We start from the raw sequence: 226,495 nt of genomic DNA on the forward strand, positions 1-226,495 counted from the left end.
GCCTATTCTGTTTGCTTAAATCATTTGCCCATCTAGAGAAACTTTCACCCATAATCAATAACTCTCCTTATCGCTTGGGAAGTCTTTGGCTTTGACGTCTTTGATGTAGCCTTGCACTGCCTCTGTCATGATTTGACTAATGTCTGTGTACTGACGAAGGAATCGGGGTTGAAACTCTTGGGTGATGCCTAACATGTCGTGTGTCACGAGCACTTGTCCGTCTACATAAGGACCAGCGCCTATTCCTATGATTGGGATATTGACCGTTTCGGCCACTCTTTTGGCCAAATTGCTTGGAATTTTTTCTAATACAATGGCATAGCAGCCAGTTTCTTCCAGCAGCTTCGCATCAGAGATCAGTTTCTCTGCTTCGGCTTCTTCTTTAGCTCTCACTGTATAAGTGCCAAACTTATAAATCGACTGCGGGGTTAATCCCAAGTGACCCATCACTGGAACTCCAGCACTGAGAATTCTGGTTATGCTCTCCTGAATTTCTGCTCCGCCTTCCAGTTTTACAGAATGCGCACCAGATTCTTTCATAATTCTGATGGCTGATTTCAAGGCCTGCGTCGAATTCCCCTGATAACTTCCAAATGGCAAATCTACGACTACAAAAGCTCTACTGATTGCTCGTATTACTCCTTGTGCATGATAAATCATTTGATCTAGTGTGATGGGTAAGGTAGTTTCGTTGCCTGCCATCACATTGGAAGCCGAATCTCCTACGAGCAAAACATCAATTCCTGCTTGATCCAAAATTCTGGCCATCGAAAAATCATAGGCCGTAAGCATGGAGATTTTCTCTCCACGGTTTTTCATTTCCTGGAGTTGGTGGGTGGTTACTCTCTTGATGTTGGATTGATGTACGCTCATTAGTGGGGAGTTAGAAAGTCAAAAGTTTTATCAATTTATAGATTGTCACAAAACTAGTCACTTTTTACTATCAACTTTAACTAATTATTCTTCCACTTGATGTTGCAGCCGAGGCTGGGATGTTGTTCGGTATCTACAGGAAGACTTGCAGACAAATTGCGTAGCGCATAGCTCAAATCATCACCAGAGACAGGTACCTCATTGCCCGGAGTGGCTCCATCGAGTCGGCCACGATACACACATTCGTCTTCGCTATTGAAAACGAAGAAATCTGGAGTACAGGCCGCTTGATAAGCTGTTGCTATTTCCTGAGACTCGTCATAGAGATATGGAAATGTGAATCCATACTTCTCCGCATGTTTCTTCATCAGCTCAGGAGAATCATCGGGATAATTTTCTACATCATTAGAACTGATGGCTACGAAGCCAATGCCTTTGTCTTGATAAGTTTTCGCTACTTCAACAATTTTTTCTTGCACATGAATCACATAAGGACAGTGGTTGCAAATGAACATCACTACTGTGCCTTTGCCAGACTTCACATCAGAAAAACTAAAAGTATTTCCAGAGACTGTGTCAGGTAGATTAAATGCCGGAGCTTGAGTACCCAGCGGCATCATCGTAGATTCGGTTTTGGCCATGGTTTGTAATGAATTGTGATCAATGAATAATTGGTAGTGATTAATAAATAGCAAAGAGTGAATAATTAGTTGAGGCTCAAAAATTATTCACTCTTCATTATTCACTATTAATTACTTAACAGAATTCGTCGAATACCTGTACTAAGTGATCTGCGATCATCTCTGCACTACGGCCTTCTATGTGATGTCTTTCAACAAAGTGAGCCAACTCACCATCTTTGAACAAAGCGATAGACGGAGAAGACGGAGGGTATGGTAAAGTAAACTCTCTCGCTTTTTGAACTGCCTCAGCGTCTACACCAGCAAATACTGTAGCCAAGTTAGTTGGCTTTTTAGCACTGTTTTCTACTGCCATTTTCACGCCTGGTCTAGCTGCTCCGGCTGCACATCCACACACTGAATTGACCACCAAAAGCGTCGTACCTTTGTGATCAGTCAAATGCTGCTCTACTGAGTCAGCTGTTTTAAATTCTTCAAAGCCTACAGACGTCAAGTCTGCTCTCATTGGGGCTACTAATTCTTCTGGATACATATCTTTTTTGTATTAAATATTCTTATTTCTTTTCTATTTACAATTGTTCGAATATTGTCCATGGTCGATGGGCCATGAACTGTCGACCAAAATCACATAAACCCAAGCTCAAGTTTGGCGGCTTCGGACATCATATCAGTCTCGTAGGGAGGGTCGAAAGTCACTTCTACATCCACTTTGCCTATGCCTTCGATTTCTTCTATCCGCTGCTTGATTTCCTCCGGCAAAGCTTCTGCCGACGGACAAGCAGGCGAAGTCAATGTCATCAAGACATAGACGTTGTTCACTGGAAAAATGTTGATCTCATAGATCAAACCCAATTCATACACATCTACTGGGATCTCGGGGTCATAGACCATTTTGATCGCTGCGAGCACTTTTTCTTTTAAGTCTTTCTCTTCTGCCATCTTAGTTAATTTTAGCTTTCATTGCCAAGGCGTAAATCTGCATTTGCTTGATCATGGCTGCAAAACCATTGGATCGTTGCGTACCGATGAACCTGTTCATTCCAATTTTCTCATGAAAGTACAGGTCTGCATTTAAAATATCGTCCGGTGTCTGGTTAGATAAAATCCTCACCAACAAACTCACCAACCCTTTGGTAATGGCTGTATTGCTGTCTGCCTCGAAGACAACTTTATCATCTTCCATTTTGGCATTAAGCCAAACCTTTGACTGACAGCCTTTTACGATATTTTCATCTGTTTGATGTTCGCCAGGAAGCTCAGGAAGTTTGGTTCCTAGTTCCATCACGTAGCCAATGGTCATTTCCATATCACCATCTAGCATACCAAAATCTTCAATTATTTCTTCCTGAATGGAATTGATTGTAGCCATTACTTGCTGCCCATGAGGCCTTTATCTTATTTAAACATCTTGATCACCGCTTTGAGCGATTCCACAAAATATTTGATTTCTTCTTTTGTATTGTAAACAGAGAAAGAGGCTCTTACCGTTCCTTCGATGTTGAAAAACTCCATCAAAGGCTGTGCACAATGGTGACCAGTTCTTACTGCAATCCCTCTAGCATCCAACAATTGACCTAAGTCGAATGGATGGACACCATCAATCAAGAAAGAAATCACACTCGCTTTTTTATCTGCCGTACCGACTGGTGTAAAACCATCCACTTCATTCAATAAGTCATTGGCATAAGCCATCAACTCATCTTCGTAACTAGCGATATTCTCTTGCCCCAAATCCTCCACAAAATCAATTGCCGCTTTAAAAGCAATGACCTCGCCAATATTCGGTGTGCCTGCTTCAAACTTATAAGGAATATCGTTGAACGTGGTGCCAGAGAAACTCACGTCCTTAATCATCTCTCCTCCTCCTTGGTAGGGAGGCATGGCTTCTAGCAAATCTCTCTTACCATATAAGGCTCCTACTCCAGTTGGGCCATATACTTTGTGCGCAGAAAATGCCAGAAAATCACAGTCCAAAGCCTTCACGTCTAGCTTCACATGCGGCGCTGCCTGTGCCGCATCGATCAACACTTTTGCACCCACTTTGTGAGCTTCGACTATTATTTCCTTTACCGGGTTGATCGTACCCAGTGCATTCGAGATGTAGTTGACTGATACCAGCTTAGTTTTATCCGACAACAATTTGACATACTCATCAAAGATCAATTCGCCCTTTTCGTTGACCGGAATGACCTTGAGGGCCGCTCCTTTTTCTTCGCAGAGAATCTGCCAAGGCACAATGTTAGAGTGGTGCTCGAGTGCCGACACGATAACTTCGTCGCCTGCATTGATGAATTTTCTACCGAAAGTAGCAGCCACAAGGTTGATACCTTCCGTAGTGCCTTTAGTGAAAATAACTTCTTCAACTTCGTTGGCATTCAAAAATTTGGCTACCGCCTTTCTAGTGTCTTCAAAAGCAGTAGTGGCTCTTTCAGCCAAGGTGTGAATGCCTCTGTGTATGTTAGAATTGTCAGTATTGTAATAATGCGTCAGTGCGTCGATGACGCTCTGGGGTTTTTGCGATGTAGCGGCATTGTCGAAGTAAACCAAAGGCTTACCATTGACTTCCTGATGAAGAATTGGAAATTGTTTTCTTATTGCTTCAATATCTAGTGCTGCGTCCACCATGTTACTTATACGTTCAATCTTTCGATTACTTTGTCGGTGATTTCCATTTTCAACCAACCGAGGTTCACCTTTTCAATCACCTCAGCCACATTGGCCAATAAGATCATTGATCTTGCTTTTTCTTTTTCGATGCCTCGGGCTCTCAAATAGAAAATCGCCTCCTCGTCCAATTGGCCAGTAGTACATCCGTGCGAACACTTCACATCGTCTGCCCAAATCTCCAATTGAGGCTTGGTATTTACTACGGCATCGTCGGACAAAAGGATGTTGCCATTCGACTGAAATGCATTTGTTTTTTGCGCTTCTTGTTGCACGAAGATTTTCCCGTTGAAAACGCCACGAGACTGATCGTCCATCACGCCTTTGTACAATTCGTTGCTATTACAATTTGGTTTGCGGTGATCTACTGTTGTGTGATTATCTACATGGGTTTTACCCTTTGTCAGGTACAAGCCAAACATATTACTTTCGCATCCTTCGCCATCCACTTCAATGTGCAGGTTGTTTCTCACCACTTCGCCATCGAGCGTAAAGACATAAGAAGAGAATACACTGTCTCTTTCCTGGTACACTCTAGTATTGCCGATATACACAGCCTTGGATGACTCTTCCTGAATCTTATAGAGACTTACACGAGCATTTTGCTTGACAATATAATTTTTAGACTCATTGATAAAGGTACTCTCATTGCCAAATGACAGGTGAAAATGCACAAAGTCTGCTTGACTATTTTCATTGGCCAAGTAGATGTTTTTTATGAACCCATGATTGGCATTGCCATCATTCACAGAAATGTAATAACAAATCACAGGTGAGGCTACAACTTTACCCTTAGCAATTTGAGCCACTACACCGTCATTGGCATATACATTATTCTGAGCAGCAAAAGGATCAGAATCGTCCTTAAATAATTCATTGACATCATTTGCTGCAGCGTAGTCTTTGAGGGACTCTATTTTCAATTGTTCTTCCGGAGAAACAATAATCGAGTTCTCAGTATCGTACTTTCCATTTATGAAGAATAACACATTCGCTCCTTCGTGCTTGGCCTTGATGTCGTTGATCAAATCCTGTGGCAATTCATCGATATCAGCATACTTTGACAAGTCGAATTTCTTGCTGATCGCCTTCGTCAGTTTAGTGAATTTATACTCTTCTGCACGTGGCCCAGGAAAACCGTTGTCTTTCAGAAAATTGAGCGCTTTTTTACGATTTTCCCCCAATTGAGGAATCGCACTACCGTTCATGTTGGCAACAAATTGTGCCGCCTGATCTACCAGCTCTTGTCCAAAAATATTTTTATCCAAATCGCTCATGCTTAAGCTTCTTCTAATTCTTTGATGATCCAGTCGTAACCTCTTTCTTCTAGTTCAAGAGCCAAATCTTTAGTTCCAGACTTCACAATTCTACCTTGATACAATACATGCACAAAGTCCGGCACGATATAGTCCAGCAATCTTTGGTAGTGTGTTACAACGATGGTAGCATTATCCTCAGATTTCAAAGCATTGACTCCATTGGCTACGATTCTCAATGCATCGATATCTAAGCCTGAATCAGTCTCGTCCAATAACGCTAATTTTGGCTCTAGCATAGCCATTTGGAAGATTTCGTTTCTTTTCTTTTCTCCACCAGAAAATCCTTCATTCAACGAACGGCTCAGCAAAGACTGATCAATTTCAACCAATGCCATTTTTTCTTTCATCTTCTTCAAGAACGCCACAGCATCCAAAGGCTCTTGCCCTTTGTGCTCTCTGATTTGGTTGAGCGCAGTTTTCATGAAGTTGGTAGTTGTGACACCTGGGATCTCTACTGGATACTGGAAAGCCAAGAAGATACCTTCTCTTGCTCTTTCTTCAGCCGCAAGATCTAACAAATCCTGACCCATATACTCAACTTCACCGCCAGTCACTTCGTAATCTTCACGTCCGGCCAACACTGAAGCCAAGGTACTCTTACCGGATCCATTAGGTCCCATAATAGCATGTACCTCACCAGGTTTTACTTCTAAGTTAATTCCCTTGAGAATTTCCTTCTCTTCTACTCGTGCCTGTAAATTTTTTATCTTAAGCATTGCTGCAAATTTTATTTCTTATTGAATGAATTAGTAAATGGAGATTATCCAACGGATCCCTCAAGAGTAAGTGCCAAAAGCTTCTGAGCTTCTACGGCAAACTCCATTGGCAATTGATTGAGGACTTCTTTGGCGTAACCGTTGACGATCAATGCCACAGCATTTTCTTCATCGATTCCTCGCTGAGTACAGTAGAAGATTTGATCTTCTCCTATCTTGGAGGTGGTCGCCTCGTGCTCTACATGAGCTGAAGAATTCTCAATATCAATGTATGGGAAGGTATGCGCTCCACATAGATTGCCTACTAACAAAGAATCACATTGTGAGTGATTTCTTGCATTTTCGGCTCTTTTAGAAACCTGCACCTGACCTCTATAGCTGTTTTGCGAATGACCAGCAGATATACCTTTGGATACAATTCTAGACTTGGTGTTTTTCCCCAAGTGAATCATTTTCGTACCCGTATCTGCTTGCTGGTAATTATTGGTTACCGCAACAGAATAAAATTCTCCAACAGAATAGTCTCCTTTCAGAATGCAAGATGGGTACTTCCATGTCACTGCGGAACCCGTTTCTACCTGAGTCCAGGATATTTTAGAATGATCACCTGCACAGATTCCTCGCTTAGTAACGAAGTTGTAGATACCGCCTTTACCATCCTTATCACCAGGATACCAATTTTGAACGGTAGAGTATTTTACTTCTGCATCTTTGTGCGCTACGATTTCTACTACCGCGGCGTGCAACTGATTTTCATCACGCATCGGAGCTGTACAGCCTTCCAAGTAGCTCACATATGATCCTTCGTCCGCCACGATCAATGTTCTCTCAAACTGACCCGTATTAGCCGCATTGATTCTGAAGTATGTAGACAATTCCATCGGGCATCTTACGCCTTTCGGGATGTAACAAAATGATCCATCAGAAAACACAGCTGAGTTCAAAGCTGAAAAGTAATTGTCAGATTTTGGAACTACAGAACCTATGTATTTCTTGATCAACTCTGGATGTTCTTTTACCGCCTCGCTGAACGAACAGAAAATAATACCGAGCTTGCCTAATGTATCTTTGAAAGTAGTGGCAACAGAAACGGAGTCAATTACGGCATCAACTGCCACTCCAGTCAGTCTCTTTTGCTCAGTCAGTGATATACCGAGCTTTTCGAATGTCTCCAACAATTCCGGATCTACATCTTCAAGACTTTCAGGTGTCTTTTTCTGCTTTGGAGCAGAATAGTACTTAATGTCCTGATAGTCCACTTTCGGATATTTCACATTAGCCCAGTTGGGTTCCTTCATGGCTTGCCATTTAGCAAACGCGTCCAATCGCCACTCCAACAACCACTCTGGCTCGTTTTTCTTTTTTGAAATGAATCGAACAATGTCCTCATTCAATCCCTTGGGCGCTTCATCTGCTTCCAAGTCAACTGACCATCCATGTTCGTATTCTTTTGAGGTGAATTCCTCTAATATTTGATCATCTTTACTCATCCGAGAATAGAATAATTTAGACTCATTTTAAATAGGCTCAAAATTACTACGATTAATCGAGTATGTCGATTCATGTCTATAATTTTTTTTGAAACAGATATAGACGCTGCCTATATCATTAGATTTATCTTACTTTGACAAAGACTATCAGCATAAATATGACTCTAGATTCTCGGAAAAACATTTTTCTTCTACTGACATTCATTCTAAGCACCTTCATTAATCAGCTAGCTGCTCAAGAAAAAAGTACTGACTTTCAACTCAGTGGAGCAACGATTATCGCTCGTGATGTAAAGTTGTCTGCTACATGGTACAGGAAATATCTGGATATAGCTATTAAAGAATACAAACCACAGCAGCATGTAAAGATGCAAACCGGTGATTTCAACCTTTTGATCAAACAAGGCAAAAACATCATGCTCAAAAGTCAGATTAAATTCCCCAAGGGGAAAAAATACGTGAATGGCATAACCAAAATTGGTTTTTCGACAAACAAATTCGAAGAAGTCAGAGAAAAATTGCAGGCCTCCAATCAGAAGTTAATCGAAGATGTGACTGAAGACAAAAACCTTGACATGAGTTTTTTCCTCACGGTTGATCCAGACGGAAATCAGGTACAAATCTTTGATGAACCAAACCCTATTGATAGCGTAATCACTAAGGCGATGTTTTTCTCTATCACTTCCTCAGATTATATCAATACTATGAAATGGTATGAAGAAAATATTGACTTTACCGAAATAAAAACGGTTGACGAATCAAAAATTCACTATCAAAATTTATTGCATAAAGGAGACGTGATTTTCGAGATTATTCACCTGCCTTACGAATCATTAGAGACTACTGAATTTATGCCTTTAGGCAGAGAATTGGCCAGTTTTGATGAGTTGAAATTCAAAAGTGGAGCAGGAAAATCAAGCACTTTTGAGATGGACAACAATGCCAACAAAGTGAGGTGGAAGCGTTAACTTTCGGAAAAATAATTTTCAATTTTTCTTGCACAAGAAAAAAACTAGCCCATATCTTTGTGGCACGTTCTAAATAATTTATTGGATGACTTATCAAGAAAGGTGGAGGGATTTGGCCCTATGAAACCTTAGCAACCCTAGTTGGAAACAACAGAAGGTGCTAACTCCAATCTCTGACGATTGCTGTCAGAGAGAGATAAGCGGAATGGATAGACTCAATATCAAAAAAATATACGATGTCCTTTCTAGCTTGTCTGGAAAGGACATTTTTTTTGTCCATGCCAGACAATGGATCCTTGAAAAGTCTCCTTGTAAACTTTAACCCAGTTTATGCATTAGGAACTTTATTCCGAGGCTTAATACCTGCAAATCAGACACTGCGTTTCGTTTTAATCAGTCACCATAGCGCTGCTATGCTTTCTTCTTAAAACTTCCTGATTTATTGGTCTAAAGTCTCTCATGACAAAGTCCTCATACACAATCTGGGTTCTAAAAAATAAAGACATGCAAGAGACAACAGAAATTTTACACAGCATCCTGTCAGACCCATTGACAGGCGCACTCTCAACTCCGATTTATCAGACTTCTACGTTTGTACAAGATGCTCCAGGTGTTAACAAAGGCTTCGACTACAGTAGATCCAATAACCCCACAAGGCAAGTACTAGAGGAAACTATCGCCAGGCTAGAAAATGGAGCAGGTGGATTTGCATTCGCTAGTGGATTGGCCGCAGTGGATGCTGTAATCAAACTTTGCCAGGCTGGAGACGAGATTGTGGCTGTAGATGACATCTACGGCGGCACCTTTCGTTCATTCGAAAAACTATACAAGAAATTTGGGATCACGGTGCATTACACAGACACCACTGATCCGGAAAATATTATCGACAACATTACCCCTAATACCAAACTGATCTGGTTGGAAACTCCAACCAACCCTACCCTAAAAATCACAGACATCGCAACCATTTCGAAGATCGCACATTCGAATGGTTGCCTTGTTGTGGTTGACAATACTTTTGCGAGTCCAATTTTACAAAAACCTTTGGATTTAGGTGCTGACATCGTGTTGCACAGTGCCACCAAATATATCGCAGGACACTCAGATGTGATTGCAGGCTTGGTAGCTGTAAAAACCAAAGAATTAGCTGATGAGATCAAATTCATTCAGAATGCGACCGGAAGCATCCTAGGGCCATGGGACAGCTGGCTAACTATTCGTGGTATTCAAACCCTTGGACTTAGGGTGGAAAAACAATGCAGAAATGCAGAAATCATCGCTGAATATCTGCTTAATAAGCACGAACTACAAATCGTGAACTATCCAGGGCTGAAGCAACACCCAAATCATGCGTTAGCTACAAAACAACAAAAATATTATGGAGCAGTGGTCTCATTTGCTTTCAAAGAAGACTCCAAAGAGAAAGCTTCTGAATTTGTGACCAACACCTGTTTGTTTAAGCTGGCGGAAAGTCTTGGTGGTGTAAAAAGTCTTTGCTGTCATCCGGCCACCATGACACACAAGGGAACGCCAGACGATATCCGAAGAGCTGCAGGCATCAATGATTCACTAGTTAGATTGTCTATCGGTACAGAAGACCCTTCTGACCTAATTCAAGACTTAGAAGAGGCCTTTGAAAAAATTAAAACAAAAGAAAATAACGCTGTATTAGCATAAGAATGAAAAACCTCAAACTAGGCATTTTCGGCTTCGGCTGTGTTGGACAAGGACTGTACCACGTACTCCAACAATCCAACTCCATTAATTCAGAGATTGTAAAAATCTGTATCAAGGACCTGAATAAACCCAGATCCTTAGATATATCCTACTTCACGGACAACAAGGATGAATTGCTACAAAACGATGAAATAGATGTGATCGTGGAATTGATTGATGATGCAGATGCCGCATTAGAGATCGTAACCACCGCCATGAATAATGGAAAGTCGGTAGTTTCAGCCAACAAGAAAATGATCGCCGAACACCTGGAGGAGCTTCTCGAATTACAGGAAAAGAACAAAGTCTCTTTCCTCTATGAAGCATCCTGTTGTGCTAGTATTCCAATCATTCGGAATTTAGAAGAATATTACGACAACGATTTGCTTTCATCCTTGGAGGGCATTTTTAATGGTTCAACCAATTTTATTCTTTCCAAGCTCTTAGGTGGAGGACAAACCTACGATGAGGTTTTAAAGGAAGCTCAAGATTTAGGCTTTGCGGAAAGCGATCCCACCCTTGACGTAGAAGGTATTGACCCTAAATACAAGCTCTGCATATTACTTTTTCATGCTTTTGGGCTCGTCGCCAAACCGGAAGACGTATTCAACTATGGCATTTCCAAAATCAATGATTTTGACATTGACTATGCGCATAAACATGGCTACTCCATCAAGTTGATTTCGAAATGCAGGCGCGAGGGTGATAAAATTGAGGCTTATTGCTTACCTACTTTTATCCCTAATGGCGCAGTACTCTCGCAAACCAACAACGAATACAATGCCGTAGTGCTGGAAAGTGCCTTTTCGGAAAGTCAACTTCTATACGGAAAGGGTGCAGGAGACAAGCCTACGGGCTCTGCAGTACTATCAGACATTTCGGCCTTGAATCACGACTATAAGTATGAGTATAAGAAAAGAGTCAAAAACAAGAATAAATTCGAACTATGTGAGGATTTTGATTTGAGACTCTACGTTAGATATAATGGTACTTCACCCAATATTGAGGACTTCGATTCTATTGAAGAAAAATACTATAGCGAACAAGGAAATTTTCTAGTAGGCAAGATCAAATTAAAGAATTTAAAAAATTCTAGCTGGCTCAAAGAGGCGAGCATCAATACTATCGTGTTAAACTAGCATCACCCAAAGATTTCATAATTGAGAACCTGAACCCTATTGGCAGCCGGCTAGTAGGGTTCTCTTTTTTTTAACAGCATCTTATAAAAATAATCTGTTTTCAGACTGATTTTTTCATCTCATATTAATAAATTTTCAGGCCTAACCATCAGCAATGAGAGAGAAAACAGAGCGACTGCAGGAAACGCTGCAGCTATTAGAAGCTATTCAAGACAGTACTACTGTTGCCAACCTGGTGGTGGCAGCAGACTATAGCATTGTCTCTTTCAATCGTCGTTTCAGGGAATTTTTATTAAAATATTGGTCACACGAAGTCTCTATTGGCGAAATCAGTACCAATTTCGTTCATCCTGACAATATGGGAGATTTCAAGCGGGAATTCAATCTTGCACTAAACGGGAGAGTAATAAACGGCGAGCATCATTTTACGACTAAGAGTGGCAGGAGTATGTGGATTGCGGTAGAATACCATCCCGTAAAGGAGCTTCTCAATTGTGGAAACAAGGTTGCCTTATCTTTTAGAAATGTTACTCGAGAAAAGTTATACGAGAAGAAAATAACTCAACAAAATAAAAAACTAAAAGAGGTTGCTTTTGTTTCCGCACATCAATTACGAGGCCCGATCACCTCGCTCCTGGGTTTGACCAACCTATTATCTGATAAACCCGACGACTGGTCCAACACCCAACTTTACATTCAAAAGATTCAGGAGCTCTCATATAAGATTGATAATGAAATTAGAAGTTTAGTAGGAAAAACAGAAGAAATTTAAATCCGTATCTAAAGTCTTCTAGGTATTTGTTCAGCATGTATTAGCTTTATGCTGAAAGAAAATTTTCATTCAAGAATTTGATGCGAACACTCTTATTTATTGCTGTCATCCTCGTCTTTGAATTGAATGCTCAGGCGAACCCGAACGATAGCATTCCTGTGTTGCTCACCGATACTGAAATTCAAATCGAGTGTACGGAAGGCATCAATAGCATGTACAATTTCGACTTCAAAAGAGCTGATTCTCAATTTCGGTGGCTCAAGGGCAAATATGGCTGGCATCCTCTTCCCTATTTTTTATTAGGACTGAGCCAATGGTGGCGCATCGTACCGAATATTCAGGACGAACAGTATGATTCTGCGATGATCGCCTATATGGATAGCACCATACTGGTGGCAGAAAATATCCTGGCCCATGGCAGTGAAGTGGAAGGTGGTTTTTTTCTGTCGGCTGCTTATGCATTCAAAGGACGATTGTATGCAGAAAGACACTCGTGGCGAAAAGCGGCTACTGCCGGTAAACATGCCATGAAGTATTTGGACTACTGCCGAAACCATGAAGAATTTGGCCCTGAGATCCTTTTCGGTGATGCATTGTATAATTACTATTCTGTTTGGATCCCAGAAAACTATCCTATCCTCAAACCGATCATGATGTTCTTTAGAGATGGAGATAAAGAATTAGGACTTGAACAACTAAAAGAGGTAGCCAACAACGCTTTTTTCACTAGAACGGAGGCCCAATACTTCCTCATGAGAATCATGGCCAATGAAGAAAATAATCGCCGTGCGGCACTGTTTACCTCAGAGTATTTGTACCGAACTTTTCCTAACAATGCCTATTTTCATAGATTCTATGCGCGTTTGTTGTATTCTACTGGGCAACACTCCAAAGCAGAAGAAGTTTCGCTTTCCATCATTGCCAAAATTGATAGCAGCTATTTAGGCTATGAACAAAACAGTGGACGTTATGCCGCATTTTTTTTAGGTGAAATCAATGCTCACAGAGACGAGGTGGAGGAAGCTGAAAAATACTATAGGTTGTGCGTGAAATATGGAGATGAAATTGGCGCACAAGAAAAGGGATATTACTTATACTCTGTACTTAATTTAGGCCGATACGCTGCCGGACGAGGAGAAACGGAGTATGCCAAGGAGCAATTCAAAAAAGTAAAGAAGCTTGCTAATAAAAAAGATCGGACCTATGATCTGGCCAAGGACTATTTGAAGGGATTATGAAATCAACCTATTAATAAGCTCAAGGTATTTAGATTGGTTTGCCAAAACAGAATATTTCTTCTCAACCGTATTTCGACCTGCCTGTCCCAATTTCAGTCTCAATTCTTCCGATTCGATTAACATAGAAAGCTTATCGACCCACTCATTAGTATTGCTTGCCAAAAAACCATTCTTTCCATCATTTACAATATCAGCATTGACTCCGACCGGAGACATTATAGTTGGAATTTTTAAAGCCATATACTGTAACCCTTTCAATCCACATTTACCTTTAGACCACTCATCATCTGGAAGAGGCATAATACCAATATCTATTTTCGCCAATTCTCTAATTTCATCCTCTTTAGACCAAGCCAACCCTATGATACCCAGCTTTTCGTTGCGATAATCCCCATCTCCAATAAGCTTAAACTGGACACTTTTTCCATATTTTTCTTGAATTTTTTCTAGTGCAGGAATTGCACTTTCAAAATGTTTGACCGTAGAAAAACTACCACTCCACCCAATAATGACAGCCTCATTTTTTGACCTATTCGGCTGATATTCTATTGTGTCTATTGTGGTTGGTACAATCTCTACATTCTCATTAAATTGACGGGCATACTTTGCCAAGTACTCATTCCCCGCGAAAACCAAATCAGACAACCGGATCAGTTTGGAAGTCTTTCCAGCGTCCTTAAGCCATGCCAGTTTTTTGTTCACTGGCGAATCGTCTTGCAACCAAATTGAGTCATCAAAATCAAAGATCATTTGATTTCCTCTTTTCTTTAGCATTCGCTCAAAAAAAGTGGCACCTGTCATAAACCCTTCTCTTTGAACAAAAACGATATCGAAATTTGAAGCACGAATTACATCATAACCCCTTTTGAGCACACCTTTACCTAAAATCCAAAGCTTCCTAAGATAGGAACCTGAAGCATAAAAATATTTGTCATCAGAGGCTGAAATCAAAGAGGATAGCTCACATTTAAATCCATGATACTCTAAATATTCAAAGTATTGTTCAAATCTGAAACGCTGTGAAGGAGACCTGTCTCGTCGATGCGCAGCTATAAAAAGTATTTTTTTCACCTATTTCTTAATCCTCTAACCACACGGGTGGTAGTTTTTCTGTAATTTCAATATTTTTGAACTTCTCACTTGATTTAACACCTTCGGTTTTTGCCCAATCTACCATCTTACGGATTCCCTTTTCCAGTGAGGTAAATGAGTCAATACCAAATACTCTTTTTGCTTTTTCATGACTAGCATAGGCGTGTACTACTTCATTCCGAGCCTCCAAATGCCTAAGTTCTGCGGTAGATCCCATTGCCTTAAGTACCACATTAGCCAATTCCTTCACCTTAAATTCTTGATCAGCGCCTATATTAAAGACTTCACCATACGCTTCCTTTATATTTATACAATTAGCAATATAAGGTGCTACATCCCCAATGTAACTAAATGCTCTTGACTGCTCTCCATCTCCAAATACAGTCAGAGGGTTGCCCTGCATGATTTGATTCATGAATATGCCTACCACATTCCGATATTTATCTCCTATGTTTTGATACTCACCATATACATTATGAGGCCTGAATATAATATAATCCAAATCGAACATTTCTTTGGTCACCCGTAAATCATGTTCAATAGCCAGTTTGGCAATTCCATAAGGATCTTCCGGAACTGGTATCATATTTTCAGTCATCGGAGGCTCCAATCCTCCATACACAGCAATAGACGAAGTAAAAACAAAACATTTCACTTTGTGCTTGACAGATTCATTAATCAAATTGACACTACCTATCAGGTTGTTGTTGTAATTAAATCGCTTGATAAAGTGACTTAGTCCCTCTGCAGCATAAGCAGCCAGATGGTAGACATAGTCTATCTCATTTTCATAAAATATTTTTTCCAGCAATTCATGATCGACAATCGTCCCTTTTATGAAAGTTGCACCGGGGGCTAAATAGCTTTCATTTCCGCCACTTAAATCATCTAAAACAATCACTTTATGTCCTAGACTTATCAGCTCTCTGCTCACATGCGCACCTATAAAACCTGCACCGCCAGTTACCAATGAAGTACTCATACTATTATTTCTGTTAAGCCTCAAAAATAGTTAAGATGATATAACCGTTTGTCTACATTTAAAAGTAATCCTTCAAGCTATAAAATTTTTCTAGCTAGAAAGCAGATTGATACTCACCAATAGTACTCTCCAAACAAAAGATATCCTACAATAAACCGCTATAAAAACCCTTGATGTGATTGCACACATAGCTGACCTCTTCTGTGGTCATCTCTGGAAAAATTGGCAAAGAAAGAATCTTACCGCTTTCAGCATGTGCTATAGGAAAATCCTCTTTTGTGTGGTTCATAAATTGATAACATTCCAGAAATGGCAGAGGGGTAGGGTAATGAATGGCCGTAGAAATATTATGATTCTTTAGATATTCCTGAAGTTCTTCTCTGTTTTCCGCAGAAACCACATACAAGTGGTAAACAGGGTTTGAGTTTGTATTAACCAATGGCAAACGCAAAGCTGAAACGCCCTTTAGCGCTTCATTATACTGCTTGGCTATTTTTCTTCTTTGCGATGTCCATTCTGACAAATTATTCAACTTGACAGATAAAACCGCAGCCTGGATCGTATCTAATCGGCTATTGATTCCTTCTATTTTATGCTGATGTTTCACCAATTGACCATGGTTGGCAAACTGCCTACATTTTTCAGCCAGTTGATCATCATTGGTCACTATCCCTCCAGCATCCCCATAAGCCCCTAGATTTTTGCCTGGGTAGAAGCTAAATGTGGCCGCATGGCTCGAAGCCCCCACAGACCATCCACCCCGGTCGGCCAGATGAGCCTGTGCCGAATCTTCTACAACTATTAAGTCATGCTTATCTGCGATTGTTTTTATAGCCACCATATCAGCCATTTGCCCATATAAGTGTACCGGAACAATTGCTTTGGTATTTGAATTGATCTTATACTCAATTTGTTCTACATCGATCAAATAATCTTGGCCTATGTCCACAAAAACGGGTTTGGCTCCAGTCTGGGAGATGGTTTCTGAGGTGGCTATCCAAGAACAGGCTGAAGTAATCACCTCATCCCCCTCTCCTATGCCCAGCATTTTTAGGGTGATATATATCGCATCTGTACCATTAGCCACACCGATACAATGCTTAGTTCCACATTGCTTAGCAAATTGCTCTTCAAACGATTTTATTTTTTCTCCTCCTATATAATTGGATTGATCTAATACCTCATGTATGGCTTGATCAATTTCAGTTTTATGTTGTTGATATTGACGCTGTAGGTCAACAAAGGGAATTTTCATGCTTTATCATTTTTTGAGTAATCGAGCTGGGTTTCCGACATACACCCCAGACTCAACAATATTTTTGGTGACAACCGCTCCAGCTCCAATCACTACATCATCACAAATGGATACTGGTAAAATAGTGGCGTTGGAACCTATAGAAACACGATTGCCAACTTTCGTCTCCTTCCACAAGGATTGATCACCGCCGGCTGGTCCTCCTTTACTAAAAAGGTCATTGATAAAACAAACACCATGACCTATGAAGCAATCCATACCTACAGTCACTAACTCGCAGACAAATGAATGTGATTGTATTTTAGTGCGTTTGCCAATTTTCACTCCCTTTTGTATTTCTACAAACGGCCCTACAAATGCATCATCCTCCAAAGTGCATTCATAGATATTGACAGGCTGTACGATAGTAACATTACTACCAAAAATTACATCTCGTATCGAGGCTTCTATAATTTTTGGTTTATTCATCTGATCTCCTGATAGATTTTATCAATAATTTCAACACTTTTCAGACCGTCAAAGGCTGAGGCGCTAATAGAAGAGTCTCCTCGAAGAACCTCTACGAGGTTTTGATAGACCAGATCATGATTCGACATAGAACCGCTATAGTTTCCATAGTTATTGGCGGTGTTGCCTCCTTTCAGGTTTTTGATCTCAAAATTTTCAATACTCTGATATTCCAATTCATTGAGATACTGGCCACCAATTTTCACTGTACCCTTATCTCCAAAAATGGTCAGCGAGCCTTCCATGTTTTTTTGATGTGAATTGACTGTATAATTAATTGTACCTATAGCGCCGGATTGGAACTCCAGGGCCACAACTCCTGAATCTTCAAACTCTATCATATCACTATGTGCAAAATTTCGACTAAACCCTTTCGCTGTCTTGACGTCGCCAACAATCCAATAAAGCAGATCGATAAAATGACTGAATTGTGTATAAAGCGTACCACCATCCAGATCCAAAGAACCTTTCCAGGAATTCGCGTAATAATCCTCATTCCTATTCCAAAAGCAACTTAACTGTACGGACTGAATGGCCCCTAGTTTGCCTTGATCTATTGCTTCTTTTACGGCTTCGACAGGTGGATTGAATCTATTTTGTTTAATCACAAAAAGCCGTCTATTCTTTTTTTCAGCACATTTGATCATTTCACCACAATCATGCGCATTGATAGCCAGTGGTTTTTCACACAATACGTGATGACCTGCTTTTAAGCAAGATATACTATGTTCAGCGTGCAATCCATTGGGAGAGCAAATGGACATGACATCTATTTGAGGCTCATTAGACAACAGTTCTTCTAGGGTAGCATAAGCTTTGCAACTGTACTCTTCCGCTAATTTTTTAGCCTTCTCAAAATCGCTGTCGCAAACAGCAATCAGCTCACCATTGTTTACCATGTGCTTTGCATGCCGCTGCGCAATCCTTCCACATCCAACGATCCCAAAAGTAATTTTACTCATGTATTCAAATTTTCGCCAAAAATACCAACATGGTCGTTGATTGAGAAATGGTTCTGAATATTAATGAAATTAGTAGAGTATTACATCATAACATTAATTTATCATAGTTATCTCTGCATTCATCGAAATATTATAATCTTCATTTCTCGAAATCATTTAACTTCGAACCATGTTGGACAATCAATCCATTTTTATCACAGGGGGAACCGGGACTCTTGGTCAGGCATTCGTCAAAAAAGTATTGACCGAATATACTGACATCAAGTCCATCACGATCTACTCGCGTGATGAAATGAAGCAGTATGAGCTCCGTAGAAAGTACCCTGCTGACCAGTTTCCTATGTTTCGATGGGTCATCGGAGACATCAGAGATGCAGATAGGTTGAGTGAAAAAATGAAAGGAGCGGATATAGTTATTCATGCAGCTGCCATGAAACACATTCCTATCTGCGAAGAAAATCCTGAAGAATGCCTAAAAACTAATGTTGAAGGCACTAAAAATGTAATCCATTCGGCGATAGAGCATGGCGTAAAAAAAACCATACTGGCATCCACGGACAAAGCCGTTGACCCAATCTCTATTTATGGCAACTCTAAGCAAGCAGCAGAAAAGTTATTTTTGAATGCGGGCAATGACAATAGCAAGTTTGCCATTGTGCGTTTGGGGAACATTTGGGGGTCTCGAGGGTCTGTCGTACCACTGTTTAAAGAATTGTCCAAAACCGGGGTGATCCCAATCACTCATCCGGATATGACCAGGTTTTTTTGTACTGAAGAGCAGTCAGCTGACAGTTTCCTCTATGCATTAAAAAAAATGAAAGGTGGCGAAATAGTCATTCCAAAAATGGAGTCCAAAAAAATTACTGACATTGCTAATGAGCTTGCTCCTGACTGTATTTATGAAATTATTGGCTTGAGAGGGTTTGAGAAAGTTGGGGAGAAGTTAGTTTCTGATATTGAACTTGATCGGCTAATAGAAACCGAAAAGCATTGGGTGATAGGCAAAAATACAACCTCATCTTTCTTACTTACAACATATAGTGATTTGGACAGTAGTTCCTTAATCAAGTACCAGCTTAACTAATGGGTATACAGGATCTCATCATTACACCTATTTGGTTTTTCTTATTGCTCATAGGAGCCTATGCCGTTCGACCAATGGTCACTAATGCTGATACTAGACCTTATTTCATCGCAGGGTTACTTGTTAAATTGATAGCGGCAATTGTGCTAGGAGCAATTTATCAATTCTATTATGGAGGAGGTGATACCTTTGGTTATACCACACACGGAGGAGATTGGATTTATGAGGCCTTTTTGGATAACCCCATTAAAGGATTTAAGTTGATTTTTCTAGCGGGAAAACAGCACTTTTCCGACACTTTTCAATATAGTCAACACATATGGTACTATGGGGATCTAAATTCTTACTTTGTGGTCAGAGTAACAGGGCTTTTTGCCATTTTTACATTTGGCACCTACTCCTCTACAGCACTTTTTTTCGCCACCTTTAGTTTTTCGGGGGCTTGGGCCTTATTTCGGCTACTTACAAAGTATTATCCTAACCAAAATAACAAGATTGCGTTTGCTACTCTCTTCCTTCCCTCGGTTGTATTTTGGGGATCAGGTATATTAAAGGATACTATTACATTTGGTGCTCTATGTTGGTTGGTCTGGAGTCTTTTCCATATAATCGAATTTAAAAGTAAAAGTCTTATAAAATTTGGGATTGCATTGGCAGCAATTTTTATCATTTTTTCAATCAAAATTTACATTTTGATGTGCTTCCTTGCTGCTTTGTTTGTTTGGATTTACATGAAGTATCTTGGACAAATTAAAAGTATCATTGTAAGAGTTCTAATCGCTCCCTTTATATTTATAAGCCTAGCATCATTAAGCTATTTTGCTGTTGATTCGATTTCAGTTTCAAATGAACACTATTCCCTTAGTAATATCGCCGAACGAGCTATGGTAACAGCATATGATATTAGATACGGTTGGGGAGCGCGTAATGGTGATAATTCTGGATACACCCTAGGTTCATTGGATGGTAGTTGGTCGAGTATGTTTCGTCTGGCACCTGCCGCAATTAATGTGACATTATTTCGTCCTTATCTTTGGGAAGTTCGGAATCCATTTATGTTGATTAGTTCTCTCGAAAGCTTGTTATTTCTATTCATAACCATTCAAGCAATTTTAATAAGGAAAAAATCTCAAAGATTGTTAAAAGACCCTTTTCTCACATTTTGTTTGATTTTTTCTATTGCTTTTGCTTTTGCTGTCGGAGTAAGTACATTTAATTTTGGGACCTTGATGAGGTACAAAATACCAATGATGGGTTTCTATCTGTTAGCAATTTTAATTTCCCCAAAGGAAAAGTAAGTAATAACTATTAATCAAAAATTAATTCTTAAGTGAAAAAAGCTTTAATTACAGGAATTACTGGTCAAGATGGAGCCTATCTAGCTGAACTATTGCTAGGTAAGGGTTATGAGGTTCATGGCATCAAACGAAGAGCTTCTTCATTCAACACACAACGAATTGATCACCTTTTTCAAGATCCACATATTTCTGATCGAAATTTTATTCTTCACTATGGAGATCTTACAGATTCTACTAATATCATTCGAATAATTCAAGAAGTTCATCCTGATGAAATCTACAATCTTGGTGCTATGTCTCATGTAAAGGTTTCATTTGAAGAACCGGAATATTCGGCAAACGTAGATGGAATTGGGACTTTACGAATCCTAGAAGCTGTTAGAATTTTAGAACTCGAAAAAAAGACCAAAATCTATCAGGCCTCCACCTCAGAACTTTATGGACTTGTTCAGGAAGTACCTCAAAATGAAAAGACACCATTCTACCCCAGATCTCCATACGGTGTAGCCAAACTTTACGCCTATTGGATAATGGTGAACTATAGAGAAGCTTATAATATTTTTGCCTGCAATGGTATTTTGTTCAACCATGAAAGTCCGCTGAGGGGAGAGACCTTCGTCACAAGAAAAATTACAAGAGCAGTGGCTCGTATTGCCTTTGGCCAGCAAGAAACTACTTTTTTGGGAAACCTAGATGCACAGAGAGACTGGGGACACGCAAAAGACTACGTGGAAGCTATGTGGCTGATGATGCAGCAAGATAATCCCGATGACTTTGTCATTGCTACTGGCATCACTACTACCATACGCGAGTTTGCTAAAAAAGCTTTTGCCTGTGCTGGCATAACCATCGAATTTAGGGGATCTGGTAAGGAAGAAGTGGGAGTAGTAACAGGCTTTGACAAACACCACAAGGTTGTCAAAGGACAAACGGTTGTAAAAGTAGATCACAATTATTATCGTCCAACAGAAGTTGATCTATTAATTGGAGATGCAACCAAAGCCAGAAAAACGCTGAACTGGAAGCCAAAATATAGTTTGGATGATTTAATCCAAGAGATGGTAGATTCTGACATAAAACTTGTTGTTAAAAATTAATGTATACCATTACCATTAGCTCGAAAGGACAAACTTGGATTCAATATCTAAAGGAACTTTTACAATATAGGGACCTGTTTATCACTTTTGCGATTCGTGATTTCAAGGTAAAGTATGCTCAGACTTTCTTAGGCTTTTTCTGGGCCATTTTTCAGCAAATTGTTGCTATTTCTGTTTTTGCTATCATTAGATACACAGCCTTTGACAGTGAAAATGACACCATTCCGGTTGTTCTATACATATCAGCAGGCATTGCCTCATGGACGTATTTCGATTTCGTGGTAAACAACTCTGCCAATGCCATCATCAATTCAGGAAGTATGATAAAAAAAATATATTTCCCCAGGCTCATTCTACCTCTTTCCAAAGCATTGGTTGGGTTAATCGATTATTTGATTGGGTTGATTATTCTAGCATTCATGTTTGTGATGTATGAAATTTATCCTTCAGAAAATATAATTTTCCTTCCGATATTCATCTTTTCTACAATTATGGCTGCACTTGGACTAGGAATCTGGGTAAGTGCATTGACCATTCGTTTTAGAGACTTTCAACATATTATTCCATTCATCCTTAAAATTGGTATGTTTATCACACCAGTGTATTTTTCTACTCAGGAAGTATTGAATAGAGCACCTGAAAAATGGAAATCACTTACAGAAATCGTGTTTTATCTCAACCCAATGGCAGGAAATATTGAAGCTATTAAGTGGTCATTATTTAATGAACAAGCGTTAGATTCTGAAGTGTCTATATCTATTGGAGTTTCAGCAATCCTATTTATTACCGGACTGATCTACTTTAAAAAATCAGAAAAACAAATGGCTGACTTGGTATGACGTCTAATTCAATTATACAAATTAACCGACTTTCTAAGGTTTATGGATTAGGTAAGAGCCGGCATGCGTCACTGGCAGATGTCATGCGCAACCTTATCAATGGAAGCCCTTCAAATTCAAAAGAATTTTATGCATTACGAGATGTATCTCTCAATATTGATCGTGGAGAAGCAATTGGTATTGTAGGAAAAAATGGTGCAGGAAAATCAACATTATTAAAAATTTTGTCAAGGATCACCTACCCGACTTCTGGCGAGGTAAAAATAAACGGTAGAGTATCTTCATTACTGGAAGTTGGAACAGGCTTCCATCCTGAACTTACAGGAAGAGAAAACATATTCCTTAATGGCACTATTTTAGGAATGAGAAGACATGAAATTAAGGCTAAACTAGACCAGATAATAGCCTTTAGTGATGTGGAAAAATTTATTGACACACCCGTGAAGCATTATTCCAGTGGAATGTATGTTAGGCTGGCTTTTTCGGTTGCTGCTCATCTTGATCCAGAAGTCCTCATAATTGATGAAGTATTGGCCGTTGGTGACATAGAGTTTCAGAAAAAGTGTCTTGGGAAAATGAATGAAGCAACGGGACAAGGTAGGACTGTTATATTTGTAAGCCATAATATGAACGCAATCAGAAATCTCTGTACTTCTGCGGTTTATATGTCAAATGGTAATATGATGGAAAAGGGACCAGTTGAGGAAGCGATAAAGTTTTATTCACACAGTGCTCAAAATCAAATAAATCTTAATTTTCCTATTTCTAATGAAGACTTTTTGATTGAAGACTTTCGTGTCCATCAAAATGATGAGTTTCCCATAGAACTGAATGGAGACTCGCCCATAGAATACGAAATTAAGATCGAAGTTTTACGAAACATGAATAATTTCAGGCTTGGAGTTATGCTCAGGGATCAGTTTGGAGAACTCATCATGCGTTCTTTACTCACTGACTGGAGCCCTGAAGATAACTTCATGAAAAAAGGACAATATATTCTAAAAAGTAGTATTCCAGCAAAATTCTTAACGTCGGGCTCTTACTATCTGCAAATTCATGGTAGCCTCTATGGTCTCAAGGATTTTCAAATTGAAGAAAAAACGAGTATTCAAATTTCCATTAATAAGCCTATTGAATTCAACTCATTATATTCTGGAGAAACCAGATTCGGTGATATAATTAACCCAAACCCTTGGTCAATTGAAAGAATATAAGAAAATAAAATTTACTTTTCCTTTCCCAAAGTGGCCTATTGAACGACAGCTTCCTAATCAGTCCTTGGTGCTTGGTGATTACGAATTTTGCATTAATGACCCGACATGTAGCCATCCTGACTTCTGGGTTGTATTCGATGGACTATTAGCTGATGAAGTTGCCCACTGCAACAAAGAAAATACCATTTTTTTTACTGCAGAACCGCCTACATTTAAAAGATATAACCATGATTTCCTGCAACAATTTGGTCATGCAATTACTTGTCAGAAGGAAATCAATCATCCAAGTCTGCATTATTACCATCAAGGGCATCCTTGGTTCGTGGGAAAATCTTACGACGAATTAATTTCACTTTCTGAGGTTCCAAAAAATAAAAACATCAGTATAATCACATCGAATAAATTGATTACTGATGGTCATAAAAAGAGATTTGAGTTTTGTCATAGATTGAAAGAACATTTTGGAGAGGCTGTTGATTTATATGGCAGAGGAATTAAAGACTTTGAGGACAAATGGGAAGTACTGGCTCCCTATCGCTATTCTGTAGCCATTGAAAATGAATATCTTGATGATTGGTTTACTGAAAAACTGTATGATTGTTTTCTATCCCTGACCGTACCGATATACTATGGCTGCCCTAATTTGGAAAAATACTTTGACACTAAATCAATTTTGCAAATAGATGTTGCAAAAATAGATGAAACAATTGCGCAGATTGAGAACCTAATCGAGGTAGATAGGTATGACTCCTACATTCCTGCCCTAAAATCTGCCAGATTAAAATACCTCAACCAATTCAATATTTTTTTCTTAATCATATCTTTGGTGAACGAGTTAGATTCCAGTAACCATTCTGAAGAATATACCCTATATTCAGAAAACCACTGGCATAAAAACAAAAGGTCGATATTCAACAAGTTTAAATCAATTCATGAGACATTTTTTAAGTAGAGGGTTTCTCTGGTTAGCCAGGATATTGCAGAGCACGTCCAATCGACTCTCAAAAAATAAGCTGACTCTTAGACAAAAAAACGCTATAGAATGGCATAAAATAAAAGGTGACTCCTCCCTTCGCTTAAATTATCCCTTAAGTAAAGATAGTATCGTCTTAGACTGTGGTGGCTTTGAAGGACAGTGGGCTAGTGATATATACAGTATGTATCAACCTAAAATTTATATTTTTGAGCCCGTAAATGCCTACTTTCAAGAAATTGAAAAGAGATTTTCAGCTAATAAGGATATTACCGTTATAAATAAAGGAATAGGAGGCAAATCAGAGAGCCTCAATATTAAAATTGGTGGGAACGAATCATCCTTTCACCTAAACGGAGACAACGAAGAACTGGTTGAAATTGAATCCTTTAGTGATTTCATCAATAGAGAAAGTATAAAAGAAATTGACTTAATGAAGATCAATATCGAAGGCGCTGAATATGACCTCCTTAAGAACATCATTGAAAATGATATGCATTATATGATTAAAAATATTCAAGTTCAATTTCACGATTTTGTAGACAACTATGATTTGAAAATGAGGCAAATTCGGACTGAACTATTGAAAAGTCATGAATTAACATATGAGTACCCTCTAATTTGGGAAAATTGGAAAAGAAAAAATTAAATAAGAAGACTAAAATCTATGTTGCCGGACATAACGGCATGGTAGGATCTGCATGTGTAAGGTTATTTCAATCCAATGGATATCCAAATATTGTAAAAAGAAGTCGTGAAAATCTCGATCTTACAAATCAAAAAGCAGTAAATGATTTTTTTGAGGAAGAAAAACCTCAAGTGGTAATTTTCGCAGCTGCCAAGGTTGGAGGCATACAGTCAAACATAGACCATCCGGGAGACTATTTGTATCAGAATTTAATGATTCAAAATAACGTTATTGAAGCGTCAAGGGTACATGGGGTGAGTCAGTTTGTGAATATTGGCAGCAGTTGTATATATCCCAGAGAATGTATTCAACCTATGAAGGAAGAGTATCTGCTTACAGGGGCATTAGAACCTACTAATGAGGCATACGCAATTGCCAAAATCGCTGGACTTAAGCTAACATCTTATTATAAGCAGCAGTATAACTTTAAGGCTATAAACTTGATGCCATGTAATCTTTATGGACCTAATGACAGTTTTGACCTCAGGCATTCACATGTATTATCAGCCCTAATCAAAAGATTCAGCGATGCAAAATCTACTAAAGAAGGTGCGATCACACTATGGGGTACAGGTTCGGCTCGAAGAGAATTTCTTCATGTGGACGATTTGGCAAGAGCGATTCTATATTTTCTGAATCATCCTTTTAATGATGACTTTATAAACATAGGATGGGGTGTTGACATATCCATCAAGGAATTGGCTGAAAAAATTAAAGCCAGAACTGGCTATCAAGGTAACATTAAGTGGGATCAGTCAAAACCGGATGGTATGCCTAGAAAGTGTCTCGACACAAGCAAAATGATCAATTATGGTTTTGAGCCTGCTACCTCTTTGGACCAGGGAATTACTGAAATGGTAAATTTGTATCAAGAGCAATCTCAAAACAATTAAATTGTAAAAAGAATGTATAACATCCCTTTAATGAAAAATGCCTTTCTAGAAGAGGCTAAAACCAAATTTGCCCTGGCAGAATTCATTACCTCAACTAATAGGCTCAGCATGGGGGAACAATGTGAAAAATTTGAATCTTCATTTGCAAAAAAGCAAGGTAGATTATCATCGATATTGTTCAATAGTGGCGGAAGTGCCAATTTAGCCCTGTTGCAAGCTCTTCGAAATATAGATGCTCTTAAAATAGGCGACCGCGTTGCTTTTTCGGCATTAACCTGGTCTACCAATACTATGCCTATCATTCAAATGGGATTTGAACCAGTGGCTCTTGATTGTGAATTAGAGAACCTCAATGTTTCAGCTAGCATAGTAGAAAAACAATATTTTCACAAACCCTTCAAAGCGCTCTTTCTTACTAATGTTCTTGGTTTCACTGCCGACATTGGAAGTATCAGAGCATTTTGTGAATCAAAGGATATTCTTTTGATAGAAGATAACTGTGAATCGCTAGGAACTGAGGTTTCTGGTATCAAAACAGGCAACTTTGGTCTGGCTTCTAGTTTTTCATTTTATGTTGCTCATCACATGAGCACCATAGAAGGAGGAATGGTATGTACTGACGATGAAGAACTTAGTGATATGCTCAAAATTGTTAGAGCCAACGGATGGGATAGAAACCTTAACCCTCAAAAACAATCGAAGTTAAGAGCTGAACATTCCATATCTGACTTTGAAGCCAACTACACTTTTTATGATCTTGGTTTTAATCTAAGGCCAACCGAAATTACTGGGTTTCTGGGTCAGTACCAATTGCAATTTCTTGATGCTACGATTACTCAACGAGAGCAAAATTATTTAGCGATTGAAGAGACTATTATTTCCAATCCTGATTTTCACACGCTAAGCCATGACCATATTTCCAGATTATCTACGTTCGCCATTCCAATAATTTGTAAGTCGAAAGGGCTAAGGGATAAATATCTTGAAAAATTTGAACTAGCAGGAATAGAGACCAGACCAATGATTGCTGGAAATATGCAAAGACAGCCTTATTATGCTAAATATGTCACTGAATCCTATCAATTACCAAATACTGATTTGATTCATAGCCATGGTTTTTATTGTGGTAATTATCCTGAATTATTGAAAGATGAAATTCAATTAATTACTTCATGTCTCAGCCAATAAATGATAGTAACAAAAATTATAGGAGGTCTCGGAAATCAACTTTTTCAGTACGCTTTAGGCCGGCATTTAGCATTGAAAAATGATACCCAGCTATACTTAGATTTAAGAGCATTTGATGATTATTACTCATTGCACAAGTATGCCTTAAATCATTTCAATATCAATGCAACACCTGCCTCAGATAAAGAGCTCAAACAATTTATTGCACTAACAAATCCTTGGGAAAGAATAAGACGTAAATTTTCTAATTTGCTTTCTCCATGGCAGTTCATTGATGAGAATACTGAAAAACATCATGCTGATATTCTAAGTCTAACAGGGAATATTTATCTCGACGGTTATTGGCAGTCAGAAGATTATTTTATCGATGTCAGGCCAATGATTCTGAAAGAATTAAGTTTAAGAAATACATTATCACCAAATAGTATAGATATTTATCAGCAAATAGAAGTACAAACCTGTGCCAGTATTCATATTCGCAGAGGAGATTATTTATCTAATCAAAAAACTAATTCTGTGCATGGATTATGTGATCTCAATTACTATAAAAAGGCCATGGATAAGCTTGAAAACATAGTAGAAATTGAATCCTACTATGTTTTTTCAGATGATATCCTATGGGCAAAAGAGAACCTAAAATCAAGGAAAGAGTTAATATTTGTTGATCATAATGATGCATCATCAAATTTTGAAGACCTGGTGCTGATGTCCAAGTGCAGTCATCATATTATTGCAAATAGTTCTTTTAGCTGGTGGGGAGCCTGGCTTAATGAAAATGAACAGAAAATAACTGTCGCTCCTAAAAAGTGGTTCGCCGACGAAAGCAAAGACAGTTCAAGAATTATTCCGAAGAATTGGATCAAGTGCTGAACAAAATCAGTATAATATTACCTGTATATAACTGTGAAGGATACATACATCAATCCATTGACAGCATATTGGCCCAATCTTACCAGAACTTCGAATTGATCATATTTAATGATGCTTCAACTGACAGTACACTAGACATAATAAATACCTATAAAGATTCAAGAATCAGACTGATTAATTCACCCGAAAACAAGGGATACGTAGCTCATTTGAATCACGGCTTGAATATAGCAAGAGGCAAGTATATTGCCAGAATGGATGCAGATGATGTTTGCATGCCAGATCGCCTAAAAAAACAAATATCCTTTCTGGAGCAAAATCCGAACTATGACATCTGCGGTACCTGGGTAGAGCCTATCGGAGCTTCAAATGATAAGAATATATGGAAACTGCCGTCAACACATAATTCAATAATTATACATCAGTTTTTTTACAACACTGCCCTCGCCCATCCTACCGTCATGCTCAGGAAAAGTTTTGTCGATGAACATAACCTAAGGTACAATCATAATTTTATGCCGGCTGAAGATTATGAACTTTGGACTCGGATTTCGAAACTCACTAAATTCAAAAACATTTCCACCCCATTATTAAAATACCGTCAGCACCCACATCAAATCAGTCAAGTCAAAAAAGACCAAAAACAGGCTGCCTTGAAAAAAATTCGAAGTGCCCAGCTCCAATTGTTGGATATCATTCCCACGCAAGAAGAACTGGACATTAGTCTAATCATTTCTAATAGAAAGTTTTCACACCTTTCAAATCATTTAATAGATGTAAAACGATGGCTGACTAAACTTCATGAAAGCAACCAGAAATTGGGCATGTTTGATCAATTCTCGTTCAAACAAGAATTAGGTTACCTTTGGTGGATGATATGTACATGTACTGCCAGATCGAATCGAAAGAATACAATAAAATTATATTCGAACAGCCCATTAAGCAGTTTTTATCTTCCTACAAAGAGTGCATTACTTAAATTTTACATTAAAAGTTATTTTGGCTTTTGACCGCTGAGATTACAATCATTATCACCTGCTTTAATGAAGAAAAGTACTTATCGGCTTGTCTCAATAGCATCATTCAACAAACATTCATACATTGGGATGTATTAATTATTGATGATGGATCGACGGATGATTCCGTAGCTATCGCTCAATCCTTTGCAGATAAAGATTCAAGAATTTCAATAGTCGCCAATGAAATAAACCAGGGACATTATGCCTCTATTAACAAAGCCCTGAATTTAACTGAGTCCTCATACTTTACAAGAGTGGATGCAGATGATACACTTCATCCAAGCTACCTAGCCAGGTGTTATCATATGATAAGTAACAACACAGGCCTTGGTGCAGTTTTCGTAAACTTCAAATATTTTGATCAGCAAGGAGAGTCCTCAAGTAATTACCCTATAGAGGTCTCTGACAAAACTTTTGGGATTGCTGATATTCTTGAAGAAGGATCTCTTCAATATCAGGGCTCATTTTTCGAGGATTCCTTAACTAACTATTTTAGAGGAATTGGTCTTATGCGAACTGCTTTGGTAAAAGAATTCGGAGGATTTGAAGAGTGGAGAAGTGAAGCAGACTTATTGATGTATTTAAAACTTGCCAGCAAGACCAAAATTCACTGCATTAATCAGGCACTGTACAACTATCGCAGACACGAAGATTCAGCTACAGCCAAAATTTTCCATGAAAAAGAGGATCTTATTTGGAAAAAAAATCTTTTGCTTTGCGCAAATAAATTCTTCTTACAAAACGGTTTGTTGGAAACAAATGGTTTTCAAAAACAAAAGAAATCTATCATAAGAGAATACTATAGACACTGCATCAACCGATCTCGAAAATCATTAAAGTTTCACTTGGCTTTGTTCTATGCTGCTAAACTAGTTCTTAATATCCTACGCTAAATGTTTGATAAAACTTTTGCTATAATAGTGACCTACAATGGAGAGCTCTGGATACGTAATTGTCTGAACTCGCTAATAAGCGAACTTTCATTAAATCAAATTATTATTGTTGACAACTGTTCAAGCGACCAAACTTGTTCGATAATAGAAACAGAATACGCTACTTGCTCTTTACTGAAACAAGACAAAAACCTTGGGTTTGGCTTGGCCAACAACTTAGGAATAGAGCTTGCCATCTCTCTCGGGGCCGAATTTTTCCTACTACTCAATCAGGACGCATGGCTTGAAAAACATACATTGGCTAATCTGCAAAAAACTCTTTCAAGTGAAGTCGAATTAGGTCTAATTAGCCCGCTACATTACAACCCTTCATCAGAGACACTGGATTATCTGTTTTCGACTTATCTAGACAATAAAGTTGAAAGTAGGGGAGCACTGACTTTGGTTCCATTTGTCAATGCAGCCATCTGGCTCGTACCAATAGCTACAATTAAATCCATTGGAGGCTTTGATCCCATTTTTCCCCATTATGGAGAGGATAGAGACTATGTAAACAGATGTCTCTACCATGGTATGAAAATTGGTGTGCTCTGCGATCAAAAGGGATATCATGATCGAGACTCGGAAGCTCTCCCCTCTATCAGAAAAAGAAAATACTTTGAATATATAAACGCATTAGTAGAGTTGAAAAACATCAATAGTGATTTTTTGAAATCACTAATTACGAATACATACAAAATCATGAGATACACCATATCCTCAATAATCCGTGCAAACTGGAGTGACGCCAATACCGACCTGATTAATTTAACCAAAATCTGGAGTTCAATTAGAAAGATCAGAACACATAGAAGTTTAAGTAAAGCCAAAGGATCTGTATTTTTGAATCTAAAGTAAACCAAGCGTATGTCCATAAAAGATAAAACTATCTTTATTACCTCTAACGAGCCTTGGGGTGATATTTGGTATTCAAAGCAAAACTACGCATTTGAATTATCCCGAGTCAATCAAGTTTACTTTGTAGATCCGCCGACAAAGAGAAGTCTATTCAATTGGTTCAAATTCGAAGTTCGGTCTATTCGAGTAAGTGAGAACCTCAGTGTCATCCAATACGATCATATTTTACCATATCTAAGCAATTGGTTTAATAGATTGAACAATAAACTCGTCTCAAAAAGGCTTCGCAAATGGATAACTGAGCAAGGAATTAAGGATTTTATTTTCTGGTCTTTTGATCCCATTAGGCTGTACAACCCTAAGCTACTTGGTGCCGAACTTTCAATTTTTCACTGTGTGGACTACTTCTACTTTAAGCATCTTGGAGAACGGGAGTTATGCCTAAATAGTGATCTTTTGTTTGCAACATCAAAACTATTTCTGGACAATTATTCAATTTTTGATAAACCAAAGCATATCGTCCCGCATGGGATTTCGGAAGATGAGTTCACACTTGAAAATGACAAAAAAAAAGAGTACCTGCTTGATTTAAATGACTTCGGACTTTATATAGGCGTAATTGATCATCGAATGGATTTCGGGCTTTACGAAAAATTGATTACGACTTATATAGACACACCTTTCGTATTCATAGGGCCAATTAGAGTACAAAACAACGAGGCGTTCGTAAGAATATTTGAGCAGAAAAAATACACTAATGTTCATATTTTGGGTCCAAAGCATTTCAAAACATTGAAATATTATATTGCACAATCTTCTTTTTGTCTTTCCTTAATGGACATGAATTTCCATATGAATACCGTCCACCATCACAAAACCCTAGTTTATTTGTGCCAAGGCAAGCCTGTCTTTAGCTTTATATTTGAAGAATACAAACATCTGGGAGATATTATGTACTTGTCAAATTCTCACGATGGAATTATTTCACTTCTTGGTGAATATCTCAAATCCGGCGAAGTGGGCGATTTAGTTTCTGACAGAATCTCCTATGCCAAGAAATTTACATTTAAAAATATAATTGAAAGTGCAGGAAAAATCATCGAAGAACACCAAGCTACCTCCTAAAGTTTCGGTTATCATCCCATGCTATAAGGCAGCCAAATACATCGAACAAACGGTAGTATCTGTTCTTGATCAGACTACAAATGATTTTGAAGTAATCGTGGTAGTAGATGGGTCACCTGAGAATGAAACGGAGATTTTGGAAAGACTAAAAGCGAAAGATGATAGAATAAAAATATTAGTTCAAGAAAACGAAGGAGTTTCGAGAGCACGAAACAACGGTTTTTCAGTTTGTAAAGGTGAGTATATTTCATTTTTAGATTCAGATGACATTTGGCTTCCAAATAGACTTGAAAAACTCATGGTAAAAATGAATCAAGGCAATTTTGGTCTTGTCCAATCAGACATTGAAGTAATAGATGAAACAGGGGAAAAAAAGGGAGAAATCAAACATGGAAAAGAAGGCTCAGTGCTTGACGATTTGTTGCTTTGGAACGGAGATGTGATCAATGCACCTAGTAGTACGCTAATTAAGAGAATGGTTTTAGAAGATGTGGGGCTCTTCGATGAAGATCTATCTACAGCTGCCGATCAAGAACTTTGGTTTAGAATTGCCTCAAAATACAACGTAGGGTTAGTTGCCGAACCCCTTTCTTTTTACCGAAAGCATGATAGTAATATGAGTTCTAATATATCATTACTAGAAAGAGACCACCTCAAAGCTTACCAAAAAGCAGAAAAATTAAACTTATTCAAAAGTTCCGCTTTTAGAAATCAGTGCTTTTCAAATATGACAATGATCATTGCGGCCTGTTGGATGGGAGATGGCAACAATTGGTTGAGAGGACTTCGATTGCTAATGAAAGCTTTGCTGATATATCCAAAAAATTTCACTAAACTTCTTATGAAGATCAAAAAGAAAATAATACAATGAGCAAACCCATTAAAAACGGATCTCACCTCATTGTATTTATTTACAACAGCTTCTTAGATCCGTTGTTTCAAAACATTCTATTCGATTATTTAAAGTCACTATCATCGAAAAAGAAAATCACTTATCACGTAGTGACATTTGAACAATCACAATATAAAATTAACTGGAAGGAACGTGAGCATATTTCATATCAACTTAGAAAAAATGGAATTGAATGGTATCCAATGAAGTTTCATACGGGAAGGTTTCTTGTTCTTAAAAAAGCATTTGACCTGATACAGGTATTCTTTCTTATTGCGAAATTTAAGATAAAGCTAAAAGCCAAAGCCATCTTAGCATTTGCCAATGTATCGGCAGCGTATAGTTATATTTTCGCACGTATTTTTAGATTAAAACTTCTCGTTTATTCATACGAACCTCATAGCGACTTTTTGGTTGAACTTGGCCTCTGGAATGTCAACTCTACAAAGTACAAACTGCTAAATACCCTAGAAACTAAAGCAGGAATTGAAGGTGATTATATCATGACGGGTACTCGTCATATGGTTGAGCTATTAGAAAAGAAAAAGGCTAAAGGAAAAGTATATAGAGCACCTACCGGAATTGATAAAAGCAAATTTTATCCCTTGGATGTGAATTCAATAAAACAAACCCTCGGAGTAACTGATAAGAAAATTCTTTTCTATATCGGGAAATTCGGAGATTTATATTATTCGCATGAAATACCAAGATTATTTCATATCCTGAAAAAAGAAATTCCAGAATTATTCTTCCTGGTCATTACACCGAGTCCAATTTCGGAAGTTGAATCCTATTTCAATCAGTATGATATTCAACCGGAAGATTACTCACTTTTAGCAAGCAACTTTACTCAGGAGGAAATAAATAAATATATCAACGTGGCCAATATTTGTCTAAGTGCAGTTCCTCCTTCATATTCTCAAAAATTTAGATCGCCTACCAAAGTCGGTGAATACCTAATGTGTGGTAAACCCTTCATTACATGCCGTGGAGTATCAGAGGACGATGAATATGCCAGCACCTATAATACCGGTGTTGTTGTAAATGACTTTTCCATCGCTTCAATTCAAACTGCAGTTCCTGCTGTTGTTAATTTATTAAATGAATCTCCTAAGGTTGTTCAAGAACGATGCAGAAAAACTGGCATAGCCTATAGAGATAAAAACAATGTCTTATCAGTTATGGATAAAATCCTCGATGAGATATATTGCAAAAACAATTAGTACTACTTATGAAAATAATATTGGTTGTAGGTGCTCGACCCAATTTTGTTAAAATCAGTCCTTTGATCAAGGCTATCAAAAAACACAACAATACATCTCATCAGTCAATAAACTATGTTTTGGTTCATACTGGTCAACACTATGATCCATTTATGTCAGATACATTTTTTCAATCATTGGAAATACCGCAACCTCATTTCAACTTAGGTATTGGATCCGGAACTCATGCAGAGCAAGTAGGACATACCATGATTGCATTCGAAAAAATACTCAAATCAGAAAAGCCAGATTGGGTAGTTGTGGTTGGTGATGTTAACGCCACCTTGGCTTGCTCAGTTACAGCAAAAAAAGAACAGGTAAAGGTTTGCCATATAGAAGCAGGACTGCGATCAGGGGATATAAAAATGCCGGAAGAAATCAACCGATTGGTTACCGATCGTTTGTCAGACTTACTTTTAACCCCAGACCAAATTTCAACTAATAATCTTCAAAGAGAAGGCACAGATCCAAGCAGAATAAAAATGGTTGGAAATATCATGATCGATTCACTAAACCATGCACTTGAGACTGCCAGAACACTGGATTTAAATGAGATCATTAAACGTAATTCTACAATTACATTAGATTCTCACTTCGAGCCCGAAAATTACGCACTGATTACACTACATCGACCGTCAAATGTGGACCTTCAGAAGGATCTGACTAAAATTGTAACATTCCTTTCTAAAAATGCTGCAAAAGAAATTCCACTAGTTTGGCCAGTGCACCCTCGTACACTAAAAAATCTAACAAAATTCGAGTTACTTGAGAAACTCAAAATGAATCCTAATATTTTTTTACTAAAACCCTTGAGCTACTTTGATATGCTAAAACTAAATAGCACGGCCAAAGTAGTAATAACAGACAGCGGTGGATTACAGGAGGAATGTACTGTATTAGGAACCCCATGTCTAACCATGAGATTCAATACGGAAAGACCAATCACTCTTCAAGAGCGCGGAGGAACATCTACGCTCGTGGGTACTGATTTGGACAAATTAGAAATTGCTTTCAAAAAAGCCCTTCGTCAGAAAAGGTCACCCCATATTCCTGAGCTATGGGACGGGCAGACTGCTGATAGGTGTTTGCAGAGTCTTATAGAGACTCATTCACAAAAATAAAACTAAGGTCTAGTTATAATGAACTTAGAATCTAATAAGGAACTGATTTTCATCTTTTTAGTATCTCCGTTGTTGATTTCATTGGCATCCTATTTATTCGGGTATGCATTACTGAAGATTCTCAGGGTTTCGATTCATGAAAAGTATATGATCACTGCACCTGCTATGTTCGGCTTGATGTTGCAGAACGTTTTAGTATCAATTGTAATAACACAAGGCCAAACCATTCAACTACTTTTCTTACCGCTACTTATGGTATTATTTATCATTAGCCCAAAAAGTAGTCAAAAAACTCGAATCAACATTCATGAAGTACTCAAAGGAACATCTATAATAGTTATCGTTAGCTCTATTTGGTCCTGCTTCTATTTTTTTTGCTTTCAGCCATTAATCTTTGCTCATGAAACCGAACAAGCATTGTATCAAGATGTATACTTCTATGTCAGAGTGTCTGAGAGTATTTGGAAAAGTGGATTTGAAAATGTCTTGTGCGGAATAAACTCCAGTCCGAGTTTCAATGGGGGAATCATGCCTTATCATTATTTTGAATTATATCAAAACATAATTCAAAGCAAACTATTTGGATTAAACTCCCTCTGGACATTTATCATAAGTGTTCCTATAGTTTTTGTTACTATTCTGACTTTAGTCTTCAATTCAATTCTGAGATCATTGGTACACTCAAAAAATAGATTCTATATTCTTGGATTGAGTATGCTTTTTCTATTTGTTTCAGGGTTCAATATTCTTCCATTTTCGTACGTCGAGAAGGGGGCCTTCTCGGTTAACATCATGAATCATGTTACTCCAAAATACTCAGTGATACTAATTTGCTTTTTGCTTTCCAGCCACTGTGTCTTCATTGGTAGATATATCTATGCCACCATACTTCTTTGCACTCTCCCCGTATTCACATACTTAATGACACCTGTGATATTGTGGACCATACCTATAGGAGCTAGTATCTTGTTCTATCTAAAGAGAATAAATCTAAAGGAGTATTTTTTGTGCTTGTCAGTTCTGATTTTCAGCACACTCTTTTCTTTCCTGTTTTATTCCTTTACATCAATACCACAAGAATATCAAACGCTAGGCATGAACTATAAAGCGGTGTTTGAAGGATTAATGAATAATTTATATTATACAGCGAAAAGAATAGCCGGAACACATGTTTACTACAGTCTAGACTATTTAATATATTTTGTCCCTTTCCTGTTATTTGTATTCAAATCAAGGCAAGAAAAGCTTTTTCTCAAGAACTATATCCCTGTAGTAGCATTTATATTAATTCTATTCGAAGGTGCGATAGTTTCCACATGGTTGTTGTACGACTATTTTGAACAAGCATGGCAACCTCAATACTATACACTTTGTCTTGGTAGTATTGTTTTAATTTTTTGGTTTTACTTGTGGAGTGAAAAACTAAAAGATGCTTACTCGAAAGCTGTGCTAATTGTAATCATTGTAATCTCAGTTTTCAATATCCAAAATACGCTAAGGAATAATAAAATTATAAATGATGAAAGGTTTGCCAAATATGATGTTTCTAAAGATTTTTTCGTACGAGCAAATGAACTTTTCTCAAGCTCAAAAGATGCTACTGTAGGGTTTTGGGAAAGTAACCCTGATAAACCTACTGTTTATCCGATTGGAAATATTCTAATGCACATCAATTCACAAATTAGCCTTGAGTGCATAGACCCAAGTCTAATTAGTGACAAAAACAATAAGGCACAATATAATGTCACAAGCATGTCAGAATTTCACAACAAGTTTGAATACCCAATAAATATAGATTCCATAACGGCCAAATTCGTTGATCTATATGAGATAAAATATATTCTGGGATATGATGTGCCACCCGAAAATTCAATATTAAACGAAAGATCCAAGGTTGTTTTAAAAGATTCTATTAGTAATCTATCCATAAGGGAGTTTTTTGCGGGAACTAACAACAATGATTTCTAGTGAAGATACAAACTGATCTATCAGATTAAGAGCCTACCTCAAAGTTCTTCTATTCGACAATCTTATTCTAAAATTCGAAAATGGAATTGCAGATTCCCCTGTATCTTCCTTTATTGCCTTTGTAATTTTCAAAAGCCCTTCGCCGCAAACAATGACGGGTAGATCATCTTGAACGAAAATTTGTTTACCAACCTGCTGACAGCGATTTTCTATTACCACATCGTCGACAGTGACGGCATCAATAATCCTGATCATGGCAAATCCATCAACAAAAGTTGAGGCACCTTTGTACGGGCTTGAAAGTGCATTGATAAAATTCAAGATGTTTCTAGAATTTGAATTCCAATCAATCAAATAATCAAGCTCATCTCTCCATAAACTGTAAGTCGCTTCCTTTTCTACCTGTACCGTAGATTTTAGATCTTCATCTGATGCCAATTTACCAATAATATGTTGAGCTAATTCCACATATAACGGGGTTATCAATCCTATGGCTTCCCCAATTTTAATAGGATAAGTAATACTTCTATGTAGCTGAGATATTACCTCTCCTTTATCGTATTCAGAGGAGGCATAAATAGCACTAACACCAATTTTATTGTTGCCACTAATCAATGTGTTAACTAAAGGAGCAAACCCCCTGTACTTAGGAAGTAATGAGTCGTGAAAGACGATTAACTTAGAATTCGCCTCCTTTATCATCCATCTCCAAGAAACCGCAATAGAATATTGTGAAGTAACTTTAAAAACAGAAGTTCTTTTATAACAATTTATTTTTGATTTCTGACATGCGTTGATAATCTCTCTACTATAGTCATTTTCAATATTCATATCCTTACCGTATATCACAGCAGAAATATGAGATTGGTATCCGCTAGAAATCAGTGCAGACAGAACTTCAAATCCCTTAATCGTCATCAGATATAGTGTAACTGTGTTCATAAAAAAATTAAGTTTTTGCTGAAACTGTTCCTATAATAGCTAATCAATGAGTTAAAAATTTTCTGTTTTTTGAACATAATAATCTGGTCGTTGCTTCACATTCTTAAAAACTTGGGCCAGATAAAGACCTATCACTCCCAAAATGAAAATTATCAAACCGCTAAAAAACCAAATACTTGCAACTATACTTGCGTATCCTGGTACATGAATATTCCCACTTAATTTACTCCAAATGCTATAAATGACGAATAATACTGCCAATGATGAAATGGTAAATCCTAACTGTATTACCAAGTGTAATGGTCGATCAGAATAAGAAATAAAAATCCTTATCGCCAGCTTTATGAGTTTATTCCAACTATACGATGACTCACCTTTATAGCGTTCTCCATGTTTAACTTCTATGTAACCGGATATAAAACCCATTGATCTAATCAATGTAAAAAAGACCTTTTCTTTTTCAACTAACTGATTGTACTGATCTATAACATGTCTTTTATATATCCCAAAGTTTGCAATCGTGCCATCGTATGGCACCCCTAATAGAAAAGAAAAAACTTTATAAAATATAGAAGTCATAAGTCTTTTAAGAAATCGATCCGTGCGATCAATCCTACGTGCAAACACAATATCAAATCCTTTTTTTGCTTCCTTGTAAAGATTTATTATCTCATCTGGTTTATCCTGCAAATCACAATCCATCACAACTACAAAATCTCCCCTCACCTTTTCTAATCCAGCATTAATTGCATTCTGCTGACCAAAATTTTTTGCGAGTTTGACTCCTTTGATTCTTTTGTCGGTATGGGATTCCTTTACAATCGCTGACCAAGAGTCTTGTGGACATCCATCATCTACAAGAATTATTTCAAATTCCGATTGAAGAACTTCAAGAGCCGATACAAGCTGACTTACTAATTCTGGTAATATAGATTTACCCAAATAAACAGGTATAACCACGGAGAGAGATTTATTCATATATTAAGTCTTAAATTCACCAACCGAAAGAATTACGTTTCAAGTTAATATCCTGTAATTTATATAGATTAACATTTTTTGAAATCAATAAGTAAGGCTTTTACTCTAAGTGTATTTTTTGAATAAAATTCGAAAGTTATAATGACAATACCTTTCAATAAACCACATCTTACCGGACGTGAAACTCTTTACATTACCAAAGCAGTAGATAACGGCCATATCTCAGGAAATGGGAAATTCACAAAAAAATGCCACGCATTTTTTGAAAAACACTATCATTTTAAAAAATGCTTGTTAACCACCTCTTGTACAGATGCACTCGAAATGTGTGCAATTCTACTCAATATCAAAAAAGGGGATGAAGTAATTATGCCAACATTCACATTTGTTAGCACAGCCAATGCCTTTGTTCTCAGAGGAGCTAAAGTAGTTTTTTGTGATTCGCAGATTGACAATCCAAATATTGATGCTGACAAAATCGAAGAACTTATAACAAAAAAAACCAAAGCAATTGTGGTGGTTCATTATGCTGGTGTAGCATGTAAAATGGATAAAATAATGACAATTGCAAACAAGCATAATCTCTTTGTAGTAGAAGATGCTGCTCAAGCTATTGACAGTTATTTTAATGAGAAACCATTGGGAGGAATAGGACACCTCTCTGCTTTCAGTTTTCATGAAACCAAGAATCTAATTGCAGGTGAAGGAGGTATGTTGGTTATTAATGATGAATCATTATTAGAACGTGCCGAAATTGTCTGGGAAAAGGGCACAAATCGAAGTGCGTTTTTCAGAGGAGAAATAGATAAATACAATTGGGTTGATATCGGCTCTTCATTTCTTCCTTCAGAGATTAATGCAGCCTTTCTATACGCCCAATTGATGGAAATGGAAAATATTCAGAACAAGAGAAAACAAATTCACGAGCAATATTTCAAAAAATTAAGCCAATCTCAAAATTCACTATTCAAGCTACCTACTCTTCCTCATTATGCCACCAATAATGCACATATGTTCTATTTAATATGTAAAAATCAGTCAGTAAGAAATGGTTTAATAGACCATTTAAGGAATCTAGATATACAAGCAGTCTTCCATTACCTACCTTTGCATAAAAGTCCATTCATTCAAGAAATTACTAAAACCTCACCCAAAAATCTAAAAAATGCAGAAAATTTTGCCGGAAACATTATTAGACTTCCTTTCTACTATCAACTACAAAATGATCAAATCAGCCTCATCTCTAAACAAGTCCTTTTGTATTTGAATAAGTTTGTTTGGTAAAAGATCATGAATAAGTCAAAACCAAAAAACAATATTTCATAACCAATGAAAACAGATTTTGAAGCTACGAAATTTATAACAGGAATGAGAGGCTGGTCTGCAATGGCAGTTCTACTTATTCATTATGGTAGTTATCTGAGAGAATACGGAACCATTTTTAACAGCATTATAGATAGCGGAAAATATGGTGTACAATTCTTCTTTCTTATTTCTGGTTTCACTATTTGCATGAGTATTGACAGGAATTGGTATGGCTTCAGAACTTATATAATAAAAAGATGTTTTAGGGTACTTCCAATGTACTATTTAGTATGCATAATTTGTTTTGCTATAGGCGGAATTCCCTACTATCTGCATTTATTTAATGTAGAAAATGACATTTATTCACTTTTCCTTCACCTTACCTTACTCAATTATTTCGATGTTAGGTACGTTAATAACTTGATTGGGGTGGAATGGAGTATTCCAGTCGAATTTATATTCTATCTCATAGTTCCAGGTATTTGGTTTATACTTAAAAAAGGAAAATTTATTCACTTTTTTTTGCTCCCAATGAGCTTATGCATAACACTTTTCGGTTCAATCGTATTAGTAAAGACCGGTGTTTACTCGAACGATTTTTTTACATTCAGAAAACTTTGGTCCATTGAAAGCCATGCACTAATATTTTCACTTGGTGTATTTTGTTATTTTCATTTTGAAAAGTTGAGAAATCTTGTATCCAAGTATCAGTTTGCATTACCCATTTCCATCTTTACTACCTTTTCATATATAATTTTTATAGAATCTCATTCAAGTTTAGCTATAAACTTACTATTCACGATAGTATTTATTGCCTGTATTTCCAGACATAAGCTTTGCCGTATTATTTTTGAAAATAAGTTGATTTTTAAGACTGGAGAGATTAGTTATTCAATATATTTATTGCACTATCCCATTTTAATCTTACTAAAACCCTGGATTCAAAATAATTTTATTTTATCAATATCTGGCTTAATCCTGTGCTGGCTTACGAGCTTCGTTTCTTACATCTTAATTGAAAAACCTGCCATGGCTTATGGCAAGAATTTTGCTCATCGGATATCAATCCAAAATATTAACAAAAGAAGCTAAATGACATTAATTGATGGATTGATCCTTGATTCATACCCCATTCATGAGTCGTTATGTATTTTAATAAAATCTTATAAAAGGTCATTCATCGAAATTTTTATGGTTTGAACTAGATCAGATTTAATTTTGCCTCATGAAGTTAATTGCCCTCTTTTTTTTATCATGCATTGGTCTGACCTTTTATCCAAAGGGTCTAATAGCTCAATGTCCCACTTCAAACTTTGATTTGGATAAGAATACCGTATGCAGAAGTGAGGCGCTAATCATTACAAATAATTCAGAAAATGCGACCAACTATACCTGGAATTTGTGCTCTGGAGACATAGAAAACTTGGCCTCGGCTTCCTCAATAACTTCTGTTTCTCTGGCATCAAACGTTTTCGATATGTCAGATATTCTGAGCACAAATGAAAATACTCATGCTTTTATGGTATCATCTGCAAATAACAGAATCATAAGAGTGGATGACCTATATTCTGTGTCAGCACCAACTTATTCTAACCTGGGTAATATTGTTAGTAATGGTCGAGCCATTGATGTTATAGAGCACAATGGAATTTGGAAAGGTATAGTTGCTAGTTCTGACGGGACCATTTTTAGATTAAATTTTGGCAACAATATTACCTCAATACCAAGTGTAGAAACTCTAAGTGGACTTACGTCGATTGGAAATATCAGAGGCCTCAAAATTGTTAGAGACGGGGAAAATTTCTATGTGTTAATCGTTGGTGGCTCCACTCTTCAGGTTATCGAATTTATTGAAGATATTGAAAGTGAAACTTATGACGAGCTAGTGACTAATGTCTCTGGCGCTACTAACATCAACGATATTGATGTCTTTAAAGAATGTGAAAATTGGAAAGGAATTATCGCAACATATAATAGTGGAACTTTTCAAGTAGATTTTTCAGAAGATCTTCTTTCTGCCCCAAGCACTTCATCAATCCCATCATCCCCAAACACCGGAGGTATCAGCATACTATATGAAGCCGAAAATTACTATGCGTTTTCAACAGATGAAAACTCCTTAAATCTATTGAGACTTGATTTTGGTAATTCTCTGAGCAACGAGCCAACCTTTGTCGATCTTGGGGACTATTCAATTAATCTTTCTACTGCTTTAAAAATGCACGTCGTAAATGGTCAAGTGACTGGTTTCGTCATGGGCTTTTTAGGTAATGACTTAACTAAACTTAGTTTTGAAAAAACCTGTGTATTGAATTCTACTGTTGAAAACCCTATTGATATTACCTGGAATGAATCCGGAACTTACGAATTGACTTTGATTGCAAGGGATGACGAAGAAAATGTAAATAGTTCGAGTCAAATTATTACCATCACCTCCAACTTCGCCCCTCCCATCTCATTCACAGATAACACCAACGAATGCCTTGGTCAAGCCAACACCTTCACTCCAAGCGATATGGGACTGGCATCCTATGAATGGAGTTTCGATAATGGTACTACCATAGGTAGTACTAATATAAGTCCATCTCACACCTTTTCGCAAACCGGAGATAGCATAGTAGTTCTTACTGTCAATGATGGCGTTTGCTCAAATTTCGTGAAAGACACCATTCCCATTTACCCTGTACCTGTAGCCCCTACCTTTTCCACCCCAGACGCCCCTTATTGCACCGGAGCGGACTTAGCATTCGAAAACCTATTTGATGAATCGAATTACAATGGCGCTACGCTCACTTATGACTGGAATTATAATGGAGAGGGGTCCAGCAGCGAAAGAGATGGCTCTTTTGCATTTGATTCCGAAGGAACTAAAACAATCTCAGTGACTGCATCGATACCTGGCTGCTCCACGCCTAGTGCTGGAACTGATATCGACGTTATTGCAGGACCTGATGTAAACTTTAGCTTTGAAGATTTATGCGTGGGGAATGACACGCAATTCACTAATGGAACCACAGGCTCAGGAATCACTGGCCAAACCTGGGACTTTGGTGATGGGAGCGAGACCTCTTCTGTTTCCTCACCTTCTCATACTTATGAGGACCATGGGACTTACAATGTAACACTCACTGTGAATAACAATCAAGGATGTAGTAACGAACTCATTTTACCAGTACCTATTGATGACAAGCCAGTAGCAGCTTTCAATCAAGGGCCTGCTTGTGAAGGAATAGATATATCTTTTATAGATCAATCTAGCGTAGAAGGGTTAGCCAATATCACCGACTATGATTGGGACTTTGATGGATTAGGCACTTCCACCGACAAAAAACCTACCTTCAATTTTGAAAATCAAGGAATGTATGATGTGGAGCTCATTGTACAAACAACAGCAGGGTGTAGCGACACGATCGTCAATGCAGTCAATGTACAATTAGCACCGGAAGCGGCCTTTGATGTCAATATAGGCTGCATCAATTCAGAAACATTCTTTCTCGATCAATCTGAAGGAGACTTCAGCAACCCAATCACCCAATGGATTTGGACCATAGATGGTAGTCTAGCGTCTTATAGTTCGAGTTTTGGGGAAGTCTATAATGAACCCGGGGATCATACGGTGTCCCTCTTAGTCAGGTCGGCGAATAGTTGTCAGGCCGTGCAGAATGATAATTTCACCATAGGTGAGCTGCCCATTGCAGATTTTACTATCGAAAAGAATTGTGATAATGAGCAGACTATTTTCCAAGACGCAACCATATCTTCATCTACAACTATCAAATCATTCAGTTGGCAATTTGGCAATGAAGGGTCCGGCAATACGAATCCGGCTACTCATCAATTCTCAAATGCCGGAAGTTATTCGGTTTCACTGAACATCGTGGATGAAGTAGGATGCGAAGGTTCGGTTGAAAAAAAAGTAACAATCCACCCTTCTCCTGAGGCATTGATTGGAGCAAATACCGATATCGGTCCAGCACCTCTGACCATTGATTTTACAGATGAAACTCAAAACAGCCATGCTTCCATGTGGTTTTTTGGAGATGAAGAAGAATCTACAAGCGTTGAAAAAAGCCCCCAATTCACCTATGGCACCGAAGGAGACTACAATGCACAGTTAATTGCAACCAATGACCTTGGATGTAGCGATACAGTCTCCATGCCGATTACAGTGGCGGATCCAATTTTAGATCTGGAGTTGGTTCAAATCAGTACAGAAGAATCCGAAGATCAAACCAATATTTCATTGACGGTGAAAAATAGTGGAAATGTGATATTGCACGGGTTTGACATTCGTATTAATTTAGATAATAAATCATCTATTTTCGAAAGTTACCCAGGCTCCCTAACTCGAGGAGAGACAATTATATATCCACTGAATTTTACCTTTTCTAGTATTGCCAATAATATTGGCTACGCTTGCATAAGGCTAATAGATAGGAATGAAGAATTCGAAGATATCAATATTGTAAATAATGAAGGTTGTATTGATTTCAATCAACAATTGGTGGTAGAAGATTCCTATCCTAACCCTGTCACAAGTAGCGACGCCGAGATTCGATTGAATATGATCCTACCAGCCGATGGCCCTGTTCAATTATTCCTACTGAATGCCACTGGTTCAATCTTATATCAGGAGACTTATATGGATGCCAATGCTGGGCTCAACAGCTTTTTCATAGACATACACTCTTTTAAAAAGGGCGTGTATTTTATCAAATCAGTTTATGATCAAAAGACGTCTACTCAACGATTTATCAAACTGTGATGCCCTAGGCTGAAATAAAGTTTGACATTTAACGGACATTACGTCCAACTTTTCCCTTGAAAATCACCAAATGTCCTAGACGGTCATTTATGCTCTAAGGGTCGATTTTTCATAGGGTGGCGTGATTTCAGGCTTGTTTTCACATTATCAAACAATCACCCGTTAAACTCAAAATGAAACATTCTATTGAAATAATAAATTTTAATTATTGATATAGAATAAATACTAATCTTACTAATTTTGAACCGAAGAATATTTTGCAAATGCTAATGATTGGCAACACGAAAATTGACAAAACAGACAGGAAAATCCTGAAAATTTTACAAGCAAATGGTAAAATTACCAATGCTAAACTATCCGAAGAGATAGGTTTATCTCCAGCACCTACTTTGGAGAGGGTGAAAAAACTCGAAAATTCTGGCATCATTAAGAGCTATCATGCAGAGTTAGACTCTGCCATGCTTGGACTTGGAGTCAATACCTTTGTTCAAGTGTCATTGAAAGGTCATAACAAGCCTAATATTGAAACATTCCTGAGTAAAATTTCTGACATTGAAGAAATTATAGAATGTCATCATATTACTGGCTCTGGTGATTTTATCCTACGAATTGTAGCTAAGGATATCGCCTCTTATCAGCAACTCATGCTCGAGAAGGTCAGCGACATTGATATAGTAGATAGCTTGCAGTCTATGGTGATACTTTCTACCTTTAAAAATAGTAAGGAAGTACCTGTACCAGCAGATAACTAAACACTGTCTTTCAATGGATAGAAATCAAGGGTTTACTACTGATGTACAATTGATTTGGTAATGTTTCCATAATTATTTCAACTCTAGTTGATAAGTCCTGTATGACTAAAGAAAAAAATCTGATTTTGAATGCCATTCAGATCGATCAACGCATCGTGAGAATGGCATACGAAATTTATGAGAATAATCTCGACGAAAAGCATCTCATCTTAGCCGGTGTATCTGACAATGGATTTGTATTTGCTTCTTTGATGAGCAAAGAACTGGAAAAAATTTCACCACTCAAGACCTCGGTCGTTCGAGTAGACATCAACAAAGAAGCTCCCTTCTTAGAAGATGTTCACCTCGATAAAATGGAAGAAAAAGAGCTTACAAAAAAGTCCATAGTACTATTCGATGATGTGCTTAACTCGGGGAAAACTGCGGCATTTGCTCTGAAGGCCTTTTTGAATGCCAACATCAAAAAGATAGAAGTTGTGGTAATGGTCAACCGAAGCCATAAATCATTTCCTATTTATCCCAAATACAAAGGGTATGAATTAGCAACTACCATCAACGAACATGTGGAGGTAATTCTTAAAGGAAAAGAGAAGGGAGTGTATCTGTTTTAATGCTTGCTGGTCACAAGACCAACAAAGGCTTAAATGGCTATTTTCACTACCACATTTTTCACTTATCAATCTCCCCAACCCTCTTCTCCAAGAGGGAGTTTTTGCACACCTTTTGTGGGGTCAGTTTGATTGGGCAACAGCTATCCAAGCAACAAATGCCCCACAGGTAAAGCAAGTAATTTCCCCCTTTTTGAAAAGGGGGCAAGGGGGATTAGTTACATGAACTCAAACACTGATCTAACTATCACCTTGTCTGATTATTTCTTCTGGCAATGCTGCTTCTAAGGTTCTAATCACATTGTTTAAATCAGTCATTACCTCATACTCTCCAATGCGCAATGTCTTATAACCAAGAGCTTTTAATCGAGTATCTCTTATTCGATCTTCTTCAACTCTATCTTCATGATATCGACCATCAAGTTCGATAACCAACTTCCATTTCCTACAAATAAAATCTACAATGTAATGGTCAATAGGAAATTGCCTATTGAATTGAAGGCCACAAACTTTCTCGCTCTCAGAACTTCAGACCATAGTTTGATTTCTCCCGGAGTGCTGTCATTCCGTAATTTTCGAGCAAAAGATTTCAATTTTCTATTGTAGATAGGTGGGTTCATAAAATCAATATAGCTACAATTCGTCAATCTCCCGAACCCTCTTCTCCAAGAGGGAGTTTCTCCCCCTTTTTTGAAAAGGGGGCTAGGGGGATTAGTAGTACTCTATGCGCTATATTCTACTTTTCAGGATATAACACGACTTGAATGTATGCTTCCGTATTCAAATACTTTTTCGCTACGTTCTGAATGTCTTTGGTAGTCAAATCTTCGATGCGCTGATCTATCCACCCTACTTCGTTGTAATCGAACTCATTTACATGGTACGTTTTAAGAACATTCATCCAGTAGCCATTGGTTTTCCAATGGAGTTCCTGGTCTCTACGTTGAGCTTCCTTAATCTTATTCAAATTTTCTTCAGAAACCCCTTGCTCCTGAATTTCGCGGATGGCTTCCAGTGTTGCAGTGACCAAATCATCTACATTATCAGGCCCACAAGGGAAGCTGATATTGAATTCAAAATTTTCATAGGGTGATTTACTTCCATACCCCGATGCTCCTACTCCGTACACTCCTCCTTTCTCCTCACGAAGAATTTCAACAAGTCTAATATCCAAAATTTCGGATAAGCACCTCAAAAAATAAGACTCTTCACGTGAATATTTCATCTCACCTGTAAAGACCATGTTTACCGAGCTTTTGGGTTCTGAACCCTTAAAAACCTTTTCGCTGACCATGCCACTAGGAGGTCGAACACCTCTGTCCACCCAATTCTCCTCGATGGCACCTGGGATTCCTCCCAAATACTTTTCAATCAAAGGAATTAATATTTCTTCTTCAATGTTGCCGACAAACCAAAAGGAAAAGTCTCCTGGGCTAGAAAATCTTTCTTTGTAAAAATCAAGCGCTTGGTCTAAGTTAACCTTTTGTAAGTCTTCAGCTGTAGGAATACCGCCACCTCTCATGTTTTGTTGAGATAGAATTTTAGCCATTTGATCCTGATAAAAATAATTTGGGTCGGACATCACATTTGATAGAAAAGCCAAATTACGTCGCATCAATGACTGAAACGCTGCTTCATCACGCCTTACTTCAGTGAAATACAAATAGGTCAACTGCAATAACGTTTCTAAATCTTTTGGAGAAGCATTACCTCTAAAGCCTTGCTCCAGGTCACTCATATATGGTTGCAACCCAACCGATTTACCCGCGAGTACTTTCTGCAAATCAGTATATGAATAATCCCCGATACCACTTAAACCTACAATATTCGTGGCGAAAGAAGCAGACCAATAAGCGCTATCTTCAGCCAATGAAATTCCGCCCGAGCGGTGAGCCATAAATTGAATTTCGTCATTTTTGTAATCTGTAGCTTTGACAAACACTTGAGCGCCATTCGAAAGTGTAATGGCTGTAACTCCTAGTCCATCAATCATAGACTTTTCCACCACATTCCCAGAAACGGGTTCATTTTGAATCAACTGGTCACTTAATACTAAATTTTCCAGAGGATCTGGATTACTTTCATCAGAGGCTTTTACCCAAGTCAATAAGTCATCTGTGGTTGGTAGCAATACATCATCTTTTTCAGGAGCAGTCAGATAAATTACTCGGTTATCTTCTCTTATTTGCTCTCCTATAATTGCATTCACTTCAGCCAATGTAATTCCGTCTAAGTACTTTTTGGTAAATGCGAATTCATATTCAATGCCTGGTACGGGTTCTTTTTCTAAGAAGTGATTCACCAATTCATCCACTAATCCTGCAGATTCTGTTTTGTCCCTTTCGTTATAAGCTCTTTCATAAGCTTCCATGAGGTTCAGCTTCTGTGTTCTTAACTCTGAAGCAGTGAATCCGTGAAGTTCTACTCTTCTTATTTCATTCATAAGGGTTCGTACACCGCCTTCTATTTCATCTGGCTTAGGCACAGCAAAACAAGAAAAGGCATTTTTACTTCTTGTAATAAAAGACCCAATAGAAGTAGAAGCATATAGGTAAGGTGGATTTGCCTCTTGCATTAAGTCCTGAAGACGCTGATTAACCATAGAAGTGAACAAATTTTGAATAAGTCCCATACGATAATCATTTCCTGTGACAAACTCATTCACGTCAGATTTGTACATCAGATTGAATATAATGTTGGTCGCTTCTTTGTCTGAGGCCACAGCCACCAACGGCTCGGCATTATCAGGTACAGAAACCTCCTCTCGTGGACGCTCATTTTTCGGATTTTTAAAGCCTGAAAACTGCTTTTTGATCTTAGATTCCATTAGATCCACATCGATATCCCCAACTGCTATGACAGCCATTAGATTTGGTCTATACCAATCTTTGTAAAATCTTTTGATTGTTTCAGGATCAAAAGTTTCCAATGTCTCTTTTGTACCAATAGGTAGGCGTTCGGCATATTTAGACCCTTTGAAAATGATAGGCAAATACTCCTGAACCATACGCATTTGCGCACCCTGTCCTAATCTCCACTCTTCAATAACTACACCTCGCTCCTTTTCTATTTCCTCAGTTTCAAACAACAAATTCCCTCCCCAATCCTGCAGAATAGTTAAACCTTTATCAATAATTTCTTCATCATCGGATGGGATCGGCAATATGTATACTGTTTCATTGAATGATGTATAAGCATTTAAATGAGCACCAAATTTCACACCTACGGATTGTAAGTAATCTACCAGCTCATTTTTGGCAAAATGATCTGAGCCATTGAATGCCATATGCTCTGTAAAATGAGCTAATCCTCTCTGATCATCATCTTCCAAAACAGATCCTGCGTTTACCACAAGCCGAAGTTCTACTCTATCTTCTGGTTTCTCATTTTTCTTAATAAAATACTTAAGTCCATTTTTTAACTCACCAGTTCTTAAGGAGGCATCAAAGGGCATTTTTTCCTCTAAGGAAAGTTCCTGACCAAGGGTTGGAAATACATGGATTACAATTAGTAGAGAAAGAAAATATTTGAATAGATGATTCATAAAGTGGAATTTATTTTTAATAAAAATAATAGGATATTGTCTGATATCGTAGAAAAGTGTGACTGAAGGTTTAAACGCACCACGAATCGCTTTTTATTGTTTCAATTGGAAATAAAACGAAGCATATGTTCGGTTTAATTTCACATAAGTGCAAAGCCCATTTTCGTAAGTGTGTGTATTTCTACCATCCTCAGAATAAAGCGTAAACATGTGATCTTCATCCTTTTTAATGATTAAATCTTCAGCGAACTGCTGCGAAAAGGTTGTTTCCTTGTCTCCAGGTTCCGAAAAATAAAGTTCAGGCACAGAGTATGTAATTGGGTCCGAGGTTCTCATCTCTTCATAGCCATTCACTTCAACTACATATTCGTTTCCCTCTTTCCACACTTTAGATTTCGTTCTAGAGTTACCATTCAATTTGCTCTCCGCTTCACCACTCACCAAAACCCCTCCTACATACAATTCCTCCAAGACATAATTTACCTTGAAGGTCAAAAGCATTCTGATCTTAGTCTCACTTTCTATGTAGTAAAAAATAGAATCTCCTTTGACCACCTTTTCGGCAATCATAAAACCGACTTTCTTGTCTCCCTTAATCACATCATATTCAAGACGCTGAGAAAAAGCTGATTGTTTGGCACAGCCAAGTAGAGAAAGAAATACAATTAAAAAAAGTGGGTAAAACCACGAAGATTTAGCTTGCATCATTTGAGATAATAATAGGCTTTGTTGTCAAGATCAAATTGAGACGGAAGTTAAATCAGAATTGCTAAACAGGAATCTAAATTCATTAAATTTATAAGAACTAAACATGCAAAATCATGGCGATCAAACATTACACCAAAGATAACGTCACCGTAAAGTGGCAATCCGACATTTGTATTCATTCAGAGAAGTGTTTTCATGGATTATCAGAAGTATTTAACCCCAAACAACGACCATGGGTAAACATGGATGGTGCCTCATCTGAAGAAATCATAGCACAAGTAAATAAATGCCCTTCGGGAGCATTGTCTATTTTAGGAGAAAGCCAGGATAGCGAACAAGAAATCATCATCGAGACCATGTCAAATGGACCTCTTATGGTTTACGGCAACATGAAAGTGAAACACGATGGCAAAGAAATCACTAAAACCAATAAAGTGACTGCATTTTGTCGTTGTGGGGCATCCGAAAACAAGCCTTATTGCGACGGCGCTCATAAAAAAATTGATTTCATAGGCTGAGTTTTAGCGGTATCTTTGCGCCATGAATGAGGCAGCTACACTAATGGATTTAAGAAAATCTTCTAAGGAAGATATCTCTGAATATTTGATAGGAATAGGAGAAAAACCCTTTCGAGCAAAACAAATTCATGAATGGATTTGGAAAAAATCTGCCACTTCCATTGATGATATGACCAACTTATCTCTGGCTACCAGAGAAAAACTTAAAACTCATTTTACTATACGCCCTGCCAAGGTTGACAAAGAGCAAAAGAGCAATGATGGTACTATTAAATCAGCACTCAAGTTGCATGACAATCACCTGGTTGAGAGTGTGCTGATACCACAGGATGAAAGAATGACAGCATGCGTCTCTTCGCAAGTTGGCTGTTCTCTGAGTTGTAAATTTTGCGCCACCGGCTATATGGACAGAGAGCGAAATTTGGATGCTGCAGAGATTTATGATCAGGTAGTTGTAGTCTCTAAACAAGCTGAAGCAAACTTTGACAAACCCTTATCGAATATTGTCTATATGGGTATGGGAGAACCTCTTCTCAACTATAAAAACGTATTGGATTCCATAGATCGAATCACGGCCCCGGACGGTCTAAACATGTCTCCCAAGCGGATTACAGTGTCGACAGCAGGCATCGCCAAAATGATCAAAAAATTGGCAGACGATCAGGTCAAATTCAATCTGGCCCTTTCGCTGCACGCAGCTAATGATGAGAAGCGGAACAAAATCATGCCCATCAATGAGTCTAATACCTTAGAAGCATTGAGAGAAGCACTCAACTATTTTTATCAAAAAACAGGCAATAAAATCACGTTTGAATACATCCTATTCTACGACTTCAATGATTCTCTTCAGGATGCGAAAGAACTGTATGAATTCTGGAAACGAGTACCGGCAAGAATCAACATCATTGAGTACAACCCAATTGCCGAAGCTAATTACAAAAATGCAGATGCTGACACCTTAGACAATTTTACTAAGTTCCTGACCAATAAGGGTGTAAATGTTCATGTACGAAGAAGTAGGGGCAAAGACATTGATGCAGCCTGTGGACAATTGGCAAACAAGAATTAGAGTTTTTTAGCGATCACTTGAATTAAACTCAGTTTATCTCTTAGAGCGTCAAACATTTCTGGCTCGATCCGACCATACAATGTACAAATCTCAAGGTATTCTTGGTTTTTGATTTCAACTCCAAAGTCATTCACAATTCTCATCGCATCACTCGTTTTTTCATATCCATATTCAACTTTGAAATCTTGCTTAATTTCTACTATTTCGATTTTAGCCTTTTGCAAGGCCTCCTCGGCTGCCGTTTTATAAGCATGAATTAGTCCGCTCACTCCGAGCTTAGTACCTCCAAAGTATCGAACTACCACTACCAACGTATTGGTGAGGTCGAATGAACGGATTTGACCTAATATGGGATCACCCGCGGAGTGATTTGGCTCTCCATCATCATTGGCTCTAATGAGCTGATGCTGGCCATCTTCAATGATATGTGCATAGCACCAATGTCTGGCATCATAATAGGTTTTCTTTAGGGATTCCAACTTCTCCTTTACGTCCTCTAAGGAGTTGACCTGATACGCAAAGCCCAAAAATTTACTGCCCTTTTCTTTATAAAGACCTTCTTAAAATCGGCGATTCAAAATGTACATAAATTTCAACTCACCAAATGTACATTTTTTAAGGAGTGTAATCTATAACAATCCACCCTCTATTAAAACTAGTTGAATTGAAATCTGTATGATCAAATTGACCGCCTGTAGTTCTACTTAATTGCACTGTTGTTGTTGATATACTGAATACTGCTCCTTGGATATCACCAGCTGCATTACCTGAGTCTATTTGGAAGTAGTTAGCATCATTATCAGCTCGAATAATAGCCGTCACACGTCTGATCTTAGAAAGGGTCAAGCCATGAGATACAGACAATGTAGCAGTTGTATCCATATTCCAATCACCAATATTCACCACTTTAGTTAATAGTGGGGTTTTGTTATCAACAGTATCTAACTGACCTTTATTAACAGCATCACTACTGGATGATCCATTCGCTAAACCTGTAACCTTGTTGCTGCCCATTGCCAAATTACCAGTCATACTATCTCCTGATTTAGCAACTCTTGCGGAGTCTCCAGAGTCCATTTGTCCTTTATTAACAGCGTCACCACTGGATGATCCATTTGCTAAACCTGTAACCTTGTTGCTACCCATTGCCAAATTGCCAGTCATACTATCACCTGACTTGTTTACTTTACCAGATACAGCAGAACTTACAAAGTTTGAGATATCGAGTTTATTGAATAGAGACGCAGATAAGTCAATAGTCTCATCATGATTCTTGATACCTGAACCTGATGCGCCAGCCTCAAAAACGATCACTCTAGTCTGCTCTACTTCGTAGTCTGAACCATTCTCAAAGGTGGTATTAATCGAGGTTAAACCAAGGTTAAATACACCAATTTGACCGCCTGGAGCGGTGAAAGATGAGGCCGACACCTTGAATACTTCATCGTTGTGGAATACATAGCCCTCTGTGATTTCAAAATCTTGACTATTCACGGTAATCTCGCAGCCGCTCAGTACGTAGATGTCACTTGAATCGTAATTGTTAATTAGTGACTTAATAGCAGCCTCTAACCCATTCAAAATTCCTCTTTGAAGTGTTGCCAGGTTTTCCCAGCTTCCTTCCATGCCTTGTGATGCGTTGTCAAATATTAGCTTATCCATGATTAGTATGTTACGATGTCAAGTGTTAGTCCTATTCTCTTGTATTTATTGATTAATGCCCTCATTTGATCCTGATCAAATACCAGGGCTGACGGCACGTGCACTGTGAAGTTTACCAGATTGAAATCATACGATCCTCTGGAGGGTAAATGTCTGTTTCGTACGCTAGTCCGATTGTACATTCCTAAGTTTTTGAGGTTGCCACGATCAAACATAAAGTTAGGGGCGTGGGCTTGCTGATGGTTGGTAATATAGATGCCTCCACCATAGGTGTCGTTTAGTAATTTTTCTACCTGTATTTTGTATCCAGGCGAATAGCTCAGCTCCGTTCTTTTCAGATTGGTGTAGGCGATCAAGGTAGAGTAGGTCTGCTCTACTCCAGCCAGTATCGATTTCAGCCAGGCAATACGATCAGGCGTACGTCTATCCACCTCAAGCAAATCCCTGATGAGTTTTTCAAAGTCAATTTGGTAATTAGTCAGAGCCATTTATACTGCGATGAAATTCAAGGTGGAACTCAAAGGCGTGGCGGGGTCTATATCCATATAGCCTGCCGCAGGAGTGTACGACCTGGCTACAGACTGGAATGTACCCACGCTGGTACGTGCCTCGATATTGATTCGCTCAAAATCAACCACGTCAGCCACAGATTGTATCGCATCCTCTATCTTACTCAGGTACAGTATGCCTCCAAAGTCGAAGGTTTTCAATGTCCGTAAATACTCCTCAATGGCAGCCTCCACTAACGGTCTAACCACTGACTCACTTTTGATGGCGTTGAAGTAAACATTATACTCAGCCTTGAGTAGATCAGCATCTCGGCTCTCCGGTGTGCCGTGATTACCGAGAATGTAGGTGTCAAGATATGCCAGTATAGACGTGATCTGTGCACTACTAAAAGGAACGGCATTCCCACTGCTATCCTCTCCAGCTACTTTGGCTGTATAAGTGCCATTGCCCTGGATGATTGCCACACGCTTGATGATTTGCTTGTCCTCGTCGATCACCGCATAATAAGGCAGGCCAGTATCAGGATCAATCTCTAGTGTGTCACCTTCCTGGTACTCACGCAGTATCTTGTCTAGCCATGCAGCACTGATGGCCTGACGCTGTGCTGAAAACTCGTCCAGCTCGTCTATACGCTCGTTAAGCGACAGGTCTACGATATATGAGACTGAGGCGAATACATTCTGCCATAGCTTGAAATCTGCTTTTACAGACACCGCATTCAACCCGTCCAGCTCCGCATCATTATCCTTGGCATCTTGGATCACTTCCAGAATGGTGGATATCTCTGCCTTTGCCGACTCCAGATCGCTTAGTACTTGCTCAAATGTTACTCCCATAACTTAATTTATCTGACTTGCTATAAATTATTGTGACTAGTTTGTTTTTCATCATCCCATTATCTGAATTTGTTCAGCAATTAATGGTGTTAATAAAGAATAGCCATCCTCATTAAGATGCAGCCCATCAATTGTATTTATTCTTGGAGCAGATTGTTCTGGAGCTGTGTCGAAAATTTCACTAACATCAATAAATGGGATGTTCCTAGAATTACATTCTATCAGCATCTCATCCATGTAGTCTGTAACCGTATCGCCATTTCCATTAACCCCTCCGTTACTATCAACACCTCCAAAGTAATATGGTGTAGGTGAGCAGAATATTATCTGTGCATTTGGAATGTATGTTTCGAAAAAATCGAAAATCTTTTTCAGGCCTCCAATTGTTGAACCATCTCCTGATGTACTGGATGCGCTTCCTATCGGTGCATCCGACAAATGATCATTAACTGACATCATAACTATAATATCAGGGTTCAATACCAAGATGCTTTCAGTGATTGGAACGGTGCTTAGGCCAACTGCCCACGAGTAACCAGAACCACCAGCCCTAGTAACCTCGTCGCCAGTCAAAGTTTCAAGTTGGCTTTCATAAAAAGCACTGTCAAATGATACGGTTATACTATCGCCAAAACATACAATGTTATTATTCGTTATCAACCTGTTTTTGAAAGCTCTTACCGAGGTGTTATAAGCCGCATTATCAAAACCAATAGCCGATGCAGTCAGCCAAGAAGATACCGCTCCTTTAAAATGCAGTACGATGGAGCCTAGCTGATCAAATGCCAATATTGGCAGATTAACGTTTGGCTGCCCGGCGGAAGATTTTGTCTCTGTTTTTATCAAAACCCCGTCCTTATATGTTTTTTGATTGGAAGAGTCCTCCCTACTGATAGCCATTACGACATCCATTAGATCAGATTCGGTGAATGCTGTAGCAGACCCCCCGTTAACCCTATTTTGCACCTGTGTTTGAGTTGGGAAATAAACAGTTGTACCACTTCCATTTGGAGAGTTTCCACCAAAAGCAGCAGCCCCGCCAACATGCCCCATGACATGAACTATGTAAATTGCATCGTTTAAAGTTTGTTCAACTGAATCTATAGATGGTGTAAAATCAGAGTCAATGAATCCAGTACTACCATCTCCATTGGCACCGTGCCTATTCCAAGTAACCGTTCCGCTTACGCTGCCTGTTTTGGACTTCAATCCAACGAGTCCATTTGTTGACCCAAGGAAGTGTGCATAAAATTCATCAATTTTATCTAAAATACTAGCCGCATCTAAGTCTATTATAAATAGATTAATTGCCCATTTTTGAAGATCAGTTGGACTTGTCATCCTTTCAATCCAATCCTGAGCTTCAGTATGAATGGTGTACAATTCCAAAGCAGTACTCCATTCGCTATCATTTTCACCTTTTGCTCTAAGTCTTATAAAATACCGTGTACCGTCATCACGGGCTGTAACAGAAATTTGGGGCATAGCCTCATCTTTAGGAGAGGTAGTACTGAAATCAATGACACTAAAATTGACCTGCTTACTCACCTGCCATTCAAACTCATATTCTTGACCATCTGAGTTGGATGTAGCTACTACTGTAAACCCACTTGTAGTAATATTGGAAGCTACCAAATTAGATGGCGCAACTAGATTAAGTGGTGTCTTTGTGGCGGTCGCCGTAGCCACACTCACTTTATCCCTTTTGAATGCCCTCAGTATCGGATCATTCTGATCGACGGATTTCAATGCCAGAGCAGAGCCTGTATTAGGACGTACACCCAGCTCCACTGGGTTGTCTCGCTGTAAGGCGATCACACCATCCATCCACTTACTGCCATGCTCTTGTATAGCTATGTCAATCAGGTTTTGCCGTTGTTTTACGATTACCTCAGCCATCACTCAGCGTTTACTCTTATACATCCATCCTCATCCAGGTACACCTTTTTCACCTTAAATCCATCCTGAGAAACTTTGCTCTTAATCTTCAAAAGCATCTCATTCAGCCTGTCGGTACTGGAGTTGATATATCTACTCGCACCTACGGCCATAGTCGGACTGAACCGATCCTCTCCAGGGTGCGTGTTGATCGTGAGACTGATATGCTGATGAGCAGCGTTTCCACGCACAAAATCACCATCCTCGATCTGGAAGGTGAAATTATCATTGAGCATATAGTCTGTTCGTTTCATTGTTTTATTCGGTCGTTTTCAATGTCAGCATCACTAGACTCAGTAAGCGTACTCCATCCTGACAGCGCACCTTTCAAAGCAGCACCACCATCATTAGATGCAGGTGTCCATCCTGAGAAAATCTGCGACAGGTCGTTGATCTTTTGCTCGATCAAGTTGAGTCGCTCAATTACTTTACTAGTAATCGGTATTCCTCCGAGACTTCCACCGTCAATCACTACGCCTGTACCTGTAATTACTCCGGTGGTTTGACCAACTTTAAACCGCAATTCAGACACCTCACGTACCTTTGCTACATAGACATCATCTGGATTGTCCTTGATGGCTTGTACTAGCACCGTACTGTCTACCACAGGTAGTGCCACCAGATAGCTGTCCACGTCATCTACTACCGAGGTAAACCTGGCAGTGATGCTGAAATCCTCATCCTCGTAATCCGCAGGTCTGATCTCACAGGTCAGCTCATCAGAGTCTACGGACACCACTACAGCCTCATAGCATTGCCCCGTCTGAAAGATTGGCATGTTGCTTTTGATAAGCTGCCAAAGCAGCGCCCGTATCTCTGAATCCTTCGCCATTTGAGTTACGAAGCTATACGTTTAGCCCTGGTACTACCTTGCGTCTAATTGTTGGCTTCTCTGTGATGGTCAGTACGGTTTCATCCACGATCACACGCCTGGTCTCTTTGGTATAGATCGGATCATCTATAATCACCGTATCGCCATGTTTGATGAATGGTTCACCAAAGGCCATGACTTGCCCATCCAATCCGTTGCGTTTGAAATTCCTCAGCTCCTCATTGGCATACTGCGTCAGTTGATCTTTTGTGATCGGTGGATAGTTCCTGGTATGCACCTCTCCGGTAGGGTCGCCGACCTCTACGATGAGCTTTTTACCACTCTTTAGATTGCTAATGGCCTTGATCTTTACTTTTACATCATCCTCATTCTGATAGGTTAGATTCCATCCGTTTTTCGGCACATTCGTCCCAAACCTCAGCACTGGTTTCAGGTTCGATTCATCAGCGGTATATGATCCATAGCCTGGACGATAGCCTACTATCAACTGAGGTTTATTATTACCCTCTGGATCGATAGTGAAATAAGCTGCAAAAGGTAATTCATCCTTGATTTGCTGTAGTATCTGCGCACCCGTGGCCGACCTGGCAGTAAACTGATCATATAGTGGCTCAGTGTCAGTGATACTAACATCAAAGTCATAACCATCAGCTCTCATCTGATCGATGTTATCACCCGTCAAAACCTTATTCACAATGTCCTTGAGTGTAGGCTCTTTGAGTGAAAAGGTATGTGCATCGAGCTTGAGTAAATACATATAGTCCTCACATTCTATCCGTAAGGGTACATTCTTACTTACTGACCGTACAAAGCCCTGAAACTCCATATTCATATTAGGTGAGTAGCCAGTAGATATGATCACTCGATCACCTTTTTTGATGTGATCATTTAGCTCTGTGAGCGTTTGATTGTCTTGTCGTACTACTACATTTTTAGGCATGTCAATAGTAGCCACATCCGTCAGGTTTTTCCAGCTAGAGGTCACTTGTACTTGATTGATCTCACTGAATGGTCTGAGGTTTCCTACCTCACAGCGCACGTCGGGATTAAACACACTCATAAGTATGAGGGTTAGGGTTAATACTACATTTAGATTTTTCATAATACATCGTTTATGGTTCAAAAATTGATAACTCTACTGGTCGAGTCTCTCTGGCATAGATCACGAAAGGCTGACTATCACTGTAGCCCTCGATGGCTGGCAAGGATAGAGACTCTATAAACAGTCGGTCAATATTGAAATACAGAAACATCCGACTGCTAATCACTTCTATTTCTGTATCTGGCTGGTACACTTCAAGCAGCTCTGCTAGTTGATCCTCTGGATACTGCCCGTCATTATTCCACAGGATGCCTTTGATCTTAAAAGCTGTAGCCTTACTACCCGCCGCCTCTATCACACTCTGGCCGCCAAAAATTTCAGTTTCGGTTTTCTTCTTTTGAAACGACGGGTCTACCATCGGATCATTTGGAAACGTGTACTCTACTGGATCATCCTCTAGCGTCTTGATCTTAATCGAATCCCAAAGCGGAGTACCAAACTTTGATTTACCAAAGGGAGCATCTTGCCCCTGGAATATTCCTTGCCTCTCGCTAAATGGCAGGTTCTTGTAGATACCAGAGTTGACTCCAGCGGCATAGCCTATCAATCCATTAGAAGGGAAGGCCGCTAAAAAGCGTTTGGTGATTTCTACCTGATACTCTGCCATTTAATCCTCGTATTTGATGCCTGGTATTTGATTGTTTTTCATGAGCCACTCAAGCTGTTTTGAATTTAGTAGCCAGTCCTCATCACTGAGGATCGCTGGGTCTATATTGAAATGTAGCTTGAGCAGCGCATTGTTTTGATCCATCCACGTTAAGGGTGGGTACTCCTTGAGAGCTTTTTTGTACGTCCCTGGCCTCCCACCAGTACGTTACTGAGCTGCTCCATAAAGGACATCATCAAAGCCCTTTCTTTCTTGATGCCCTCGTAGCCTCCCAACCATATACTATTCAATAGTAACTTAGCTGCATCGAGCGGCACACGCTCAGCCTTGCGTAGATACTCATTGAGTACCGGCGGTGGAGGGTCTTTCACTATGCCTAGTACATACTCCTCGTACGTATCATCAAGTGGTACTTCAAAGGCGTGTACCTTAGCCTCGCCATGCTTATCCAGGCACTGATCAATAAACTCCTGGGTAACCCCAGACCTTTTCATAATGGCTAGAGCTTCCTCCTTTTCGAGCTGCTCTGCCGTTTTTTCTTTTTTGCTCACTGTAGTAAAATTTATGTTTGAAAAACTCCCCATATTTCAGGGGAGTGTTAATGTTTATACTGGTACGCTAAACTTGATATCCGAACAGATGCCAGGTACAGTCTGGTTAATCTCCAGGTCTCCCTGTGATCCACCACGTCCCCACTCAGTCCATTCAAAATCCTTGATGATGTCCGCCACCACCTGCTCACCATTATCGTAGACAACAGGTATGTCAAATGGATCGAGATCAGTAGGGTCAAAGTCCGCTCCATACTTGGTTTGCAAAGCCCTCTCAATGGCTACGCATTCCTCCATACCGAGTATCATATTGACTTCGTATTCCTTGCCACCTCTATGACGGCTCACAATACGCTCACCTCGCCCTTTTCGGTTCGACTTTTCGTGCGTCACCTTGTAGGTCAATTCTGATATAAACAGTGGCACATTACCCAGTATCACTGCATCTATATCCTTGTATCCGAATCCTTTTTTGATTGCCATCTTATAGTTGTTTTACAAGTCCAATTTTTACCTTGATCGTGCTGGTAGACCCATATGGTACTCCTTTAACAGCCATATCCAATTGACTGGTCGGAGGTAGTAGGTTACTATCCTTGTCAATGATTACTTCACGGCCACTGATCTTGCCATCCAAGTCCTGATCAATTCGCTTCTCGGCAATTGCCTTGAAATCAGCCACCACCACTGTAGGTAACTTGCCTGTAGTTGGGTTCACAGGTTGCGGCGATTTCACTCTACCAATCAAAGCACCATAAGCACTCATTGCCATAGAGTCCATTGTCCTACCAAACATCTGATAAGCCTCATTCATGTTACCCTCTACATCTACCTCGATAGGTGTACAGGTGTGGTCATTGTTCCAGCGGTAACCATCCACTCTAGGGTAGGTCTGTGGAAATATGTAGCCTTTACTATCGAGTAGCTCCCAGTCTTCCTGATAGTCTTCTACATAACCGTGGTTACTGAGTCCGGCAGTCTCCCATCTTTCGGCAGCCACGTCCGTCAAATTGAACTCATCGACCCAGCCGATATTTTCATTGATCTCAGCGGCAGCGATAGTACCCAGGCAAGTACCTACAGCAGCGTAGTTGTTGAAGGCAGCATCAGACTCCGCAAAGTCCCAATCCTGACCCACCACCACACTCACATTAGGGGCTTTCACATTGGTGATATCCCTAAGATTCTGCGCTCCACTCACTGGAGGAGTGAAGTATTTGCCCTCCAGGACAATACGTGTCGGGAACATTTTACCAAATGCCCAATCCACCAAAGCCTGAGCTTTAGGGATTGCGTCCATTACTTCCTCCCACACTCCGTCTACTATAGTAGGTACAAATGGGAGAGTCGGGTTTCTTGCGATACCAATCTGGAACGCATCACCATTAGCTCCATTGATCAGGCCTTTACCGATAGTTCCGGCCACGTCTACCATCTCCTCCATGGTGGTCGACTGAGCTACTCCATACAGGTAGAAGTCTACACCACTATCTAGTCCGACCTCCTCGTAGAACTCTACAATATGATGATAGAGTACTACAGAGTTAGCTACATCATAAGCATCATCGATACCCAGTATATCCTCAGCATCCTTGACACTGTTGATCTTATAGAGTTTGTTGAGTGCAAACGTACTCGCCACCGCCACTGCATTGGCGATCAGCCCAGAAATCCTGCGATCTCCAAGCGTCACGCCTACAGCGGGCTTCTCTTTTGATATGATTACTCCTTTGGTGCTCATGATTACTTAGCCTTGTTTGCTTCTAAATACTCAGTCACCTTGCCCAGTAGGTTAGCCTCTTTTGCATTAGAGGCGAATTTCACCTCACGGGCGGTGAGCCAAGTCTGAATCTGCGGGATAGTCCACGCCTCAGTAGGGTCACCATCAGGCAGCGCAGCTATGGCAGCTTCAAGCTCGGCTTTAGCAGCCGCTTCCTCTTTAGCTTTTTGCTCAGCATCAGCCTTGGCTTTTGCTTCCGCTTCGTCTTTGGCTTGCTGCTCAGCTTCGCTTACTGGACGGTTGATCGTTTCGTACTCTTTTTCCGAGTCTTTCACATGATCGTCTGCACCGTCTTTCTTAGTGAAGTAGATCGGCTCACCCTTCACCTTGTACAAGGCTTTTAGCTTTGGGTTATTTTCGAATAAGGTTTTTGCTTTATTGTCCATTGTTATGGGTTTTAAGTTCAAAGTCTATTTAAAATCCCAAAGCACTGAGTACTTTGAAATGATGCAGGGCAAACCATACACCGCCGACTACCGCCAGCTTTGCCAGGTCATCCCATTTGATTTCTCGCAGGTCTTTGATGTTGACCTTGCCATCCTGATTGATGTCCAGTACTCCCCTAAATGCTGATAAGGGCATGGATTCGATGGTACCGCCCACGATCACCTTTTTTATCGTCTTAGTTACTGGATTAGTGTCAGCAGTTACCGACAATATTTTGCCCAGGATTTTACCGAAGGCAGTTTCTTTAAATGGCTTTTTCATTATGAATTGAAGTCTATTAATGTGTAACTAAAAGAGTTGCCATATTTGGCCGCACTCCTTTTTAAAATCTCTATCACCGCTATGTGATCCTCGTCGAACTGACGCACTTGACATCCGGCACTATAGGCACCTACCTTGTCTATCTCATTATTAAAGCTGGTGGTGTGCATATTCAAGCCAGTCACGTCAGTGTAGGTCTTACCTTCATAGTCCAACTCACCATCCTCATCACCATCTCGCCACACCTTGAATGGCATTCCTTTTTGTACCAGTGCTGGGTAGCCTTTGTGCTCACCCAGCATCCAGCAGCCTGGATATTGTCCTGGTTGCAGAATGGCTGTGCCGTTGGCATTGCCTTTCTTGCTCTTTAGCCAGTATAGTCCTGGTTTAGTCGTGCCTTTGTGTTCGATCACAACAGGGTTACCCATATCATCTCGAAAGGCGATACCCAGGATATCGTCAAACTCATTGACGCTGCCTCGTTTCCTGATGCCGAATAGGTTCACATTGTATGCGCCGTGGTCGTAAAATCGGTGTCCGAGTGCTTCAAATAATTCTTTGACTTCGCTGTAGATCATTTCAATTCTTGTTTAAAAACATGACTATCTTTTCCCATGACAGTACACTGGTTAGGAACGTGGCTACTACACCAGAAAACCACACCAAGCCTTTCTTGAATCGCTCTAGGTTGCTGATCCTTAATTCATGATCCGCCCTGATTTCCTCATCAATCTTTTGTCGTTCGATCAGACCGAGTGTGCCGTTTTTCTCATCGCCGTAAAGCCCTCGGTGGATATCTTCAATGAGTTGCTTTTGTGTCTTTCCTGCCATTGTCAGTCAGTAACTTGTGCGGGCTACCTAGCAGGTAGTCCCGCACTGCATTTTGAGAAAATATGAATGTTACTGTCTTATGTGGTGACTAGGGTCTCAACAATGTTGACCACACCACGATTGTCTTTTCTGAGCTTAGAACCACCTGCAATACAGTTGGTGCTCATGATATCAGACTGATACTCTGGGTGCTTCAACTGGATGAACACCTGGGCAGCACCTTTCGCTCTGGTCACAAACTTCTCATGCCAAACCATGATACTCAGATTATTGTCGATAGCACCAGCGTAAGTCACACCTCCAGGGCTACCGTCGTCATCAGGTACAAGCCCCTCTGGTACTGGAGTTGCAGTATCGTCGTATTGTACAGGGAAGTCATCAAGGTCTACCCAAACCTCCATACCCAAAATGTTTCCGATTACGCCTGATTTGATTGGCATTCCATTTCTGTCAGAGATGAAATCGTACTTGATAAACTCCTCGATCTGAAATAGCTGAGGTAGCATAGTGACAGGCACTAAAACCTGACGGCCTTCCAATGGCACTTTATCAGTATTCAACTGGTTCCAGGCGTTTAAAAAGTCCACGTAAGCCACAGACTTTCTTGTGCCAGTAGCTCCAGTAGCTCCAGCAGCTACGTTGGTAGCACCAGTGGTTCTGATGATACGCTCAGCTTCTGTGGCTGCCCATTGAGACTTTAAGTCCATGGCTACATCTTCCTGCAAGGTTTCCTTGTGCGCTTCCATAGTCGCCGAGCGCAACTGAGGATTAGATAGCATGGCCTCGGTGAACACGATAGCCTCAGGGTCAGTGGCAAATTCAGAGATGTCGTAGCTCTTTTTCGTCAAGGTTCTGCGCACTGCATCAATCTTGAGATTGACCTTGTTTTTTCGAGACTTAGGTTTGCCGCTGAATTGGTCAACCTGTACGGATTTCCCTTTCACGTAAGCGTCATGGCTCACTGATTTCATCAGCCAGCTATCATTCGGAAACAACAGCTTTACCAACTCTTTAGCATAGATGATCTGTGCCGTTTCTATTTGAGTTTGAATATTCATTGCTTTTTATTTAGAGTTCTTAAATACTTACTTTTTGGCGTTGGACTCCTGCTCGGGATCGTATGCCTCGATCAGCGCGTTGAACTTCGCCTCGTCCTCATCCGCCAGAGCAATCAATCCCTCTGGATCGTTCTCTTGCCATGCCTGATAGTTCCAGTTCTCACGCTCTTTTGAAAGTGAGCCGTCAGCGTCCTTTTTCTTCTGGCGTGGAGTCACCTCTATGTGAGCCTCTGGTACTGGGATTTCTTTGATAGAGGCAATCACCTCCTCATTGGAAGTCATGGAGGCCAGTTTCTCATAGTGGCCTCTTTGGCTCTCAGAGATTCTGCCATCTTTCACCGCAGCGGTGATCTCCTCGGTCAGCGCATCGCCTTCCAGCTCAGCTATCCTTGCTTGCAGTTTGATCGCTGTGTCAGCCGATGCTTTCAACTCTTTGATCTTGGCTGAAAGCTCACCGATAAATGTTTCCTCGCTTCCGTCAGCAGTCGCAGAGTCACTGAATGTGATGCCGTGCTTTGCCAGCATCAAAATGAATTGTTCCTTTTTCATTGGATTTTTATTTTGATTAGAATGTGGTGACCCATCGTCAAGCCCAGCGGCAGGATCATCAATAATGTCTGTAAGTGAATTGTCGTAAAACGCCACCATTTCCTCAATGGAAGCGGTAGCAGGTGCAGCTTTAATATTGGAATCGTACACCTCATGCACCAAACCAGCGTCAAAAGCCTCTTGACCAGAGAACCAGGTGTTTTTACCCTCGGCCAGCCAGTTGTCCATGACCCATTTAGCGTCACGGTCTGGGTGCTTCCATTGGATCGCCTCAGCGTAGATTTCAGCAAGCGTTTCATTGAGGGCATTCAGGTCTTTACCTACCTCAATCATTTTGTTGCCTGAGCCTTCTACTTTGCCATTGCCCTGGTGCATCATCATCCTCGCATTTCTAGCCATACGTCTGTGCTTACCTACCATGGCTAAGGCACTACCCATAGAGGCGGCTAAGCCTTCTATATCAGTATTGATCGTGGCCTTGCTTCGCTTGGCTCTATTATAAAGCTGTAAGCCTTCGTAGATTCCACCACCTCCAGAGTGTAGGATCATATCAATATCGGAGTGCTTAGACTCCAGGACTGACAACTGAGCGTTGAAATCTTTGGCATTGATATCTTTCCATTGGCCGATGTTTCCAATCAGTCGCCACTCCACAGGTTTACCCGCTTTTGCTACTATGTTTTCAAACCACTTGCTCACTTGATTCTCATGTTTGTTTTGCGTTTTACAACAAATAATGAGACCAAAGAAATGACCGTTTTTTATGCCCTGCAAGAGGCAAAAACAAGGATTGAAGGCTATCACGCAAGCATTGTAAACATGGGTTCAATGCTTGTTTTTCGGGTTAGATTCTCAGTGATTTTACCCTCTATTTTGTCTCATGGCATTAAGTAAAGATTCAATAAGAGCAAAGGCTCACGACCTGTATGTGTACTCTGATTTTAACCAGCAGGAGATATGCGATATCTGCGAGATCAGCGACAAGACGCTGAGGGAATGGATAAAAAAACACGGCTGGGAGGAGGAGCGCAAACAGAACTCTATCACCACGCCTAAGATCATAGCGGCACTCAATCAGAGGCTCTACGAGCTGAGCACTGAGGATGATGGTAAAGCCATGATAGCCAATGCCGACAAGATCAGTAAGATCGCAGCGGCTATCGAAAAGCTCAAAGGCCGTGAGCTATACCTGTCCAACTATATAGAGGTGTTCAAGGACATCACCAACTGGCTGTTTACACAGGGCGACAGTCAAAAGATGCACCTGATCGATGGTGATGAGGTGGTAGTAGATGGTGTACAGGCAGCCAAAATGCTCAATGCCTGGATGAAAGATTTTATCAATGTGAAAATACACGGCTCTAATGGCTAGACTGCAAGGCATCACACAAAAGGAATACGACAAGTGGCTGGCGTTTTGTGACGAGGTACAGCAGAATACCTCCTATAAGCTACATGAGAAAAAGCATGAGCGTGAGGCACGGATAAAACACCTATTGAGGTCTGAAAACTACGGTGAGTTTTTCATGTACTACTTTCCTGATTATTGTGACCAGGGCAAAACCGAATGCGCCAGGTATCAGGTCAGGAACGCTCAGCTTTTGCACGACAATCCTATCATTACCCTCATGCAAATACACCACCGTCAGTCTGCGAAATCCACTCATGGAAACATGGGCTATCCGCTGCACCTGATGTTTAATGATGATATGTGGTTTATGATCCAAATGGGATTCAATCAGGTGAAAGCTGCCCGACTCATTAGAGACATACAGACCCAGCTCCAGTTTAACCAGCGGATCATTAATGATTTCGGCGTACAGTTTTCTCATGGCGATTGGTCTGAGGGTTCATTTAGGACTACCAAAGGAGTAGCCTTTGAATGCCTGTCATATCTACAAGACCCAGCTGGACTCCGTGACGGAGCTAACCGACCAGACTACTGTAGTGTGGATGATGTGGACAACCGAAAGAAAGCCCGTAATCAGGTAATCATACGTGAGGCTACTGATAATATCATTTCCAACCTGAGCGAGGCCATGCGGTTTGATAAGCGGCGCATGGTAATCAATAATAACCGCAAGGTGAAAAACGGAGTGATCGATACCATCATAGATGAGATTGGTAAAAAATCAACTACCAAGATATCCCTTGTTAACGCCGTGGATAAGAAAGGACGATCCACCTGGCCGGAACGCTACAGCGATCAGTACTGGAAAAAGAAGAAAGAGGACTCCACCTACCGAGTATGGGAGCGTGAATACATGAACAATCCTATAGAGGATGGCTATATTTTCAAACCTGAATGGATCAGGTACAAGAAGCCACTGCCATACGAGGAGTATGATGCGCTGGTTGCTTATGGTGATTTGTCTTACACAGATAGTGGCGACCTCAAGTCCATACACCTGGTAGGTAAGAAAGGTCGTGAGTTCCATGTATTGGAAGCTTTCAACAGACAGACTAGCACTACCAACGCTGCCCGATGGTTGTACGATTTGTACGAGGACAAGCTGAGGGGATTAGATGTGGTCTATATCATAGAGGCCAATTTCATCCAGGGCATGTTCTTGAACGACTTCGACGAGGAGGGTGATCAGCGAGGATACTACCTACCCATCAGGGGAGACAAGCGACAAAAGGGCAACAAGTTCGACCGGATAGAAAATATGTCGCCAGTATTTGAGCGGGGCTATGTATGGTTCAACGAACGCAAACAACGTGATCCTGACTTTATGACCTGCGTCGATTGTCTCATGGCCTTCGAGAAAGGCAGCGGTGCAAAGGATGATCCACCTGACTCTCTGGAGTCGGCCATCTTCGAACTAAACAAGCGAGCCGCCAACCACATCGATCGTGTACGAATAATCAAGCGAACATCAAATTTCATTGACTGATCATGATAGAGTTTATTGATAAAAATGGGAATCAAGTTCATTTAGTAAATGATAGTACTGAATACAAATTCCTCCCTAGAGTTGGAGAAAGAATTTGGTTATTATCTGAAAATGAACAATTCGAAAATTCAAAAGTGATTGACATCATTCACTGTATCGCTGCAAATAATGAGGGATGGCCGAAAATAAAGATTGAACCTTTTATTCCTAATAAAGAAAACTAGAATAATATGGCACTAAAATTCATACATACCGCAGACTACGCAGACATCATCAACACGGAGGAGCTGGATGTGATATCAAACAGCAACGCCGATACGATTGCGAGTGCGGAAAAGAAGGCAATAAGTAAGGTCAAAAAGTACCTACTCCGCAAGTACGATACAGATACGCTATTCACAGCCATAGACGATACAGACGTAGGTACGACCAACGACACCAGAGATATTACGCTGGTAGAGTACTGTATCTACTTCACTCTGTACATTCTGTACACTCGAATCGCCAAGCGAAATGTACCGGAGGATCGGTATGAACAATACAAGGAGGCACGGGATTTTTTCAAAGACGTGCAGCAAGACATGATCACTCCAGGCTGGCCGCTACTGCTCAATGCAGACGGCGAAACAGAAAGCCCAGGAGTGCGCATGTGGAGTGGTCACTCAGATGATTACTACTACTAATCAATAAACAGTAAAGAAACACGCCGTATTTGTCGGTTTAAAGTCGGTTAAAATGAACTATCTAAATAAACTAGTCTTATCATACGTAAACAGTACCGAATCGCTTAGAGCGCAAATTTTGAAGGATCACCAGAATGATGAATATATCAAGCTGATGAAACAGCAAAAAGTACTCAGCAGAATAGAGGTAAAGCACTGGAGAGGAGCGCACCAATGCGCCATAGATATTGACCGACCAGACAGATCGGAGCTGATGGATGTCTTTGACGATGCAGTACTAGACCCGCACCTCATCACTACGCTACAGACCCGCTTTCTAAATGTACTCAATATCCCTGCGGAGATATACGACCTGGAGTCTGGAGAAACTGATAGCGATCTGACGCCACTGATCCAGAAGAAATGGTTTTATGATGCCACTCGCATGATCTTAGAAAGTATTCCTTTCGGATTCACGCCAGAGCAGTGGTCTTTCAAACCAGGTAAAGACCTCCAGTGGGAAGTAGCCAGAGTAAGAGTATTCCCTCGTGAGCACTGCGTACCAGAGTGGAATGCCATACGACCTGATGTGAATGGTGATGAGCTGATCTATCTGCACGACGAAAAGTACAGCAGGCACTACATGATCATAGATAGTGGCGAGCTAGGCTTGTTGCTGCCAGCCTCACGATACACTATATTTAAGAAATACGCCATCAACCACTGGAACAGATACCAGGATATATTTGGCATACCTCCGGTTACAGCCACCACTAACAGCAGAGACGAGGCTATATGGGACAAGATAGAGACCAACCTAAAAGCCATGAGCAATAGCCTGGGCAGTATATTCCCTGAGGGTACGGATTTGAAAGTACACGAGAATACGAACACGGACGTGTACAATCTATTCCTACAAGCTGCCAAGTATGCAGACGAACAGATCAGCAAACTATTCCTTGGTGGTAGTGGTAGCACAGATGAAAAGTCTCACGTGGGATCGGCTGAGGTGCACGAGCGCACCAAGAACGATTACACCAAAGCAGACGTGAGACTGTGCGAGCATATCTGGAACGACAAGTATTTGCCATTCCTGACGAGCTGGGGCTATCCACTCGAAGGCAAGGGCGTCCGATTCAATATGTCTAGCAAGCTGAAACTGGCAGACAGTCAGCTCGCCATTGACACCTGGATAGGTGAGAACTTCGATATTGACGAGCAGTATATAGAGAAAACCTACGGCACACCAGTGATAGGTAGAAAAACAAGCGGTACAGCACCAGACACCGACCCTGCAAGCTCCACGAGCGAGGGAAAGTAGAAACCTCAGCGCATTTTGAAGCCCTCAGCGTTGAGGACATAGAGGCCAGCTTGAATGAACTATACATCTTGCCCGTAGGTTGTAACCACGATCATAAGGCTAACCTAGACCAGGAACAATCGGCAGAGGTAGAGGCCGCCTTCAATAAGCTCGTAAAGCAAGTATGGGATCAGGTAGTATCTACAGGACTAGCAGAGCTTACGCAAGCGGTAGGACGAGTGATCTATAAAGGATTCAATAAGAGCTTTATCAATTACAATAGACCGGACTATGTAGCTCTGTCTCATATTCGTGCCAATGTGTTTGCATTCAGCCACGCCAAGAGTCTGGTAGAAATGAAAGCCCTAAGCAATCTGGTAGTTGACAAGGACAAGATCAGGTCTTTCAACGACTACAAGGTAGAGGCTGCCAAGATCGGCCAGCAATTCAACACCAACTATCTACGTACCGAGTATGAGACGGTGGTAGCCTCAGGACAAATGGCTAGAAGATACCAGGACATCATTAATGATAAAGAGGTATTTCCTCTGCTCAGATGGGATGCCGTGAACGATTCCAGAACACGACCAGAGCACCGAAAGCTTGATGGTATTATCCGTCCGGCTGATGATCCGTTCTGGTACAGCTACTGGCCTCCGGCAGGATATGGCTGTAGATGCGATGTACAGCAACTTAGGACAGGTAGAGTGACCCCTAAAGCAAACGCCTTCGCCAAGGCTAAGGACGTGGTAAATAACAAGAGTCCATTCATTGGCAATAGCGCAGTGCAGGGTGAGGTGTTCGGGATCAATCATCCCTACTTTGGAGAGAGCCAGATTAAACGTAAAACGCTATTTGATCTCAAACCCAAAGACTACGGTCTGCGGTCGATTGACAAGATTTACAGCAAGTCAAATCAACCAGCATTAAAGCAGGGTTTCACCAGCAAAAAAGGATGGTTAGACCATTTCGCAAAGCTCTATAATCAGATGGATGGACAGGGCGGGAATATTACGATTACAGATGCATTAGACAGACCACTACTAATGAGTGCGGACGTGATTGGATCAGATCACTCGCAGTCCAGGTATGGATTAGGTGGCTCTATTTTAGATGTACTCACCGATCCTGACGAAGTGTACAGCAATTACCACAAAGGCAGCAGAGATGCTAAAAAGCTCTTTGGGTTCAAATACCTCAAGTTCTACAAGGATAAACCTGTGATTGTAACAGTAGTACCGGAAGGAACTAATATGAGGGTGAAAACAGTCTATCAGCCAGCTCTTAATCAGGTGGGCAAGGATAGAAAAGGAATACTACATTATGTGGATAGGTACTGAAATGACAAAACCCGTCGAGGATAGCTATCTGCTCGTGATTAACGAGGGCTGAAACTCAACGGGTTTTCAGCAAATATACGAACATTAAAATAAAGAAGTTATGCGAGGCATACGAATAGGTGTACTGTACGATCTCAAAGACAAGCTGAGCGGTGGCCTCGGTAGGATCAAGGAGCGCATGGCCAGTGTGAATAAACTACAGCAACAAGCCAAGCTCAAAACCAAAGAATACTTTGGATCATTCAGTAAGGGTATCAAAAACGCCATGCCCTCATTGGACAAGTTCAAAGCCAAAAACGCTCAGATGTTTGAGGCCATCAGCGACCGTGTACCCTTTCTGGGGCAGCTTGGAGGGCTGCTCGCCAATCCGTATGCGTTGGCCGTGGCCGCTGTAGTAGCCCTGTCTGCCGCCGTATTCAAACTGGGCGAGCACATGGTCGATATCACGAAGGATATCAAAGACAATCAAAAGGTAGTTCAGGCCACTTTTGGTATCACTGATCAGGAGCTAAGAGACACGACTGCCACGGTGATGGCTCTGAGCGACACACTCAAAGTTGAGACGGGCGAAATGATCAAAGCAGCCAATGCATTACAGCGTGAGTACGCCGATACAGGACTCACTATTAGCGACAGTCTTTCCTTAATAAAAACCGGACTGCAAGCCACAGGCGGGCAGCTCGACCTAGAGGAGATCAAAGAATACGCCAGCCAAATGAAAGCAGCTGGACTCAACGCACAGGAGTTTATTGCTCTGAGTGCCACAGGCAAGCAGCAAGGGCTATTCAATGACAAAGCGGTGGATGCTGTGAAAGAGTTCAATCTGAGATTGAAAGAAATGACACCAGCAGCCAAGGATGCCCTAAAGAATCTCAAACTAAGCCCTGATGCCATTCTCAAGGGATTAGACGATGGAAGCCTGAGAACTATTGACGTGCTACGTAAGGTAAGCCAAGCTATGGCTAATGTAAATACACAAGCCAGACAGACTGCCATAGCTGACCTATTTGGGGGAGCTGGAGAGGATGCTGGTGAGCGATTTCTCCTAAGCCTGGGTAAAATAGACCTGAGCATAAAAGGTATATCGAAAGGCATGGAGGGATTGATTGCTCACCAAGACAAACAGATTGCACTCAATAAAGAGATCAGGATGCAGCAGTCGAGGTTTGCTGATGTGATCCAGCCAGCCATCAAACAATGGGAGCTTTTCAAACTAGGTGTGCAGGAGGTATTTTATGGCGTTCTGGCCGATGCTATGGACTGGCTAAAAGGTGAGTGGGATAAACTCAGGCCTATCATTATGATCATTTGGAAAGCCTTAAAACTTGGTATAGTACCCACTGTAATAGCTATCACCGTGGCCGTGAAGTTGCTAAGTGGTGCTTTTAGTCTGGTTGCCAGTACCATCCGAGGTACGTACAATGTTATTAAGTTCTTTTTCCAACTTATAGCTGATGGTATCCAGTGGGTGTACCAGGCTCTAGGCGGTGAAGGTAATATATGGGATAAGATATTTGGTAAGCTCGATCAGTGGAAATACAAGGTAAAAGTATTCTTTGAAGATATAGCCAAGTTTGGCTCGAATGCCTTCTCATTGTTCGAGGCTTTACTAGAGCGTGATCCTGCCAAGATCAAAGCTGCCTATGACAATATAAAAGCATTCAGCTTTAGGGATTCTGATGCTATGTATCAAGCCTCTAAGGTGGCTCAACCTGACAAGGTAAGCGAGGCATTCAAGGCCGTACAGCCGCCAGGACAAAAACCAAACACCGACGAGCTAGAGGATGCTGACAACTCAACAGTAGCCTCAGGGACTAGCCATGTGCGCAATGTGACGGTAAATATCGGCAGCCTGGTAGAGGGTGGTATCAATGTAACTACTCAGACTATACAGGAAAGCGCACAGGACATCGAGGAAGCATTCACCAGCATATTAGTGAGAGCCATCCGAAACGTAGAACAAACGATCTAGTGAAAGGCAGTACTGACATAACAAGAACCCAACGAGCGATACAAAAGGTGTACCGCCAGACTCCTACGCTTGTGGGCGGAATGTCTGTGCAGTTTTTCAAAGATCGTTTTGCGAGGCAGGGCTGGCAGGATCGGGGGTTTGAACGATGGGCAGACCGAAAGAAAAGAGAGCGAGGCAGTCGCAGAGCCATCGGCACAAAGACCGGGAGGCTAAAGCGTTCGCCCAGGGTTTTTACCAAGACCAGGAACAGGGTGTTTGTGGGTACAGACGTACCGTACGCACAGCGGTTTAATGAAGGTTTCACAGGTACGGTGACTCAGCAAGTAAGAAGTCATAGAGTGCGAGAACATGGCCGCAGGGTACGAGGTCAAGAGCAAACCGTGAGTGAGCATACCAGGAGCGCACACAGTCGCACACAGCAGGTAGATCAAGTGGCACGGCCATTCATTGGCGAAAGCCAGTTTCTAAATAGACGAATACAAATGAACCTGGAACACCAGCTTAGAAAAGAGCTGAGGTTCTTGAAGAACATTTAAATTATGGAACATCTTATATACACCGCCATAGCAGACCAGCTCATGAGCCAGGCATCCAAGGACTACATGGATGCTCAGAGTTTGCCACAAATCAAATCAGTGGCTTTGTTTAACAACCAGTACCGCTACGAAAAACAAGAGATCGCCTATCCGCTACCTGCGGTATTTGTGGAGTTTGGGGCTGCTGTCTATGAGCCACAAGGCCGAGAGACTGAGGACGTGGACGACCGGATCAGAATACACATTGAGCAAAAGAACTTTGCCAGCACGGAGTACAATAGCCACAACAAGGCCATTGCTTTGGAAGTACTCAAGGTAGTAGCTGCTGTGCATGTGATCATGGTACGTACAGTGATCCCAGGCGTGGGCAAGCTCTACAGAGTAGGCCGAGAGCTGGACACTGATCACGGCAATGCTCCAGTACATATATACGAGTATGCCATCCAGTACCTGGACTGCTCTACGGATAAACTGGCTGACTATGACGAGACCACTGCTGATAGCGTGGACTTAGGACTCACTAAGCAACTAGTGGATCATATTGGTTTACCCGATACGGATGATGATAGGTATGTTATAGACTAGACAGCTACCGCAGCCACTTCCTTACTATACAGCACATGCTCTATGGCTCTTATGCTGAGGTAGAACTTTGCTCCGGTACGAGCGGTCGCCATCTTGTGTAGGGTACTTACAGGCACTAGTTTGTTGTCAGGGTCAGACTTTAGCCGTGATAGTTCGGCATTAAAGTAGTCTTTAAGGTCTATGTCTCTTTGTCTGATCAGTTCTTTGTCTCGCATATATGGTATGGCTTGCCTGGCGTGTTAAGTATTGCTGACATTCAAAAATACGTAAAAATCACCGAAAGGTGCAAGCGCATAAAAAAAGCCCTCTATCTGAGGGCTTTTGAATTTAATCTTTTAGGTACTTTTCTCACCTGATAAATTGAATTGATCCTTTAATTTTAGTCTTAATTCTGTCACCAAAAACGAAATTTAATTCCTCAGAAGTTTCATTTACAAAAAGATCATGGCCTTGGTTTGCTCGCCACCTTACTGCCTCGGATTCACCAAATTTCACATCTAAAAACTTAATGACATTAGGTGTAGTTTCTTTGTAATATGAAACTTTAATGACATCGCTTGAGATTTCAACAAAACCCATCTCATCGGTTTTTACCACAAAGCAGCCAGGGATTGTTTTCTCATCCAAAAGCTCATCAGTTCCCACTCTATATGCTTTAACAATTGCTGCATTATAGACGCATTCAGTAGGTGTACTTTCTTCGACATGGGTGGTGGCATCTTCTGAACCGCCGACAATTGCACCAATAATGGCAAAACCACCCATTAATGAGGCGAAAATAATGAGTAATATTTTACCTGCTTTTCCTTTTTTCTTTTGTTCCATTTTAGAATTATTATAAGTGAAGTCCCAAACGCTGATGGGACGAAATTAGTTAAATTTTATTGACTATAAATCGAACGCTTGCTAACAGTCGCTCATACACCATGCTCGTGCCTCGCACAGTGCATAGCTTGGTGTTGGGGCTGAATTGCCTCGGCGATACACCTCCACTTCGAACCTCCACTTGCTGCCGCTATAGCCTAAAGCACTTAATCTAACTTTGTACTAGAGGCGCAGATAGCTACATAAATATTGAAATTATTCATACCCGATGTATGGATATGATTTATCTAGTTCAGCGTAATTTCCACACCCTTCGCAGTAGTGAGGGTATTTTGGGGGCATAGATGTTAGAACTAATCCCGTAGGAATCATATCCGATTTTTTACAATTATCACAAGTGTATGATACCCTCACTACTTTTACTTCTTTTTTAGATTCCATAATTTCAATATTTATTCCCACTATCTTAATTCAGCCCCAACGCTCGGTGGAGATGCGACCATCTCGAACCTTGGAGCTTACACTTATTTTCTGCCTTGCCGACCCAACTCACCCCAACAAAGCGTAAGGCGAATATGGCCACATCTAAGGCTTTACGTCTGGAGAGGTTGTCAAACTTCTTGCTTATAGCAATAGAAATTATGATTCAGAGTATTTATAAGCAAAAGTTTCACCATGAGTAAATGATATTCTACAATCTTCTTTCCTTACCCGATGAGCCTTGCGGTGATTCATGATTCCTAAATGGTGAAACTCTTTCTGGCACGTATGACAGTAACAGTTTTTCTCTCTCGTAATAGTTCTACCCATAATTCCTATTATTTAGTTTAAAATTCATTCTACTACTCTCACCGATGCGGCCAGACTCGCCTTACCCACCGAGCGTTAGCAATCATTAAAGCATGCCAACCAAGCAAACCATACTCGTCTCTTATGATATATTTCATCCCATTGATTGGTATAGGCTTCACGCTCAAAGACAACCCCTCGATAGGCTGCCTCATGATCCTTGCCATTCAGTCTGAGTAGAAGATAATGGCCTCCATATATCAGCAGAAACCCTATGATCAATGTCTCTACACATTGCTGCCAGTGAATTGATTCGTGCCGTACAGTCTTTCTCCACACTCTATGATCATTATCCATGACTGATGGCTCAGGTCTATTGATAAAAATAAACGGAAAGAAGAAAAATCCTGAGATTCCAAAGCCATTGATCTTAGACAATAGCTTTAGGAATCTTGGTGCTACTATTGGTTTGATGATCAGCATTTGTCCACCACATTATTAGACCTATCGCCGATATCTTCCATTATTGGCTCTTTTGCCAATAGGATAGATTCTACCGTCTGTACAAGCTGACCGACGGTCTGTATATCATCCACCAGCTCGTCTCCGATGCTGATCTTAAATTCACATTCCAGCTCTACGATTAGCTCCACTTTGTCCAGCGAATCAAGCCCTAAATCTCCACTTAATGTGTTCCTAACATCTACCTCATGAGGCTCATCATGCAGGTCATTGATTTTTTTAAATACTCTTTGTTTTACGTTGTTCATGGCTTTCTATTAATTACTTCCCTTAATGATTCAAGTCTTTCAAATTCCTCAGGATGCTTTTCTTTCATCCAACTGTCTTTTTTGGAATTATAGAATAGCCAGCTTTCTTTGTTAAACTCCTCTATTTTATAGTCCATCTCATTCACCTCAAATCCAGTATCCGGTAAAGAGGCATGTGTCATGTTCGGCCAACCGCCATTTAGCAACTTGTGAACCCCAATACCAAACTGATTTGATATCACAAAGGATTGCCCTGATACAGTTGTGATTCTTATAGATGGTATTTCAGCTTGACCACCACATTTATCACACAAATAATTGTACCACCACAATGGTTTTTCTTTATTCTCACTAACCGTAGAGCATCCAAATTCTACTTTAACAGGTTCTCCCTGCCATTGATATTTACTCATAACTAATTACGTTTTGATTTATTGATTTTTCGTTGCGTCCGTACCTGCTTTACCAGCTTGGACTTGTCGTATTCGTGTTTAAATTCCTTGAAGCCGGACTCTGTGCGGTCGGATACTCTACCGTATCCTATACCTGATTTAGTCAGGATGTGCGCACTGTCTGTATGCGCCTGGTGTACTTGTTTTACCTCGGTTGAATACTGATTTAACCAAGAGTTGACCACGTTTAAATCCAGTCGGTCATACACCTCACCATAGTGGCCGAGCTTGGCACGATGAAAGCACAAAGCCACATCCTCCAGCGTCAGGCTCTTGTAGGTGGTAGTGATTGTGAACGCCAGCGTCTCCACCTGCGACACGCTCAGACCTTTACCCACATTGAAATCCTCATCCATGTCTAAGATCAAGAGCGTGACATTAGCCAGCAGATCGTCCTCACTGACCTGGCATAGCTGACTGATAGTAGGCACGGGCTGGTATTGGCTCAGCTCCGCCTTGAGTTCGTTGGCTTGTGTCTCGATGTAGGTCAGCTCCTTTTTGATTTCGGGATCTTCTTTTTGAGCGGCCAGTTGTTTGTACTTGCCACGCCAGTACTCCAGCACGGTCTCTATCTCGGTGGCACGGGTGCGGTCGGTGTATATCTGGCGCACGTTGAGTTTGCTCACGTACCGGATCAGCCCCCGCTTATCCTCGGCTTTTAATAGAGTCCCTAAGCTGCTGTTTGGCTTGGTTATTTCGTTCTTTGGTCGCTTTTGTATTTCCATTGCGGATGTTGTCTAGTATCTCGATCAGGTTCTTATTAATTTGGGTCAGGTTCTTTTGCTTGCCTATGAACTCATTTTGTTTGTCCCAGTGGAGTAGGATATACTGCCAGGAGGCCAGCACACCAGCAGCAGATTTGTCCTTGCTGTGCAGGGTCAGGTACTTGATGATTTCTTTCATGGCTTTGCCTTGCCCTGGGTTCATTTTCACTCCTACACCGATGTGCTTTTTGAGAAAATCATCATAGGCAGCTATACACTCCTGGTACAGTCCGTCCTCGCTCTGGTAGCCAGGGGCAAGCTCACTGAGAAAGACCAGGCTATCCGTGATGGCACGGTAGGTCTTATGATCCTGATGGCCTCGCCCGATCTTGTCCTTGCAGAATTTGATTTGGTCAGTGAGTTTCATGTGAGCTGCTTTAGTTCTTTCCTGTACATCTGCTCTACTTGGTTGAGCACTTCATTGAGTTCGTTGGCGTAGAGAAAATTGAGTATGACCTTGCGTGGATTTCTACTGCCAATGTTCTGCACAAAGGAGTTGATTCGGGTATAATCAGGTTTGTTGGCTTTGGTTGTATAGCCAATCTGACATAGATAGTGTATGATCTTGCCCCGCATCTTGCGCTCTGAATCCGTGACGTGTCGCTTGCCCATGGCTGTATCATTTGAATTTGATCTTGTACAGTTGCTTGTGTATGTCCATGATGTCGATCTGCAACTTTTTCGACTCTATGTGTAGGGTGCTATTCACCGTTAGTGTGGTTTGCATAGCATCCTCATGTCCCTCGGCCATGGCTGAGCCTCTAAGCTCTGAGGCTCTGAGCCTGGCACGATCTATCACGTCTCTGGCCTCATCGAGTGCCGCTACGTATCTCTGGTATTTTTCTGGTTCTGTCATTTGATCTTATTTTTTAGTTCAATCATAGTCTCATGATCAAGGTTGCACCTAGTTTCATCCTCTATCAGCTCGTCTTTTGTAGTGTAGAAATAGGTCATAAACCGCCATGAATTTTCGAAATTTTCAATCTCAGAACCTGTCATGGATCGACACATGACCCACATAGATTCTTTGATTCCTTTGTGATTATTACTGCGATCAGGAATTTTACCGTAAGTCACAGCAATAGTCCACGGATTAGCTGTAGTGCCTTGTTTGCGCTGATAGTAGTGGACTAAGCTCATACCTCCGATATCATTGAGTGTATTTCTAATTCGCTGATGTCCTCAGGGGTGGCTTTTCTCCAGTGCTTTCGTGAAAATGGGTGAGGTATTAGACCTTGTGTGGCTTCCTGCACGTAAAGCACCATTCCTGTAAAGGATCGTTTAAAACAAATTTTTCCTGTGAGTCTTGTGTGTGTCATGGTTTAGTGTTTTAAGTCTTTAAGGAATATTACTTGTCGCTTCTTTGGCCTCTCAAGTGATCCGTGCCAGTTCTTTATCTCTAATATTTCGCCTAAATTGATTGCATAACTACTGCCAGGGATCAGGACAGTACCATCAGGGTAAGTGACTTGGGTCTGTGAATGAACTAAATCAACGCCTTTATATTCTAGTCTAATAACTGGAGAAATAGGTTGGTAACCGTTCCTAATAACTACCTGGTCATAATGCTTGGGATTATTAACTGACTCAAAAAGTCGCTCATACCAATAAACTTTCATTTGCCTGTAGTCTCTCTTTTTGACACCCGTTGCTATCAGATCAAACCAGTGCCTATTTACTGTTAAGTATAGTATCCTTTTATTGCCCATATCCGCTGTATTTAAGTTTGAAATAAGGACTGGCCTAGCGTCTCCAGTACCAGTCCCTCATTAGAAAAAGACTTCTTTAGCTGTGGTAAAACCAGGGGAGGCCGTCTGCCTCTCCCTGGAATAGTTTACAACAACAATGGAACCCGCTCAGGACTCGAACCTGAGTGTATGCCGTTCGGGTTGGTTCTCAAAGGGCTGCTGACCCCTATCGTATGATCTTTTGTTTGACGACAGTGTGGCAGGTAGTGCAGATCAGGGCATCTATCCGGCCACGGCAGCAACTGTCGTAGTTTTCCACCTCTACCAGGCGTGGTTTAGTGCAGGTGCAGCTCACACCGCTGAGAAGTTGAGTGGCAGGGTTTCCCATTTCTCGTCAGCTCCTTTGGTTTTGAACTCGTACCCGAATCCTTTCAGGTGATGACTAAAGCTCTCTTTGAGCAATCGCAGACCTTCTCTCCAGCGTTCGTCGGTGAATTTCTGCTCATGGCTCATCAGGCTAAATACTCGTCCATACTCCAAGTCTCCAGTCTTGTTTTTCTCCAGGAAGCTCATCAGTATTTCGAATAGATCGAGATCACGCTTTTTCACTGTATCGTGCAAAAACTCTTTGATCAATTCGATAGCCTTCTGGCCTCGCTCGTCCCATACAGGCTCAGTGTCTCTGCGACGAGTGACACGGAATAGCTGCTCACTATCGGTGATAGAAAAACCACCTTTGCTATTGCTGCGAATGCCACCGTAGGCTTGCAGCTTCGTCTCCTGGTCATTCATCACCTCATGGCATTTGATTTTCAATGCCTGTAGCTTGGTGTGTACCTCTTGCGCCTCATCCATCAGCTCCAGTACGCTCAGGTCTCTTTGCTTTTCATATTCTTGGCGGGCTTTCTCCTGAGCCTTAGCCTTGGCTTTTCGCTTTTCTACGAGGGCAGCCTCCAGCTGCTCCTCAGTCATTTGGTCTAATACTTCCATTGTTTTCGTCTTTATGTTTAAAAATTTGATTCTACTCCTCTTGGAGCTGCCAGGCTTTTGATCAGCCTGTGATAGCTCTCCGATACCACACTATTGGGGCGGTAGGCGATTCTCTCTGGTGCATGATGATTGATATAGCTTCCGAGCTGGTGATACTTGAACTTGCTCAGGTATCTCTTATCCTCGTTGTACCATATTTGCTGCCACCATGCCCAGTACTCCGGCAGTTTTTCCATGAGCTTGATGTCGTGCGCAAACTCCTCACCGATCCACACCTGGAGAAACTCACAGCCGTGCTTTAGCTTCAACCAGAATAGCTGATCCTGATCTATACCTAAGGATTCGCATATCTGCTGATCCATTTCCGATATGTCTGTCTTGTGAATCATAGTCCTAGTGGTATTTGTCCGGTTGGTTTCTTGTTTTTCGAATCTTTGAAACCCTTTTCCCATACAATAAGTGGCTTCATTCCACCAAATCGACTGCGCACCTTAGCCTCAAAATCTTTCACCACTACCTTGATATCACACAGGTGTCGTATGGCTCTGTGCTTCGCATAGTCAGCGCCATAGGCCACAAATACCAGCGACTTGCGAGGAAATAGCTCATGAAGCTCTTTTACCTGCGCATAGGTCAGCTCCCAATAGCTGATACTATCTATGATCAGCACTTTGCCTGAGTTTCGGTTACCCATTTTCTTTAGGTAATCATCCCATTTGATCAGCTTATTGCCATACATCCACTTACCCGCAGGTACTTCGTCCTTGAAGTTGTTGCGCTCCCAGGACTGTAGTATGCCTTTGTGCTTTCCTTGCTCCACATTGTTGAGATGCACTTTACCGTAGTGGTTAGCCAACATCATGGATAGCTTCATGATATACTCTGTCTTTCCTTCGCCAGGATCACCAGATATGTACATCCTGAATAGCTCCGGTAGCTCTCCCAGATGTTCGAGCCACTCCTGTGGCAGGTCTATCTCAGCAAATCTCCATTTGCCTATATCGTTTACTCCGTAGTTACTAGCCATTGGAGGCCTCCTTTCCTAGTTTATAAATGATGTTGAATGGAGCGGTAATCGCTAATACTGGCAGCGTGATCATGCTCAGTACAAACAACCCGAGCAGCACTAGAACAGCCTCCAGGTCGTCGGACTTCTTGTCTGTGTCTACTGGTACAATTAGGTTCAGACCTCCTGAGCAAAATGTCCACACAAGTACCCAGTTAGGTACATCGTGCATGAAGCATGCTATAGCTACTATAGAAAGCATCACATTGGCGGCCAAAAACAATGATGGTCTCATGATCCGGCCTCCTTTCTTACTCTGGTGTCTATGCTCAGGCGCAATATTCGAAGCGAACGGAGTATAGTTCTGGCAGTCTCTATGCTCACATGATCATAGTCTTGACTGCCTATGATCTCATTGATTTTATCCGTCTCACGTACAGATTCTAGCATTACATCGGCCAGCTCTGCGCCTGGTATAATTGCCTCTATGGTGTCGGTGTAGGACTTTTTTTTGTAAGCTATTTCTGATGTCGATTTCACTCCATTAAGCATCGCACACCTCCTTTTTCTTTTTGTACTTGTTTTGTAGGCTGTCTATGGCTGATTCGATCTGGTACAGCTCTGCCTCCAGTTCGGCTTTTTTGCTGTCAGATAGTTCCTCAGGGCTACGGTACAGCTCACTACGAAGCAAGCCGAGCTTGCTCTGTAGCGTACTGATCTCATTGGCTATCGCCTGGATACTTCTATCACGCATGAGCGACCTCCTTTCCGTTTTGTTTTGCAGTCACTTTAGCTACTGCTCTGTGATGCTCCTCGATCATTCTGCGTACGGCTCTGATATCTCCGGTGAAGTTGTTGACCACCTTCATGATAGCCTCCTGATCAGTCAGTCCATTGAGTACGCATATTCTCGACACTTCTTCAGTCGCTTTCTTATCGTCCAGTACTTTGCCCTGGAGAATCTTGCCACCGCCTCGGCTGTGTATCTCCTGGTAGCTTTGTTTTGCTCTGGCTACGCCTGACTCCAGACTCTTTTTGAGTGATCGACCACCACAGATCACTATACCGAGTTTACCCTCAGTCTTATTCCAAATCGTTTTGATCAATCGCTTGGAGGCTTCTGGTAGCTCGTTCCATTCATCGAGCATCAGGAGCGGTTTATTGTAGGTTAAAAGTCGCTTGACAATGATGTTTATTGAGTCGTGTATGCCTTCGCCCTCGTCAGGAATACCGAGCAAGGCTTTGACACTTCTCAGGAATACTTTCTGCACCATGGAGGTCTCGCACTCCAGATAAAAAGAGTTTTTGGCGTGATCATCTCGGTAGGCTTCCTGTGCAGTGGACTTGCCACGGCCTTGGCTATCACTGATGATGATCATAATAGAGCCTTCCTGTGCGTGTTTGCACATATTGTAGAAGCGTTTGAAGTTGGTCGCCTCACGGTTGAGCTGCCATTCGTTCTCGTCGAACACCACGCCCGCCCATTCGGCCACGGCTGTCCATTTCTGATCCGATATAGAGTACTCTCTCCAGGTCTCCTCGGCTGAGCATATCCAAGTGATAGCTGTCTTGGATACTTGAGCCTGTGCAGCTACTTCCCGCTGGCTCATGCCGTGCATTTTGGCCTTGTTTTTGGCCGCTTGAGCAATCTGCTCTTTTTGCTTGATTGTAATTGTCATAACTTTATGGTCTGTTAAATGAAAAATCAGTTTTGATTCCCCTGCTGTTGGCGCAGTAGGGGTTTTTTATTGAGTTAATTCAAGTATTCTCTCCTCTATATCTTCCAGCTCACTACATATAGAATCCATTTCATCAATAGACTCTTCCATCTTTTCACCCCTTTCTGAGTATTGTATTGACTCAGGGAGATTATCAAATGCTTCTTGCTCGTCTATGCTCACACTTTCAAGCGATGACCTCAATGCTTCCGTGCATTTCAATATTTTGGTCAATTCCTTTCTTCTTGCGTTATTCATATTATTCTCATTTAGTTATCAATCGTATAAATCAGTATCGTCATTGACCGTGGCTAATACTTCCTCACTGATCTCATCGTCGTACAGATCAGTATCCATGGCTCTGTCCTCTATGCGCTTATCCAGCGACTTCATGTAGCTCTGTGCCTCGTTCAGGTATTGTTTATTGCTGCCATCCACGGTAAACATGGTTTTCATCACACCCTCAGCGTCCACAGACATACTGCTCAGTACCTCATTGGTCACCTGTATAGTCTTGGCGTGGCTCTGTATCACTTCACCTATTAGCACCTTGTCAAATCGTAGCTTTTGGTAGAGCATTTCCTGTTTATCAGGGTATTGCTTGGCATCCATGATGCAGCCTGGAGTCTTCACCGTAGCTGGCAGGTAGTAGGCTTTCTTTCTGGTAGGGTGATCCACACGGATCATGTTCAAGTCCTCCGGTAGATACTTCACTCGTAGGCCATTCGCCCCGAATAGCTCTTTGTATTGCTGCGTTTTGGCTGGAATATCTGTGCCATTGTTTTCAGGCTTGCCCCAGTCCATGTAGTGTAGCTCCTCACCATCTACAATCAAGGTGAGACCTTCATTATCAAAGCTATTTGTGCGCTTGCGATACACACCAAAGATGTCTATAAGTGTCTCGTGTGTGGCTATTCTGAGCTGCTCAGTTTCCCTGAGACGTTCCACCCAGTCCTCGAAGCGGTTCAAACCGCTCTTTTTGATCAGACTGTTTCGGTACTCATTGATCGACTCGTTGATCTGATCAATTACCTCCGATTCCGTCGGGAATGCTTTCTTTTCAGCTACTAAAAATTCTCTATTGGGTTGGTTGTCATCGGTTCTGTTGGTGATGTTACAGCCTGACCAGTTTGGGTACTTCTTTAGTATCCTGGTAGCTGAGAACTGCCCGAATACATGCTCGATCATCTTGGTACGGGCATTGCCTACTTGCGCAGGGGTGAAGTATTTAGCCACTTGGTTGTATAGCTCGCCCATGGTCTTACGGGCGTAGTTGTCAGTCCGTATCTGCCAAGGCAAAAGGCCAGTATTAAAAATTGCATTTTTCCAAGCTGAGGCAATGAGTTCAATATTTTCACTTTCACCGATTGCCCATCCCAGTGGTATATCATTGTATCCATCGGTCACCATGTACACTACCTTTCTATTCCAGTAGGTAGTCACCTCTTTGCCTTTTACTTCTTTGGTCTCCTGATAGTACAGCTCCCACGGTGTGCCGTCGCCCTCCCATAGGTAGCCTGGGCAAGTAGGACGCTCTCTGTGTTTCACAGGCATAGCGTCTGATTTGAAGGCTTTCACACCTTTGCGCATCAGTATGCCTTGCAGTTGGTTATCACCATCAGTCAGGAAGTCTCGCACAGTAGTCTCACTTAGTAGCGGCCAGTGGTTCAGTTTTGCTACCACGTTGTACTCGTCTGCGATCCACACGAAGTCACGGTTTACGTGGCTCGCATGTAGCCGCCGGAGTGTTTCTTTTTGCTCGTCTGTTTTGAGTTTGAGGTTATTGGTGTTTTGTAGACTCTTTGGGAGTAGTCCTTTTATTTTGTCTTTCTTGTAGGCTACAAACTTTCGTTGAAACCTATCAGAAGCCACCCAGAAGCCGTCCATAACTTTCACGTCAGGATGGGTCTGGATGGCCTTGAGTAGATCGGGCTTACTGTCGTAGCCCAGTTTCTTGGCTTGTGTTGGTTTGGTATTGTTGTACCAGCGGCAGATCGCTCCAGCTTTTGCCAGTGTCATGATCTTGGCTGGTGTAGCCGGATCAGTACGATCCCAGATGTCCAGGCTACTGATCTCCTTGTATTCAGCAGGGTCTATCTGCCAGTGGATGCTTATATCTGCTTTTGAAACCTCCTTGATATTTTGCTCTGTGTCTAACTGATCTTGAGCAATGATGGCATAGGGATCGCCAATAAGTTCTTTAATGGCCGCTTTGTACTTTGTACTGAGTGTCTCATATTGGATTAAAGTGCACCTCGAATCCTCAGGGTCTTTCACTGATGTAAAGTTCTTGTGACCTGATGATATCAAGTTCTTTATCCTACCAGAGCTATTCAGTTCCAGAGACACCAGCTCTGAGAATGTCATATAGACTTTGTTGTTGTACGCTTTCGGCATGATCCGACTTTGTTTAATCTTCCGTTATCTGATCTTTGATGGTGTCTATGGCAGACTGTATCTCTTGCTCAGTTCTTTCAAACCTTTCCTTCTTAGCTCCTGACCTGTGCATTGCCACCCTTACTGCATTGTCTGAGGTGTCATGTACATACCCGATAATAGCGGCTGGTATCCTGGGTCTTTTTGCTTTTTTGTCTTCTTTGTCCATCTTTGATGTAATAATTTCATTACAATTGTAGTCAGCAATAATTAACAAAGCAAGTAATACCTAACATTTTTGCACCTGAGAGATGTACCTATCAAAGAATATTAAGTGGTTAAGAGAGCGTGAAAACATGACGCAAACCGCTCTTGGTGAACGTGTAGGGGTTACCAGGCAGCAAATCGCAGCTTACGAATCAGATAAACCGAACGGTACGCCTCCTTTTAAATCAATTCTCAAATTGTCAGAAATATTTAACATTCCGTTGGATGCGCTGGCAAAAGTTGACATTGAAAAGGAGGGGGGTGACCTAAACGTGACCTTTAGGCGTGACCTAAATGTGAAAAAGGATGAAAAAAGTACATATTTTCAAAAAAATGTACGTTTGGACTCGCAAAGCGTCAGCGAGCCTATAGAAGTAGTCACAGTCAACCAATACGGCGACCCAAATATTATACAACTCGACATTCACGCACAGGCTGGATGGCCGTCAAATGTTGATAATAAGGCTTTTTACGAGGATTTACCCGCTTTCACACTTCCAGGCAAGGAATGGAGAAACAATTCATTCATTTACATTGAGATCAAAGGAGACTCGATGCACCCTACTATATATAATGGAGATTGGATCATAGCTAAGAAAATTAGCGATTACCGCCATATTCGTGAGGGATATGTACATATAGTACTGACAAATGAGGGCATAAACTGTAAGCGTGTTCTGAATAGAGTCGATAAAAGAGGCTCTCTAGTTCTCAAAAGCGACAATTCAGAGTATCCGACCTACCAAGAGCCACTTGACAATGTACTTAGCTTATATGAGGCCGTCTGCAAAATGAGCTACAATTTCGTGAACCACGGCGAGACGCTACAGAACCAAATAAACGACCTTTCTAGCCGTTTAACCGTACTCAATGATAGATTTAACCGAATTGACCCCAGTTAATTGAGACTAAACCGGAGCTAAACCGAAAAAAATGTACATACTCATTTTTACAAATCGCCGTTTGCGCCCCAATTTCGCCCCCTAATATGTACTTATTGTATTGTGCCCCTTATTCTGTCTGTGATTTAATGATTCGATACGATTCTGCCATTGTTATTCAATCTCATCCAATCTAGCTTCACTTTCTTCAGTCAACCAATCTGTTACATCCAAATCAATCGTTTTCTCGTAATAGACCTCAGCCAGTTCCAAATTATTTTTAGCTTCAGCTATCCTTCCCAGTCCCAAATAAGCCACACTTCTGTAATACTCTCCACGATCCGGGGACAGTTTTCCAGTTTCTAAGCCTCTTTTATAAAATCGCTCTGCAGCATCCAACGATTTTTCTACTTTCTCGACATATACTCCTCTGAAAATTTCCCCACACATTTTAAAATATGGTTTTTCATGAGCCTGCAATTCACTAATGAGCGGTGAAGCATATTCAAAATCCTTTTGTCTTATGAGACATTCCAGATATTTAGCTTTGAAATAATCATTTGCAGGGTACTTTTTGTGCAGCCTTTCTAAATAATACCTCGCTTTATCCGCCCTATTTTCATACCTCAACCAGATGTAAGACAAGTACAAACCAGCCTCTATTTTTACTATCTTGCTGTGATGCACTGCACTATCTAATTGAACGAGTCCCCGCTCAATATCTCCAGATTTGAATACCCATAGAAAGGATTTATAGAATGGATGTCTTTCAGGATATTTTTCTCTAAAGTAATTATACAATCCTGACAGAAACAGCAACTCCGAACTTTGAGCTGTGTGTTCCATCGTTTTTTTGATTAAGTTATAAGTTTGTTTAGCCTGAGACATGGCTTTGAAACTACTCCCCTCTTGTGCATAATATTCTGCCAGCAAACCATGCGCTGACATTTCAAAAAACATGGCCTCCAGATTGTTTGGGTCTTTACTACTTATCATTTCTGATTTGGCAATAGTTTCCAACAAATACTTCTCATGCTCCGGATATATTGGACTAGAAGTCCGAATCGGTTGATCTCGCCAAGCCAAGCTCATGGCTTTCATCATAGGTACAATTGGGTGCTCTGGGAGTTGAAGCTCGATTGAGTCAATGACTAAAGCTGCTTTTTCAAATTCCTGATTGTATATAAAATCTCCACCCCTATCCACCATGGATAATAAGCTAGCGTCTGAAAACAATGGTGTGTTTTGAGATTTCAATTGACTTGAAAACAAAAAAAACACTACAATGAAAAATGAATTAATATTGTTCAATCTAAAGTATAGTCTACGTCATCAATCCTTCCACTCACATATTATTCGACCAAAAATCCTATTTGGTAGCTAACAACATTCATAAGCCAATAGCATTTGAATGGAAGGATAGCGAATGCAAGATAAATATAACCTTCTCGGTAGAAGATGATCTAGCAATTTCTTTACCAAAAGCACCTTATTCGGGATTTAGTATAGAAAATTCACCTTCTCAAAATACAATCAATAAAATAGTTGCGGAACTTAGAAAAAAGCTTTTAGAAAAAGGCGTTAAAAAAGCAATTATTCGTCAGAGACCAGTTTTTCAACCAAATCCAGTTTATCAACTACTTCACGACGCACTGATTCTACATGAGTTCGAATACACCCAGGAAATCAATCAGTTTGTATCTCTTGATCAAGAGCTAGAGCGAAAACTGCATATCATGCAACTGAGAAAAATAAAAAAATGCCAACATGCAGAATTAACCTTTCAAAAAGAGCCATCTGATAGGGTTGAAGAAGTCCATGCATTTCTAGCCAAATGTAGAATACAACAAGGGCTCAATATCAACATTGATAACCATGCACTTGAAGAGTTGTTCCTACAACTTCCGCTTAATTATGAATGTTATACCATTCGAAACAAAGAAAATGAAATTATGGCGTCTACCATTCTGGTCATAGTAAACAGTCAAGTAGTATACAACTACTTGCCCGGTTTTGATCGGAATTTTAAGTCTCTGAGCCCATTATCCTTTTTACTTTATCAATTATACGAGCTTTTGAGGAACAGAAATTTTCAGATTTTTGATTTAGGTATTTCTTCTATTCAAGGCAATATCCAAAAGGGACTTTTCGAATACAAAAAGAGAATGGGTGCTCAATGTTCCGATCGATTTATTTATGAATTGAACATTAAGTAAATCACCTAATTTTGGCTTAATACCAATAGAAAATTTGCTAATCGTGATTATTGTAACAATATTCTCTATAAATTCGTTGCTTTCATTAGCACAATCCAAAAATTGTTGAAGAAATACATTTCTATATTAGTCTGCATGGTAATCAGTTTATCTGCATCTGCAAAAACTGAGAATAACTCCAATAAAATGAGTGATGGAGGTGTGTATACTGCAGAATCCTCAACAGATGCTAAAGAATTGGGTACAAAAGAAGCTGAGTCCACAGAAGAAAGTGAAGAAGCTGGATCCGAACCTGATTCAAGCTATTACTCAGTAAATAAGTTCAATTTCCTATTTTACTTCGTCTACAAAATGAACTACATGGATGAAGAAACTGAAGTTGACAACTCCGACGATTAATACCTTCTTGCTTTTCTCCTGAAAGTTGAAGGACCTCCTTCAAAAGTCACATAAATAGTAAAACTGTGAATATTAAGGCTTTCTATACCGGCACTAAAGTCATTCTCTTCACTATCTAATACGTTCAGCAATCCAAAAGAATATCTAACCTCAGGAGAAAATTTGAATAATGGCTGAAACAGGTCAAGTCCGACCCCGACATCTAGGGAAAGATTAAATTTCTCAATCAACAGTCGTTCTGAAGAATCCTCCTGTTTTTTATTTCCAGACACTTTGATCGCCGGCGTGATTCCAGCCAATAGATAAATGGCTCTATTGTCCACGCGTACTGATTTATACTTGATCAAAAGGGGTAATTCGAAATATGTCGGGTCACGTAGTTCTTCAAGCACAGTGCCATTATCGTAGCGGTAGTCTAGCCCCAATTGATAAAAGGCAAACGTAGGTGCTAAGCGCACATCCATGTATTGAAAAAGATGAAAATTTACAATAAAGCCAATTTTAAAGCCAAACTTATGTGGTGGCAGAATCGAATGGACAGAATCGAGTGCCGGAGAGACAAATTCATCAGAATATTTTAACCGGAACCTGGAACTATGGCCACCAAGCATAAATCCGTAATGAACTTTCTGCTCATCAAAATTGGGTAGATTTATGCTTCCAGGCAACTGGGCTTTAGACTCAGATACAAAAAGGCAAAAGCCAATAACAAAACCTAATACTATTTTGAGGCCGTGTATATAGAACTTATGCCAAATGTTAAGGGTTTGCATTGAGTGTTTTTAAATCCTGTTTTTTCTAATACTTTTAAAAATTGTTGTCCGTATGGGAATTCTGCCACAGACTCTGGCAAGTAAGTGTATGCCGCATTGTCACTAGACACCAGTTTTCCAATTAATGGCAATATAGCCTTAAAATAAAAACCATAAAGTTGTTTCATAGGAAATTTGGTGGGTTTTGAAAACTCTAAAACAACCAGTTTTCCTCCATCTTTGAGTACTCTATGCATATCGGCCAGACCCTTCTCCAGATTTTCGAAATTCCTTACGCCAAAAGCAACGATTACGGCATCAAACTTATTGTCTTCAAACAGAAGCTGTTCGGAATCACCCATACGCATTTCTACTTGGTCTTCAACGCCCAATTCGATCATCTTCTTTCTCCCCACTTCCAGCATGCCTTCTGAAATATCGACTCCAATAATTTTCTCTGGATTGAGTTTCAACGCTTCTATAGCCAAATCCCCTGTTCCCGTGGCAATGTCAAGTATCATTTTTGGTTGATGAGCTTTCAATTGCTTAATGGCCTTTTTTCTCCAAAGGATATCAATTCCCATAGACAAAAAATGATTAAGAAAATCATAGCGTTTGCTGATATTGTTGAACATTTCAGCTACTTGTTGCTTTTTGGATTGCTCCTGATTTTTATATGGTAGTACCGCCAATTGCTTCGTATTTTATTTTGCTGCAATATTACATGGATTCCATGAATTAATTGACAATCTCTCATCCATATCAGGCACAGAAATAAACTTGATATGCTTAGAGTAACAATTTGTATTTAAGCATTTTTGCATAAAATTAGATCCAATGAAAATCACAAGTTCCGAATTCGTAATTAGCAACACTGATTACAAAAAATGCCCAGCTCCAGATAAACCGGAATATGCCTTCATTGGAAGGTCGAATGTCGGTAAGTCATCATTGATTAACATGCTGACTAATAAGAACAAACTGGCCAAAACTTCAGGCAAGCCGGGCAAGACACAGTTGATCAATCATTTTCTCATCAATAAGTCGTGGTATTTGGTGGATCTACCCGGATATGGCTGGGCTCAGGTCAGCAAGGAAATGAAAGAAAAATGGAATATCATGACCAAAAATTATTTGGGTCAACGGGAAAACCTAAACAACGTCTTCATATTGGTTGACTCCAGGATACCTCCTCAGAAGATTGATATTGAATTCATCAATTGGCTCGGAGAATATCAAATTCCATTTGCCCTAATATTCACTAAAGCAGACAAACCAAATAGCACCAAGCTAAAATCAAATATTGCCACTTTCAAAAAGGAATTGCAAAAGCATTGGGAAGAATTACCCCCTACTTTTGTGACTTCATCCAACAACAAAATAGGTCAAAAGGAAATATTAGAATACATCGGACAAATCAATGAGAGTGTATAAAAAATATTAGTTTTGCCACCGATTAATAACTAACTATGGATTTCAACGAAATAGCAACAGTATCAGGAAAAGGCGGATTATTTAGCGTAGTAGCACCTACACGTGGAGGAATGATCCTAGAATCAATGGATGAACAGAAAAAGAAATTGGTGGTGAACGTCAATTCTAAAGTATCTGTTCTTGGTGAAATATCAATTTACACTACTGATAAAGAAGGCTCTTGTCCATTGGAGCAAGTCATGAAAAAAATTCACCAGGAATTCGATGGAGATACCGGCCTGGAGAGCAATGCGGATAACGACGAGCTTAAAGCCTTCTTGAAACATATTCTTCCCGAATATGATGAAGATCGTGTTTATGCTTCTGATATTAAGAAATTAGTAAAGTGGTACCATTTATTGAGTGGCGGATATCCTGAGCTTTTCGAAGAAAAGAAAGAAGAAAGTAAAGAAGCAGCTGACAAGAAATAAGAAGGAGATGAGTACATCCATCTCATCTTGCAGTGCGCTCATTACAAAACATTTCCAGCTCCCGGAGGAGGAGCTGGCTAATTTTCAATCATCCAAACAAGAGCTAGAAGAAGCTCTAGCTTCAATCATCAACAACTTGCTCAATCAGGACATGCCTCGATTGATGAATGCTTTCTACAAAATTGATTTGGACGAAATGGTTTTTAAGGAAATCATTACAAAGGCAGCACCAGATGAACTAGCCATTGTGCTAGCACGAGAAGTGGTGAAACGGGAATTGCAAAAAGTAGAAACCCGAGAGAAATACAGAAACTTCTAGTTTTTTTGAATTACTTCTTCCTCCTTAAATGCTTGAGCTTTCTTCACCATTTCGGGTGAGCCAATGAACAAAGGAACTCTTTGGTGCAGTTCTGTAGGCTCTATCTCCATCACTCGTTTACTGCCATCAGTTGCCATACCTCCAGCTTGCTCGGCAATAAAAGCTAAACAGTTGCACTCATACATCAAACGAAGTTTGCCATTAGGTGCTTTTTCAGTACTTGGATATATATATATCCCACCTTTTAAAAGGTTTCTATGGAAATCAGCAACAAGAGAACCTATATACCTAGCACTATATTGTTCTTTTTTACAATGCTCTATGTATGACTTCACCTCGGGTTCAAAACTGTTATAAGAACCTTCGTTTATAGAATATATTTTTCCATCTTGTGGGCACTTCATATTTTGGTGGGAAAGTAAGAATTCTCCCAAAGTAGGTTCAAAAGTGAATCCATTAACGCCATGTCCGGTTGTATAAACCAACATAGTAGAAGAACCATATAATATATAACCCGCAGCCACTTGATTGTCGCCTTTCTGTAGTACATCTTCCATTTGAACAGGTGTACCTATCGGCGTTACTCTCCTATAAATTGAAAAAATTGTACCAATAGAAACATTAACATCTATATTCGAAGAACCATCTAGTGGATCCATTGCTACCACATAACGGCTATTTGAATTAAGCCGGATAAGTTCATCCTCTTCTTCGGAAATAATGGCACAAACCTCACCGCCATTTTTTAATGCACGCGTGAACCTAATATCAGCAATTACATCAAGTTTTTGCTGTTCTTCTCCTTGTACATTGGTGGCACCATAGGCACCAGCAATATCAAGTAGACCTGACTTATTCACTTCTCTGTTGATAATTTTACCGGCAAGTGCGATATCTCTGAGTAATTGAGACAATTCTCCGGTGGCAAATGCGAATTCACCTTGTTTGTCATTGATGAATCTATCTAATGTTGTTCCAATAGTAGATCCGAGTGATTGCTTATCCATTAAACACGTTTTGGGGTTGCTGCAAAAATAGAAATAATCCGCTTAATGATAAGTCATGGATAAGAGATTCTACCCTCAATAGATAGTCTTTTATTTTTTTATTCTACCTCCATAGGTATTTTTGCCACCCTAATTTATTTAAGATGAAAGTATTCAAATTTGGTGGAGCATCGGTAAAAGATGCCCCTTCTGTAAAAAACGTAGCTGAAGTAATCAAACAATTCTGTGATGATGAGTTGGTCGTTATTGTGTCTGCCATGGGTAAAACGACAAATGCACTGGAAGAATTGGTAAAATTGTTTTTTGAAAAAGGTGATTGGCAAGCCCAACTTCAAGTAATAAAGAACTTTCATTTTGACATTTCCAATGGTCTATTTGAACCTAATCATCAGGTTTTTGAAAGATTGGAATCTATTTTTGAAGGCATAGCTAAGTATTTGAATTTTGCTGAAGGCAAACCTTATATGGAGATATACAGTGAGATGGTAAGTCAAGGGGAATTGCTATCCACCAGAATTATTAGAAACTACCTGAACCAAAACATACACAAAACCATCTGGGTGGATGCCAGAAACTATGTAAAAACAGATTACAACTACATTGATGCTCGTGTAGAATGGGACATGACCAGACGTAACATCAGTGAAAAAATCCCAGTATTCACCAAAGACGCTATCGTAATCACTCAAGGGTTCATTGGTTCGAATGGAGAAGGGAAAACCACTACATTAGGTAGAGAGGGATCTGATTTTAGTGCAGCCATATTTGCAACAGGATTAAATGCCGAATCAGTGACTGTTTGGAAAGATGTCCCTGGCGTCATGACGGCAGACCCAAGTAAAATGCCTGACGCAGTGATCATTCCCCAATTGAGCTATACTGACGCTTCGGAGATGACATTTTACGGCGCATCAATTATTCACCCCCGAACCATCAAACCCCTTGCTCAAGCCGGCATTAAACTGTATGTCCGGCCATTCAATACACCTAAAGAACTAGGAACTGTGATAGGTGCTGACGGAGCTGGCAAGCATCCAGCTTCATTCATTCTGAAAACCAAGCAAGTCTTTGTAGATTTTAAAGTGACCGATTTTACGTTTATCGACGAGCGAAAATTAAGCTTAATTTTCAACGCCCTAGATCAGTTAAACATAAAAATCAATTTGATGCAAAATTCAGCGGTAAGCTTCTCTATTTGTATTGATAAGAAATTCGATAAAGTGGAGAAACTAGTGGAACGATTAAGTGACACCTTCAATATAGAAATGAGAGACAACCTTGAAATGCTGACCGTAAAGGGTTATGACCAAGATGCTCTTGATAAAATTTTTGAAAGGGAAGAAGTATTATTGGAGCAAAAATCCCAAGATGTCTATCACCTGCTTTATGTGCCTGAGGATAAGCACAAGCGCTTAAGTGAACCTGCTTAATATCTGCTTGACCGACGAAAGATAGGAGGAACCAAATAAGTTGACATGAACCAAGAGTGGGTATAAATTGAAAATATCTGCTCTATCTGCATACCCCTGCTGCAAGGGAAATACATCTTGGTAACTTTCGTAGAATTGTGACTCAAACCCTCCAAACAAACGAGTGAATGCCAATTCAGCTTCACGATGTCCATAATACACAGCAGGATCAAAAATCACTGCCTGCCCATCATTTCCAACTAGAAAATTTCCGGACCATAAGTCTCCATGTAGCAAAGCAGATGGTTCCACAGGAACTAAATCAGGTAGTATTGTAAACAACCGCTCAAATGCCGAATTCAAATTTGAATAGATAAGTCCTTGATCAATGGCTAATTTGAGTTGAGGTGTAAGTCTTTCTTGAATAAAAAAGTCAGTCCAATTAGTATGTTGCCCATTATTTTGAGGCAAACTACCAATGAAATTATCATGATCTAGGCCGAAATTCGAAGTTGTATTACTATGCAATTGTGCTAATGAACTCCCAAAATCTTTCCAAAACGACTTGCTCTTAAGCGAGGATTCTATGTATTCCAAGCATAGATAATCAGTGCCATTGACAGAACCACAGCCAATAACTTGAGGGATACTCACTGAATTAGTTGCTCTAAGCAGGTTTAGGCCTTTAGCTTCTGTTTCGAACATTTTGTGGCTGTCAATATTCCATTTTAAGAAATATTTTCGATCCTCAAAATGAAACACACCTGCCTGATGAATACATCCTCCACCTATAGGTATGATTGAGTCTATTGAAGTCTCCTTTTTAAATAGTTGCAAAATGACTTCAGGAAGAAGTTTCATTTTTGTGATTGTATGAATTCAATGAGGCCATCCACCGAGCGAGAAACCATTTGAAAAACTTTCTCAAAACCTTCACTTCCTCCGTAATACGGATCAGGAACATTTAAATTTCTATTGGCATCTGGGTCAAATTCCCTCAATAAAAACAAGTGATCTGTGTTTCCAATAGCCAGTTCCTTCATGTCCTCATAGTTTTTTTCATCCATAGCCATTATATAATCAAATCGATCAAAATCCTCGGTTACGAATTTTCTGGCCTTATGACTAATAGGTACATGATGTTTTAGTGCTACTTCAATACTTCTATGATCAGGATTTTCGCCTACATGATAAGCAGCCGTTCCTGCAGAATCTGCAACCATTTCCATACCAGAAACCTTATGATTGAAAATGGCCTCTCCTAACGGAGATCTACAAATATTTCCTAAACAAACAAATAAGACTCTTTTCATATGGCGTTAATTCTATACTCAAATTTAATATACCCTACTTTCATCAAGCATTTATCTATTAATTCCGCAAATTCATCGAAATGAAAATCAACCACTCTCATTATTTTATAATTTTACCTTAGAGAAATCTAAACTACCAAGCATGTCGAGAAAAGCAAAATCAGAACTGACCTTCATTATCAAGCTATCGCTCTTATTTCTGATTTTAGTAGCGAGCAAAGTGAATAGGTCTAGTGATGTGTTTACTGCCTCTACAAAAGCTCTTTCGGCACAAGATAGCATTTCTGTCATTACGGCATCTATTAGAGATTAATTTCTTCTTGTTGATTTCTAGAATATTATAGTTGCCGTCTAATCATAGAGTTTTTTATTAGTTTCAACTCACATAAAAATTCGTCGCTGTCATACTATTTATTGATTTTATGATGGGTTTTAGAACAGACTTCAATTTTCTTAAAATGTGGATTTTTCAACAATCCATCCCTTAAAAAGACCCATCAATGTTACCGACTACGATGTATATCATGTAACTGGTGGAGCTAAAATATCTTTTGAAAAAGGGTCATTAGTGGTTGGCTTGCAATACTCAAAAGGAAGCGATACTAATATTACTCAGCTTGCCAACATTGACCCTCAGCCCAATGAAAATCTTACATTCCCCCCATTACAAGGACCATTAAAAAATGAATTGGACGCTTATTACAATTCATTTGCGTTAATTTTTGGCTTATACATCCACTTATAAATGTATTAGATACATTAATTTAAACTGTTCAAACTCAATACCCTTCTATGAAAAAGTATTTACTAGCCTTAATTATAAGTACGACTCATACCGTTTCCTTAGCTCAACATATCGAAGAAATATCAGAAGAATCAGAAGAGTCTAAGTTTCATGTGAGCGTCAAAGGAGGAGCTGTTTTCATACCTAAAGGAGAGGAAATCAGTAGCGAAAAGCACTTTGTTTCAGCTTTCGCATTTGGCTTGGAGCTTGAGTATTTTTTAAACAATAAATGGGCTATGGCAATAGTAGCGGATAAAGAGACTAAAGAATATGAAATCCCTGTTAATGGAGGCAAACTTGAGAGAAAAAACCTGATGATTGTAGCGGCGCTTGGCGCTTATAGGATCAAGGATAATTTTTTGATCTTTGCCGGCCCAGGTTATGAGTTTGAAAAGCACCATAACTTCTTTGTCCTACGAGTAGGATTGAAATATGAGATTGAATTAGAGAATAGTTTTGATTTAACGCCAACTTTTGAATTTGACTTTAAAGAAAAATATACCTCACAATTTGTAGGAATTGCTATTGGTAAAAAATTCTAAGTTTGAAGAGTAATAGAAAAAACTGTCATAAGGTCAAAAACAGAAGTTGAGCAAACCTAAAACATCAAAAAAGAAAAAATTTATCAACTAAAATATTACTTCTATTGCTTGGAATGGAACATTTCAACGAAATTCAAGAAATAGTTTTCTTTTTTCTTAATACGGGGGTTACTTATTGCATAGTAGTGGTATAAATAGGTACATAACACAAATTTTATTCATACACCTGTTTAACATTTTTATCAAAAATGAAAAGCCCCGAGATCACAATCGGGGCTTTTCGTTTTTATAAGGTTATATATTTTTATCTGAAAGTAATGCCAAGACCTACAGAGAGCATGTTATACTGTTGGAATGTGTAATCTGAATGAAGTGTAAGAAAAGCCAATTTCAATCTCATACCTAAAGTTCCTCTAAAGGTACTTCCACCACTATACGTAAAATCAACTGGATCTTCAACTACATATGGATCTCCAGTATTAATATCAGTCAATTCATAATTGACAATTGTGCCATCTACTTTTATACCACTGGAAACAATATTGTATCCCAAGCCTCCATATAAGGTTAAAATTGATAATTTTTTAGAAACCAGCGCTTGGATCGATGTATTATTTGCAGCTAGAGTAGCCCTTCCTTCAGCATCAAAGCTGACGTTGCTTTCATCAAAATCGATGGTCGTTTTAAATCTGGAAAATCCAACTAAGATTGCCATATCCAAAGGCAAATGTTTAATTCCTGGAATCCACTGTTTGAAATCATGCATCAAAGCAATTCCAAAAATATCCACTCCATACTTATTATTGGTATTATCATCTAGTTCCAAACCCTTCGCTCTACCATATCGAATCTTCAAGTCAGTATTTTTAATAAGACCTAAACCTAACTGTAAAGTTGGTGCAGGGACACCGGCTAGTGGCAAACTGGATACATCCACACCATCAGGAGCTTGAAAATTATCACCAGAAGTGTATTCATAAGTATTACCATCAGGAGCAGTATACTGGCCATACAATTCTAATCGCTCGTTTGTATTTCCCCCGACTATTGTAGGTAGATCTGCTGATTGTGATGAAGTCGCATCCCCAGCCAATCGCAGGTTGCCATAATCACTAGGATTAAATAAAAACAATCTTTCATTTTTTGGAATATTGGCTACATTGGCTGTAAAAGTCAAATCAAAACCCAATGGTTTGTGTGTTTTGGCAGTATTGTACCATCCTCCAGCCATACCATTGGCAAATGAATACATGGCAGGTTCCACATAGCTATCCATGTACTTCGTCACATCTTCTTGAGATGCCCTGAGTATATTCACAAAGTCCTGTGCCACAGTTTTTGTAATAGGCGACAGAACAAATAATGCTCCGAGTATAAATATTGATTTAGTAAAGTTCAATTTCATGATCATTAGTTTTTATTTCGTAGTTTAAAAATAAGGCTAATTACAACAATTACACAAAAAAAGCCCTTTTCTTAGTTCAATGAGTTGATTTAGTCTAGCAAGAAAAGAATTCTATCGACCGATAAATAAAATTGATTTAATCCTTCTTTCAACAGTAAGTCAGGCACTAATTTTGAGCTAGAAAATTTACATCACAAACATTTATATAAATATGTCTTTAGTAGGAAAAAAAGCACCCCTATTTACAGCACCAGCAGTAGTTAATGGTGACGAAATAGTTGAATCATTCTCATTAGATCAATACTTAGGTGAAAAAGAAGTTGTTTTCTTTTTCTACCCAAAGGACTTCACATTTGTATGTCCAACTGAAATCTTGGCATTCCAGGAAAAACTAGCTGAATTCGAAAAAAGAGGAGTAGCTGTTGTTGGCGCTTCTACTGATACTGAAGAAACTCACCTGGCTTGGTTGATGACTGATAAAAACAAAGGTGGAATCGAAGGAGTCACTTATCCGTTGGTGGCTGATACCAGCAAAACAATCGCCAACAATTACGGTGTGTTGGCTGGAGATTGGGATTATGACGAAGAAGGACAATTGTCATTCAATGGCCTTCCAATTGCTTTCAGAGGAACTTTCTTGATTGATAAAGAAGGAACCGTGAGGCACGAAACTATCAACGACCTTCCATTAGGAAGAAACATCGATGAAATGATCAGATTGGTTGATGCACTTCAGTATGTGGAGAAGCACGGTGAAGTTTGCCCTGCAAACTGGGAAGATGGTAAAGACGCTATGCAAGCCACTAGAGAGGGTGTAGCTGATTATCTATCAAAGCACTAAGAAATAAAATCAATATAGTGATTAAAAGTCCTCCTTGATGGAGGACTTTTTTATTTTAGCCCTTCCAAACAATATTCATGCAGGGAACAGTAACTAAATCTATGGGATTGTGGTATTTGGTAGAAGGGGATGATAGCTCCATTTATCAATGTCGACTCAAGGGTAAATTCAAATTAGAAAACAAAAAAATTTCTAATCCTGTTGCTGTTGGTGATAAAGTGGAAATGATTGAAGATGAAGGCAATGCAGAAGCTTGGATTATTTCAAAAATTCTTCCAAGAGAAAATTACATCATACGCACCTCACCCAAGAAAAAAGGCCATGGCCATATCATAGCCAGCAATATAGATTTGGCAGTAGTAGTAGCCACTGTTGCTAATCCTCGTACATCCTTGGGCTTTATTGATCGATTTCTTGTAACGGCCGAAGCATTCAGAATACCTGCCATGATATTGTGCAATAAAATTGACCTACTTTCCGAAGAAGAATTAGTCGGTCTAAAGGAAAAAATGAAAGAGTATGAGATATTAGGTTATCAAACTGCCTTCATCAGTGCTTTGGATCCGAACGATATAGAGAGTTTCAAAAAATCGATTGCCAATCAAACAACTCTAATTTCAGGACACTCTGGAGTTGGGAAGTCAACAATAGTCAATCAGTTAATTCCAGAGGCTGAACAAAAAACTTCTGAAATTTCAGAATTTTCAGAAAAAGGTATTCATACCACTACTTTCGCTGAAAGATTCAAGGTAGCCGACAAATCGTATATCATTGACACACCTGGCATCAAAGAATTAGGATTAGCCGAAATTGAAAATGGTGAACTCAGCCACTACTTTCCTGAACTTCGTGAATTATTAGGTGAGTGCAAATTCAACAATTGCACACATACCCATGAACCGGGCTGCGCTATTGCTGCGGCATACGAACGAGGGGAAATCTCCCAGAGTCGATATGACAGTTATTTGAGTATGCTCCTGGGGGATGATAACAGACGGTAAATTCACTACTTCAAAACCCTTTTCAGTAGTTTTTTCAACCAATTAAAATTCAGACCTAACTGTCCGATGCATTTAATCATTAGGTAATTGTATGGAATTGTATTTTCGCTAGCCCAAAGACCGAAAAAATCATTCATTTCGGACTTTTTTCCAGCTAAGAAGGAATGTCTAATTTCATATTTCAACCTTCTGATCAATGCAATATCTTCTTCTTCAGTTTGATTCATTGCTGCTATCTTTCTACACACTATGACTGTAGAGGCCAATTTTAAATCACCCTTTCCATAATAATTATCAGAATGAGATCCTTCAATCAATCTCACCTTTGTCAATACCTCAGATTGATAGGCATACTTCCAATTTCTGGCTGATCGCACCCAAAAGTCAAAATCCTCATAAGCTAGAGACTCATCATAACCACCGAGTCCATCCAACACTTCTTTTTTGATCATCATGGTGGGTGGTGGAATAAAATAAGTATCGATCAGTTTCTGATAAACTTCACCTTCATATGGATGCAATCTTGTTTTTGAAAAATGTCGATATAAGGCCCCACCCTCAGGGTCAATATAATTAGCATCAGAATATATGACCCCAACTTTTGAATCCAGTCGCTCAAAGAAATCTACCTGTCGTTCTATTCTATTCGCAACTAAAATATCATCTGCTGCCAAATCAATCACATACTTACCTTTAGCCAATTTCAACCCCTGATTGAAGGCAGACGTGTTTCCCAAGTTCTCCTTCAGATTTACGAAAGGTATTTCTTCATGATTTGCCAACCACTCTAGAATTATTGCTTTACTATCATCGCTACTTCCATCGTCCACCACAATAAGTTCAACCGCCTTATAAGATTGATTTACAACCGAATTCAAAGCTTCCTTAACAAATTTTGCCTGATTGTAACAAAGACAGATGACCGATACCAAGGGATTTTTCACAAGATCAAAACTAAATATTTGTTGGGTTCTTCCATCTAAATATTATTTATATACTTTTGTGGGCTGAATGAATATCATCAATCACATATCAAAGTACAAAGCGCTCATTCTCTCCATAGGAATGATCGCTGCACTAGGCATTGTAGGGCAACCGATAATGAAGGCCTATGCTGATTGTGAATTCATTTGCCAGGTAGAAAAGGCTGCTAACGAAAAGGATAACTCAGAAACGGAAAATCCTAACGAGGCTCAAATTTCTACCCTTGAGGCCGTAGCTCCTACTGCCCAAATTCATTTCGCTCCATTGGATTTTGTTTTGAATGATCAACCAGAGGTTGAGACTCCTAAATCAAAAGCTTTGGATCGCATGGCAGTTCGTCTGCCAGAAAAGCTCCTCAAAGTGCTTTTCAATATTATTATTGCACCAAACGCACCTTAAGCGTATTTTTTTTAGCCTACGGGCAAACATCTCATTGGCCTCTCACAGCCACACTCAATTAAAAATTTTAATTCGTAATTACTTTTTTAAACATTTATAAAAATGAAAAATAAAGGCGGAGTAGTATTACTCACGATTATTATCTCTTTGCTATGCGTTTATTATCTGTCGTTCACATTCGTGGCACAGCGCGTAAACCAGCAAGCTATTGATGCAGCAACTGTAGAAAACACTACAGACTACCAAAAAAAGCAGGAATACCTCGATTCTGTATGGAATGAGCCAGTATACAATCTTTTTGGTGTGGATTTCACTTACAAAGAAATCAAAGAAACAGAATTAAACCTTGGGCTTGATCTTCAAGGTGGTATGCACGTGACATTGGAAGTTTCTCCAGTGGAAATCGTAAAAGGAATCAGCGGCAACAGCACTGACCCTAACTTTTTGAAGGCTTTAGATATGGCCAAGCAGAATGTAAAAGGTACTCAGTTAGATTTCGTAACTGAATTCTATAACGCTTACAAAGAAGTAGCTCCAGACCAGTCTTTGGCCAGCGTATTTGCTACGGCAGCCAACAGAGGTAGAATTAGCCTGAGCACATCAGACGAAGAAGTGTTGGATTTGATCAACACCGAAGTAGATGGTGCTATTGACAGATCTTTCAATATCTTGAGAACAAGAATTGACAGATTCGGAACTTCACAACCAAATATCCAAAGACTACAAGGAACAGGAAGAATACAAATCGAATTGCCTGGCGTAGACAACCCGGAAAGAGTAAGAAAACTTTTGCAAGGTGTGGCTAAGTTGGAATTCTGGGAAGTACACGAAATGCAAGAAATATTCCCAACACTTCAAGCAATGAATGATGTGATGGTAAAGGAAATGCAAGCTGAATTGCCAGAAATTTCTGCAGAAGAAGGCGAAACTACTGAATCAGAAGATTTGGGTGATTTGCTTTCTGACGACTCTGAAACGGACTCTCTGGATGCAGATGACCTGGAAGCACAATTGGCTAGCGACAGCACTGCAGTTGATTCTACATTCAATTCACAGGTTTCTCCATTGTTTAGCTTATTAAAAGCGCAATACGGCTTAGTATACGACCTGAAAGATACAGCTCAGGTAAACAGGATGTTGAAAAACCCTAAAGTTCAACAGGTAATCCCTTCTACCATCAAATTCATGTGGTTGGTAAAGCCAATCAAGAATCAAGACGAATTGAGTCAGGATGAATTCTTAGAACTATATGCGATCAAAACTAGTAGAGGTGGTAAAGCGCCATTGAGTGGTGAAGTGATCGTAGATGCACGTCAGGACTTGGATCAAAGAACTGCTCCTGCCATTAGCATGAATATGAATGCAACAGGCGCGAAAAAATGGAAGAAATTGACTGGAGACAACGTAAACAGACGTATAGCTATCGTACTGGACAACTATGTATACTCTGCGCCTAATGTACAGGGAGAAATTCCTAACGGAAGCTCTCAGATCACTGGAAACTTCACTTTAGAAGAAGCAAAAGATTTGGCTAACATCTTGAAAGCTGGATCCCTTCCTGCGCCTACTACTATTGTAGAAGACGTAGTGATCGGACCTACTTTGGGTAAAGTAGCTCAGGATCAAGGAATGCTCTCGATCTTCGCTGGATTGGCTATAGTAATCGTGTTTATGATTGCTTATTATTCTGGAGGTGGGATGATCGCTAACCTGGCTTTGTTTTTCAATGTATTCTTCATTTTGGGAATTTTAGCTCAGCTAAGTGCAGCATTGACTCTTCCAGGTATTGCTGGTATCGTATTGACCATCGGAATGTCGATTGATGCGAACGTACTGATTTTTGAAAGAATCAAAGAAGAATTGAAAAACGGTGCCGGATTAAAACAGGCCATTACTTCAGGATACAGAAAAGCTTATTCGTCTATTGTAGATGCCAACGTGACTACTTTCTTGGTAGGTATTATCCTTTATTCTTTGGGTCAAGGTCCAGTAAAAGGATTTGCGATTACTTTGATGGTAGGTATTGCTTGTTCATTCTTTTCTGCAGTATTCATCACTAGAGTATTTGTAGAATGGTTCAGCAAAAAAGGAGATCAAAGCAAAATTTCGTTTACTACAGGTCTTTCTAAAAATGCCTTGGCAGGAATGAATTTCGACTTTATCTCTAAAAGAAAATTTGCATACTTATTCTCGACTGTGTTTATCACTATCGGAATCGTGGCTATGATGATCAAAGGGTTGACTTTTGGTGTGGATTTCACAGGGGGTAGATCTTATGTGGTTTCATTCGACAAGCCAGTAGAATCTTCTGCTTTGAAAGTAGCCTTAGGTTCGTCTTTTGACAATCAGGGTGTAGAAGTGAAAACTTATGGGGCTAACAATGTTCTGAAAGTAACTACCAGTTACTTGATCAACGACGAGTCTGACGAAGCAGATGCTAATGTAAAAGCAGCCTTAGTAAGTGGAGTATCTGATTTCACAGGGCTATCATACGTCCAAGATGATTCTAAAGCTTCCGAAGGAGACTTCACCATTGCTAGCTCTTCTAAGGTAGGCGCTACAATTGCAGATGATATCAAGAATGCTTCGACGCAATCAGTAGTATTTGCTTTGGTAGTTATTTTCCTTTACATCTTGGTTAGATTTAGAAAATGGCAATTTGGATTGGGTGCTATCATCGCACTTTTCCATGATACCTTATTTGTACTTTCTGCCTTTGCTATTGCAAACATGCTAGGTATCTCTTTCGAAGTAGACCAGGTGTTTATTGCAGCGATGTTGACTATTATCGGTTATTCTATCAATGATACCGTGGTAGTATTTGATAGAGTAAGAGAAAACCTAGATGTGAAAGCCGGTGGAGAGATGAAGTCTATCTTCAACGAGTCATTGAATAGCACCATCAATAGAACCATGATTACTTCTGTGACAACATTGATCGTGGTAGTTGTTTTGTTCTTGTTTGGTGGAGCAGTATTGAAAGGATTTTCATTCGCTTTGATCGTAGGTATTTTGATTGGTACTTACTCTTCGTTGTTCATCGCTACTCCGGTAGTAATCGATTTCAATAAGGATAAGGAGTAAGTCTCCAACTACACCTTAAAAAAACCCTTCCAAAGTTTAAAACTTTGGAAGGGTTTTTTATTACCAGTCTAGATCAAGAATAATATTGATATTGCGTTTCACTTGATGAACCGATTCTTTAGAAATTTTCCCTTTACACGCAATCAATCTTTTGTTATCAATCGCTCGAATCTGATCGATCAAGACAGCAGACGGTCGTTCCAGCCCTCCCTCGCCTTCCTTCAAGTTTATCCTCAAAGTTTTCAGCTCTGGCTTCACATGAGTCGTAATAGGGCAAATGATCGAAGAAGGATGACCCACATCATTCAACAAATTGGATTGAACAATCAATACAGGCCGTACTTTACCTACTTCAGCTCCTCTTTGAGGATTGAGGTTGGCCAACCAGACTTCGAATCTTTTCATGGATCAGTCCAAAAAATTTAAGTCATCTTCAAGCGCTTCAAATTCCTCCATTACTTCCAGGGAAGAACCATAAGCTATAGCAGATTCAGCGGCTAGATTGTTCCGCATGAGCTTACGCTTGTACAGTTTATTATAGAATGCCACGGCCTCATTGATATATTTATTGCGTTTTTTATTGATCTCTGCAAGGATGTCTTCCGTTTCATCAAAGATGCTTTCCTCCAATTTAAGTGATAGATTCTTCATGTTCGTATATAAATTTCAAACAAATATACTTAAAGTATATACTATTTCAAAAACTCAAAATAAGCTTCAACGGTAGCCTCTGGAGCCTCAACTTGCGGATAGTGGCCGATATTTTCGAGTAGCCAGATATTTTCTGTAGAAATAATCTCTTGAAATCGTTCTACCATCACCTTTCCTGATATGGGATCCTCTGGACCATTTATCAGACCCAGTTTGTTGGGGTAAGTTTGTAATGCACTCACCCATCGTTTTCTATGCTCTACACGTTCTCTCATGTATCGAATGATTTTATGAGCGATTCTGTGTCCATCGCCCCGTGACACCAACTTCCAATACATTTCTAACTCCTGAGGAGTCAGTTGAGTGTAAGGACCAAATATTTTTGAAAATGACTTTTCAAATTTCTTTTGATTCAGTAAATGACTGAGAATAAAACCCATAGGGCTCATCAACATTTTTTGTATCAAAATGGGATGATGTGCTTCCGGAAAGATACCGCCATTCAGCAGACAAGTCGTTTTCACTGTAACTGAATCTCTTTCATTGGCACGAGCCAAAATTTCCTGAGCTACTGTATCTCCATAATCATGAGCCAAAATATGAAACTCCATAATTCCCTTTTCTTCCAACAAATCCAGAATCAAATCTGCCTGTTTCATTATAGAGTAAGGATAATCATACGGTTTAGCAGAATACCCAAAACCAATCATATCTGGAGCAATCAACGAGAATCGTAGGCCCAATTGATCCCAGACTTTCCACCAATCATAGGAGGCTGTTGGAAAACCATGAATGAGCAAAAGGATTTCTTTTTCGGACCACCGTTCTTTATACACAATCGAATGGCCATTCCAATTGAATGTTTTGGCGTTATTATACCACTGATCGAGTGAACAATTTTTCATAGATTCGCTTTGAATAAATATAAGCAAATTCATATGAGTCATCATTTTGGTCTTACAATAAGCCTCATTGGAGCGGGAAGAGTAGCCTCCAGTCTGGCTCATGCTCTATTGGCTAAAGGAGTCAAAATCAATGAAATCTATAGTCGTAAACTGACCCATGCACAAAAATTAAGTAATGAAATCCCCGATACTACAGCTACAGATTCACTTGATTTTTCAAAAAGTCATTCCGATATTTTAATCATTGCCATCAGCGATGACGCGATTAGTCAAGTTTCAGAACGCATACTCTTTCCTAAAGATATGCTGATCGCTCACACCTCCGGATCAGTCTCATTGGATATATTAAAACATGATCAATCAGGTATTTTCTATCCTCTGCAGACATTTACAAACGATAAAAAAGTAGCATTTACAGATGTCCCCATTCTCATTGATGGCAGGAATAAATGGGTGATTGACCAATTAGCAGCGCTTGGGAATCTTTTGAGCAATCGAGTGAAAACAACATCTGAAGACGAAAGGCAGCGTCTACATGTAGCCGCTGTTTTTGCAAGCAATTTTACTAATCGTATGCTAGCAGCAGCCAGCGACATTTTGGAGGAAACATCCATAGATCTTGAGTCCTTGGCCCCTTTGGTATTAGAATCCATTCAAAATGCATTTGAGTCAGGGCCTGAGAAGGCATTGACAGGACCAGCTAAAAGAGGAGATGTTGAAACCGTTAAGAAACATCTGAATTTGCTCATAGAAAAACCCGCCCTCAAAGAAATGTATGAAATGATTACTCGAGGGATTACCTCAAAAATCTAATTCCAAAATTGTACACACTGCCGGCTCCATCTCTCTTAGAAAGGACAAAATTGGCATATGATAATTCCAATTCAAGGTTATTTAATATTAAATACTTGGCACCAAGGCCTAATTGAGTGTACCAACTCACTCTGCCGAACTCAACTTCGTTGCCTCCTGGTATTTGGGTTCCATAAGCTCCTGCATACTGACCATTAGCATATAAAGTGAGTTGAGATGTCGGAAAATAGCTTACAATTATACTTAATGGTACTCTAAAGAAGTCTTTCTGCATTTCTACTGCCTTGAACCGATAAATCAAATCTGCTTCAAAGAATAAATTCAGTCGCTCATTTACAGAATAGTCATAAAATATTTGTGTCCACCAAGTATATCTATGATGATTGACAAACACGGGGTTTTCCAATTTTTCGCCGTTTAGCGGAAATAAAAATGTGCTTTGAATACTGAAATTTCCCTTGCTCTCGATGGGTACAAATTTTAAGGTTGGACCAATGGAGGTAAACATCAGATCACTAGACTCGCTTCCATACCAGGCAGTAGTCAAATTGGTTTCAAACCCAACGTTTAGTCGTTTACTATTAGAAACTCCGAAAAGAAACCGAAATTGATTATTGAGAAATGATTGCCGTTGGCCAAGCTCAATTTCAGTACCATCCTTGTCACGTACTTTGGTTTGCGAATACAAGTTGTTAAACAATTTGAATTCCATTTGACCCTGACTAAGTAAAACGGATGGTGTGTATTGTTGTAAACTACTCTGCGCAAAAAGAGCGCTTACCGCCAATAAAAGCAGGCTGATGAGAACTAGCTTTTTCATGTATCAATTATTCGTGAGTGAATTTACCCAATACCTCCCAGCTGTAATATTGTGATCGAACCACAATTTCTTCCGCATTTAAACTCTCTATGTGGAAAATAGCCTCGTGATCTGTCCCAGAATCAAAGGTGAGCATTCTATTATCAACATCAACTTCCCAAGTGCCTGATTTTAACTTGACATTATCCTCCGCCCCACAGAGCATGTCACCTCCATCATAGTCATAGGTTTTATCACTATTAAGCTGAATCTGATCATCCAATCTACAATTTTGAAATCCACTTACTCCATCTATGGTGAATTCTAAAGTTGTCCATGTTCTACTTTCCCCTCCCAATAAATAAGCATTTACATCTATAGCACTATTCGGATATGTGCCATCAAAATTGATTGCTGAGTTTTCAGCATCCATTTGCCCTTCTTCAACCACACTACAGGCACATAGAACCAAACCCATCCACAATAGAATACTCAAATTTTTCATTACAGTTATTTTTCTCATTGAAGTAACCAAAAGTCACATATTTATTACAACAGTACAAATTCAACATCAATTTTCAATTTTATGTTCCATTGGATGATTGGAACCCCAATTGTCGTTATTTTACATACAAATAATGAATAAATGAAACCAAATACTTGAGTCTTGCGTCTAATTTTTCATACATTTAATGAATAAATAATATTGGCAACTTACAATAATACTCATCACCCACCCAAATGGGCCAATAAACTACTTGAGTGGTACTGTCGCGAAGATCTCTTGGAAGATCTTCAAGGTGATTTGTATGAGTATTATGATCGCAACCTTGCAAAGGGCAGACGATACGCTAAGCTTATTTTCATCATTGATGTATTCAAATTTTTTAGGTCATATACATTCAAAAAACTCAAAAACAAGTACAAGATGAACAGTTACATGTTATTCAAAAACTACTTCAAGACATCGGTTAGAAATCTTGCTAGAAACAAATTATTTTCATTTATCAATATCATTGGCTTGGCGATTAGTATGTCCGTAGGGCTATTGGTGATTACCATGATCGTTGAAAGTGGGAGGTTTGATACCTTTCATGAGAAAGCAGATCATATTTACCGTGTGATTAATACCCAAACTAATGGTCGCGGAGATGAATTTAAAATGGCTACAAGTTCTTATTTTCTCAGTAAAAAACTAGAAGATGTTGGAGGATATGAGCACAAAACGACTCTTTACGCTGGATTTGGAGGAGATGCTGATACAGGATCTAAGAAATTGATTATCAACGGACTATGGGCTTCAAAAGATTTTTTTAATGTATTCACATTTCCTTTGATTAAAGGAGATCCAGCCACCGCACTTACCGAACCCAATAGCCTAGTAATTACAGAAGACACCTCATTCAAATTGTTTGGCGAAGAAGATCCAATGGGTAAATTAATAACCGTAGGAGAGCGAGAATTTTTGATCCGCGGCGTTGTACAAAATCCTCCTAAAAATTCTCATTTTACCTTTCAGGCATTAGGTTCATATGTTACTATAGCGAATGAAAATCAATCAGACCCAGATTGGTCGGCCTCTAGTACTATGTGGATCACCTACATCTACATGACAATACCACATAAAGAAGATGTAAATCAGATTAATCATGCGTTAAGTCAAATATGTAAAACAGAAAATGAGGTCATAGCTCCCCTTCAAATTACAGCCAAGCTGCAACCGCTCGGTGACATCTTCAATGGTGCTGCACTAGGCAACCAGCTTGGCCCTACGCTTCCTGCGACAGCCGCACTCATATTTGCCATACTTCCGTTTATCATCTTACTTACTGCTTGTTTCAACTACACAAATCTTTCAATTGCCAGGTCGTTGCGCCGAACCACTGAAGTAGGCATTCGAAAAGTCATTGGTGCTACGCGTTGGGATATCTTCGCTCAGTTTGTGATTGAATCCATAATCATTGCATTGCTTGCCCTCCTCGTCTCGGGCATCATTTATATTCCGCTGAGAGAACAGTTCTTAATATTGTTAGATGGAGATGGTCTGAGCTTACCTATTACCTGGTCAGTGATTGGGGCATTTGTCCTATTTGCAATTTTTTCAGGAATTCTCGCAAGTATAATTCCGGCAACCACTTTATCTAAATTTCAAGCAGTAGCGGTACTGCGAGGTGCATCAAATGTGAAGCTACCTGCAGGTCTCACTCTTAGAAAACTTCTCTTGATTACTCAATTTTCAATTTCTACCATTCTCATATTGGGTACCATTATTCTCAACAAACAATATATCCATGCTACTAGTTACGATTTAGGCTTTTCCACAGATCAAATACTAAATATAGATTTACAAGGCAATAATCATCAATTGTTGAGAGATGCATTTGCAGCTGTACCGGATGTAAAGTCCATTTCTCGGAGCCACCATATTCTTCATTCAACCATGACTCATCTCAAAGATGGAAAATACAAGGATCCACTTGACTCGGCACAAGTGCATATCAATTTCATAGACGAATTCTATTTATCTAATCACCAGTTTAGTCTGATTGCAGGTGAGAATTTCAAATATCGTTCGGACAGTACAGAAGAACAACACGTCATAGTCAATGAAAAACTTCTAGAACGGTTCGACATTGATCTTTTGAATGCACTTGGAGAAAAAATAGTATTGGAAGACAAAAAACTAACCATTTTAGGAGTAGTTAAAAATTTCAATCACTCCACTCTAGATGCACCTATCGCTCCTTTTGCATTCAGATATGACCCGACTAAATATAGGTACTTGAATTTAGCCATTCATTCTGACGATTACATAGCCACTTTAGACCGGCTTGAAAAAGTTTGGAGAAATTTTGACGAGTTGCATCCTTTCTCAGCCACTTTCTATGATGATGAAATAGACAGGGCTTATATGATGTTTAGCATGCTTATCAAAGCGGTAGGCTTCCTGGCTATACTGGCTATATCGATTGCAGCTATGGGACTGCTGGGAATAAGCGTATATGCTGTCGAAACCAAAATAAAAGAAATAAGCATTCGAAAAGTAATGGGTGCTTCATCAATTAAATTGGTCTATATGTTGTCCAAAGGCTATGTCTGGCTACTTTTAGTAGCTACACTTATTTCAGCACCCTTAACCTATTTTATTGTCAACGAGTTCATAATTGCAGAATTTGCCTACCTGGCTCCAATGACGATTTGGGATGTACTAGGTGGCTTGATTGTAGTATTTATGATTGGACTGGTCATGATTGGCTTTCAAACTTATAGAGCCGCTCAAACGAATCCGGCTGACACTTTGAGAAATGAATAAGAATTATAGGCCAGTGCATATTGTCGCTGGCCTGATTTATACTTTGATATAGAACTATGAAAGGAACAAATATTGGAGAATTTGAAGAACTGGTATTGCTCACAATAGCCTCTCAAATCGATCAAGCTTACAGTGTATTGATCTGTGATGAAATTGAACGCGTAACTGGTCGAAAAGTAAAATTAGGCGTTGTGCATTCGGTACTGAATCGCTTGGAAGAAAAAGAGCTAATTGCTTCCAAATTGGGTGAAGCCACCAAAGTTCGGGGTGGCAGGCGAAAACGATTTTTTGAGGTGTCTCAAACTGGAAAAGCAGCTCTGCTCAAAGCCAAAGAACAACGTGACCAGCTCTGGAGCAACATTCCCGATGTTGTATTTGATGGAATTAGTTAAACTTTAATCCATTCGCACATCCCATAGTGTTGGCTATCCATGCCTAACTTTTCATAAACTTTGAGTGCGTTGGTGTTCGTCTTATCTACATACAGGCGTATGCCGCAATAGTCGTCTGAGCTATTCACGATATTCTGAATGTGCTCATAAAGTGCTCGATATACCCCTTGCCCTCTATAACCTTTACTCACAAAGACGGACTGAATCCAAAGGATCATACCATTTCGCCAGTCGCTCCACTCAAAAGTAATCAACAGACTCCCGGCTATCTGTCCATCAACCTCTGCCACAAAATACCACCCCTTTGATTCGTCATCAAATACTGCATGAACTCCAGGTGTAATAATGCTTCTATCCAAGGCCACATCCTCGGTTTCCCAAGCCATGTCAATTTGAAAATCTATAATATTTTGAGCCTCTTCAGCTCTTGCACGTCTTACATTCATTTCCATAATTTTAATCGGCCATTTCCGATATTTTCTTATCCCAAGGCTTGATCACTATGGCCAGTATCACAAATACCAATAGCATATAGAGATACCAAACATTACCGGCCAGGTCAAAGAAATTTAACCTTCCATCCGTAAATTTCAACAAAATTAGCACTTGTGCACCGTAAGGAAGTAAACCTTGTACAATACAAGAAAACGTATCTATCAATGCCGCAGCTTTCCTTTTATCCACCCCATAACTTTCACTAATTTCCTTTGAAATATCTCCTGTGATCAAAAGGGTCACCGTATTATTGGCTATTGCCAAATTAGTCATCCCGATCAAAGCGCCCAATCCGAATTGAGCAGACTTTTTTCCTTTTACCCATTCTTTTACTTTGCGTAAAGTGTAGTTGATCCCACCATCATGTGCAGTTAAAGCGGCCAAGCCTCCACTAAAAATGGCCAGCAGGAAAACTTCAGTCATTCCTTCGAAACCTTTATAAGTGGTTTTGGCAAACCCCATCATGGAAAAACTATCAAAAGAAATTCCCATCAAACCACTAACTATAATGCCAATGATCAACACATGAAAAACGGGGACGCCCATCACTGCCAAAACAATAACTAGCACGTATGGAATGATTTTCATCAATTCATAGTCTCCTGTATCTGCTAAGGCTTCTACCCCGGACAAATCTTTGGTGAGTCCAAATACCAGCAACAAGATGACTGTAACAATTGCCGCAGGCAAAGCGATATAAATGTTTGCCCTAAACTTATCTTTCATCTTCACACCCAGGGATTGCGTCGCAGCAATGGTCGTATCAGAGATAATAGATAGATTGTCACCAAACATGGCACCACCCAATAAGGTGGCAGACATCAAGGCCAAGGAAGTCCCAGACCGATCAGCCAACCCAACTACGATCGGACCTAGTGCTACAATCGATCCTACAGAAGTACCAGTGGCAATGGACAAAAAACTCGCAATCAGAAATACACCCACAGGCAAGTATTGCACAGAAATGAAATCCAAACCGAAGTTGACTACCGAATCTACCGCACCCATCTGTTTGGATACCGTAGCAAACGCACCTGCCAATAGATAGATAATTCCCATGGTCATCACTTTGGAGTCTCCACAGCCCTCCACTAGTTGTTTCGTCTTCTCTTCTAAGCTATCGCTGAATAATGCAAATGCTACCATGATCCCCAGAATCACGGCAATGGGTGCCGGCAAGGCATAGAAATCGTCTAGTAAAATTCCTATCCCTAAGAAGGAAAAAATAAATACCATGAGAGGTACCAGTGACTTGAAGCTTCCTTGTTTTTCCATGTAATTTCGGTTTTGATTCGGTAGTCGCTAAACTATGGAGAATTGCTTTGAAATGGAAAACATCATCCATGTTCGATTAGACCATCATTTGTCATTTCTACAAAATGATTGGTTTCTAGCGCAGCTCTGATCAGTTCGGCATTGGCTCGAATTAGATCAAAAAGTTGGCGATTCTTAATATTTCCAGTTGTAATTAGAAATAAAAACTTAGGTTTTTGAAGTGCCATGTGAGAATGATAGAAGTCATAATCCTTAGTCGTTACAATTAGCTCATTTTCATCTGCAAATTTTATGATTTCAAGATCACTGGTTTGGTCTCCATCTGGAAGATCCTCAACATGAAAAGATTTGATGTGAAGCTGATCAAATATTTCACACAGCTTGATAGGTAATTGAGCATCAACTAGTAGTTTCACATCGAAATATTAGTGTAGCGATTATATTTAGTAAGCTTAGCAGCGTAGGCCAAACATGCCAATATATCCTCCTTCTCTAACTGAGGATAATCACTGAGGATTTCCTCATGTGAACTTCCCGCAGAGAGTAAATCGAGTATCAAATCAACAGTGTACCTCTTGTTTCTCACGGTTGGTTTACCATGACAAATCTCCGAATCAATCGTAATTCTATCTAGATATTGATTTTCCATTAACGTAAAATACGAAAATTTCAAGAATTCTGTTTACTGCCTTGAGCAAAGGATATTTTTGACTGGTCGAAATCAAAATAATTCTAATCAACAAACTAAATTGCAGCCATGTTGGAAAATGCGGATTTAGACTATTTGAACGGACTGAACCCTCCTCAGCGAGAGGCAGTAGAAAATGTAGATGGACCATCAATGATCATTGCGGGTGCCGGTTCTGGCAAGACCCGGGTGCTGACCTATCGTATAGCCCATTTAATCAAAAAACATAAGGTCGACCCTTTCAATATTCTGTCATTGACCTTTACCAACAAGGCCGCCAAAGAAATGCGCGAGCGAATCGAAGGTGTAGTTGGTAATGATGCCAGAAACCTATGGATGGGAACTTTTCACTCCGTATTCTCTAGAATATTGAGAGCCGAAGCAGATCGGTTAGGTTACCCCAGTCATTTCACCATCTACGATGCTGACGATTCTAAATCCTTGATTAAGCAGATCGTCAAATCGTTTGGTCTCGACGACAAAGTTTATAAACCAAACGTGGTATTCAATCGAATATCCAGCGCTAAAAACAGACTCGTATCCTGGCAGGAATACAATAACAACCCAGTCTATCTAGCCGATGACACTGAAAATGGCAAACCCGAAATGGGTAAAATTTATCGAGAATATGCCACTCGCTGCTTCAAAGCAGATGCGATGGATTTCGATGATTTATTGTTCAATACCAACGTGCTATTTCGTGACCACATCGATGTACTCAACAAATACCAGCAACGCTTTCACTACGTGATGGTAGATGAGTTTCAGGATACAAACATCTCACAGTATGTAATCACGAAAAAACTCGCAGCCGTTCGGAGAAACATCTGCATCGTGGGAGATGATGCACAAAGTATCTATGCTTTCCGTGGAGCGGACATTCAGAATATTCTGAATTTCGAAAAAGACTATCCTGAACTGAAGGTGATCAAACTAGAGCAAAATTATCGCTCGTCTAAAACGATCGTGAATGCTGCCAACTCCGTTATCACCAAAAACAAAAACCAGCTGCGGAAAAGCGTCTGGACTGACAATAGTGAAGGAGATCTGATCGAACTGATCAAAGCCACTACAGACAATGAAGAAGGCAAGCTCGTAGCCTCGGCCATCTTCGAATCCAAGAACAACAATCAGTACAAAAACGCTGACTTTGCTATCCTCTACCGTACCAATAGTCAATCAAGGGCGATGGAAGAAGCCTTGCGACGAAACAACATCAAATATCAAATCGTTGGCGGCCTTTCATTCTATCAAAGAAAAGAGATCAAGGATCTACTTGGATACATTCGTTATTCGGTAAATCAAAATGATGAACAGGCGCTGCGAAGAATCATAAATCTACCCAAACGAGGCATTGGAGGCACGTCAGTAGACAAACTCTTTGTAGCTGCTGCAGACCAGAACCTTGACCTTTGGTCGGTATTAGAAAATGCAAAAAGTATCATTGGTGGACGAACAGCCTCCGCTATCGACGGATTCGTCACAACGATCAAGAGTTTCAAGCTGGCAATAGAAAAAAAGGATGCTTTTGAAGCTGCTTCGCAGATCGCCAAAAACTCAGGGCTAATGAAAGAGCTCTACGATGACAAAACCATCGAGGGACGAAATAGATATGAAAACGTTCAAGAGCTTTTGAATGGTATCAAGGAATTCGTTGATAACCCTGAAAACGAGGATAAATCCATGTCTGCCTTTTTGCAAGAAATTGCTTTACTGACAGACGCCGACAACAAGGACAAGGACGAAGACAAAGACGTCGTGACCATGATGACCATCCATATGGCCAAAGGACTTGAATTTAAGAATGTATTTATTGTCGGGCTGGAAGAAGATCTTTTTCCCTCTCAAATGATGATCAGTTCACGTCAGGATTTGGAAGAAGAAAGAAGGCTGTTTTACGTGGCAATTACCAGAGCAGAGACCAAACTGTATTTGAGTTATGCCCTGACCAGATATCGTTTTGGTAGATTGAAAACTTGTGAACCGAGTCGCTTTCTGGAAGAAATTGACAAGGATTTTTTAAAGTTTAATGCCAAAATGAGTAGCACACCATCGCCTGGTGATCAGTACGCCAAGACTTTTATCAGTAATGTGCAGCGAACGGCACCAAAACCTCCACCAAATCAGTTGTTTCACAAACCTTCAGCAGACTTTAGGCCGAGCGATACTTCCAAACTGGCAGTCGGCAACAAGGTAGAGCATCCGAAATTCGGCTTTGGTCAAGTCACAGAGATCGACGAACAAGGAGCCAATAAAAAAGCGCATATCAGCTTTGAAAAGGCTGGTGATAAGACTCTACTACTCAGTTTTGCGAAACTGAGAATACTGGACTAGTGGAGCATTCCGTTGTCGATCAAGCCGAAGAAAGACAACCAAAGTATAAGCTGAGCCACTTGAAAAGCATTATGAAATTTAGTGCTTTTGATATTGAGTGAAATCACAACCACATACCATGTAAAGTATATCATTACAGGAATTTGCTCGATTATAGTATAGCCAGAAATAAATATGTTCTGTAGAAAGCTAATGGCAATCGTCGAAGCAAACAAACCATACAACCAGCGCCAATTTTCATAAAAATAGACATGCATATCAGTTTCCTGACTTCTCGAGCCTGTAGGAAACATGAAACGCGCCAATAGAAATAAAGCAATAGGAAAACTGAGTAAGGCCAGAATAATATATTGCGTCCACTCTGTTATTTGATTTGAATATTGAAAAGTGTACCACCAGTCCTGGAAGAACACTAAGAAAATAACCACGATAAAAATACAATGTGCTGCACTGAATTTAGTCTTCTTGAATTGAGCAACCATATCCGCCACCCCATTCAGTAACTGCGCAACACCCAAACCTAAAATCAATGATATTAATACTACAACGTACTCAAATGGTTCCATAGGTTATTTTTTGATTCTTCTTGAACTAATTAATGTGGGTAACAGGATAGAGGAGTTTTAAGTTCAAACCGCGTCATATCGAACAACGTGAGATATCCCCATCGGCCATGCAGACCCATGGGGACTTCTCCTTACTGGTCGAAGTGACATCCTATTTCCTCTCCGGTATATTCTTCAATGTTTCCAATAGGAAAGGCCAGTACTTCTGTACAGAGCTGATTTGTACTCTTTCATCCGGTGAGTGAGCACCACGAATATTTGGGCCAAAGCTGATCATCTCCATGTCTGGGTAATTGGTTCCTAAAATACCACATTCTAAACCGGCATGACAAGCGCTTACATCTGCTTTATGACCGAAAGTCTTCTGGTACAAGTCATCCATCAATTTCACAATGTCTGCTTCTGGTTTAGGTGTCCAACCCGGATAGTCCCCATCCATGGTAGTCTCTGCACCTAGCAATTCGAAAATGGCCTGAATATTCAAAGCCAAATCCACCTTCTCGGTATCTACCGAACTTCTAGTCAGACACTGAATCGTATATTTTCCGTCTCCAACTAATACTCGAGCTACATTATTTGAGGTCTGAACAAGTCCTTCCATGTCAGGGCTCATGCGATAAATGCCATTGGGCAATGCATATACGGCTCTTAGTAATTTCTTCTGAAAATCCCTATTCAGGACTTGCGAAGGTGCTTCCATCTCACCCAAATCCACCTCCATTTCCGGATCGGTAGTATCATGTTCCTCAATCATCATTTCGGCCAAACCGATGATTTCGTTTTGCAATGCTTCTATTTCAGATTTTAAGACTGAAAGCACGGCTACTGATTCACGAGGTATGGCATTTCTCAACCCTCCTCCATCGATACCAGCAATTCGGATATCAAACTCCGAATCCAAAGCATATAGTAGGCGATTCATTAGTTTATTGGCATTGCCTAACCCTTCATGAATTTGCATGCCGGAATGCCCTCCAGACAATCCTTTCATTTTAATTTCTATTCCTACTCTTTCACCTTGGGCCGTTTCCTCTGAATAAGTCCCTTCTCCCGTGATGTCCACACCCCCGGCACAGCCAATGGTCAACTCATGGTCATCTTCAGTATCCAAATTGAGCATAATGTCAGCATCCAGCAAGCCACCTTTGAGTCCCATGGCTCCAGTCATACCAGTCTCTTCGTCGATAGTAAATAAACCCTCAATTGCTGGGTGTGCAATATCTTTCGAAGCCAACAAAGCCATAATTGAAGCAGCCCCAATGCCATTATCTGCGCCTAGCGTGGTGCCTTTCGCCTTCACCCAGTCACCTTCTACAAACATTTCGATTCCTTGAGTATCAAAATCAAATTCGGTCTCTGCATTCTTTTGATGCACCATATCGATATGACTCTGAATACAAACCGTTTGACGGTTTTCCATACCAGGAGTGGCCGGCTTCTTTATGATGATATTACCAACCTCATCCACATAGGTGTCAAGATTGAGGCGCTCACCGAAATTTTTGACAAATGCAATCACTCTTTCTTCCTTTTTACTTGGCCTAGGCACAGCATTCAAGTCGGCAAAGCAGTTCCACATTTCTTTTGGTTCGAGATTTCTAACGTCGTTGCTCATTTAGCTATTGGATTAATGGTTCAATGAAAATCGTCTGCTAAATTAGGCATTAGCCAAAACATTCCTCAACAAATACATGGATGAATCTGAGTAACCCGAAATCAAAAAAGAGCAGCTCTCACCGCTCCATTTGCACTCAGTCCAATCAATTGTGCTGTTACCTCTTCACGAGGATTTTGGTTGTTGTGATATTTTTATCTTCTATGATCTTCATCAAATAAATGCCCGGCTCCCAACCACTGACATCTATTCTGGCATTTTTTTCTAGTCTACGGTCAAACATTTTCATTCCGTTCACAGAAAATATACTGAGGTAGCCTGATGAGTCATTATTGCCTGTAATAACATGCACCCAGTCATTCGTAGGATTAGGAAATACTCTCAAGGATTCAGTGGTCACGTCCACAGACAACACTTCCGGATTGTTAGACTCTATCACGTCGAACATACGCTGAACCGAACTGGCCGGGTTATAAGTTTCATTGCCAGCCTGACTGGCTTCGATCGTAACTCTACCCGCGCCTGTCATTGTCAATACATTTCCAGATAGAGTAGCCGGCCCGACGATGACAGAAAAACTCACCAATAAACCAGAAGAGGCCGTGGCCTCCAGCTCAAAAGGATCATCATCTTCGCTGCGATCGGGTAGTGCCTCAAAAATGATCTCTTGTGATTGCTTGGCTGGGTCTAGTACGTTGAACGTTACGGTTTTGCTTACCGCTTTATATATCTCATTTCCAGCCTGAGATATTTCAATAACCACTGTTCCAGAGACACCCGTGAGCGTAACCTGCCCAGTTTGATCTACCTCCGCTGGGCCTGAAGTGACAGCATAACTCAACGCCAACTCACTACTTGTCGTTGCACCCAAATTAAAAGGTGCATCATCTATGGATTTGTCATCGAATGCCTGTACCTCTATCTCTTGAGCAATTTTATCTGACAGGCTCGGAGCAGCCCACACCACCATGTTTCTTATGATTTGCCCATATGCGCTGGTTGTATTCACATTTTCTCTTCTCTCACCCAAGGCGACATAAACGACCTTGCCAATGGTACCATCTTCGTTGCCATCAAAATATTGAGTAAAGCCTGCCTGTCTGGTCTGAGTTGGCTCACCTTCTGGAGGCGTAGCATTGTTGGAGAATAAAGGAGTCAAATGATTCACTCCTCTTCCAATTGGGATATCACCAGTATCCTGAAAATTTACGTACAATTCGTCCATTACATTCAGGTACGGCAAATACGAATGTGAATTATTTGACTCAGCTTCGAGCGGATCGTTGTTCCAGGAGTCCATATCAGGATACAACTCCACGTCGTCAAACGCTACCCCGTAAGTAGAAACAAAATGCCCGTGATCGGTAGCATACATATCGAATGTGGTGAGATTGGCGGCCCAAGACGCCGGTGCCGACTCGGCCCCGAAGAGCTCTGTGACCAAGATGTTTTTGTTTTGCCCAGCATGACTGTCATTGTATAAGGCATGATGCAAGCCGATTACACCTCCACCATTGTCTACAAAAGTCACGATAGCCTGCAGCATTTCATCCGTGAGATAGTTCGACCAATGCTTAAAAAACACGATTACGTCATAATCCTCAAAATAGGTTAGAGCCTCAGCCTCGCTGTCCACATCAAAGGGGATCGTTCCCGACAAATCCATCTCGCTAACATTGATGGTCAAATCATCCGCTTCATCGTTGGCCTGAAGTACCGCCAGGAGGTGTGTATAGTCGGCAGGCAGGTTGTCTCCCCCGCCATGATTACACGGCACATCATTTTCTTTATTTCCAGGCCCACAGTTTTCTGTATCAATCTCCCCGCCATGTAGAATCAACGCTTTCACACCAGTTCCCTTTCTGGTTTGGCTCGGATAGGATTCAATAACATTTAAAAATGTTCGTGCGGCATGAGCTACCGTTTGTGGAAACCAATCTCTTGTGGTGATAATACGATAGTCTCCCGATCCATCATCGTTGAGTGAACTGTGAGGGCTGGCGATAGTCACTCGATCATTGGGTCGATAGGTCACATCCAAATTTTCGAGTGTTTCACCAGTTGGTTCTCCGGGGCTTTCGGGGAAGCCTGCTGAAATCTGTCCTTTCAGCAGGCTAAACCCTAAAACTTCATGATCCGAACCACTCGTGTTCGGTATTCTCCAAAATGCAGGGATGCTGGCCCCATGGCATTGCGCCATCACAGGTTTACCTTGTAGCAAAGCATTGATGGCCAAATCGTTCAAATGTGTTGCTGTATTTTCAACTACAGTTGCAGATAGTTCTCGTTCACCTGCCCCTTGGGCAGCGTAAGTTCCATCCACCCGATAGTCAAGTGACCCTGTTCCTCCAACAACCACTATCCCTACATAGTCATCGATAGATTCTACATCTAGCAGGCTGCCCGTAGTACTGGCGGAGGCTGGCACAGCGTTGTAGGTTTCGTTCCACGCCTGTCCGAACATTCCATTAAACTGAGCTTGAAAATCAGAATAGTTGCTTGTTCCATGCGCATTAGCCGCAGTCGGAATATCAGCATAGTGCTCGGTCATATAAATCGAGAAATTCATCGTAGACGCACTGCGCACATCCACTTCATGGCCGGCTGCCTCCAAGGCAGCCTTCATTACGATATATTCCGAATAATAAGTTTGTTCGTGAGAGACAAACATGAGAATAGTATCGGCATACGAAAAATAAGGTACTACTAAAAGAACATGTAAAGTGCAGATATGTAAAATTCTATTGATGTATTTCATTCCAATTTTAATTAGGTATTAGATAGTGTTATTCTAGATTGATTTAGGGTTTACTATTGTTTTAACATTAATCTACTGGTCTAATTTTCAACCTCATCGTCTCATTGGTAATACCTTCAAAACCAGTATCGAATTCGTTTTCTTCCCAATGTCACTCGAGAAAATTGGTTAGATCTACAAAGGCAAAATGTTTAAGGGCCTGTTCTTCAAGAACGCCTATTTCTCGAAGATTTAAAAGTCGGAAATTTGCATTTTCAATTGCTGGTTGAATAGATAATGCGGAAGTAGCTGGATGAGAAAAGACCTGAATTATGGAAGTTGATAGAACCTCGACAAGGATGGAATACCGACTGTTCTGACTAATACGTGATTTAGTTGTATGTACTGTTTGACCAAAGCTATACACACCCAAAAACAATAATATAATAGAAATAAATCCTTTCATGTTTGTGACATTCATAAACCAAATATGAGCTGAAAGGAGTCAGAATTGCTAATCTAAAGGGACTACAAATGGTCTACAGTCATTATTCGTTCGACCAATCGACTTAAATATGCTATAAGTGTTAAAGTATTATTGACGAAAAATAGCCTTAGGCTCATAGAATATCAACCCCAACTTATCTTACCATCTGCCAGTTCCAAGGTTTGGATGTAAGAATTCAATTCCTGCTCTTCTTCTAGTGCTAATTTTTTCTTCAATCTGTAACGGGCCATCTTCACGCTCTTGGGTTCAATGTTAAGAAGTGTTGCAATTTCATTATTTGCTAAATTCATTCTGATCAGTGCGCAAAGTCTTATTTCGTTTTGAGTCAAATCCTTATGGTAAAATTTTAGAACCTCAAAAAGCTGTGCGTGAACACCACTAAAATAATTATTAAAATTATCCCAATCCTTTTCTTGAGCTTTATTGATGGATATTACATTTTTAATTTTTTGTTTCCCCACTCCATCTAATTCCCCAAGATGTTGTTCTATTTCTTCCAAGCCATTTTTATGATGAATCATGTGAAGCGTATGGGCGGACAATTGAGCGATATTTTTTTCCAGCTCCTGTCGAAGTTCTTTCTTTTCATTTTCAAGCTTATGCTGTTTCAAAAACGATCTGGACCTTAGATTAAGAAAAGCCAATAAAGAAATGAATGCCACGGATATTGCCCCAATAGCTATTAATAGTTGCTTGTACTGATGTATTCGATTTTCAGAGTTCAACTTATCTATCTCATGTTGTTTTTTTAATGTTTCTAGTCTAATACGCTGATCTGTAATGGCATCGTCTCTCCGTTCTCGATTAATTGAATCTGCATACGTCATAGACAGCATAGCATACTCATAAGCCTCTTCAAATTTGCTTTGCGCCGCCAATACTCTGCTCAGAAATTCGCTAGACTCAGCTATATACTGCCTATATTTTACTCTCTTTGACTCTGTCAATGCTATATCACTGTAATACTTTGCGCTATCCAACATGTTGAGTCCGAAGTAGTTTTTCCCCAGCTCAGTATATACAGGAGGTATAGATCTGTTTCTCAATCCTTTTGAAAAACGCGCTTTATTTAAGTATTCTATGGCCAGTCTGTGTTCCTTTTTTTGAAAATAGATGTTGCTAATGTTAATTGCAGAAGTCGCTTGACCTTTATTTGATTTTTCTTCGGTAGCAAGCCTATAAGCCTCTTTATAATAGTACAATGCACTGTCTGACATCAGTTGCAGATTATAAACTCCTCCTATACCAATGTATGGGCTGTGGTCATTCTTTCCATCTTTGTGCTTCATAGATTTACGATAGAAGTCGATCGCCTTGTCATAACTTCCTTGTCTCATGTAGACATTGGCAATATTGTGAAGTTCTATATCCACTTTGTGCTCTAGCCCATTTTGGAGCTTGTTTTCGTAAGCTTTGGTGTACCATTCTAATGCTATTGAATAATCACCACGCATCCCGTGGCTCAGGCCAATTTCTGTCAAGCAGTTACTCACATACTTTACCGAATCACATGATTCTAAAATTGGTATGGCTAATAAATAATGTCCTTTAGCTTTTTCGTATTCGGCATTTCTTAGATTCACCTTGCCTAAATACCAAGTCCCAAATCCTTTTTCAAAATACTTCACATTTAATTCTGAAACGGCAACATTTAGAATAAGCTTAGCCGTATCTCTCTCTCCAAGATTACAATAAGCTGCTCCAACATATACTAATGCCTTGTACTTTGCCGTCGCGGAATTTTCTTGTTGACCAATTTCGTAAGCACGATTAGCCCAAAACAACGCGCTATCGCGATTGCTACGCCCATGATGAGCCACTGATAGAGCCTCTTCAAACGAAAGTGATTGGGCTCCACAATAAAAAGAAAAAGAATATAAACAGAACAGCAGAATTGCATTCTTAATCATAACAACAGGTGGAAAGTGAAAAGTAAGTTTACCTTTTAAGAATGCGCAATTCGAAGATAATAAATTATTTACAGGTGTAAATAAACTGAGTAAAGTAGTAAATATTATACTTTCTTCTTAAACCCATACGGGCAATGTTTACATCCATTTTTACAACAATATCCCCTTTTAAGATGATAGGCAGCGGTAAAGACCATGAAGCCTTGCTCGTTGAAGTAATAATCTGGCGAATCGTTCGATTCTGACTGCTGACCGTTGTTTTTATCGCTCAAAGCAAAAGAGTTTCTGTTGTGTTATTCGAAATGCTTTTCGTAATTTTGAGCGAAATTAATTAAAATATAATTGGAACTTCATGGCTAAGACTAGCACTAAGACTGCCAGATGCAGTTGGTTTGAGTAAAGGTCTCATGGACTCCATGTAATGAGTTCTGATCAAAGAACTCATTTTTGTTTGAACAACCCAAAATATACGATCATGGTCAGAGAATTAACAAGCGAACAGGCGATTGCATTAGAAGATAAGCACGGTGCACATAACTATCATCCATTACCAGTGGTATTATCACGCGGAGAAGGCGTGCATGTATGGGATTTGGAAGGAAAAAAATACTATGATTTTCTTTCAGCTTACTCAGCAGTCAACCAAGGACATTGCCATCCAAAAATTGTTAATGCACTAACTGACCAAGCTAAAACATTGACTTTGACTTCCAGAGCATTCTACAATGACGCTTTAGGAGAGTACGAAAAGTACATGTCAGAATTCTTCGGATTTGATAAAATATTACCCATGAACACTGGTGCAGAAGCTGTAGAAACTGCAATCAAGCTATGTAGAAAATGGGCTTACGAAGTAAAAGGCACGCCTGAAAACGAAGCCAAAATTATTGTCGCTGAAGACAATTTCCATGGAAGGACTACAACTATCATTTCATTTTCAAATGATGAAGTAGCACAAAAGAATTTCGGACCTTATACGGGTGGTTTTATCAAAGTACCTCACAATGATATCGATGCTTTGAAAGAAGCCTTGAAAGATCCCAACGTGGCTGGATTCTTAGTGGAGCCCATTCAAGGTGAAGCAGGTGTTTTTGTACCAGATGAAGGATACCTAACTGCCGCTCAAGAAGCATGCACTGCCGCTAACGCATTATTTATCGCAGACGAAGTGCAAACCGGTATCGCTAGAACGGGACGATTGTTGGCTTGTGACCACGAAAACTTGAAACCAGATATGTTGATTCTGGGTAAGGCACTTTCTGGTGGTGTATATCCAGTATCAGCGGTAATGGCGGACAACCGTATCATGGATGTGATCAAGCCAGGCCAACATGGGTCTACCTTCGGCGGAAACCCAATCGCTGCTAAAGTAGCCATGGCAGCACTAGATGTAGTGAAAGATGAAAAATTGGCTGAGAATTCTCAAAAATTGGGTGAGTTATTCAGAGAGCGAATGAACAAATTCATAGAGACCACAGATGTGGTGAAGTTGGTAAGAGGTAAAGGACTATTGAATGCCATCATCATCAATGATACACCTGAAAGTTCTACTGCATGGGACATTTGCGTAGCATTAAAAGAAAATGGATTGTTGGCTAAACCAACGCATGGCAATATCATCCGTTTCGCACCTCCTTTGGTTATGACAGAAGAACAATTGCATGACTGCTGCGATATTATCGAAAAGACAATCAGAGCGTTTAAAAAATAAACGTCATTAGCATTAAAACCCAAAAGGGCTGTGCATCAATTATGCACAGCCCTTTTTTTTAACCATTCAAGAAGTACCGAATAATATCAGTAGTAGTAACGATGCCCACCGTCTTGCCCTCAGCAAGGACGGGTAAAGCATGAAACTCGTGCTCTGTAAAAACCTGAGCAGCCTCTCGAATTGTTTGATCATGGCCGATGATAACTGGATCATGTTTCATGACTTGATTGATGGACAGCATATCAAATATTGCTTGATCAGCATCACCTTGTTCTTCCCCAAATGTATTTCCAAAACTTATTCTCAGCATGTCAGTCTGACTAATTATACCTACCAACTGATTATTTGATAAAACCGGTAAATGCCGGAATTTATTTTTAGCAAATATCTCATTCACCTCGTGCAAGGTGCTGTTGATGTCTATTGTAGAAACGTCTTTGGTCATTATAGTTGAAATGTGCTCTCTCTTTTTCATGATCTTGACTTGTTTATTTCATTATGAAAATAGAGAAAGTCTCTTTGCCCTATAAAGGCTTGCATCACTTCGAAAAGTGATTTATATCAACAATTTTGACACATCAGGCAAACTGGCCAACTGTATATTCACCAGCTTTTGTTTTAAAAGCCTTCATAAAACGATTCCATCCATTGATTCTCACGATGGCCAAGGTCCATGCAGCTATCTCCTCATCAGTGAAAAACTGCTTCATATCAGCATACAGACTATCCTCAATTTCAAAGTTTGAAAGTTGGGTAACTGCTTCGGTGTATTGAAGAACAGCTGCCTCCTTTTCGCTGAACATCTCTGTGTCTTTCCAAGCCGATAACATACTCAATCTCACTGTTGACTCTCCAGCCTCAATCGCCTCTTTGAAATGCATGTCCAGGCAATACGCACAACCATTGAGTTGAGAAGCACGATAGTCGACCATTGCAAGCAATCGCTTATCTAAGCCTGCTGTCTCTAAATAACTACCCATTTGATAAAGACTGAAATACAATCCTTCAGGTGTGTTTTGAAAGCTAATTCGTTCCATTTCTTTTTGATTAAAATTTGATTTTTGATTTAATTGCTCAAATCTCACAAGAGAAATGGAGGGATTTCTTAATGTAGTTTAAGAACGACCTTCAGCCTTCTTTTTTCTGATTTTGCTTAAAAACTCTGGGGTAAATCCCAAATAAGAGGCCAACATATATTGCGGTACGCGCTGAGTGAATGAAGGATTGTGCTTAAAAAAAGTATCATACATTTCTTCGCCAGAAAGGTTGAACATATACTGAATTCTTCGTTGATCCGCGATATGTCTTTTTTCTAATATTGTTCTGAAATACGTACTAATGGTTGGCGACTGTATTGTCAATTGGTCAAAATCAGATTTACTAAGCCTTAAAACAGTACAATCCTCAATAGCTTGAATGTTGAGGTGTGATATGTGTTGATTGACAAAACTGTCATAATCAGTCATCCACCAGTCTTCAATACCAAAATTGACTATTTGCTCAGCACCTTTACTATTAACAAAGTAAGAACGCATACAACCCTGAATAATAAAGTACTTATAGTGGCAGGTATGACCTGAGGTTAGCAAGTGCTCCTTTTTTTGAAACACTTTTTTTGATACGGCTTCCTGAATGAGAAACCAATCTGAATCTGAGAGCTTACAGAATCTGTTGATGTGATCAAACAGTCTATTGTTCATACATCCTCAAACGTTTTCATTTCTTTACAGGTAATGCACTTCCCACACGGTTTGGCAGAATTTTCTTCATAAATCGGTCTTCTGCACCACCAAGTGGCGTTCCTAACTTCAGTGGGTAAAAAATCCCAAATCTCTTTTTTGGTGTAATCGACTACTGGAAATATGTATTCAGCCGGTTTTTGCTGTTCCAAACTCAATGAAGCTTTATATATGGCTTGTGCCCTTTGCATTCTCTTTTGGAAGTTTTCACCCCCACTTTGCACATCCGTTTTGGTTCGACCCATCGCCACATATTTCACATCTGGTCTGGCTGCACATATCTGAGAAGCTGTAAAGGCACAAACATCCATATCCATTGGAAATCGATTGGATTTCAAGACTGCGAATCCTCGGGTGTCAAAAGTACTTTGAGAGAAAACAAATGTTGCTTCCTTCTTATAGTAATTAAGAATGCTTTTTACGGCACTCAACTCAGCCATTGCCCTATTTTCCCTGTTCCAAATATGGATATGATGGATGATAAGCGAATAGGACTTGTACTTCTCGCTAGTCAACAGCTCATGTAACACGCCTGTGGAATCTACTCCACCAGAAAACATGCAAAGAATCTTAGGTTCTGTCACGTATAATAGAATTCAAATTAGAATTTTCAATTTAATCAATTTTGAAATTGATCAAACAAACAGAACATCTTTCACTACCGGCTTTCCAAATTCTTTCTCTAAAAGCTCCAGTACTTTAAATCTAGATTGATTCATTTCATGTTTGAGTGGAGCGGAATTGAGTGTAACGATGAGCACATTATTCCTTACCTCCAACTTGGAAGTCCGGTTTGCAATCGCCTGGCCCATGATCTTGTTCCAGGTTGACAATAAGGTGGTTTGATCAAATTTTTTGTTGAGGTTGTAAGATTTGAGCATGGCATCAATGACATCCTTGACCGTGGCGGTGTCTTGATTCCTAATACTTGCAGCATGTGGCTTTCGTTTGGCCATACTCTAAACTGGGTTTAATGGATCTTGCTTCAAAAGTAGCACTAAGATCCCATAGAGATTGGGCATCAGACTTTTAAATTTCTCCGGTCGTTCGAAAAAATTCTCAATGGCCACTGCAAAAAACTCATCGGAATCTGTACCGGCATAGTCTCTAAACATTCGACTTTTTCCAGAAGAAATATTTTGCATTTCTAGATCTGCCATGCTTTGCCATTGTTGCAGTACAGCTTCGTCGAAAAAACTATACTCGGTATTCAATATTAAATTTTCTAACCGTAAGGCATGAGCCATTTCATGCAAACCTAAATTTCTACCGTCTTTCGGATGGATGTATCCTTCAACAAATGCTTTCCAAGACAAAACAATGGTTCTTAGCCTGGGATTAACTTCTCCTTTGTGAAAGGTGTTGTTAATAGTGGAATAATAATTATCGGGATAAACCAATATTCGTTTGAAATGACTCAAAAAAACCTTAGGATAGCCAAAAGTCAGTTGCACCGCACAAGCTGAGATCAACACTTTCATTTCTTCTGTGACTGTTGGTATCTGTCGTGGGATGAAATCTTTTACGTAAATAAAGTATTGTACTTTTTGTTCGAAGCGTTTTCTGCGATTTGGGCTTAACTGACTGTAATAAGGGAAATGCTTTTTTAAAATTTCTTTCCTCTTAGCTGAAAGAGGTCTTGGAAAACCGGGTACTTGAAAGCCCATGTTGACTTTCCCAGATACACCAGTTAATATAATCACCACAACACTAAGAATGGCTAAAAAAATTACATCTGACGAATCTTGCACAGGTGGTGAAGTCTGCAAGAGAATTGTTAAGCTAGTTATAGTCATTAGGTAAATATATCAATTCAATCCAGACAAAATCTTATCTACATGAACTGAAATTTCTTCCGAATTCTCAACGATAGCAAAATGTCCAGCCTCTTCGATTTTGTAAGCTTCTGTATCTACAGGGTTGGGAAGTAGTCTGTCCTTCGTGGCCACTATCCGAACCAAATTATCAGGTAGCCATTCGTTGTCCCAGTTCAGGACTTTATCAATAGATAATTTAGTCAATATTCGGTCGGAAGTTTTAGCAATTTTAGTTACCATTTGTTTTCCTCTTTCTGACTTAATTCCAAATATCAAAATGAGCCATCTGGGATTAGCGCCAAATAAAAAGCTTGGAAGCAAGCGATTCAATTTGGTTTTGGCAATTACACGAATCCATAATGGCAATTCACTTCGTCTGGCTAACGAAGTGACCAATATGGTCCTTTCAGGCCGAATATGCTTATTCATTTCTACTGCCAGCATGCCTCCAAATGAGACACCCAGAAGTGCAAAAGGTTTTGAGGTGTCTATTTGGTCACAAAGTCGCTTAGCATAAGAAGTCATGTTTTCCCAAGGGTAAGAAGGAACCCATTCTACACAAACTTTTTGGTGATTGATTTGCAGCAATTCGAATACACTGGTATCTGCTCCCAAACCGGTCAGGCAGTAGACTTTCATCCTTTGGTTATACGAACTTGTTGATCAATGATTTGGCCATGACACAGACTTTTCCAGAATTTTTCATTCAAATATTCTTCTTTGATAAAATTAGCCAAAGCTTCAAAATCCGATAGGTCACCAGTTAAAAGTGCCAAATTTATTTTTTCCTCGATAGTATTTTTGAATGTATTTAAATCAGGCGTAATCCAGCCAGAACTATCGCCAGCCACTTTGAATTTACAATAGTAATAGGCTTTCAATCCACTTTCCTCAATTTCTGGTATGATCAATTCATATTCCTTATTCAAGTTGGCGATCAGTTGGTTCATATCTTTTCCTGCCAGATCATACAGTACAAGAGACTTGAAGGTGATATTTACTTCAGCATCTTGTAACTGTCTCCAGTGTGTAAGTAAAGCTTTTGTATCACCATCTGCCATGTTGTGATGAACAATATCTTTAATGGAAATCTTAGGATCATTTTTTTTGAATTCAACACAAGCATCGAGAAAATCCTCCTCCAGGTCAAAGAATTTAGTTAAAGCCCTGGCCTCTCCGAATGAAACAGATAAGTCCCTACCCTTCGCTCTCTTCCAAGCCACTCCAATCGACCATAAATTGGCCAGCAATAGTGCTAATCCAAACAATGCTGCAGCAGCCAAAACCAAAAGTAAAATATCCATAAAGAAAAGATAAAAAAGAATGGTGTGGTGGCAAAGAAAACACTCCCCTAACCCCTCTCAAGAGGGGAACTCTTTTTAAAAGCTAAGACCATTAAAACATTAGTCCGTATTTTTAGATATCCAATCGAATACTGTATTGGTAACAAATCCCATTTTTTCTTTACATCCAAGTCATCAAATCGCAAGAACTTTACTCCATGCTCTTCGATTCTTTTTTTGTCGTATGGCAACCTTTCGCTTCACTTCCCTCAGAGTTCTCGTTGAGTAACTCTGAGGAAGTATCACAAATCTCAGTGTCCCTTACTGGTGACTCTGAACGGGTGAGCACTTGCTCCTGAGACGAAGCAATCCAAACCTCCTAACCCTCTTTTTAAGCAGGGTATTACTCCCTCTTGGAGTAGAGGGCTGGGGAGATTGAACCCGCTTCAATCAAAAAAGGCTCGCAAATGCGAGCCTTTCAATATTATGATGTGTGTGGTATTTACAAGGTCTTGAGCAACTGCTTCAAATCCACTGCCTTTTCAATTTCGGCCACTACTTCGTCCACAGATACCCTACGCTGCTCCATGCTATCGCGCTCACGGATAGTGACCATGCCATCTTCTAAGGTCTGATGATCTACAGTGATACAATATGGCGTACCAATTGCATCTTGTCTTCTGTACCTTCTGCCGATAGCGTCTTTCACATCCATCTGCACGTTGACTGAGTACTTCAGCTCGTCCATAATCTCACGAGCTTTTTCAGGCAAGCCATCTTTGTTTACCAATGGCAATACCGCAGCTTTAACAGGCGCTAGCACAGGAGGAATTCGAAGTACCGTTCGGCTGCTTCCGTCTTCCAATGTTTCTTCTGTATATGAACTGGACAATATTGCCAAGAACATACGATCTAGCCCAATCGAAGTCTCTACTACATACGGTACATAAGACTTCTCTTCTTCCGAATCGAAGAATTGAAGCTTCTTCCCACTAAATTCTTCATGTGCTTTCAAGTCAAAATCAGTTCGTGAGTGAATACCTTCCAATTCTTTGAATCCCATAGGGAATTTGAACTCGATATCACAAGCCGCATTTGCATAGTGCGCGAGGTTTAAGTGATCGTGGAATCGGTAATTTTCTTCGCCTAATCCTAAAGACTTGTGCCAGTTGATTCTTTTTTCTTTCCAGTTTTCATACCACTCCATTTCTGTACCTGGCTTGATAAAAAACTGCATTTCCATCTGCTCGAATTCTCTCATCCTGAAAATGAATTGGCGAGCGATAATTTCATTTCTAAAGGCCTTACCAGTTTGAGCAATTCCGAATGGCAACTTCATTCGACCAGTTTTCTGCACATTCAAGTAATTCACAAAAATACCTTGTGCGGTCTCTGGCCTGAGGTATATCTTACTTGCACCATCAGTCACTGCACCTAGTTCGGTAGAGAACATCAAGTTGAACTGCTTCACATCAGTCCAGTTCTTAGAGCCACTCACAGGATCAGCAATACCCAGCTCCTCAATCAATAATTTAAGATCTTCGAAATTCTCTTCTTCGATATCCTTTTTGAATCGAGCGTTGATCGTGTCAATTTTCTTTTGGTTGTCTAGCACACGGCCATTGGTGGACAAGAACTCTTCTTTATTGAAAGCATCGCCGAATCTCTTTTCAGCTTTTTTTACTTCTTTGTCGATTTTGGCTTCGATCTTGGCTACATGCTCTTCGATCAGTACATCCGCTCTATACCTTTTTTTAGAATCTTTGTTGTCGATCATCGGATCATTGAAAGCATCTACGTGACCAGAAGCTTTCCAGGTAGTCGGGTGCATGAAGATCGAAGCATCTATACCCACAATATTTTCATTCATCTGCACCATGGCTTTCCACCAATAGTCGCGGATATTTTTCTTCAATTCTGCACCATATTGGCCGTAATCGTAAGTGGCACTCAAGCCATCATATATTTCACTAGAAGGGAATACATAGCCGTACTCTTTGGAGTGCGCTATGATCTTTTTCAACAGATTCTGATCGTCATTTTTTGCCATAGCCGCAAAGATATACGAATCGGTGATTTGGGGAAGTTATGGCGGTTGTAAAGTTTATAACTCTTCCAAAGTTTGAAATTTTGGAAGAGTATGATTGAATATTTTCAATAGCCAGCCAACTCAGCTTTCCTTTTAGCATCGCGCCTACGTAATTCATCCACTGAAAAGCGACCTCCACCGAATAAGAAATAAACAATTAGCCCTACTAGCACCAAAACAGACATTTCTAATTCCATGAGATCATCCATGGTAAGAAAGTGAGTAGCATTGAAGATCACCGCACCCAAAAGAATAGGAATATTTAAAGCGCACATGACTCTGGTATAAGCACCCAGAGCGATCATCAATCCTCCGGCTGCATGCACCAAGTAGATATAGTGTGCGGCGATCACCGCCATGTATACCATACCCATGGATTGCACATTGTCAGCGAGGACTTGAAAGTTGGCCGTGAATATAAGGCCCTTGATAAAAAGAAAAATTCCGAGAACGACTCTAAGCAAGTCTAACCAAGCGGGAGCGAATCGTGCATCCATCCATTGGTCAATTTTTGTGATGAGATTCATAGTAGTGCAATTTTTTGAGGGCATATAAGTTACTCAAAATCAATGAGAAAGGCAAGAAAAGCTATTCTTGAAACTTTTCCAAGTTTGAAATTTTGGAAAAGTTAAACCTAAGTGAATCTTGATATCCGAAGGGGATTACCCGAATGCTCCTCCAGTCGAATCGGGCAATGACGGAAGAAAAAAGCCAGCCCTCGCCGAAGCGCCTGAGCTGACCTATCATTTTGGGTTAAATTTTTAACCCGATTTATGAATTAGAAAATCTACTATGAAATTCTAATACTCAATTCGGGTTGATTTAGGAGTCTTGGCTTATGAAGCCGCATTTGTACTTTCGAATATTTTGTCTGCTGATTTTGCAATGAAACCATTAAAGAGACTTCCACTAACATCTTCATATCTTCTGGCAAACTCATAGTAGCAAGAAGGGATTTCAAATGACCCTTCAGCAAACTCAATCGCCTTTTTATCTGCCAATATGCTGGACTGTTCCAACAAAGCATCCGGTGATCCTTTGATCTCTCCTCCAGAAACGTTCATTAAGAAACCATTGTTTTTCAAGAATGAGTTCATTTCTTCCAATGATTCTATCGCAGTCAACTGATTCACGTTGATGGTGAAGTGGTTGGCGCAGAAACCATAGACGTACATCCAAGCTGCATACTCTGACTCTTCTCTCAATTTCAAGTAAGTTTCGTGAGAAATCGTACCCCAAGGTCGGCCTGAATAAATGGTTGAGTCTGTCTCAATTAAGCCCAATGGAATTTCATTGATTTTTTTCAATACGATGTATTGTAGCTCTTCAGAGAATTCTTCTAACAAAAGCTCACTGATAAAAATCTTTGGCGCATTAGCATCCGGATGCTCATAGTGCTTCGCTCTCAATTTTTTAGCTTCAAAAGTGTATTCGTCTTTTTCCACATATCCACAAGCTAAAAACGACATAGCCAGTTGCTCTACGTTGATACTTGGATGATTGAACGTCCTGAATGCGATATGATCGTTGCTGATTTTTTCTCCTTTTGCTTCTAATAGTTCGTGAATTTTACCAGCTGAAGGCGTAGTTTTCACATATTCCTTCCAAAAGATGTCGATGATTTCTTCGTATTGCATGATTTAAATATTTACACGCAAAATGAAGTCATATTTTCCCAAATTAATGATATAATGAATTAATTATTTAATTAATAAATGTTTTTAAGTCATTTTTACATTTATTAAGATTAAATAAATCATTCTAACATTTTTCATTATTCATTACACTCATGATTAGTCAATTTGACGAAACAGATAAAAAAATCCTTCGCAGACTCGGCGAGAATGCACGAATTCCTTATTCTACTTTAGCCAAAGAGTTGAGCATTTCCAACACTATGGTTCATCAGCGGGTAAACAAGCTCAGACAGGCTGGCGTGATAAAGAATGCTACATTTGTTTTCGACCCCAAGGTACTAGGCTACACCACAGAAGCCATGACACGGATAGTAGTGACTAATGCTAAATACGTAAAAAGTCTGATTGCTGCTTTAAAGGAAATTCCTGAGATCGTAGAATGTTCTAATATCACTGGAAAATATGCGCTTATCATCAAGATATTTACCAAAGACAACAGCCATTTGAGAGATGTGCTATATAGCCGAATTCATCCATTGCCTGGTGTAGAGGGCACGGATACTACCATTTCTTTTGAGACTGCCTTTCAGAAAAATATAACCATTGTCTAGACTCGAATTGCTCAGCCTGTCATCAAACTATTGCATTTTAACGAGTTCCAAATTTTCAATCTTTGCGATCGACATACATTGGTCGTTATCAGATCCTTCTATTTTGTATTTAACCAAAAAGTCCTCTTCAAAAGAACCTATGGATTCCTTAGGCACTGATTTACTCTTGTATTTAGCTCCAGCAGACCTGATTTTTGTCTCTCCAGTTAATGTATAGACGCCTTTCTTTTGAATGGTTTCTACAATTTTCCCATCTTCATCAAATAGCTTCCAACTCGCCATTCTGTTTTTAAGCCAAACTTCTTCGATTGTAGCTTTTTTGTTTCCAGTGCTTTTTACCTGCACTTCATATTTGGTAATAACGTATCCGGTAGATACTCCAGGAGCAATCTCCTTAAAACTAAATTCTTCTATTTTTAGCTTCGTTCCAAAGCAAACAGCGGCGATCAATATTGTGGTAAATACAGTATTCATGATATAAGTTTATTCTGAGACTAAAAATTTCTTGGTGTACAACCCTTTGGCCGTAGATGCTTTTACCACATATACTCCAGGAGTAAGTTGGGCTTTTACATTGACATTATTGTTTTTGAATGAACTCCTTGCTGTGTAGGTCGCTTGTTTGCCTGTAATGGTATACAAGTTGATTTCAGCATATTTAATGGTCTGCCCTAAAAACTGCAAATTAATGCCATGATCAATCACGCTGACATTGAGCATATTTTCAGGTGCTGGCTTTTCTACTCCAGTAATAGCCTTAGCTGTAAAACTCCAAGTAGTTTTATCTTCGATCCCTTCGAATTTATTCCCTGCTACATCCTTGAAAGCAAAGTTTTCGATATTCACATAATACCCAACGCCTTGTTCTAATTCTTGAGTCAGACTGATTGTTGCCACGGCGTCTTCTATAGTCACTTGGTCAGATTTCACTGCTATGGTTTCCACTTCAGTATCATCATCGAAATACTTGATAATAATGGACCCTCCGGCATCTTTAATATCTTCACTAAAAGTGATTGTCAGGTCGCTGTCCAATTCTACTCCCGTTGCATCATTGGCAGGAGATGTAGCCGTGATGGTAGGTAGTATGTCATCATCCAGCGTCAAGATGTTCGTACTAAACATGCCTTTGCCATGAGTACCAATTGCTACATAACCATCTATTTTTCGTGAACGAATCATCGAGACAGGCACATTTCCTATAGTAGAAGTACCTTCTTGAGTCCAGACTGTGGAAGTACCACTTAGTGTACTGGTAGAATACAAACCTGTGGTAGTACCTACCAAATAGACATTGGTATTGTCAGTCTTTTTAAATACATGTATCCACCGAACCGCTGGCCCTGATCCAGAACCATCTACATTTTCTTCCAGATTTCCACTAATGTTGGTCCAATTGGCACCTGCATCGGTACTTTTAAAAATAGAAATCACTTCATAATTGGAAAATGTAATGAAAACATGATCAGCATTGTCTGGGTCTACATCTATGGAGCTGATGAAACCTGATGACAGACCTTTACCTGTGAAAATGTCTGTGACAGTGACTGTGGTCCCTGTATGTGCATCCGCAATTCTGTACACTTCACCGGTAGATGTTCCGATGTACACCACATTGGCTGGGGTAACTGAGGTTTCTAATGCCGTGATGTTACCAGAAAGAGTTGTCGCTCCAAAGTCGAGGGTCGCCCAACCATCGCTGGTTCCATTAAATGGATGTCCATTTTCATTAATTGTGGATATAGAATTGTTTCTCCATAATTCTTTGTTTGCAGCATAGTACATGATATCGTCGTCATTTCGGTCCAAAATAAATGGTGAAATAAAGGAGTTGAAACTGCTAGATCCACGCGTATCAGGATTCACACCATGTCCCCCTTGACTTCCAGCAGGCATTCTTTGAACGTTGCCATATTGTTGGGAAATGTACCAGTTTTCAGTGCCTGAAGAAACTGCATTCCAGGCTCCATCCCCTCCGTGAGGTTGCTCTATCCAGTCAGCTGTACCGGATATGTTGTCCGTCGCATAATTTCCATTATCCTGAAAACCTGCCACAATTACGGCGCTGTTTTCCGTAGTAGGGTCGATGGAAATGGCATACGCTTGCGTGGTATACATGCCTTTGTTCAAATTGCTCCAAGTCACCGGATGGGTACTGTTTGTCGCCAAAATGTTGGTGGTTAAACTTAGCCCTCCATCATGTCCGCACAACGCCTTATCGGGATCACTTGGAAAAAACACCAACTCGTGTACATCTGGGTGATGATTGGGGTATTGGCTTATATTGTTTAATGGAGAATAACCTCCTATCCACCCGCCTGCATCTATTGCGGTAGCGAATCCATCAGTCGACCGCCATAACTTTGTATCCCCAATGAAGACAGTGTTTTCATCATCTGGTTTCACACGGATCACCATATTGTACGCGCCTTGTGTATTAAAGTCTCCTACATCACCTCCTAAGTTTGGAATATTGTCAGACATATCGGTCCATACCGGATCACTCTCATCATATTCATATTTAGCTAATACGTCATTTGTTAATTCAGTATCTGCGACTAAGGCATTCCCATGCATTAAAAACCACACCACATCTGTATTGCTTGGTGCGATGGAAACTCTTATTCTCTCCCATGATCCTCCAAAATAGCCTGCTGGACTTATATCTTCCCAGGCCAAGCCATCAGTCGATCTATAAAATCCACTCTTGTTTACAGCATCAGTGTTATGTGCACTTGCATAATAAACAACAGCAGGAGACGCTCCGGCGGGTTTAACTTCTGCCACATCTATGTGGACGGCATCTCCAAATCTAGGATCTCCGCTCAACTCAAAAACCTGGTTCCAAGTAGTTCCTCCATCTGAGGATCTATAAATTCCTCCCATATTGGTCACCAAAACGGCTCCACTCAAAGGGTCAACTGCTATATCATCACAAATTTGCCACTCCAAGCGTAATCCTTCTCCAAAAAGGGTAGTATTCTCAGGGACTGTATTAGCCAATTGTGACCAAGTAATTCCATTGTCCGTAGATTTATACACTCCGTCTCCAATATACTGCTGCGAGGCCTGATTCGTATTTACTGATTCTTTTCCTTCTCCTGTGATGTAGTACCATGTATCCTGGGCGGTTGGGTCTTGTGCTACTCCAGTGATGGATGGGTTGGATTGAGGATTAGATACCAAAGTCCAGGAAGCTCCGCCATCGGTCGTCCTGTACATGCCACCTGAGGTACCGCCAGCCAATATGATGTCTTCGTTTCTTGGGTCGATGCCTATGGCTTTTGTCCTGCCAGCCTGATTGAATGGGCCGCGTTGATCCCAAGACTGATCGGCCAACGTTCTACCTGCTGACTCTGGCCTGAACCTAGCATCCAAGCGAGCGGATGCGGATTTCACAAATTGTAATTCTTTTTGTCGAATGCCTTGAGGTACTTGGTTCGTAGATGGGTTTTTGTACATTTCGTACTCGTGTGCCAACCTGGCTTGTCTGTTTTCTTTGACCCTAGGGATTTCTTGGGCAGCAGAGGGATTCACTATAGCGAAAGCCATCGCTATGAGGAATAGTTTACAGCTTGTTCTCATATCAGTCAGTTGTTGAGGAAGTATTTAAATTTTAACTATAGCCAAAATGGTTATAGCAATATACAAGAATGCGCTGGAGTCTAATCAAAATTAAACATTTCTTCGAGGAATGCCGCAACTCCAAATCGAATACCCCAATCTATATAAGCTCCATCTTGAAAAGCTGCTACTGCTTCTACCCTAAACAACCGGAATATATTGTCAATACTATAACCTGCCTCCGTATAATGGAGCGAGGATTTTGTACCCAGGTAATTCACAAAAACACTCTCTTTCACTCCTCTTTTTCTGGCGAATATAAACCTTGAGAAAAAAAACTTTCTAAACTGATAATGAGTCAACAGGTTGAAATAAGATCCATCTGTACTTAAATTGTAATAAGGTAGTAATCGGTAACTCTTCACCACATCTATGTCCTGTATGGGCGTTCTGTTTCCCATAAAGTGGTTGTAATCAAGAAAAGTAATACTATCCTTTGCCAGGAATCCTCCTCCTCCGAGTCGGAAACTCAGTCTACCACGGATGCCTACGTCCAACGAATGGGTAACATCGGCAGACCACTTGTGGTAAGAGATTTGAGCTGCGCTTACGGGGATTGCATTGTCATAAGCAATGGTCAATTCTGGTGAAGACCGATTGATACTCTCTCTTTCATTGTTTTTAATGTAATACTTCAACCATGGTTTCATCGTCACACTCAATCCAGTCATGAATACTTGATGTTGAAAAAAGGCAGTATTACCCAGCTCTACGTTGACCGGTGCGTTGGGGGTGTATTCTCTATCCTTTTTATTAAACCATGTATGGCTCGTCTGATTATCTAAGGGTATGCGATTGGCATATTCGGCAGTTACATCCACACGATATTTATCCGTGATTTTTTTCTGAAACTTTAATCCCACGAATTCTTTTTGATAGAGCTTCATGTAGTTGCTCTCTAGCATCAGTGTCGTCAAGGAGTTGATTATTGGAATTATCGGTTCATCGGGATTGATTTGATATACATATCTCCCTCCTTCAGCTATGAGATTCTGCTCGCCAAATTTGTAAGTAGTTCGCAACTTGCTCTGTAGCTGACGGATGGAAAACCCATACCTTACCTGCGGAGCTATTTCGAGCCAGGTTTTGTTATCAAATGTCTTGGTATATGCCAGTTCATAAGAGAAATTATACCCCTCTACAGAGTTGAAATTGAGAGTCAACAGTGGGTTCATTATTTCCAGATGAGCTTTGTCTCCAACCTTGTATGTATTACCCAAAAGCAAGTCATAGATTTTAAAGCCTTCCTTTCCTCTTTTCGTCTTTATTGTATCTCCTTCCGATTCTTTTTTATCCACCAGTGCCATACTGTCCATTTTGTGGTAGCCCTTAATTTCATAGTCAGATAATGGAATCGGTCTTACAGACTGCCAAAAGCTTGAGTCCTTCTTAAATGCCAGCGAATCGATTGTGATATTAGTGATATATTGAATATCCCGAACGGTATCTTTCTCACTCTCCATCTTTTCATATTCACGCATCAGTTTACGCATCTCTTTGCGAGTCATTTCTTTTCCAGACTGCATTTTTTCGAGCACCTCGGTATTCACCTCTTTGTTCTGAGCCTCCAATTTGGCAGCCAATTCTTTATCGACTTTTTCATCGATCAATACCAGTTCTACATCCAGATCCTTGTTCATTTCAATTTGGTAATTCTTAACCGTGGCCAAATAATTATACTCAAATTCAAATCCGAAAAAAGTTCCATCCACATCGAACTGATGACTGATAGGAAGCCAGGCTTTATTATCTATTGGATTGTAAATCTGATTGATAATAAAATTGATGCCCAAATAACTAGTTTTCAAATTGAGACTATGAATGCTCCAATAATCTTCAATAATTGAAATTTCGCCTTCGAATACATCATCACCTCTCGATCTAGGAATGACCCGAATGGTACTGTATTCATAATTTTGATCCCTATAAGTACCCAAGTATTCAAAGCGATAATAACCAAAGGCTTTCGGTGATAATGGAGAAATAGCATTGGCCAATTTTGGCTCGTAGAAGCTGCCTTTGAGGTATTCCATGGGGCTGGTACTATTATCCTCACCACTACTGCGAATGGAAATCACCTCCTCTTCGTATTTGTTTGGTCGCGTGTATTTCACTTTTGAAATCGATTCGGATACGAATGCAGTGGTAGAATCGACTCCTTCTTTGGCCATCGCCTTGCGCAAAAAGAAAGGTGAGTCTATCAGTCGTCCAGATCCTTTGATATATACCTCAGCCTCATAACTATCCAGTTGCTGTTGATGAAACTTTGCTTTGGCTATCGCTTTTCGCATGATGGTATAGGCAGGATCTTCCTTCCCTGCTCGCACCTCTACATCTCGCAATACTATAGTCTGTGGTTCGAGTTTCACTTTCACTTGAGTAAAAGCACCCGACACTTCCACAAATTTCACTACGGACTTATAACCCATATATTGAAATACCAAATCGTATTTACCGGCAGGTAGTGGATATTCAAAGTAGCCTTGATCATTAGAAGTCGTACCCGTTTCTATATTTCGAACATAAATAGTCGCATAAGGCAAAGGATCACCATTAGAGGCTTGGATGGTGCCTTTGATGCCCTGAGCATCAGCATTATACAATACCAACATAAGTGTAAAAAAAAGCAAGATGCTTTTGAGCGTTCCAGATAAGTTGAGCATGAGTAGGTTTTCGTTTGAGTTTTTGTATTAGTCTCCTATAGGATGCAAAAGTTACAGATTCGGTTGCTTCAAGTAAAAAAAATCAACCAAACACACTGGCATACTTACGAAGTGTTCTATAAGCAAAGCCGATACTCATAAAAGTGAATATGGCTCCCATCAAATAGGGAGCCCCGGGAAAATAGACTCCAAGAGAGTCATTAGTGAACCTGGCAAATAAATCGGTCATCATGGGCGGGCCTACAATAGCTGTGAGGCTAATCATACTGGTAATGGCTCCTTGCAGCTCTCCTTGTTGATCTTCTGGAATTTGCCCGGTCATGATGCTTTGTAGTGATGGACCGGCAAATCCACTCAAGGCATATGGAATCATAAAAACAAACATCATCCACCCTTCTGAAGCAAACGCAAATAATACGAAACCAATAAAGTATAAAACAAGGCCCAAGTACACTCCGTTTCGATCGCCAATTTTAGGAATCACCACTCGGATCAACCCACCTTGTACAATAGCCACCATCAAACCCACAAATCCCAGAGAATAACCGACCATTTTTACATCCCATCCAAATTTTTCCATGGTGTAATAGGCCCAAGTGCTTTGCGTGGCATGAGAGGCCAAGTACACAAAAAACATAGAAACCATCAAACTAATGGTCACAGGAAATTTCTTTAGTTGAACAAGGGAGCCTATAGGATTAGCTCGCTTCCAACTAAATTTTCTTCTCTTGTCCTTAGCCAATGATTCAGGTAAAATGAAATAACCGTACAACCAATTGAGCAGGGTCAGTCCAGCCGCTGCAATAAAAGGCACTCTAGAACCATACGCTCCAAGCAATCCTCCGATCACTGGCCCTATAATGAAGCCCAAGCCGAAGGCCGCACCTATCATTCCGAAATTTTTCGCTCGATCAGCCGGCTTGCTAATGTCAGCGATGTAAGCCGAAGCCGTAGTCATACTAGCTCCTGTAACACCTGCCAATATTCTACCAACAAACAACCACCCGATAGTTGGCGCCCAGGCGAGTAACAGATAATCTACACCGAACCCAAAAAGTGACGCCAACAACACTGGCCTTCTACCAAACTGATCTCCCAATCCACCCATAATTGGTGAAAAGAAAAATTGAACAAATGCATAAGCAAACATTAACCACCCGCCATATAATGCAGCATCTGCCAATGAACCATTAATCAATTCTTTGATTAAATCAGGAATCACAGGAATGATGATTCCTAATCCCGTAACGTCAACTAATAGTGTGATGAAAATAAAAGTAAGCGAAGCTTTAGATTGGTTCATTCTGGAATGTTTTGATCGAAGATACGAGATATTGCATGCATTGTTCGCTATCCAACAAAAGACAACGCAAAAAATTGAATTGAATCGCTAAGTTCTGATTATCTTAATTGAGATTTTCTAAAAAAATTGTCCTAAATACACAAAACCAATCGTCATTCTTCCAAACAATTAAACATTATGAAAAATTTAAAATCAATATTACTCGTTCAGATTTTACTGCTGACTGGGCTTTCCACATTGGCTCAATCCCTCACCAAGGCGGAAAAAAGCACTGCCATTAACCATCTTAAACAATCTCAAAGTGAATTGCTGATTGCTGTCAAAGATTTGTCAGAAGATCAGCTCAACTACATGCCAGATGAAGGGGTCTGGTCGATTGCACAAACTATGGAGCATATAGCCATTTCTGAAAAGAATATTTTTGGTTTGGTGGAAATGACATTAAAAACTGATCCAGATCCTTCCAAAAGAAGTGAAGTTCTGATGACTGATGAGCAATTACTTGCAATGATTACAAGTCGTGAACAAAAAGTAAAAACTCGACCAGAGTTCGAGCCCACGAATAGTTTTGGCACATTCCAAAGTTCATTAGATGCTTTTAATGCACAACGCAAATCCAATATTGCATTTGTAAAAAAGACTAAAGAAGATTTAAGAAACAGATACTTCGACTTCCCATTTGGAAAGGTTGACGCCTATCAAGTAATCCTTTTCATGAGTGGGCATTCGCAGCGCCATATGAAGCAAATTGTAGAAGTAATCCAAAGTGATGGGTTCCCAAGCTCTTAATTTTTGTCAGTTGCTTTAGTTGAAACTCTATATGTTTCTTCTAAAGCAGCTTGCTTTTAGATAAAATTCAACACTTCATCAAGCTTATCCTTATTTAATGGTTTCGACAAAAAGCCTTTGACTAGCCTATGAGATTTGGCTTTTTCAATATCATCCGGGTTGATAGATGAGGTGAGCATGACTACTGGAATATCCTTACTCACCGTCATCTCAGAAAATTTTTCCAAAAATTCCCACCCATCCATTACTGGCATATTAATATCCAAAAGGATCAAATCAGGTAAATGTTCATTGTTTGCCTCCAAATGCTCAATGGCTACCTGGCCGTTTCGAACCTCCACACATTCTAAAAAGGATTCATGTTGACGAAGCGCCAAATTGATCACATAGGAAGATATGGGATCGTCTTCTACTACTAAAACCAAGTCAATAATTCTCATCAAAGTAAATTGTAAATGTGGTGCCTTTCCCTAGTTCGCTTGCGACTTCAATGCGTCCTCTCATGGCTTCTATTTGATTCTTTGTAATGTACAGCCCAAATCCTCTAGCATCTTCATTATCATGGAATGTTTTGTACATACCAAAAATTTTATCTCCATGTGCCTCCATGTTTATTCCTAGTCCATTGTCAGCAATCCTGACTCGAATTTCCCCACGCTTGAGTGCTTTGGCGCTTATTTTAATTATTGATTTTCTGGTTTGATTTCGATATTTAACCGCATTTCCTATTAGATTCAATAAGATGCTGTCTAAATATGCAGGTATAATATGCACTGTCAAATCGGTTGGTATATTTGTTTTGACAGTTACGCTACTTTCAAGAATCTCCAGATTCAATACCTGTAGCGTCTTCTCAACTTCTTTTAATAAATTTCTTTTCTCAATGGGCTTGTTGAAATTCTGATTGACCGTGATAATTTCATTGAGATTCATAATGGTCTCTTCTAGTTGACTCGTGCTATTTTTCAACATTTGAAACATTTTCTCCTTTTCCTTTTCATCTGTGGTGATTTCCATAAAGGAGACCAGAGAAGTAAGGTTCGCACTATGCGAACGAATATTGTGCGATACAATATTGGCAAAATTTTGTAGGCGCTTATTTTGATCACTGGTGACATTCAAAAGGTCCTGCAGCTCCTTTTGCTTTTCGTTTTTAGTGGTTACATCACGAAGAATACCTTGATGAAATATTTTGTTTCCCTCCTCATCATATTGATAGAAACCGTGGTCTTCTACCCATATCTCTGTCCCATCCTTTTTCTTTAATCTATATTGATTCGTATGTTTAAATCTGTCTTCATGTTTGAAATACAAATCGTCTTTGATATTAATGGCAAGTAACTCTTCTTCTGAATCATAACCCAACATAGATACTAGAGCAGGACTTACTTCTACAAACTTACCTTCGGGTGTACTTTTATAAATACCATCCAGAGAATTTTCGAAAATTGTTCGGTATCGTCTCTCACTATTTCGAAGAATTTCTTCTGCCTCTATCCGTTCGGTTATATCTCTCATTATAGCCTGAACATATTGTCCATTGCCAAAACTCAATTCTGTCAATGCTACATCTACAGTAAACAATGATCCATCTCCTTTGGTATGCAGCCATTCAAAACTGCCAATAGGCACATCACGATCAGATCGCTGACCGTCTGGTTGATATTCTGGTGAAAGTTCATGAGGCCTGCGACCGATAAGATCCTCTTTCTCTCTACCAAAAACTTTCGTAGTAATATCATTGCATTCGATAATCACATCATCTTTCAAAATGAAAATAGCGTCATTGGCTTTAGAAAAAAGTGTTTGATACTTTTCCCTTTCTTTTTTCAGCTCGTCTCTTGCTTGTTTGGCAGCTGTGATGTCTCTAGAAATCCCAGAGAGATGAGTACAACGCCCCTTGAAATCAAAAACTGGGGTAATTTTAGTTTCAACCGTTAGTGAACTCTCCCCTGAGCCAAATTCGATTTGATAAGCAACAGGTTTTTTGGTTTCTATGGCTTGAAGATAATGAGCGAGGATTATTTTGGCCCTTTTGGTGTCCCATATGTCTTCAACAGTTTTTCCTATTACCTCATGCTTGTTTTTCCCTGTTAGCTCCAAATAGGCACGATTCACAGAAACACATCGGTATGTATTCTCCGGTTCGACCTCCATCAGAAAGATAAGATCATTGGTACTACTATAAATCAGATTAAAGCTTTTCTCTCTGGCTTCCAAATTTTCCAGGTGCCTGGCTTGTACTACTTTGATGGCCACCATAGAGGCAATGGTGGTAAGGATATTTAAATGTATAGGTTGAAAAAAATCCTTGTCGGGGTGTTCTGAATCAATGATACCTATGAGTTCATTCTCATGTATAATGGGTATGGTGATTTCTGAAAACCTCCACTGATCATCAGTGATGTAATCATCGCTCAAGCTAGTGTCGTTGGTGATTCTAGCCTTTTTATCAACTGCCGTTTTACCTACTATACCGGTTCCCATTTTGATAACCGCAGCACTCGAATCACGTCGTTCTTTGTTTTTGTAGGCTTGTGAGGCTACCTGAATAAGATTCTCCTTATTTTCATCCAACAGGTAAATGGCACAATCATAAAAATCCAGTTTTGAAACTACATTGTCAATTACACTCCATAGCGTTTCCTTGATCGTACTCTGATTGAGTAGACCGACGGCAAATTGATTAATAATATCTAGGTATCGTTCTTCCTGAATCTCCGTGCTAGACATTTTGGTGAATTTATCTATTCTTCATTCGAGGAAGCGCAGTTTACCTATGTAAGGAACTCAAATGACAACCCTCTCTCTGTATTAAATTTAATAAAAAAAAGGAGGAAAAGTGAGCGAACAATTACGACCAAGGGGTTGTAACCGTTAGAAATCCTAGTTTAGAAAGAGATAAAAACAAAAAAGGTTACGCTCTCGCGTAACCTTAACCACCTTAATAAATTACTTCAAAGCCTTCGATTAATACCTTTTATTTCCCATAGCTGGTAATAACGAACCCATCTTCACAGTCTATTTTCAGGTAATTGATAATGACTGCTTTTCCTTCCTTCTACTGCTGGCTCCTTAGTAATTATATTATTACGCTAAGCATCGTGCATGCTAGCACGAACCCGAAGGTCAATATTGTTCCCAACACCACTTGCTTCACTGTTTTTTCTGCTGACTTGAATTTCGGTTTCATAACTCTTTTGTTTTCTGTCCAATTAATATTTTATGCCGCGTTTAGTTGCGGTTCTTCTTCTGTTTCTTCACCAAGAGAATTGATCACTGGTACTGATACGAAATTGAATTCATATCCAAAGAATGAGCTAAAATCTTCACCCGCTTCCAACATATCGTCATCATCATTCTCGTAATACCAGTTTACAATTACTCTTTTTCCTAGCTGATTAATACTATCCAATTTTCTTAGTAAGTTGAATATGCATTTAGAAGAGCTCGTATTGAAATATTCAAACGCAAGGTTTACAGTAATATTACCCTTATGACTTTCTACGTACTTGTCCATATTCACTAATAATGAACCGTAAAAATTCAACGGGTTTTCAGGACTCGACTTCCCTCTTAGATCTAACAATTCCTTTTTTGGATTGAAGTAAACTGATGGTGTTACTCTAGATGATCTAATAAAATACCCTTGCATAGCTCTAAATTTTTAATCCAAATCAACTTATTCGTTGTGAATAATAAATTTCTATGGTTCAAAGATGAGCAGCTCCTAGCTATAATAAAATACAGGATATCCGTAAATAGATTTTTACGCAATCAGGAAACGAATTGACGATTCTAAGATGTCAAAAATGAAAAAGTACCAGTATTGACTCCAAATGGACATTTTAAATTTTGAAAGGTCTAAAAATCATAGGCAAATTACCTATCTCATAAGCAAATCCTCCAAAAGGAGTCAAATAGAGTCGTTTTCAGACCCTCCTTTTCAACAGAGTGACCACAGCATTGGATAGCAAATAATCTCTTCATTCGAAATTTTATCGCCAGAATGTTGGAATCCAAGAGCCTCATACAAGCCAACTGCATGGCTGGATGAAAAAACAGTCACTGTATCCAACTGGAGTTGGGAAAGCATATAATTCCACAAAGCACTCGCGATTCCTTTATGATGGTAATCTTGATGCACGAATAAATTAAATAAGTGGTTGGGCTTTTTAATAGCGATCAAACCAACGAGGGTGTCTGATTCAAAAGCACCCCAATACGCAAACCCTTCATCCATATTTTTTCGCATACCATTATCCAGCACATTTTCTTTAAAATTCTTATAGCCCTTTTCCGAAAAGTCTCTTCGACTGAATACATCACTAACTGATTCAATCAATCGACTGGCTACTTCGATATCTTCCGATGTGAGTGATCTAAAATCCATATCGACAAAATAAAAAAATCCTGACGAGCCAACCTAAGTTGCCTGTCAGGATTAAAACCAACCTCAAATACTTGAATTAAATATTATGCATTAGTCCCAATCGCCCTTTCCCTTTGATAGGCTGTATTGGCCAGACCCTAAAAAGGCAACACCAATTCCTCCTACCAGATACAACGCAAGGAGTTCAATGGCCCATCCACCATGGTCATTCAAACTAAATATGTCTCCTGTATGAACGAGTAACAGTGCCACCAACATGGTAGACGACATTACTAATCCAGCAAGTTTAGATTTATAACCCACCAGAATCAAAAGCGGGGCTACAAACTCTCCTACAACAACTCCGTAACCAATGAAGCCTGGTATCCCCATACCTTCGAGCATACCGGCAATTCCGCTAGCTCCTCCTGTGAGTTTGCTATAGCCATGAAAGACCATCCCAAAGCCAAGAATTAATCGAATTAAAAACTTGCCAATGTCCTCTGCATGAGGACCACTAAAAATCTGTGCTACTTTTTTCATTTAAAGTTTATGTATAAGGGGCATAACAGAATGTTCAAAAGGGGAAATTTTTAAAAAAGGGCGGTAATACCGCAATACGGCACGCGTTGGCCGTTTTTAAGGCATGGGCTCCCAAATCGAGCACAGAAACAAAATGTGCATATCCTTTCATTTTCTTCAATTCTACTTCAATAATATTCAAATATAGTCACGCAATTGATTCTATCGCTTGAATCGGCCTTTAATTATGTTTCAACGGTGTTTTTATTGAATTGAAAGTGTTTTTCAAAGCGGCTTTGTAAATAGGCAAGACTTCCCGATTTTGAGGCTCAAATATGGGCTGGGGGGACAGTTGGGGGGACAGTTGGGGGGACATTAGCGAGTATGTTGAAGGGTAGTTGAATTGATTAACTGGTAAAAAAACATAGAAAATCAGCATATTGAAAAAAGAAAGCTCCCCTTTAATGCAATGTAATACAGCAAAATAGCCTAATACAACTAGCTGCAATTCAATTAGTTATACAAAATTTAGTTAGATTTACATCTCTTAGTATTATTATAAAAACCACAAATTGAATCATGAAAACACTTAAATTCACAATTATCGCTCTTTTCCTATCTATCACTATCACTTCTTGTGGAGGTGAAGATTCATTTACGGAAGTAGAAGAAAGTATAGCTACTGAAAAATCTAACGCGGATCACGGAAACACAAGTGACGAAGACCCAGTGGCTCCTTGATATAGGTATAACTACCTACAAGCCTTCTACGCGAATCTCTAATTTTTAATAGAATTATAGGTTCGCGTTTTTTATTTGCGGCCTAATTCAATAATTTCGACTTGCTTAGCAGCGAGAGAAAATAAATTTAATAACATCAATCAACAGAAGGATGAGGAACGTCGCCCTTGCCTATATGTTGAGCTGGATTGCTGTGTCCGCCCTTGCCGATCAAAAATCTAACCTCGACAGCTTATATAGGCTTACTTATTACGAAGAAAACACTGATCTGTGCCAGGAGTATCTAGCACAGGCAATTACTATTTCTGATCAGTCAAAACCCCACTTGAAAAAGCTATTTAATTTTCATCACGTAATAGGGAAAAAGTATGCGAAAGCGAATAATCAGATTGAAGCTCTAAAGCAATACGGGCAGGCTCTTTTTATTGCCGACAAACTGAAAGACCTAAACTTACAACGGAAGTGCGCAGTCATAACTTCAAAACTTCATCAGCAATCAGGTGAATATGTAACAGCGGCCAAATACACAACAGAAGCTCTGGAGCTGAGTAAGGAACTAGGAAATAAAAAACTAGAAGCTCAGTATTACTATGATCTAGGCATCATTTATGCCTATTCTTTAGATATTGAAAAATCAGTCTTATCGCTAGAAAATGCCTATGATTTGTATAAAACAATGAATGATGGCAATGGTCTGAGTTTTACATTAATGGAACTAGGGATATGCTCTTATCACGTAGGCAACTATCAAGAAGCAATTGATTATTACTATGAAGCTATACGAATCAATAATCAGTCAGATATTTTAAAATCTAAGGTGTACAACAATCACTCGCTGGCGCTCATGGCTCTTGGGGACACTGCCAGGTCGATGCAAATGGTGAAGAAGTCTATTGATTTGAAATTGAGTTTAGGTAATACGGACGCCTTAGTTCCGGCTCTCAATAACCTGGGCATGTTCTTCTTGAAGAAAAATGAACTAGACAGCTCGTTGCATTATTTTTTAGCAGCATACAACCAAAACACAATGACCGGAAATGATGGAGCCAATGCTTTTGAATTGAAGGAGAGCTATACTTATTTGGACTCGATACAAATCCTGAAAGATGAAAAATATTTATTAACTGATCTAGGTGTGTATAAGAGATACGGAGAGTTTTTGATATGGAGTGTCAGTAAATCTCAATTCATAGAGTCGGAAGCAGCCAAATATGAAGTAGACCGAGTGAATTTTAGGCACGACCGAGAAACAGAACGAAATCATTACCATTTATTATTGGGAGTAATGGCCTTCCTCCTGTTAGCTTCAATCGTCAAGAGTATTGTTAGGTATCAGCGGGCCAAACAAAAGAAAATAGAGATGCTCAATAAAATAGCAGAGATTGATTTGATTACTTAGTTGGGAAATTGTCAAGATTTTGCATCATATAGTCCCTCAACGCTTCATACTTCTTCATCTGAACAACCAAGGCCTCCTTGTCATCACTCATTTGCTTATACATCTGCATTACTAATGTCTTAAGATTCTGTGCAACGATTTTTGGCAATGCATCTTTTGATTCTAAAGCCACCAAGTAGTTGAGAATGTCATCACCGGGTTTAATATCAAGGTGATTTTGATAAGGTGACTTGTCCTCAAGAATCATAGAGCCACTTCCCATTGCAGGGTCGCTATACTTGACAATGTCAAACAAATCATCCCGTGAAATGTCAAGGGCAATCATAATCTTTTGGATGATAGTCTCCCCCGGCATACTGTTTCCGCCCTCATACATGCTCACTGTATTGCGCTGAACGCCTATTTCGGCACTCAGATCATCTTGAGTCATCTTTTTTACCTTTCTGGCCTTTTTCAGATTCCTCCCAAAATTTTCACGTATGGCTTGACTTTTTTCGTCCATTTGCTTGACAATGTCAATTCTATTGACTTTAATTGTTCCTGTAAATCAAGCAAAAGCGGAACAGAATGCCAAATTTATCAGCCAAAGAACTTCTAGAACTAGCCTCAAAGCTCAGAAACGAAGGTATTACTCAAGATCAAATTGCAAAAGAGGCCAATAAGTCGGAGAGATATATAAGAATGGTTTTTTCTCCTAATGATCCAAGATATTCTGAAGATGTCATCAGGATAGCCAAACGATTACTTGTTGAAAAGTCGACTGAAGAATTCACCCAAGCATTCAAACGTCACAACGATGTGATGAAAGTCCTCTAATATGCCGCATATATGGAATGACATATTAGTAGTAACAAAAGAGGAACTGATCCCTGAATGGTGGTCGTCTTATGAGTCTTTGAAAAAGGAGCTCCAACGATATAGCTCAAAAAGCTACGGCATCAAAAGAGCGCAGCGTGGTGGGAATAACCGCCAGCTCCTAATCAGGTTCGATTCCCTACCTCGTGAAATACAGGATGGTATTGGAGATCCTAGAAAACTCAACCACCCGCTAGAGGCATATTACCAGGTAGATGCTGATGCTGTGACATTCTATGTGGACTTCACATATCCAGATGGCTCCTACATCAAACCAGAGACCCAAGAAAAATATATAGTGAATGCCAGCGTGGCTCAGGCCATACTCAAGCTAAAAGCGGCTAGAACTTCTGAACGATTAACTAAAGGAGGATCTGTACAAGGTATCATGAATACTCTGGCCTTCGATGCAGATAGTTTCCAACCTACACTCAAGGCTAAATTCGGAGTACAACACAACCTCCCCTCTCACCCACGTCGATTCGCTGAGGTAATCAATCAATTCGACAAGTTGGGATATGTGTCCCTGGTGAAAGATGCCAAAGGCAGAGCCAAACAAAATGCACGGAAGGCTACGCCTGAAACAATCAAGCTGCTCAATAGCTTATTTGCCAACCGTGGAGAAGATTTCAAACCAACTGCCACACAAGTAGCTCGTGAATACGAAGGATTCTTGTCTGGATATGTAGACGTAATAGATCCGGAGACCGGAGAGCTGTACAGCCCGAAAGGATTCAAGTCACTCAGAGAAAGAAGTATAAAAGCTTACTTGACGGCATGGGAAAACAGAATAGGCGCACACGCCAGAAGAAGTGGCAACCGTCAAGAACTTATTCAAGACTACATCCCACACCATTCACTACAACAGCCACAATTTGCAGGCTCATTGATCTCTATCGATGACAGACAGCCACCATTCTGGTACGACAAAGGCAAACGAGTGTGGTTTTATGTAGGTATAGATCTAGCCAGTGAAGCAATTGTATGTTGGGTAGAAGGAAAAACCAAAGAAGGTATCATTATCAAATTCTATCGCCAGTTGGTGAGAAACTATGCGGAATGGGGATTGAATTTGCCGTCAGGTCTAGAGTGTGAGAGTTCATTGAACAGCTCATTCAAGGATACATTCTTGAAGCCCGGCAACATGTTTGAATATGTGAGAATAGAAGCCAATAAGGCACGATCTAAAAGAATTGAGGCTTATTTCAAGCCATTGAGATATGGGCTTGAGAAAGAGCGAGAAGGCTGGATTGCCAGACCTACGGCAATAAGTGAATCAAACAAAGCCGCTACTGATAAGCCAAATAAGATCATCCCATTTGAGACAATTGTAGAAGGATGTCACGCAGACATGGCCACATGGAATAACATGGCCCATTCGAAACACAATGATACATCTAAATGGGATTACTTCTTAAATAATCAAAATCCAGAACTCAAGCCCACCAACTACAAGGCTATTCTTCCGCACTTAGGATATAAGCAATTGACCAGCTGCAATGTGGGCATTATGAAGCTTCAAAATCAAGAATGGCTTTTAGGAGATAATGGTCAAGTGGCTTTAGGTGAAAACCTGATCCGATTGATGCGCCAAATAGAAGGAGAAAATGTCGACATCTACTGGCTGGATGATAATCACGGAGAGGTACTGAAGGCGATGGTGTACAAAAATGGCAGATACATCTGCGAGGCATGTCCTAAGCCAAAATACAACAGAGCCAAGAACGAATGGACTGATCAGGATCTGAAAGCCCGTGAAATAATGAGTGCTTATGTATCCACGATAGAGGCATTCCAAAAGACACAAATCAAGTCAATAGAACCTGTCACCATTATCGACAATAGACCTAAGACTATAGGCAACAGCTTTCAAATGCCTGGTGCTAAAAAGTATGAGCCAGACATGAACGAAGAGGTGGAAGTACTCGGAGAGATAGGAAAAGACGACGAATGGGAAGATGTGGTGGAATACGAGGAACCAAGTGATTTCACATGGAAAAAGAGTTTTCAAGCATAACTAAATAGAATATGGAACTAAATGCAACATTCAAAAAGAGAGTCAGAGACGAAGTAATCGCTCGAAGAAACAATTACGGTGGATCTGACGCCAAGTTTGCTAAGACGATTGGCCTCAACCCTTCCAGCTTCAGCAAACTGAAAGCCAATGAAACTGATCGAGTGATTAGCGACAACGAATGGCTCAGAATCGGAAAAGAATTCAATGTCCGGATGGTATCTGACAACTGGAAAGTAGCCAGAACCAGCATCTACAATGAAATAGAAAGCAACCTTACTTTCTGTAAGAACCTGAGCAAGTCTATGATCCTGGTCGATGACTGCGGAATCGGAAAAACCTTCTGCACCCGACACATTTTAAAGAGCATGAAAAACGCTTTTTATCTCGATTGTTCACAGTACAAAACATGCCAGCAGTTCGTTCGCGGATTGGCCAAGACCATAGGTGTGGATGACAAAGGCAAGTATGTGGATGTAAAAAGTACACTGAAGTACTACTTAGGACAAATTGAGAAGCCACTCATTGTCTTGGACGAAGCAGGAGATCTAAGCTACCCGGCATTTCTTGAAGTAAAGGAGCTTTGGAATGGTACCGACGGGATCTGCGGCTGGTACATGATGGGAGCCGATGGCCTCAGAGCCAAGATCAGAAAGGGCATCAACAACAAGCGAGTAGGTTTTGCAGAGCTATTCTCAAGGTTCTCGGATGAGTTTATCCAATTGATACCTCAGCCGAAGGAAGATAAAACGGCTTACTACAGAAAGCTCCTTGCTGATGTGGCAAAAGCGAATTGCAACAATAAGGACATCATCAATCAGCTGGTAGCCAAATGTCTCAAAAAGGAAACTACCCTCAGATACCTCGAAACCCTAATCAAAGTGAATCAATAATGAGAGTACTAGCAGCGAGAAACTTATTAGATAAAAAAGACCCGACCTACCAATTTGACGGGGTGTGGCAGGATGTGATCGGAAACCCCGAAAAAAATGGTGTATGGATCATCTATGGCCGAGAGAAAAACGGAAAGACCTGGTTTGCAGTCATGCTGGCGAATTACCTCAGTCAGCATGGCCGCACCTTGTACATCAGTGCAGAGGAAGGTTTGGGAGCCAATTTTCAAAGTACCTGTCAGCGAGCTGGCGTGTCCTCCACCAACAAGAAGCTGAAGTTTTCTGAACGAATTGAGCTGGAAGATTTGAAGCAGAAACTGGACGCCAGGCATGTGTACAGCTTCGTGATCATCGACAACATCACGGTGTACCGCGATGATCTGAAGCGCAAAGCGATTGACAACCTAATCAAGTCATACCCAAAGGTCATCTTCATATTTCTGGCTCACGAAAAAAACAACGAGCCATTTACTGCTCCGGCACAGTTGGCAAAGATCCTGTCGAAAGTAATTATCAGAGTGGAAGGTTTGGCTTGCTATGTAAGCGGAAGATGCCCTGGAGGCACACTGATGATCGACGAAGAAAAAGCCATGCTCTATCACGGATCTGAAATCAAAACCAAGAAGAAATGAAAACAACCCTACTAATCATCGGACTACTGGCCTTATCAGCCTTCTCTATGATCACTGTTACATGTCTGGCACTCATGAGTCCATTCTTATTCATCAACCTATTGAACGAACCTAAAAAATACTACCATGTCTGAAATCATTTCTAAGTGTGAAGGTCAGATTCAAGACCGAAAGTGTAAGCTAAGAGACAACTGCAAACGATATGCGGTACGCAATGGCTCAGATCACCCCAACTGGCTGATGCCGCCCAATGCCTCTGTGAATGGCAGGTGCAACCTATATATCTACAACGGAAACCCCCTTTATCATGATCCACAAAATGGTTGAACATACGGAAAAGCAAGTGCAGGACACACTTCGACTTTCAGTTGAAGATCTATTCGAGCTGAAGTTTAGCGAAGGAGTGGATTTCCTTCAATATATCCGTCCGGAGGAGATCAGCCTGGCACTACGAGACAGCAAAGCCTACTGGAACTGGTGGCGCACCCTGTGGGCTAACCGAGACCGAAAGCTACTGGCCATGATCGAAACGGATAGCGATGGTTTTCTATACCAAAAGCCACTGCCATTCAAAGAAAACAATTGGCTAGCCTGTAGAAAAATAGACTGGAGCGATGGCCTACAATTTTACACAGACTACCACATCCAGCAAATCGAAATGATCCACCAATACCCTAACGACGAAGTGATAAAATCGGCCATGCGCCAGCAATACGACAAAGAAAAAGAACTATGCGAGATCCAAAAGTAAACGAAATCAGTGCGGAGATCAGCACACTGCAAAGCAAGCTAGGATTACTCAGGAATGAATTCATGAGAACCAAGGCTACCATCTCCCACGAGCAAGTGCGTTCGAAGCTAGCAAAAGTAGAGAAGGAACTCGACGAGCTGCAAAGCCAATATGGCCGAATGACGGCCTTCAGTTAAAGCATCTAAAAGCCCATTTCATACATAATAGACAATTACAATGAGACAAAAAACGACAGTAACAGCACCATCAGAAACGGAAGCGAAGGATTTTATGCTGCAATACGCAGATTCCAGCTCCCAGCTGAAAAAGCTGGAAGGAGAAATGGAAGTGAAAATACAGGCCGTTCGTGAGAAGTATAAGGACAAAGTACAGTCCCTGTCTACCACCAAAGAGACCGCATTCCAGAAGCTACAGGCCTACGCCCTACGTAATCGAGATGAACTTTTCATCAAGCGCAAGAGTCTGGACTGGGGCCATGGAATACTGGGCTTCAGGATCGGAACACCAAAGGTGACCAAAAAAGCAGGAATCACTTGGGCGGCCATGCTCGACCTAGTGAAAAATGCTGGCAAGAAAGACCTGATTAGAACGAAGGAAGACATCGACAAGGAGAAGATTATCGCCTCTCGTGACGATGAGGACTTTATGAAACCATTGAATGACTTGGGCATCTCCGTGGTGCAAGACGAGACATTCTTTGTAGAGCCGAAGGAGGAAGAACTCGCTCCGGCTTAATACCCAAATCCCGGGTAGTTCGTCCCGATGGCTATCGGGAGGAGAGCTACGCCGCGTAGGTTCGAATCCTACCCCGGGTACACAACATCCAAAAGGTGCAGCGTGTAAGACAAAAGTCCAATGCCGAGGACTTTGATGATTCAGGAGGCAAAGTTGGATTCTCCCTTGCAATAACAAGAACTGACGGCGCTTAAATCCTCACGCTGGTAATCAATTTTGGGAGCATCCTGAATAAAGGCTGACAGATCGGAAAGACGATCAATTTTAAAACTTACAACTATGAGTAAATACAGACATTATTTCGCCCTAGAGAAGCAACTCCACCGCGCCGGATACCCGGTCAGCAGAATGGATCTGATCCGCCAGTACTCTGGTGACGAGATGTGCAGCCTCCAGGAGATGAGCCTTCAGCAGTACAACCAGTTTATCCAATGGATTAGAATCACATTCAAATCCCATTTGGATGCTGCTGAAAACGCCCAAAAGAAAAGCATAAAGACCGCCGTGCATTACCTCTGCCTGATGGGTATGACCACATCCGACGACAAGCCTGATTTTACAAGAATCAATTCATTCGTGAAAAACATCGGAAGCAACAACCCGAAGAAGGAAACCCTCAACAAACTGACGCCTGGACAGCTCAACAAAGTAGTGACGCAAATAAAATCGATGTACCAAAAGGAAATATCTAGATAACCTAATCAATGGAAATTATACACTTCAAACCTGTCAACGATAAAGAGCTGAGATTAGATGTAAGCATGAAATTTTGGCCCATCAAATCAATAATGATAGAGAGTTTCAAGGATAGACTGCAAAAGTTTATCGAAGCTGATGACAAAAAACTGGTGTTTGGAAACAAACCTAGCTACTTCTATGATATAGATGCTGATTGGTTCTACCTCCATTTATATCACAAAAACAGAAAAGGCCAAAGACATAGATTGGTATTGACAGCAGTACTACCGGGATTAAATCACATTGTACCAAAGCCTGAAATAGACATTGTTTAGACATGAAAAAAGTATCACTAGAAGATAAAACCAAGGTGCTAGACGTGTACATCAAGCGACCACACTGCATCGAGCATCCGGAGGTACTCAGAGCCATCAAGTCAGACGTACTGAAGGCCAGCAATGGCAAGGTGAAGAAAGGCTCAGAAGCGCCATCTCCGCTCTACAACACATGTATGGGATTGTACCGTCAATTTCTCAAAGATCAGGGCTTACCGCTAAAGCTAGACGGCAAGAAGGCCAGAGACTACAAAGAGGCACTGACCAACCTGATCAGCTTCATGAAAAGCCTGGCCAAATCCAACGGCAATTCCGACAGCGACGAAAATATCAAGCGGCTGTTCGAGAAACTATTCAGCAGCTGGGAGCAGCTGGAGGACTTTCACAAGAAGCAGATCCAGTTACCACAGATCTATCGAAACATTGAAGAAATCATAACGCAAATCAAAAATGGAAATAGCACTACGACCAAAGTCAGAGATAGCTACAAAGCAGGAGTACTTAGAGATCTACAGTCCGAAAGCGATGCGTGAGGCTATGAAAGGTGTATCTACCATTCAGCAAGCCAAGGCTTTGAAAACCGTTAGCCTGGCGAAGATCAGAAAGGACATTGGCAGCAATGCCATCGAGGCCTTGATCAAGATATACCTGATTCAGCTGAGCGAACTACTTAACCTGAAGCGAGCCCTTACCGAAGATCAGATCGATGAAATCGCCAGTGAGGTAGTGGCCACTTATTACCACTTGACGATGGCAGATGTAAACCTGATCATGAAGCGAGCCAAAACGGGCTACTACGGCGAGCTGTACGAGCAGCTCAACATGCCAAAAGTGATGAAATGGTTTGCTGACTACTTCGAGGAGCGCTGTGAGCTGGGAGAGCGTCAGTCGCTTGATGCCCATAGCCAAAGAAAAGAATACAATGACATCAGCAGACCTAGCCAGGATGAAAACACCAGGAATGAATTCAGAAAAGCGAAAGCGCACGTCGACCATGTCCGACTGCAAGCACGAAAAAACCAAAACCCTCGAAGCAGCTGATCACTGCTATAGAGGGAGAATAGATCACGAAGTATGCGCCGAGTGTGGCGAAGTGATCACGAAGAAAATAATACGATAGAGCCAGTAGCATGGCTGAGAAATACCCTTCTGGTGGGGATCACCGGGCGTTCTTTTATTAAAACTGCTAAGTAGATGGTGGCTCCCAGAGCCGCCAATCTAGTCCCGTGGTGGAATGGTAGACACTCAAGGAATAGGGCGAGACTCCCTGAAGTGCACACGAAAGTAGTGCTGCCTTTGATTGAAATGCTGATGCGCAGGCAAAGTAGATACAGGTTCGAATCCTGTCGGGACTACAAACAAACTAAATAGAAAGACAATGAACCTAGGATTCAAACTTTACGAAAAGGGGAAACCGACGCACTTTCCAGAGAAGATACTCAAAGGATTACATGACCGATTAATGATTGGAGATGAAGATTTTGACAAATACCTCCAGCACGTAGAGGTCAATTATCCCGAATATCCAGATTTAGATACTCCGAACGAAAAAACCCACACCATACGTGAAGATCCAAAAAACCGATGGAAAGTAGGTAGTAAAATTCACTTCTTAATCGGCAACCAAACACCCAAGCGGTTTCAGTTTGCTCCGGTGCTGGAAGTGAAAGCCATCCAGGAGATCTATATCCGATACCACTGGGGACTTCACTTAAAAGTGAATGGCAAGGATCTGACTAGCTCCAAACAGGAACTGCTAGCCAGACAAGATGGCTTTGAAAATCTTGATCACATGCTTGATTGGTTTTTTCCTGGCCGAAATAATGAGGACTACGACAAGACCTTCACTGGTAAAATAATTCATTGGACGGATTTCAAATACTAATGATCCCCTCTCCAGACATATTGAAAGCGGTGGTTTGCAACATGACGGGCTTGACTCAGCACGAATTCAACTTCTCCAATCAGAGATCTGAAACCGTACTGACCCGAAAGCTCTTCGTCTTGCTGGCCATGGATGTATGCCAGTACAGAGAATGTGAAGTGACTCGCTACATGGGTCACGATCATTCTACTACCAGTCATCACTTAAATAGTGCTAAGGATCTACTCGACGTAGATAAGAGGTTTGCCAATATCTACCATCGCATCCGGCAAGCAATAACTACCAGGTCGGAGCTGGATGATATGCCTAGAGACGCATTGATCCTTAAGCTAAAGATCACACGGATAGATCTCGACAACAAAATCAACGAAATAGATCAAATTATAGAAACCCTTACATCACATGAATACACGAATCAACAGATCAGCTGACGCGATCATATCACTGCAAGTAGTAGTGATCATCTTCACCATGCTCAACAATCTGGAGCATGGTGCTATGCTCTATTTCAGACTGACAGATCAGGGTGTACTCCCGGAGATCGCCTACAAGATCATCCCGTACATCGTGATACTCACGCTGGACATGGCCATATTCTCCTTCATGCTCTTGGGCGATCATCGTACTGCCAAGGTCTTCGCCTGGGGCATGTTTGCCATCAACCTCTTGTACTGGGACGTGTTCATGACGATTTATGAGATTTTCACTCCGGAAGATGTCGAGGCATTCACCATGAGCTTCACCAAACTGCTTGTTTCGATCCTGTTTGCCGGGGCATTCTCCTACAGTATCCATGCCTTCAGCAAGAGCCTGAAGAAGTCCATCAACTTTTCGAAGCACCTCCGCAGGCTTGTGGACATGCATCGCAGAACCCGTGCAAAGAATGTGCAGCTGTCCGCAGCGGTTGAGCAGCTGCACGGAAACATAGCGGTACACCTAAATGAAAAATCGCAACTGGAAAGAGAACTTCTGGAGTCGGGACGCAAGCTGTCGGAGGTGAGAGCCGAGCTATCGGTATTCACCGATAAGGAAGAAAAGGAGATCGCAGCCCGTACGTGCCGGGACTGCAACCATGAATTTCCAGACAAGCAGACGATGGGAAAGCAGCGCGGCGGCAAAGACAGAAACAAATGTAAGTCCGGAGTTTGTCCGGGGAAAAGCAAATAATATGAAAATAGTAAATATTAAATCTCATGATTTCAAGAAGGTAAACTTGGTTACTCTTAAAAAAGGTGGAGACAATTATGAGTGCAGTGTTTGTGGTTGTAAAGGTTACCGATCACCATTTCAAGATAATCTAACTCTAACTGAAAAAGAGTTTAAAAAGTCATTAAAGTGTTCTTTCCAACAGCCAATCTCAAAGCGGCCAAAGAAAGTATTGATCGTTGACTTAAAGCCAGAATTGAATTTACCAGAAGGCACATATGATGTAGTTGATTGCCCAGCACATCAGGATAAAAAATTCAAACATGATGTATGGGTATTTAATGATGCCAGAGGTGAGCCATGCAGAATATTGCCCCATGAAATTATATCAAAGTTTTTCTAACGTAGAAACCCCATAACAATGCCAAAGAATATCACAATCAACATTACCCATCAGGAGCTAGCAGCGAGAGGCTACAAGCGCAAGGAATGGCTGGATAAGGACGCTTTCAATGATCCGTTCGATACGCTCAAGTTCGTGCAGTACGAGAAGCAGCTCGATGATGAGGCTACTATAGAAGTGTGCTTTGGCTACCATGCAGATAAGCCAGACCAATACAACCACATAGAGACCACCTGTGCGCTCGGTATCAATTTAGAATACTTACCGATCAAGATCACTGAAGTGGATCAGCTGGATCAGTTTGTAGAGCTGATTGAAGGGAGTGCTCTATTACCAAGAAAAGCATTTCGAGTATTCAAATGTAAGAATCGTTTTTTAGCAAATAACGGAGATGTCGTAGGTGATTGCTTTAACCAGTGTGAACATTGTAAATCTTTAGAATCATGAAAAATTATCAATGGCAGGGAGAACCTGTAAAAGTTGAATTTGGCTGCTCTACTGTTCAAGAGAACAAAGAAAAGCCCTTGTATTGGTACAACTACCTCTGTGATAAAGGAGGTGGTACTGCTGAAATCCCATCAATTAGAATTACCTCAAAATCTGGTGAATCCTTTGTTATAAACAATCAATGTGGGATTGGGGTTCATAAACTTATCAATTGTGGCTGGCCAAATATGCCGCACTCATCATTACCGGATGAAGGATTTGAAGAAAATGAGATCGACTACAAGTTTGATCAATTCAACAAGGATAGCTACTTGTTTCTCAAATCCAAAGAAGAGCAATGGATGAAAGACAAACATCCGAAGGAATATGCAAAGCTCGAATCACTAAAGCAAATAATCAACAGAAGACCATGAAAGAGCAAATTCTATCAGTGATACAAGATTTGGTCGTGAAATTCACATACTACGACCGAAAGGAAGATGAAGAATTGACTATTGAAAATTTACACCGAGCTGTACTGGATGGTGAAATAACAATAGATGAGATGGTCAAGGAATTCGAATCTAAATTATCTATCGTATTCAAAAACCAAGAGCCATGAAACTAGAACAAGCCCAAACCATAGCAGAAGGAGTATTGGCACAGCTGATGCCTCAATGCGAGCGCGCGGAGATCGCAGGATCCATTCGCCGCCAAAACCCCGAAGTGAAAGACATAGAGATCGTGGCCGTGCCTAAGCCCTACGACGTAGGATTGTTTGCCAGTGGTATTGCCACCGTAGTAGATCAGTGGCAGCGCATCAAAGGACAGCTCCCGTGCAAGTACACCCAAGTGATGCTGCCTGAAGGCATCAAGCTGGATCTATTCCTGGTGCAGCCCGGCAACTTCGGCTGGCAGCTGGCCCTTCGTACCGGATCGTCAGACTTCAATAAATACGTGCTACTCCGTAAGCTCAAGGACAACTATCTACGATCTGAAGATGGCTGGATCTACCGTGGCGATACTCGTCTCATGGTCCGCGAAGAGTCAGAGCTTTTCCGATTGATCAACATGCCTTATCTGGAGCCAGTGAAAAGGAACTACAAGCATCCGTTGACATAGTTATATCTTAGAGATATATTTAATCATGGATGATCCGCAATGGTATGAGATATTGATATTTATTCTAGTATGGATTGTTGCGATTTGGTTACATGCCAAATTCAAGAAGCGTAATCGTTATTAGTCTTCTGGTTCTTCTCCATTAAAGTCAAGAAGTGAAAACAATCCCATCCCAATATCACGGATAGAATCTATGAATACCCCAAAAATTGTGACTGTAATTGTATTAGAAAAAACCTGAGTGTATTCTTTAGAAATCAATTTTTCAACTATCGCACTCTCTTTCAAAATCAGAACTATGAAGGACACTGCTATCAACACAAGTTGTACTTTGAGGCTTTCTTTTAATTCGTTTTTTGCTTTATGAAAACCAACGCCGCTTATATTTTCAATTTCACTAATCTTGCTAGCAATCAAGGAGCCACTTGCAATATTAATAGCTAACAGAGTGGTTAATAGAGGAATTAATCCAGATGAAAAATCATCTATAAATGAGCTTTCTAGCTTATCAGCTCCAACACTAATAAGATACCCACAAACTAGAAAAGTCACATATCTATACATCCCTTATTGATCTTAATCTTTCTATAAAACTTGCTACCCAATTGGCAGACTCTTCTGAAGACAAATCTACTTCTAATGAATCAAATTCTTCGTGCCTCATATTGTTTCCTGTAGTCTCCCATCTCCTGTATCCTTTCATTTTCAATTTAACAGATCCCGCGCCTTCAGAAGAAGCTTTTACCAAATTTGTTAGTTGCTCATTTCCTACATCAACATTATCCAATATATCACCTTTCGAAGCACTAAACTCCAGTTTCGTTTTATCACTTCTAATGGCTTTTGAAGCCTGTTTTAATGTTTCGTTAATTGTCTTATTAACGGCTGGTAGGTTTGGATATTCGAATTCAAACTTTATATTTTGAACCTCTTTGTCATATCGATCTACTAAGTCCCAAAAATCAGATTCATCATAATTAGGGTGTATTGCAATATCAAGATTAACTCCTTCCAGCTTCCTTGATAAGGCTTTTTCCAGTATATTTTTTACGGATTTACTCGATCCAAAAGAAGTGCGATCTGACTCAATAGCAATCATTTGATAATCAGGATTGTTCCAAATCATTATAGCACAGCTTGGCTCACTTGGAAAACTTTCGCGATGAAATTCCTGTTCTAGATGGACGGTTTTCTTATTAGCCAATCTAAAAAGAAATGATTCATCGTCCTTATGTTTGACTTGATAATTTAATTTCCCTCGTCGAGTATAAAAGCCAATATGCTCATCTAATGACTGTGAAAAAAGACCATTCTTCCTGTCCATGATCTCCTCAGCAGTAAGGTTTTCATTCCAAAGATGGGTTTGAATATTTCTCTTCGGTCTAAGTTGAAATGTGAAAATGTCATATTTGACCTGTTCGGGCATAATTAATCTATTAAAATGAAAATTTCATCAATCAATTTTGCCTCAGAATGCTGACCGAAAAAGTAACTCATAGAGTCGATTTAACCTAATTAGTTGTAGGAAAAGTAATATTTCTATTATCTTTAATCTGTCGCACTAAAAGTATAAATCATGAAAGTCAACCTAAACCCCATCTGCATAGCAGTGTTTCTATGTATCGTTTCTATTTCCTGTGAGGAAAAATCAAGTGAAGTTTGCCGAAATTTAACCATAAGAGCGAAGGTGATACTCGAAGCTCCAGATATACCTAACAGGTACAGCTTCACATTCGAAGAAGGAGATAGCATGGAAGTGACTTCTCAAGAGTTTGAACAACATTCCCTCGGTGACACCTATTGCGCAAGTATTGAATAATTAAAGAAAACATGAAACCACTAATCACACTACTCTCATTTCTATTTGTTTGCCAGTTTTCTTTCGCTCAGGAGGATCGAATAGAAGAAGATCGAGCGAATATATCAACGGATGGAGTTGCTTCCTATGATGGCGTTTATAAATGGGCCGGAGAATCAGAGCCATTTTCTGGTATGGTCAAGATCTATACTATGCGTCGGGTATCGCGTAGATCCCCACAGAAGGAACTACTCTACCAGACTATGGTATTCAAAGACGGAATCAAGCTGGAAGAAACACAGTATCATGCAGATGGTCGTCCCGAAATTACGATTGTGTATTTACCAGATAATACTCAGACTGTGGCTTCAAGAATAAGGTATGATGATAATGGAAACGAGATGTGATCAATCTCTCTCTCTCATGATCTTACGAATGGTATCCACTGCCAGCCCCCAAAATTCAGATACTTCTTCTTCTACATCGTCTATGCGTTTGCGTTCTTCGTGATATAAGCGGTTGAACATGCTACGGATCTTATCATTCCGCTTTTTTCGGCGGGCTATTCTATTGACGTATCGGGGATGTTTGGCAGTAGCAGCTTGCATGAGCTCAAATTTAGCCCAAAAAAGTCAAATAAAATGACTATGTCAAGTTTCAGTTACTTCCAAATCAGGTGTGACTTCTTGATAAGTCTTCGTACCAGAGTAATCATAGCACATGGCTTTGAATTTCTGAATACTTACCATGAGTCTTTTTTGAGCATGCGGTGGTTCTATATGGTTTCTATTCGGGCTGTTGAATAGCAATAAATCGTCGTCTGTGCCCTTCTTGGCTTCGTGGCCTACAATGTGGCTCAGCATCCCTTTTTTGCTCTGTGTAGCGTTAAATACGGAGTCCAGCAAATACATGTGATCCTTGTTGTCATCATTCTGTATGTGCTTGTCATTGCTCAGCATGGTAGTAGTGACTAGGTGCAGTCTAAACTCTACCTCTCCGCGTTGAATATTACCTACTCTTTGCATCTCTGATGGCAAAAACTCCACCAATACCGCAGGCGCGTTTTTCAGCGATCCTTCGCCTCGTTCTTGTCCTGTGTACCATTCTACCTTTTTGATGCCGGATATGGCGATAAGGCGCTGTTTGATTAGAGTGTATGCTAGTGTGTACATGGTATTATCTTTTTATTCGTCATTGCGAGAAGGTACGACGAAGCAATCTCGTGCCAGGTAGTAGGATTAAGATTGCTTCGCTCCGCTCGCAATGACGGTGCGTTATCCAAATATTTTATCCATTTCGTTATCCAAATGTTTCTCCACAGCTTCCTCAATATCTTTGGAGTTGTCCATGAATTTTCGCTGAGGCATCTGTACGCTGTGGTTTCTGCCAGTCTTGCCTCCTTCGTTGTGCATCTTGGCATATACCTTATCAGATCCTACGCTCACGGTTTTGCCAGATACGTCATAATCAATAGACGCTTTGAGCTGTCCAGTCTGTACCAGGATGTTTTTGCCCTGGTTGCCCTTGCGATCCTTGCGTGATTGCCACTTATCGATTTTACCGCCGTCCTTGAATCCTTCGCGGTCGAAATTGTCATGCGCATGATCTACTGCCGTCTGACCCACTACGTCAGGCAGCTCTTTCAAGACCCTTTCCAGTTCCTTGCTTTCGCGTTTGAATGACGGTATTCCTTTATGCTTAGACATCTATTTCAATTCAAATTCGTATATTTGTAACCCCGGTCGGCGTACTTCGGTGCAAAGACCACCTCCCGTCGGCGCTGCTGGCGGGTTTTTTATTTTAAGACCGATTCCAGTTCCTTCAGGATCTCTCCATTCAAGAACATTTCTCGATCTATTCTGACCACCTTCTTATCATACACCACATCCACCCATTCGATCCCTCGTCGGTTGTGAAAACCTCGGCGTAAACCTTTGGTCAATTCATCCAATTGGGTAGTCGCTGCCACTTCGTACACTACGTTATTCAAACCCTGTTTCAATGCAGATCTAAGACGAGTATCTAGTCCGTAGGGCGTCTTTGGTGACTTCAAGTCGCTCAAAATGCCGTTGACTCTGAATTCTGGATTAGGTGTTCCATCCTCTACGTGTTCGAGGATCTCTACCGCATATCCATTCTTAGCCATTGCAGTAGCCATTTGTTTATTCTTCTTCAAGTCTGACTTGTGGGCCAGCTTGTGCACAGCAAACCAACCGCCCTGCTGAGCGAAAGTGTTAATTTCTGAATACTGCTTTTTGTCCAGGCGATCGAGCAGTTTGGTATTCGCTGCTAATTGCTCTGGACTGATTGGCATCTGTCCCGACAATCCAAATAGATTGGTGGCTTTGTCCTGGTGCTGATCCTGCACCTCATAATACGGATGACCCTTGCCGAATGCATCCCCAGTGATCCCTGGATTATTGTCAAAGGCTGGCTGTATCTCTTCGCCTGTAGTCTTTTTATCAATAGCTTTCTTCGTACTACGCAAGAAGGATCTACATCGCCAGTGATTACCTGGCCCTAGCTTCTTGAGTATAGGATCATCAACTGACCAAATAGCCCCTGCTAGATCCTTACATATCTGCGAGAGTCGTTCGTCTGGTACCACTACATATTCCACATTTGGGAATGTGCTTTTTCGCTCTTGGATCTTCAGCCATTTGTTGGCATTGCGTCCGGATAGTACAGCCTGTGTATGCTCGGTTTTGAGCCAGTTCTTGTTGTACTTCTCATTGATGCCCTTGGCGGCTTTCTTGAATTCGCCAAAGGATCTGATCTGACCTTCATCATCTACCAGGGCTTTCACCAGCTCATTGGTGTGGTGATGGTTTTTGAAGGCAGCAAAGACATGCACATTATGGCGGAGCTGATTGAGTAGTTGGTGGCTTGGGCTTCCATATTGCAGCTTGCTAAAGTTGACACCATAGCCTTGCAGCGTACCACGCCATAGATCTGCAGCCCAGTTCCAGAAGAGCTCTTCATCCACTCCGCCAGCTTTCAACTTACCATCATAGACTCTCTTCACGGCCTTGTTTACAGCACGGTCGAGATCTACTACTGCTACAGGATCATCACAATATGCAATAAGTGTTTTTGGATCTAGTGGAATATGATGGCTATTACAGCAATCCACATTATACAACCCAGCCACCCGCTGCGAGAGTGTCCCGGTCAAGCCCTTACCGACCTTGATCGATAAGGGCTCAGTAAAATTTGCACTAGGCTTTTTAGTTTTCTTGGGATCTTTTGGTGGATCATCTGTTTCAGAGTCGTCGGCTTCGACCTCATCATTCATGAAGGCTAAGTATCGGAACTCTAATCCCTCTAATGGATAACCATGTCTAATTAGGAATGGTATCAGCTCTTCATTGTTGTAGTAGGTCTCATTGCGCATGGCCTCCTCCATGTATTCGTTCAGGATGTTTTCATGCACCTCGGCACTTCCCACAAAGGCCTTTTCGTCGCTGGTACCTGTTTGTCCGGAGATCAGTTTGCTATTCTGTGCATCACAGAAATCAGCTTTGTCTTTAAATACCTGATATCCGTTGGCTTTGCTTGGTTCTTTGATTTCAAACTCATCTTCGTCATCTAAAATCATGTAGAGGTTATTACCAAACTCACTAGCCATTTTTTCTAGCTTGTCGAGTTCTTCCTTCTTATTGGATGCAGTTTTCACGGCTATAATAGGCAGTCCAAACTTCTCACCAAATCTACTCCAGTCAGATCGACTGTAGTTTTTCCAGATCACCTCGCGAGCAGCGATATTGAGGAGTCCTATGTCATGTGAGTCACCAATCTCCAAGAGCCATTCATTGAAAGGTTCTTCCCGATACTTCAGACCCTTCTCCATGGTGTAATCCAGAATAATCTCTCCAGTCTCTGGTCTTACATGGTGTCTTGGAAATACTTTCACTTTTTTGAATTCCAATTCCAGCCCATTATCACGCACAGGTTTGAACATCTGCTGAAATTCTACCAAAGTATGTCCGTAGTAGGGTGTCTCATGAAAGATATACCTGAAGCGATTGAACCAGGGCTTTTGCAAAAGTTTAGTGGCCTCCTCGTCGATCTCATCGGTACCCGCTTTGAACACGGCAAAGGGTGATCCCAATACTTTGAGTATGTTGGTACGGATCTGGCTGAGTAAGTGCGGATCACGCATCACCTCTTTATATATCGCCAGCAAGTGCGACCGATCCGGACGCTCAGGATCTTCGGCAAAATCGATCGCCTGGCGTAGGTTGTCCTGCTGCATGTCCGCTTTGAATGTACGATAGTGTGTGAGGTTTATGGATAGCCGACTGCCTTTGTCCTTCTTCAGCTCACGTTTGATATCCTCGATCATAGCTCCCTTGGGATCAGTGAAGCGTTTCACGTAGTTGGATACTTCTATTGGTAAAAATCTCATAGTCTTTGATTAATGTGATCTAGCTTCCTGACTGCCCCATCTAAACTTGGTGGCTATATCTCCGTTTTCATCTTCCAACACAGGAAGATCTACTTTGCGCTTACCATCGGATATGTCATCCAATAGATCCATCGTGTCATTGTAGTTTTTCACTATTCGGTCTGGTACCAGATCGTCGGGAATTCTTTCATAGAGTATATAAAGGACTATGGTGGTCGCCCATCTCACTACGTTTTTTGGCCGAGCGTCATCCGCGGCGTCAAAGATGGTGTCCAGATCATACGTGCCCTTTAGCGCATCTTTGATGATTGCGATGGCATGTTCTTCGGCTTCATCCAGAATGTCATCTGCGGTGAAGTCTTCATCGTCCAGGATATCACCTAAATGATCTGAATGAATTTTTGATTTGTAATCGGTGCGTGTGATGAACGTGCTCATGCGGCTCTGGATTTAGATTTTGTATAACCTCCACTTCGATAAGACCTGGTCTTTCCATTTCGGTTTTGCTTGTTCAGTAAATAGATGCCACCCTCACAAGCATCGGGGCCATCGTCGTGTCCATTTGGGAAGGCAAGGAATTGATCACGAAGTGTAATCATGTCAATACTCTTGCGCAGTTTCTCGTTGAATCCCAAATAGCCTCGTTCGCCTAGTGGCGACAAATCTTCTATTCTCCCGTACTTATCGGGCTTACTTCTCTTGTCTGGTCGGATGCGCATTTGATAGTTTCGACTGTCTCCTTCTATCTCATATTCCTCTAGTAGTAGATCCTGCATGAAGTTGGCCTCCATGTAGTGCCTGCATAGGATCTCTTTGAGCTTGCCGCCTTCGATCTCTATGATGCGCTGCTTGCCATGTACAATTTCGTCCAGGTCATAATGGGCAGATACCATTGCGGCTTTGCTTGCCTGGCGTACCCATGCCCACAGGATATGGTATTGTTTGCCCTTCTTCCCAATCAATACAATGGCCTTGAAGTCATTCTTTTTGGTGTCTTTGAATGAGGGGTCATTGTAGCTGATCAACGCGTCGTACTGATCTAGTGGCAGGCACTTCACCCAGGGCAAATGCTCAGGCAAGAATACATTGCCATCCTCGATATGCATGTGGTACATCTGGCGCATGGCGTTGCGATAGCCCATTTCGCCTACACGAGTCTGGATGTGATCTACGGTGTATCGCTCCTTCCATGCTGGAACACCGCCATTGGCGATGAGTAGCATCTTGTGGTTTTTTGGGTTTTCGGTGGCAAATACTTTGATGTGCTTGATACCTTCGCGCTTCTTGTCGCCTTCTTCTATGTCGCCTACGATGTGTGCCGTCAAGTCATTCTTAGCTGTTCGGTTGTTGGCAAATACAAATCGTTTGCCTTTGATCGCCAGACAGCCCATGAACTCACCAAGGATCCAGTCCAGGTTCTCTTTTACGATGGTCTGGTTTTTGGCTTTTTTCTTACTGGAGGCATCATCCACAACGCCATAGTTCGGACGTTTGGCAGCTTTACGCACACCCGCAGGGTTTTGGCCGATGCCAAATGACCAGAAGCCGATACCGCCAGAAGTAGTGAAGTGACCAGTAGTCCAGGAGCCGAGTAGATTCTGCTCTCCGTAGTCGGCAATAAACCTTTTATTTTTTCGCAACTCCGCCTCAATATCAGATAGGAGCACTTTGGCCTTCGGGTCGGTCTCTGAGGCAAGTAGCATGCCGCTCAGCTCTCCTTTGGCCAGTAGCCATATAGGAATGAACACGTCGGCAAATACAGACTTGGCATGTTCTCTGGCCCACTCTAATACAGCGAAGCAGTTTTGATTACTCAAGATGTCCTTCGCCGCCTTGTGATGAAACCACCCAAAGTCACAATCTATATAGTGTGGGAAGTAGTATTTACAAAAGGCTTCGAAGTTGCCCACTTTCAGCAGGCGTTCTTTTCGCTTCTTCTGATCCTTGTCGGATTCGTTTTGAATGATTTCGGTGGCTTCACCGATTCGCTGGCACTGGTCTAGAAACAAGTGCCATTCTTTTTCTGACACTCGGCTCATAGTTCTTTTCGTTTGTTGGCTAGGAAGTTTTGCAATGGCCCTGTGAGCGCTTTGGCTAATTCCAGGCTATCGGATTGAATGAAATCCAAAAGCTCACGACTGATCTTGACATAATTGCTCCATTCGAGTTGCTTGCCTTTCACAGAACTAAACATCTTGGACAAGGCATCGATGTCGCCTTTGTCAATAAGCTTCCATTCATCCTTTGGTTTCTTCCGATTTTCTTCCTTTCGGTACTTTAGAACTTCCAGCTGGTGGTTGATGAGTTCCCATAGCGACTCCTCTGCGGTTTCCTTGGCTAGCGTGTGCTCCACCCGTTTGCGATCCCAGTCGTATTTCTTCTTCCAGGTACCTACGGTCTGCTCAGATACTTCCATTACGGCGGCTATCTGCTTTTGATCCGTGCCTTCATTATATAGTATTTGAGCTGCCAGGTGTTTTTCCATGATCCAAAGTTGTGTGATCAGTGAGGCGAAAGGAAGCTCCGAAGCCTTGCGTAATTACATTGTACCTTATTAAAGGTGAATTATGAACTAATTGCAGCACATTGTAATTACACCTCTTGTTTTTCATTGGAAGCCGTGCAGCATGATACCAATTTTGGGACATGTTTGAATTACAAGCCAAGTCGAAAACAACCGCAGACATCAATATGTATGGATCGATCTCCGCCTGGAGCAAGGTCAATGCTGATGAATTCACCAAGGCAATCAAACAGGCCGAGGCTGAGGGTTACGAAAGTGTGAACCTTCGCATCAATAGCCCCGGCGGCAGCATCTTCGAAGGACTGGCGATGATCGCTCAAATGAAAGCCTCTTCGTTGACCATTCACGCTTATATAGATGGCATGGCCGCCAGTATGGGGTCTGCCATTGCGATCAACGCCGACAAGGTGTATATGGCGAAAGGGGCACGAATGATGATCCATCAGGGATCAGGTGGGGCTTACGGCTCTGCTGCCCAAATAAAGAACTACGCTAATCTATTAGAATCCCTCAACGAGTCTCTGGCTGAGATGTATGCCGACAAGACAGGAAAGGAAATCGACTGGATTCAATCCAACTGGATGGCCGAGGGCAAGGACTCCTGGTTCAGCCTGAAAGAAGCAAAGAAGGTGGGCTTGGTAGACGAAGAATCGGACACCAAAATAAAAGCCCCGGAAAAAGCTGAGGCCGCTTATGAGGAGATGGCCGCACACTACGATTCACAACTTCAATTTGAAAATAAGGACGAAATGAAAGATAAACTCATTGAAAAGTATGGGCTGAACGCCGATGCTACGGACGAAGAAATCATGGCCGCTATCGAGGCGGACAAAGCGACTGCCAGCGCGGGAGCTGATGATGCTCAGTTGGCAGAAGCCGAAACTCAAGAGGCATTTATCGCTATGGGCGAAAAGGCTGGATTGATCACCGCTAAGAATAAAGCATCTGTAGAAAAGATGATTACGAAAGCAGGCATCAAAGAGACTGCGGAGTTTTTGGAAGCTACTGCGGTAGAAAAGCCAAAGTCGGATGATGCACCTCGAGCTTCTGAGATAATCGAAGCTTTCAAAGCAGCGGGATTGGGAGGCAAACAGCCATCAGGTGACAAGAAGTTGGAGGACTACTCTGAGGCTGAGTTGGATGCATTGGAAGCCAAAGATCCAGAAGCATTCGAGAAGCTTTTCAATGCTTCGGAGTTGGGCAAAGTACACAACCCACAGGATTAATCAATTAGAAAGGACAATAATTTAATATCATGGCATTTAGCAACGGAGAATATATCAAGAAGTTTATCCTACCAGCACTGGTACATACACTTCAAAACTTGCAGCAAGATTTTCTTGCAGTCATCCCTAACGCACCAAAGGCTGCACTCAATAGTTCGGGGATCAATGTACATAAGGTAGGCAACCCTATCTCTGTGGATTGGGACAAAATGGACGCCTATGTGGATGGTGATCGAAAGACATTTGATGTCGAGAACAACACTATTCCTTGGCAGTATTTCAGTACTACGCCTTCCATGACTGACTCTGAAGAAATCAGAACCAGTGCATTGAACAGAGGTGGGATTCTGAAGCAGAAGCACGGTGAAGCTATCGTGGTAAGCTGGGTTGAAAAGAACATCCATGCGCTGGCACCGGATGATGATACTGATCCACAGTTCAACCCGGTATTCGAAACTACTGGCCCAGATCGCGGAGACGGGTCTGGCACCAGAAGAATGCTTTTGACTGATGTCATTAAGGCTATGCTTCCATACCAAAAAATGAATTTGACGAAGATGGGTGAGCTCTACATGATCTTGTCTCCAGAACACTTGAATGACTTGTGCTTGGACGCATTAGGCCAGCAAGCTTTCAGAGACATCTTCATCAAGACCATGAGCGGAGAGCCGGTACCTCACCACGGATGGAAGTTCTTCATCAACAACGCTTCTGTGAAGTATGCGGTGGATGGCACGAAGAAAGCCATTGGAGCGGCTGCTGTCGGTACAGACAGAGTAGCAAGTACCATCTTCTACGCACCACATGCGATCAAAGCGATCTACAATGTGAAGCAGCACTATACATCCATGGAGGAAGATACTCGCAACAACCCTCCAATTGATGAGCTGAGATTCACTGGTAACGCTACAGTGGGCAAGTTGTACGAGATCGGTTTCGGGGCAATCAAAGACGGTAACGTCTAAAGACCTATTTAGTAAGTTTTGGGTTGCCGGGAGGTAATAGCCCCGGTTTCCCAACTGCTATAATACCATGAGCCGAGAGGAAACCATAGATCTACAAAAACTGACCACCAAGGAGTTGCTAATCCAAATGATGGGACGGGTGGACGAAATGAGTAGAGATATTGAAGGCATTAAAAGAGCCGAAGAAAAGAAAACGGAGCAGCAAACCGATCTACGAATTGAGTTTGCCAAGCTTCAAACGAAAGTAAGGGTTTGGGGAGCTGCCTCAGGAATCATAGCTGCCCTGATCATAGAACTGATAATCGCATTTTTGAAATGAACTGGACTAAAATCATCAAACAATACAACGAATGGCTGACAATACCCATCGCTTTGGTGCTGTTCTTTGTGGCTCCTGGACTCTATCGGTTGATAGACCCTACAGCTGGTGCCTTTGATGCAGGTGTGTTTCATGTCAATTTCTATGCTATTGCTACGCTGTTTTTATACAGTGGGGTTTCTTGGTTTCTATTGAAACTCAAGTTTCCCGTACTGAAGAAATTTTTGGATGACGACGCAGAGGATCTGCTGAGTGCTGGAGATCCCCGCCACAAATGGGGAGTCATACTGGCGTTTGCGATTTATCTGTCCTTCATCTTTTGTTTAATCTTAATTTCAAATCAATCATGAAGAATCTATTACTGACCATCCTTATGGTCTTTTCGATTGCAAAGGGATTCGCTGTCCTACCGGACACCTACTGCGTGAAGCAGGGATACACCCAAGACATAGGCGTCCGTGAGGCGACTGGCCAAAACGATGGCATTGAAGTAGAAAAATACTTAGCCACCACTGGCCTTGGTAAGGGCTTTGCCTGGTGCGCCGCTTTTGTGAACTATCACCTGACATCCTGTGGTGTAGAAACGCCCAAAAGCCCGGCTTGGTCGCCCAGCTGGTTTACAGCGAATGTCATCTATCACAAAGGAGAATTAACCTATAGGGACTACGGATATAAACGGCCTCGCAGTGGAGATGTATTTGGGATCTATTTCAAGAGTAAACAGCGAATCGCTCATGTCGGATTTGTAGATCAGTGGCCCACCCGGAATAGGTATCTGGTGACTGTAGAAGGCAATACGAATAAGGCTGGCAGTAGAGAAGGTGATGGCGTATATCGCAAATACCGACTCAAATCGCAGGTACATAAGATATCAAGATGGACGGGAAGCTCAGGTATTTCCTGACCGTTCTGGTTTGCCTCTTTGGTTTCATCTTCTTCAGTAAGCTGCAGGAGATGGAATACCAGAAGGCTCTGCAAAACAAAGACCTGGAGCTGGAGCTCATGCGCACTACTCTGATTCCACTATATGATCAGATAGACAGCATTCAAACGCTAAGGAATGAAAACGATACTGCCACTTATGATCTTACTGCTGATAGCCTGGAACGCTTGTTCACAAAGCGATTCGGTCACTATCTCGACAGCAGTAGCCAACGAGATCCACCGTGAACTGGCAGACTGTGACCTGGCTAAGATGCAGCTAGGGATCTACCAACTGACCGATAGTACCCGAAGGCAAGAAGTAAAAGTCTTAGAGGAGAAAATCAACCTATACCAAAAAAACGAAAAGAAGCAGAGAGCCTTCTTCCGCAGGAAAGAATTCTGGGGAGCTGTGGGATTCGCTGCCGGAATATTTATCGCTAAATAAACACCAAAACAATGGCAGATATTAAGAAAAACTCATTGCCCTATTTTGAAGCCTACCCACAAGAAGATGGTTTCCACATGACAACAGATGGTCAATTTTTCCCATCAAAAAGGAAAAGTGATGCGCACGCACATGAAAAAACTTTGAAAGAAGGTAAAGGTAAAGTGCAGTTCATCGAGCGAAAGGAAGTGGCGAAGGAGCTAGAAGCAAGAACCGAAGAAGGTAAAAAAGCAGCGAAGGCGGCTGAAGAAGCGGCAGCAAAGAAGAAATCTGATGAGGCAACCGCAGCTCAAAAAGCTAAAGACGAAGCTGAAGCTAAGAAAAAATCTGAAGCAGCAGCGAAAAAGGCGAAAGAGGAAGCGGCAGCAAAGAAGAAAGCTGATGAGGCAACCGCAGCTCAAAAAGCTAAAGACGAAGCTGAAGCTAAGAAAAAATCTGAAGCAGCAGCGAAAAAGGCGAAAGAGGAAGCGGCAGCAAAGAAGAAAGCTGATGAGGCAGCCGCAGCTCAAAAAGCTAAAGACGAAGCTGAAGCTAAGAAAAAATCTGAAGCAGCAGCGAAAAAGGCGAAAGAGGAAGCGGCAGCAAAGAAGAAAGCTGATGAGGCAGCCGCAGCTCAAAAAGCCAAGGAAGAAGCTGAAGCAGCCAAGAAAACCGAATAAGGATCTGATTAATCTTCAGATCCTTAGCCTGTAAGAAGGGCATTTGAACGAACTAAGAAGACCATTAAAACAGAACTATGGGACGACCAGGAGTAAATATTGAAATCGAAAACGGCGCACTTGGACTTGTTGCTGGTACAGACGACGGAGTAGCCGGACTAATCCTTTCAGGTGTAGCTGTAGGTGGCCAGATTGGTTTATCCGATCCTAAGCAGATATTCAGCACGGATGAAGCGAAAGCCTTGGGCTTGGATGCTGCCTATGATACCGCCAACAGCACGAACGTGTGGAAGAACATCAAGGACTTCTATGCGCAGGCGGGAGAAGGTGCGGCCCTGTGGGTGATGCTCTATGACCCCACCACGCTGATGGCATCCGTGGCCGACAAAGCCAATGACCTAGCCACTAAGCTCTTAGATGCAGCGGATGGCAAGATTAGACTTGTTGCCCTGGGGAGAGTGCCAGACGGTGGATACGTACCAACTTATGACGATGAAGTAGATGACGATGTGACTGCTGCTATTTTAAAGCTACATGAAACCGCCGAGGAGTACGCTTCGCAGTTTAAGCCGTTCAGAGCCATTATAGATGGCCGAGACTATCAGGGGACTATTGGAGATCTGATAGATCTAACTGGAAATACCAACAACAGGGTGCAAGTGGCGATCAGTACCGACGTAGCAGGCAGCAAGAATGCCGCTATCGGTTTATTGCTTGGTCGATATGCTGCTAACCCTGTACAAAGAAACCCGGGACGTGTGAAGGATGGAGATGTGGGTGTCACTGCTTCTTACCTAACAGATGGAACAACCACCATCGAATCGATGAGTAGCGGAGAACAGGATCAGCTCCATGACAAGGGCTTCGTGTTCTTGCGCAGATGGCAAGGTCGTAATGGCTACTACTTCAATGATGACCCAATGGCCTGTCCTGCATCAGACGACTACTCCAGCTTCGCAAGAGGCCGTGTGATCGACAAGGCACTGACCATCACCTACGACACGTATGTGAATGAGATCCTGGACGACCTCGATGTAGATGATGATGGGTTTATGGCTCCGGTGGTAGCCAAAGACTACCAGGCTAAGATTCAAAACGCCCTTGATCTGAACATGACGGCCAATGGCGAAGTAAGCGCCATCACGGCGACTGTAGATCCTAAGCAGAACGTACTGAGCACCAACAAGGTGAAGGTCAGTCTGAAAATCAGACCGAAATTCTACAGCAAAACTATAGAAGTGACGCTCGGATTTGAGAATCCGGCTTTAGCATAAACTAAACACTACCGACTATGATGAATAGTGAAGAATACGGCTGGAATGATAGCCATGTGATGGTACTAGGCCGTCCGATCTTGCAGATCCTCGGAATCAAGTATTCTGAAGAGCAGGAGAAAAAGAACATTTACGGTAAAGGCAAGAAGCCTCGCAAGCGTGGCCGTGGTCGGGTTACCTTTCCTCCAGGAGAGCTAAAGGTCAGCTCCAGCGAGCTTTGGGCGTTCATGCAGTCGCATGGCAATGGCAAGTCGATCTTGTCGATCAAGCCTTTTGACATCGTTCACGCTTTCGCCCCAGAAGAAGGCGGTGTAGTGAGCACCAACATACTCAAGTATGTGGAATTCACAGGCGTAGGCATCGACCTAAGCGAAGGTGCGCCCGACGTGGAAGTGACCCTGCCATTCCTGCCGGGAGACATCGAGTGGAATGTGTAAAACTTAAAAACTAAATAGAACCTAATGTCCAAAATTACTAAAGAACAAATCGCTGAGTGGAAGGAAAAGTACACCGACATCTACCAGCTGGAAGCAGACGGCAAGGTGGGATACATCTTTGATCCTACGTCGAAATTGTCAGTGATGAAGATGATCGCGTCCAACTTCAGCAAGGGCAGCAAATCAGTGGTGACTGAGTCAATATTGAATAATTGCTGGCTAGGTGGTGACGAAGAGCTGAAGACCAGCGACGAGTGTCGCAATGGACTGGACTCTCAGATTGACGAACTGATCAATATGCCGGAATTTGAAATTATCAACAATTCGGATCATGCAGTCATTCAGGTGGAAAATACGGTACTAAAAGTGAAGTATGCCGAGCGTGCAGACTTGAAGTATGCCGAGCATAAGAACCGCCAAAACAAACCGTTTGACACCGCGATTCACTTGCTAGACAGGCTGTGTACTACGGTTGCGGATCTGAAGGCAATTAAAGAAACACCCCGCTTATACTTTGGCTATTTGATGGCGATCAATGAAGTGAAGCGAGAGAAGTATGTTGGCATAAAAAAGCTTTAGCCGAGGCGACGATCTCAGATCAGACCTCGGTCATCGTACTAGCCGATGCGCTCATTCAGTATCACACAGGCAAAGACCCTGACAGCCTCAGTGATGATGAATGGGCGACAACTTTCAAAGGCCTCGAATGGGCCAGAGACCAAGAACATAAGAAATCGCAAGGAGAATGAAGATCTACGAATATTTGGTAAAGCTAAACGATCAGGCCAGCAACAAGCTGGATAAGATCCGTAGGGCCAGCGGCCAGGCTGATACCAAAGTGAGTGGACTCACCCGAACCTTTTCTGGACTCAAGACAGCCATTGCCGGACTAGCTCTTGGAGCGGCTTTTTACTCCGCTGGATCTGCGGCATTTGACTTAGGAGTAAATATGGAACAGACGAGAGTCAGCTTTACTACATTTCTGAAGGATGCGGACAAAGCCAATGATACCATTGCCAAGCTGAATGAATTTAGCAATGTCACGCCGTTCGACAATGACTCGGTCATCCGGGCGGGCAAGTCCCTCCTGGCATTTGGCACTACCGCCAAAGAACTACCGGATACCCTTCGAAAAATAGGAGACATCTCAGCAGGCACAGGCAAAGACTTCAACGAGCTGGCCACCATCTACGGTAAGGCCAGAATTGCAGGTACACTTTACGCAGAAGACATCAACCAGCTGGTAGAGGCAGGTATCCCTATCATGGGCGAATTTGCCAAAGCCCTGGGTACTACCGAAGACCAGGTGAAGAAGATGGCATCAGAAGGAAAGCTCAAATTTTCAGATCTGGAGCAAGCCTTTACTAATCTGACAGGCGAAGGCGGTCTTTTCTTCGATCTGATGGCGAAGCAATCTGAAACTGTAGGCGGTAAGATCTCCACCTTCCAGGGCAAGATGCAAGGAATAGGAATTGGTATCGGTGAAGCTTTCAATCCGTTGATAGGGAAAGTATTTAGCAAGCTGATTGCTCTGATCGATCAAAATAAAGAGCAGGTCATTGCCTGGGCAAAAGGTGCGGCTCAATCCCTGGAATCCTTCGCGAATGGTCTGATGGATGTTTGGCACTGGATGAATGAGAATAGAGCGGTACTAGAAGTTATTGGCTATGTAGCAGGAGTAGTATTTGCCGGATTCGTCGGGTACAAGGCTGTGCTAATTGCTACGGCTATACAAACCACCATCTTAACGACTAAACAGTGGTTGTTAAATGCGGCACTCACGGCTAATCCAGTTGGATTGGTGGTAGGTGCTATTACTGCCTTGGTGGCTATTGTCGGCGTAGCCATATACAAATACGATCAATGGGGAGCGAGTTTGTTGTTTATGATGGGGCCACTAGGCACTATCGTCAATTTGGTAATGAGCTTCAAACGTCATTGGGATAGTATTAAATCGGCCTTTACAGATGGAGGAATCGTAGCGGGATTGAAGCGTATTGGTCTGGTTATGCTGGATTCACTATTGATGCCCTTGCAGCAGTTGCTAGAGCTGGCATCTAAACTACCGGGCAAGCTCGGAGAGATCGCCAATACTGGCGCCAAAGGAATTGAGAACCTACGAAGCAGATTGAACCTGATCACCCCAGAAGGTGGAAAATCTAAAATCACAGTTGCACCTGATGGTAGTTTATCTACCGAGTTAGGATCTGCATTGGCTGACGATCAAGATTCGTCAAGTCAAGGAGTTGGTTCAGATCTGAAGTCAGGCATCGACACCATAAACGGCGGTGGCACGAAGCATACCAATATCAATGTAACTGTAGAAAATCTGAAAGCTGCTGAAACTATCCAGGTATCAGCAGTTGGTGGTGATATTGATACGGATGAAATTGAAGAAAAAGTACAAGAGGTGGTATTAAGGACACTCAACGCCGCCAATGAAATGACTACGCAATAATGGCTGAATTTGATTTATATGATGTAACGCGAAAGGTAGGGCATGTAGCTCCGCCTTATCCTGCTTTGGGTGTTGGCAAAGGGGCCAACCAGGCAGGCACGATCATCAAGACAGTCAAAGGTGCTTTCAACTTCAACAACGAATTTAACGGAGAGGATTTTTTTCCGGTGAAAATAGCAGGCTGGCAGATCCCTGATGAACCTATTATATCAATTGTAGGGAGTAATCATATCGTAGAAACTCCGCTCAACAGAGGCCAACAGGTAGCCAATGTACTAGAGCAGATCAATCTGAATAACTACAAGGTGAAGATTATAGGCGTCTTGTATGGATCGTCTGATGATGAGTACCCTTCAGATCTGGTAGGCAAGCTCCGGACGATCTGTGAAGGCAAAGGTAGCCACGATATAGAATGTCCGATGACGGATCTATTCAGCATCAAGAAAATTGCTATCAAGAGATTCTCTATACCAGGTGCGGAAGCCAGCCCGAATGAACAGCCATTTATGATTGAGGCCATCAGTGATACCACTGTACCTCTGGAATTGATCAACGAAGAAAATGAATAAACTAATTATCATACTCATGTTCGTACTACAAGCAGAAATCACCATCGGTAGTCATGTGTTCACGCAGGTGAATGACGTGCAGATCCATGAAAGCCGTCACACGATAGGAGATACTGCTGTAGTGAAGTTGCCCAGATTATTGACGCAGCTGAATAAGGAGATACAAGTTGGTGCAGAAGCCACGATTAAGCTCGGCTATGAGGACGTGTATTTTGAAACTGAGTTTGTGGGATACGTGTCAAAGATCAGTCCGAATTTTCCCTATACCGTCGAACTGGAGGACACCAACTTTCACGCCAAGCGAACCAACCTTCTGAAAGCATTTAAAGCTACCACGCTCAAAGAGGTAGTCGATTACATTGTATCAGAGATCTCCACGCAGACAGGTGCATCAGTGAATGTCGCAAATGAAGTGCCGGAGGTAGAGTTTGAAAAATTCAGGCTTAACAACGTGAGTGCGACCGAAGCCTTCGCCAAGCTGAAAAAGGAATACGGGCTGTCGATCTACTTCAGAGGTTCAGATCTGTATGTGGGTCTGCCCTTCGGTGACACGCAATCGGCTGGAATCACAGTGAATTATAGCACCTCATGGAATATCATCAAGAGTAATCTAAAGTTTGTCTCGGAAGATGACAAGAAAATCAAAATCAAGGCTATTTCTATACTGAAGGACAATAGCAAACTGGAAGTGGAAGTAGGTGATTCCAATGGAGAGCAGCGCACGCTACACTATTACAAGATATCGAACAAGGCTAAACTGGAAGAGCTGGCCAAGGCTCAGCTTGACGAACTGAAATACACAGGATTTGAAGGAGGATTCAAAACCTTCCTCATCCCAGCTGCCCATCATGGAATGGTGGCCAATATCAAAGATCCCGACTTCGACGAAGGCCGGGCGGGTAATTATCTGATCGATAGTGTGACTACGTCTTTCGGCCAGCAAGGCGCAAGGAGAAACATTGAACTGGGGATACTGCTATGAATCAGAAGGTACGAGACATAGCGCAGGCCTTGAGCAAGCAGCGGATGAAGCTGATGCCCACTTTCACCGCCACCGTGAAGGAAGTGGATGAAGCGACTATGACCTGTGTGGTAGAGCCACCAGGACAAGCGGAAATTGACGAGGTCAGACTGAAAGCCGGAATAGATGAGGTCACAGACGGTATCGTGGAGTTCCCGACAGTTGGGAGCACGGTGCTCTGTGGCATCATAGGCCAAGACGAAGACATCTGCTTTGTGATCAAGTGCAGTGTCGTGGATAAGATTGTGATGAATGGAGGCAGCCTGAAAGGGCTGATCATTCACGACGAGCTGGTAGCACAGCTGACGAAGATGACAGCCCGAATAGACGGCATCATCGATGCTATTGGTGACGGCGTTCCGGCACCTCAAGATGGTGGATCAGCTTTGCAGGCTACAATTGTAGCTGGTTTGGCTGCTTTGAATGATGTAGAAGATTTTTCGAATATCGAGAACGATAAAGTAAAACACTGATGCCAAAGGACTACGCACGTACGGAGACTTTAGACCTGGCGATTGAAAATGGTGATTTCAAAACTACTGAAAGCACCTATCAGCACCAGGAGGACTTGCTACTCACTGATTTGGGAGGGTTGCGAATGTTTCCATACATGGGCGTGGGAATATCAGGCTTTGTGAATGATGACGACTTTGGTGATTTGGGCGGTCGGACTAGAGAGACCTTTGAGCTGGATGGCCAGATAGTTGAAGAACTGACGGTGTTTGAAGACGCCACAATTAAAACCAACGCAAGGTATCCGGAATGAGATCGATCACGGTAAATAACGGCCAAAATTTGCTTGACATAGCCCTACAGGAATATGGCAGCATAGAAGGTATCATCCAGCTGGCCAGGGACAATGGCCTGCGTGTGGATGACTACCTGGAAACTGGATCTACTTTGCTCATTGATGACACGAAAGTAGTCAATGCCAAGGTACTCAAGTATCTGGCAGATAAGGATACAACGATCAATAGCTGGTCAACTCCGATACTCAGACCTCCGGTACTAACCCTGGTCGAAGTGACTACCTCAACTGTGGAGCTGTCGGCAGTCTCTACTAGTGAGATCACAGGCGAAGGCTTTGAGTGGGAAATCAGCACTACGAGTGATTTTGAAAATATACTGGACACGATCCAGACATTAGAAGACACGCCTTCTTGCACTTTTGAGGAGCTGGCCGATGGTCAGCCCCTCTGGGCAAGAGCAAGACACTACTCTGGGCAGATCAAATCTGAACCGAGTAATGTAATTGAAACTGCAACGATCAATATCGTGCAGGTGCTTGTCAGCTTAGGAAAGCTGCTGGTAAATAGTGATGGTAAAATATTAGCAAATAGACTGTAATGGAAGAATTAGAATTTTTGACCGCCCTTGAGTATGTAGAAAACCCTACTCCCGCCTACACTCGAAATATGCACGTCTCGAACGAAGCCACTGGTGAGCTTGAAAGGTTGACTATACTCGAATTCTTCGATAACGTGGGAATAGGCATCAACGCCTCTAAGGTAGAGCTGAAGCGCCAAGCCTCACTCACCAGAGCTGCCAGTGACGTAGCTGGTGAGTGTGCATTGACTTTTGATTCAGATCCTACACAGGCTTTTGGTTTCCGTCAGGATGACACGAATAAGGATCTGATCCTAGACAGACGTTTGGGCGGTATGTGGTACGAGACCTTCAGCATCGACCACATCTCTGGAGATTTTGATTTTAAAGGCAATGATCTGAATGAGGTGGACACCATCGCCTCTACAGGAGTATTCGCACTAGATGCCACTACGGGTCTTGACTTCAGGGTGAATGGAACATTGGAAATGTCTATTGAGCCTGGGCTGGTAGAGGTGCAGAATGATTTGGAGGTTATTGGCACTTCAAATTTGACAGGAAAAACACTAATGCCTTACAGTTCAGGAATTAAGGGGAACGATACCGGTGATGATAACACTGCTTATTCTGCTTTTTACGAATCCGACGGTACAACTGAACAAGGCTATGTTGGATTTGCAAGCACCGCTAATTCTCATATATCACTCTATAATCGTACTCTTAATGGGAACCTGTTATTAGGAACAAACAGCACGGCTAGGGTAATAATTAACAGCTTAGGTGCTGTAACGGTCAATAATTTAGGCACAGGCACACTCTACTCCAACTCCGGCACCCTCACCAACACCAATCCATCCGACGAAAGGCTGAAAAACATCTATGGAGATTATGAGCGAGGACTAGAAGATCTATTGAAGTTCAATGCAATTTCTTACAAATATGAATGGGATGAAGAAGGTAATCCGATTCGCTCTGGATACCGAGCCAATGAGGTACAGCAATTTGCTCCTGAGCTAGTTGGTACTTTCATGCATAAACAAGCCGACGGCAAGGAGGTAGAGCGATTGGGTTTTGTGGATGTCGTTCCTAATCCAATGGTTGTGAATTCCATCAAAGAAATAAACGACAGATTAACTGCACTAGAAGCCGCATGATCTACCAATACCTATATCGAATCACACCCTACTGGCTGGTCCATGCCATAGTGGCCTTTCTTATCTGTTGGGTAAGCGGGGAATGGTATTTAGGCGGCCTGCTGTATGCAGTGCGTGAGTTCACGCAGTACGAAGCAAAAAACGACTTTGATTGGTCACGATTCAAATCGAAATCCAAGAACAAAGAAAATTTCGACTGGAAGGGCTTTGCCGCTCCGGTCATTGTATCACTCATAATCTTACTAATATGAACATCGATTTTTCAAAACAACTACTAGACACCGAAGGAGAACCAGCGATCTATACCGACACCCAGCAGCCGATCGTAGCAAAAGACATCCTCCGTAGAGGATTATTGGCTTCTTTTTCTAAATCGGAAGGAGATATAGATAAGTACTTTGATTGGGCGATGGAGTTGAAGGACTCCGGAGTACTGAAGCTAGACAAAGCTGATCAAAACAAACTGAAACAGTTTATAACTGGAATGGAAATCACTATTCTGAACAAAGCCCAACTCAGAAACCTGATTGATTCCGCTAAGGAAGACAAAGACTAACGCATAGACCCATGAGCAGACTATCAGAAATACTAGCTGAAAATTCGGACGCCGCCAAAAACAGGATCGGCGAAATTCATACCTTCATCACAGATGAGGTGGATGATAATGCGCAGCTGGATTTTGATAGTAGCTCTAAAACATCAGAATGGAACCTATGGATAGAGCTGATGTCTTTCATCAGCTATATCCAAGAGACGCTCTGGGGTGAGGCTAAAGCGGAGCTGACTCAAATCAAAGAGGAAGGTATCGCTGCCAATAAGTACTTCTTCGCCAGGGAGTGGTCTAAGTTTCAGTTTGGAGATGATCTGCTGGTAAATGACAACACTGGTAAATACTACTACGAAGTAGTAGATCCGGACAAGCAAATCATCAAACGCCTGGCGATCATCCAAGGAACTAATAGCTGGATACTCAAAGTGGCTACTGAAGACAATGATGGAAAGCCAATTGCACTAACCCCTGAGCAATTGAGTGCCTTCAATCTGTATGTAGATCGCACGCAACCGCCTGGGCCAGCCGTTACTGTCCTCAGCCTGAATAGCGACAAACTGGACGCTAGATTCACTGTGTATTACAATCCACTGGAGCCGCTAGAGGACTTGAAGCCATTAGTGGAAGCTGCATATCTCGACTATCTGGCTGAGATCGACATCAATGGCGATAGTGTGTACTACATCTCCAAACACGTGGATGCACTGCAAGTTGTACCTAATGTGAAAGACGTAGTGACTGATAGCGTACAAGCGAAAAAGGATGAAGATGTATATGCTAATGTGGATCGGAAGTACGAGCCGTTTAGTGGTTACCTGGAATTAGATCCGGCATTGTCTTTTGATGACCTGATAACCTATGTTGCTGAATGAGTTTGGTGAGCTACGATATCGACTTTCAGAAGCTGGTGACACAGTATGTCCGCCCCCACCTACGAAAGATGGTAAGGCTACAGTGGTTGGCCAGTCTTTTCGTTCATATTAAGACCATTCACACGGCGTTTATATCGCATTTTAAAACCATTAAAGAGGAGATGAAATGGGATGGTCGTACGATACTCCTGGAGCGATACCTACAGCTGAAGTTGGGCATCCCAGAGTTGAGGATATTCAATAATGATTTTGAAAATACCACTACTTTAGGCTATCCATGCCCGGACAATAACAATCCTATAGGCTATCAGGCGAGCAGCCAGATAGGGATAGTAGGATACACCGCTTACGCTAATAATGTAGTACAAGCTGGATTTTCGATTATTATACCTAGTGGACTGACCTACGATGAAGACCAACTGAAAGCTGAAGTGAATAGATACCTAATTGGGGGATCTGATTTTGAAATTATAGAAACATAGACTATGGATAATGTAGATTTTAGCAATATAAACCTTGGAATGACCCTGTCGCCTGACTATCCAAATCAGGTACAAAAAGGTACCGATCAGAAACTGGCCGCTATAATGAAGGCACTGACTAATGAGAGTACGGATATTGTCATTATCCATGGCTGTGAGTTTATTATTGATGGCGATGACTATGCCATGACTGCCGGAGCGGCCTACTACAACGGTCAGGTGTACACGGTACAAGCTTTTAATCAAGCGACCGCCCCAGGAGGTCAAGTGCCAGTATTTGTAGAAGAGAAAGTCTATGACCGTAAGGCCTGGTATGGTGATAATCTACTGAGAGATACTTTCTACTCCAACACACTGAAGTTGCAGTTTGGGGCGTCAGATAGCGGTATTGCTGATTATGATGAGGTGGTGCAGTTTTCGGACAAACTTGGAGAAATGGCTAATGTGGTAAGTCAGTTTAATGCCATTATTGATGGGGCCCCTGCGGCTTTAGATACATTGAATGAGCTGGCCGCTGCATTGGGTGATGATCCGAATTACGCAGCAACAATAGCAACTCAATTGGCTGAAAGGCCACTGAAGCACACAACTATAAACATTCCAAGTTGGAATATGAGCCTTGCGCCCATTATAACAATAGCCACAGGCTTATCTTCAGCCAGCATAGTTTATGCCGTGGCTGGAGTTAGAGATGATGCGAATTCATACACGTATTACGGGCATAGAGATCTAACAGTATCAAAAAACGGTACTGACATTGTTTTAGCAAGAGCCACCGGAGGCACATTCACTGGTGCAGATTTTGACGGTACAGGTTTCAATAGAGGACAATTAATTGTCTGGCACACATAAATAGTTAACATAAAATGACGACGACACAAATTAAGACCCCCATCAGTTACTACGGGGGCAAGCAGTCTATGGTCAAAACCATACTGCCACTCATTCCGGATCACCGGATCTATGTAGAACCTTTCTTCGGAGGAGGTGCTATCTTTTGGGCAAAAGAGCCGAGTACTACCGAGGTAGTTAATGATGTAAATATGAACATCGTGAACTTCTACGAGGTGCTGAAACATGGCTATTTTGATCTCAAAAAGAAAGTGGAAGCCACACTGCACAGTCGCGAGACATACAAGAAAGCAATGGTAATCTATGATTGTCCCTGGCTGTTTGCAGACGACCCGGTTGTCAGAGCATGGGCTTTCTATGTAGTTACCAATCAAGGATTCGGTTGCAAGATTGGCACCTGGGGCTATGATCGCCACAAGCGCACCCACAGCATTCAAAACAAAATTGATCGATTTAACGAGGAGTTATCACAGCGTTTAAAGTACGTTACAATAGAAGAAAATGCAGCCCACAAGGTTATTTCAAGCCGCGATCACGAAGATACTTTCGTGTATGCAGACCCTCCATATATTGACAGCAATCAAGGCCATTATGGCGGGTATTCTGAGAAGGATTTCAGAAGGGATCTGGATGCACTAGCAGCAATGAAGGGAAAATTCCTTCTAAGCAGCTATCCGTCGACTGTGCTGGACGAATACATTAAAGCTAATGGTTGGCACACAATTCATGTAGATAAGCTCTTAGCGGCAGGAAATGGTCGTGTAATGAAGCAGCGTAAGCGCAAGGTGGAGGTATTAACGGCGAACTACGAGATAAAGTAGCCCAGACGCCGTCGCACTTCAAAGTATAAAAACACTAAGGAGTAGATCATCCTAATAAGATGATCCCGTCTGGGCAAAGCCTTGACTTCCTTAGTGTTGTGAAATACATAAAATGCGACGGTGTAAAGCTACTTATTTAATTTTTTTGTCTAGTATTGATGTGGGAATTATTGCACATTCCGTTTTGCGGATTTGCACATTTTGAATTGCCGATTATATATGTTATGATGATTATAATTTATTCTCCAATTGCAGGGTGGCTTCTTTTAACCTGCCCTTTTCCTCTTCATTTGTCACAACCCCTTGTGCAGTATCAAATGAATCTGTAAACGAACCAAGACTAAATGTGGCCGCCACATCGCCAGCAAAGTACTTCATCTTATTATTTAGATCTTCCAAACTACCTGCGGCTCCTCGCTTGCCATTAGAGGTACTCAACAACAAGACAGGTTTTCCTCCCAGAAATTTTGCCTCCACTCTAGAAGCCCAGTCAATCGTATTCTTCAAAAATGCTGTCAAACTACCATTGTGTTCGGGAGTACCTATAATATAGGCATCAGCTCCCGCCAGTTTAGCCACCAAGTTTTTTATGGGTTGTGGAATACCTTCCTTTTCTATATCTGCACTATATATAGGTGCGTCAAAATCTCTCAAATCCAGATACTCTACTTCATTGTACGCTACCAGTGAACCTGCATATTTAACTAATTGCATGTTGATCGATGTGGAGCTATTGCTTCCTGCAAATGCTATGATCTTTTTCATTTTGTTCGTATTTCCGTTTGTTGTAATTACATATTTATGAGCAAAAAAATTATCCTCGCATTTTATCCAGAAGGTTACTCAACTGTTCGGACTCCTCTATTGACAATGCATTATTAGTTCGACTCAACTTTTCCATTTCCGGATCTAACTGCGACAAAAATTCTATTCCTTTATCGCTAATTTTCAAGTTGATCATTCTCCGGTTCTTAGGGTTTACATCTCGCTCGACCAGTTCCATATTTACCAGTTTGTCCAGTAGTCTGGTGAGGTCCCCTCGCTTATTGATCAAAACTTCTTTGATCTCACTGGGACATATCGTGAGTGGATGTCTGCCTCTTAGAATTCTCAATAGATTATAATGCTGCTCATTGATATTGTAAGGCTTTAGCACCACATCGGCCCGGTCTCTGAGCCAATTGCCAGTGAACACTACATTGATAATGGCCTTCTCTCTTGAATTCTTAAATGACGATTGCTTAATTTCTTCTTCGAATCTCATATTGCGACTATTAACGGAGTTACGTTATTTGTAGTTACAAATAACGTAATATTATTTCATTAAAGAAATTTTGCTCCGCCATTCATGATTAGTTCAGCGAGATGATTATTATTGAGCACTTAATTCAACCAACATACTATGGAAGCTCTACTTACTCCAGAATCACTTATTGCCTTATTGACACTTACATTCTTAGAAATAGTTTTAGGGGTAGACAATATCATATTCATATCAATTGTATCCAACAAACTCCCTAAGGATCAACAAGCCAAAGCAAGAAATATCGGTTTGATGTGTGCACTGGTATTCAGAATTGGTCTTTTATTTGGGATTACTTGGATAATTAGTTTCTCCGAACCACTCTTTACTGTATTAGGGCATGCCTTTAGCGGAAGGGATCTGATTCTAGCAGGCGGTGGACTTTTTCTCATTGCAAAAAGTACTGTTGAGATTGGTCATAAAATGGAGGTGATGGAAGAGCATGACTTGGTGACCAAAACCAGTGCCACCCTAGCAGGAACGATTGCTCAGATTATCATGCTTGACATTATTTTCTCCTTTGATTCCATTTTGACTGCTGTAGGACTGACAAGTCAGCTTACCATTATGATCATAGCGGTCATCATAGCTATGTTTATCATGATGGCTTTTGCCGGTAAAATCAGTACGTTTATTTCTAAACACCCTTCTTTAGAAGTACTCGCCTTATCCTTTTTGATTCTCATTGGTTTTATGTTGACTGTTGAAGCCATGGGACATCACGTACCCAAAGGGTATATTTATTTCGCCGTTTTCTTTTCATTGATTGTTGAGATGCTCAACATCAGAATCAGAAAAGGCAAACAGAAAGTTCAATTGAATAAAAGAAGTTCTGCAAAGGCAAGCAAGGGCTAAATTTTGCCATCTGTGAACACTTTATTGTCCGCAATTGTACATATTTTCAAACAGAAAAAAATCGTATGCCTCTATATTTCAACTAGTTAAGTAACTGGCACAGAATTAGTCCATCCCATTTCGACTTATACTTGAAATTATGCTAAAACATTATTTACGACAGTTCTTCAGGAACCTGAAGCGCAATCAACTATTCTCACTCATCAATATTCTCGGCTTATCTGCTGGGATTTGTACCTCCATGCTTATCTATCTCTATGTGAATTATCATACCAGCTTTGATAATTTTCATGAAAATGGAGATAATATATACCGAGTCAATCAAACCTTTATTTGGAGTGACCAGGTAGACGAACAATTCGGCTCGACCGGACCAGGCGTGGTATTCTCCATGTGCGACGAGCTCCCTGAAATTAAACGTGGTACCCGACTGTATCAGCTAGGGTATCTAGTGACTTCGGAAGATGAACTTGGACAAAAAACGTCCTTTCTTGAGCCTGAGGTGATCGCTGTAGATTCTAATTTCTTCGATATGTTCTCATTTGAACTTGTCAGAGGAAACCAAGAAGACATCCTCACCAACCCTAAGAACATTCTGCTGACAGAATCGATGGCTAGCAAGTATTTTGGTGAGCGAGACGCCATGGGTAAATTATTGAAGCTAGAATATGGAGACAGAGAATGGACCCATCAGGTGGCCGGCATCATAGCTGATCCTCCAAATAATTCTTCAGTCGAATTTGACATGCTCCTACCCATGAATGCGATCGGTAGAGTAAAAAAACAAAACTGGTCATGGCTCTGGACTGGATTTGTCACTTACATTGAATTGCATCCTGAAGCAGATGTGGAGCTGGTTCGCGAGAAAATGCAGCCAATCCCAAGAAAATATGCGGGCCTCACCTTAGAGCGCCTCATGAATACGACCTTTGATGACTATGTGAATAGCGGTAAAAAGTGGGAGATATTCCTCCAGCCGTTATCAGATATTCACCTGAATATCAATGTATTCAATAGAATTTCTACACCTGTAAACATCAGTACGGTATATGCCTATGGACTAGCTGCAGGTTTTATTATATTATTGTCCTGTATCAATTTCACTAACCTCACCACTACTCAGCATTTAAAAAGAGCAAAGTATACAGGTATCAAAAAACTGCTTGGTTCATCCAGATGGCAATTGAGTTTAGGCTACGTATCTGAATCCTTTATTTATTGTATGATCTCAGCCATTATAGGCATGACATTGTTATGGTATGTCATTCCATATTTTGGTGAGCTGACCGAAACTCCGCTGAACATCAACAGTGTTGGAAATCCGAAAGTTTTGGGATTGTTATTTGGTCTTATTGCATTTATGAGCTTGATCGCGGGTGGCTATCCTGCACTTTTCCTCAGTGCATTCAAACCTATAGATGCGATGAAAGGAAAAGTAAAAACAGGAAAAGAAAGCGCACCCTTGCGAAATGGTTTAGTGATTGTCCAGTTTGCTGTTTCTGTTATTTTGATTTCGTCTACGCTGATTGCCTTTGAACAATTGTCTTATACACACCAAAAAGATGTAGGGTTCAAAAAAGAAAACCTGGCAGCCATCGAACATTTGGAATGGATGGATGAAACCACAAGGGAAAGTTTCATCAACGAGTTAAGTCAAATTCCAGGCATTCAAACAACCTCCTTGTGTACTTCGGTTCCACCAAACCACTGGGCAGGAGATCAGTTTGAGCCTATAGATGCTCCCACACAAACCCTACCCATGGATTATTCCCTCGCTGATGACAAGTACTTAGAAACACTAGGCGTGGAATTACTATTTGGAAGAAATTTTTCAGACGATTTCGCTGAAGACAGTCGATCCATCATCATCAGCGAACAAGCGGCTCGCACTATCGGGTGGGATCTTGACGAAAGTATTCTTGGTAAGAAAATTACATACAACCATGGTAATATGGTTTTCAAAGTCATTGGTGTAATAAAAGACTTTCACTACCGAGGACTAAGAGGCACCATGGATGCCTATGCTTTATTCTCACATGAGTCAGAAATGCACGATAGCGGCCGAGTAAATGCCTTGTTTTCTCTTAAAACAGAATCTACCGTACAAGTTCAAGAAGCACTTACTGCCATCGAATCCAAATGGAGAAAATTTGTAGGTGACCGCCCTTACGTCTACTCTTTTGTAGATGAAAATTTTGCAGCGAGTTTTCAGGCCGAGCAAAACTTCCTCAGTGTGTTGTCTTTATTCTCTACCCTAGCCATCCTTATTGCCAGCTTAGGACTGCTTGGCATTATCATCTATGCCATCGAGCAGCGCACCAAAGAGATCGGCATACGAAAAATCGTAGGCGCTAACGTTTGGCAAATTGCTGTTTTGCTGTCCAAACAACACGCCCGCTTGATTATGATAGCCATTGTACTAAGCATTCCCGCTACACTCTGGATGATGCAACAATGGCTTGAGGATTTTAGATACCGTATAGAAATTTCCCCATTCGTTTTTGTAATCTCTGGATTGACCATTCTTGGATTGACTTTGGCCATATCCGGTTTCCATTCTGTAAAAGCAGGCTTCTCTAATCCCGTGGATGCGATTAAGGATGAATAAAGTATTCTAACTATTTCAATACTACAATTAGGAATTTACCCATTCGTTGTATATTATTGCAATACTACAATTAGGAAATAACTATGGGTAAGTTTCAATTAGGCGAATTTGAAGAAATCGTCATGCTTACCGTAGGCGTACTCTATGGAGAAGCCTACGGTGTATCTATAAAAAAGGAAATCGAAGCCAGATTGCAAAGAACTGTAAGTGTTGGTGCTTTACAGTCTGCATTGAACAGGCTGGAGACCAAAGGTTATCTGCAATCTGAAGAAGGCGGGTCGACCAGCGAACGAGGTGGGAGACCTAAAAGGTTTTTCAAAATAACCGCTCAGGGCAAAAGAGCCATTGAAGACACTAAAGAGATGAGGAATCAATTGTACAATGCGATTCCCAATGTGGCTTTGGATGTAAAATTTGCATAGATGACTCCCTTCAGGTTTTCTCAACGTCTCTTTCGATGGTTTTGCGACCCTAAGCTACACCCGTCTATTGAAGGTGATTTGCTCGAGTTATTCGAAGAGCAGGCCAAGACAAAAGGACAGCAAAAAGCCAAGTGGCAGTTTTTATGGGAAGTAGTAAAACTTTTCAGGCCAGGCATAATCAAATCATTTACTGGAAATCAAAGATTAAATCAACTCGGAATGATCAAGAATTATTTTAAGATAGGATGGCGCAATGTCATGAACCAAAAGCAATTTTCTGGCATCAACATCATTGGTCTTACCATAGGTATTTCGGCCTGCCTACTGATCCTGTGCTATGTCTACAATGAATTGTCGTACGATAAGTATCATTCCAACCTTGATAACATGTATCGGGTGCTTCATTTTTACGGAGATTCAGAAACTCCCGCAGCAGAAGATTATCAAGTCTGGGGATCTGCTCCGGCAGGACCAGCCATGTTGGGTGAATTTCCGGAAGTTAAAAGCTTCTGTCGTTTCACAAGTCCTTCCATCCTCCTTCTGGAAAATGAACAGAAGAAATTCCAAGAAGACAACCTCTTGTTTGCCGACTCTTCGACTTTTCAACTGTTCAGCTGGCGCTTGCTGGTTGGAAATCCTATGACCGCGCTTGTAGAACCCAACAGCATAGTATTGACCCAATCCATGGCGGTGAAATATTTTGGTACGGTAGATATTATTGGAGAAACGCTGGTAGCTGATCATGAGGAACCCTTGAAAATAACCGGAGTCATGGAAGATGTACCTCCCCAATCGCAAATGACATTTGATGGGCTGATCTCTATGACATCTTTCTATAACTGGCGTCCGGGTATTTTTAGCAATTGGGGATATGTAGACTTCTACACTTATCTATTGTTGAATGAAAATGCTTCAATAGCCTCCCTTAGAGCGAAAAACAATCTCATTTACGAAAAAATGAGTGAAATAGAAAAACACTTGCTGGATTACGAACCGATGAAGGGAGCGTACCTCCATTCAGTAGCTGCTCGCCAACCAGGAGACATAGGTAGCATATCCAATGTTTACATGCTCAGCTTCATTGGCCTTTTTATATTGATCATAGCTTGCGTTAATTTTATTAACCTGGCGACGGCTCGGTCTGTTGAAAGAGCCAAGGAAGTAGGTGTTAGAAAAACATTGGGTGCACTGAGGCATGATCTGACGTTTCAATTCCTTACAGAATCTATGCTTATCGCCATATTCTCTTCCTTACTGGCTGTTGGAATTGTAGCACTCATTGTACCGTATTTTCATTACCTGGTTGGGAAGCCTATAGCCTTTGAAGGATTATTGACTACCCAATATGTTACTATATATGCAGGCATCACGCTACTTATTGGCCTACTAGCTGGTCTATATCCTGCATGGGTACTTTCAGGGTTTAGCCCATCTCAAGTATTAAAAGGAAAGTTTAAGTCTACACGAAGTGGCACACAACTCAGACGCAGTTTAGTTGTCTTTCAATTCTGTTTGGCCATCATTCTAGTAATAGCCACGACAGTGGTATATCACCAACTTAAGTATATGCAAAACAAAGACATGGGATTCACCCAGGATCAAATGGTCGTTGTAGATTTTGGTTGGGACAATGTCGTTCAAGATCGAATCAATCTCTTAAAACATGAATACCTGTCTCATCCCGATGTAGTTTCTGTTTCTGCATCACGAGCAGTGCCCGGCGATTTTTTTCCTAATGCTGGCACTGGAATTGAAAACCCCTTTGGAGAAATTAAGTACCATGCACCTGCTATTTTTGAAATAGATGCAGATTTTGTACCCAATTTCGATATTAAAATGGCTGCTGGAAGGTCCTTTTCAAGGGATTTCGTTAATGACTCCATCGAATCTCTTATGATCAATGAAGCGGCCTTGTCACTTTATGGATACAATAGTGCTAAAGAAATTATAGGCAAGAAATTTTCACAATGGGGAAGAAAAGGTAAAATCATTGGCGTAGTAAAGGACTTCAACTATAAATCTCTTCATGCTAAGGTCGAACCATTATCCTTAAGATTTGGACAAAACAGAGACCTGAGGAGAATTGCGATCAGAGTAAACTCTAACAGAATGCAGGAAACCATAGCTGAACTTCAACTCATCTGGGACAATCTGGTACCACAAAGACCATTCAACTTTGTGTTCCTGGATCAATCCTTCAACCAACATTACAAATCTGATGTTCGATTCGGGAGACTTTTCGGTGTATTTGCGCTTATCGCCATATTTATTGCTTGCCTAGGTCTTTTCGGCTTGACAGTTTACGCTACAGAACAACGTGCAAAAGAAATTGGCATTAGAAAGGTATTAGGAGCTTCTATTCCTCGGATTATGAGCCTGATCAGCAAAGAATTCTTAGCGTTGGTGTTGGTTGCAGCCATTGTTGCCATTCCTATTTCATGGTATGGTATGCATTTATGGCTTGAAGGATTTGCACATCGGGTTACGCTCACTCTAGCTATGTTTGCTATTTCGGTTCTGTCCGTTGGGATGATCGCCATATCCACTATAGGATGGCAGATATTTGCTACAGCGCGTCGTAATCCGGTTGATGTAATTAAGGATGAATAAAAATTAATCCATTAAATTGATCATATGAAAAGGCAAAGCCAATTGATCAATTTTATACAATTTATGCACTTGAAATATCAAGGGTTTGTACTGTATGCATTTGCTATGGTGCTCTTTCTTGTTCTTTTTGAGTCAGCACAGCAGTACTATTTCATATTGCAATTTGAATTGGCTCCGACAGACCAGTTTTCTATCATTGATCTTGCCATGGCCCATGCCTATCGCTGGATGATTTGGCTTTCAATCATGCTGGTTTATTGTGGAGCCATTATTTATACCGGGCAGTCTGGTAGAGTATTCAACCTGTCCAAAGCCTGGCCCGCTGTTTCGCATCTGGCTATCCTCATTGTAATTAATGTACTCGTTATTTCGATCATTCAACTTGTACTTAATAACCGAGCGCTGACCTTCGATAATATTTGGGACAATTGTGTGTTTTTCTTCTATCAAAAAACACCTATCTACACGCTTGCACATGTAGCCATTTTGGGCTTATTTCATTTGGTCAATGTCAATCAAAACCTGGCCATTGAAATCTTTGATCTCAAAAACAAAATAAAGAAAGGAAATACTCAGGCCCTCTCCATCAAAATTGGAAACAAGAGTAAAATTATACCTCTTTCAGATATCCTTTGGATAGAGGCCTATGACTATTGCGTGAAAATTCATACCGTAAGCCAACACACCTATGCGATGCGAAATTCACTGAAGGCCCTTGAGAAAAAACTACAAGACAATCATTTCCTCAGAGTTCATAGAAAGGCCATTGTCAATATGAATAAAGTCTCAGAGGTAAGTTACAATTCTACCTCATTTTTGACGCTTGAAAATCAAATCAAGATTGACATCGCTCAAAGTCGCCTAAGAGATATAAAGAGCTTCCTGCAATCTGCTGGATAGTTTACTGCAAAACCTCCAGTGCTCCCTGCACAAGTCTAGGGGTATTCAAGAGTTGTGTAGATATTGATCCAAAAAACAAATTACTATGAAAACTCAAATTATCAGCATGCTGTTCGCATGCATCAGCTTCACAGGTTTTGCTCAATATGAATATGCGCCAAGCAAGAAGTATCCTTATGGGCGACCTAATCCAGAGGCTCCAGAGCAAATTAAAGATTATGAACCTATGATGGGTACCTGCAAATGTAAATCCTATAGAAAAGGAATAGATGGAGAATGGGGAGAGGCCGTAGATATGACCTGGACCTTCCAATACATTTTGAATGGTTTAGGCGTACAAGACTATACGCTCAAAGCAGATGGGGCACACTCGGGTAGTATTCGCCAATATGATGTAGACAGCGCCAGATGGAATGTACATTATTACAGCTCTCCGGCACCAGGTGTTGCTCCTCTGTCACATTGGACGGGCAATCTGGAAGGCGATAAAATTATACTCTACAGACCACAAAAATCTCCTCAGGGATTCGACGGTTATTCGCGACTCACCTTCTATGATTTTAGTGACAAAGGGTACAAATGGAAAGGTGAATGGATAGATGAAGGCAATACCATTGTTTTTCCTTTTTGGAAAATAGAATGCAAACGATGACAAAAAAATAAGCTGAAAGAGTGATTGATCCCTAGGGTCAATAACTCTTCAGCCCATCATTCTACAAGTGAAATAAGCAGGTTGAACCAAGATCCTGTGCTTTTCAGATGGGCGTTGCACATATTGGTTCGCTTCATCATAATTAATTTTCCCAATCTGAATTTCTCCGAAAATAAGTAAATGAAAGATTGATTGCAAATAACGTTTTAATGCCTGTACGGTCGTAAGAAGTGTCACTGGTGATATAACCAGTTTTTTTGTATATTGTTTATTGTGTAAAGTCTACATACATCAATATGCAGATTCCATCCATTGAAATTAAAAATCCAATTGTCAAACAATTGGGCTATGCCTTGCTTTTTGGTACTCTTTCGGCACTATTTGGGTCAGTGAGGCTACTCTTGCCAGGGATAGAAGGTGCCGGAAGTGATTTTCGGGAGATTCCCCTTCTTATAAGCTTATTCTACCTAAAGCACCCCATGTATATCATTCTTGTTTCGATGATTACGTCCACGGTGACACCACCAAATGCCATGATAAACACATTTGTCATGCACGCCGTTGCTTTGCTCATTGGCTTCTACGTTTATAGAAAATTAAATCTTACAACTACAATCATTATGCGCTAGGTACTGTCTGGATAATCTTTACTATCATATATTACTACGTACTACTAATTCCGACATTGGTTATTGCAAATGAGCTCCTTGGCATGAACCAGGATGTTGGTATGATTAATAGCTATGTGTCGATTATATCTACCATACAATTTGAACTTACCAGTACTGCACTGGTCAGCAGTATATTTTTAATTCAGCTCGAAATGCGAAGGTCGTTGGAGGATCACAAAAAGAACTTAGTTATCACGGTTAACAATAAGACTAGTGCGCTTGCTGAGGCCAATGACGAATTGAAAAGTATGAATGAAAATTTGGATCAGTTGGTGAAAGAAAGAACCCAGAAGGTACAAGACCAATATGAGCAGATGCTCAAATACGCCTATCTCAACTCACATGAAGTAAGAGCTCCACTGAGCCGCATGCAAGGTTTGATGTCTATCATTATTCAAGAGCAAGATATCCAAAGTAAAATGGAGCTGATCGAAAAACTAAAAATTTCTTCTGAGGAACTCGATGCCATCATCATTGAGATGAGCCAGATACTCGAATCTGAATTGATTAAAGGCAAGAAAGTAGTATAAGCCACTTATTCCCCATTTTTTACTTAATTTCATCTCATGAATAAACACAAAATTTGGGAGTACTTAATTCAAATCACCATCGTAATTTTTGGTGTATTTCTGGGGATGATGCTCAATGAATGGAATTCTGACAGAAAAGCTTCGAATGAACAAAAGTTTGCATTAGAACAAATCCTAATAGAAATCGAAGAGCATGGTAATTGGTTGGAAAATACAATTCCATACCACGACACCATTACTCATGTTGTAGATAGCATTGTAAAAAATAGCGATCAAAACACACTCATGAGACCATTTTTAATCAATGGAGGCTGGCGTCAAATTCCAAAATGGAAAGGAACTCAAATTTATCCATTGCATGCATCTGCCTACGAATCCGCTAAAATCAGCAATGTTTTGACTAATATGGATAGTGAATTATTAGGTCAAATCTCAGCCTATTATGAAGACATAGACTTATACAACCAATTCTGTCATCACATAACTGCAACAATTTTTAACACAACCTCAAACACCAAATTTATTGACTCTATGGTTATCATTCGTTTGCTAAAAGAAGATTTGATGAGCCATGAAAATACAATTCAAAAAACAGGGAGTCAACTGAAAATAAAAATCCAAGAAAAACTCTAACCTTCGATTTCTTTAACTAATTGATCATACCACTTTTCTCCATATTTGCGAATTAGCGGCTCTTTCAAAAACTTGTAAATAGGCACCTTCAGCTCATCGCCTAACTTACAAGCCGGATCACAGATGTCCCACTGATCATAGTTCAGTGCATCATAATGATCATATTTCGTTATCCTTATCGGATAAAGATGACAGGAAATGGGCTTCTTCCATTTGGTTTTACCGTCCAAATAGGCCTGTTCGATGGCGCACTTTAGAATATTCTGCTCGTCGTATATAGCGAATGCACACTCCTTTCCACCAATAGTTGTAGTAGAGTAGTCTCCCTCCTCATCCAGAATATAGCTGCCTTCCTTTTCCAGTACAGCAAGCCCTTCCTTAGACATATAAGGCTTGACTGCCTCAAGCACTTCTTCTAGCTTGGGCAACTCATCTTCCTCGAGCGGTGCACCCAAGTCCCCTTCTACACAGCAAGCGCCATGACATTTATTCAAATCGCATACAAAGTGTCTTTCTTTGATATCATCGGAAAGAACAGCATTATCTAATATGATCATATTCCTCTAATTGAGTTACAAATTTATAAGATCAAAAAGTATTAAGCGATAAGTAAACTGGAATTGAGCACTATAATAACCGCCCCAAAAATTTTAACTTCGCCTATGGCTTTTAAAATCATTGACCCCACCAAAAATCAAGTGCCCATACTAGTAAGTGTCCCGCACTGCGGTATCGAAATCCCCGATTCTATTCGAGATCAATACGATCCGGAAATGATCGCTGCGATAGATGACACCGACTGGTTTGTGGATCAGCTCTATGACTTTGTAGGAGAATTGGGCATCAAAATGATCAAAGCTAAGTACAGTCGTTGGGTGATTGATTTGAATAGAAATGCGGAGAGCAAACCGCTCTACAACGATGGCAGAGTGATCACCGCGCTTTGCCCGACCACCAATTTCAATGATAGAAGCATCTACTTGAACGAAGGACCTAACCAGGAAGAAATCAACCAGCGAATCAGTAGTTATTATAATCCATACTATGACCAGATTCGTCTGGAGCTGACGAAACTTCAGAAGCAATTCAAGCATGTGTTGTTTTTTGATGCGCATTCCATTCGCCAACATGTACCAGGGATCCGAGCTGAAAAATTTCCCGACTTGATTTTGGGAGATGCAGATGGACAAGCTGCAGATACCAATATAATCCAGACGGCCACGGAGGTTTTGTCCAATACTTCTTACTCATTCAAGCACAATCATCCATTCAAAGGTGGTAACCTCACTCGAACATTCGGTGATCCAGAAAAAAACATCCATGCACTTCAGCTGGAAATGGCCAAAACCGTTTATATGGACGATAGCGAAACCCAATACGATAATGCCAGAGCCGAGATGGTGAGAAAAGATCTGAGACAGCTTTTCACATCTCTCATCCAGACACTAAACCAAATGAACCAATGAGTAAAGTTTTGAAGTTTGAAGGTCTGTTGACAAATAACGGCTGGCTATGTCCGGCTTACGTGGAACTAGACGCTGATGGAAATATTTACAGCTTATCCCAATCCGAATCAGCAGCAGTCACAGAATATGTGAATGGCTATGCTATTCCAGGCTTTCAAAATGCACACTCCCACTCCTTTCAGTATGCGATGTCAGGGCTGGCAGAAATTCACCCCGACCCTACCTCGCAGGATGATTTCTGGAGTTGGAGAGAAACCATGTACAACATCGCCCTGTCTTTGGATCCCGACCAATTCGAGCACATTGCGACCATGCTGTATGTGGAAATGCTTTCTCATGGCTACACCCATGTGGCCGAATTTCACTATGTACATCATGACAAAGATGGAAAAAGGTATACCAATCATGCGGAAATGGGCGAGCGACTGATCAGCGCAGCAAAAACAGCGGGTATTGGCATTACCCTTGTCCCTATTTTTTATCAAAAAGGAGGATTTGGCCAAGATCCTGTAGAAAAACAAAGAAGGTTTATCTCAGCCTCCGCACAGGATTACCTGGAACTTTTGATCTCATCCGAGAAAGCCTCCGAGTCTTACTCAAAAGCTAATGTTGGTTTAGGCATCCATTCACTGCGTGCAGTCGACAAAGAATCTATCAGCGCAGCCTTTGCCGAAGCTAAAAACCTACCTGTTCACATCCACATAGCAGAGCAACTCAAAGAAGTGACCGACTGCCTGGACTTTTATGAACAAAGGCCTGTTGAGTGGCTCTTGAATACATTTGACGTTAACCACAACTTTCATTTGGTACACGCCACACATCTGAGCGACTCAGAAGTTGCTGGCATAGCACAATCAGGTGCGCATGTTGTACTATGCCCATCTACAGAAGGCAACCTGGGCGACGGCATTTTCCCACTTCAATCCTTCCAGCAGCAAGGTGGTAAATGGTCGATTGGTACAGATAGTCATATTGGACTCAATCCTTTGGAAGAGCTCAGAATTCTAGACTATGGTCAGCGATTGACTACGCATCGTAGAAATCAGTTTATTTCTAGTTCGAATGGAGACACGGGTTTATTCGGAGTGGATATGGCCCTAAAAGCAGGAAGAAAAGCCATGGGCAATGGTAATAAGAATTACTTTGCAGTGGGTCAGCCTCTGGATGCCGTAGTGGTCGATGCTCAGGCTCCACTCATCGCTACCAGTCGCTCCGAACATATTTTATCTACTTTGGTATACAGCGGAGATCGTTCTCACTTCAAGGGAACCATAGTAAATGGAGACTGGAAAGTGAAAGAAGGACGTCACCTACAGAAGGGTGAAGTCGTTTCGAATTTCATAAAATCACTGAGTGAACTAAAGATCCGTTAGTTTAGATAAGTATCTATTTCCTTTAGAATATCTGAAGTCAAAGGTTTCGTAAATAGCTTTTGAACCTCTCTGTATTGATCAGCCAACTCAGCATCTTGATAATACTGTGACGAAGTCAATACAAAAAGTTTAATCTTTTCGCTTTCTACCGCCGTCATCATCTTGCGATACTCTCGGATAAAATCCCAACCACTAATCGTTGGCATATTAATATCCAATAGAATGACATCAGGCAAATCTTCAGGATTGTTCTTCACCAAATCCTCTAAATGAGTAAGCCCTTTGGTCGAGCTTGTCAAAGATTCGACCAGCATCTCAGGGTTATAATCTTTGATCACCTTAGTACAAATCAGATTGTTGATTTCGTCATCATCAATTATAAGAACCTTAATTTGTTTCGTCATTATACTTATTAGAGGTGGTGGATAATCAGACCGTCAATTTAATTTAAAATTCTGAGAATTTGGAAAATAATCTAGCATTGAACCAATTCTGATTAAAAAAATAATACGAACTTAAGTCATCTTAAATCCGTTTTCAAACCAAACAAAAATCTTGAACATATGAAAAATAAATTAACAATTGCTACAAGTTTTATAATTGCTTGCCTGATAAGCACTTCCAGCCTGTATGCACAACAAAAAGCCAGCCCTCCCAAAGTATCTAAAGCTACTGTGAATGGGAATGAGATCACCATCAACTACAGCAGCCCTTCTAAAAAAGGAAGAGTAATATTTGGCGGCTTAGAGCCATTGGGGAAAGTATGGAGGACAGGTGCCAACGAAGCAACTACCATTGAGCTGTCCAAAGATGCAAAAATTGGTGATCTGGATGTTAAGGCAGGTAAATATGCTTTGTTCACCATTCCGAATGAAAAGGAATGGACCATTATTATCAATTCTGAACCTAAACAATGGGGTGCTTATAAATATGACAAAAGCAAAGATGTTGGTCGATTCAATGTACCTGTAATCAACTTAGATGAAGTAGTGGAAAGTTTTGTGATAGATGCTACAGATTCAGGGAAAGTCTCAATTGCATGGGATCAAACACAGGTGGAGTTTATGATTAAATAGTAAAATCCTGATCTCCTAAAACGGAGGCTGTCACAAAAGTTTTCCGTCATTGCGAATAATATGAAGCAATCTTAATATTAGTCCCTAAATGGGCATAAGATCACTTCATTCCGCTCGTGAAGACGCATTCAAGACTTTTGTGACAGCCTCTTTTTTTTTATTTCAAAATAAATGCAACCTTCATCGTATTTTTACGATTATATGATTAATTTAATCGTAATTTTACAATGAATATGAAAACGTCAGAATTTTTAAGCATCCTTGAAGAGAATCCTGAGTTGGGATTAGAGTTCGAAATCGAAAAAGGAAAATTTGTTAAGCCCACCTTTCACATTACAGAAGTGAAAAATGTGAGCATTGAATCCGTAGACTGTGGTGGAAACCCTGACAGCTACAAACAAACCATCGTACAACTGATGGTCAACCCCTTAGAAGAAATGAGAAAACCCTGGACAGCAGGCAAAGCACTGGACATTTTCAATAAAGTAGAAAAATTGAAACCGATCAACGGCGACACTGAGATTTTCTTCGAATATGGAGATCAGGAAATCAGAACTTCGAACTTTAGTGTAGAAGACATTCTTTTCGCCGATGGAAAAATCAGACTAGAATTATTTGCAAAACCAACAGTTTGCAAACCAAGTTTAACATCAGGAGCAAAACAATGCTGTTAATTACTTAAAATTGTGGCTCATTACATTGAGCCACAATTCTCATTTGACAACAACCCTATCATTCAATAAAACAATCAAATGAAAAACCTTATCATTCTTTGTACCGGAAATAGCTGTAGAAGTCAAATAGCCGATGGTTATTTCAAACATTTCTCAGGAGACCAACTCAAAGTGTATAGCGCTGGTATAGAAACGCATGGTGTAAACCCCAGAGCCATCAAAGTCATGGCTGAAGATGGTATAGACATCTCAAAAAACACATCTAACAACATTACCGAGTATCTGGAATTAGATTTCGATTATATCCTCACAGTATGTGATCATGCTGCTGAAAATTGCCCTCATATTCCAGGAGAGGGGGAGCGTGTACACTTCAACTTCCCAGACCCTGCCAAAGCCACAGGGACAGAAGAGGAGATTCTGGACAGTTTCAGATCCACTCAAAAAATGATTAAGGAATTCACACAGAAATTTGTGACTGACAAGGGACTATGATCATCACTCCCATGCAACCGAGTGACTGGCCAGAGGTAGAAAAAATCTATCAGGATGGTATCGACACTGATCAGGCCTCCTTCGAAACTCAAACGCCATCCTGGGAAGCATGGGATCAAGGTCACCTCACAACACCAAGACTTGTTGCTAAAGACGGCGAGGGCTCCATACAAGGCTGGGCCGCGCTGTCCCCCGTCTCTAAAAGACCCGTATACAGTGGCGTGGCTGAAGTGAGCATCTATATTGATGTGAAGCTTGCAGGTCAGGGCATTGGCAAAAAGCTATTGTCCGAACTCATCCAACAATCCGAAACTACAGGCCTCTGGATGCTACAAGCGGTCACCTTCCCTGAAAATGAAGCCAGTGTTCGTTTACACGAAAGCTTGGGTTTCCGACTCGTAGGTCGCAGAGAAAAAATCGCGCAGCAGCATGGGGTGTGGCGGGATACTGTGATGTTGGAGAGGCGGTCTTCTCATTTTCAATAACAAGCGTATTATCTATTTTTTATAAATTGAGGAATAAACAACTCCTGCCACTCTGAGGAGTACATATAATCATAAAATCTAGAATAAAATGCACATTCAAAAATTGGCTCTGGTAACAATTCTTATACTTTCGCTAGCATCATGTAACCAAACAGAAAATAATTCAAAAGAAAAAAAATCGAGCACTGAAAATGTTACTCCTTCGAAAATAGTAGAGAGCGCAATCGCCTATCAGAAAAACGGCGGCAAGGCCGTATTTCAAGAAGGAAATGTCATTGCGGTAACTGATGAAAATTATGCTCATGCTGAAACGGCCAAAAATTTCAGAAATTGGATGGTTAAAGGAGCAAACGAAGGAATTACACATCTTCGTATTAAGGCCCCACGTGGTAAATCCGCACCTACCGTTCAAATGAACCATGATTGTTTGTATTCAGTTGCTATAACCAGAGTTGTCGACGGCAAAATCTCATTTGAAATACCAGAAAATGTGGAAGTCTATACTTCAGTACAGGTCGTTGATCAGTACGGACACGGGCAACATTACATCGTAACTAAAGGGAAACATGCCCTAGATATAGATCAAACAGATGGTACTACACATGCATTTTTAATTTTTAGAAGTGGTTTAGAAAAGGGACTTGAAACAGCTCGAGCTAATCAAGATAAATTAACTACGTGGGGATTAGTATCCGGAGATTACAAAGTACCAAATTATAATTTTGAAGAGGTAGATGCAAAAACTGCAGAATTAAGAAATGAAGTACAAGGAAAAGCCTTCTATTACACGTTTCCAAGAAATGAAAAGGAGGTAACAGACCGACATCAATGGAATTTAGAATGTGCATTAGGATGGGGAGGAGCCTCACCTATTGCCTATGAATCTAATCTGTACAGCAATTCTAGGGTATTTGATGGCACTAAGAGCTATACGACTACATTCATGAATCCTGAATCAGTTTATTTCACTTCGATCACAGTATATGATTCACAACGATACTTATTTGAAGATGAAGATATTGAAAACATTAATAGCAACACGTGGGAAGTAAATCCAGACAATACCGTGACTATATCTTTTAACTGTGGAGAGGATGCAAGAAATAACATTAACACTAAAGGTCAAGATTTTACATTTACACTACGCTATTATGGAGTTACAGAACAAGTAATCCGGGCGAATAACAAAAATGCAGTACCCAACAGAATGAATCCAGTGTTCATGATGAAAGAGGTAGAAAAGTAAGCCAACAGATTAAAATTAAAACAACTCTAAAGATAGTATAAAGGGTATCAAAACAACCTTTATACTATCCTTCAAATCGCTTATTAATACCCATACTTACTTTTCCACTGTGCTTTGAGCTTTTTGCGCATTTCGTCTTCTCGTGGGTTTCGACCAGGCTCAAATAAGGTCTTGCCTTTCAGTTCTTCAGGCATAAATTCAAAATCGACAAAGTTACCTGCATGATCGTGAGCATACTTATAGCCTTCACCATACCCGATTTCTTTCATCAGTTTAGTTGGGGCGTTGCGGATGCCTAATGGTATGGACAAATCTCCCGTCTCCCTAACCAACTGCTGAGCCTTGTTGATCGCCATATAGGAGGCATTGCTCTTCGCCGAGCATGCCAGGTACGTCACGCACTGGCTGAGTATGATTCTCGACTCCGGATAGCCGATAACATTCACGGCCTGAAATGCATTATTGGCGATGACCAAAGCGGTGGGGTTGGCGTTGCCAATATCCTCTGAGGCCAAGATCAACAGCCGTCTGGCGATGAACTTTACATCCTCTCCTCCTTCGATCATTCGTGCTAGATAATACACTGCTGCATTGGGATCACTCCCTCGGATCGACTTGATAAACGCGGAAATGATATCGTAATGCATCTCTCCGCTTTTGTCATAGATGGCCGCTTTTTTTTGCGCTATTTCAGTCACCACTTCGTTAGTGACCACGGCTTTTTTGTCCAAGGAGTCTACAACAAGCTCCAGCAGATTCAACAGCTTACGTCCATCACCTCCAGACAGGCGCATCAAAGCCTGATCCTCTTTGATCTCCACCTTTTTGTCTTTGAAAACATTCGGATGGTTCAGTGCCTTATCGATCAGTTCAGTTAGGTTTTCCTTAGCCAAAGCATTCAAAGTATACACCTGGCATCTTGAGAGCAGTGCCGCGTTGACTTCAAAGCTTGGATTTTCTGTAGTTGCACCGATCAGTGACACCTGGCCCTTTTCCACCGCCCCGAGAAGGGCATCTTGCTGGCCTTTGTTGAATCTGTGGATCTCATCTATAAACAGAATCGCTTTTGATCCAAGTCTTGATTTTTGGATGACTTCACGGATATCCTTTACTCCGGCACTAATCGCACTCAAAGTGAAAAACGGCATCTTGGCCGAATTCGCAATTATGTTGGCGATGGTGGTTTTGCCCACACCTGGAGGTCCCCAAAGAATCATAGACGGCACGGCTCCTGAATTGATGGCTCGCTTCAGAATGTTTTTCAAATGATCCTGACCCACCAGTTCATCTAAAGTCTGGGGTCTCAACTTTTCCGCTAAGGGCATGGGATTATCTAGCATAATGTACGCTACGAAAAAATGATATAAAAGAATGGGAAATTAATGAAAATCAGATGGACTACTGCCCATCTTCTTCGGACTCAACAGGTATTTCTTCTTGAGCCTCTTCTACTGCTGCTTCCTGTTCCACTGTTTCCTCTTCTGCACTTTCAGGTTCAGCTTGTTTCTTATCTTTCTTTTTAAACAATCCACCCAAACCTTTTTTCACTTGCGTGGTGTCAGATTCTTGCAATGCCTCTTCTGCTAATTTTTCTTCGGATGGCGGCGGGCGATTGTCAATAAATAGTTCGCCATAATACTTATTGTAATACACCTGCTCTTGATTGTGTGCAGCGGTTTCTTCATATCGATACTTATACCTTGGGCCTTCCGGCTCTGGCTCTTCCTCCACTTGGGCAAGCAAAGGTGCAGCTGATAAGGAATCAGTGCCTAGTGTATCTGTATCTACAAAATCTTCAGCTAAAAATTCGCCCTGATCTATGATTAGCTCTGAAGTATCTTCAGGAACCGGAGCTAATACGTTCTTCTTAGGAGCTGTCATGAGCTCATAATTCTTGCGAAACAAACTGGTTTTCTTGTTTACACCATACTTGTTTCGTCTTGAAGCGGAAGCAAATTTTGGGGTACTGTCATTCGCAAAATAGGAGTATTTGGCCAGACGTATCGAGTCATCCAGAATATATGTACTCTGAAAAGCAGGGCATACCACGTTGTCTTTACAAGCGTAAAAAACAAGGCACAACACAAACAATATAGGAAAACTAGTTCTCCTCACAAATTTTATTCAATTAGGGATTAGGTGGATACAATCACTAACCCTCAAAAATGGATAATATTTCCTGATTTATGTAATTAATCTCTTCAAATCTTGAAAGGCAACTCCCCTTTCAAGTCGAATATGAATATATAATCTTAGAATAGTACCAATCTAATTTTCTAACATTGATTTCACTATTGGGTAAGACGCATCTACCCATTCTTTATACATTTTACCAGAAGGATGTAGGCCATCTTCAGCCACCAAAGTAGGATCACTCGCTGCTTTTCTACTACCTGGTGTAATGTCTACAAAAGCCACCTCATACTTGCCGCAGATACTCTTGGCAACAGCATTATATTCATCTAGCTCTCTGCCGATTTTTGATGGGTCTTTCTCAGCTGCAAAAGGGGTAACTCCATAATCTGGAATGGAAAGCACAAAGGTTCGGTCTGCTCTATCTTGAGTGAAAGCAATGGCTTGCTGAAGTAACGACTCAAATTCCTTTTTGTACTGATCGATGGGATAACCACGGTACTGGTTGTTTACACCAATCAGCAAGGATACTAAATCGTAGTTCTTGGCTGGTTTTTCCTTATCAATGGCGGCTTGTAACTCGTCCGTAGTCCATCCAGTGGTGGCAATTATCCTTGGTAATTCGACTTTGATACCATCGCCTATTAATCTGCCTTGCAGGATATGTGGCCATCTTTCGTCCGCAGCTACTGCTTCACCAATGGTATATGAGTCCCCAAGTGCTAAATATTTGTATGTCATCTTTGAGTATCATTATTAATAGTAAATAAAAGTAGTCGATTAAAACTACAAAATACTTCCATCAATGAATATCTACTCAGAAGTTCATACTTGGTTTAGTCTTTAGAGATAAACGTCATAGGAATTCCCGACCGTTCGCTAATTTTTTTTCCTTCCTGTAATCCATCCATGCGTGAACGGTCATAATACCAAATAATTTCCATCTCATCCGATGTCCTTCGATTATTCCATATTAAAGCAAGGACTTGGTACATCCAACCAACAGAACCTGTCTCCATTATTTCAAGATCTATTCTAATTTTTTTCAATTGATTTCCTCTTCTATAGAAGGAAATTAGCAAGTCTTCAACCTGGCTTCTAAAAGTGGCCATTTTCAACGAAAGAAAGACGTGTCCCTGGAGTAGAAATGAACTATCAATCACTGAGATACCGGCAAAGGGTGTTGTTGAGGTTTCTTCAATCATGTAACTTTTGAGTTCAAAAACATCAATAGACTGGGGTCTGTTACTAAGCATGGTTAGGTGTTTTTAATTTAACAAAATTCCATATCTCAAAAGCTGCAAAGGTTAAACTGAAGTTATAAATCTTAATAATTAGTTACAATAGGTAGAGATACCTATTCTCTCACTACGAAAATTCAACCACATCTGGACAAATCCACCGGCTTCATACTTATCTTTAACTAACCTTGAGAAAAGTCAACTTGTATAGCTTTAACTAGAAGACATGAAAATTGAAACGACTCTAATCATCGACAAACCACTGGATATAGTAGCTAAGTACTTTGCCGATCCGACTTATCTTAAAGAATATCAGGAAGGATTTGTAAGCAAAGAATTGGTAAGTGGAACAGCGGGTGAAAATGGTGCGGTATCAAATATGCTTTATGAACACAATGGTCAAAAGATGGAGTTAATAGAAACCATTACTGCAAACAATCTACCTGATACCTTCGAAGCCCACTATCATCATGAACACATGGACAACACCATGAAATGTACCTTCACTCCATTGGACGATGGTCGAACCGAATACAGGAGTTTCATTGAATATACACGCATCAACTGGGTAATGCCTCGCCTGATGGCTATACTGGTACCAAGCCTTTACAAAAAGCCTGTCAAACGATGGTTAGAGAATTTTAAAAGGTTTGTAGAAAGTCGGTAAGAACATTAAGCCACCCGACTCACTGCCTCTTCAATAGCAGCTTCTACTTCAGAAGCATTCAGTGGTTTATGAAAAACCTTCTCTATTAAATGATCTGTTTGGGCTTGAAGGATTTTTTCATCCTCATCCATGGAGGTCAAAATGAAACAAGCCAGATTGTTATATTTTTTGTGTGCTTCGGTGAGGAAGTCTACTCCATCCATGCCAGGCATTCTCATGTCTGTAATCACCACAGTCAAGTCGTCTTCCAGAGTTGCTAATTTCTCTAAAGCATCAGGGCCTGATTCAGCCATAAGCGTGTTATATTTTGACCCAAATATTTTATCAAATATGATTCTAGGAATAGATTCATCATCTACATAAAGTACTGTCATCTTCATATCTTTCTACTGGTTTGAGTCTAAGTTAAACAATAATTTTTTTACGAATTACCGAACCTTAAAAATACTGAAACTCCAGTATGAGCCAAATGTCACACTGGAGCTTTAGCAGGCCACCTTCAATATTTCTACTACGAATCACCCAGTCTCTGAAGTCTAGCAATGTCCTGATCAATAGACAAGATCAACAAACAAGTTGCGGTACAAAACACGGGACTGGTAATGCAATGGTGCCCACTCCAGCTTCCATCTGTATTTTGAATGCGCACAATACGACCGGCCGTATTGTCAAACCATTGGGTCCACTCATCTCCACCGGCAATCACCATAGACTCACCGGTTTGCAAGAAACTTAAAAATTCTTCTCCCCCGTTATTCCCAAATCCATTCAGCACTTCGTCTTCTTGTGCTTTATCCTTGGCTGATTTGAATACATTGAAACTAGTAGTCAATCTTGAAGACTCTTCTTCACTCAAGCCAATTTGCTCTAATAATTCTTCGGACAACTCGGCATCTTCATCTATTTCTCCTTTTCGTTTGGCCTCGTCGATCATATCCTTCGCTTTTTTGGCTTCCTTGGCACTCGCCCGCAATGAGCCAGAAACTGCATAAAGCATGATCCCAGCTCCTTTTTCAGTATTCACTTTACCCGAACCAGCATCATAATTCCCTTTTTGAAACTCTCTGGATCTTTCCAATGCGACCTCATCGATTTCAATGTCATTGACCTGAGCGGCCTCAATGGCCTGATTGGCATATGATGACTGTAGCACGCCAGCCCAACCGTCACCTTTCAAACTTCCATCTTGATTTTGATTGGATTGAATACGCTTGACACAGCTGGCCAGTGCCACTCTCACACGGTCTTCAGTTTTAGCTGACAAGTCGTTTAACTCCAATAGGTTATTGAAAAACTGAGCAGCTAACACGGCATCTATATTATCTCCCAATTTCACCTGAATCTGCGTACCGGTCAAATCCGTAATTTTCAATCTATCCTTGGGGGTACTTTCTACGGCGTGCAATAAATATTCAGTGGCTTTCGCCAATGCCTTGGCATATTCCCCTTTTTCTAAAGTACTGTTTGTTCTTAGCATAGCCATACCCACCATGGCGGTGGTCGCAGGATCGGTGCTCACGGCATGAGCATCTCGAATGTGCTGATAACTGTGACTACCAGCTCCCCAGCCTCCGTTTTCTTGTTGTGCAGAAGCCAAGTAACTCAATCCTGTGTTGACAGAATGTTTGACTTTGGCTACGTTTTTAAAATGGCTATGTCCTTCAGACGATTCCTCTCCAAAAATAGTCTTGAATGTGCACCCTTTGGTTCCACATACTCTGATGTGGTTGTGATCCATAGGGTTTTTGTTGGATGATTTAAATCCTGGAGTCAGCGACAAGAGCAAGCATCCGGCCAACCCTAATGTCAGTGTTTTTACTTTGGTTTTCATAAGTGTGAGTATTTGGTTTTATCGATATTGATAAGACCAAATACGGCACTTACTTTCAGTTTAAAAACCTGGATTGAGGGAGTCGTAAGTTTCAATAAGGGAAGTGAGCTGGTTAGTTAGGGAAGGCAAGGCTGGTTTTACCAATTATCCTGTCATTTCGACCCCAATGATTCGGCAGAGAAATCTGATTGTCATAATGTGTTGTAAAAATCTTGATGAGATTTATCTCTTCACTACCTCCGGTCTACTCGTTCGAAATGTCAAAGTGGGACGATTTATTTTTTGTGTCATCTCGACGACAGGAGCGGTCTTATCGTCTCAGGATTGGCTAATCATGAATATTCAATTGTTCATTATAAGAGTATCAAGCATTCTAACTGAGGCCTTCCAGCTCCAGCTTCAGTTTCTTAGGCAAGCTATCCACTATGAGTTCATAAGAATGGTCTATCAGTTCGTAGATCAGCTCGTCTGGCAGCGTACCATCAACATAAACTGAATTCCAGTGCTGCTTGTTCATGTGGTAACCCGGCTGAATGGCGGGATGATTGGCCCGGAGCTCTTGCGCTCGTTCGGGATTGCATTTGAGGTTGATAAATTCAAATTTGTCAATGGACGATAGGGCAAACATTTTGTCCATGACTTTGAACACCAGCGTGTCTGGACCAAAGGGGCAACTTTCTGCTACACCGGGTTTTGATAAACAGTAGTTTCGGTAGGTTTCGACATTGATCATTATTGCAAAAGGGTTTTCTTGATGATGAAATAAATCATACCCAAGAGAAACGCAATAATCGCAAATTTGTTGATGCCATGCATCATACGGAGGTTGATGTCTTTTTTCTGGTTCGGGTCTTCTTTTCTAAAGAAGTAACCAAACACCTCTCCAAGCGAGAAAAACTCCTTCAAACCACTTTTTTCTTTCTTTTCTTCCATTAGTTCAGGATTGCTTCTATGGCTTCTGGCTCTACCCAGTTGCCGTCGTCTTTTATTATCTGTATCAGTTCATCCACAGCATAGTCAGAATGAACAGCTCGCTTCACCACCTCTTGTCCACGGTACAGGGTGATCTTGTCTTTGCCCGACCCAACGTAGCCATAATCAGCATCAGCCATCTCGCCAGGTCCGTTTACGATACAGCCCATGATGCCAATCTTAACCCCTTTCAAATGGTCGGTTCTTTTTCGGATCATTGCGGTTGTTTCCTGTAGATCAAACAAGGTTCTGCCACACGACGGACAAGAAATATACTCTGTCTTAGTCATGCGTGTGCGAGCTGCCTGAAGAATCCCAAAAGCTGTATCGTTTTCTACCTTCTTGCTGCCATTGCCTGCCAACATTACGCCATCCCCAAGTCCATCGATCAAAAGACCTCCTATGTCAGTAGCAGAAGCCAATTGAAAATTTTCTTTGTCTGTAATCTCATGATGCCAGTTGATGACTACTGGTAAATCCACTCCCTTGACAATCAACTCAAAAACGAAGCGACGAAGCGATGCCATGGCGTGTGTATTGTTGGTATGCAACAAAAGAATCGCCTGATCATAATTTTTGAGTGTATCGATACAATTCAACTCTTCAGCTTCAACAGACACAAATGCTTTTTGAGCTGTGCTAATAGCTTGAAGCTCGTCTATGGAAACCAAAGGGTACTTTTTATCTTGATCCGAAACATCCTTCCATACTTCGAAATCAATAATTTCTTGCAATCCATTGGGCAGCATGAAATCTATCGGATGGCTACCTGAGTAAATGAAATCAGCTCCTGTATCATTCATTCGCCATTTGTCTGGTTCAGGCAAATAGAAGTGTCCAATTTCCTTGAGGTCTTTGATCTGAATACTTTTATTTTCACTAAAGTCAGCTATGACCCTTGGCACATTGTGATCGCCAAAATTTAATACCTCTTTCGTGTTTCTTCTTTCATATACAAATGGATCAACCGGGCTTTGGCTTAAAGGAGCAATTTGAGCATGCCCTGCTCTCTCTGCATAACGATCCACCAAGGCCTGAGCTACCGGTGCTTCAAATTCGGGTTCTTCGGTCAAAGATACTCTCACCGTATCCCCTAACCCATCTTCAAGCAAAGCACCAATTCCTACAGCCGACTTGATCCGGCCATCTTCTCCATCACCGGCTTCGGTCACACCCAGATGGAGAGGGTAAGGTCGTAGCCCTTCTTCCTCCAACTTATGCACCAACAGGCGATAAGCTTGCACCATAACACGAGTATTACTCGCTTTCATCGAAATGACAATGTCGTAAAACTCCAGGTCTTCGCAAATGCGAAGAAACTCTAAAGCCGACTCCACCATGCCTAGCGGGGTATCTCCAAATCGACCCATGATACGATCTGAAAGAGAACCGTGATTGGTTCCTATTCGCATGGCGGTGCCATGCTCTTTACACAGTTTAACCAGTGGTACAAACTTCTCTCTGATCCTTTTTAGCTCCAGCTCATAAGTTTCATCCGTGTATGCCAGCTCTTCGAATTTCTTTTTATCAGCGTAGTTGCCTGGATTCACGCGGACTTTTTCTACAATTTTAGCCGCTAGTTCTGCTGCATTTGGGGTAAAGTGAATGTCCGCCACCAAAGGCACATCATACCCTTTTTCACTAAGACCTTTTCGGATTTCTTCCAGATTCTGAGCTTCCTTGATACTTGGTGCCGTGATTCTTACATATTCACAACCTGACTCCACCATTCGAATAGACTGCTCTATGGAGCCTTCTGTATCCATCGTATCCACGGTAGTCATAGACTGCACTCGAATAGGATTCTCCGCTCCTAGCGGCACACCGCCTATATTAACTTCGATGGTTTTTCTTCTCCTGTATTCAGTGAGAGAAGAGCAATATTTATGTGAATCAGACATATTGCAAAAATAGTGAGGAGATGAATGAAATGGTTATAAAATAACTAATTATCAATCTTTCATATTCTGTTCCAATTTCATTCATTTTTTCCTTGATGAAAAAACGAATCAAAAAAATCAAGACTTAAAATTAATTTCTAAAATTCAGTCGCTCTGGTATTGAAATCCAAACTCACCCGATATCCATCGGGATCAAACAGTGGATTTCATCATGATATCCTACACTGAATTTTTAGACCGAAATTTATTTAAGGTCAATTATTCTAAATATCTCCCAACTGCGGACGGATAACTAATTCTTCAATCACAGCGTTTTTAGATAATTTATGGGCCGACCAAATGGCATCAGCAACATCAGATGATTTAATGAACCGTTCTTCTGGCAAATCTACCCCATCCCAGCTGGCGGTTAGTGTGGCCCCTGGGTGGACTGCTGTCACCCGAATGCCATGAGGTTTCAATTCTTCCCTCAATCCCAACGACATACCATGCATAGCGAATTTTGAAATACTATAAGAACCTCCATTTGGATAGGCTTTCAGTCCAGCGACAGAGCAGATATTGAAGATATCACCACTTTTATTTTCTATCATCTTTGGAATAAGTCCTCTTGAAAGGTGATAAGCACTATAAAGATTTGTATTGATCATCAACTCGAGTGAACCCGAGTCTTCCTTATGAATTTCACCTGGTATAAATGTTCCGGTATTATTGACCAACACATCGACGTGAGCCACAGAATCATTTACAAAACCAATGAATTCTTTCACTTCTTCAGCGTCTGACAAATCTGCCTTCATCGCATACACTTTTGTGCCTTTGACAGCATCTACCAGTTCATTGAGGTCGTCTTGATTTCGAGCACAAGTCACCACTTCAAATCCTTGCGAAGCAAATTTTTCAATAATAGCCCGTCCTATTCCTTTTGTTCCACCAGACACTACAATTGTCTTATTCATAGCATTTCTTTTTATGTCAAGGGCAAATTAAAGGTTTACAAAAATAATTGTCGGTAAAGTGATTTTAAATTCTGAGAGGTAGTCGAAAATTGTTATTTTGGTGGCGAAATAGAAAAATAAAATGGCAAGCATAGGGCGCTTTATATTATTTATCGGATCCATGTTCGTAAGACGAGAGAGTTTTCTCACTTACGTCCGGCTAACTGTAGATGAATGTATGAAGATTGGAATCAATTCAATTTTTATAGTTTCTATCGTGTCCGTATTCATTGGTGCCGTCACCACGCTACAAACGGCCTATAATTTGGTCAGCCCATTTATCCCCAGTTATGTAATCTCCTTGGTCGTAAGAGACATGACCATATTGGAGCTTGCTCCTACGGTGATGGCCATTGTTTATGCCGGCAAGGTAGGTTCTAACATTGCTGGAGAACTAGGAACCATGAGAATATCCGAACAGATCGATGCTTTGGAGGTTATGGGGATCAATTCGGCTTCTTATTTAGTTCTACCTAAAATAATCGCCTCATTTTTGATGTACCCCATGTTGGTGATTCTATCAGCTTTCCTCTGTATTTTGGGCGGCTTCTTAGCTGGCACACTCACTGATACACTCACGGGCTATGAATACATTTATGGTATTCGTTATGAGTTTGTTCCCTATAATGTAACTTTCGCTTTGACCAAATCATTCACCTTTGCATTGGTAGTCGCTGCTATTTCAGCTTACAAAGGATATTTCACCAATGGTGGTGCATTAGAGGTGGGACAAGCCAGTACAGCAGCCGTTACCAATAGCTGTATCGGTATCCTGACCGCCGACTTTTTGCTTACTAAACTTTTGCTATAAGATGATTGAAGCACAAAATATTAGTAAGTCATTCAATGACAAAGAGGTCATTAAAGACATCAGTATCAAATTTGATCAAGGAAAAACCAACCTTATCATTGGCGCTAGTGGTACAGGAAAAAGCGTGCTATTAAAAAATATTGTTGGTCTGATTCAACCAGACCAAGGTCAAGTACTTTTTGATGGTAGAGATTTTACTAATGCGGGTAAAACCCTCAAAACTGATATTAGAAGGGAAATTGGGATGCTCTTCCAAGGTGGAGCTCTATTCGACTCTATGACTGTAGAGCAGAATGTCATGTTTCCATTGAATGTCCTCACAGATTTAGGCAAAGAAGAAAAGCTAGACCGTGTAAACCACTGTTTGGAAAGAGTGGAACTTGTTAATGTAAATGACAAAATGCCTTCGGAAATCAGTGGTGGTATGAAAAAGCGAGTCGGTATCGCCAGAGCCATTGTGAACCATTCCAAATACTTATTTTGTGATGAGCCAAATTCAGGTTTGGACCCACAAACTTCTATCACGATAGATAACTTGATCAAAGAGATTACAGAAGAGTTAAATATCACTACTGTAGTAGTCACCCATGATATGAATTCTGTAATGGAAATTGGAGATAAAGTAAGCTTTATCTATCAGGGCCAGAAACTATGGGAAGGCAACAATGAATCTATTTTCGATTGTGAAGTAAAAGAACTTCAGGATTTCATTTTTGCCAACAACCTGATGCGAAATGTAAAAAGGCAGCGAGGCTAATCAGGTGTTGATCCAAAGCAACATCAAGAATGAAGAATAACTAATCAGCGCTGCGATAAGTTTGAACGCCCTCCAGTAAAATTGGTCCCCTTTTTTAACGAGATAACTAAGTAACATCATAACAGGATTGGATTATTTTTCTATTCGAAGTACTATAATTAACTGAGCAGATAAAAATTAATTATACCAAGTGCCGTATAATTTCGACAGATATAGCTGTTTTAACGGTTAACGGATATTAAAAATCTGCTTAAAATAGGGCTGTCACCTGCATTCTCCCCATGTGAATGGTAGGCCTGCCTTCTGATTTCCTGCCTTCATAGCCCAGATTCATTTGCAAACCTGAAATCAGCTTCTGACTGTAATTAAACTGCCAGGAATAATTAGTACCTGGCTGAAGGGCCTCGAGCAGTTCATAGGAAGCCGCGCTGGTCAAATCGCCCTCAAAAGAAATATCCGACAATCTAAAACTGGCGTTTAAAGCATTTTTTATACCATTTGACCATCGAGACTCAAACAACATTTCATGAATAGCAGAATTTTCTTTTCCATCAGCTACCTGCACATTGTCTTTTATAGCAAACCTATAAGAAGTGCTAAATCTTAAGTTATTGGCTGGCTGCCAAATGAGACCCGGCAAGTATTCTTCAGACTTGATTAAATAGTTTCTATTCGTCTGGTACTGAGACGCATTTTGGTTTTGCCTCCGTTTATAACCTCCCGTCAGGGTGATCTCCTGGCTCAAATGAAAGCGAAGATTCAAAGTATATTCACGATTCGCTCTGGATTCGATACCACGCGAGATCAATTGTTTGGAATGATTGACTTGGTATCCAACATCTCCTCCAAAGCCCCTCCCTGAGCGATTATAAAAAAACACTGTCCTCAAAGCATCTCGCACGTATATCAAATCCGCATTATCAATATCCAATTCAAAAGGATTAAATCGGGACCCAAAATCATCATTGGTATTTTTCTTATTGATATTCACACTTGATCTGTTGGACACTTTGCTAAGTACTTCTCCCAGCCCACCACTATTCTTCCACTTTCTAGGCAATTGTGAATTGATAGAAAAAATAAATACTGTATTGAAGGCATTGACAAATTCAGTAGTAGGTACAAACACTCGAATAAAAATTCGCTCATCAAAATTGATCGCTTCGAAAAATTCAGATAGGTCCTGTACTCCATCTCCATTCAGGTCGCGCCAGGTATGTGTGCCTTCGCCCGCTGCCACTTCTACATAGATGAATTCACGCAATATCTCTCTACTGCTGGAAGTGGCATACGACAAATCCGTTCGAATATGACCGTCCAATAGCCCCCCTTGCCAATTGAGTCGCCCAAGGATGGAGTTTTCATTTTCCAGGTGGCTAAAAGCCTCTTGATAATCGACCTGACGATAAGTAAATGTCAAATCCAGCCGATTTGAAGTATTAATATTTGCGGCAGCATTAGCAGACGCTGTCTTCGAATGAGTAAAAGGCACTAAAAACCCATGCTGTACATTGCGATCTTCTCTAATTGTATAATCTAACCGGTACTTCACCTTTAAGGAATCATTGCTTCGCAAATAGAAATTATGAGCGGTAAAATTCATGGCCGTTCGATACAAGGAATCATTTGCTGCCAATCGTATTTCGTTTTCATCTTGTTCGATCTTGTACCCCGGAACGACGAAGAATCTGTCCATAAAAATCTCACTATACCACCTTTTCCAATTTGATTTTTCAAGAGAATTATCATTTTTCAAATAAAAATGTCCGCCAGACAATTTCAATGAGCCCAAGCTTTTCTTAGCCTCAAATTCATGTTGAAAACCATCTATTGCAAACTCCTTTTGTCGCAAGGAGAATCTGCCTGAAATCAAATTTTGAAAGTCTCTGTGTAGTAAAACTGAACTATTGAAAATATTGTCTGCAGTCCTGAATGTATCAGCTGGAGCAGAATAGCTCCAATCACGATCATACTCCATAGCGCGATAACGGTCAATGGGACGAAAATCAGCCCCATCATGTTCAAAATCCATCGCAGCGGATAAAGTAGAGCGAGGCATAGAAGAAAGAGGTACATCTGTGGCCTTTACACCTACTTTGTAGGCCATATCTTTGTTGTCTTCATTTCCAATAGTAGAATACAAGTTTAGGTCTTGGTTCGAGAAAGCCAATTCCCCAAAGGCGGAGAGATGCTTAGTTAGCTTAGTCTCAGCGCCCACTACAATCAACTCCCGTGAATTGGGAGTAGGAACAAATCGAACCGCCTCATAATCTCCTTGTTTCACTCCAGAAGCAGGTGAAATCCACTCATACACTCGGCCATTGACATCATTCATGAGTAGTTTATAACTTCCATTACCCGATCCTACACTTGAAAAGGACACTCGATAAAGCTGCTGCGTAGAGTCCCTGGAATACACATATATTGAAGCGTTATTTCCATCTAAATCCAACGTATCCCGACGTTCGTATAACACCAAGTTTGGATTGTAATCTGCTTCATTGCCTCCTTCTATCGGCACTGGCAATTGATCATCACCCGACAGGCTCATATGAATCTTATCATCGTCCGAGAGCAAAAAGGCCAGGGGCTTGTTTTTGTTGTCCTTTTCTCTATAATATTCAACATGAAAGTTACTTTTTGCCGTATTTATTTCCTGTCGAGCATTAATAATTGATCTACTGTAATTCTGGTCTGAATATTCATATGTCACCCGAATTCGTGAAAATTGAGTGATTTGAATCGTAGGATTAAAGGTGACCTCCCCTAGGTTATAATCAATGATGTAATCGTGATTGTATCCTCTGGTCAAAATTTTTCCATCTAAATATACTTGCTCAGAATTCGCAAGCACCACTACAAATTGTTGACCCTCCGGCCCTGGCAATTGATAAGGCCCTTGAAGTCCTTCAATGGCCTGGACCGTAACATCTGCAAACTGTCCTTTTGCGGCGGCGACCGTCAAACTGGACTTTGCGCTGACCTTTTCATTTATATCATAAGAAATATCAAATTGACCACCCTGTACATTTTTATAATGTCTCATGAAATTGGAATTACCATTGTTGATCACCACATCTCCAGCTTTTAGGGAGAGTTTATCATTGTAGATTTCGAAAGTGATATTATCGAATTCGCGGAGCTGTAGTGTATTGCCTTCGGGTTGGAAAGGAACATTCTGATCTGTAATATCTGCTCGGATATTTAGATTGTCAGCCAACTTTCCATCCATTTGAAAATTAAAAACTGAATTGACATTTAGACTCTGAGAATTTCCAAATGTAACCCCACGGGACAAACTACCCGTTTTATAAATTTCAGGTGTTTCAAACAACTCTTCCTTTTTGTAGGCATAGTTATTATTCGTGGGGCGATGGTTAAATGAAGCCGTAGAGTCATATAGATTTTTTGATTTATGCGCGTATATCTTCCTTCTGTTTAATGGCAGCACACGATAACATACCTCTATGGGTTCTTTGATTGTGTTCACAGTCAATAGAAAGCTATGGTCGTCGTAAGAAAATGGAACTTCAGGATTCAGTGTGATTGAGGATGGGTCAATCACCAGGCTATCCAAAAGCGAAACAGAAGATTGTCCAGCTGGCAGCATCAAACATCTCAAGGAGCTCTGTGCATTGGCTGTTTGGATCCAAAGTATAAGTCCAAAGCAAAAAACGAAGCTTCGGGCACCAGATCTGGCATGATGAAATAATGCCGAAAACATGGCTATGAGGCTTGATAAAGTGGTAGTTCAATGAAAAAAGTAGTCCCCACCCCTTCTTTCGTTTCGAACCAAATATCACCTCCCGCATGCTCTATTCCTCTCTTGGCTACAGCTAGACCAATACCAGAACCTGATTCCTTCGTACTGAAATTCGGAATAAAAACTTTGTCCTGAATGTCCATTGGAATCCCTTCTCCTCGGTCTTTGAACTCGAGTCTAACTTTATCATCATGGTGATACATGGTGACAGATAAAGAAGGTTTTTCTACAGTTTTCATTGACTGAAAAGCATTCAGAATCAGGTTATTAAAAATCCTGCCAAACAATTTTTTATCACCCATGATAATTAACGTTCCCTCCTCTAATTCCTTATCAATTGTTTTATCAACATGTAAATCAATAGACTTTTCAAGTATCGTTCTTATGTCAAATGGTTCTCTTTCAGGTGTTGGCATTTTAGCAAAATGGCTAAAAGATGTCACTATTTCATCCAATGTATCAATTTGGCTTAATAAAATTTCAAGAGATTTTTTATCTCCTTCTTTTTCTCCCAAAATTCGATGCAAATGCTGAATAGTCAACTTCATCGGAGTCAGTGGATTCTTAATTTCATGAGCCACTTGTTTAGCCATTTCGCGCCAGGCCGCCTCTTTTTCATTCCTGGCTAATTCTACCTTGGTGCTTTCTAATTTGCTCAACATGTTATTATATTCATTCACCAATGTACCAATTTCATCATCTGTCTCCCATTCTATGGGTTGATTCACTTGAACAAAACCTGTGTCATGCAAGCGATCTGCAATAGCCACAATAGGTTTAGTCAGTTTAGAGATAATAAAATAGGCTATCAGGATAGATAAAATAAAAACGAAGGTGAATATGTTGATGATATTCCCAAATACCTGCAACTGCTGCCTTTTCAAATGATTTTTTGATGCAAAGTATGGGGCCGCTAACACACCCAACAACTCCCCGGTTTCTGGTGATAAAACTGACGCGTATGAAGTCTTGTACAAGAAGTCACCAATCGACTCATCCAATATCAAGCTTTCCTTGTTTTTTAAGATGAGTTCATCCATAGCATTTGCAACCAAAAACTTAGATACAATGTTGGATTCGAAAATCATCGGAGTACTGGAGGTAAGCAATCGCCCCTCTTTACTGTATAAATTGAGATCCATTCCAGAAAGGTGAGCCAACTGGTACAAATCATTTTCGAGCTGTTCTTTGTTTATTTGCCTACTGTAAAATGCACTGAGGTAATCATTTACATCTTCTGTCAATACCAATGCTTTCTTCAGGTTGGACTTATCAATTTCTTTTCTATTAGAAACGTCTGTACTGGTCATTACCGCCACTCCGACCAAAACCAAAGGAATGATAAAAGACGCTCCCGAATAGAGTAATATTTTCGTAGAAAAACTCAACTGAACCATCTTTACAGGTAAAATCAGATAGTTCAGAAGAAATATCAAACTTGCCACACCAAGGAATAGGGCAAACAAAAAAGAGAAATTCGAAATAATATTAACCCCGGGGTAAACGGGGCTTGAAATCAGGATAGACTTAGCTCCGGATTTTGCTCCCAAATGATAGAAGCCTTGTTCCTCTATCCCCGAAAGATACAGCTGAGGCTTCGCCAGCATTTCATCATTTACAATTGACTCATAATCAAATTCACCAGACTTATAAATCAAATTTCCTTCTTGATAAATGGCATAATCGTAGTCGTTTGATGAACGCTGAGATCGGTCTGCGAGCAATTGAGGAAGGACTCTTTTGCCTGAGAATTTCTTCAAACGGAGCTCGATTTCCAAATACCCGGTAACATTCCTATACCTTTCTAGCTCAACAAAGCATACAAATTTTTTTCTCTTTTGTAAATCCATCCGACCATCGTAGTAGATATCTTCATAGCTAGTCGCAAATGCTGGCGATTGATATCTTCGTTTGAGGTCTATAATGGTCTTTCCTTCATGTCTGCTTGAAATGGCATTACCTTTTTCATCAAAAAGCGAGATTTCAATTTCATAATTATTGAAATATGTATTGAAATATGTTCGACGAATACGCTGAATGATGCTTTTTCGTTGAGCCTGTGGGTTGATCATTTTACTGTTAATGACCAAATCGTTTTTGATTTGTGACATTAAGTTAGATAGTAGATATTCCCCATCGATATCACGATCCAATTGTAAATAAGTAGCAAACTTTCGGATTCTATCAGTTTCTTTCTTTTCATATGATCGATAAATCAAAATAGAACCGGTCAATGCCAGAAGAATAGCAGATAGCATCAAATAATTTAAGCTATCAAACTTCAATCTTTTTAAGTTCGCTGGCAGATTGAATTGAAAAACTACGATTTGATAAACCACGTTACCAATCAGCACTAAAGCTATATTGTCATACCTGAAAAGAATCACTCCAGCAATCAACATACACACCAAATGAAGGCGCAAAAATTGACGTCGGTTGCCGTCTATATGTCTAAAGATTTCAAAGCCAAAATAGGTGATCAAAAAATACAAAATAGCAAAGAGGGAAATGAGCAGATAGGCAAAAACTCTTTCAACAGTAAACTGTAGCGATTCTGTAATGTCTAATGAGATTTGTGAATGAGCTAAGATTATTTGCAGCGTATCTGCAAAAAGATAAAATGCAAAATAGCCCGAGAGTATAGTCAAATAAGAAATTGAATATGACCATTTTTTGTTGATCCAATTTTGAAAATTGTCCTTTTGGGCGAGCACATATACCAAAATCAAATTGAGTGCTATCACATTCAAAAGTGCGTCGCCCAAACTGGAAAAAAACCATTCAAATCTAAAGGTAGACCTACCAAATACGCCTAATCTAAAATAAGCACTTGGAAACTCGGCTCCGATCATGATACCACGAATAAAAACAAATGTCATCATCAGAAATATCGCCCCAGAGGCAAACCCTTTTCTCTCTTTGATTCTTAGTGCCAGATAATAGGCCATCAAATAAAGGCCCGCAAAAAACAAAAGGACGGTAAGCAATATCAGGTAATTCGCTTGAGGGGTGTAATTTGACCTACCCGTCCACTGAACGCTAAAAAGTTCCTTCCCTTTGTATGTAATTGGAATGGCGTTAGGACCATAACCAATCTCAATATTATTAGGAATGATCTCTCGATTGTATTCACCAGGAAATGATCGTAGCGAAGAATCAAAAACTCTTCTAACCGGCACAAAAGCAACCACCTTATAGGCTCCTTCATTGGTAATTCTATCAAAAGTTTTGAATAAGTACTCCCCTTGTCTGGAAGAAAGCAAAGGTTCTGATGGCGCTAAGATAAATTCTTCTAGCGGTGGAATTAGTATGTTATTAGTCCAACTAACCAATTTCCCTTTCTGATTGTATACCAGGAAATCTATACCGAGAACGGGTTTATAAAAGGGTATTTGGTCTTCAGCCATTGAATATGCCTGATCAAACCTGTCATAAATTTCCTCAATGGCTTGTTCGATGTTGACCGCTTCTTCTTCTACGTTTATTCGAGAAAATACGATGAGATAGGCCAAGACCGCAAATGCTACGGCGGATAATGCAATTCCAGAAAATATGTACTTGTTGGTATGAATAATCTTGACTTTTAATCAGTCAATCAAAATACACAAAATAATCCTAATCAGAGTATTTAGGTTTGAATCTAATACCACCAAAAAGGTGAAGGAAAATAGCCCTGGAATACTTAAACATCAAAGGCCAAAGCAAGGCTACAAAGCTCATCACTACCGTCATATACACCCAAGTATCCGGATTATTAAAGAAGTTATATAGGATAAATCCGGTGGTCAGCGTAATGGCGGCTGAAAAAGCATAATTCACAAACATGGCACCAAAATAAAAGCCTGGCTCAGGCTCATACGTCTGCTCACACTGAGGGCACTTATCATGCATTTCCAGATTGAACCATTTCTCTTTCAAAGAGTGTTTGAACATATTGCCTTCTCTACAACGAGGGCATTTACAAGACAGGAGTGCTTCGCTTGAGCTTATTCTTTGCATGGATTCTACTTTTTCTATACCACAAAATCCCAATGACAATGATGGCCAAATAAGGAGTGACAAATAAGTACATGATACCAAAGTTCAGTCCTTCTGCGAGACTCAACTCCCCATGACTTACATTATTCACAATAGTTGTCTTGCACATGGCACATTGCGCCAATGAATCAGCTACCGCACTAAACAACAAACCGATAAAAATGACTGCCTTTTTCATTTGATTGGGTTACTAGTCAAATGGTTTTGACGAATATTAAAGAGGATAGTATGGCCTTGCGAGAAAATAAACCAAAACTCCCGTGATTGAAACAAACATCCAAATCGGCCAGGTGTATTTCACTGTCTTTTTATGCTTTTCGATTTCACCTGCTATGGCATAATAAAAAGCAAATAGAACGAATGGTATCACAATGAAAGACATGCCGATATGAGAAAACAAAACGGTCAAATAGAAGTATCTCAAGTTTCCAATTCTCACTTCTTCCCCATGTTCAAGTATTCCATTCAGGTTGGCATCTCCATATATGGCTGATGGACTTGTAGAATGATATATCGAATAGGCTAGCACGAAAATAATTCCCAATGTCAAAGCAAAAGACATGAAGAATTTGTGCCATAGGATTTCGCCCTGTCTCGCATATCTCTTTCCCATAAACAAGAAAATTGCAGTTGTAGTATTAACAAAGGCATTAAATGCTGGAATATCCTTCAACCAAACATAATCAGCAGAAATCTTATATGGTGAGAAAAGAAATACCCCAATTAAACCCGGCACTGCAATAGAGAGCAGGACAATTACCAACAATGCTACTTTACTATCTTTCATCTTCTTTAAGTTATTGTGAGTTTTACTTACTCAAAAGAATATATAATTCCGTATTTAGTCGATCAATCTCCTTTAATTCATAAGGATCATAATACCCTCTAATCCGTCTATTCTGATCCACTAATACCAAGCCACTATCGGCTTTCATCTGAGCATTCAAATCCAGTTGCAATATACATCTTCCTAAGCGCATCAAATCGCTATCAGGCAGATTATATCTCTTCCAGGACGCATAACGAGAAGTAGAAATTGCAGTGTCTTCAAGCTTTTTAATTGAAATTAAACTTATGTCTTTTCTCTCTTTATACTTCTCGAGAAAAGTATAAAGATTGTTTCTCAACAGCTCATTTTC

259 protein-coding genes, 1 tRNA gene, 1 pseudogene and 1 riboswitch (1 of these 262 cut by a window edge) are annotated in these 226,495 nt (G+C 40.8%); of the genes and pseudogenes, 128 read left to right on the plus strand and 133 right to left on the minus strand.

The genetic code is table 11. The features are described 5' to 3' along the window. Nucleotides 1-54: 54 nt before the first annotated feature. The 9 genes from panB to sufB form a co-directional block, all read right to left on the minus strand. A complete protein-coding gene (gene panB / locus ACOQO5_RS11800; RefSeq protein ID WP_420581882.1) occupies nt 55-873 on the minus strand; it encodes a 3-methyl-2-oxobutanoate hydroxymethyltransferase in 819 nt (272 codons plus the stop codon). A gap of 80 nt (nt 874-953) precedes the next feature. Beyond that, nucleotides 954-1,514: a thioredoxin family protein gene (locus ACOQO5_RS11805; protein WP_420581883.1), complete on the minus strand. Its 561-nt coding sequence runs from the start codon at nt 1,512-1,514 to the stop codon at nt 954-956. Nucleotides 1,515-1,629: 115 nt separating this feature from the next. Further along, complete coding sequence (locus ACOQO5_RS11810) at nt 1,630-2,046, minus strand: BrxA/BrxB family bacilliredoxin (RefSeq protein WP_420581884.1); 417 nt, start codon at nt 2,044-2,046, stop codon at nt 1,630-1,632. 92 nt (nt 2,047-2,138) lie between these two features. After that, nucleotides 2,139-2,453 (minus strand): iron-sulfur cluster assembly protein, encoded by a 315-nt coding sequence (locus tag ACOQO5_RS11815; protein WP_420581885.1) that lies wholly within the window; start codon nt 2,451-2,453, stop codon nt 2,139-2,141. A gap of 1 nt (nt 2,454) precedes the next feature. Then, nucleotides 2,455-2,883, minus strand: coding sequence for a SufE family protein (locus ACOQO5_RS11820; RefSeq protein ID WP_420581886.1), 429 nt, complete (start codon nt 2,881-2,883; stop codon nt 2,455-2,457). A 26-nt stretch (nt 2,884-2,909) separates the two neighbouring features. Next, entirely contained in the window at nt 2,910-4,139 is a 1,230-nt protein-coding gene (locus tag ACOQO5_RS11825; protein ID WP_420581887.1) for a SufS family cysteine desulfurase, read from the minus strand. 5 nt (nt 4,140-4,144) lie between these two features. Next, nucleotides 4,145-5,455 (minus strand): Fe-S cluster assembly protein SufD, encoded by a 1,311-nt coding sequence (sufD, locus tag ACOQO5_RS11830; protein ID WP_420581888.1) that lies wholly within the window; start codon nt 5,453-5,455, stop codon nt 4,145-4,147. A 2-nt stretch (nt 5,456-5,457) separates the two neighbouring features. After that, nucleotides 5,458-6,213, minus strand: a complete 756-nt coding sequence (gene sufC / locus ACOQO5_RS11835; protein ID WP_420581889.1) for a Fe-S cluster assembly ATPase SufC — start codon at nt 6,211-6,213, stop codon at nt 5,458-5,460. Between the two features lie 44 nt (nt 6,214-6,257). Next, on the minus strand, nt 6,258-7,703 hold the full coding sequence (gene sufB, locus ACOQO5_RS11840) for a Fe-S cluster assembly protein SufB (protein WP_420581890.1): 1,446 nt from the start codon (nt 7,701-7,703) through the stop codon (nt 6,258-6,260). A 158-nt stretch (nt 7,704-7,861) separates the two neighbouring features. On the opposite strand from sufB, the gene ACOQO5_RS11845 reads away from it, so the two are divergent. From ACOQO5_RS11845 to ACOQO5_RS11865, 5 genes are all read left to right on the plus strand, one after another. Beyond that, nucleotides 7,862-8,671 carry a VOC family protein gene (locus tag ACOQO5_RS11845; protein ID WP_420581891.1) on the plus strand — a complete coding sequence of 270 codons (810 nt, stop codon included), beginning with the start codon at nt 7,862-7,864 and terminating at the stop codon, nt 8,669-8,671. An 87-nt stretch (nt 8,672-8,758) separates the two neighbouring features. Further along, nucleotides 8,759-8,874: riboswitch (SAM riboswitch) on the plus strand. Nucleotides 8,875-9,175: 301 nt separating this feature from the next. After that, nucleotides 9,176-10,348 (plus strand): trans-sulfuration enzyme family protein, encoded by a 1,173-nt coding sequence (locus ACOQO5_RS11850; RefSeq protein ID WP_420581892.1) that lies wholly within the window; start codon nt 9,176-9,178, stop codon nt 10,346-10,348. 2 nt (nt 10,349-10,350) lie between these two features. Further along, a complete protein-coding gene (locus ACOQO5_RS11855) occupies nt 10,351-11,526 on the plus strand; it encodes a homoserine dehydrogenase (RefSeq protein WP_420581893.1) in 1,176 nt (391 codons plus the stop codon). 154 nt (nt 11,527-11,680) lie between these two features. Further along, nucleotides 11,681-12,298, plus strand: coding sequence for a PAS domain S-box protein (locus ACOQO5_RS11860; RefSeq protein WP_420581894.1), 618 nt, complete (start codon nt 11,681-11,683; stop codon nt 12,296-12,298). An 80-nt stretch (nt 12,299-12,378) separates the two neighbouring features. Beyond that, nucleotides 12,379-13,536 carry a tol-pal system protein YbgF gene (locus tag ACOQO5_RS11865; RefSeq protein WP_420581895.1) on the plus strand — a complete coding sequence of 386 codons (1,158 nt, stop codon included), beginning with the start codon at nt 12,379-12,381 and terminating at the stop codon, nt 13,534-13,536. Here the strand turns inward: ACOQO5_RS11865 and ACOQO5_RS11870 are convergent. From ACOQO5_RS11870 to ACOQO5_RS11890, 5 genes are all read right to left on the minus strand, one after another. Continuing rightward, the gene (locus ACOQO5_RS11870; RefSeq protein WP_420581896.1) at nt 13,531-14,607 is read right to left on the minus strand and encodes a glycosyltransferase family 4 protein; all 1,077 of its coding nucleotides are present in this window, start codon (nt 14,605-14,607) and stop codon (nt 13,531-13,533) included. The two genes, ACOQO5_RS11865 and ACOQO5_RS11870, sit on opposite strands and share 6 nt — an antisense overlap. Before the next feature lie 7 nt (nt 14,608-14,614). After that, complete coding sequence (locus ACOQO5_RS11875; RefSeq protein WP_420581897.1) at nt 14,615-15,610, minus strand: NAD-dependent epimerase/dehydratase family protein; 996 nt, start codon at nt 15,608-15,610, stop codon at nt 14,615-14,617. Between the two features lie 145 nt (nt 15,611-15,755). Further along, a complete protein-coding gene (locus ACOQO5_RS11880) occupies nt 15,756-16,865 on the minus strand; it encodes a DegT/DnrJ/EryC1/StrS family aminotransferase (RefSeq protein ID WP_420581898.1) in 1,110 nt (369 codons plus the stop codon). A 6-nt stretch (nt 16,866-16,871) separates the two neighbouring features. After that, nucleotides 16,872-17,333, minus strand: coding sequence for an acyltransferase (locus tag ACOQO5_RS11885; RefSeq protein ID WP_420581899.1), 462 nt, complete (start codon nt 17,331-17,333; stop codon nt 16,872-16,874). Next, nucleotides 17,330-18,334: a Gfo/Idh/MocA family protein gene (locus tag ACOQO5_RS11890; RefSeq protein WP_420581900.1), complete on the minus strand. Its 1,005-nt coding sequence runs from the start codon at nt 18,332-18,334 to the stop codon at nt 17,330-17,332. The genes ACOQO5_RS11885 and ACOQO5_RS11890 overlap by 4 nt, the downstream gene beginning before the upstream one ends. 169 nt (nt 18,335-18,503) lie before the next feature. Between ACOQO5_RS11890 and ACOQO5_RS11895 the strand changes: the two genes are divergently transcribed. The 18 genes from ACOQO5_RS11895 (at nt 18,504) to ACOQO5_RS11980 (ending at nt 37,655) form a co-directional block, all read left to right on the plus strand. Continuing rightward, complete coding sequence (locus ACOQO5_RS11895; protein WP_420581901.1) at nt 18,504-19,418, plus strand: polysaccharide biosynthesis protein; 915 nt, start codon at nt 18,504-18,506, stop codon at nt 19,416-19,418. Then, nucleotides 19,418-20,716 (plus strand): hypothetical protein, encoded by a 1,299-nt coding sequence (locus ACOQO5_RS11900; RefSeq protein WP_420581902.1) that lies wholly within the window; start codon nt 19,418-19,420, stop codon nt 20,714-20,716. The genes ACOQO5_RS11895 and ACOQO5_RS11900 overlap by 1 nt, the downstream gene beginning before the upstream one ends. Before the next feature lie 32 nt (nt 20,717-20,748). Continuing rightward, complete coding sequence (gene gmd, locus ACOQO5_RS11905; protein ID WP_420581903.1) at nt 20,749-21,813, plus strand: GDP-mannose 4,6-dehydratase; 1,065 nt, start codon at nt 20,749-20,751, stop codon at nt 21,811-21,813. After that, entirely contained in the window at nt 21,813-22,652 is an 840-nt protein-coding gene (locus tag ACOQO5_RS11910) for an ABC transporter permease (protein ID WP_420581904.1), read from the plus strand. The genes gmd and ACOQO5_RS11910 overlap by 1 nt, the downstream gene beginning before the upstream one ends. Before the next feature lie 83 nt (nt 22,653-22,735). Continuing rightward, nucleotides 22,736-23,866 carry a polysaccharide ABC transporter ATP-binding protein gene (locus ACOQO5_RS11915; RefSeq protein ID WP_420581905.1) on the plus strand — a complete coding sequence of 377 codons (1,131 nt, stop codon included), beginning with the start codon at nt 22,736-22,738 and terminating at the stop codon, nt 23,864-23,866. Next, the gene (locus tag ACOQO5_RS11920) at nt 23,853-24,818 is read left to right on the plus strand and encodes a glycosyltransferase family 10 domain-containing protein (RefSeq protein ID WP_420581906.1); all 966 of its coding nucleotides are present in this window, start codon (nt 23,853-23,855) and stop codon (nt 24,816-24,818) included. The genes ACOQO5_RS11915 and ACOQO5_RS11920 overlap by 14 nt, the downstream gene beginning before the upstream one ends. Further along, on the plus strand, nt 24,799-25,488 hold the full coding sequence (locus ACOQO5_RS11925; protein ID WP_420581907.1) for an FkbM family methyltransferase: 690 nt from the start codon (nt 24,799-24,801) through the stop codon (nt 25,486-25,488). Before ACOQO5_RS11920 ends, ACOQO5_RS11925 begins: the two co-directional genes overlap by 20 nt. Next, nucleotides 25,470-26,420 carry a GDP-L-fucose synthase family protein gene (locus ACOQO5_RS11930; RefSeq protein ID WP_420581908.1) on the plus strand — a complete coding sequence of 317 codons (951 nt, stop codon included), beginning with the start codon at nt 25,470-25,472 and terminating at the stop codon, nt 26,418-26,420. The genes ACOQO5_RS11925 and ACOQO5_RS11930 overlap by 19 nt, the downstream gene beginning before the upstream one ends. Nucleotides 26,421-26,450: 30 nt before the next feature. After that, on the plus strand, nt 26,451-27,608 hold the full coding sequence (locus tag ACOQO5_RS11935; protein WP_420581909.1) for a DegT/DnrJ/EryC1/StrS family aminotransferase: 1,158 nt from the start codon (nt 26,451-26,453) through the stop codon (nt 27,606-27,608). Beyond that, on the plus strand, nt 27,609-28,478 hold the full coding sequence (locus tag ACOQO5_RS11940) for an alpha-1,2-fucosyltransferase (protein ID WP_420581910.1): 870 nt from the start codon (nt 27,609-27,611) through the stop codon (nt 28,476-28,478). Continuing rightward, entirely contained in the window at nt 28,415-29,488 is a 1,074-nt protein-coding gene (locus ACOQO5_RS11945) for a glycosyltransferase family 2 protein (RefSeq protein ID WP_420581911.1), read from the plus strand. The genes ACOQO5_RS11940 and ACOQO5_RS11945 overlap by 64 nt, the downstream gene beginning before the upstream one ends. After that, nucleotides 29,485-30,390 (plus strand): glycosyltransferase family 2 protein, encoded by a 906-nt coding sequence (locus ACOQO5_RS11950; protein WP_420581912.1) that lies wholly within the window; start codon nt 29,485-29,487, stop codon nt 30,388-30,390. The genes ACOQO5_RS11945 and ACOQO5_RS11950 overlap by 4 nt, the downstream gene beginning before the upstream one ends. Further along, a complete protein-coding gene (locus tag ACOQO5_RS11955; RefSeq protein WP_420581913.1) occupies nt 30,391-31,287 on the plus strand; it encodes a glycosyltransferase family 2 protein in 897 nt (298 codons plus the stop codon). 9 nt (nt 31,288-31,296) lie between these two features. Continuing rightward, nucleotides 31,297-32,412, plus strand: coding sequence for a hypothetical protein (locus ACOQO5_RS11960; protein ID WP_420581914.1), 1,116 nt, complete (start codon nt 31,297-31,299; stop codon nt 32,410-32,412). Continuing rightward, nucleotides 32,372-33,283: a glycosyltransferase family 2 protein gene (locus tag ACOQO5_RS11965; protein ID WP_420581915.1), complete on the plus strand. Its 912-nt coding sequence runs from the start codon at nt 32,372-32,374 to the stop codon at nt 33,281-33,283. The genes ACOQO5_RS11960 and ACOQO5_RS11965 overlap by 41 nt, the downstream gene beginning before the upstream one ends. Beyond that, nucleotides 33,280-34,527 carry a hypothetical protein gene (locus tag ACOQO5_RS11970; RefSeq protein ID WP_420581916.1) on the plus strand — a complete coding sequence of 416 codons (1,248 nt, stop codon included), beginning with the start codon at nt 33,280-33,282 and terminating at the stop codon, nt 34,525-34,527. The genes ACOQO5_RS11965 and ACOQO5_RS11970 overlap by 4 nt, the downstream gene beginning before the upstream one ends. An 8-nt stretch (nt 34,528-34,535) precedes the next feature. Beyond that, entirely contained in the window at nt 34,536-35,687 is a 1,152-nt protein-coding gene (wecB, locus tag ACOQO5_RS11975) for a non-hydrolyzing UDP-N-acetylglucosamine 2-epimerase (protein WP_420581917.1), read from the plus strand. 1,110 nt (nt 35,688-36,797) lie between these two features. Beyond that, a complete protein-coding gene (locus ACOQO5_RS11980; protein WP_420581918.1) occupies nt 36,798-37,655 on the plus strand; it encodes a hypothetical protein in 858 nt (285 codons plus the stop codon). Between the two features lie 33 nt (nt 37,656-37,688). On the opposite strand, the gene ACOQO5_RS11985 is transcribed toward ACOQO5_RS11980, so the two are convergent. Then, a complete protein-coding gene (locus ACOQO5_RS11985) occupies nt 37,689-38,597 on the minus strand; it encodes a formyltransferase family protein (protein ID WP_420581919.1) in 909 nt (302 codons plus the stop codon). Nucleotides 38,598-38,648: 51 nt separating this feature from the next. Further along, on the minus strand, nt 38,649-39,575 hold the full coding sequence (locus ACOQO5_RS11990) for a glycosyltransferase family 2 protein (RefSeq protein WP_420581920.1): 927 nt from the start codon (nt 39,573-39,575) through the stop codon (nt 38,649-38,651). Nucleotides 39,576-39,716: 141 nt separating this feature from the next. On the opposite strand from ACOQO5_RS11990, the gene rffA reads away from it, so the two are divergent. The 5 genes from rffA (at nt 39,717) to ACOQO5_RS12015 (ending at nt 47,008) form a co-directional block, all read left to right on the plus strand. Continuing rightward, nucleotides 39,717-40,859 (plus strand): dTDP-4-amino-4,6-dideoxygalactose transaminase, encoded by a 1,143-nt coding sequence (gene rffA / locus ACOQO5_RS11995; protein WP_420581921.1) that lies wholly within the window; start codon nt 39,717-39,719, stop codon nt 40,857-40,859. A 45-nt stretch (nt 40,860-40,904) separates the two neighbouring features. Then, nucleotides 40,905-41,972 carry an acyltransferase family protein gene (locus tag ACOQO5_RS12000; RefSeq protein ID WP_420581922.1) on the plus strand — a complete coding sequence of 356 codons (1,068 nt, stop codon included), beginning with the start codon at nt 40,905-40,907 and terminating at the stop codon, nt 41,970-41,972. Between the two features lie 226 nt (nt 41,973-42,198). Beyond that, nucleotides 42,199-45,645 (plus strand): PKD domain-containing protein, encoded by a 3,447-nt coding sequence (locus ACOQO5_RS12005; RefSeq protein ID WP_420581923.1) that lies wholly within the window; start codon nt 42,199-42,201, stop codon nt 45,643-45,645. A gap of 263 nt (nt 45,646-45,908) precedes the next feature. Next, entirely contained in the window at nt 45,909-46,397 is a 489-nt protein-coding gene (locus ACOQO5_RS12010; RefSeq protein ID WP_420581924.1) for an Lrp/AsnC family transcriptional regulator, read from the plus strand. 101 nt (nt 46,398-46,498) lie between these two features. Next, the gene (locus ACOQO5_RS12015) at nt 46,499-47,008 is read left to right on the plus strand and encodes a phosphoribosyltransferase family protein (protein WP_420581925.1); all 510 of its coding nucleotides are present in this window, start codon (nt 46,499-46,501) and stop codon (nt 47,006-47,008) included. A gap of 237 nt (nt 47,009-47,245) precedes the next feature. Here ACOQO5_RS12015 and ACOQO5_RS12020 read toward each other — a convergent pair. The 3 genes and pseudogenes from ACOQO5_RS12020 to ACOQO5_RS12030 all read right to left on the minus strand — a co-directional run. After that, nucleotides 47,246-47,509, minus strand: a pseudogene (locus tag ACOQO5_RS12020) (endonuclease domain-containing protein); the annotation flags it as partial. Between the two features lie 232 nt (nt 47,510-47,741). Beyond that, entirely contained in the window at nt 47,742-50,549 is a 2,808-nt protein-coding gene (locus ACOQO5_RS12025; protein ID WP_420581926.1) for a M16 family metallopeptidase, read from the minus strand. A gap of 93 nt (nt 50,550-50,642) precedes the next feature. Then, nucleotides 50,643-51,257 carry a DUF6134 family protein gene (locus tag ACOQO5_RS12030; protein ID WP_420581927.1) on the minus strand — a complete coding sequence of 205 codons (615 nt, stop codon included), beginning with the start codon at nt 51,255-51,257 and terminating at the stop codon, nt 50,643-50,645. A gap of 113 nt (nt 51,258-51,370) precedes the next feature. Between ACOQO5_RS12030 and ACOQO5_RS12035 the strand changes: the two genes are divergently transcribed. Together ACOQO5_RS12035 and rlmN are read left to right on the plus strand one after the other, a co-directional pair. Further along, nucleotides 51,371-51,775: a (4Fe-4S)-binding protein gene (locus ACOQO5_RS12035; protein WP_420581928.1), complete on the plus strand. Its 405-nt coding sequence runs from the start codon at nt 51,371-51,373 to the stop codon at nt 51,773-51,775. 22 nt (nt 51,776-51,797) lie between these two features. Beyond that, complete coding sequence (rlmN, locus tag ACOQO5_RS12040; protein ID WP_420581929.1) at nt 51,798-52,844, plus strand: 23S rRNA (adenine(2503)-C(2))-methyltransferase RlmN; 1,047 nt, start codon at nt 51,798-51,800, stop codon at nt 52,842-52,844. Here rlmN and ACOQO5_RS12045 read toward each other — a convergent pair. The 19 genes from ACOQO5_RS12045 to ACOQO5_RS12135 form a co-directional block, all read right to left on the minus strand. Then, entirely contained in the window at nt 52,841-53,371 is a 531-nt protein-coding gene (locus ACOQO5_RS12045) for an IMPACT family protein (protein ID WP_420581930.1), read from the minus strand. The two genes, rlmN and ACOQO5_RS12045, sit on opposite strands and share 4 nt — an antisense overlap. Before the next feature lie 88 nt (nt 53,372-53,459). After that, nucleotides 53,460-54,506: a hypothetical protein gene (locus tag ACOQO5_RS12050; RefSeq protein ID WP_420581931.1), complete on the minus strand. Its 1,047-nt coding sequence runs from the start codon at nt 54,504-54,506 to the stop codon at nt 53,460-53,462. Nucleotides 54,507-54,508: 2 nt separating this feature from the next. After that, entirely contained in the window at nt 54,509-54,994 is a 486-nt protein-coding gene (locus ACOQO5_RS12055) for a hypothetical protein (RefSeq protein ID WP_420581932.1), read from the minus strand. Next, nucleotides 54,995-55,852, minus strand: a complete 858-nt coding sequence (locus ACOQO5_RS12060; protein WP_420581933.1) for a hypothetical protein — start codon at nt 55,850-55,852, stop codon at nt 54,995-54,997. It lies immediately after the preceding gene. Nucleotides 55,853-55,903: 51 nt separating this feature from the next. Beyond that, nucleotides 55,904-57,751, minus strand: a complete 1,848-nt coding sequence (locus ACOQO5_RS12065; RefSeq protein WP_420581934.1) for an SGNH/GDSL hydrolase family protein — start codon at nt 57,749-57,751, stop codon at nt 55,904-55,906. Further along, on the minus strand, nt 57,751-58,044 hold the full coding sequence (locus ACOQO5_RS12070) for a hypothetical protein (protein WP_420581935.1): 294 nt from the start codon (nt 58,042-58,044) through the stop codon (nt 57,751-57,753). The genes ACOQO5_RS12065 and ACOQO5_RS12070 overlap by 1 nt, the downstream gene beginning before the upstream one ends. Then, nucleotides 58,041-58,622, minus strand: a complete 582-nt coding sequence (locus ACOQO5_RS12075) for a hypothetical protein (protein ID WP_420581936.1) — start codon at nt 58,620-58,622, stop codon at nt 58,041-58,043. Before ACOQO5_RS12075 ends, ACOQO5_RS12070 begins: the two co-directional genes overlap by 4 nt. A gap of 13 nt (nt 58,623-58,635) precedes the next feature. Further along, the gene (locus ACOQO5_RS12080) at nt 58,636-59,724 is read right to left on the minus strand and encodes a hypothetical protein (RefSeq protein WP_420581937.1); all 1,089 of its coding nucleotides are present in this window, start codon (nt 59,722-59,724) and stop codon (nt 58,636-58,638) included. Between the two features lie 10 nt (nt 59,725-59,734). Beyond that, on the minus strand, nt 59,735-60,331 hold the full coding sequence (locus ACOQO5_RS12085; RefSeq protein WP_420581938.1) for a DUF6046 domain-containing protein: 597 nt from the start codon (nt 60,329-60,331) through the stop codon (nt 59,735-59,737). Then, nucleotides 60,332-60,475 (minus strand): hypothetical protein, encoded by a 144-nt coding sequence (locus ACOQO5_RS12090; protein WP_420581939.1) that lies wholly within the window; start codon nt 60,473-60,475, stop codon nt 60,332-60,334. 5 nt (nt 60,476-60,480) lie between these two features. After that, nucleotides 60,481-60,915: a hypothetical protein gene (locus ACOQO5_RS12095; RefSeq protein WP_420581940.1), complete on the minus strand. Its 435-nt coding sequence runs from the start codon at nt 60,913-60,915 to the stop codon at nt 60,481-60,483. A 21-nt stretch (nt 60,916-60,936) separates the two neighbouring features. Then, nucleotides 60,937-61,365, minus strand: a complete 429-nt coding sequence (locus ACOQO5_RS12100) for a hypothetical protein (protein WP_420581941.1) — start codon at nt 61,363-61,365, stop codon at nt 60,937-60,939. A gap of 1 nt (nt 61,366) precedes the next feature. Continuing rightward, the gene (locus ACOQO5_RS12105; protein ID WP_420581942.1) at nt 61,367-62,623 is read right to left on the minus strand and encodes a DUF2586 family protein; all 1,257 of its coding nucleotides are present in this window, start codon (nt 62,621-62,623) and stop codon (nt 61,367-61,369) included. 2 nt (nt 62,624-62,625) lie between these two features. Then, the gene (locus ACOQO5_RS12110) at nt 62,626-63,048 is read right to left on the minus strand and encodes a hypothetical protein (RefSeq protein WP_420581943.1); all 423 of its coding nucleotides are present in this window, start codon (nt 63,046-63,048) and stop codon (nt 62,626-62,628) included. A 28-nt stretch (nt 63,049-63,076) separates the two neighbouring features. Then, nucleotides 63,077-63,370, minus strand: coding sequence for a hypothetical protein (locus ACOQO5_RS12115; protein ID WP_420581944.1), 294 nt, complete (start codon nt 63,368-63,370; stop codon nt 63,077-63,079). Beyond that, entirely contained in the window at nt 63,370-63,948 is a 579-nt protein-coding gene (locus ACOQO5_RS12120) for a hypothetical protein (protein ID WP_420581945.1), read from the minus strand. The genes ACOQO5_RS12115 and ACOQO5_RS12120 overlap by 1 nt, the downstream gene beginning before the upstream one ends. Nucleotide 63,949: 1 nt before the next feature. Continuing rightward, the gene (locus tag ACOQO5_RS12125) at nt 63,950-64,201 is read right to left on the minus strand and encodes a hypothetical protein (RefSeq protein WP_420581946.1); all 252 of its coding nucleotides are present in this window, start codon (nt 64,199-64,201) and stop codon (nt 63,950-63,952) included. Nucleotides 64,202-64,278: 77 nt separating this feature from the next. Beyond that, complete coding sequence (locus tag ACOQO5_RS12130; RefSeq protein ID WP_420581947.1) at nt 64,279-65,259, minus strand: hypothetical protein; 981 nt, start codon at nt 65,257-65,259, stop codon at nt 64,279-64,281. A 27-nt stretch (nt 65,260-65,286) separates the two neighbouring features. Beyond that, nucleotides 65,287-66,507: a Clp protease ClpP gene (locus ACOQO5_RS12135; protein WP_420581948.1), complete on the minus strand. Its 1,221-nt coding sequence runs from the start codon at nt 66,505-66,507 to the stop codon at nt 65,287-65,289. Nucleotides 66,508-66,688: 181 nt separating this feature from the next. On the opposite strand from ACOQO5_RS12135, the gene ACOQO5_RS12140 reads away from it, so the two are divergent. The 9 genes from ACOQO5_RS12140 to ACOQO5_RS12180 all read left to right on the plus strand — a co-directional run bounded on the left by ACOQO5_RS12140 (nt 66,689) and on the right by ACOQO5_RS12180 (nt 75,100). After that, nucleotides 66,689-67,180, plus strand: coding sequence for a hypothetical protein (locus tag ACOQO5_RS12140; protein WP_420581949.1), 492 nt, complete (start codon nt 66,689-66,691; stop codon nt 67,178-67,180). Next, nucleotides 67,173-68,705 carry a hypothetical protein gene (locus ACOQO5_RS12145; RefSeq protein ID WP_420581950.1) on the plus strand — a complete coding sequence of 511 codons (1,533 nt, stop codon included), beginning with the start codon at nt 67,173-67,175 and terminating at the stop codon, nt 68,703-68,705. The genes ACOQO5_RS12140 and ACOQO5_RS12145 overlap by 8 nt, the downstream gene beginning before the upstream one ends. A 2-nt stretch (nt 68,706-68,707) precedes the next feature. Continuing rightward, entirely contained in the window at nt 68,708-68,929 is a 222-nt protein-coding gene (locus ACOQO5_RS12150) for a hypothetical protein (protein ID WP_420581951.1), read from the plus strand. A 6-nt stretch (nt 68,930-68,935) separates the two neighbouring features. Beyond that, the gene (locus ACOQO5_RS12155; protein WP_420581952.1) at nt 68,936-69,388 is read left to right on the plus strand and encodes a hypothetical protein; all 453 of its coding nucleotides are present in this window, start codon (nt 68,936-68,938) and stop codon (nt 69,386-69,388) included. Between the two features lie 52 nt (nt 69,389-69,440). Continuing rightward, the gene (locus ACOQO5_RS12160) at nt 69,441-70,688 is read left to right on the plus strand and encodes a phage portal protein family protein (protein ID WP_420581953.1); all 1,248 of its coding nucleotides are present in this window, start codon (nt 69,441-69,443) and stop codon (nt 70,686-70,688) included. Nucleotides 70,689-70,738: 50 nt separating this feature from the next. Beyond that, nucleotides 70,739-72,007 (plus strand): phage minor head protein, encoded by a 1,269-nt coding sequence (locus ACOQO5_RS12165; RefSeq protein ID WP_420581954.1) that lies wholly within the window; start codon nt 70,739-70,741, stop codon nt 72,005-72,007. Between the two features lie 100 nt (nt 72,008-72,107). Further along, entirely contained in the window at nt 72,108-73,979 is a 1,872-nt protein-coding gene (locus ACOQO5_RS12170; protein WP_420581955.1) for a phage tail tape measure protein, read from the plus strand. After that, nucleotides 73,979-74,515, plus strand: a complete 537-nt coding sequence (locus ACOQO5_RS12175; protein WP_420581956.1) for a hypothetical protein — start codon at nt 73,979-73,981, stop codon at nt 74,513-74,515. Before ACOQO5_RS12170 ends, ACOQO5_RS12175 begins: the two co-directional genes overlap by 1 nt. Nucleotides 74,516-74,518: 3 nt before the next feature. After that, on the plus strand, nt 74,519-75,100 hold the full coding sequence (locus ACOQO5_RS12180; protein WP_420581957.1) for a hypothetical protein: 582 nt from the start codon (nt 74,519-74,521) through the stop codon (nt 75,098-75,100). On the opposite strand, the gene ACOQO5_RS12185 is transcribed toward ACOQO5_RS12180, so the two are convergent. The 22 genes from ACOQO5_RS12185 to ACOQO5_RS12290 form a co-directional block, all read right to left on the minus strand. Beyond that, on the minus strand, nt 75,097-75,315 hold the full coding sequence (locus ACOQO5_RS12185) for a hypothetical protein (RefSeq protein ID WP_420581958.1): 219 nt from the start codon (nt 75,313-75,315) through the stop codon (nt 75,097-75,099). The genes ACOQO5_RS12180 and ACOQO5_RS12185 overlap by 4 nt on opposite strands. A gap of 133 nt (nt 75,316-75,448) precedes the next feature. Continuing rightward, on the minus strand, nt 75,449-75,925 hold the full coding sequence (locus ACOQO5_RS12190) for a hypothetical protein (RefSeq protein WP_420581959.1): 477 nt from the start codon (nt 75,923-75,925) through the stop codon (nt 75,449-75,451). An 885-nt stretch (nt 75,926-76,810) separates the two neighbouring features. Next, a complete protein-coding gene (locus ACOQO5_RS12195) occupies nt 76,811-77,197 on the minus strand; it encodes a hypothetical protein (RefSeq protein WP_420581960.1) in 387 nt (128 codons plus the stop codon). After that, a complete protein-coding gene (locus ACOQO5_RS12200) occupies nt 77,191-77,484 on the minus strand; it encodes an acyl carrier protein (protein WP_420581961.1) in 294 nt (97 codons plus the stop codon). The genes ACOQO5_RS12195 and ACOQO5_RS12200 overlap by 7 nt, the downstream gene beginning before the upstream one ends. Beyond that, nucleotides 77,481-77,897 carry a hypothetical protein gene (locus ACOQO5_RS12205; RefSeq protein ID WP_420581962.1) on the minus strand — a complete coding sequence of 139 codons (417 nt, stop codon included), beginning with the start codon at nt 77,895-77,897 and terminating at the stop codon, nt 77,481-77,483. The genes ACOQO5_RS12200 and ACOQO5_RS12205 overlap by 4 nt, the downstream gene beginning before the upstream one ends. 2 nt (nt 77,898-77,899) lie before the next feature. Continuing rightward, a complete protein-coding gene (locus ACOQO5_RS12210) occupies nt 77,900-78,661 on the minus strand; it encodes a DUF6633 family protein (RefSeq protein ID WP_420581963.1) in 762 nt (253 codons plus the stop codon). After that, nucleotides 78,582-79,067 (minus strand): hypothetical protein, encoded by a 486-nt coding sequence (locus ACOQO5_RS12215; RefSeq protein ID WP_420581964.1) that lies wholly within the window; start codon nt 79,065-79,067, stop codon nt 78,582-78,584. The genes ACOQO5_RS12210 and ACOQO5_RS12215 overlap by 80 nt, the downstream gene beginning before the upstream one ends. Next, nucleotides 79,064-79,312: a hypothetical protein gene (locus ACOQO5_RS12220; RefSeq protein ID WP_420581965.1), complete on the minus strand. Its 249-nt coding sequence runs from the start codon at nt 79,310-79,312 to the stop codon at nt 79,064-79,066. The genes ACOQO5_RS12215 and ACOQO5_RS12220 overlap by 4 nt, the downstream gene beginning before the upstream one ends. 7 nt (nt 79,313-79,319) lie before the next feature. Continuing rightward, complete coding sequence (locus ACOQO5_RS12225; RefSeq protein WP_420581966.1) at nt 79,320-79,556, minus strand: hypothetical protein; 237 nt, start codon at nt 79,554-79,556, stop codon at nt 79,320-79,322. Continuing rightward, entirely contained in the window at nt 79,553-79,840 is a 288-nt protein-coding gene (locus ACOQO5_RS12230) for a hypothetical protein (RefSeq protein ID WP_420581967.1), read from the minus strand. Before ACOQO5_RS12230 ends, ACOQO5_RS12225 begins: the two co-directional genes overlap by 4 nt. After that, the gene (locus ACOQO5_RS12235) at nt 79,837-80,019 is read right to left on the minus strand and encodes a hypothetical protein (protein ID WP_420581968.1); all 183 of its coding nucleotides are present in this window, start codon (nt 80,017-80,019) and stop codon (nt 79,837-79,839) included. The genes ACOQO5_RS12230 and ACOQO5_RS12235 overlap by 4 nt, the downstream gene beginning before the upstream one ends. A 3-nt stretch (nt 80,020-80,022) precedes the next feature. Next, nucleotides 80,023-80,409 carry a hypothetical protein gene (locus ACOQO5_RS12240; protein WP_420581969.1) on the minus strand — a complete coding sequence of 129 codons (387 nt, stop codon included), beginning with the start codon at nt 80,407-80,409 and terminating at the stop codon, nt 80,023-80,025. A 330-nt stretch (nt 80,410-80,739) separates the two neighbouring features. Then, nucleotides 80,740-81,378, minus strand: a complete 639-nt coding sequence (locus ACOQO5_RS12245) for a DUF3164 family protein (RefSeq protein ID WP_420581970.1) — start codon at nt 81,376-81,378, stop codon at nt 80,740-80,742. 17 nt (nt 81,379-81,395) lie between these two features. After that, nucleotides 81,396-81,767, minus strand: coding sequence for a hypothetical protein (locus tag ACOQO5_RS12250; RefSeq protein WP_420581971.1), 372 nt, complete (start codon nt 81,765-81,767; stop codon nt 81,396-81,398). Beyond that, nucleotides 81,764-82,405 carry a hypothetical protein gene (locus ACOQO5_RS12255; protein WP_420581972.1) on the minus strand — a complete coding sequence of 214 codons (642 nt, stop codon included), beginning with the start codon at nt 82,403-82,405 and terminating at the stop codon, nt 81,764-81,766. Before ACOQO5_RS12255 ends, ACOQO5_RS12250 begins: the two co-directional genes overlap by 4 nt. Then, a complete protein-coding gene (locus tag ACOQO5_RS12260) occupies nt 82,398-82,679 on the minus strand; it encodes a hypothetical protein (RefSeq protein ID WP_420581973.1) in 282 nt (93 codons plus the stop codon). Before ACOQO5_RS12260 ends, ACOQO5_RS12255 begins: the two co-directional genes overlap by 8 nt. After that, a complete protein-coding gene (locus ACOQO5_RS12265) occupies nt 82,676-82,924 on the minus strand; it encodes a hypothetical protein (protein ID WP_420581974.1) in 249 nt (82 codons plus the stop codon). The genes ACOQO5_RS12260 and ACOQO5_RS12265 overlap by 4 nt, the downstream gene beginning before the upstream one ends. Before the next feature lie 4 nt (nt 82,925-82,928). Then, a complete protein-coding gene (locus ACOQO5_RS12270; protein WP_420581975.1) occupies nt 82,929-83,138 on the minus strand; it encodes a hypothetical protein in 210 nt (69 codons plus the stop codon). Next, nucleotides 83,131-84,063: an AAA family ATPase gene (locus tag ACOQO5_RS12275; RefSeq protein WP_420581976.1), complete on the minus strand. Its 933-nt coding sequence runs from the start codon at nt 84,061-84,063 to the stop codon at nt 83,131-83,133. The genes ACOQO5_RS12270 and ACOQO5_RS12275 overlap by 8 nt, the downstream gene beginning before the upstream one ends. Nucleotides 84,064-84,129: 66 nt before the next feature. After that, nucleotides 84,130-84,360, minus strand: a complete 231-nt coding sequence (locus ACOQO5_RS12280; protein WP_420581977.1) for a hypothetical protein — start codon at nt 84,358-84,360, stop codon at nt 84,130-84,132. Between the two features lie 18 nt (nt 84,361-84,378). After that, nucleotides 84,379-86,499, minus strand: a complete 2,121-nt coding sequence (locus tag ACOQO5_RS12285) for an integrase catalytic domain-containing protein (protein ID WP_420581978.1) — start codon at nt 86,497-86,499, stop codon at nt 84,379-84,381. A 13-nt stretch (nt 86,500-86,512) separates the two neighbouring features. Beyond that, nucleotides 86,513-86,707, minus strand: coding sequence for a hypothetical protein (locus ACOQO5_RS12290; protein WP_420581979.1), 195 nt, complete (start codon nt 86,705-86,707; stop codon nt 86,513-86,515). Between the two features lie 82 nt (nt 86,708-86,789). On the opposite strand from ACOQO5_RS12290, the gene ACOQO5_RS12295 reads away from it, so the two are divergent. After that, on the plus strand, nt 86,790-87,647 hold the full coding sequence (locus tag ACOQO5_RS12295; RefSeq protein WP_420581980.1) for a helix-turn-helix domain-containing protein: 858 nt from the start codon (nt 86,790-86,792) through the stop codon (nt 87,645-87,647). 153 nt (nt 87,648-87,800) lie between these two features. On the opposite strand, the gene ACOQO5_RS12300 is transcribed toward ACOQO5_RS12295, so the two are convergent. After that, nucleotides 87,801-88,937 carry a tetratricopeptide repeat protein gene (locus tag ACOQO5_RS12300; RefSeq protein WP_420581981.1) on the minus strand — a complete coding sequence of 379 codons (1,137 nt, stop codon included), beginning with the start codon at nt 88,935-88,937 and terminating at the stop codon, nt 87,801-87,803. A gap of 62 nt (nt 88,938-88,999) precedes the next feature. Here ACOQO5_RS12300 and ACOQO5_RS12305 point away from each other — a divergent pair, with 62 nt between their 5' ends. Next, a complete protein-coding gene (locus tag ACOQO5_RS12305) occupies nt 89,000-89,842 on the plus strand; it encodes a GNAT family N-acetyltransferase (protein WP_420581982.1) in 843 nt (280 codons plus the stop codon). A 135-nt stretch (nt 89,843-89,977) separates the two neighbouring features. After that, nucleotides 89,978-90,241: a hypothetical protein gene (locus ACOQO5_RS12310; protein WP_420581983.1), complete on the plus strand. Its 264-nt coding sequence runs from the start codon at nt 89,978-89,980 to the stop codon at nt 90,239-90,241. Here ACOQO5_RS12310 and ACOQO5_RS12315 read toward each other — a convergent pair. Continuing rightward, nucleotides 90,238-91,014, minus strand: a complete 777-nt coding sequence (locus tag ACOQO5_RS12315) for a porin family protein (protein WP_420581984.1) — start codon at nt 91,012-91,014, stop codon at nt 90,238-90,240. The two genes, ACOQO5_RS12310 and ACOQO5_RS12315, sit on opposite strands and share 4 nt — an antisense overlap. Beyond that, nucleotides 90,963-91,685, minus strand: a complete 723-nt coding sequence (gene ubiE, locus ACOQO5_RS12320; protein WP_420581985.1) for a bifunctional demethylmenaquinone methyltransferase/2-methoxy-6-polyprenyl-1,4-benzoquinol methylase UbiE — start codon at nt 91,683-91,685, stop codon at nt 90,963-90,965. The genes ACOQO5_RS12315 and ubiE overlap by 52 nt, the downstream gene beginning before the upstream one ends. A 145-nt stretch (nt 91,686-91,830) precedes the next feature. On the opposite strand from ubiE, the gene yihA reads away from it, so the two are divergent. The 3 genes from yihA to ACOQO5_RS12335 are packed head-to-tail and all read left to right on the plus strand — an operon-like array spanning nt 91,831 to nt 93,216. Next, the gene (gene yihA / locus ACOQO5_RS12325; protein ID WP_420581986.1) at nt 91,831-92,427 is read left to right on the plus strand and encodes a ribosome biogenesis GTP-binding protein YihA/YsxC; all 597 of its coding nucleotides are present in this window, start codon (nt 91,831-91,833) and stop codon (nt 92,425-92,427) included. A gap of 35 nt (nt 92,428-92,462) precedes the next feature. Further along, nucleotides 92,463-92,897, plus strand: coding sequence for a DUF5606 domain-containing protein (locus tag ACOQO5_RS12330; RefSeq protein ID WP_420581987.1), 435 nt, complete (start codon nt 92,463-92,465; stop codon nt 92,895-92,897). Nucleotides 92,898-92,904: 7 nt separating this feature from the next. Beyond that, the gene (locus ACOQO5_RS12335; protein ID WP_420581988.1) at nt 92,905-93,216 is read left to right on the plus strand and encodes a hypothetical protein; all 312 of its coding nucleotides are present in this window, start codon (nt 92,905-92,907) and stop codon (nt 93,214-93,216) included. On the opposite strand, the gene fbp is transcribed toward ACOQO5_RS12335, so the two are convergent. Beyond that, nucleotides 93,213-94,223: a class 1 fructose-bisphosphatase gene (gene fbp, locus ACOQO5_RS12340; protein WP_420581989.1), complete on the minus strand. Its 1,011-nt coding sequence runs from the start codon at nt 94,221-94,223 to the stop codon at nt 93,213-93,215. The genes ACOQO5_RS12335 and fbp overlap by 4 nt on opposite strands. Before the next feature lie 143 nt (nt 94,224-94,366). Between fbp and ACOQO5_RS12345 the strand changes: the two genes are divergently transcribed. Then, nucleotides 94,367-95,653, plus strand: coding sequence for an aspartate kinase (locus tag ACOQO5_RS12345; protein WP_420581990.1), 1,287 nt, complete (start codon nt 94,367-94,369; stop codon nt 95,651-95,653). On the opposite strand, the gene ACOQO5_RS12350 is transcribed toward ACOQO5_RS12345, so the two are convergent. Beyond that, nucleotides 95,636-96,493: a fructosamine kinase family protein gene (locus tag ACOQO5_RS12350; protein ID WP_420581991.1), complete on the minus strand. Its 858-nt coding sequence runs from the start codon at nt 96,491-96,493 to the stop codon at nt 95,636-95,638. The genes ACOQO5_RS12345 and ACOQO5_RS12350 overlap by 18 nt on opposite strands. Then, nucleotides 96,490-96,945: a low molecular weight protein-tyrosine-phosphatase gene (locus ACOQO5_RS12355; RefSeq protein WP_420581992.1), complete on the minus strand. Its 456-nt coding sequence runs from the start codon at nt 96,943-96,945 to the stop codon at nt 96,490-96,492. The genes ACOQO5_RS12350 and ACOQO5_RS12355 overlap by 4 nt, the downstream gene beginning before the upstream one ends. 142 nt (nt 96,946-97,087) lie before the next feature. On the opposite strand from ACOQO5_RS12355, the gene ACOQO5_RS12360 reads away from it, so the two are divergent. The 3 genes from ACOQO5_RS12360 to ACOQO5_RS12370 all read left to right on the plus strand — a co-directional run bounded on the left by ACOQO5_RS12360 (nt 97,088) and on the right by ACOQO5_RS12370 (nt 98,271). Further along, on the plus strand, nt 97,088-97,258 hold the full coding sequence (locus ACOQO5_RS12360; RefSeq protein ID WP_420581993.1) for a hypothetical protein: 171 nt from the start codon (nt 97,088-97,090) through the stop codon (nt 97,256-97,258). Between the two features lie 147 nt (nt 97,259-97,405). Further along, nucleotides 97,406-97,690 carry a hypothetical protein gene (locus tag ACOQO5_RS12365; RefSeq protein WP_420581994.1) on the plus strand — a complete coding sequence of 95 codons (285 nt, stop codon included), beginning with the start codon at nt 97,406-97,408 and terminating at the stop codon, nt 97,688-97,690. 47 nt (nt 97,691-97,737) lie between these two features. Further along, the gene (locus ACOQO5_RS12370) at nt 97,738-98,271 is read left to right on the plus strand and encodes a hypothetical protein (protein ID WP_420581995.1); all 534 of its coding nucleotides are present in this window, start codon (nt 97,738-97,740) and stop codon (nt 98,269-98,271) included. A 304-nt stretch (nt 98,272-98,575) separates the two neighbouring features. Here the strand turns inward: ACOQO5_RS12370 and ACOQO5_RS12375 are convergent, their stop codons facing one another. Then, the gene (locus tag ACOQO5_RS12375; RefSeq protein WP_420581996.1) at nt 98,576-99,676 is read right to left on the minus strand and encodes a DUF6588 family protein; all 1,101 of its coding nucleotides are present in this window, start codon (nt 99,674-99,676) and stop codon (nt 98,576-98,578) included. A 211-nt stretch (nt 99,677-99,887) separates the two neighbouring features. Between ACOQO5_RS12375 and ACOQO5_RS12380 the strand changes: the two genes are divergently transcribed. Both ACOQO5_RS12380 and rsgA read left to right on the plus strand, forming a co-directional pair. Continuing rightward, complete coding sequence (locus tag ACOQO5_RS12380) at nt 99,888-100,517, plus strand: peroxiredoxin (RefSeq protein WP_420581997.1); 630 nt, start codon at nt 99,888-99,890, stop codon at nt 100,515-100,517. A gap of 77 nt (nt 100,518-100,594) precedes the next feature. Then, nucleotides 100,595-101,518: a ribosome small subunit-dependent GTPase A gene (rsgA, locus tag ACOQO5_RS12385; RefSeq protein ID WP_420581998.1), complete on the plus strand. Its 924-nt coding sequence runs from the start codon at nt 100,595-100,597 to the stop codon at nt 101,516-101,518. A gap of 5 nt (nt 101,519-101,523) precedes the next feature. On the opposite strand, the gene ACOQO5_RS12390 is transcribed toward rsgA, so the two are convergent. Then, on the minus strand, nt 101,524-102,462 hold the full coding sequence (locus ACOQO5_RS12390; RefSeq protein ID WP_420581999.1) for a glycosyltransferase: 939 nt from the start codon (nt 102,460-102,462) through the stop codon (nt 101,524-101,526). 67 nt (nt 102,463-102,529) lie between these two features. Between ACOQO5_RS12390 and ACOQO5_RS12395 the strand changes: the two genes are divergently transcribed. Both ACOQO5_RS12395 and secDF read left to right on the plus strand, forming a co-directional pair. Further along, complete coding sequence (locus ACOQO5_RS12395) at nt 102,530-102,901, plus strand: hypothetical protein (RefSeq protein ID WP_420582000.1); 372 nt, start codon at nt 102,530-102,532, stop codon at nt 102,899-102,901. Between the two features lie 102 nt (nt 102,902-103,003). After that, on the plus strand, nt 103,004-105,985 hold the full coding sequence (gene secDF / locus ACOQO5_RS12400; protein ID WP_420582001.1) for a protein translocase subunit SecDF: 2,982 nt from the start codon (nt 103,004-103,006) through the stop codon (nt 105,983-105,985). Nucleotides 105,986-106,045: 60 nt separating this feature from the next. On the opposite strand, the gene ACOQO5_RS12405 is transcribed toward secDF, so the two are convergent. The 3 genes from ACOQO5_RS12405 to ACOQO5_RS12415 are packed head-to-tail and all read right to left on the minus strand — an operon-like array spanning nt 106,046 to nt 107,541. After that, entirely contained in the window at nt 106,046-106,390 is a 345-nt protein-coding gene (locus ACOQO5_RS12405) for a type II toxin-antitoxin system PemK/MazF family toxin (RefSeq protein ID WP_420582002.1), read from the minus strand. A gap of 3 nt (nt 106,391-106,393) precedes the next feature. Further along, nucleotides 106,394-106,636: a hypothetical protein gene (locus ACOQO5_RS12410; protein ID WP_420582003.1), complete on the minus strand. Its 243-nt coding sequence runs from the start codon at nt 106,634-106,636 to the stop codon at nt 106,394-106,396. Nucleotides 106,637-106,677: 41 nt separating this feature from the next. Next, nucleotides 106,678-107,541 carry an alpha/beta fold hydrolase gene (locus ACOQO5_RS12415; protein WP_420582004.1) on the minus strand — a complete coding sequence of 288 codons (864 nt, stop codon included), beginning with the start codon at nt 107,539-107,541 and terminating at the stop codon, nt 106,678-106,680. 33 nt (nt 107,542-107,574) lie between these two features. On the opposite strand from ACOQO5_RS12415, the gene ACOQO5_RS12420 reads away from it, so the two are divergent. Further along, nucleotides 107,575-108,354 carry a Rossmann-like and DUF2520 domain-containing protein gene (locus ACOQO5_RS12420; RefSeq protein ID WP_420582005.1) on the plus strand — a complete coding sequence of 260 codons (780 nt, stop codon included), beginning with the start codon at nt 107,575-107,577 and terminating at the stop codon, nt 108,352-108,354. Here the strand turns inward: ACOQO5_RS12420 and ACOQO5_RS12425 are convergent. Next, nucleotides 108,338-109,174 (minus strand): hypothetical protein, encoded by an 837-nt coding sequence (locus ACOQO5_RS12425; RefSeq protein WP_420582006.1) that lies wholly within the window; start codon nt 109,172-109,174, stop codon nt 108,338-108,340. The genes ACOQO5_RS12420 and ACOQO5_RS12425 overlap by 17 nt on opposite strands. A gap of 7 nt (nt 109,175-109,181) precedes the next feature. Next, entirely contained in the window at nt 109,182-109,658 is a 477-nt protein-coding gene (locus ACOQO5_RS12430) for a lipocalin family protein (protein ID WP_420582007.1), read from the minus strand. 201 nt (nt 109,659-109,859) lie between these two features. Here ACOQO5_RS12430 and ACOQO5_RS12435 point away from each other — a divergent pair, with 201 nt between their 5' ends. Together ACOQO5_RS12435 and ACOQO5_RS12440 are read left to right on the plus strand one after the other, a co-directional pair. Next, nucleotides 109,860-112,466 carry an ABC transporter permease gene (locus tag ACOQO5_RS12435; protein WP_420582008.1) on the plus strand — a complete coding sequence of 869 codons (2,607 nt, stop codon included), beginning with the start codon at nt 109,860-109,862 and terminating at the stop codon, nt 112,464-112,466. A gap of 56 nt (nt 112,467-112,522) precedes the next feature. After that, nucleotides 112,523-112,858, plus strand: a complete 336-nt coding sequence (locus tag ACOQO5_RS12440; protein WP_420582009.1) for a PadR family transcriptional regulator — start codon at nt 112,523-112,525, stop codon at nt 112,856-112,858. Here the strand turns inward: ACOQO5_RS12440 and ACOQO5_RS12445 are convergent. The 4 genes from ACOQO5_RS12445 to ACOQO5_RS12460 form a co-directional block, all read right to left on the minus strand. Beyond that, a complete protein-coding gene (locus ACOQO5_RS12445) occupies nt 112,855-113,304 on the minus strand; it encodes a GNAT family N-acetyltransferase (RefSeq protein WP_420582010.1) in 450 nt (149 codons plus the stop codon). The genes ACOQO5_RS12440 and ACOQO5_RS12445 overlap by 4 nt on opposite strands. Before the next feature lie 10 nt (nt 113,305-113,314). Continuing rightward, complete coding sequence (locus ACOQO5_RS12450) at nt 113,315-114,628, minus strand: Na+/H+ antiporter NhaC family protein (protein WP_420582011.1); 1,314 nt, start codon at nt 114,626-114,628, stop codon at nt 113,315-113,317. 62 nt (nt 114,629-114,690) lie between these two features. Then, a complete protein-coding gene (locus ACOQO5_RS12455) occupies nt 114,691-115,044 on the minus strand; it encodes a DUF5615 family PIN-like protein (RefSeq protein WP_420582012.1) in 354 nt (117 codons plus the stop codon). Then, the gene (locus ACOQO5_RS12460) at nt 115,041-115,277 is read right to left on the minus strand and encodes a DUF433 domain-containing protein (protein ID WP_420582013.1); all 237 of its coding nucleotides are present in this window, start codon (nt 115,275-115,277) and stop codon (nt 115,041-115,043) included. The genes ACOQO5_RS12455 and ACOQO5_RS12460 overlap by 4 nt, the downstream gene beginning before the upstream one ends. 108 nt (nt 115,278-115,385) lie before the next feature. Between ACOQO5_RS12460 and ACOQO5_RS12465 the strand changes: the two genes are divergently transcribed. Next, nucleotides 115,386-117,650: an ATP-dependent helicase gene (locus ACOQO5_RS12465; RefSeq protein WP_420582014.1), complete on the plus strand. Its 2,265-nt coding sequence runs from the start codon at nt 115,386-115,388 to the stop codon at nt 117,648-117,650. Here ACOQO5_RS12465 and ACOQO5_RS12470 read toward each other — a convergent pair. From ACOQO5_RS12470 to ACOQO5_RS12495, 6 genes are all read right to left on the minus strand, one after another. Next, nucleotides 117,647-118,216, minus strand: a complete 570-nt coding sequence (locus ACOQO5_RS12470) for a hypothetical protein (protein ID WP_420582015.1) — start codon at nt 118,214-118,216, stop codon at nt 117,647-117,649. The two genes, ACOQO5_RS12465 and ACOQO5_RS12470, sit on opposite strands and share 4 nt — an antisense overlap. A 151-nt stretch (nt 118,217-118,367) precedes the next feature. Continuing rightward, complete coding sequence (locus tag ACOQO5_RS12475; protein ID WP_420582016.1) at nt 118,368-119,831, minus strand: aminoacyl-histidine dipeptidase; 1,464 nt, start codon at nt 119,829-119,831, stop codon at nt 118,368-118,370. 157 nt (nt 119,832-119,988) lie between these two features. Further along, a complete protein-coding gene (locus ACOQO5_RS12480; RefSeq protein WP_420582017.1) occupies nt 119,989-122,589 on the minus strand; it encodes a T9SS type A sorting domain-containing protein in 2,601 nt (866 codons plus the stop codon). Between the two features lie 151 nt (nt 122,590-122,740). Continuing rightward, complete coding sequence (locus ACOQO5_RS12485) at nt 122,741-123,034, minus strand: hypothetical protein (protein WP_420582018.1); 294 nt, start codon at nt 123,032-123,034, stop codon at nt 122,741-122,743. Nucleotides 123,035-123,198: 164 nt separating this feature from the next. Next, entirely contained in the window at nt 123,199-124,986 is a 1,788-nt protein-coding gene (locus ACOQO5_RS12490; protein ID WP_420582019.1) for a tetratricopeptide repeat protein, read from the minus strand. A gap of 104 nt (nt 124,987-125,090) precedes the next feature. Continuing rightward, on the minus strand, nt 125,091-125,258 hold the full coding sequence (locus ACOQO5_RS12495) for a DUF5522 domain-containing protein (protein WP_420582020.1): 168 nt from the start codon (nt 125,256-125,258) through the stop codon (nt 125,091-125,093). 203 nt (nt 125,259-125,461) lie between these two features. On the opposite strand from ACOQO5_RS12495, the gene rocD reads away from it, so the two are divergent. Next, nucleotides 125,462-126,697, plus strand: coding sequence for an ornithine--oxo-acid transaminase (gene rocD, locus ACOQO5_RS12500; RefSeq protein WP_420582021.1), 1,236 nt, complete (start codon nt 125,462-125,464; stop codon nt 126,695-126,697). A 58-nt stretch (nt 126,698-126,755) separates the two neighbouring features. Here rocD and ACOQO5_RS12505 read toward each other — a convergent pair whose 3' ends face one another. The 11 genes from ACOQO5_RS12505 to ACOQO5_RS12555 form a co-directional block, all read right to left on the minus strand. Further along, entirely contained in the window at nt 126,756-127,172 is a 417-nt protein-coding gene (locus ACOQO5_RS12505; RefSeq protein ID WP_420582022.1) for a CBS domain-containing protein, read from the minus strand. A gap of 103 nt (nt 127,173-127,275) precedes the next feature. Beyond that, nucleotides 127,276-127,734 carry a carboxymuconolactone decarboxylase family protein gene (locus ACOQO5_RS12510; RefSeq protein WP_420582023.1) on the minus strand — a complete coding sequence of 153 codons (459 nt, stop codon included), beginning with the start codon at nt 127,732-127,734 and terminating at the stop codon, nt 127,276-127,278. A gap of 78 nt (nt 127,735-127,812) precedes the next feature. Continuing rightward, entirely contained in the window at nt 127,813-128,397 is a 585-nt protein-coding gene (locus ACOQO5_RS12515) for a Crp/Fnr family transcriptional regulator (protein WP_420582024.1), read from the minus strand. Next, nucleotides 128,394-129,020 carry a 7-cyano-7-deazaguanine synthase gene (locus ACOQO5_RS12520; RefSeq protein WP_420582025.1) on the minus strand — a complete coding sequence of 209 codons (627 nt, stop codon included), beginning with the start codon at nt 129,018-129,020 and terminating at the stop codon, nt 128,394-128,396. Before ACOQO5_RS12520 ends, ACOQO5_RS12515 begins: the two co-directional genes overlap by 4 nt. 51 nt (nt 129,021-129,071) lie before the next feature. After that, entirely contained in the window at nt 129,072-129,392 is a 321-nt protein-coding gene (locus tag ACOQO5_RS12525) for a DUF721 domain-containing protein (protein ID WP_420582026.1), read from the minus strand. Between the two features lie 3 nt (nt 129,393-129,395). After that, nucleotides 129,396-130,187, minus strand: coding sequence for a zinc-dependent peptidase (locus ACOQO5_RS12530; RefSeq protein WP_420582027.1), 792 nt, complete (start codon nt 130,185-130,187; stop codon nt 129,396-129,398). Nucleotides 130,188-130,244: 57 nt separating this feature from the next. Then, complete coding sequence (locus ACOQO5_RS12535) at nt 130,245-130,892, minus strand: alpha/beta hydrolase (RefSeq protein WP_420582028.1); 648 nt, start codon at nt 130,890-130,892, stop codon at nt 130,245-130,247. Then, entirely contained in the window at nt 130,889-131,557 is a 669-nt protein-coding gene (locus ACOQO5_RS12540) for a hypothetical protein (RefSeq protein ID WP_420582029.1), read from the minus strand. The genes ACOQO5_RS12535 and ACOQO5_RS12540 overlap by 4 nt, the downstream gene beginning before the upstream one ends. A 481-nt stretch (nt 131,558-132,038) precedes the next feature. Then, nucleotides 132,039-133,586, minus strand: a complete 1,548-nt coding sequence (locus tag ACOQO5_RS12545) for a glycine--tRNA ligase (RefSeq protein ID WP_420582030.1) — start codon at nt 133,584-133,586, stop codon at nt 132,039-132,041. A gap of 104 nt (nt 133,587-133,690) precedes the next feature. Continuing rightward, entirely contained in the window at nt 133,691-134,152 is a 462-nt protein-coding gene (locus ACOQO5_RS12550; protein WP_420582031.1) for a DoxX family protein, read from the minus strand. A gap of 309 nt (nt 134,153-134,461) precedes the next feature. Further along, on the minus strand, nt 134,462-135,262 hold the full coding sequence (locus ACOQO5_RS12555; protein ID WP_420582032.1) for a DUF1338 domain-containing protein: 801 nt from the start codon (nt 135,260-135,262) through the stop codon (nt 134,462-134,464). Between the two features lie 152 nt (nt 135,263-135,414). Here ACOQO5_RS12555 and ACOQO5_RS12560 point away from each other — a divergent pair, with 152 nt between their 5' ends. Further along, nucleotides 135,415-135,873, plus strand: a complete 459-nt coding sequence (locus ACOQO5_RS12560; RefSeq protein ID WP_420582033.1) for an Lrp/AsnC family transcriptional regulator — start codon at nt 135,415-135,417, stop codon at nt 135,871-135,873. 27 nt (nt 135,874-135,900) lie between these two features. Here the strand turns inward: ACOQO5_RS12560 and ACOQO5_RS12565 are convergent, their stop codons facing one another. From ACOQO5_RS12565 to ACOQO5_RS12580, 4 genes are all read right to left on the minus strand, one after another. Next, entirely contained in the window at nt 135,901-136,347 is a 447-nt protein-coding gene (locus tag ACOQO5_RS12565) for a hypothetical protein (RefSeq protein WP_420582034.1), read from the minus strand. 9 nt (nt 136,348-136,356) lie between these two features. Next, the gene (locus ACOQO5_RS12570) at nt 136,357-139,458 is read right to left on the minus strand and encodes an Ig-like domain-containing protein (protein WP_420582035.1); all 3,102 of its coding nucleotides are present in this window, start codon (nt 139,456-139,458) and stop codon (nt 136,357-136,359) included. Nucleotides 139,459-139,538: 80 nt separating this feature from the next. Further along, the gene (locus tag ACOQO5_RS12575; protein ID WP_420582036.1) at nt 139,539-142,160 is read right to left on the minus strand and encodes a DUF5686 and carboxypeptidase regulatory-like domain-containing protein; all 2,622 of its coding nucleotides are present in this window, start codon (nt 142,158-142,160) and stop codon (nt 139,539-139,541) included. A gap of 82 nt (nt 142,161-142,242) precedes the next feature. Further along, nucleotides 142,243-143,463 carry a TCR/Tet family MFS transporter gene (locus ACOQO5_RS12580; RefSeq protein ID WP_420582037.1) on the minus strand — a complete coding sequence of 407 codons (1,221 nt, stop codon included), beginning with the start codon at nt 143,461-143,463 and terminating at the stop codon, nt 142,243-142,245. A 177-nt stretch (nt 143,464-143,640) separates the two neighbouring features. Here ACOQO5_RS12580 and ACOQO5_RS12585 point away from each other — a divergent pair, with 177 nt between their 5' ends. Next, entirely contained in the window at nt 143,641-144,252 is a 612-nt protein-coding gene (locus ACOQO5_RS12585; protein WP_420582038.1) for a DinB family protein, read from the plus strand. 56 nt (nt 144,253-144,308) lie between these two features. On the opposite strand, the gene ACOQO5_RS12590 is transcribed toward ACOQO5_RS12585, so the two are convergent. From ACOQO5_RS12590 to ACOQO5_RS12610, 5 genes are all read right to left on the minus strand, one after another. Continuing rightward, nucleotides 144,309-144,692 (minus strand): response regulator, encoded by a 384-nt coding sequence (locus tag ACOQO5_RS12590; protein WP_420582039.1) that lies wholly within the window; start codon nt 144,690-144,692, stop codon nt 144,309-144,311. Further along, entirely contained in the window at nt 144,679-146,985 is a 2,307-nt protein-coding gene (locus ACOQO5_RS12595; RefSeq protein ID WP_420582040.1) for a PAS domain S-box protein, read from the minus strand. Before ACOQO5_RS12595 ends, ACOQO5_RS12590 begins: the two co-directional genes overlap by 14 nt. A gap of 490 nt (nt 146,986-147,475) precedes the next feature. Next, nucleotides 147,476-147,907, minus strand: coding sequence for a DUF1987 domain-containing protein (locus ACOQO5_RS12600; RefSeq protein WP_420582041.1), 432 nt, complete (start codon nt 147,905-147,907; stop codon nt 147,476-147,478). A gap of 291 nt (nt 147,908-148,198) precedes the next feature. Next, complete coding sequence (locus ACOQO5_RS12605) at nt 148,199-148,645, minus strand: GNAT family N-acetyltransferase (RefSeq protein ID WP_420582042.1); 447 nt, start codon at nt 148,643-148,645, stop codon at nt 148,199-148,201. A gap of 90 nt (nt 148,646-148,735) precedes the next feature. Next, nucleotides 148,736-149,167, minus strand: coding sequence for a DoxX family protein (locus tag ACOQO5_RS12610; protein WP_420582043.1), 432 nt, complete (start codon nt 149,165-149,167; stop codon nt 148,736-148,738). A 558-nt stretch (nt 149,168-149,725) separates the two neighbouring features. Between ACOQO5_RS12610 and ACOQO5_RS12615 the strand changes: the two genes are divergently transcribed. Together ACOQO5_RS12615 and ACOQO5_RS12620 are read left to right on the plus strand one after the other, a co-directional pair. Then, nucleotides 149,726-149,887, plus strand: a complete 162-nt coding sequence (locus ACOQO5_RS12615) for a hypothetical protein (protein ID WP_420582044.1) — start codon at nt 149,726-149,728, stop codon at nt 149,885-149,887. Between the two features lie 151 nt (nt 149,888-150,038). Beyond that, nucleotides 150,039-151,286: a tetratricopeptide repeat protein gene (locus tag ACOQO5_RS12620; protein ID WP_420582045.1), complete on the plus strand. Its 1,248-nt coding sequence runs from the start codon at nt 150,039-150,041 to the stop codon at nt 151,284-151,286. Here ACOQO5_RS12620 and ACOQO5_RS12625 read toward each other — a convergent pair. Next, on the minus strand, nt 151,279-151,788 hold the full coding sequence (locus ACOQO5_RS12625) for a helix-turn-helix domain-containing protein (protein WP_420582046.1): 510 nt from the start codon (nt 151,786-151,788) through the stop codon (nt 151,279-151,281). The two genes, ACOQO5_RS12620 and ACOQO5_RS12625, sit on opposite strands and share 8 nt — an antisense overlap. A 65-nt stretch (nt 151,789-151,853) precedes the next feature. Here ACOQO5_RS12625 and ACOQO5_RS12630 point away from each other — a divergent pair, with 65 nt between their 5' ends. From ACOQO5_RS12630 to ACOQO5_RS12735, 22 genes are all read left to right on the plus strand, one after another. Continuing rightward, nucleotides 151,854-152,102 (plus strand): hypothetical protein, encoded by a 249-nt coding sequence (locus ACOQO5_RS12630; RefSeq protein WP_420582047.1) that lies wholly within the window; start codon nt 151,854-151,856, stop codon nt 152,100-152,102. A 1-nt stretch (nt 152,103) separates the two neighbouring features. Beyond that, on the plus strand, nt 152,104-154,158 hold the full coding sequence (locus ACOQO5_RS12635) for a hypothetical protein (RefSeq protein ID WP_420582048.1): 2,055 nt from the start codon (nt 152,104-152,106) through the stop codon (nt 154,156-154,158). Nucleotides 154,159-154,169: 11 nt separating this feature from the next. Continuing rightward, on the plus strand, nt 154,170-155,048 hold the full coding sequence (locus tag ACOQO5_RS12640; RefSeq protein WP_420582049.1) for an AAA family ATPase: 879 nt from the start codon (nt 154,170-154,172) through the stop codon (nt 155,046-155,048). Then, nucleotides 155,048-155,680, plus strand: a complete 633-nt coding sequence (locus tag ACOQO5_RS12645; protein WP_420582050.1) for a hypothetical protein — start codon at nt 155,048-155,050, stop codon at nt 155,678-155,680. Before ACOQO5_RS12640 ends, ACOQO5_RS12645 begins: the two co-directional genes overlap by 1 nt. After that, nucleotides 155,677-155,814: a hypothetical protein gene (locus tag ACOQO5_RS12650; protein WP_420582051.1), complete on the plus strand. Its 138-nt coding sequence runs from the start codon at nt 155,677-155,679 to the stop codon at nt 155,812-155,814. Before ACOQO5_RS12645 ends, ACOQO5_RS12650 begins: the two co-directional genes overlap by 4 nt. Beyond that, a complete protein-coding gene (locus ACOQO5_RS12655; protein WP_420582052.1) occupies nt 155,807-156,007 on the plus strand; it encodes a hypothetical protein in 201 nt (66 codons plus the stop codon). The genes ACOQO5_RS12650 and ACOQO5_RS12655 overlap by 8 nt, the downstream gene beginning before the upstream one ends. Continuing rightward, nucleotides 155,988-156,431, plus strand: a complete 444-nt coding sequence (locus ACOQO5_RS12660) for a hypothetical protein (protein WP_420582053.1) — start codon at nt 155,988-155,990, stop codon at nt 156,429-156,431. Before ACOQO5_RS12655 ends, ACOQO5_RS12660 begins: the two co-directional genes overlap by 20 nt. Continuing rightward, nucleotides 156,413-156,607 (plus strand): hypothetical protein, encoded by a 195-nt coding sequence (locus ACOQO5_RS12665; protein WP_420582054.1) that lies wholly within the window; start codon nt 156,413-156,415, stop codon nt 156,605-156,607. The genes ACOQO5_RS12660 and ACOQO5_RS12665 overlap by 19 nt, the downstream gene beginning before the upstream one ends. Before the next feature lie 40 nt (nt 156,608-156,647). Beyond that, complete coding sequence (locus ACOQO5_RS12670) at nt 156,648-157,166, plus strand: host-nuclease inhibitor Gam family protein (RefSeq protein WP_420582055.1); 519 nt, start codon at nt 156,648-156,650, stop codon at nt 157,164-157,166. A 279-nt stretch (nt 157,167-157,445) separates the two neighbouring features. Further along, complete coding sequence (locus tag ACOQO5_RS12675; protein ID WP_420582056.1) at nt 157,446-157,862, plus strand: hypothetical protein; 417 nt, start codon at nt 157,446-157,448, stop codon at nt 157,860-157,862. Nucleotides 157,863-157,870: 8 nt separating this feature from the next. Further along, nucleotides 157,871-158,179 carry a hypothetical protein gene (locus ACOQO5_RS12680; RefSeq protein WP_420582057.1) on the plus strand — a complete coding sequence of 103 codons (309 nt, stop codon included), beginning with the start codon at nt 157,871-157,873 and terminating at the stop codon, nt 158,177-158,179. Between the two features lie 2 nt (nt 158,180-158,181). Beyond that, nucleotides 158,182-158,712, plus strand: a complete 531-nt coding sequence (locus ACOQO5_RS12685) for a hypothetical protein (RefSeq protein WP_420582058.1) — start codon at nt 158,182-158,184, stop codon at nt 158,710-158,712. After that, nucleotides 158,630-159,220 (plus strand): hypothetical protein, encoded by a 591-nt coding sequence (locus ACOQO5_RS12690; protein WP_420582059.1) that lies wholly within the window; start codon nt 158,630-158,632, stop codon nt 159,218-159,220. Before ACOQO5_RS12685 ends, ACOQO5_RS12690 begins: the two co-directional genes overlap by 83 nt. A 179-nt stretch (nt 159,221-159,399) precedes the next feature. Further along, nucleotides 159,400-159,534, plus strand: a tRNA-OTHER gene (locus ACOQO5_RS12695). Between the two features lie 23 nt (nt 159,535-159,557). Next, nucleotides 159,558-160,064: a hypothetical protein gene (locus ACOQO5_RS12700; protein WP_420582060.1), complete on the plus strand. Its 507-nt coding sequence runs from the start codon at nt 159,558-159,560 to the stop codon at nt 160,062-160,064. Further along, nucleotides 160,043-160,495: a hypothetical protein gene (locus tag ACOQO5_RS12705; protein ID WP_420582061.1), complete on the plus strand. Its 453-nt coding sequence runs from the start codon at nt 160,043-160,045 to the stop codon at nt 160,493-160,495. The genes ACOQO5_RS12700 and ACOQO5_RS12705 overlap by 22 nt, the downstream gene beginning before the upstream one ends. Next, a complete protein-coding gene (locus tag ACOQO5_RS12710; RefSeq protein WP_420582062.1) occupies nt 160,467-161,231 on the plus strand; it encodes a hypothetical protein in 765 nt (254 codons plus the stop codon). The genes ACOQO5_RS12705 and ACOQO5_RS12710 overlap by 29 nt, the downstream gene beginning before the upstream one ends. Before the next feature lies 1 nt (nt 161,232). Continuing rightward, nucleotides 161,233-161,613 carry a hypothetical protein gene (locus ACOQO5_RS12715; protein ID WP_420582063.1) on the plus strand — a complete coding sequence of 127 codons (381 nt, stop codon included), beginning with the start codon at nt 161,233-161,235 and terminating at the stop codon, nt 161,611-161,613. Between the two features lie 18 nt (nt 161,614-161,631). Then, on the plus strand, nt 161,632-162,060 hold the full coding sequence (locus ACOQO5_RS12720; RefSeq protein ID WP_420582064.1) for a hypothetical protein: 429 nt from the start codon (nt 161,632-161,634) through the stop codon (nt 162,058-162,060). Next, nucleotides 162,057-162,473: a hypothetical protein gene (locus ACOQO5_RS12725; protein WP_420582065.1), complete on the plus strand. Its 417-nt coding sequence runs from the start codon at nt 162,057-162,059 to the stop codon at nt 162,471-162,473. Before ACOQO5_RS12720 ends, ACOQO5_RS12725 begins: the two co-directional genes overlap by 4 nt. Continuing rightward, nucleotides 162,470-162,661: a hypothetical protein gene (locus ACOQO5_RS12730; RefSeq protein ID WP_420582066.1), complete on the plus strand. Its 192-nt coding sequence runs from the start codon at nt 162,470-162,472 to the stop codon at nt 162,659-162,661. Before ACOQO5_RS12725 ends, ACOQO5_RS12730 begins: the two co-directional genes overlap by 4 nt. Continuing rightward, a complete protein-coding gene (locus tag ACOQO5_RS12735; protein WP_420582067.1) occupies nt 162,658-163,161 on the plus strand; it encodes a hypothetical protein in 504 nt (167 codons plus the stop codon). Before ACOQO5_RS12730 ends, ACOQO5_RS12735 begins: the two co-directional genes overlap by 4 nt. A 120-nt stretch (nt 163,162-163,281) precedes the next feature. Here ACOQO5_RS12735 and ACOQO5_RS12740 read toward each other — a convergent pair whose 3' ends face one another. Together ACOQO5_RS12740 and ACOQO5_RS12745 are read right to left on the minus strand one after the other, a co-directional pair. Next, nucleotides 163,282-163,725 (minus strand): hypothetical protein, encoded by a 444-nt coding sequence (locus tag ACOQO5_RS12740; protein ID WP_420582068.1) that lies wholly within the window; start codon nt 163,723-163,725, stop codon nt 163,282-163,284. After that, a complete protein-coding gene (locus tag ACOQO5_RS12745) occupies nt 163,718-164,587 on the minus strand; it encodes a hypothetical protein (protein ID WP_420582069.1) in 870 nt (289 codons plus the stop codon). The genes ACOQO5_RS12740 and ACOQO5_RS12745 overlap by 8 nt, the downstream gene beginning before the upstream one ends. 150 nt (nt 164,588-164,737) lie before the next feature. Here ACOQO5_RS12745 and ACOQO5_RS12750 point away from each other — a divergent pair, with 150 nt between their 5' ends. Both ACOQO5_RS12750 and ACOQO5_RS12755 read left to right on the plus strand, forming a co-directional pair. Continuing rightward, nucleotides 164,738-164,980: a hypothetical protein gene (locus tag ACOQO5_RS12750; protein WP_420582070.1), complete on the plus strand. Its 243-nt coding sequence runs from the start codon at nt 164,738-164,740 to the stop codon at nt 164,978-164,980. Between the two features lie 11 nt (nt 164,981-164,991). Further along, nucleotides 164,992-165,366 (plus strand): hypothetical protein, encoded by a 375-nt coding sequence (locus ACOQO5_RS12755; protein WP_420582071.1) that lies wholly within the window; start codon nt 164,992-164,994, stop codon nt 165,364-165,366. Here ACOQO5_RS12755 and ACOQO5_RS12760 read toward each other — a convergent pair whose 3' ends face one another. The 7 genes from ACOQO5_RS12760 to ACOQO5_RS12790 all read right to left on the minus strand — a co-directional run bounded on the left by ACOQO5_RS12760 (nt 165,367) and on the right by ACOQO5_RS12790 (nt 171,852). Beyond that, nucleotides 165,367-165,567, minus strand: a complete 201-nt coding sequence (locus ACOQO5_RS12760) for a hypothetical protein (protein WP_420582072.1) — start codon at nt 165,565-165,567, stop codon at nt 165,367-165,369. It lies immediately after the preceding gene. A 42-nt stretch (nt 165,568-165,609) separates the two neighbouring features. Continuing rightward, entirely contained in the window at nt 165,610-166,131 is a 522-nt protein-coding gene (locus ACOQO5_RS12765) for a hypothetical protein (RefSeq protein ID WP_420582073.1), read from the minus strand. Nucleotides 166,132-166,233: 102 nt separating this feature from the next. Further along, on the minus strand, nt 166,234-166,665 hold the full coding sequence (locus ACOQO5_RS12770) for a phage virion morphogenesis protein (protein ID WP_420582074.1): 432 nt from the start codon (nt 166,663-166,665) through the stop codon (nt 166,234-166,236). A gap of 89 nt (nt 166,666-166,754) precedes the next feature. Beyond that, nucleotides 166,755-169,367, minus strand: coding sequence for a phage portal protein family protein (locus tag ACOQO5_RS12775; protein WP_420582075.1), 2,613 nt, complete (start codon nt 169,365-169,367; stop codon nt 166,755-166,757). A gap of 9 nt (nt 169,368-169,376) precedes the next feature. After that, nucleotides 169,377-169,805, minus strand: coding sequence for a phage protein Gp36 family protein (locus tag ACOQO5_RS12780; protein WP_420582076.1), 429 nt, complete (start codon nt 169,803-169,805; stop codon nt 169,377-169,379). Continuing rightward, nucleotides 169,802-171,406, minus strand: coding sequence for a hypothetical protein (locus tag ACOQO5_RS12785; RefSeq protein WP_420582077.1), 1,605 nt, complete (start codon nt 171,404-171,406; stop codon nt 169,802-169,804). Before ACOQO5_RS12785 ends, ACOQO5_RS12780 begins: the two co-directional genes overlap by 4 nt. Then, nucleotides 171,403-171,852 (minus strand): DUF1804 family protein, encoded by a 450-nt coding sequence (locus tag ACOQO5_RS12790; RefSeq protein WP_420582078.1) that lies wholly within the window; start codon nt 171,850-171,852, stop codon nt 171,403-171,405. The genes ACOQO5_RS12785 and ACOQO5_RS12790 overlap by 4 nt, the downstream gene beginning before the upstream one ends. Nucleotides 171,853-172,013: 161 nt before the next feature. Here ACOQO5_RS12790 and ACOQO5_RS12795 point away from each other — a divergent pair, with 161 nt between their 5' ends. From ACOQO5_RS12795 to ACOQO5_RS12905, 23 genes are all read left to right on the plus strand, one after another. Further along, nucleotides 172,014-173,117: a head maturation protease, ClpP-related gene (locus tag ACOQO5_RS12795; RefSeq protein ID WP_420582079.1), complete on the plus strand. Its 1,104-nt coding sequence runs from the start codon at nt 172,014-172,016 to the stop codon at nt 173,115-173,117. Between the two features lie 29 nt (nt 173,118-173,146). After that, nucleotides 173,147-174,082: a hypothetical protein gene (locus tag ACOQO5_RS12800; protein ID WP_420582080.1), complete on the plus strand. Its 936-nt coding sequence runs from the start codon at nt 173,147-173,149 to the stop codon at nt 174,080-174,082. A 67-nt stretch (nt 174,083-174,149) separates the two neighbouring features. Then, on the plus strand, nt 174,150-174,401 hold the full coding sequence (locus tag ACOQO5_RS12805) for a hypothetical protein (RefSeq protein WP_420582081.1): 252 nt from the start codon (nt 174,150-174,152) through the stop codon (nt 174,399-174,401). Then, a complete protein-coding gene (locus tag ACOQO5_RS12810; protein ID WP_420582082.1) occupies nt 174,398-174,751 on the plus strand; it encodes a hypothetical protein in 354 nt (117 codons plus the stop codon). The genes ACOQO5_RS12805 and ACOQO5_RS12810 overlap by 4 nt, the downstream gene beginning before the upstream one ends. Beyond that, a complete protein-coding gene (locus ACOQO5_RS12815; RefSeq protein ID WP_420582083.1) occupies nt 174,748-175,305 on the plus strand; it encodes a CHAP domain-containing protein in 558 nt (185 codons plus the stop codon). The genes ACOQO5_RS12810 and ACOQO5_RS12815 overlap by 4 nt, the downstream gene beginning before the upstream one ends. A gap of 156 nt (nt 175,306-175,461) precedes the next feature. Beyond that, a complete protein-coding gene (locus ACOQO5_RS12820) occupies nt 175,462-175,770 on the plus strand; it encodes a hypothetical protein (protein ID WP_420582084.1) in 309 nt (102 codons plus the stop codon). A gap of 11 nt (nt 175,771-175,781) precedes the next feature. Further along, entirely contained in the window at nt 175,782-176,429 is a 648-nt protein-coding gene (locus tag ACOQO5_RS12825) for a hypothetical protein (RefSeq protein WP_420582085.1), read from the plus strand. A 77-nt stretch (nt 176,430-176,506) separates the two neighbouring features. Beyond that, nucleotides 176,507-177,703 carry a DUF2586 family protein gene (locus ACOQO5_RS12830; RefSeq protein WP_420582086.1) on the plus strand — a complete coding sequence of 399 codons (1,197 nt, stop codon included), beginning with the start codon at nt 176,507-176,509 and terminating at the stop codon, nt 177,701-177,703. Between the two features lie 17 nt (nt 177,704-177,720). After that, complete coding sequence (locus ACOQO5_RS12835; RefSeq protein ID WP_420582087.1) at nt 177,721-178,140, plus strand: hypothetical protein; 420 nt, start codon at nt 177,721-177,723, stop codon at nt 178,138-178,140. Nucleotides 178,141-178,164: 24 nt separating this feature from the next. Continuing rightward, a complete protein-coding gene (locus tag ACOQO5_RS12840; protein ID WP_420582088.1) occupies nt 178,165-178,719 on the plus strand; it encodes a hypothetical protein in 555 nt (184 codons plus the stop codon). 166 nt (nt 178,720-178,885) lie between these two features. Then, nucleotides 178,886-180,598, plus strand: coding sequence for a tape measure protein (locus tag ACOQO5_RS12845; RefSeq protein ID WP_420582089.1), 1,713 nt, complete (start codon nt 178,886-178,888; stop codon nt 180,596-180,598). Next, nucleotides 180,598-181,167 (plus strand): DUF6046 domain-containing protein, encoded by a 570-nt coding sequence (locus tag ACOQO5_RS12850; RefSeq protein ID WP_420582090.1) that lies wholly within the window; start codon nt 180,598-180,600, stop codon nt 181,165-181,167. The genes ACOQO5_RS12845 and ACOQO5_RS12850 overlap by 1 nt, the downstream gene beginning before the upstream one ends. Further along, nucleotides 181,160-182,149: a hypothetical protein gene (locus ACOQO5_RS12855; RefSeq protein WP_420582091.1), complete on the plus strand. Its 990-nt coding sequence runs from the start codon at nt 181,160-181,162 to the stop codon at nt 182,147-182,149. The genes ACOQO5_RS12850 and ACOQO5_RS12855 overlap by 8 nt, the downstream gene beginning before the upstream one ends. Next, a complete protein-coding gene (locus tag ACOQO5_RS12860; RefSeq protein WP_420582092.1) occupies nt 182,146-182,661 on the plus strand; it encodes a hypothetical protein in 516 nt (171 codons plus the stop codon). Before ACOQO5_RS12855 ends, ACOQO5_RS12860 begins: the two co-directional genes overlap by 4 nt. Next, nucleotides 182,661-182,954 carry a hypothetical protein gene (locus tag ACOQO5_RS12865; protein WP_420582093.1) on the plus strand — a complete coding sequence of 98 codons (294 nt, stop codon included), beginning with the start codon at nt 182,661-182,663 and terminating at the stop codon, nt 182,952-182,954. Before ACOQO5_RS12860 ends, ACOQO5_RS12865 begins: the two co-directional genes overlap by 1 nt. Then, the gene (locus ACOQO5_RS12870) at nt 182,951-183,535 is read left to right on the plus strand and encodes a hypothetical protein (protein ID WP_420582094.1); all 585 of its coding nucleotides are present in this window, start codon (nt 182,951-182,953) and stop codon (nt 183,533-183,535) included. The genes ACOQO5_RS12865 and ACOQO5_RS12870 overlap by 4 nt, the downstream gene beginning before the upstream one ends. After that, nucleotides 183,535-184,668: a tail fiber domain-containing protein gene (locus ACOQO5_RS12875; protein WP_420582095.1), complete on the plus strand. Its 1,134-nt coding sequence runs from the start codon at nt 183,535-183,537 to the stop codon at nt 184,666-184,668. The genes ACOQO5_RS12870 and ACOQO5_RS12875 overlap by 1 nt, the downstream gene beginning before the upstream one ends. Then, nucleotides 184,665-184,919: a hypothetical protein gene (locus tag ACOQO5_RS12880; RefSeq protein WP_420582096.1), complete on the plus strand. Its 255-nt coding sequence runs from the start codon at nt 184,665-184,667 to the stop codon at nt 184,917-184,919. The genes ACOQO5_RS12875 and ACOQO5_RS12880 overlap by 4 nt, the downstream gene beginning before the upstream one ends. Further along, entirely contained in the window at nt 184,916-185,224 is a 309-nt protein-coding gene (locus tag ACOQO5_RS12885) for a hypothetical protein (protein ID WP_420582097.1), read from the plus strand. Before ACOQO5_RS12880 ends, ACOQO5_RS12885 begins: the two co-directional genes overlap by 4 nt. Before the next feature lie 11 nt (nt 185,225-185,235). Then, a complete protein-coding gene (locus ACOQO5_RS12890) occupies nt 185,236-186,090 on the plus strand; it encodes a hypothetical protein (protein WP_420582098.1) in 855 nt (284 codons plus the stop codon). A 68-nt stretch (nt 186,091-186,158) separates the two neighbouring features. Then, the gene (locus tag ACOQO5_RS12895; protein ID WP_420582099.1) at nt 186,159-186,572 is read left to right on the plus strand and encodes a hypothetical protein; all 414 of its coding nucleotides are present in this window, start codon (nt 186,159-186,161) and stop codon (nt 186,570-186,572) included. A 3-nt stretch (nt 186,573-186,575) separates the two neighbouring features. Continuing rightward, complete coding sequence (locus ACOQO5_RS12900; protein ID WP_420582100.1) at nt 186,576-187,424, plus strand: hypothetical protein; 849 nt, start codon at nt 186,576-186,578, stop codon at nt 187,422-187,424. 14 nt (nt 187,425-187,438) lie between these two features. Then, nucleotides 187,439-188,245 carry a DNA adenine methylase gene (locus ACOQO5_RS12905; protein ID WP_420582101.1) on the plus strand — a complete coding sequence of 269 codons (807 nt, stop codon included), beginning with the start codon at nt 187,439-187,441 and terminating at the stop codon, nt 188,243-188,245. A gap of 231 nt (nt 188,246-188,476) precedes the next feature. On the opposite strand, the gene ACOQO5_RS12910 is transcribed toward ACOQO5_RS12905, so the two are convergent. Further along, a complete protein-coding gene (locus ACOQO5_RS12910) occupies nt 188,477-189,010 on the minus strand; it encodes an NADPH-dependent FMN reductase (RefSeq protein ID WP_420582102.1) in 534 nt (177 codons plus the stop codon). A gap of 49 nt (nt 189,011-189,059) precedes the next feature. Next, entirely contained in the window at nt 189,060-189,509 is a 450-nt protein-coding gene (locus ACOQO5_RS12915) for a MarR family winged helix-turn-helix transcriptional regulator (protein ID WP_420582103.1), read from the minus strand. Nucleotides 189,510-189,647: 138 nt separating this feature from the next. Here ACOQO5_RS12915 and ACOQO5_RS12920 point away from each other — a divergent pair, with 138 nt between their 5' ends. From ACOQO5_RS12920 to ACOQO5_RS12960, 9 genes are all read left to right on the plus strand, one after another. After that, entirely contained in the window at nt 189,648-190,403 is a 756-nt protein-coding gene (locus ACOQO5_RS12920) for a TerC family protein (RefSeq protein WP_420582104.1), read from the plus strand. A 139-nt stretch (nt 190,404-190,542) separates the two neighbouring features. Beyond that, nucleotides 190,543-193,011, plus strand: coding sequence for an ABC transporter permease (locus ACOQO5_RS12925; RefSeq protein ID WP_420582105.1), 2,469 nt, complete (start codon nt 190,543-190,545; stop codon nt 193,009-193,011). Between the two features lie 83 nt (nt 193,012-193,094). Continuing rightward, nucleotides 193,095-193,433 (plus strand): PadR family transcriptional regulator, encoded by a 339-nt coding sequence (locus ACOQO5_RS12930; protein ID WP_420582106.1) that lies wholly within the window; start codon nt 193,095-193,097, stop codon nt 193,431-193,433. Further along, nucleotides 193,434-196,043 carry an ABC transporter permease gene (locus ACOQO5_RS12935; protein WP_420582107.1) on the plus strand — a complete coding sequence of 870 codons (2,610 nt, stop codon included), beginning with the start codon at nt 193,434-193,436 and terminating at the stop codon, nt 196,041-196,043. A gap of 24 nt (nt 196,044-196,067) precedes the next feature. Next, complete coding sequence (locus ACOQO5_RS12940) at nt 196,068-196,943, plus strand: LytR/AlgR family response regulator transcription factor (RefSeq protein ID WP_420582108.1); 876 nt, start codon at nt 196,068-196,070, stop codon at nt 196,941-196,943. A gap of 85 nt (nt 196,944-197,028) precedes the next feature. Then, nucleotides 197,029-197,595, plus strand: coding sequence for a hypothetical protein (locus tag ACOQO5_RS12945; RefSeq protein ID WP_420582109.1), 567 nt, complete (start codon nt 197,029-197,031; stop codon nt 197,593-197,595). Nucleotides 197,596-197,891: 296 nt separating this feature from the next. Continuing rightward, the gene (locus tag ACOQO5_RS12950; RefSeq protein WP_420582110.1) at nt 197,892-198,224 is read left to right on the plus strand and encodes a hypothetical protein; all 333 of its coding nucleotides are present in this window, start codon (nt 197,892-197,894) and stop codon (nt 198,222-198,224) included. A gap of 83 nt (nt 198,225-198,307) precedes the next feature. Next, entirely contained in the window at nt 198,308-198,796 is a 489-nt protein-coding gene (locus ACOQO5_RS12955; RefSeq protein WP_420582111.1) for a hypothetical protein, read from the plus strand. Between the two features lie 36 nt (nt 198,797-198,832). After that, on the plus strand, nt 198,833-199,429 hold the full coding sequence (locus tag ACOQO5_RS12960) for a hypothetical protein (RefSeq protein ID WP_420582112.1): 597 nt from the start codon (nt 198,833-198,835) through the stop codon (nt 199,427-199,429). Here the strand turns inward: ACOQO5_RS12960 and ACOQO5_RS12965 are convergent. Then, nucleotides 199,426-199,986 (minus strand): DUF3109 family protein, encoded by a 561-nt coding sequence (locus ACOQO5_RS12965; protein ID WP_420582113.1) that lies wholly within the window; start codon nt 199,984-199,986, stop codon nt 199,426-199,428. The genes ACOQO5_RS12960 and ACOQO5_RS12965 overlap by 4 nt on opposite strands. 105 nt (nt 199,987-200,091) lie before the next feature. Here ACOQO5_RS12965 and ACOQO5_RS12970 point away from each other — a divergent pair, with 105 nt between their 5' ends. Both ACOQO5_RS12970 and hutF read left to right on the plus strand, forming a co-directional pair. Then, nucleotides 200,092-200,895: an N-formylglutamate amidohydrolase gene (locus ACOQO5_RS12970; protein ID WP_420582114.1), complete on the plus strand. Its 804-nt coding sequence runs from the start codon at nt 200,092-200,094 to the stop codon at nt 200,893-200,895. Continuing rightward, nucleotides 200,892-202,268 (plus strand): formimidoylglutamate deiminase, encoded by a 1,377-nt coding sequence (gene hutF / locus ACOQO5_RS12975; protein WP_420582115.1) that lies wholly within the window; start codon nt 200,892-200,894, stop codon nt 202,266-202,268. Before ACOQO5_RS12970 ends, hutF begins: the two co-directional genes overlap by 4 nt. On the opposite strand, the gene ACOQO5_RS12980 is transcribed toward hutF, so the two are convergent. Continuing rightward, on the minus strand, nt 202,265-202,672 hold the full coding sequence (locus tag ACOQO5_RS12980; protein WP_420582116.1) for a response regulator: 408 nt from the start codon (nt 202,670-202,672) through the stop codon (nt 202,265-202,267). The two genes, hutF and ACOQO5_RS12980, sit on opposite strands and share 4 nt — an antisense overlap. A gap of 159 nt (nt 202,673-202,831) precedes the next feature. Here ACOQO5_RS12980 and ACOQO5_RS12985 point away from each other — a divergent pair, with 159 nt between their 5' ends. The 5 genes from ACOQO5_RS12985 (at nt 202,832) to ACOQO5_RS13005 (ending at nt 206,244) form a co-directional block, all read left to right on the plus strand. Next, nucleotides 202,832-203,344 (plus strand): DUF2911 domain-containing protein, encoded by a 513-nt coding sequence (locus tag ACOQO5_RS12985; protein ID WP_420582117.1) that lies wholly within the window; start codon nt 202,832-202,834, stop codon nt 203,342-203,344. Between the two features lie 233 nt (nt 203,345-203,577). Then, on the plus strand, nt 203,578-204,018 hold the full coding sequence (locus ACOQO5_RS12990) for a DUF6428 family protein (protein ID WP_420582118.1): 441 nt from the start codon (nt 203,578-203,580) through the stop codon (nt 204,016-204,018). Nucleotides 204,019-204,096: 78 nt separating this feature from the next. Further along, entirely contained in the window at nt 204,097-204,513 is a 417-nt protein-coding gene (locus ACOQO5_RS12995; protein WP_420582119.1) for an arsenate reductase ArsC, read from the plus strand. Between the two features lie 11 nt (nt 204,514-204,524). After that, a complete protein-coding gene (locus ACOQO5_RS13000; protein WP_420582120.1) occupies nt 204,525-204,998 on the plus strand; it encodes a GNAT family N-acetyltransferase in 474 nt (157 codons plus the stop codon). Between the two features lie 88 nt (nt 204,999-205,086). Then, nucleotides 205,087-206,244 (plus strand): DUF1214 domain-containing protein, encoded by a 1,158-nt coding sequence (locus tag ACOQO5_RS13005; protein WP_420582121.1) that lies wholly within the window; start codon nt 205,087-205,089, stop codon nt 206,242-206,244. An 83-nt stretch (nt 206,245-206,327) separates the two neighbouring features. On the opposite strand, the gene ACOQO5_RS13010 is transcribed toward ACOQO5_RS13005, so the two are convergent. From ACOQO5_RS13010 to ACOQO5_RS13025, 4 genes are all read right to left on the minus strand, one after another. Continuing rightward, nucleotides 206,328-207,584, minus strand: a complete 1,257-nt coding sequence (locus ACOQO5_RS13010; protein WP_420582122.1) for a replication-associated recombination protein A — start codon at nt 207,582-207,584, stop codon at nt 206,328-206,330. 58 nt (nt 207,585-207,642) lie between these two features. After that, nucleotides 207,643-208,359 carry a hypothetical protein gene (locus tag ACOQO5_RS13015; protein WP_420582123.1) on the minus strand — a complete coding sequence of 239 codons (717 nt, stop codon included), beginning with the start codon at nt 208,357-208,359 and terminating at the stop codon, nt 207,643-207,645. A 153-nt stretch (nt 208,360-208,512) separates the two neighbouring features. After that, nucleotides 208,513-209,118 carry an SGNH/GDSL hydrolase family protein gene (locus tag ACOQO5_RS13020; RefSeq protein ID WP_420582124.1) on the minus strand — a complete coding sequence of 202 codons (606 nt, stop codon included), beginning with the start codon at nt 209,116-209,118 and terminating at the stop codon, nt 208,513-208,515. Nucleotides 209,119-209,213: 95 nt separating this feature from the next. After that, nucleotides 209,214-209,633: a SiaC family regulatory phosphoprotein gene (locus tag ACOQO5_RS13025; RefSeq protein WP_420582125.1), complete on the minus strand. Its 420-nt coding sequence runs from the start codon at nt 209,631-209,633 to the stop codon at nt 209,214-209,216. A 211-nt stretch (nt 209,634-209,844) separates the two neighbouring features. Between ACOQO5_RS13025 and ACOQO5_RS13030 the strand changes: the two genes are divergently transcribed. Then, complete coding sequence (locus ACOQO5_RS13030) at nt 209,845-210,285, plus strand: SRPBCC family protein (RefSeq protein WP_420582126.1); 441 nt, start codon at nt 209,845-209,847, stop codon at nt 210,283-210,285. A 5-nt stretch (nt 210,286-210,290) separates the two neighbouring features. Here ACOQO5_RS13030 and ACOQO5_RS13035 read toward each other — a convergent pair whose 3' ends face one another. The 6 genes from ACOQO5_RS13035 to ACOQO5_RS13060 form a co-directional block, all read right to left on the minus strand. After that, nucleotides 210,291-210,659 (minus strand): response regulator, encoded by a 369-nt coding sequence (locus tag ACOQO5_RS13035; RefSeq protein WP_420582127.1) that lies wholly within the window; start codon nt 210,657-210,659, stop codon nt 210,291-210,293. A 137-nt stretch (nt 210,660-210,796) separates the two neighbouring features. Then, nucleotides 210,797-212,116, minus strand: a complete 1,320-nt coding sequence (locus ACOQO5_RS13040; protein WP_420582128.1) for a hypothetical protein — start codon at nt 212,114-212,116, stop codon at nt 210,797-210,799. 373 nt (nt 212,117-212,489) lie between these two features. Continuing rightward, nucleotides 212,490-212,849 (minus strand): MmcQ/YjbR family DNA-binding protein, encoded by a 360-nt coding sequence (locus ACOQO5_RS13045; protein WP_420582129.1) that lies wholly within the window; start codon nt 212,847-212,849, stop codon nt 212,490-212,492. Continuing rightward, nucleotides 212,849-213,049, minus strand: a complete 201-nt coding sequence (locus tag ACOQO5_RS13050) for a DUF6728 family protein (RefSeq protein ID WP_420582130.1) — start codon at nt 213,047-213,049, stop codon at nt 212,849-212,851. Before ACOQO5_RS13050 ends, ACOQO5_RS13045 begins: the two co-directional genes overlap by 1 nt. Beyond that, on the minus strand, nt 213,049-214,989 hold the full coding sequence (ispG, locus tag ACOQO5_RS13055) for a (E)-4-hydroxy-3-methylbut-2-enyl-diphosphate synthase (protein ID WP_420582131.1): 1,941 nt from the start codon (nt 214,987-214,989) through the stop codon (nt 213,049-213,051). Before ispG ends, ACOQO5_RS13050 begins: the two co-directional genes overlap by 1 nt. Before the next feature lie 263 nt (nt 214,990-215,252). Further along, entirely contained in the window at nt 215,253-215,948 is a 696-nt protein-coding gene (locus tag ACOQO5_RS13060; RefSeq protein ID WP_420582132.1) for an SDR family oxidoreductase, read from the minus strand. A 121-nt stretch (nt 215,949-216,069) separates the two neighbouring features. Here ACOQO5_RS13060 and ACOQO5_RS13065 point away from each other — a divergent pair, with 121 nt between their 5' ends. Then, complete coding sequence (locus tag ACOQO5_RS13065; RefSeq protein WP_420582133.1) at nt 216,070-216,798, plus strand: MlaE family ABC transporter permease; 729 nt, start codon at nt 216,070-216,072, stop codon at nt 216,796-216,798. A gap of 1 nt (nt 216,799) precedes the next feature. After that, complete coding sequence (locus ACOQO5_RS13070) at nt 216,800-217,555, plus strand: ABC transporter ATP-binding protein (protein WP_420582134.1); 756 nt, start codon at nt 216,800-216,802, stop codon at nt 217,553-217,555. Nucleotides 217,556-217,805: 250 nt separating this feature from the next. Here the strand turns inward: ACOQO5_RS13070 and ACOQO5_RS13075 are convergent, their stop codons facing one another. The 6 genes from ACOQO5_RS13075 to ACOQO5_RS13100 form a co-directional block, all read right to left on the minus strand. Further along, nucleotides 217,806-221,279: a hypothetical protein gene (locus ACOQO5_RS13075; RefSeq protein WP_420582135.1), complete on the minus strand. Its 3,474-nt coding sequence runs from the start codon at nt 221,277-221,279 to the stop codon at nt 217,806-217,808. 2 nt (nt 221,280-221,281) lie between these two features. Continuing rightward, the gene (locus tag ACOQO5_RS13080) at nt 221,282-224,830 is read right to left on the minus strand and encodes an ATP-binding protein (RefSeq protein WP_420582136.1); all 3,549 of its coding nucleotides are present in this window, start codon (nt 224,828-224,830) and stop codon (nt 221,282-221,284) included. Between the two features lie 103 nt (nt 224,831-224,933). After that, the gene (locus tag ACOQO5_RS13085; protein WP_420582137.1) at nt 224,934-225,251 is read right to left on the minus strand and encodes a DUF983 domain-containing protein; all 318 of its coding nucleotides are present in this window, start codon (nt 225,249-225,251) and stop codon (nt 224,934-224,936) included. A gap of 25 nt (nt 225,252-225,276) precedes the next feature. Then, nucleotides 225,277-225,534, minus strand: coding sequence for a hypothetical protein (locus ACOQO5_RS13090; protein ID WP_420582138.1), 258 nt, complete (start codon nt 225,532-225,534; stop codon nt 225,277-225,279). Between the two features lie 36 nt (nt 225,535-225,570). Next, nucleotides 225,571-226,143 (minus strand): DUF420 domain-containing protein, encoded by a 573-nt coding sequence (locus ACOQO5_RS13095; RefSeq protein ID WP_420582139.1) that lies wholly within the window; start codon nt 226,141-226,143, stop codon nt 225,571-225,573. Between the two features lie 22 nt (nt 226,144-226,165). Continuing rightward, on the minus strand, nt 226,166-226,495 hold the 3' portion of the coding sequence (locus tag ACOQO5_RS13100; RefSeq protein WP_420582140.1) for a hypothetical protein. The gene runs 255 nt beyond the window's last position; only the last 330 of its 585 coding nucleotides appear in the window; its start codon lies beyond the right edge, outside the window — the gene reads right to left on this strand; the stop codon is at nt 226,166-226,168.

The organism is Reichenbachiella sp. (assembly GCF_965223055.1).
Classification (GTDB): Bacteria; Bacteroidota; Bacteroidia; order Cytophagales; family Cyclobacteriaceae; genus Reichenbachiella.

Excerpts from the sequence above, each read along its gene's own strand:
- ACOQO5_RS12795 (WP_420582079.1), top strand. The coding sequence starts at position 172,014 with ATGTTTGAATTACAAGCCAAGTCGAAAACAACCGCAGACATCAATATG.
- ACOQO5_RS12700 (WP_420582060.1), top strand. The coding sequence starts at position 159,558 with ATGAACCTAGGATTCAAACTTTACGAAAAGGGGAAACCGACGCACTTT.
- ACOQO5_RS11880 (WP_420581898.1), bottom strand. The coding sequence starts at position 16,865 with ATGAAAATTCCCTTTGTTGACCTACAGCGTCAATATCAACAACATAAA.
- ACOQO5_RS12875 (WP_420582095.1), top strand. The coding sequence starts at position 183,535 with ATGGAAGAATTAGAATTTTTGACCGCCCTTGAGTATGTAGAAAACCCT.
- ACOQO5_RS12375 (WP_420581996.1), bottom strand. The coding sequence starts at position 99,676 with ATGAAATTGAACTTTACTAAATCAATATTTATACTCGGAGCATTATTT.
- ACOQO5_RS11815 (WP_420581885.1), bottom strand. The coding sequence starts at position 2,453 with ATGGCAGAAGAGAAAGACTTAAAAGAAAAAGTGCTCGCAGCGATCAAA.
- ACOQO5_RS12570 (WP_420582035.1), bottom strand. The coding sequence starts at position 139,458 with ATGAGAACAAGCTGTAAACTATTCCTCATAGCGATGGCTTTCGCTATA.
- ACOQO5_RS12785 (WP_420582077.1), bottom strand. The coding sequence starts at position 171,406 with ATGAGCCGAGTGTCAGAAAAAGAATGGCACTTGTTTCTAGACCAGTGC.
- hutF (WP_420582115.1), top strand. The coding sequence starts at position 200,892 with ATGAGTAAAGTTTTGAAGTTTGAAGGTCTGTTGACAAATAACGGCTGG.
- ACOQO5_RS12405 (WP_420582002.1), bottom strand. The coding sequence starts at position 106,390 with ATGAAAAGATTCGAAGTCTGGTTGGCCAACCTCAATCCTCAAAGAGGA.
- ACOQO5_RS12715 (WP_420582063.1), top strand. The coding sequence starts at position 161,233 with ATGAAAATAGTAAATATTAAATCTCATGATTTCAAGAAGGTAAACTTG.
- ACOQO5_RS12180 (WP_420581957.1), top strand. The coding sequence starts at position 74,519 with ATGGAACATCTTATATACACCGCCATAGCAGACCAGCTCATGAGCCAG.
- ACOQO5_RS13030 (WP_420582126.1), top strand. The coding sequence starts at position 209,845 with ATGAAAATTGAAACGACTCTAATCATCGACAAACCACTGGATATAGTA.
- ACOQO5_RS11925 (WP_420581907.1), top strand. The coding sequence starts at position 24,799 with ATGAGACATTTTTTAAGTAGAGGGTTTCTCTGGTTAGCCAGGATATTG.
- ACOQO5_RS12720 (WP_420582064.1), top strand. The coding sequence starts at position 161,632 with ATGCCAAAGAATATCACAATCAACATTACCCATCAGGAGCTAGCAGCG.
- ACOQO5_RS12950 (WP_420582110.1), top strand. The coding sequence starts at position 197,892 with ATGCAGATTCCATCCATTGAAATTAAAAATCCAATTGTCAAACAATTG.
- ACOQO5_RS12205 (WP_420581962.1), bottom strand. The coding sequence starts at position 77,897 with ATGAGTAAATATCAATGGCAGGGAGAACCTGTTAAAGTAGAATTTGGA.
- ACOQO5_RS12970 (WP_420582114.1), top strand. The coding sequence starts at position 200,092 with ATGGCTTTTAAAATCATTGACCCCACCAAAAATCAAGTGCCCATACTA.
- ACOQO5_RS12605 (WP_420582042.1), bottom strand. The coding sequence starts at position 148,645 with ATGGATTTTAGATCACTCACATCGGAAGATATCGAAGTAGCCAGTCGA.
- ACOQO5_RS12035 (WP_420581928.1), top strand. The coding sequence starts at position 51,371 with ATGGCGATCAAACATTACACCAAAGATAACGTCACCGTAAAGTGGCAA.
- ACOQO5_RS12140 (WP_420581949.1), top strand. The coding sequence starts at position 66,689 with ATGGCATTAAGTAAAGATTCAATAAGAGCAAAGGCTCACGACCTGTAT.
- ACOQO5_RS12885 (WP_420582097.1), top strand. The coding sequence starts at position 184,916 with ATGAACATCGATTTTTCAAAACAACTACTAGACACCGAAGGAGAACCA.
- ACOQO5_RS13025 (WP_420582125.1), bottom strand. The coding sequence starts at position 209,633 with ATGCTTAGTAACAGACCCCAGTCTATTGATGTTTTTGAACTCAAAAGT.
- ACOQO5_RS13060 (WP_420582132.1), bottom strand. The coding sequence starts at position 215,948 with ATGAATAAGACAATTGTAGTGTCTGGTGGAACAAAAGGAATAGGACGG.
- ACOQO5_RS12130 (WP_420581947.1), bottom strand. The coding sequence starts at position 65,259 with ATGAATATTCAAACTCAAATAGAAACGGCACAGATCATCTATGCTAAA.
- ACOQO5_RS12930 (WP_420582106.1), top strand. The coding sequence starts at position 193,095 with ATGGGTAAGTTTCAATTAGGCGAATTTGAAGAAATCGTCATGCTTACC.
- ACOQO5_RS11825 (WP_420581887.1), bottom strand. The coding sequence starts at position 4,139 with ATGGTGGACGCAGCACTAGATATTGAAGCAATAAGAAAACAATTTCCA.
- ACOQO5_RS12630 (WP_420582047.1), top strand. The coding sequence starts at position 151,854 with ATGCCAAATTTATCAGCCAAAGAACTTCTAGAACTAGCCTCAAAGCTC.
- ACOQO5_RS13070 (WP_420582134.1), top strand. The coding sequence starts at position 216,800 with ATGATTGAAGCACAAAATATTAGTAAGTCATTCAATGACAAAGAGGTC.
- ACOQO5_RS12090 (WP_420581939.1), bottom strand. The coding sequence starts at position 60,475 with ATGGATCAAAACAATGCGCTGCTCAAGCTACATTTCAATATAGACCCA.
- ACOQO5_RS12825 (WP_420582085.1), top strand. The coding sequence starts at position 175,782 with ATGGCAGATATTAAGAAAAACTCATTGCCCTATTTTGAAGCCTACCCA.
- ACOQO5_RS11860 (WP_420581894.1), top strand. The coding sequence starts at position 11,681 with ATGAGAGAGAAAACAGAGCGACTGCAGGAAACGCTGCAGCTATTAGAA.
- ACOQO5_RS12780 (WP_420582076.1), bottom strand. The coding sequence starts at position 169,805 with ATGAGCACGTTCATCACACGCACCGATTACAAATCAAAAATTCATTCA.
- ACOQO5_RS12270 (WP_420581975.1), bottom strand. The coding sequence starts at position 83,138 with ATGCGTGATAGAAGTATCCAGGCGATAGCCAATGAGATCAGTACGCTA.
- ACOQO5_RS12115 (WP_420581944.1), bottom strand. The coding sequence starts at position 63,370 with ATGAAAAAGCCATTTAAAGAAACTGCCTTCGGTAAAATCCTGGGCAAA.
- ACOQO5_RS12055 (WP_420581932.1), bottom strand. The coding sequence starts at position 54,994 with ATGGCTCTGACTAATTACCAAATTGACTTTGAAAAACTCATCAGGGAT.
- ACOQO5_RS12475 (WP_420582016.1), bottom strand. The coding sequence starts at position 119,831 with ATGAGCAACGACGTTAGAAATCTCGAACCAAAAGAAATGTGGAACTGC.
- ACOQO5_RS12155 (WP_420581952.1), top strand. The coding sequence starts at position 68,936 with ATGGCACTAAAATTCATACATACCGCAGACTACGCAGACATCATCAAC.
- ACOQO5_RS12150 (WP_420581951.1), top strand. The coding sequence starts at position 68,708 with ATGATAGAGTTTATTGATAAAAATGGGAATCAAGTTCATTTAGTAAAT.
- ACOQO5_RS11885 (WP_420581899.1), bottom strand. The coding sequence starts at position 17,333 with ATGAATAAACCAAAAATTATAGAAGCCTCGATACGAGATGTAATTTTT.
- ACOQO5_RS12810 (WP_420582082.1), top strand. The coding sequence starts at position 174,398 with ATGAACTGGACTAAAATCATCAAACAATACAACGAATGGCTGACAATA.
- ACOQO5_RS12990 (WP_420582118.1), top strand. The coding sequence starts at position 203,578 with ATGAAAACGTCAGAATTTTTAAGCATCCTTGAAGAGAATCCTGAGTTG.
- ACOQO5_RS12505 (WP_420582022.1), bottom strand. The coding sequence starts at position 127,172 with ATGAAAAAGAGAGAGCACATTTCAACTATAATGACCAAAGACGTTTCT.
- ACOQO5_RS12025 (WP_420581926.1), bottom strand. The coding sequence starts at position 50,549 with ATGAATCATCTATTCAAATATTTTCTTTCTCTACTAATTGTAATCCAT.
- ACOQO5_RS12250 (WP_420581971.1), bottom strand. The coding sequence starts at position 81,767 with ATGATTCACAAGACAGACATATCGGAAATGGATCAGCAGATATGCGAA.
- ACOQO5_RS12450 (WP_420582011.1), bottom strand. The coding sequence starts at position 114,628 with ATGGAAAAACAAGGAAGCTTCAAGTCACTGGTACCTCTCATGGTATTT.
- ACOQO5_RS11875 (WP_420581897.1), bottom strand. The coding sequence starts at position 15,610 with ATGAGTACTTCATTGGTAACTGGCGGTGCAGGTTTTATAGGTGCGCAT.
- ACOQO5_RS12215 (WP_420581964.1), bottom strand. The coding sequence starts at position 79,067 with ATGAAACTCACTGACCAAATCAAATTCTGCAAGGACAAGATCGGGCGA.
- ACOQO5_RS12600 (WP_420582041.1), bottom strand. The coding sequence starts at position 147,907 with ATGCAAGGGTATTTTATTAGATCATCTAGAGTAACACCATCAGTTTAC.
- ACOQO5_RS12805 (WP_420582081.1), top strand. The coding sequence starts at position 174,150 with ATGAGCCGAGAGGAAACCATAGATCTACAAAAACTGACCACCAAGGAG.
- ACOQO5_RS12430 (WP_420582007.1), bottom strand. The coding sequence starts at position 109,658 with ATGAAAAATTTGAGTATTCTATTGTGGATGGGTTTGGTTCTATGTGCC.
- ACOQO5_RS12000 (WP_420581922.1), top strand. The coding sequence starts at position 40,905 with ATGAAAACAGATTTTGAAGCTACGAAATTTATAACAGGAATGAGAGGC.
- ACOQO5_RS12350 (WP_420581991.1), bottom strand. The coding sequence starts at position 96,493 with ATGAAACTTCTTCCTGAAGTCATTTTGCAACTATTTAAAAAGGAGACT.
- ACOQO5_RS12815 (WP_420582083.1), top strand. The coding sequence starts at position 174,748 with ATGAAGAATCTATTACTGACCATCCTTATGGTCTTTTCGATTGCAAAG.
- ACOQO5_RS11855 (WP_420581893.1), top strand. The coding sequence starts at position 10,351 with ATGAAAAACCTCAAACTAGGCATTTTCGGCTTCGGCTGTGTTGGACAA.
- ACOQO5_RS13005 (WP_420582121.1), top strand. The coding sequence starts at position 205,087 with ATGCACATTCAAAAATTGGCTCTGGTAACAATTCTTATACTTTCGCTA.
- ACOQO5_RS11865 (WP_420581895.1), top strand. The coding sequence starts at position 12,379 with ATGCGAACACTCTTATTTATTGCTGTCATCCTCGTCTTTGAATTGAAT.
- panB (WP_420581882.1), bottom strand. The coding sequence starts at position 873 with ATGAGCGTACATCAATCCAACATCAAGAGAGTAACCACCCACCAACTC.
- ACOQO5_RS12625 (WP_420582046.1), bottom strand. The coding sequence starts at position 151,788 with ATGGACGAAAAAAGTCAAGCCATACGTGAAAATTTTGGGAGGAATCTG.
- ACOQO5_RS12735 (WP_420582067.1), top strand. The coding sequence starts at position 162,658 with ATGAAACTAGAACAAGCCCAAACCATAGCAGAAGGAGTATTGGCACAG.
- ACOQO5_RS12860 (WP_420582092.1), top strand. The coding sequence starts at position 182,146 with ATGAATCAGAAGGTACGAGACATAGCGCAGGCCTTGAGCAAGCAGCGG.
- ACOQO5_RS12580 (WP_420582037.1), bottom strand. The coding sequence starts at position 143,463 with ATGAACCAATCTAAAGCTTCGCTTACTTTTATTTTCATCACACTATTA.
- ACOQO5_RS11845 (WP_420581891.1), top strand. The coding sequence starts at position 7,862 with ATGACTCTAGATTCTCGGAAAAACATTTTTCTTCTACTGACATTCATT.
- ACOQO5_RS13085 (WP_420582137.1), bottom strand. The coding sequence starts at position 225,251 with ATGTTCAAACACTCTTTGAAAGAGAAATGGTTCAATCTGGAAATGCAT.
- ACOQO5_RS12255 (WP_420581972.1), bottom strand. The coding sequence starts at position 82,405 with ATGGCTAGTAACTACGGAGTAAACGATATAGGCAAATGGAGATTTGCT.
- ACOQO5_RS12585 (WP_420582038.1), top strand. The coding sequence starts at position 143,641 with ATGAAAAATTTAAAATCAATATTACTCGTTCAGATTTTACTGCTGACT.
- ACOQO5_RS12120 (WP_420581945.1), bottom strand. The coding sequence starts at position 63,948 with ATGATCTACAGCGAAGTCAAAGAATTATTTGAAGCACTCGGACACCGA.
- ACOQO5_RS12670 (WP_420582055.1), top strand. The coding sequence starts at position 156,648 with ATGAGACAAAAAACGACAGTAACAGCACCATCAGAAACGGAAGCGAAG.
- ACOQO5_RS11900 (WP_420581902.1), top strand. The coding sequence starts at position 19,418 with ATGGGTATACAGGATCTCATCATTACACCTATTTGGTTTTTCTTATTG.
- ACOQO5_RS12645 (WP_420582050.1), top strand. The coding sequence starts at position 155,048 with ATGAGAGTACTAGCAGCGAGAAACTTATTAGATAAAAAAGACCCGACC.
- ACOQO5_RS12200 (WP_420581961.1), bottom strand. The coding sequence starts at position 77,484 with ATGAACAACGTAAAACAAAGAGTATTTAAAAAAATCAATGACCTGCAT.
- ACOQO5_RS12310 (WP_420581983.1), top strand. The coding sequence starts at position 89,978 with ATGGTAATCAGTTTATCTGCATCTGCAAAAACTGAGAATAACTCCAAT.
- rocD (WP_420582021.1), top strand. The coding sequence starts at position 125,462 with ATGGTCAGAGAATTAACAAGCGAACAGGCGATTGCATTAGAAGATAAG.
- ACOQO5_RS12890 (WP_420582098.1), top strand. The coding sequence starts at position 185,236 with ATGAGCAGACTATCAGAAATACTAGCTGAAAATTCGGACGCCGCCAAA.
- ACOQO5_RS11955 (WP_420581913.1), top strand. The coding sequence starts at position 30,391 with ATGTTTGATAAAACTTTTGCTATAATAGTGACCTACAATGGAGAGCTC.
- ACOQO5_RS12355 (WP_420581992.1), bottom strand. The coding sequence starts at position 96,945 with ATGAAAAGAGTCTTATTTGTTTGTTTAGGAAATATTTGTAGATCTCCG.
- ACOQO5_RS12655 (WP_420582052.1), top strand. The coding sequence starts at position 155,807 with ATGTCTGAAATCATTTCTAAGTGTGAAGGTCAGATTCAAGACCGAAAG.
- ACOQO5_RS12095 (WP_420581940.1), bottom strand. The coding sequence starts at position 60,915 with ATGGGGAGTTTTTCAAACATAAATTTTACTACAGTGAGCAAAAAAGAA.
- ACOQO5_RS12070 (WP_420581935.1), bottom strand. The coding sequence starts at position 58,044 with ATGAAACGAACAGACTATATGCTCAATGATAATTTCACCTTCCAGATC.
- ACOQO5_RS13095 (WP_420582139.1), bottom strand. The coding sequence starts at position 226,143 with ATGAAAGATAGTAAAGTAGCATTGTTGGTAATTGTCCTGCTCTCTATT.
- ACOQO5_RS12465 (WP_420582014.1), top strand. The coding sequence starts at position 115,386 with ATGTTGGAAAATGCGGATTTAGACTATTTGAACGGACTGAACCCTCCT.
- ACOQO5_RS12420 (WP_420582005.1), top strand. The coding sequence starts at position 107,575 with ATGAGTCATCATTTTGGTCTTACAATAAGCCTCATTGGAGCGGGAAGA.
- ACOQO5_RS13045 (WP_420582129.1), bottom strand. The coding sequence starts at position 212,849 with ATGATCAATGTCGAAACCTACCGAAACTACTGTTTATCAAAACCCGGT.
- ACOQO5_RS12295 (WP_420581980.1), top strand. The coding sequence starts at position 86,790 with ATGTACCTATCAAAGAATATTAAGTGGTTAAGAGAGCGTGAAAACATG.
- ACOQO5_RS12195 (WP_420581960.1), bottom strand. The coding sequence starts at position 77,197 with ATGCTGATCATCAAACCAATAGTAGCACCAAGATTCCTAAAGCTATTG.
- ACOQO5_RS12105 (WP_420581942.1), bottom strand. The coding sequence starts at position 62,623 with ATGAGCACCAAAGGAGTAATCATATCAAAAGAGAAGCCCGCTGTAGGC.
- ACOQO5_RS12460 (WP_420582013.1), bottom strand. The coding sequence starts at position 115,277 with ATGGAAAATCAATATCTAGATAGAATTACGATTGATTCGGAGATTTGT.
- ACOQO5_RS12160 (WP_420581953.1), top strand. The coding sequence starts at position 69,441 with ATGAACTATCTAAATAAACTAGTCTTATCATACGTAAACAGTACCGAA.
- ACOQO5_RS12110 (WP_420581943.1), bottom strand. The coding sequence starts at position 63,048 with ATGGACAATAAAGCAAAAACCTTATTCGAAAATAACCCAAAGCTAAAA.
- ACOQO5_RS11960 (WP_420581914.1), top strand. The coding sequence starts at position 31,297 with ATGTCCATAAAAGATAAAACTATCTTTATTACCTCTAACGAGCCTTGG.
- ACOQO5_RS12225 (WP_420581966.1), bottom strand. The coding sequence starts at position 79,556 with ATGACAGAACCAGAAAAATACCAGAGATACGTAGCGGCACTCGATGAG.
- ACOQO5_RS12995 (WP_420582119.1), top strand. The coding sequence starts at position 204,097 with ATGAAAAACCTTATCATTCTTTGTACCGGAAATAGCTGTAGAAGTCAA.
- ACOQO5_RS11895 (WP_420581901.1), top strand. The coding sequence starts at position 18,504 with ATGTTGGACAATCAATCCATTTTTATCACAGGGGGAACCGGGACTCTT.
- ACOQO5_RS12550 (WP_420582031.1), bottom strand. The coding sequence starts at position 134,152 with ATGAATCTCATCACAAAAATTGACCAATGGATGGATGCACGATTCGCT.
- ACOQO5_RS11810 (WP_420581884.1), bottom strand. The coding sequence starts at position 2,046 with ATGTATCCAGAAGAATTAGTAGCCCCAATGAGAGCAGACTTGACGTCT.
- ACOQO5_RS12470 (WP_420582015.1), bottom strand. The coding sequence starts at position 118,216 with ATGGAACCATTTGAGTACGTTGTAGTATTAATATCATTGATTTTAGGT.
- ACOQO5_RS12945 (WP_420582109.1), top strand. The coding sequence starts at position 197,029 with ATGAAAACTCAAATTATCAGCATGCTGTTCGCATGCATCAGCTTCACA.
- ACOQO5_RS12395 (WP_420582000.1), top strand. The coding sequence starts at position 102,530 with ATGAATATCATCAATCACATATCAAAGTACAAAGCGCTCATTCTCTCC.
- ACOQO5_RS12425 (WP_420582006.1), bottom strand. The coding sequence starts at position 109,174 with ATGAAAAAGCTAGTTCTCATCAGCCTGCTTTTATTGGCGGTAAGCGCT.
- ACOQO5_RS12050 (WP_420581931.1), bottom strand. The coding sequence starts at position 54,506 with ATGGATAAGCTAATATTTGACAACGCATCACAAGGCATGGAAGGAAGC.
- ACOQO5_RS11890 (WP_420581900.1), bottom strand. The coding sequence starts at position 18,334 with ATGAGTAAAATTACTTTTGGGATCGTTGGATGTGGAAGGATTGCGCAG.
- ACOQO5_RS12010 (WP_420581924.1), top strand. The coding sequence starts at position 45,909 with ATGCTAATGATTGGCAACACGAAAATTGACAAAACAGACAGGAAAATC.
- ACOQO5_RS12895 (WP_420582099.1), top strand. The coding sequence starts at position 186,159 with ATGGTAAGGCTACAGTGGTTGGCCAGTCTTTTCGTTCATATTAAGACC.
- rsgA (WP_420581998.1), top strand. The coding sequence starts at position 100,595 with ATGCAGGGAACAGTAACTAAATCTATGGGATTGTGGTATTTGGTAGAA.
- ACOQO5_RS11805 (WP_420581883.1), bottom strand. The coding sequence starts at position 1,514 with ATGGCCAAAACCGAATCTACGATGATGCCGCTGGGTACTCAAGCTCCG.
- ACOQO5_RS12125 (WP_420581946.1), bottom strand. The coding sequence starts at position 64,201 with ATGGCAGGAAAGACACAAAAGCAACTCATTGAAGATATCCACCGAGGG.
- ACOQO5_RS12565 (WP_420582034.1), bottom strand. The coding sequence starts at position 136,347 with ATGAATACTGTATTTACCACAATATTGATCGCCGCTGTTTGCTTTGGA.
- ACOQO5_RS11990 (WP_420581920.1), bottom strand. The coding sequence starts at position 39,575 with ATGAATAAATCTCTCTCCGTGGTTATACCTGTTTATTTGGGTAAATCT.
- ACOQO5_RS12185 (WP_420581958.1), bottom strand. The coding sequence starts at position 75,315 with ATGCGAGACAAAGAACTGATCAGACAAAGAGACATAGACCTTAAAGAC.
- ACOQO5_RS13090 (WP_420582138.1), bottom strand. The coding sequence starts at position 225,534 with ATGAAAAAGGCAGTCATTTTTATCGGTTTGTTGTTTAGTGCGGTAGCT.
- ACOQO5_RS12960 (WP_420582112.1), top strand. The coding sequence starts at position 198,833 with ATGAATAAACACAAAATTTGGGAGTACTTAATTCAAATCACCATCGTA.
- ACOQO5_RS12730 (WP_420582066.1), top strand. The coding sequence starts at position 162,470 with ATGAAAGAGCAAATTCTATCAGTGATACAAGATTTGGTCGTGAAATTC.
- ACOQO5_RS13040 (WP_420582128.1), bottom strand. The coding sequence starts at position 212,116 with ATGAAAACCAAAGTAAAAACACTGACATTAGGGTTGGCCGGATGCTTG.
- ACOQO5_RS12145 (WP_420581950.1), top strand. The coding sequence starts at position 67,173 with ATGGCTAGACTGCAAGGCATCACACAAAAGGAATACGACAAGTGGCTG.
- ACOQO5_RS12760 (WP_420582072.1), bottom strand. The coding sequence starts at position 165,567 with ATGCAAGCTGCTACTGCCAAACATCCCCGATACGTCAATAGAATAGCC.
- ACOQO5_RS12905 (WP_420582101.1), top strand. The coding sequence starts at position 187,439 with ATGACGACGACACAAATTAAGACCCCCATCAGTTACTACGGGGGCAAG.
- ACOQO5_RS12445 (WP_420582010.1), bottom strand. The coding sequence starts at position 113,304 with ATGAATGTAAGACGTGCAAGAGCTGAAGAGGCTCAAAATATTATAGAT.
- ACOQO5_RS12765 (WP_420582073.1), bottom strand. The coding sequence starts at position 166,131 with ATGTACACACTAGCATACACTCTAATCAAACAGCGCCTTATCGCCATA.
- fbp (WP_420581989.1), bottom strand. The coding sequence starts at position 94,223 with ATGGATAAGCAATCACTCGGATCTACTATTGGAACAACATTAGATAGA.
- ACOQO5_RS12745 (WP_420582069.1), bottom strand. The coding sequence starts at position 164,587 with ATGCCCGAACAGGTCAAATATGACATTTTCACATTTCAACTTAGACCG.
- ACOQO5_RS12665 (WP_420582054.1), top strand. The coding sequence starts at position 156,413 with ATGCGAGATCCAAAAGTAAACGAAATCAGTGCGGAGATCAGCACACTG.
- ACOQO5_RS12275 (WP_420581976.1), bottom strand. The coding sequence starts at position 84,063 with ATGACAATTACAATCAAGCAAAAAGAGCAGATTGCTCAAGCGGCCAAA.
- ACOQO5_RS12515 (WP_420582024.1), bottom strand. The coding sequence starts at position 128,397 with ATGAACAATAGACTGTTTGATCACATCAACAGATTCTGTAAGCTCTCA.
- ACOQO5_RS12610 (WP_420582043.1), bottom strand. The coding sequence starts at position 149,167 with ATGAAAAAAGTAGCACAGATTTTTAGTGGTCCTCATGCAGAGGACATT.
- ACOQO5_RS12920 (WP_420582104.1), top strand. The coding sequence starts at position 189,648 with ATGGAAGCTCTACTTACTCCAGAATCACTTATTGCCTTATTGACACTT.
- ACOQO5_RS12085 (WP_420581938.1), bottom strand. The coding sequence starts at position 60,331 with ATGGCAGAGTATCAGGTAGAAATCACCAAACGCTTTTTAGCGGCCTTC.
- ACOQO5_RS12870 (WP_420582094.1), top strand. The coding sequence starts at position 182,951 with ATGAGATCGATCACGGTAAATAACGGCCAAAATTTGCTTGACATAGCC.
- ACOQO5_RS12690 (WP_420582059.1), top strand. The coding sequence starts at position 158,630 with ATGGAAATAGCACTACGACCAAAGTCAGAGATAGCTACAAAGCAGGAG.
- ACOQO5_RS12865 (WP_420582093.1), top strand. The coding sequence starts at position 182,661 with ATGCCAAAGGACTACGCACGTACGGAGACTTTAGACCTGGCGATTGAA.
- ACOQO5_RS13075 (WP_420582135.1), bottom strand. The coding sequence starts at position 221,279 with ATGTTTTCGGCATTATTTCATCATGCCAGATCTGGTGCCCGAAGCTTC.
- ACOQO5_RS12680 (WP_420582057.1), top strand. The coding sequence starts at position 157,871 with ATGGAAATTATACACTTCAAACCTGTCAACGATAAAGAGCTGAGATTA.
- ACOQO5_RS12840 (WP_420582088.1), top strand. The coding sequence starts at position 178,165 with ATGTCCAAAATTACTAAAGAACAAATCGCTGAGTGGAAGGAAAAGTAC.
- ACOQO5_RS12835 (WP_420582087.1), top strand. The coding sequence starts at position 177,721 with ATGATGAATAGTGAAGAATACGGCTGGAATGATAGCCATGTGATGGTA.
- ACOQO5_RS12675 (WP_420582056.1), top strand. The coding sequence starts at position 157,446 with ATGAGTAAATACAGACATTATTTCGCCCTAGAGAAGCAACTCCACCGC.
- ACOQO5_RS13065 (WP_420582133.1), top strand. The coding sequence starts at position 216,070 with ATGGCAAGCATAGGGCGCTTTATATTATTTATCGGATCCATGTTCGTA.
- ACOQO5_RS12590 (WP_420582039.1), bottom strand. The coding sequence starts at position 144,692 with ATGAGAATTATTGACTTGGTTTTAGTAGTAGAAGACGATCCCATATCT.
- ACOQO5_RS11935 (WP_420581909.1), top strand. The coding sequence starts at position 26,451 with ATGAAAAATGCCTTTCTAGAAGAGGCTAAAACCAAATTTGCCCTGGCA.
- ACOQO5_RS12660 (WP_420582053.1), top strand. The coding sequence starts at position 155,988 with ATGATCCACAAAATGGTTGAACATACGGAAAAGCAAGTGCAGGACACA.
- ACOQO5_RS12370 (WP_420581995.1), top strand. The coding sequence starts at position 97,738 with ATGAAAAAGTATTTACTAGCCTTAATTATAAGTACGACTCATACCGTT.
- ACOQO5_RS12740 (WP_420582068.1), bottom strand. The coding sequence starts at position 163,725 with ATGTATAGATATGTGACTTTTCTAGTTTGTGGGTATCTTATTAGTGTT.
- ACOQO5_RS12335 (WP_420581988.1), top strand. The coding sequence starts at position 92,905 with ATGAGTACATCCATCTCATCTTGCAGTGCGCTCATTACAAAACATTTC.
- ACOQO5_RS12490 (WP_420582019.1), bottom strand. The coding sequence starts at position 124,986 with ATGATTAAGAATGCAATTCTGCTGTTCTGTTTATATTCTTTTTCTTTT.
- ACOQO5_RS12190 (WP_420581959.1), bottom strand. The coding sequence starts at position 75,925 with ATGGAACAAAAGAAAAAAGGAAAAGCAGGTAAAATATTACTCATTATT.
- ACOQO5_RS12770 (WP_420582074.1), bottom strand. The coding sequence starts at position 166,665 with ATGTCTAAGCATAAAGGAATACCGTCATTCAAACGCGAAAGCAAGGAA.
- ACOQO5_RS12290 (WP_420581979.1), bottom strand. The coding sequence starts at position 86,707 with ATGGACAAAGAAGACAAAAAAGCAAAAAGACCCAGGATACCAGCCGCT.
- ACOQO5_RS12260 (WP_420581973.1), bottom strand. The coding sequence starts at position 82,679 with ATGAGACCATCATTGTTTTTGGCCGCCAATGTGATGCTTTCTATAGTA.
- ACOQO5_RS12820 (WP_420582084.1), top strand. The coding sequence starts at position 175,462 with ATGAAAACGATACTGCCACTTATGATCTTACTGCTGATAGCCTGGAAC.
- ACOQO5_RS12560 (WP_420582033.1), top strand. The coding sequence starts at position 135,415 with ATGATTAGTCAATTTGACGAAACAGATAAAAAAATCCTTCGCAGACTC.
- ACOQO5_RS12940 (WP_420582108.1), top strand. The coding sequence starts at position 196,068 with ATGAAAAGGCAAAGCCAATTGATCAATTTTATACAATTTATGCACTTG.
- ACOQO5_RS12510 (WP_420582023.1), bottom strand. The coding sequence starts at position 127,734 with ATGGAACGAATTAGCTTTCAAAACACACCTGAAGGATTGTATTTCAGT.
- sufB (WP_420581890.1), bottom strand. The coding sequence starts at position 7,703 with ATGAGTAAAGATGATCAAATATTAGAGGAATTCACCTCAAAAGAATAC.
- ACOQO5_RS12640 (WP_420582049.1), top strand. The coding sequence starts at position 154,170 with ATGGAACTAAATGCAACATTCAAAAAGAGAGTCAGAGACGAAGTAATC.
- ACOQO5_RS12830 (WP_420582086.1), top strand. The coding sequence starts at position 176,507 with ATGGGACGACCAGGAGTAAATATTGAAATCGAAAACGGCGCACTTGGA.
- ACOQO5_RS12545 (WP_420582030.1), bottom strand. The coding sequence starts at position 133,586 with ATGGCAAAAAATGACGATCAGAATCTGTTGAAAAAGATCATAGCGCAC.
- sufD (WP_420581888.1), bottom strand. The coding sequence starts at position 5,455 with ATGAGCGATTTGGATAAAAATATTTTTGGACAAGAGCTGGTAGATCAG.
- ACOQO5_RS13020 (WP_420582124.1), bottom strand. The coding sequence starts at position 209,118 with ATGACATACAAATATTTAGCACTTGGGGACTCATATACCATTGGTGAA.
- ACOQO5_RS11910 (WP_420581904.1), top strand. The coding sequence starts at position 21,813 with ATGTATACCATTACCATTAGCTCGAAAGGACAAACTTGGATTCAATAT.
- ACOQO5_RS12015 (WP_420581925.1), top strand. The coding sequence starts at position 46,499 with ATGACTAAAGAAAAAAATCTGATTTTGAATGCCATTCAGATCGATCAA.
- ACOQO5_RS12750 (WP_420582070.1), top strand. The coding sequence starts at position 164,738 with ATGAAAGTCAACCTAAACCCCATCTGCATAGCAGTGTTTCTATGTATC.
- ACOQO5_RS12060 (WP_420581933.1), bottom strand. The coding sequence starts at position 55,852 with ATGGGAGTAACATTTGAGCAAGTACTAAGCGATCTGGAGTCGGCAAAG.
- ACOQO5_RS12925 (WP_420582105.1), top strand. The coding sequence starts at position 190,543 with ATGCTAAAACATTATTTACGACAGTTCTTCAGGAACCTGAAGCGCAAT.
- ACOQO5_RS12080 (WP_420581937.1), bottom strand. The coding sequence starts at position 59,724 with ATGAAAAATCTAAATGTAGTATTAACCCTAACCCTCATACTTATGAGT.
- rffA (WP_420581921.1), top strand. The coding sequence starts at position 39,717 with ATGACAATACCTTTCAATAAACCACATCTTACCGGACGTGAAACTCTT.
- ACOQO5_RS12910 (WP_420582102.1), bottom strand. The coding sequence starts at position 189,010 with ATGAAAAAGATCATAGCATTTGCAGGAAGCAATAGCTCCACATCGATC.
- ACOQO5_RS12685 (WP_420582058.1), top strand. The coding sequence starts at position 158,182 with ATGAAAAAAGTATCACTAGAAGATAAAACCAAGGTGCTAGACGTGTAC.
- ACOQO5_RS12775 (WP_420582075.1), bottom strand. The coding sequence starts at position 169,367 with ATGAGATTTTTACCAATAGAAGTATCCAACTACGTGAAACGCTTCACT.
- ACOQO5_RS11820 (WP_420581886.1), bottom strand. The coding sequence starts at position 2,883 with ATGGCTACAATCAATTCCATTCAGGAAGAAATAATTGAAGATTTTGGT.
- ACOQO5_RS12240 (WP_420581969.1), bottom strand. The coding sequence starts at position 80,409 with ATGGGCAATAAAAGGATACTATACTTAACAGTAAATAGGCACTGGTTT.
- ACOQO5_RS12480 (WP_420582017.1), bottom strand. The coding sequence starts at position 122,589 with ATGAAATACATCAATAGAATTTTACATATCTGCACTTTACATGTTCTT.
- ACOQO5_RS12330 (WP_420581987.1), top strand. The coding sequence starts at position 92,463 with ATGGATTTCAACGAAATAGCAACAGTATCAGGAAAAGGCGGATTATTT.
- ACOQO5_RS12285 (WP_420581978.1), bottom strand. The coding sequence starts at position 86,499 with ATGCCGAAAGCGTACAACAACAAAGTCTATATGACATTCTCAGAGCTG.
- ACOQO5_RS12075 (WP_420581936.1), bottom strand. The coding sequence starts at position 58,622 with ATGGCGAAGGATTCAGAGATACGGGCGCTGCTTTGGCAGCTTATCAAA.
- ACOQO5_RS12345 (WP_420581990.1), top strand. The coding sequence starts at position 94,367 with ATGAAAGTATTCAAATTTGGTGGAGCATCGGTAAAAGATGCCCCTTCT.
- ACOQO5_RS12485 (WP_420582018.1), bottom strand. The coding sequence starts at position 123,034 with ATGAAAGGATTTATTTCTATTATATTATTGTTTTTGGGTGTGTATAGC.
- ACOQO5_RS12235 (WP_420581968.1), bottom strand. The coding sequence starts at position 80,019 with ATGACACACACAAGACTCACAGGAAAAATTTGTTTTAAACGATCCTTT.
- ACOQO5_RS12245 (WP_420581970.1), bottom strand. The coding sequence starts at position 81,378 with ATGGAAGTATTAGACCAAATGACTGAGGAGCAGCTGGAGGCTGCCCTC.
- ACOQO5_RS12220 (WP_420581965.1), bottom strand. The coding sequence starts at position 79,312 with ATGGGCAAGCGACACGTCACGGATTCAGAGCGCAAGATGCGGGGCAAG.
- ACOQO5_RS13010 (WP_420582122.1), bottom strand. The coding sequence starts at position 207,584 with ATGCTAGATAATCCCATGCCCTTAGCGGAAAAGTTGAGACCCCAGACT.
- ACOQO5_RS11850 (WP_420581892.1), top strand. The coding sequence starts at position 9,176 with ATGCAAGAGACAACAGAAATTTTACACAGCATCCTGTCAGACCCATTG.
- ACOQO5_RS11985 (WP_420581919.1), bottom strand. The coding sequence starts at position 38,597 with ATGAACACAGTTACACTATATCTGATGACGATTAAGGGATTTGAAGTT.
- ACOQO5_RS12315 (WP_420581984.1), bottom strand. The coding sequence starts at position 91,014 with ATGCAAACCCTTAACATTTGGCATAAGTTCTATATACACGGCCTCAAA.
- ACOQO5_RS12410 (WP_420582003.1), bottom strand. The coding sequence starts at position 106,636 with ATGAAGAATCTATCACTTAAATTGGAGGAAAGCATCTTTGATGAAACG.
- ispG (WP_420582131.1), bottom strand. The coding sequence starts at position 214,989 with ATGTCTGATTCACATAAATATTGCTCTTCTCTCACTGAATACAGGAGA.
- ACOQO5_RS12540 (WP_420582029.1), bottom strand. The coding sequence starts at position 131,557 with ATGGATATTTTACTTTTGGTTTTGGCTGCTGCAGCATTGTTTGGATTA.
- ACOQO5_RS12955 (WP_420582111.1), top strand. The coding sequence starts at position 198,308 with ATGAACCAGGATGTTGGTATGATTAATAGCTATGTGTCGATTATATCT.
- ACOQO5_RS12170 (WP_420581955.1), top strand. The coding sequence starts at position 72,108 with ATGCGAGGCATACGAATAGGTGTACTGTACGATCTCAAAGACAAGCTG.
- ACOQO5_RS12790 (WP_420582078.1), bottom strand. The coding sequence starts at position 171,852 with ATGGAAAAACACCTGGCAGCTCAAATACTATATAATGAAGGCACGGAT.
- sufC (WP_420581889.1), bottom strand. The coding sequence starts at position 6,213 with ATGCTTAAGATAAAAAATTTACAGGCACGAGTAGAAGAGAAGGAAATT.
- ACOQO5_RS12525 (WP_420582026.1), bottom strand. The coding sequence starts at position 129,392 with ATGGCCAAACGAAAGCCACATGCTGCAAGTATTAGGAATCAAGACACC.
- wecB (WP_420581917.1), top strand. The coding sequence starts at position 34,536 with ATGAAAATAATATTGGTTGTAGGTGCTCGACCCAATTTTGTTAAAATC.
- ACOQO5_RS11915 (WP_420581905.1), top strand. The coding sequence starts at position 22,736 with ATGCGCAACCTTATCAATGGAAGCCCTTCAAATTCAAAAGAATTTTAT.
- ACOQO5_RS12985 (WP_420582117.1), top strand. The coding sequence starts at position 202,832 with ATGAAAAATAAATTAACAATTGCTACAAGTTTTATAATTGCTTGCCTG.
- ACOQO5_RS12845 (WP_420582089.1), top strand. The coding sequence starts at position 178,886 with ATGAAGATCTACGAATATTTGGTAAAGCTAAACGATCAGGCCAGCAAC.
- ACOQO5_RS12360 (WP_420581993.1), top strand. The coding sequence starts at position 97,088 with ATGTCGAGAAAAGCAAAATCAGAACTGACCTTCATTATCAAGCTATCG.
- ACOQO5_RS12900 (WP_420582100.1), top strand. The coding sequence starts at position 186,576 with ATGGATAATGTAGATTTTAGCAATATAAACCTTGGAATGACCCTGTCG.
- ACOQO5_RS13050 (WP_420582130.1), bottom strand. The coding sequence starts at position 213,049 with ATGGAAGAAAAGAAAGAAAAAAGTGGTTTGAAGGAGTTTTTCTCGCTT.
- ACOQO5_RS12755 (WP_420582071.1), top strand. The coding sequence starts at position 164,992 with ATGAAACCACTAATCACACTACTCTCATTTCTATTTGTTTGCCAGTTT.
- ACOQO5_RS12380 (WP_420581997.1), top strand. The coding sequence starts at position 99,888 with ATGTCTTTAGTAGGAAAAAAAGCACCCCTATTTACAGCACCAGCAGTA.
- yihA (WP_420581986.1), top strand. The coding sequence starts at position 91,831 with ATGAAAATCACAAGTTCCGAATTCGTAATTAGCAACACTGATTACAAA.
- ACOQO5_RS12710 (WP_420582062.1), top strand. The coding sequence starts at position 160,467 with ATGAATACACGAATCAACAGATCAGCTGACGCGATCATATCACTGCAA.
- rlmN (WP_420581929.1), top strand. The coding sequence starts at position 51,798 with ATGAATGAGGCAGCTACACTAATGGATTTAAGAAAATCTTCTAAGGAA.
- ACOQO5_RS12915 (WP_420582103.1), bottom strand. The coding sequence starts at position 189,509 with ATGAGATTCGAAGAAGAAATTAAGCAATCGTCATTTAAGAATTCAAGA.
- ACOQO5_RS12615 (WP_420582044.1), top strand. The coding sequence starts at position 149,726 with ATGAAAACACTTAAATTCACAATTATCGCTCTTTTCCTATCTATCACT.
- ACOQO5_RS12575 (WP_420582036.1), bottom strand. The coding sequence starts at position 142,160 with ATGCTCAACTTATCTGGAACGCTCAAAAGCATCTTGCTTTTTTTTACA.
- ACOQO5_RS12635 (WP_420582048.1), top strand. The coding sequence starts at position 152,104 with ATGCCGCATATATGGAATGACATATTAGTAGTAACAAAAGAGGAACTG.
- ACOQO5_RS12620 (WP_420582045.1), top strand. The coding sequence starts at position 150,039 with ATGAGGAACGTCGCCCTTGCCTATATGTTGAGCTGGATTGCTGTGTCC.
- ACOQO5_RS11940 (WP_420581910.1), top strand. The coding sequence starts at position 27,609 with ATGATAGTAACAAAAATTATAGGAGGTCTCGGAAATCAACTTTTTCAG.
- ACOQO5_RS13035 (WP_420582127.1), bottom strand. The coding sequence starts at position 210,659 with ATGACAGTACTTTATGTAGATGATGAATCTATTCCTAGAATCATATTT.
- ACOQO5_RS12965 (WP_420582113.1), bottom strand. The coding sequence starts at position 199,986 with ATGATCATATTAGATAATGCTGTTCTTTCCGATGATATCAAAGAAAGA.
- ACOQO5_RS12935 (WP_420582107.1), top strand. The coding sequence starts at position 193,434 with ATGACTCCCTTCAGGTTTTCTCAACGTCTCTTTCGATGGTTTTGCGAC.
- ACOQO5_RS12800 (WP_420582080.1), top strand. The coding sequence starts at position 173,147 with ATGGCATTTAGCAACGGAGAATATATCAAGAAGTTTATCCTACCAGCA.
- ACOQO5_RS12440 (WP_420582009.1), top strand. The coding sequence starts at position 112,523 with ATGAAAGGAACAAATATTGGAGAATTTGAAGAACTGGTATTGCTCACA.
- ACOQO5_RS12415 (WP_420582004.1), bottom strand. The coding sequence starts at position 107,541 with ATGAAAAATTGTTCACTCGATCAGTGGTATAATAACGCCAAAACATTC.
- ACOQO5_RS11970 (WP_420581916.1), top strand. The coding sequence starts at position 33,280 with ATGAGCAAACCCATTAAAAACGGATCTCACCTCATTGTATTTATTTAC.
- ACOQO5_RS12280 (WP_420581977.1), bottom strand. The coding sequence starts at position 84,360 with ATGAATAACGCAAGAAGAAAGGAATTGACCAAAATATTGAAATGCACG.
- secDF (WP_420582001.1), top strand. The coding sequence starts at position 103,004 with ATGAAAAATAAAGGCGGAGTAGTATTACTCACGATTATTATCTCTTTG.
- ACOQO5_RS12030 (WP_420581927.1), bottom strand. The coding sequence starts at position 51,257 with ATGATGCAAGCTAAATCTTCGTGGTTTTACCCACTTTTTTTAATTGTA.
- ACOQO5_RS12100 (WP_420581941.1), bottom strand. The coding sequence starts at position 61,365 with ATGGCAATCAAAAAAGGATTCGGATACAAGGATATAGATGCAGTGATA.
- ACOQO5_RS12535 (WP_420582028.1), bottom strand. The coding sequence starts at position 130,892 with ATGAAAGTCTACTGCCTGACCGGTTTGGGAGCAGATACCAGTGTATTC.
- ACOQO5_RS12725 (WP_420582065.1), top strand. The coding sequence starts at position 162,057 with ATGAAAAATTATCAATGGCAGGGAGAACCTGTAAAAGTTGAATTTGGC.
- ACOQO5_RS12880 (WP_420582096.1), top strand. The coding sequence starts at position 184,665 with ATGATCTACCAATACCTATATCGAATCACACCCTACTGGCTGGTCCAT.
- ACOQO5_RS12650 (WP_420582051.1), top strand. The coding sequence starts at position 155,677 with ATGAAAACAACCCTACTAATCATCGGACTACTGGCCTTATCAGCCTTC.
- ACOQO5_RS12850 (WP_420582090.1), top strand. The coding sequence starts at position 180,598 with ATGGCTGAATTTGATTTATATGATGTAACGCGAAAGGTAGGGCATGTA.
- ACOQO5_RS13000 (WP_420582120.1), top strand. The coding sequence starts at position 204,525 with ATGCAACCGAGTGACTGGCCAGAGGTAGAAAAAATCTATCAGGATGGT.
- ACOQO5_RS12555 (WP_420582032.1), bottom strand. The coding sequence starts at position 135,262 with ATGCAATACGAAGAAATCATCGACATCTTTTGGAAGGAATATGTGAAA.
- ACOQO5_RS12980 (WP_420582116.1), bottom strand. The coding sequence starts at position 202,672 with ATGACGAAACAAATTAAGGTTCTTATAATTGATGATGACGAAATCAAC.
- ACOQO5_RS12855 (WP_420582091.1), top strand. The coding sequence starts at position 181,160 with ATGAATAAACTAATTATCATACTCATGTTCGTACTACAAGCAGAAATC.
- ACOQO5_RS12065 (WP_420581934.1), bottom strand. The coding sequence starts at position 57,751 with ATGGCTGAGGTAATCGTAAAACAACGGCAAAACCTGATTGACATAGCT.
- ACOQO5_RS12210 (WP_420581963.1), bottom strand. The coding sequence starts at position 78,661 with ATGGAAATACAAAAGCGACCAAAGAACGAAATAACCAAGCCAAACAGC.
- ACOQO5_RS12595 (WP_420582040.1), bottom strand. The coding sequence starts at position 146,985 with ATGTCTAGCACGGAGATTCAGGAAGAACGATACCTAGATATTATTAAT.
- ACOQO5_RS12230 (WP_420581967.1), bottom strand. The coding sequence starts at position 79,840 with ATGAGCTTAGTCCACTACTATCAGCGCAAACAAGGCACTACAGCTAAT.